Annotated in this window: 207 protein-coding genes and 16 pseudogenes (1 of these 223 only partly in view); 102 read left to right on the top strand and 121 right to left on the bottom strand. The window is 56.6% G+C overall.

Translation table 11 applies throughout. The features are described 5' to 3' along the window. On the top strand, positions 1-491 hold the 3' portion of the coding sequence (locus DM813_RS05090) for a TauD/TfdA dioxygenase family protein (protein WP_128322338.1). Its footprint begins 349 nt before the window's first position; only the last 491 of its 840 coding nucleotides appear in the window; its start codon lies off the left edge, out of view; the stop codon is at positions 489-491. Between the two features lie 51 nt (positions 492-542). Next, on the top strand, positions 543-1313 hold the full coding sequence (locus DM813_RS05085) for a class II aldolase/adducin family protein (protein WP_128322337.1): 771 nt from the start codon (positions 543-545) through the stop codon (positions 1311-1313). A gap of 24 nt (positions 1314-1337) precedes the next feature. On the opposite strand, the gene DM813_RS05080 is transcribed toward DM813_RS05085, so the two are convergent. Continuing rightward, positions 1338-3110 carry a phosphoethanolamine transferase CptA gene (locus DM813_RS05080; protein WP_128322336.1) on the bottom strand — a complete coding sequence of 591 codons (1773 nt, stop codon included), beginning with the start codon at positions 3108-3110 and terminating at the stop codon, positions 1338-1340. Positions 3111-3518: 408 nt separating this feature from the next. On the opposite strand from DM813_RS05080, the gene DM813_RS05075 reads away from it, so the two are divergent. Next, entirely contained in the window at positions 3519-4958 is a 1440-nt protein-coding gene (locus tag DM813_RS05075; protein ID WP_128322335.1) for an alanine/glycine:cation symporter family protein, read from the top strand. A 315-nt stretch (positions 4959-5273) separates the two neighbouring features. Continuing rightward, positions 5274-5870 carry a hypothetical protein gene (locus DM813_RS05070; protein WP_128322334.1) on the top strand — a complete coding sequence of 199 codons (597 nt, stop codon included), beginning with the start codon at positions 5274-5276 and terminating at the stop codon, positions 5868-5870. Positions 5871-5998: 128 nt separating this feature from the next. Here DM813_RS05070 and DM813_RS05065 read toward each other — a convergent pair whose 3' ends face one another. Next, entirely contained in the window at positions 5999-6223 is a 225-nt protein-coding gene (locus DM813_RS05065) for a YdcH family protein (RefSeq protein WP_128322333.1), read from the bottom strand. A gap of 117 nt (positions 6224-6340) precedes the next feature. Between DM813_RS05065 and DM813_RS05060 the strand changes: the two genes are divergently transcribed. The 5 genes from DM813_RS05060 (at position 6341) to DM813_RS05040 (ending at position 11069) form a co-directional block, all read left to right on the top strand. Further along, on the top strand, positions 6341-6706 hold the full coding sequence (locus DM813_RS05060) for a 5-carboxymethyl-2-hydroxymuconate Delta-isomerase (protein WP_128322332.1): 366 nt from the start codon (positions 6341-6343) through the stop codon (positions 6704-6706). A 198-nt stretch (positions 6707-6904) separates the two neighbouring features. Next, positions 6905-8539 (top strand): phosphoethanolamine transferase, encoded by a 1635-nt coding sequence (locus DM813_RS05055; RefSeq protein ID WP_128322331.1) that lies wholly within the window; start codon positions 6905-6907, stop codon positions 8537-8539. 96 nt (positions 8540-8635) lie between these two features. Then, positions 8636-9769, top strand: coding sequence for a ribonuclease D (rnd, locus tag DM813_RS05050; RefSeq protein WP_128322330.1), 1134 nt, complete (start codon positions 8636-8638; stop codon positions 9767-9769). Beyond that, positions 9766-10059, top strand: coding sequence for a YcgL domain-containing protein (locus DM813_RS05045; RefSeq protein ID WP_128322329.1), 294 nt, complete (start codon positions 9766-9768; stop codon positions 10057-10059). The genes rnd and DM813_RS05045 overlap by 4 nt, the downstream gene beginning before the upstream one ends. 77 nt (positions 10060-10136) lie before the next feature. Beyond that, positions 10137-11069, top strand: a complete 933-nt coding sequence (locus DM813_RS05040; RefSeq protein WP_128322328.1) for a D-2-hydroxyacid dehydrogenase — start codon at positions 10137-10139, stop codon at positions 11067-11069. 64 nt (positions 11070-11133) lie between these two features. Here DM813_RS05040 and DM813_RS05035 read toward each other — a convergent pair whose 3' ends face one another. After that, entirely contained in the window at positions 11134-11727 is a 594-nt protein-coding gene (locus DM813_RS05035; protein WP_128322327.1) for a nitroreductase family protein, read from the bottom strand. A gap of 157 nt (positions 11728-11884) precedes the next feature. Here DM813_RS05035 and DM813_RS05030 point away from each other — a divergent pair, with 157 nt between their 5' ends. Together DM813_RS05030 and DM813_RS05025 are read left to right on the top strand one after the other, a co-directional pair. Continuing rightward, a complete protein-coding gene (locus DM813_RS05030) occupies positions 11885-12334 on the top strand; it encodes a YcgN family cysteine cluster protein (RefSeq protein ID WP_128322326.1) in 450 nt (149 codons plus the stop codon). A 55-nt stretch (positions 12335-12389) separates the two neighbouring features. After that, a complete protein-coding gene (locus tag DM813_RS05025) occupies positions 12390-13604 on the top strand; it encodes a hypothetical protein (protein WP_128322900.1) in 1215 nt (404 codons plus the stop codon). Here DM813_RS05025 and DM813_RS05020 read toward each other — a convergent pair. The 3 genes from DM813_RS05020 to DM813_RS05010 form a co-directional block, all read right to left on the bottom strand. Next, positions 13601-13960 carry a YgaP family membrane protein gene (locus tag DM813_RS05020; RefSeq protein WP_128322325.1) on the bottom strand — a complete coding sequence of 120 codons (360 nt, stop codon included), beginning with the start codon at positions 13958-13960 and terminating at the stop codon, positions 13601-13603. The genes DM813_RS05025 and DM813_RS05020 overlap by 4 nt on opposite strands. Positions 13961-14025: 65 nt before the next feature. Further along, positions 14026-14496, bottom strand: coding sequence for an RNA methyltransferase (locus DM813_RS05015; protein WP_045187641.1), 471 nt, complete (start codon positions 14494-14496; stop codon positions 14026-14028). Between the two features lie 72 nt (positions 14497-14568). Further along, positions 14569-14940 carry a YajD family HNH nuclease gene (locus DM813_RS05010; protein WP_128322324.1) on the bottom strand — a complete coding sequence of 124 codons (372 nt, stop codon included), beginning with the start codon at positions 14938-14940 and terminating at the stop codon, positions 14569-14571. A 126-nt stretch (positions 14941-15066) separates the two neighbouring features. On the opposite strand from DM813_RS05010, the gene DM813_RS05005 reads away from it, so the two are divergent. Next, the gene (locus DM813_RS05005; RefSeq protein WP_128322323.1) at positions 15067-15345 is read left to right on the top strand and encodes a hypothetical protein; all 279 of its coding nucleotides are present in this window, start codon (positions 15067-15069) and stop codon (positions 15343-15345) included. On the opposite strand, the gene DM813_RS05000 is transcribed toward DM813_RS05005, so the two are convergent. Next, positions 15342-15812 (bottom strand): Crp/Fnr family transcriptional regulator, encoded by a 471-nt coding sequence (locus DM813_RS05000; protein WP_128322322.1) that lies wholly within the window; start codon positions 15810-15812, stop codon positions 15342-15344. The genes DM813_RS05005 and DM813_RS05000 overlap by 4 nt on opposite strands. Positions 15813-15907: 95 nt before the next feature. After that, on the bottom strand, positions 15908-17959 hold the full coding sequence (locus tag DM813_RS04995) for a S9 family peptidase (protein ID WP_128322321.1): 2052 nt from the start codon (positions 17957-17959) through the stop codon (positions 15908-15910). Between the two features lie 86 nt (positions 17960-18045). On the opposite strand from DM813_RS04995, the gene DM813_RS04990 reads away from it, so the two are divergent. Genes DM813_RS04990 through DM813_RS04980 form a run of 3 tightly spaced genes read left to right on the top strand, consistent with a single transcriptional unit; the run spans position 18046 to position 19863 of the window. Continuing rightward, positions 18046-18534, top strand: a complete 489-nt coding sequence (locus tag DM813_RS04990) for an MFS transporter (RefSeq protein ID WP_128322320.1) — start codon at positions 18046-18048, stop codon at positions 18532-18534. Between the two features lie 23 nt (positions 18535-18557). After that, a complete protein-coding gene (locus DM813_RS04985) occupies positions 18558-19331 on the top strand; it encodes a class II glutamine amidotransferase (protein WP_128322319.1) in 774 nt (257 codons plus the stop codon). A gap of 10 nt (positions 19332-19341) precedes the next feature. Further along, positions 19342-19863 (top strand): DUF2937 family protein, encoded by a 522-nt coding sequence (locus DM813_RS04980; protein WP_128322318.1) that lies wholly within the window; start codon positions 19342-19344, stop codon positions 19861-19863. On the opposite strand, the gene DM813_RS04975 is transcribed toward DM813_RS04980, so the two are convergent. Next, positions 19860-20771, bottom strand: a complete 912-nt coding sequence (locus DM813_RS04975; protein ID WP_128322317.1) for a LysR family transcriptional regulator — start codon at positions 20769-20771, stop codon at positions 19860-19862. The two genes, DM813_RS04980 and DM813_RS04975, sit on opposite strands and share 4 nt — an antisense overlap. Positions 20772-20914: 143 nt before the next feature. On the opposite strand from DM813_RS04975, the gene DM813_RS04970 reads away from it, so the two are divergent. Genes DM813_RS04970 through DM813_RS04955 form a run of 4 tightly spaced genes read left to right on the top strand, consistent with a single transcriptional unit; the run spans position 20915 to position 24597 of the window. Continuing rightward, on the top strand, positions 20915-22201 hold the full coding sequence (locus DM813_RS04970) for an MFS transporter (RefSeq protein ID WP_128322316.1): 1287 nt from the start codon (positions 20915-20917) through the stop codon (positions 22199-22201). Between the two features lie 25 nt (positions 22202-22226). Continuing rightward, positions 22227-22979: a 5-oxoprolinase subunit PxpA gene (locus tag DM813_RS04965; protein WP_128322315.1), complete on the top strand. Its 753-nt coding sequence runs from the start codon at positions 22227-22229 to the stop codon at positions 22977-22979. Further along, on the top strand, positions 22976-23680 hold the full coding sequence (pxpB, locus tag DM813_RS04960) for a 5-oxoprolinase subunit PxpB (protein ID WP_128322314.1): 705 nt from the start codon (positions 22976-22978) through the stop codon (positions 23678-23680). Before DM813_RS04965 ends, pxpB begins: the two co-directional genes overlap by 4 nt. Continuing rightward, a complete protein-coding gene (locus DM813_RS04955; protein ID WP_128322313.1) occupies positions 23677-24597 on the top strand; it encodes a biotin-dependent carboxyltransferase family protein in 921 nt (306 codons plus the stop codon). The genes pxpB and DM813_RS04955 overlap by 4 nt, the downstream gene beginning before the upstream one ends. 110 nt (positions 24598-24707) lie before the next feature. Here DM813_RS04955 and DM813_RS04950 read toward each other — a convergent pair whose 3' ends face one another. The 3 genes from DM813_RS04950 to DM813_RS04940 all read right to left on the bottom strand — a co-directional run bounded on the left by DM813_RS04950 (position 24708) and on the right by DM813_RS04940 (position 27960). Further along, positions 24708-25886 carry a vWA domain-containing protein gene (locus DM813_RS04950; RefSeq protein WP_128322312.1) on the bottom strand — a complete coding sequence of 393 codons (1179 nt, stop codon included), beginning with the start codon at positions 25884-25886 and terminating at the stop codon, positions 24708-24710. 17 nt (positions 25887-25903) lie between these two features. Then, a complete protein-coding gene (locus tag DM813_RS04945; RefSeq protein ID WP_028943141.1) occupies positions 25904-26749 on the bottom strand; it encodes an AAA family ATPase in 846 nt (281 codons plus the stop codon). Between the two features lie 137 nt (positions 26750-26886). Beyond that, a complete protein-coding gene (locus DM813_RS04940; RefSeq protein ID WP_128322311.1) occupies positions 26887-27960 on the bottom strand; it encodes a DUF748 domain-containing protein in 1074 nt (357 codons plus the stop codon). A gap of 131 nt (positions 27961-28091) precedes the next feature. Here DM813_RS04940 and cysK point away from each other — a divergent pair, with 131 nt between their 5' ends. From cysK to DM813_RS04925, 4 genes are all read left to right on the top strand, one after another. Further along, positions 28092-29066, top strand: a complete 975-nt coding sequence (gene cysK, locus DM813_RS04935; protein WP_128322310.1) for a cysteine synthase A — start codon at positions 28092-28094, stop codon at positions 29064-29066. Positions 29067-29228: 162 nt separating this feature from the next. Next, on the top strand, positions 29229-30164 hold the full coding sequence (locus DM813_RS04930; protein ID WP_128322309.1) for an aspartyl/asparaginyl beta-hydroxylase domain-containing protein: 936 nt from the start codon (positions 29229-29231) through the stop codon (positions 30162-30164). Between the two features lie 187 nt (positions 30165-30351). Next, positions 30352-30513 (top strand): hypothetical protein, encoded by a 162-nt coding sequence (locus DM813_RS28405; RefSeq protein ID WP_164897208.1) that lies wholly within the window; start codon positions 30352-30354, stop codon positions 30511-30513. Positions 30514-30619: 106 nt separating this feature from the next. Next, the gene (locus DM813_RS04925) at positions 30620-31510 is read left to right on the top strand and encodes a DMT family transporter (RefSeq protein ID WP_128322308.1); all 891 of its coding nucleotides are present in this window, start codon (positions 30620-30622) and stop codon (positions 31508-31510) included. Positions 31511-31548: 38 nt separating this feature from the next. On the opposite strand, the gene DM813_RS04920 is transcribed toward DM813_RS04925, so the two are convergent. The 20 genes from DM813_RS04920 to DM813_RS04825 all read right to left on the bottom strand — a co-directional run bounded on the left by DM813_RS04920 (position 31549) and on the right by DM813_RS04825 (position 50044). Continuing rightward, positions 31549-32778: a hypothetical protein gene (locus DM813_RS04920; RefSeq protein WP_128322307.1), complete on the bottom strand. Its 1230-nt coding sequence runs from the start codon at positions 32776-32778 to the stop codon at positions 31549-31551. A gap of 428 nt (positions 32779-33206) precedes the next feature. Beyond that, complete coding sequence (locus tag DM813_RS04915; protein ID WP_128322306.1) at positions 33207-34166, bottom strand: PDR/VanB family oxidoreductase; 960 nt, start codon at positions 34164-34166, stop codon at positions 33207-33209. Between the two features lie 3 nt (positions 34167-34169). Then, entirely contained in the window at positions 34170-34607 is a 438-nt protein-coding gene (locus DM813_RS04910) for a Rid family hydrolase (RefSeq protein WP_128322305.1), read from the bottom strand. Then, on the bottom strand, positions 34604-35638 hold the full coding sequence (locus DM813_RS04905; protein WP_128322304.1) for an aromatic ring-hydroxylating oxygenase subunit alpha: 1035 nt from the start codon (positions 35636-35638) through the stop codon (positions 34604-34606). The genes DM813_RS04910 and DM813_RS04905 overlap by 4 nt, the downstream gene beginning before the upstream one ends. A 21-nt stretch (positions 35639-35659) precedes the next feature. Next, positions 35660-35887: a recombinase-like helix-turn-helix domain-containing protein gene (locus tag DM813_RS04900; RefSeq protein ID WP_128322303.1), complete on the bottom strand. Its 228-nt coding sequence runs from the start codon at positions 35885-35887 to the stop codon at positions 35660-35662. Position 35888: 1 nt separating this feature from the next. After that, the gene (locus DM813_RS04895; protein WP_128322302.1) at positions 35889-36206 is read right to left on the bottom strand and encodes a hypothetical protein; all 318 of its coding nucleotides are present in this window, start codon (positions 36204-36206) and stop codon (positions 35889-35891) included. A gap of 10 nt (positions 36207-36216) precedes the next feature. Beyond that, the gene (locus DM813_RS04890; protein WP_128322301.1) at positions 36217-37359 is read right to left on the bottom strand and encodes an FAD-dependent monooxygenase; all 1143 of its coding nucleotides are present in this window, start codon (positions 37357-37359) and stop codon (positions 36217-36219) included. Between the two features lie 13 nt (positions 37360-37372). Next, complete coding sequence (locus tag DM813_RS04885) at positions 37373-38338, bottom strand: VOC family protein (protein WP_128322300.1); 966 nt, start codon at positions 38336-38338, stop codon at positions 37373-37375. Next, positions 38335-39825, bottom strand: a complete 1491-nt coding sequence (locus tag DM813_RS04880) for an aldehyde dehydrogenase (protein ID WP_128322299.1) — start codon at positions 39823-39825, stop codon at positions 38335-38337. Before DM813_RS04880 ends, DM813_RS04885 begins: the two co-directional genes overlap by 4 nt. A gap of 10 nt (positions 39826-39835) precedes the next feature. After that, the gene (locus DM813_RS04875) at positions 39836-40639 is read right to left on the bottom strand and encodes an aspartate dehydrogenase (protein WP_128322298.1); all 804 of its coding nucleotides are present in this window, start codon (positions 40637-40639) and stop codon (positions 39836-39838) included. A 10-nt stretch (positions 40640-40649) separates the two neighbouring features. Beyond that, on the bottom strand, positions 40650-42332 hold the full coding sequence (locus DM813_RS04870; protein WP_128322297.1) for a thiamine pyrophosphate-binding protein: 1683 nt from the start codon (positions 42330-42332) through the stop codon (positions 40650-40652). Then, positions 42325-43125 carry an SDR family oxidoreductase gene (locus DM813_RS04865; protein ID WP_128322296.1) on the bottom strand — a complete coding sequence of 267 codons (801 nt, stop codon included), beginning with the start codon at positions 43123-43125 and terminating at the stop codon, positions 42325-42327. The genes DM813_RS04870 and DM813_RS04865 overlap by 8 nt, the downstream gene beginning before the upstream one ends. A gap of 1 nt (position 43126) precedes the next feature. After that, a complete protein-coding gene (locus DM813_RS04860) occupies positions 43127-43954 on the bottom strand; it encodes an IclR family transcriptional regulator (protein WP_128322295.1) in 828 nt (275 codons plus the stop codon). Beyond that, positions 43951-44820 (bottom strand): alpha/beta fold hydrolase, encoded by an 870-nt coding sequence (locus DM813_RS04855; RefSeq protein WP_128322294.1) that lies wholly within the window; start codon positions 44818-44820, stop codon positions 43951-43953. Before DM813_RS04855 ends, DM813_RS04860 begins: the two co-directional genes overlap by 4 nt. A 4-nt stretch (positions 44821-44824) precedes the next feature. Further along, positions 44825-45364, bottom strand: coding sequence for a cupin domain-containing protein (locus DM813_RS04850; RefSeq protein ID WP_128322293.1), 540 nt, complete (start codon positions 45362-45364; stop codon positions 44825-44827). A gap of 14 nt (positions 45365-45378) precedes the next feature. Next, positions 45379-46143 carry an SDR family oxidoreductase gene (locus DM813_RS04845; RefSeq protein WP_128322899.1) on the bottom strand — a complete coding sequence of 255 codons (765 nt, stop codon included), beginning with the start codon at positions 46141-46143 and terminating at the stop codon, positions 45379-45381. Then, on the bottom strand, positions 46143-46919 hold the full coding sequence (locus DM813_RS04840) for an ABC transporter permease (protein WP_128322292.1): 777 nt from the start codon (positions 46917-46919) through the stop codon (positions 46143-46145). The genes DM813_RS04845 and DM813_RS04840 overlap by 1 nt, the downstream gene beginning before the upstream one ends. A gap of 29 nt (positions 46920-46948) precedes the next feature. Further along, positions 46949-47947 (bottom strand): ABC transporter substrate-binding protein, encoded by a 999-nt coding sequence (locus DM813_RS04835; protein ID WP_128322291.1) that lies wholly within the window; start codon positions 47945-47947, stop codon positions 46949-46951. Between the two features lie 38 nt (positions 47948-47985). Then, positions 47986-48822: an ABC transporter ATP-binding protein gene (locus DM813_RS04830; RefSeq protein ID WP_232239831.1), complete on the bottom strand. Its 837-nt coding sequence runs from the start codon at positions 48820-48822 to the stop codon at positions 47986-47988. 319 nt (positions 48823-49141) lie between these two features. Continuing rightward, the gene (locus DM813_RS04825; RefSeq protein WP_128322289.1) at positions 49142-50044 is read right to left on the bottom strand and encodes a DMT family transporter; all 903 of its coding nucleotides are present in this window, start codon (positions 50042-50044) and stop codon (positions 49142-49144) included. A gap of 184 nt (positions 50045-50228) precedes the next feature. On the opposite strand from DM813_RS04825, the gene aceK reads away from it, so the two are divergent. Beyond that, a complete protein-coding gene (gene aceK, locus DM813_RS04820) occupies positions 50229-51950 on the top strand; it encodes a bifunctional isocitrate dehydrogenase kinase/phosphatase (protein ID WP_128322288.1) in 1722 nt (573 codons plus the stop codon). A gap of 18 nt (positions 51951-51968) precedes the next feature. Here aceK and DM813_RS04815 read toward each other — a convergent pair whose 3' ends face one another. Continuing rightward, a complete protein-coding gene (locus tag DM813_RS04815) occupies positions 51969-52838 on the bottom strand; it encodes a DUF6279 family lipoprotein (RefSeq protein WP_128322287.1) in 870 nt (289 codons plus the stop codon). 145 nt (positions 52839-52983) lie between these two features. On the opposite strand from DM813_RS04815, the gene DM813_RS04810 reads away from it, so the two are divergent. After that, on the top strand, positions 52984-53820 hold the full coding sequence (locus DM813_RS04810; protein ID WP_128322286.1) for a CvfB family protein: 837 nt from the start codon (positions 52984-52986) through the stop codon (positions 53818-53820). Here the strand turns inward: DM813_RS04810 and DM813_RS04805 are convergent, their stop codons facing one another. Beyond that, positions 53821-54204 (bottom strand): hypothetical protein, encoded by a 384-nt coding sequence (locus tag DM813_RS04805; RefSeq protein WP_128322285.1) that lies wholly within the window; start codon positions 54202-54204, stop codon positions 53821-53823. A 132-nt stretch (positions 54205-54336) separates the two neighbouring features. Then, entirely contained in the window at positions 54337-55845 is a 1509-nt protein-coding gene (locus tag DM813_RS04800; protein ID WP_128322284.1) for a right-handed parallel beta-helix repeat-containing protein, read from the bottom strand. Positions 55846-56079: 234 nt separating this feature from the next. Here DM813_RS04800 and DM813_RS04795 point away from each other — a divergent pair, with 234 nt between their 5' ends. The 3 genes from DM813_RS04795 to def all read left to right on the top strand — a co-directional run bounded on the left by DM813_RS04795 (position 56080) and on the right by def (position 57928). Beyond that, a complete protein-coding gene (locus tag DM813_RS04795) occupies positions 56080-56259 on the top strand; it encodes a CsbD family protein (protein WP_128322283.1) in 180 nt (59 codons plus the stop codon). Positions 56260-56412: 153 nt separating this feature from the next. After that, on the top strand, positions 56413-57399 hold the full coding sequence (locus DM813_RS04790) for a YihY/virulence factor BrkB family protein (RefSeq protein WP_128322282.1): 987 nt from the start codon (positions 56413-56415) through the stop codon (positions 57397-57399). Continuing rightward, positions 57389-57928, top strand: a complete 540-nt coding sequence (def, locus tag DM813_RS04785) for a peptide deformylase (protein ID WP_128322281.1) — start codon at positions 57389-57391, stop codon at positions 57926-57928. Before DM813_RS04790 ends, def begins: the two co-directional genes overlap by 11 nt. On the opposite strand, the gene DM813_RS04780 is transcribed toward def, so the two are convergent. Next, entirely contained in the window at positions 57880-58332 is a 453-nt protein-coding gene (locus tag DM813_RS04780; protein WP_241653136.1) for a GNAT family N-acetyltransferase, read from the bottom strand. The genes def and DM813_RS04780 overlap by 49 nt on opposite strands. Positions 58333-58619: 287 nt before the next feature. Between DM813_RS04780 and DM813_RS04775 the strand changes: the two genes are divergently transcribed. Beyond that, on the top strand, positions 58620-58877 hold the full coding sequence (locus tag DM813_RS04775; protein WP_128322280.1) for a DUF2790 domain-containing protein: 258 nt from the start codon (positions 58620-58622) through the stop codon (positions 58875-58877). Positions 58878-58888: 11 nt separating this feature from the next. On the opposite strand, the gene ada is transcribed toward DM813_RS04775, so the two are convergent. From ada to DM813_RS04760, 3 genes are all read right to left on the bottom strand, one after another. Beyond that, on the bottom strand, positions 58889-59938 hold the full coding sequence (gene ada, locus DM813_RS04770; protein ID WP_128322279.1) for a bifunctional DNA-binding transcriptional regulator/O6-methylguanine-DNA methyltransferase Ada: 1050 nt from the start codon (positions 59936-59938) through the stop codon (positions 58889-58891). Between the two features lie 76 nt (positions 59939-60014). Next, positions 60015-60638, bottom strand: coding sequence for a DNA-3-methyladenine glycosylase family protein (locus DM813_RS04765; RefSeq protein ID WP_128322278.1), 624 nt, complete (start codon positions 60636-60638; stop codon positions 60015-60017). Continuing rightward, complete coding sequence (locus DM813_RS04760; protein WP_128322277.1) at positions 60635-61981, bottom strand: PLP-dependent aminotransferase family protein; 1347 nt, start codon at positions 61979-61981, stop codon at positions 60635-60637. Before DM813_RS04760 ends, DM813_RS04765 begins: the two co-directional genes overlap by 4 nt. Before the next feature lie 87 nt (positions 61982-62068). Between DM813_RS04760 and DM813_RS04755 the strand changes: the two genes are divergently transcribed. Then, positions 62069-63025 carry a threonine dehydratase gene (locus tag DM813_RS04755; protein WP_128322276.1) on the top strand — a complete coding sequence of 319 codons (957 nt, stop codon included), beginning with the start codon at positions 62069-62071 and terminating at the stop codon, positions 63023-63025. A 129-nt stretch (positions 63026-63154) separates the two neighbouring features. After that, positions 63155-63811, top strand: coding sequence for a LysE family translocator (locus DM813_RS04750; protein ID WP_128322275.1), 657 nt, complete (start codon positions 63155-63157; stop codon positions 63809-63811). A 220-nt stretch (positions 63812-64031) separates the two neighbouring features. Here DM813_RS04750 and DM813_RS04745 read toward each other — a convergent pair whose 3' ends face one another. Next, entirely contained in the window at positions 64032-64820 is a 789-nt protein-coding gene (locus tag DM813_RS04745; protein WP_128322274.1) for a helix-turn-helix transcriptional regulator, read from the bottom strand. A gap of 114 nt (positions 64821-64934) precedes the next feature. On the opposite strand from DM813_RS04745, the gene DM813_RS04740 reads away from it, so the two are divergent. The 5 genes from DM813_RS04740 to DM813_RS04720 all read left to right on the top strand — a co-directional run bounded on the left by DM813_RS04740 (position 64935) and on the right by DM813_RS04720 (position 68137). Then, on the top strand, positions 64935-65423 hold the full coding sequence (locus DM813_RS04740; RefSeq protein ID WP_128322273.1) for a GyrI-like domain-containing protein: 489 nt from the start codon (positions 64935-64937) through the stop codon (positions 65421-65423). Positions 65424-65530: 107 nt separating this feature from the next. Continuing rightward, complete coding sequence (locus DM813_RS04735) at positions 65531-65965, top strand: YybH family protein (RefSeq protein WP_128322272.1); 435 nt, start codon at positions 65531-65533, stop codon at positions 65963-65965. An 87-nt stretch (positions 65966-66052) separates the two neighbouring features. Beyond that, entirely contained in the window at positions 66053-66397 is a 345-nt protein-coding gene (locus DM813_RS04730) for a YciI family protein (RefSeq protein WP_128322271.1), read from the top strand. Between the two features lie 19 nt (positions 66398-66416). Further along, positions 66417-66902, top strand: a complete 486-nt coding sequence (locus DM813_RS04725; RefSeq protein ID WP_128322270.1) for an SRPBCC family protein — start codon at positions 66417-66419, stop codon at positions 66900-66902. Continuing rightward, on the top strand, positions 66902-68137 hold the full coding sequence (locus DM813_RS04720; protein ID WP_128322269.1) for an RNA polymerase sigma factor: 1236 nt from the start codon (positions 66902-66904) through the stop codon (positions 68135-68137). Before DM813_RS04725 ends, DM813_RS04720 begins: the two co-directional genes overlap by 1 nt. A gap of 3 nt (positions 68138-68140) precedes the next feature. Here the strand turns inward: DM813_RS04720 and DM813_RS04715 are convergent, their stop codons facing one another. Continuing rightward, on the bottom strand, positions 68141-68611 hold the full coding sequence (locus tag DM813_RS04715; RefSeq protein WP_128322268.1) for a MaoC family dehydratase: 471 nt from the start codon (positions 68609-68611) through the stop codon (positions 68141-68143). 34 nt (positions 68612-68645) lie between these two features. Further along, the gene (locus DM813_RS04710) at positions 68646-69590 is read right to left on the bottom strand and encodes an alpha/beta hydrolase (protein ID WP_128322267.1); all 945 of its coding nucleotides are present in this window, start codon (positions 69588-69590) and stop codon (positions 68646-68648) included. A gap of 209 nt (positions 69591-69799) precedes the next feature. On the opposite strand from DM813_RS04710, the gene fadD2 reads away from it, so the two are divergent. Together fadD2 and fadD1 are read left to right on the top strand one after the other, a co-directional pair. Next, positions 69800-71488, top strand: a complete 1689-nt coding sequence (gene fadD2, locus DM813_RS04705) for a long-chain-fatty-acid--CoA ligase FadD2 (RefSeq protein WP_128322266.1) — start codon at positions 69800-69802, stop codon at positions 71486-71488. Positions 71489-71788: 300 nt separating this feature from the next. After that, a complete protein-coding gene (fadD1, locus tag DM813_RS04700; protein WP_128322265.1) occupies positions 71789-73486 on the top strand; it encodes a long-chain-fatty-acid--CoA ligase FadD1 in 1698 nt (565 codons plus the stop codon). Positions 73487-73550: 64 nt separating this feature from the next. Here the strand turns inward: fadD1 and DM813_RS04695 are convergent, their stop codons facing one another. Next, positions 73551-74858, bottom strand: a complete 1308-nt coding sequence (locus DM813_RS04695; protein WP_128322264.1) for an NAD(P)/FAD-dependent oxidoreductase — start codon at positions 74856-74858, stop codon at positions 73551-73553. 30 nt (positions 74859-74888) lie between these two features. After that, entirely contained in the window at positions 74889-76253 is a 1365-nt protein-coding gene (locus tag DM813_RS04690; protein ID WP_128322263.1) for a glutamine synthetase family protein, read from the bottom strand. A gap of 445 nt (positions 76254-76698) precedes the next feature. Between DM813_RS04690 and hrpA the strand changes: the two genes are divergently transcribed. From hrpA to DM813_RS04660, 6 genes are all read left to right on the top strand, one after another. After that, positions 76699-80604, top strand: a complete 3906-nt coding sequence (gene hrpA, locus DM813_RS04685) for an ATP-dependent RNA helicase HrpA (protein WP_128322262.1) — start codon at positions 76699-76701, stop codon at positions 80602-80604. A gap of 202 nt (positions 80605-80806) precedes the next feature. Further along, positions 80807-81928 (top strand): beta-ketoacyl-ACP synthase III, encoded by a 1122-nt coding sequence (locus DM813_RS04680; protein ID WP_128322261.1) that lies wholly within the window; start codon positions 80807-80809, stop codon positions 81926-81928. A 77-nt stretch (positions 81929-82005) separates the two neighbouring features. Beyond that, entirely contained in the window at positions 82006-82617 is a 612-nt protein-coding gene (locus tag DM813_RS04675) for an RNA polymerase sigma factor (protein ID WP_128322260.1), read from the top strand. Next, positions 82611-82850 (top strand): zf-HC2 domain-containing protein, encoded by a 240-nt coding sequence (locus DM813_RS04670; RefSeq protein ID WP_128322259.1) that lies wholly within the window; start codon positions 82611-82613, stop codon positions 82848-82850. The genes DM813_RS04675 and DM813_RS04670 overlap by 7 nt, the downstream gene beginning before the upstream one ends. Positions 82851-83048: 198 nt before the next feature. Further along, the gene (locus tag DM813_RS04665) at positions 83049-84362 is read left to right on the top strand and encodes an OprO/OprP family phosphate-selective porin (protein WP_128322258.1); all 1314 of its coding nucleotides are present in this window, start codon (positions 83049-83051) and stop codon (positions 84360-84362) included. 84 nt (positions 84363-84446) lie between these two features. Beyond that, positions 84447-85571, top strand: a complete 1125-nt coding sequence (locus DM813_RS04660) for a GNAT family N-acetyltransferase (RefSeq protein ID WP_128322257.1) — start codon at positions 84447-84449, stop codon at positions 85569-85571. A gap of 17 nt (positions 85572-85588) precedes the next feature. Here the strand turns inward: DM813_RS04660 and DM813_RS04655 are convergent, their stop codons facing one another. The 4 genes from DM813_RS04655 to DM813_RS04640 form a co-directional block, all read right to left on the bottom strand. Continuing rightward, the gene (locus DM813_RS04655; RefSeq protein ID WP_128322256.1) at positions 85589-87421 is read right to left on the bottom strand and encodes an ABC transporter ATP-binding protein; all 1833 of its coding nucleotides are present in this window, start codon (positions 87419-87421) and stop codon (positions 85589-85591) included. A gap of 65 nt (positions 87422-87486) precedes the next feature. Next, positions 87487-88044: a peptidylprolyl isomerase gene (locus tag DM813_RS04650; protein WP_128322255.1), complete on the bottom strand. Its 558-nt coding sequence runs from the start codon at positions 88042-88044 to the stop codon at positions 87487-87489. Then, a complete protein-coding gene (locus DM813_RS04645) occupies positions 88038-88850 on the bottom strand; it encodes an alpha/beta fold hydrolase (RefSeq protein WP_128322254.1) in 813 nt (270 codons plus the stop codon). Before DM813_RS04645 ends, DM813_RS04650 begins: the two co-directional genes overlap by 7 nt. Positions 88851-88864: 14 nt before the next feature. Further along, on the bottom strand, positions 88865-89788 hold the full coding sequence (locus tag DM813_RS04640) for a LysR family transcriptional regulator (RefSeq protein WP_128322253.1): 924 nt from the start codon (positions 89786-89788) through the stop codon (positions 88865-88867). 49 nt (positions 89789-89837) lie between these two features. On the opposite strand from DM813_RS04640, the gene DM813_RS04635 reads away from it, so the two are divergent. Both DM813_RS04635 and DM813_RS04630 read left to right on the top strand, forming a co-directional pair. After that, positions 89838-90152 carry a 3-phosphoglycerate kinase gene (locus DM813_RS04635; protein ID WP_128322252.1) on the top strand — a complete coding sequence of 105 codons (315 nt, stop codon included), beginning with the start codon at positions 89838-89840 and terminating at the stop codon, positions 90150-90152. Positions 90153-90303: 151 nt separating this feature from the next. Continuing rightward, positions 90304-90903 (top strand): FMN-dependent NADH-azoreductase, encoded by a 600-nt coding sequence (locus DM813_RS04630; RefSeq protein WP_128322251.1) that lies wholly within the window; start codon positions 90304-90306, stop codon positions 90901-90903. A 135-nt stretch (positions 90904-91038) separates the two neighbouring features. On the opposite strand, the gene DM813_RS04625 is transcribed toward DM813_RS04630, so the two are convergent. The 3 genes from DM813_RS04625 to DM813_RS04615 are packed head-to-tail and all read right to left on the bottom strand — an operon-like array spanning position 91039 to position 94166. Continuing rightward, a complete protein-coding gene (locus tag DM813_RS04625; protein ID WP_241653135.1) occupies positions 91039-91653 on the bottom strand; it encodes a DUF2931 family protein in 615 nt (204 codons plus the stop codon). Positions 91654-91690: 37 nt separating this feature from the next. After that, positions 91691-92326, bottom strand: a complete 636-nt coding sequence (locus DM813_RS04620; protein WP_128322249.1) for a DUF2931 family protein — start codon at positions 92324-92326, stop codon at positions 91691-91693. Further along, positions 92319-94166 carry a PAAR domain-containing protein gene (locus tag DM813_RS04615; protein ID WP_164897207.1) on the bottom strand — a complete coding sequence of 616 codons (1848 nt, stop codon included), beginning with the start codon at positions 94164-94166 and terminating at the stop codon, positions 92319-92321. The genes DM813_RS04620 and DM813_RS04615 overlap by 8 nt, the downstream gene beginning before the upstream one ends. Before the next feature lie 176 nt (positions 94167-94342). On the opposite strand from DM813_RS04615, the gene DM813_RS04610 reads away from it, so the two are divergent. Next, a complete protein-coding gene (locus DM813_RS04610) occupies positions 94343-95221 on the top strand; it encodes a carboxylate/amino acid/amine transporter (protein ID WP_128322247.1) in 879 nt (292 codons plus the stop codon). On the opposite strand, the pseudogene DM813_RS04605 reads toward DM813_RS04610, so the two are convergent. Continuing rightward, positions 95162-95770: pseudogene (locus DM813_RS04605) on the bottom strand (mechanosensitive ion channel family protein); the annotation flags it as partial. The gene DM813_RS04610 and the pseudogene DM813_RS04605 sit on opposite strands and share 60 nt — an antisense overlap. A gap of 513 nt (positions 95771-96283) precedes the next feature. Next, positions 96284-96760: a helix-turn-helix domain-containing protein gene (locus DM813_RS04600; RefSeq protein WP_128322246.1), complete on the bottom strand. Its 477-nt coding sequence runs from the start codon at positions 96758-96760 to the stop codon at positions 96284-96286. Positions 96761-96786: 26 nt separating this feature from the next. Between DM813_RS04600 and DM813_RS04595 the strand changes: the two genes are divergently transcribed. The 5 genes and pseudogenes from DM813_RS04595 to DM813_RS04575 form a co-directional block, all read left to right on the top strand. Continuing rightward, positions 96787-97320, top strand: a complete 534-nt coding sequence (locus tag DM813_RS04595) for a DUF6957 family protein (protein WP_347233024.1) — start codon at positions 96787-96789, stop codon at positions 97318-97320. Between the two features lie 54 nt (positions 97321-97374). After that, a complete protein-coding gene (locus DM813_RS04590; RefSeq protein ID WP_128322245.1) occupies positions 97375-97821 on the top strand; it encodes a hypothetical protein in 447 nt (148 codons plus the stop codon). Positions 97822-97911: 90 nt separating this feature from the next. Continuing rightward, positions 97912-98292 carry a hypothetical protein gene (locus DM813_RS04585; protein ID WP_053160443.1) on the top strand — a complete coding sequence of 127 codons (381 nt, stop codon included), beginning with the start codon at positions 97912-97914 and terminating at the stop codon, positions 98290-98292. A gap of 768 nt (positions 98293-99060) precedes the next feature. Continuing rightward, positions 99061-99235: pseudogene (locus tag DM813_RS28615) on the top strand (peptidase S24); the annotation flags it as partial. A 1-nt stretch (position 99236) separates the two neighbouring features. Further along, a pseudogene (locus tag DM813_RS04575) lies at positions 99237-99449 on the top strand (DUF4113 domain-containing protein); the annotation flags it as partial. Between the two features lie 366 nt (positions 99450-99815). Here DM813_RS04575 and DM813_RS04570 read toward each other — a convergent pair. Next, positions 99816-101368, bottom strand: a protein-coding gene (locus DM813_RS04570; protein WP_128322244.1) for an IS3 family transposase whose coding sequence is annotated in 2 segments (ribosomal slippage) — positions 99816-100906 and positions 100906-101368 — 1554 coding nt in all. Because the reading frame shifts where the segments join, the coding sequence is not laid out codon by codon here. A gap of 77 nt (positions 101369-101445) precedes the next feature. Between DM813_RS04570 and DM813_RS28610 the strand changes: the two are divergent. Together DM813_RS28610 and DM813_RS04560 are read left to right on the top strand one after the other, a co-directional pair. Continuing rightward, a pseudogene (locus DM813_RS28610) lies at positions 101446-101562 on the top strand (DUF4113 domain-containing protein); the annotation flags it as partial. Between the two features lie 187 nt (positions 101563-101749). Then, complete coding sequence (locus DM813_RS04560) at positions 101750-102115, top strand: histone-like nucleoid-structuring protein, MvaT/MvaU family (protein ID WP_128322243.1); 366 nt, start codon at positions 101750-101752, stop codon at positions 102113-102115. Between the two features lie 293 nt (positions 102116-102408). Here the strand turns inward: DM813_RS04560 and DM813_RS04555 are convergent, their stop codons facing one another. Next, entirely contained in the window at positions 102409-102642 is a 234-nt protein-coding gene (locus DM813_RS04555) for a hypothetical protein (protein ID WP_128322242.1), read from the bottom strand. A gap of 449 nt (positions 102643-103091) precedes the next feature. Here DM813_RS04555 and DM813_RS28605 point away from each other — a divergent pair, with 449 nt between their 5' ends. Both DM813_RS28605 and DM813_RS28600 read left to right on the top strand, forming a co-directional pair. Next, on the top strand, positions 103092-103382 hold the full coding sequence (locus tag DM813_RS28605) for a hypothetical protein (RefSeq protein ID WP_128322241.1): 291 nt from the start codon (positions 103092-103094) through the stop codon (positions 103380-103382). 28 nt (positions 103383-103410) lie between these two features. Next, positions 103411-103637: pseudogene (locus DM813_RS28600) on the top strand (histone-like nucleoid-structuring protein, MvaT/MvaU family); the annotation flags it as partial. Positions 103638-103881: 244 nt separating this feature from the next. On the opposite strand, the gene DM813_RS04540 reads toward DM813_RS28600, so the two are convergent. The 3 genes from DM813_RS04540 to DM813_RS28925 form a co-directional block, all read right to left on the bottom strand. Next, complete coding sequence (locus DM813_RS04540; RefSeq protein ID WP_128322896.1) at positions 103882-104802, bottom strand: LysR family transcriptional regulator; 921 nt, start codon at positions 104800-104802, stop codon at positions 103882-103884. 154 nt (positions 104803-104956) lie between these two features. After that, positions 104957-106114 carry an OmpP1/FadL family transporter gene (locus tag DM813_RS04535; protein ID WP_128322240.1) on the bottom strand — a complete coding sequence of 386 codons (1158 nt, stop codon included), beginning with the start codon at positions 106112-106114 and terminating at the stop codon, positions 104957-104959. Between the two features lie 116 nt (positions 106115-106230). Beyond that, positions 106231-106419 (bottom strand): tautomerase family protein, encoded by a 189-nt coding sequence (locus tag DM813_RS28925; protein ID WP_128322239.1) that lies wholly within the window; start codon positions 106417-106419, stop codon positions 106231-106233. A 382-nt stretch (positions 106420-106801) separates the two neighbouring features. Here DM813_RS28925 and dmpE point away from each other — a divergent pair, with 382 nt between their 5' ends. Genes dmpE through dmpG form a run of 6 tightly spaced genes read left to right on the top strand, consistent with a single transcriptional unit; the run spans position 106802 to position 111906 of the window. Next, positions 106802-107596 carry a 2-oxopent-4-enoate hydratase gene (dmpE, locus tag DM813_RS04525; protein WP_128322895.1) on the top strand — a complete coding sequence of 265 codons (795 nt, stop codon included), beginning with the start codon at positions 106802-106804 and terminating at the stop codon, positions 107594-107596. Continuing rightward, entirely contained in the window at positions 107593-108381 is a 789-nt protein-coding gene (gene dmpH / locus DM813_RS04520; RefSeq protein WP_128322238.1) for a 2-oxo-3-hexenedioate decarboxylase, read from the top strand. Before dmpE ends, dmpH begins: the two co-directional genes overlap by 4 nt. A gap of 26 nt (positions 108382-108407) precedes the next feature. After that, a complete protein-coding gene (locus tag DM813_RS04515; RefSeq protein WP_128322237.1) occupies positions 108408-109661 on the top strand; it encodes an acyl-CoA dehydrogenase family protein in 1254 nt (417 codons plus the stop codon). A gap of 3 nt (positions 109662-109664) precedes the next feature. Next, positions 109665-109922, top strand: coding sequence for a tautomerase family protein (locus DM813_RS04510; protein ID WP_128322236.1), 258 nt, complete (start codon positions 109665-109667; stop codon positions 109920-109922). Continuing rightward, positions 109919-110836 carry an acetaldehyde dehydrogenase (acetylating) gene (locus DM813_RS04505; RefSeq protein ID WP_128322235.1) on the top strand — a complete coding sequence of 306 codons (918 nt, stop codon included), beginning with the start codon at positions 109919-109921 and terminating at the stop codon, positions 110834-110836. Before DM813_RS04510 ends, DM813_RS04505 begins: the two co-directional genes overlap by 4 nt. Beyond that, entirely contained in the window at positions 110836-111906 is a 1071-nt protein-coding gene (gene dmpG, locus DM813_RS04500; protein ID WP_431311911.1) for a 4-hydroxy-2-oxovalerate aldolase, read from the top strand. Before DM813_RS04505 ends, dmpG begins: the two co-directional genes overlap by 1 nt. Before the next feature lie 422 nt (positions 111907-112328). Here the strand turns inward: dmpG and folK are convergent, their stop codons facing one another. The 6 genes from folK to DM813_RS04470 form a co-directional block, all read right to left on the bottom strand. Continuing rightward, positions 112329-112895, bottom strand: coding sequence for a 2-amino-4-hydroxy-6-hydroxymethyldihydropteridine diphosphokinase (gene folK / locus DM813_RS04495; protein ID WP_128322233.1), 567 nt, complete (start codon positions 112893-112895; stop codon positions 112329-112331). Positions 112896-112925: 30 nt separating this feature from the next. Then, on the bottom strand, positions 112926-113807 hold the full coding sequence (gene folD, locus DM813_RS04490) for a bifunctional methylenetetrahydrofolate dehydrogenase/methenyltetrahydrofolate cyclohydrolase FolD (protein ID WP_128322232.1): 882 nt from the start codon (positions 113805-113807) through the stop codon (positions 112926-112928). 54 nt (positions 113808-113861) lie between these two features. Continuing rightward, complete coding sequence (locus DM813_RS04485) at positions 113862-115121, bottom strand: aminomethyltransferase family protein (RefSeq protein WP_206617358.1); 1260 nt, start codon at positions 115119-115121, stop codon at positions 113862-113864. Between the two features lie 45 nt (positions 115122-115166). Then, positions 115167-116036, bottom strand: a complete 870-nt coding sequence (gene purU, locus DM813_RS04480; RefSeq protein ID WP_128322231.1) for a formyltetrahydrofolate deformylase — start codon at positions 116034-116036, stop codon at positions 115167-115169. Positions 116037-116162: 126 nt separating this feature from the next. Continuing rightward, positions 116163-117500 carry an MFS transporter gene (locus tag DM813_RS04475; protein WP_128322230.1) on the bottom strand — a complete coding sequence of 446 codons (1338 nt, stop codon included), beginning with the start codon at positions 117498-117500 and terminating at the stop codon, positions 116163-116165. Between the two features lie 36 nt (positions 117501-117536). Further along, entirely contained in the window at positions 117537-118811 is a 1275-nt protein-coding gene (locus DM813_RS04470; protein WP_128322229.1) for an OprD family outer membrane porin, read from the bottom strand. 123 nt (positions 118812-118934) lie between these two features. On the opposite strand from DM813_RS04470, the gene DM813_RS04465 reads away from it, so the two are divergent. From DM813_RS04465 to DM813_RS04435, 7 genes and pseudogenes are all read left to right on the top strand, one after another. Next, on the top strand, positions 118935-119858 hold the full coding sequence (locus DM813_RS04465; protein WP_128322228.1) for a LysR family transcriptional regulator: 924 nt from the start codon (positions 118935-118937) through the stop codon (positions 119856-119858). Between the two features lie 414 nt (positions 119859-120272). After that, positions 120273-120472, top strand: a pseudogene (locus tag DM813_RS04460) (group II intron reverse transcriptase/maturase); the annotation flags it as partial. A 205-nt stretch (positions 120473-120677) separates the two neighbouring features. Continuing rightward, entirely contained in the window at positions 120678-121034 is a 357-nt protein-coding gene (locus DM813_RS04455; protein WP_128322227.1) for a 2Fe-2S iron-sulfur cluster binding domain-containing protein, read from the top strand. Continuing rightward, positions 121031-121507 (top strand): GlcG/HbpS family heme-binding protein, encoded by a 477-nt coding sequence (locus DM813_RS04450; protein WP_128322226.1) that lies wholly within the window; start codon positions 121031-121033, stop codon positions 121505-121507. The genes DM813_RS04455 and DM813_RS04450 overlap by 4 nt, the downstream gene beginning before the upstream one ends. After that, complete coding sequence (locus DM813_RS04445; RefSeq protein WP_128322225.1) at positions 121500-123008, top strand: 2-hydroxymuconic semialdehyde dehydrogenase; 1509 nt, start codon at positions 121500-121502, stop codon at positions 123006-123008. The genes DM813_RS04450 and DM813_RS04445 overlap by 8 nt, the downstream gene beginning before the upstream one ends. A 115-nt stretch (positions 123009-123123) precedes the next feature. Beyond that, complete coding sequence (locus tag DM813_RS04440) at positions 123124-124056, top strand: catechol 2,3-dioxygenase (RefSeq protein WP_128322224.1); 933 nt, start codon at positions 123124-123126, stop codon at positions 124054-124056. A gap of 237 nt (positions 124057-124293) precedes the next feature. After that, positions 124294-127056: a LuxR C-terminal-related transcriptional regulator gene (locus tag DM813_RS04435; protein ID WP_128322223.1), complete on the top strand. Its 2763-nt coding sequence runs from the start codon at positions 124294-124296 to the stop codon at positions 127054-127056. Here DM813_RS04435 and DM813_RS04430 read toward each other — a convergent pair whose 3' ends face one another. The 3 genes from DM813_RS04430 to DM813_RS04420 all read right to left on the bottom strand — a co-directional run bounded on the left by DM813_RS04430 (position 127057) and on the right by DM813_RS04420 (position 130364). Further along, positions 127057-128004: a PDR/VanB family oxidoreductase gene (locus DM813_RS04430; RefSeq protein ID WP_128322222.1), complete on the bottom strand. Its 948-nt coding sequence runs from the start codon at positions 128002-128004 to the stop codon at positions 127057-127059. A 64-nt stretch (positions 128005-128068) separates the two neighbouring features. Beyond that, positions 128069-129130, bottom strand: a complete 1062-nt coding sequence (locus DM813_RS04425; RefSeq protein WP_128322221.1) for an aromatic ring-hydroxylating dioxygenase subunit alpha — start codon at positions 129128-129130, stop codon at positions 128069-128071. A 175-nt stretch (positions 129131-129305) separates the two neighbouring features. Beyond that, positions 129306-130364, bottom strand: a complete 1059-nt coding sequence (locus DM813_RS04420; RefSeq protein WP_128322220.1) for an SGNH/GDSL hydrolase family protein — start codon at positions 130362-130364, stop codon at positions 129306-129308. A gap of 149 nt (positions 130365-130513) precedes the next feature. On the opposite strand from DM813_RS04420, the gene DM813_RS04415 reads away from it, so the two are divergent. From DM813_RS04415 to DM813_RS28915, 4 genes and pseudogenes are all read left to right on the top strand, one after another. Beyond that, positions 130514-131464: a GlxA family transcriptional regulator gene (locus DM813_RS04415; RefSeq protein WP_241653134.1), complete on the top strand. Its 951-nt coding sequence runs from the start codon at positions 130514-130516 to the stop codon at positions 131462-131464. Positions 131465-131561: 97 nt separating this feature from the next. Further along, a complete protein-coding gene (locus DM813_RS04410; protein WP_128322218.1) occupies positions 131562-132260 on the top strand; it encodes an NAD(P)H-dependent oxidoreductase in 699 nt (232 codons plus the stop codon). A 64-nt stretch (positions 132261-132324) separates the two neighbouring features. Next, a pseudogene (locus tag DM813_RS28920) lies at positions 132325-133065 on the top strand (hypothetical protein); the annotation flags it as partial. Then, positions 133060-133923, top strand: a complete 864-nt coding sequence (locus DM813_RS28915; protein ID WP_431311929.1) for a methyl-accepting chemotaxis protein — start codon at positions 133060-133062, stop codon at positions 133921-133923. The pseudogene DM813_RS28920 and the gene DM813_RS28915, both read left to right, overlap by 6 nt. An 85-nt stretch (positions 133924-134008) precedes the next feature. Here the strand turns inward: DM813_RS28915 and DM813_RS04400 are convergent, their stop codons facing one another. After that, positions 134009-134413, bottom strand: a complete 405-nt coding sequence (locus DM813_RS04400; RefSeq protein WP_128322216.1) for a winged helix-turn-helix transcriptional regulator — start codon at positions 134411-134413, stop codon at positions 134009-134011. A gap of 85 nt (positions 134414-134498) precedes the next feature. On the opposite strand from DM813_RS04400, the gene DM813_RS04395 reads away from it, so the two are divergent. After that, positions 134499-135353: an SDR family oxidoreductase gene (locus DM813_RS04395; RefSeq protein ID WP_128322215.1), complete on the top strand. Its 855-nt coding sequence runs from the start codon at positions 134499-134501 to the stop codon at positions 135351-135353. A gap of 177 nt (positions 135354-135530) precedes the next feature. Here the strand turns inward: DM813_RS04395 and DM813_RS04390 are convergent. The 14 genes and pseudogenes from DM813_RS04390 to DM813_RS04325 all read right to left on the bottom strand — a co-directional run. Beyond that, positions 135531-135701: pseudogene (locus DM813_RS04390) on the bottom strand (OprD family outer membrane porin); the annotation flags it as partial. A gap of 64 nt (positions 135702-135765) precedes the next feature. Continuing rightward, positions 135766-137217: a coniferyl aldehyde dehydrogenase gene (locus tag DM813_RS04385; RefSeq protein WP_128322214.1), complete on the bottom strand. Its 1452-nt coding sequence runs from the start codon at positions 137215-137217 to the stop codon at positions 135766-135768. 91 nt (positions 137218-137308) lie between these two features. Continuing rightward, positions 137309-138400, bottom strand: coding sequence for a Zn-dependent alcohol dehydrogenase (locus DM813_RS04380; RefSeq protein WP_128322213.1), 1092 nt, complete (start codon positions 138398-138400; stop codon positions 137309-137311). Positions 138401-138418: 18 nt separating this feature from the next. Further along, positions 138419-138640, bottom strand: a complete 222-nt coding sequence (locus DM813_RS04375; protein WP_128322212.1) for a hypothetical protein — start codon at positions 138638-138640, stop codon at positions 138419-138421. A 26-nt stretch (positions 138641-138666) separates the two neighbouring features. Beyond that, entirely contained in the window at positions 138667-140241 is a 1575-nt protein-coding gene (locus tag DM813_RS04370) for a phytoene desaturase family protein (protein ID WP_128322211.1), read from the bottom strand. A gap of 296 nt (positions 140242-140537) precedes the next feature. Further along, on the bottom strand, positions 140538-141521 hold the full coding sequence (locus DM813_RS04365) for an AraC family transcriptional regulator (RefSeq protein ID WP_128322210.1): 984 nt from the start codon (positions 141519-141521) through the stop codon (positions 140538-140540). Positions 141522-141605: 84 nt separating this feature from the next. Further along, a complete protein-coding gene (locus DM813_RS04360; RefSeq protein ID WP_128322209.1) occupies positions 141606-142946 on the bottom strand; it encodes an MFS transporter in 1341 nt (446 codons plus the stop codon). Between the two features lie 53 nt (positions 142947-142999). Next, a complete protein-coding gene (locus DM813_RS04355; protein WP_128322208.1) occupies positions 143000-144277 on the bottom strand; it encodes an OprD family porin in 1278 nt (425 codons plus the stop codon). A 411-nt stretch (positions 144278-144688) separates the two neighbouring features. Then, complete coding sequence (locus tag DM813_RS04350) at positions 144689-145075, bottom strand: Zn-ribbon domain-containing OB-fold protein (protein WP_128322207.1); 387 nt, start codon at positions 145073-145075, stop codon at positions 144689-144691. Between the two features lie 2 nt (positions 145076-145077). Then, on the bottom strand, positions 145078-146265 hold the full coding sequence (locus DM813_RS04345) for a thiolase domain-containing protein (protein WP_128322206.1): 1188 nt from the start codon (positions 146263-146265) through the stop codon (positions 145078-145080). An 11-nt stretch (positions 146266-146276) separates the two neighbouring features. Then, a complete protein-coding gene (locus DM813_RS04340) occupies positions 146277-148040 on the bottom strand; it encodes an acyl-CoA dehydrogenase (RefSeq protein WP_128322205.1) in 1764 nt (587 codons plus the stop codon). Between the two features lie 13 nt (positions 148041-148053). After that, positions 148054-148815, bottom strand: a complete 762-nt coding sequence (locus tag DM813_RS04335; RefSeq protein ID WP_128322204.1) for an SDR family NAD(P)-dependent oxidoreductase — start codon at positions 148813-148815, stop codon at positions 148054-148056. A gap of 37 nt (positions 148816-148852) precedes the next feature. After that, complete coding sequence (locus DM813_RS04330; RefSeq protein ID WP_128322203.1) at positions 148853-151000, bottom strand: acetate--CoA ligase family protein; 2148 nt, start codon at positions 150998-151000, stop codon at positions 148853-148855. 59 nt (positions 151001-151059) lie between these two features. Beyond that, positions 151060-151848: a crotonase/enoyl-CoA hydratase family protein gene (locus DM813_RS04325; protein WP_128322202.1), complete on the bottom strand. Its 789-nt coding sequence runs from the start codon at positions 151846-151848 to the stop codon at positions 151060-151062. Between the two features lie 110 nt (positions 151849-151958). Here DM813_RS04325 and DM813_RS04320 point away from each other — a divergent pair, with 110 nt between their 5' ends. Continuing rightward, complete coding sequence (locus tag DM813_RS04320) at positions 151959-152540, top strand: MarR family winged helix-turn-helix transcriptional regulator (RefSeq protein ID WP_128322201.1); 582 nt, start codon at positions 151959-151961, stop codon at positions 152538-152540. A 96-nt stretch (positions 152541-152636) separates the two neighbouring features. Here the strand turns inward: DM813_RS04320 and DM813_RS28910 are convergent, their stop codons facing one another. The 6 genes from DM813_RS28910 to DM813_RS04290 form a co-directional block, all read right to left on the bottom strand. After that, positions 152637-153500 (bottom strand): methyl-accepting chemotaxis protein, encoded by an 864-nt coding sequence (locus DM813_RS28910; protein WP_431311928.1) that lies wholly within the window; start codon positions 153498-153500, stop codon positions 152637-152639. A gap of 849 nt (positions 153501-154349) precedes the next feature. Continuing rightward, positions 154350-155552, bottom strand: coding sequence for a formaldehyde dehydrogenase, glutathione-independent (gene fdhA / locus DM813_RS04310; RefSeq protein WP_128322199.1), 1203 nt, complete (start codon positions 155550-155552; stop codon positions 154350-154352). Positions 155553-155632: 80 nt separating this feature from the next. Continuing rightward, positions 155633-157087, bottom strand: a complete 1455-nt coding sequence (locus DM813_RS04305) for a coniferyl aldehyde dehydrogenase (protein ID WP_128322198.1) — start codon at positions 157085-157087, stop codon at positions 155633-155635. A 37-nt stretch (positions 157088-157124) separates the two neighbouring features. Beyond that, a complete protein-coding gene (locus DM813_RS04300) occupies positions 157125-158276 on the bottom strand; it encodes an OmpP1/FadL family transporter (protein ID WP_128322197.1) in 1152 nt (383 codons plus the stop codon). Positions 158277-158360: 84 nt separating this feature from the next. Next, positions 158361-159788 (bottom strand): carotenoid oxygenase family protein, encoded by a 1428-nt coding sequence (locus tag DM813_RS04295; RefSeq protein WP_128322196.1) that lies wholly within the window; start codon positions 159786-159788, stop codon positions 158361-158363. Between the two features lie 281 nt (positions 159789-160069). Further along, on the bottom strand, positions 160070-160540 hold the full coding sequence (locus DM813_RS04290) for a MarR family winged helix-turn-helix transcriptional regulator (RefSeq protein ID WP_128322195.1): 471 nt from the start codon (positions 160538-160540) through the stop codon (positions 160070-160072). A gap of 411 nt (positions 160541-160951) precedes the next feature. On the opposite strand from DM813_RS04290, the gene DM813_RS04285 reads away from it, so the two are divergent. From DM813_RS04285 to DM813_RS04275, 3 genes are all read left to right on the top strand, one after another. Then, entirely contained in the window at positions 160952-162019 is a 1068-nt protein-coding gene (locus tag DM813_RS04285) for an aromatic ring-hydroxylating dioxygenase subunit alpha (protein ID WP_128322194.1), read from the top strand. 47 nt (positions 162020-162066) lie between these two features. Next, positions 162067-163122, top strand: coding sequence for an aromatic ring-hydroxylating oxygenase subunit alpha (locus tag DM813_RS04280; protein WP_128322193.1), 1056 nt, complete (start codon positions 162067-162069; stop codon positions 163120-163122). A 75-nt stretch (positions 163123-163197) separates the two neighbouring features. Next, on the top strand, positions 163198-164139 hold the full coding sequence (locus tag DM813_RS04275) for a PDR/VanB family oxidoreductase (protein WP_128322192.1): 942 nt from the start codon (positions 163198-163200) through the stop codon (positions 164137-164139). Between the two features lie 189 nt (positions 164140-164328). Here DM813_RS04275 and DM813_RS04270 read toward each other — a convergent pair whose 3' ends face one another. The 3 genes and pseudogenes from DM813_RS04270 to DM813_RS28905 all read right to left on the bottom strand — a co-directional run. Then, a complete protein-coding gene (locus tag DM813_RS04270; protein ID WP_128322191.1) occupies positions 164329-165378 on the bottom strand; it encodes a patatin-like phospholipase family protein in 1050 nt (349 codons plus the stop codon). A 109-nt stretch (positions 165379-165487) separates the two neighbouring features. Beyond that, the gene (locus DM813_RS04265) at positions 165488-168682 is read right to left on the bottom strand and encodes an adenylate/guanylate cyclase domain-containing protein (RefSeq protein WP_241653133.1); all 3195 of its coding nucleotides are present in this window, start codon (positions 168680-168682) and stop codon (positions 165488-165490) included. 123 nt (positions 168683-168805) lie between these two features. Next, a pseudogene (locus DM813_RS28905) lies at positions 168806-168946 on the bottom strand (double zinc ribbon domain-containing protein); the annotation flags it as partial. A 782-nt stretch (positions 168947-169728) separates the two neighbouring features. On the opposite strand from DM813_RS28905, the gene DM813_RS04260 reads away from it, so the two are divergent. Both DM813_RS04260 and DM813_RS04255 read left to right on the top strand, forming a co-directional pair. Continuing rightward, on the top strand, positions 169729-171060 hold the full coding sequence (locus DM813_RS04260; protein WP_128322189.1) for an MFS transporter: 1332 nt from the start codon (positions 169729-169731) through the stop codon (positions 171058-171060). Between the two features lie 193 nt (positions 171061-171253). Continuing rightward, positions 171254-171710, top strand: a pseudogene (locus DM813_RS04255) (pyridoxal-phosphate dependent enzyme); the annotation flags it as partial. Positions 171711-171812: 102 nt separating this feature from the next. Here the strand turns inward: DM813_RS04255 and DM813_RS04250 are convergent. Then, positions 171813-172223 (bottom strand): response regulator, encoded by a 411-nt coding sequence (locus DM813_RS04250; RefSeq protein ID WP_164897206.1) that lies wholly within the window; start codon positions 172221-172223, stop codon positions 171813-171815. A 1134-nt stretch (positions 172224-173357) separates the two neighbouring features. Between DM813_RS04250 and DM813_RS04235 the strand changes: the two genes are divergently transcribed. Then, positions 173358-173729, top strand: a complete 372-nt coding sequence (locus DM813_RS04235; protein WP_128322187.1) for an NUDIX hydrolase — start codon at positions 173358-173360, stop codon at positions 173727-173729. A gap of 202 nt (positions 173730-173931) precedes the next feature. Here DM813_RS04235 and DM813_RS04230 read toward each other — a convergent pair whose 3' ends face one another. Both DM813_RS04230 and DM813_RS04225 read right to left on the bottom strand, forming a co-directional pair. Next, positions 173932-174855, bottom strand: a complete 924-nt coding sequence (locus tag DM813_RS04230) for a Kiwa anti-phage protein KwaB-like domain-containing protein (RefSeq protein ID WP_128322186.1) — start codon at positions 174853-174855, stop codon at positions 173932-173934. Between the two features lie 3 nt (positions 174856-174858). Beyond that, on the bottom strand, positions 174859-175437 hold the full coding sequence (locus DM813_RS04225) for a hypothetical protein (RefSeq protein ID WP_128322185.1): 579 nt from the start codon (positions 175435-175437) through the stop codon (positions 174859-174861). Between the two features lie 660 nt (positions 175438-176097). On the opposite strand from DM813_RS04225, the gene DM813_RS04215 reads away from it, so the two are divergent. The 3 genes from DM813_RS04215 (at position 176098) to DM813_RS28770 (ending at position 177899) form a co-directional block, all read left to right on the top strand. Continuing rightward, complete coding sequence (locus tag DM813_RS04215) at positions 176098-176292, top strand: hypothetical protein (protein WP_128322184.1); 195 nt, start codon at positions 176098-176100, stop codon at positions 176290-176292. A 586-nt stretch (positions 176293-176878) separates the two neighbouring features. Next, positions 176879-177448: a hypothetical protein gene (locus DM813_RS04210; protein ID WP_128322183.1), complete on the top strand. Its 570-nt coding sequence runs from the start codon at positions 176879-176881 to the stop codon at positions 177446-177448. A gap of 325 nt (positions 177449-177773) precedes the next feature. After that, positions 177774-177899 carry a hypothetical protein gene (locus DM813_RS28770; RefSeq protein ID WP_277750101.1) on the top strand — a complete coding sequence of 42 codons (126 nt, stop codon included), beginning with the start codon at positions 177774-177776 and terminating at the stop codon, positions 177897-177899. A 203-nt stretch (positions 177900-178102) separates the two neighbouring features. Here DM813_RS28770 and DM813_RS04205 read toward each other — a convergent pair whose 3' ends face one another. The 5 genes and pseudogenes from DM813_RS04205 to DM813_RS04185 form a co-directional block, all read right to left on the bottom strand. Continuing rightward, entirely contained in the window at positions 178103-178978 is an 876-nt protein-coding gene (locus DM813_RS04205; protein WP_128322182.1) for a hypothetical protein, read from the bottom strand. A 592-nt stretch (positions 178979-179570) separates the two neighbouring features. Beyond that, positions 179571-180179: pseudogene (locus DM813_RS28595) on the bottom strand (histidine phosphatase family protein); the annotation flags it as partial. 524 nt (positions 180180-180703) lie between these two features. After that, complete coding sequence (locus tag DM813_RS04195; protein ID WP_128322181.1) at positions 180704-183037, bottom strand: AAA family ATPase; 2334 nt, start codon at positions 183035-183037, stop codon at positions 180704-180706. Then, positions 183012-183677, bottom strand: a complete 666-nt coding sequence (locus DM813_RS04190) for an ABC-three component system middle component 1 (RefSeq protein ID WP_128322180.1) — start codon at positions 183675-183677, stop codon at positions 183012-183014. Before DM813_RS04190 ends, DM813_RS04195 begins: the two co-directional genes overlap by 26 nt. Beyond that, on the bottom strand, positions 183658-184890 hold the full coding sequence (locus tag DM813_RS04185; protein WP_128322179.1) for an ABC-three component system protein: 1233 nt from the start codon (positions 184888-184890) through the stop codon (positions 183658-183660). Before DM813_RS04185 ends, DM813_RS04190 begins: the two co-directional genes overlap by 20 nt. 310 nt (positions 184891-185200) lie before the next feature. On the opposite strand from DM813_RS04185, the gene DM813_RS04180 reads away from it, so the two are divergent. From DM813_RS04180 to DM813_RS04170, 3 genes are read left to right on the top strand one after another with little or no spacing between them, the layout of a single operon-like run. Next, positions 185201-186007 (top strand): hypothetical protein, encoded by an 807-nt coding sequence (locus DM813_RS04180; protein WP_128322178.1) that lies wholly within the window; start codon positions 185201-185203, stop codon positions 186005-186007. Positions 186008-186061: 54 nt separating this feature from the next. Continuing rightward, a complete protein-coding gene (locus DM813_RS04175) occupies positions 186062-187510 on the top strand; it encodes an AAA family ATPase (RefSeq protein WP_128322177.1) in 1449 nt (482 codons plus the stop codon). Further along, a complete protein-coding gene (locus tag DM813_RS04170) occupies positions 187507-188439 on the top strand; it encodes a hypothetical protein (protein WP_128322176.1) in 933 nt (310 codons plus the stop codon). Before DM813_RS04175 ends, DM813_RS04170 begins: the two co-directional genes overlap by 4 nt. A gap of 7 nt (positions 188440-188446) precedes the next feature. Here DM813_RS04170 and DM813_RS04165 read toward each other — a convergent pair. The 3 genes and pseudogenes from DM813_RS04165 to DM813_RS28590 form a co-directional block, all read right to left on the bottom strand. Then, positions 188447-188698: pseudogene (locus DM813_RS04165) on the bottom strand (NYN domain-containing protein); the annotation flags it as partial. A 207-nt stretch (positions 188699-188905) separates the two neighbouring features. Then, a complete protein-coding gene (locus DM813_RS04160) occupies positions 188906-189307 on the bottom strand; it encodes a hypothetical protein (protein ID WP_241653132.1) in 402 nt (133 codons plus the stop codon). A 13-nt stretch (positions 189308-189320) separates the two neighbouring features. Beyond that, a pseudogene (locus DM813_RS28590) lies at positions 189321-189446 on the bottom strand (histidine phosphatase family protein); the annotation flags it as partial. 138 nt (positions 189447-189584) lie between these two features. Between DM813_RS28590 and DM813_RS04150 the strand changes: the two are divergent. From DM813_RS04150 to DM813_RS28585, 6 genes are all read left to right on the top strand, one after another. After that, positions 189585-191843, top strand: a complete 2259-nt coding sequence (locus DM813_RS04150; RefSeq protein WP_128322174.1) for a hypothetical protein — start codon at positions 189585-189587, stop codon at positions 191841-191843. A gap of 36 nt (positions 191844-191879) precedes the next feature. After that, entirely contained in the window at positions 191880-192383 is a 504-nt protein-coding gene (locus tag DM813_RS04145; protein WP_128322173.1) for a 3'-5' exoribonuclease, read from the top strand. Continuing rightward, positions 192376-192777 carry a hypothetical protein gene (locus DM813_RS04140; protein ID WP_128322172.1) on the top strand — a complete coding sequence of 134 codons (402 nt, stop codon included), beginning with the start codon at positions 192376-192378 and terminating at the stop codon, positions 192775-192777. Before DM813_RS04145 ends, DM813_RS04140 begins: the two co-directional genes overlap by 8 nt. A 76-nt stretch (positions 192778-192853) precedes the next feature. Next, a complete protein-coding gene (locus DM813_RS04135) occupies positions 192854-193222 on the top strand; it encodes a histone-like nucleoid-structuring protein, MvaT/MvaU family (protein ID WP_128322171.1) in 369 nt (122 codons plus the stop codon). Positions 193223-193510: 288 nt separating this feature from the next. Continuing rightward, on the top strand, positions 193511-194038 hold the full coding sequence (locus DM813_RS04130) for a hypothetical protein (RefSeq protein WP_128322170.1): 528 nt from the start codon (positions 193511-193513) through the stop codon (positions 194036-194038). A gap of 214 nt (positions 194039-194252) precedes the next feature. Beyond that, the gene (locus DM813_RS28585) at positions 194253-194462 is read left to right on the top strand and encodes a hypothetical protein (RefSeq protein WP_128322169.1); all 210 of its coding nucleotides are present in this window, start codon (positions 194253-194255) and stop codon (positions 194460-194462) included. An 87-nt stretch (positions 194463-194549) separates the two neighbouring features. On the opposite strand, the gene DM813_RS04120 is transcribed toward DM813_RS28585, so the two are convergent. From DM813_RS04120 to DM813_RS04065, 12 genes and pseudogenes are all read right to left on the bottom strand, one after another. Continuing rightward, complete coding sequence (locus tag DM813_RS04120) at positions 194550-194741, bottom strand: hypothetical protein (protein ID WP_042560295.1); 192 nt, start codon at positions 194739-194741, stop codon at positions 194550-194552. Between the two features lie 221 nt (positions 194742-194962). Beyond that, the gene (locus DM813_RS04115; RefSeq protein ID WP_128322168.1) at positions 194963-195562 is read right to left on the bottom strand and encodes a DUF262 domain-containing protein; all 600 of its coding nucleotides are present in this window, start codon (positions 195560-195562) and stop codon (positions 194963-194965) included. Beyond that, positions 195531-195881 (bottom strand): hypothetical protein, encoded by a 351-nt coding sequence (locus tag DM813_RS04110; RefSeq protein ID WP_206617357.1) that lies wholly within the window; start codon positions 195879-195881, stop codon positions 195531-195533. The genes DM813_RS04115 and DM813_RS04110 overlap by 32 nt, the downstream gene beginning before the upstream one ends. 146 nt (positions 195882-196027) lie before the next feature. Beyond that, positions 196028-196300 (bottom strand): hypothetical protein, encoded by a 273-nt coding sequence (locus DM813_RS04105; protein ID WP_128322167.1) that lies wholly within the window; start codon positions 196298-196300, stop codon positions 196028-196030. Positions 196301-197032: 732 nt separating this feature from the next. Beyond that, complete coding sequence (locus tag DM813_RS04100) at positions 197033-198067, bottom strand: site-specific integrase (protein WP_128322166.1); 1035 nt, start codon at positions 198065-198067, stop codon at positions 197033-197035. A gap of 646 nt (positions 198068-198713) precedes the next feature. Next, the gene (locus tag DM813_RS04095) at positions 198714-199166 is read right to left on the bottom strand and encodes a hypothetical protein (protein ID WP_128322165.1); all 453 of its coding nucleotides are present in this window, start codon (positions 199164-199166) and stop codon (positions 198714-198716) included. 54 nt (positions 199167-199220) lie between these two features. Next, positions 199221-199613, bottom strand: coding sequence for a hypothetical protein (locus DM813_RS04090; RefSeq protein WP_128322164.1), 393 nt, complete (start codon positions 199611-199613; stop codon positions 199221-199223). Next, complete coding sequence (locus DM813_RS04085) at positions 199610-199837, bottom strand: hypothetical protein (RefSeq protein ID WP_128322163.1); 228 nt, start codon at positions 199835-199837, stop codon at positions 199610-199612. The genes DM813_RS04090 and DM813_RS04085 overlap by 4 nt, the downstream gene beginning before the upstream one ends. Beyond that, a complete protein-coding gene (locus DM813_RS04080) occupies positions 199834-201759 on the bottom strand; it encodes an integrase (RefSeq protein ID WP_128322162.1) in 1926 nt (641 codons plus the stop codon). Before DM813_RS04080 ends, DM813_RS04085 begins: the two co-directional genes overlap by 4 nt. Further along, positions 201756-203636: an integrase gene (locus DM813_RS04075; protein ID WP_241653131.1), complete on the bottom strand. Its 1881-nt coding sequence runs from the start codon at positions 203634-203636 to the stop codon at positions 201756-201758. The genes DM813_RS04080 and DM813_RS04075 overlap by 4 nt, the downstream gene beginning before the upstream one ends. A gap of 13 nt (positions 203637-203649) precedes the next feature. Continuing rightward, entirely contained in the window at positions 203650-205077 is a 1428-nt protein-coding gene (locus DM813_RS04070; RefSeq protein WP_241653130.1) for a site-specific integrase, read from the bottom strand. Between the two features lie 1129 nt (positions 205078-206206). Beyond that, positions 206207-206908 (bottom strand): annotated as a pseudogene (locus tag DM813_RS04065) (mechanosensitive ion channel domain-containing protein); the annotation flags it as partial. A 144-nt stretch (positions 206909-207052) separates the two neighbouring features. Here DM813_RS04065 and DM813_RS04060 point away from each other — a divergent pair. Then, complete coding sequence (locus tag DM813_RS04060; protein WP_128322160.1) at positions 207053-208381, top strand: DEAD/DEAH box helicase; 1329 nt, start codon at positions 207053-207055, stop codon at positions 208379-208381. 65 nt (positions 208382-208446) lie between these two features. Here the strand turns inward: DM813_RS04060 and DM813_RS04055 are convergent, their stop codons facing one another. Further along, positions 208447-208716, bottom strand: a complete 270-nt coding sequence (locus tag DM813_RS04055) for a hypothetical protein (protein ID WP_128322159.1) — start codon at positions 208714-208716, stop codon at positions 208447-208449. A 170-nt stretch (positions 208717-208886) separates the two neighbouring features. Between DM813_RS04055 and DM813_RS04050 the strand changes: the two genes are divergently transcribed. Then, the gene (locus DM813_RS04050) at positions 208887-209813 is read left to right on the top strand and encodes a DMT family transporter (RefSeq protein WP_128322158.1); all 927 of its coding nucleotides are present in this window, start codon (positions 208887-208889) and stop codon (positions 209811-209813) included. Here the strand turns inward: DM813_RS04050 and DM813_RS04045 are convergent. Further along, positions 209764-210945 (bottom strand): MFS transporter, encoded by a 1182-nt coding sequence (locus tag DM813_RS04045; RefSeq protein WP_128322157.1) that lies wholly within the window; start codon positions 210943-210945, stop codon positions 209764-209766. The two genes, DM813_RS04050 and DM813_RS04045, sit on opposite strands and share 50 nt — an antisense overlap. A gap of 105 nt (positions 210946-211050) precedes the next feature. Between DM813_RS04045 and ptrR the strand changes: the two genes are divergently transcribed. Together ptrR and DM813_RS28765 are read left to right on the top strand one after the other, a co-directional pair. Continuing rightward, positions 211051-211944, top strand: coding sequence for a putrescine utilization regulator PtrR (ptrR, locus tag DM813_RS04040; protein ID WP_128322156.1), 894 nt, complete (start codon positions 211051-211053; stop codon positions 211942-211944). 123 nt (positions 211945-212067) lie between these two features. After that, positions 212068-212193: a PA1414 family protein gene (locus DM813_RS28765; RefSeq protein ID WP_256205393.1), complete on the top strand. Its 126-nt coding sequence runs from the start codon at positions 212068-212070 to the stop codon at positions 212191-212193. Between the two features lie 55 nt (positions 212194-212248). On the opposite strand, the gene DM813_RS04035 is transcribed toward DM813_RS28765, so the two are convergent. Both DM813_RS04035 and speB read right to left on the bottom strand, forming a co-directional pair. Then, entirely contained in the window at positions 212249-213628 is a 1380-nt protein-coding gene (locus DM813_RS04035; protein ID WP_128322155.1) for a sodium:solute symporter, read from the bottom strand. A 142-nt stretch (positions 213629-213770) separates the two neighbouring features. Beyond that, the gene (gene speB, locus DM813_RS04030) at positions 213771-214721 is read right to left on the bottom strand and encodes an agmatinase (RefSeq protein ID WP_045193392.1); all 951 of its coding nucleotides are present in this window, start codon (positions 214719-214721) and stop codon (positions 213771-213773) included. A gap of 223 nt (positions 214722-214944) precedes the next feature. Between speB and DM813_RS04025 the strand changes: the two genes are divergently transcribed. The 4 genes and pseudogenes from DM813_RS04025 (at position 214945) to DM813_RS04015 (ending at position 218218) form a co-directional block, all read left to right on the top strand. Continuing rightward, positions 214945-215838, top strand: coding sequence for a LysR family transcriptional regulator (locus DM813_RS04025; RefSeq protein WP_128322154.1), 894 nt, complete (start codon positions 214945-214947; stop codon positions 215836-215838). Between the two features lie 96 nt (positions 215839-215934). After that, positions 215935-216258, top strand: a pseudogene (locus DM813_RS28900) (PAS domain-containing protein); the annotation flags it as partial. Between the two features lie 306 nt (positions 216259-216564). Beyond that, a pseudogene (locus DM813_RS28895) lies at positions 216565-217539 on the top strand (methyl-accepting chemotaxis protein); the annotation flags it as partial. A gap of 79 nt (positions 217540-217618) precedes the next feature. After that, the gene (locus tag DM813_RS04015) at positions 217619-218218 is read left to right on the top strand and encodes a tRNA-uridine aminocarboxypropyltransferase (protein ID WP_128322152.1); all 600 of its coding nucleotides are present in this window, start codon (positions 217619-217621) and stop codon (positions 218216-218218) included. Positions 218219-218227: 9 nt separating this feature from the next. On the opposite strand, the gene DM813_RS04010 is transcribed toward DM813_RS04015, so the two are convergent. From DM813_RS04010 to DM813_RS04000, 3 genes are read right to left on the bottom strand one after another with little or no spacing between them, the layout of a single operon-like run. Next, positions 218228-219583 (bottom strand): HlyD family type I secretion periplasmic adaptor subunit, encoded by a 1356-nt coding sequence (locus DM813_RS04010; protein WP_128322151.1) that lies wholly within the window; start codon positions 219581-219583, stop codon positions 218228-218230. Positions 219584-219594: 11 nt separating this feature from the next. After that, a complete protein-coding gene (locus DM813_RS04005) occupies positions 219595-221742 on the bottom strand; it encodes a type I secretion system permease/ATPase (protein WP_431311927.1) in 2148 nt (715 codons plus the stop codon). 39 nt (positions 221743-221781) lie between these two features. Beyond that, on the bottom strand, positions 221782-223155 hold the full coding sequence (locus DM813_RS04000; RefSeq protein ID WP_128322149.1) for a TolC family outer membrane protein: 1374 nt from the start codon (positions 223153-223155) through the stop codon (positions 221782-221784). Positions 223156-223661: 506 nt separating this feature from the next. On the opposite strand from DM813_RS04000, the gene DM813_RS03995 reads away from it, so the two are divergent. Continuing rightward, on the top strand, positions 223662-226230 hold a 2569-nt coding region (locus DM813_RS03995; protein ID WP_128322148.1), incomplete at its 3' end, for a retention module-containing protein.

The raw sequence follows: 226230 nt of genomic DNA, 5'->3' as shown, positions 1-226230 counted from the left end.
TTTTGCCTCCTTGTGGCGGCGACACCTGCTGGACCAGCATGACCACCGCCTACGACGCGTTGTCCGCGCGCATGAAGCAGTACCTCGAAGGCCTGCATGCCTGGCACGACATGAACGGCCCGATGACAACCGCCTTGCGCCAGAACGTGGTCACCCACGAGCGCTACGTCGAGGTCATCAACATGAATCGCCGGCACCTGCATCCGCTGGTCATTCAACACCCGGTGTCGGGGCGCAAGGCGTTGTACCTGAGCCCGACCTACACCACCCATATTGATGGCCTGGCCACCCCCGAAAGCGATGCGATCCTCGCCTACCTGCATGCACATTGCCAGCACGTTCAATTCGGCTTCCGCCATCGCTGGCGCGTGGGTGACATGGTGCTCTGGGACAACCGTAGTGTGCTGCACAACGCCATTCTGGACTACCAGCCGCACCAACGGCGCATGCAGCGGACCTCGGTGTTCGCTCGCGGGCCGTTCCACGCGTAATTCATTGATGGTTGATTACCGTGTGCAACGGTCGCTGAAGAGGGAACCGCTATGTTGAAGGATGCACTGAATCACGAAATGCTTGCGCGCTACATTCCCAGGCCAGGCCGCCATGCGCTGCTGCCTGCGTTGACCGCGCATCAGCGTGTGGCATTGCTGTGCCGGGTGTTGTATCGCGAAGGCTACAACGACCATATCGCCGGTCATGTAACTGTTCGCCAGGACGACGGTACCTACCTGGCCAACCCCTGGGAACTCACCTGGGGCGAAGTAACCGCTTCGGATATCGTGCGCCTCGATCAGCAAGGCAAGGTGATCGAGGGGGAATGGAACATCACGCCGGCCATCAACCTGCACATGGACATCCACGCGGTACGGCATGATGTCGACGTGGTGATCCACAATCATCCGCAGTGGGGCTCGGTGTGGTCGGCGGCCGGGCGCATTCCGCCGATCTACGACCAGACCTCCGCCCTGGTTGATACCGACCCGGTGCTCTATGACGAGTATCGCGGCACGGTTGAAGACATGGCGCTGGGGCGCGCTGCCGTGGACGCACTGGGAACACACAAGTGGGCGTTGCTCGCCAACCACGGCGTGCTGGTAGTGGCCAACGGTATCCGTCAGGCGCACTTGCGCGCCATCACGCTGGAGTGGCGCAGCCGCCTGGCCTGGCATGTCGAGGCGCTCGGCGGCGGCTCACCGTTGCCCGCCAGCGTCGTGCAGGCAACCGGTGGGCGGACTGACACCAATGGCTTCCCGTTCCTCTGGGAAGCCATGGCGCGCGAGGAGATCCGGCGCGATCCGTCGGTGCTCGACTAGGGGTCTTCGCCCCGGTCGTGCCGGTCAGATGTTGTCTGGCTTTGCCTTGATGCTGAGCGCGGCTTCCTGCGCGCGCTCGGCCTTGTCCATCGGCAGCTGGTCGAACTCACGGATGCCGTCCTTGCTATACGGGTTACCGATCCAGCGCGGGGCCACCACAAACTCCGGGCTCACCAGACTCTTGGCGGGCTCGTAGCGGTCATAGCTCAACCCGGCGAGGTCGGACAGGGTGTGGATCAGGTGCGAGCTGCTGTAGGCGCGGTTGGCCATGCCTTTGAGGTCGCGCGGGTTGGCGGCCTGCCAGCTCGGCGAGGTCCAGACCAGGAACGGAATGGTGTACATCGGCCGGGTCGGGTCGCCTTCGTTGCGCCCCAGACGGTCGTGTTTGCCGGAGCTGTACACATCCTCGCCGTGATCGGAGAGGTACATCAGAAAGCCGTTGGGTGTGCTCGCCGAATAGCGTTTGATCAGGCTCGAGACCACGTAGTCGTTGTACAGCACGGCGTTATCGTAGAAGTTGTAGGTTTCCACCTGGTCCGACGTCAGCTTGGCCGGCACGCCCTGGCGATCCTTGAAACGCTCGTAGGCCTCTGGATAGCGGAAGCGGTAGTCCATGTGCGTGCCCAGCAGGTGGACGATGATGAACTTCTTCTGCGCCGGGTCCTGGAGGGCCTTCTCAAAGGGTGCGAGCACCACGTCGTCGTACTGGCTGGCATTCTGGTTGCGCTGGTTGTTCAGGTAGACCGGTGCATCCGTCTGCTGGGAGAAGGTGGTGAGCATGGTGTTGCGCTTGGTCATCGTCTGCTGGTTGGTGATCCAGAACGTCTTGTAGCCCGCCTGTTTCATCAGGTTGATCAGCGATGGGTCGGTCATGAAGCGATCAGGGTGCTGCTGGTCGCCGAAGGTCAGGATCTGCTGCATCACCTCGATGGTATACGGGCGCGGCGAGACGACATTCTGGAACACGGTCAGGCCCGAGTCGCTGGCGGCCAGGGCATCGAGGTTCGGCGTGGTCTCGCGGTTGTAGCCATACAGGTGCATGTGTTCGCGGGTGGTGGACTCGCCCAGGACCAGCACCAGGGTACGTGGTGCCTCTCCGCTGCTGTCCTGAAGATGCTGCAAGGGCGGCAGCGAAGCGTTCTGCTCCAGCAGTTTCTGCATGTTGTCCAGTTGCTGGCGGTACTGCTGGTAGCCAACGACCAGCTGCCAGGGGACTGCCGGTTCCATCCGCAGTTGCACCTTTTCCACAGCATCGGCGAAGCTGCGCTGCTGGGTGACCAGTTGTTTGTAGAACGGGTAGACCAGGTTCGCGGCCAGCAGCAGAAGCACTACCGGGATGCGGCTGCGCACGGAAAGTGTGACCGGCCGCAGGCGTTTCCACAGCAGTACGGCAACTACGGTATAGAGCAGCAGCGCCAGGCACAGCCCGACACTGAAGTACTGGCTGAAGTATTCCCCGGCTTCGGCGCTGTTCGACTCGAACATCACGAAGATGACGCTCTGTGAAAACTCCTGGTGATAGATGGCAAAGTAACTCAGGCCGACCAGCGAGGCCGCCCAGAGCACCACGCCGATGATCGCGGCAATCGTCCGGGTGAACTGTGGCAGCAGCAACACCGGCACGAACCACAAGGTGCTAAGGAACAGCGCGTCGCGAAAACCGGCGAAACCGGTGGTGCCGCTGAACAGCAGTAGTGCCTGGGTGACACCGGAGAAGTACCAGAAGAACAACAGCAGCCAGCCCAGGCCGGCCCAGTCCACGCTTTTTCGCGTGGGAGTAGATGTAGTTGCTGACACGTAAGCCTCGTCGGTCCTTGGCGGCCGCCGAATCTGCGAGCTACCGGAAAGGCAGGCAGACTAATGGGCTGGGCGTGAAAATAACGTCAACCGGCGCGGCGTGTTTCCTACGTGCCCCACGACATTTTCAGTAAAAGCCCGTTCCAGTAGATAAAGAGGGGATCTGCTAATATGCCGGGCTTGAAAAGTACCTGCATAGTTGCTGATCCATGCCGGTCGAGCCGAGCCCCGACTCGCGCCATCCTTCATCACGTCTACAGTGATGCGAAACACTGCTGAAACAGTGGGCACTTCCCACTGTTTCAGGCCATTCACACTGCAAAAGGTACCGGGCGCTCTCTGGCACCCGTGGCTTTACAGACTGAGCAGGGCCCTTTAGCGGCGCTGCGCTTTACTTGGGAACGTACAATGACAGCCGTGATCAACGCACTGAATACCTTCTTCTGGGGGTATGTCCTGATCTATGGCCTGCTGGCCGCAGGTATCTACTTCACAGTCCGCTTGGGCTTTATTCAATTTCGTCATTTGCCCGAGTTTTTTCGCTCGGTACTGCGTGCGCCGGCAAAAGATGCCAGCGGTATCACCCCGTTTCAGGCGTTGTGCACCAGCCTGGCCTCGCGGGTAGGCACCGGAAACCTTGCCGGTGTGGCGGTGGCCATCACCCTTGGTGGGCCGGGAGCAGTGTTCTGGATGTGGGTGGTGGCATCGCTGGGCATGGCCACGGCTTACGCCGAAAGCACCCTGGCTCAGCTCTACAAAGTACGTAACAGCAACGGTGAATACCGTGGTGGTCCGGCGTTCTACATCGCCAAAGGCCTGAATGCGCCCTGGGCGGCGGCCATTTTTTCGGTGTGCCTGATCATCGCCTTTGGTCTGGTGTTTGGCGCGGTGCAAGCCAACTCGATTGCCGATGCCAATCTGGGCGCCTTTGGCGTGCCCAAACTGACCACGGGTGTAGTGGTGGCGGCGCTGGCCGGTGTGGTGATTTTTGGCGGAATCAAGAAAATCGCCCGCCTTGCAGAGCTGGTCGTGCCGTTCATGGCCGGTGCCTACCTGCTGGTAGCCGCCTATGTGATTGTGACCAACCTGAGCGACGTGCCTGCGGTATTGATGTTGATCGTCAAGAGCGCCTTTGGCCTGGATTCTGCGGTGGGTGGTATTGCTGGCGCCATGCTCAACGGCGTTAAACGCGGCCTGTTCTCCAACGAAGCGGGCATGGGCTCGGCGCCGAACATTGCTGCAGTGGCTACGCCCAACCCTCATCATCCGTCCTCGCAGGGCTTTGTCCAGGCGCTGGGTGTGTTCATCGATACCTTGCTGATCTGTACGGCCACAGCTGTGATGATCCTGCTCTCCGGTGTAGTCCCGGGCCCTGAAATGACCGGGATGCCACTGACCCAGGCGGCCATGAATGTCCACATCGGCTGGGCCGGTCAGTATTTCATTGCCATTGCGATCTTCTTCTTTGCCTTTACCTCGATCATTGGCAACTACACCTACGCTGAAAACGCCATGGTGTACCTGAAGCTCAATTCCCGCCTGGGCCTGACCGTACTGCGTATTGCCGCGTTGTTGATGGTGGTCTGGGGCGCTTACGAAAGCGTTGCCAACGTGTTTGATGCCGCTGATGCAGCGATGGGCCTGATGGCGACGATCAACCTGATTGCGATCTGCCTGCTGTCGGGCGTGGTGGTCAAGTTGACCCGTGACTACTTTGCCCAGCGCGCCGCGGGTACGCCGGAGTTCAATGCCAGGGATTATCCGGAGCTGGCCGGCAAGATCGATGCAGAGATCTGGGGTGGGGCCGAGGGTTCCGAGCCGCCTCTGCAACCGGTGCAAGATCGGTAGGCAGTTTGGGGCTGCTTCGCAGCCCATCGCGGCCTATGGCCGCTCCCACACTGTCCGTGCATACCCTGTGGGAGTGGCCCCAACCAATCGCTCGACTGACAGGTGCAACCGGCCCACCCGGCAGAGCCTTGTGATGATCGGATTCACCTTGCGGCATGAGCGGATTGTGAAAGCAATGGGCGTGATTTGTGCGGATCATCTGACTATGAATCCCTCCGGAGAGTCAGCATGCTTGTATCACCTATCAATTCTTCTCCTGTCCAGCAGCGAATTGACGCACCAGACCAGCCCGCTTCTGCCCCAATGAGCCTGACTATGGCCACCTTTCAGGCCGCCCGGGACGGTAATTTTGGCCAGGATTTTTTATTTTCTGGTGAACGGCAGCCTGTCCACCTTCCTCCTCTTTGCTTACCTCCTCTTCTCGACAGCCATTTGGATGGTGCGCTCCAGGTGCTCGGGTGGCCTGATCGCAAAGAAGCGGTCGATGTAGTTTTCCAGACATTGACGGGGCAGCCCAAGCCACTCGGTTTTGAGGGTGCTGTCTGTGAATTGATGAGTCAGACGCACGCAATGCCTGATGCGAGCAGCGCCATCATTGACGCTGAGGCATTGATGGACTTTGTCCAACGAAACCCAGGCCAGGCCTTGAGCAGACCCGAGATACTGGTAATGCTGATTGTCTGCTTTGATGTGGAAGCCAAAACCTTTCAGCCGGAAAGGGCTCAACTGCACCTCAATTCAGTGGATGGCTCGGCGGTATTAACCTCGGCGGATGTTGACGAGGTGTTGGGGGAGCAAACCATGTCACCGGGGCCGCTAACCTGGGATGATGTTGACGTGTCCTTGGAGGACTTCCTCGGAAAGGCTGGTTTCGAGATGTTGCTGGACTTCACCGAAGTGCCGAAGTCATAAATGAGGACAAACCGGACGCTGGGCAACTGACGGATATCGGTTGAAGCAGAAGCGGGCTTGTCTCGCGATGCGATGTGACGGCTACATCGCAATCGCAGCCAAGCCCGCTGGTCAGGTGTTCGGCAGGGTTACTTCAGGTGAGCGACGATTTCGTCTTTGATCTGCAGGCGCTTTTTACGAAGTTGGGTGACCTGGTCGTCTGCAGCGCTGCTCTCTTCTGCCGCGACCACCTGGGCATCGATGGCTTTGTACTTGTCACTCAGTTCGCTGAGCCGTGGGTCGGTTTTCTTCTTGGCGTCGAACGCGTCTCTGGTCATGTTCAGGTCTGCGAGCAAATCGTGCTTGACCGGCATTTCTTCACCTCTCCGGGGTTTTGGGATGGAAGTCATGAACTATGAGAATAGACGTCTTTGCCGGGTTTAGCGGCTGGAGTAGTCTGTTGTCACATTTCTGATTACAAGGCCCTTGCCATGCCTCATCTGCACGTGGAATACACCGACAACCTGCGCGAGCTGGACGCCGACCGCCTGTTGCTGCGCCTCAACCACGCCCTGGTTGGTAGTGGTCAGTTCGCTGATGAAGCGGACATCAAGAGCCGTGCGGTTGCGCTCAGCGGCTTTCGCGTGGGTATCGCCCCTGGCGAGCGCGCCTTTGTCCATATCAAGCTGGCAATCCTCAGTGGCCGTTCGGCAGAGGTGAAGCGCCAGTTGTCGGCAAGCCTGCTGGAGGTGCTGAAGGAGGCGATACCGGAGCAAGCCGGGCTGGATATCCAGTTGTGCGCCGAGGTGCTGGATATTGACCGTGATGCTTATTCGAAGCTGCGAATGCCCGGTTGATGTTATTAAGTGAAACTTGTGTGAAAAAAATGTAATGAATAACTAATGTGAAAAATTTGTAATGAACAAATAGGCGTCAGTCGACCAAATGTTGGCGTCTTTTTCACGAAAAATTGATAGCGCGGTTATTACTGTTCGGGTTGTTCAAAAGTGGCGCCGCAAGGGTGCCCTTACCGACCATTAACCAAGCGAAGCGCAATGTTCAAGATCAAACCACTGCGGGCCGAATGGGTCACGCTGCTTGCCAGCCTGTACTTCCTGATTGCCTTCAACTCTGTGCTCTGGACGCACCTCTCCAGTATTGTGGCGCCCGGTGCGTCGGGGCTGTTGCTGCGTCTGGCATTTGGTGTACTGATCTTTTGCGCCTTTAACCTGGTATTGACCTTGGTCGCGTTTCGCGGGGTTTTGAAACCGGTACTTATCGTGTTGTTGATGGCCGGCGCCGGCGCGGCTTACTTCATGAATCAATACGGTGTGTTGATTGATGTGGGTATGTTGCGCAATACCGCTGAAACCAATGCGGCGGAAGTTAGGGATCTGTTGTCGTTGAAGTTGGGTCTTTATATAGTAGTGCTCGGTTTGCTGCCTGCGCTGTTGCTTTACTATACGCCTATCAACTACCGGGTCTGGTACCGCGAACTGTTCGGCAAGTTGTTGGCCAGCGTGACCTGTGTGGCATTGCTCGGTGTGGTGGCGTTGCTTAATTACCAGGGGTTGGCCTCGCTGTTTCGCAATCACCATGAAATCCGCCTGATGCTGGTGCCCAGCAACGTGGTCGGTGCTTCGATCGGTTATGTCGGTGAGCAGGTAGGCACTGCGGCCAAGCCGTTCGCCAAGATCGGTGAAGATGCCCAGCGTGCCCCGGGCTGGCAACAGCACGCCCGCAAGTCGTTGACGGTGCTGGTAGTGGGGGAGAGCGCGCGGGCGCAGAACTTCGGTCTGCTGGGTTACAGCCGCGACACTACGCCGGAATTGAGCAAGCAGGACGGGCTGATTGCATTCACTGACGTACATTCCTGCGGCACGGAAACGGCTGTTTCGGTGCCCTGCATGTTCTCTGGCTTCACTCGTAAGGATTACCAGGCGACCAAGGCGAAGAACCAGGAAGGCCTGCTCGATGTGCTGCAGCGTGCCGGGCTGGCGGTGCACTGGCGCGACAACCAGTCGGGTTGCAAGGGCACCTGCGACCGGGTGCAGTTCGAAGACGTGAGCAACGGCAAGGACACCGACCTGTGCACCAACAGCGAATGTCATGACGAGATTCTGCTCAAAGGCCTGGATGCGATGCTCGACAACCTGCAGCAAGACACCGTGCTGGTGCTGCACCAGATGGGCAGCCATGGCCCGGAATACTTCAAACGCTACCCGATGAAGTACGAACACTTCACCCCGGTGTGCCCGAGCAATGCGTTGAACCAGTGCAGTGAGCAAAGCATCATCAATGCGTATGACAACACTCTGGTGTATACCGACCATGTACTGTCGTCGCTGATCGATGTTCTGCGCAGCAAGCAAGACAAGGTCGACACCGCCATGCTTTATATTTCCGATCATGGCGAGTCGCTGGGCGAGTACAACCTGTTCCTGCATGGCACGCCTTATATGCTGGCACCGGAGCAACAGAAGCACGTGCCCATGCTGGCCTGGTTCTCCGACAGCTACCGCAAGGAGTTTGCGGTCGATACCGATTGCCTGAACACGGCACGCAACGAACCGCTGAGCCAGGACAACCTGTTCCACTCACTGCTTGGCCTACTGCAAGTACGCACCAGCCTCTATGACCAGCAACTGGACATGTTTGCCAGTTGCCGTCCGGCCGTGGCGCAACACTGAACACACACGCAGGCCAGGCAGGGATAGCGGTCGAGCGGTTTCCCGGCAATGGCCTGCGCCGTATATACTGCGCGCCATTGTTTGTGGGAGAGCCCTGTGGCCATCGAAATACACTGGATTTGCGACGATAGCAGCCTTGCCGGACACTGCCTGCAGTGGCGCAAGTTGCCCTTCGTGGCAGTCGACACCGAGTTCATGCGGGTTGATACCTTCTATCCGATTGCCGGGTTGATCCAGGTCGGCGACGGGGCGCGAGCCTACCTGATCGACCCGTTGCGGATCGGCAACTGGCAGCCGCTGGCCGAACTGCTTGAAGACACCCAGGTGATCAAGGTGCTGCATGCCTGCAGCGAAGACCTGGAAGTGCTGTCGCGCCTGACCGGCAGCTTGCCAAGCCCTCTGTTCGACACCCAACTGGCCGCCGGTTACCTCAACCTGGGCTTCTCCATGGGCTATTCGCGTCTGGTCCAGGAAGTGCTGGGCATCGAGTTGCCCAAGGGCGAAACCCGCTCCGACTGGTTGCAGCGTCCGCTGTCGGACACCCAGGTCAGCTACGCCGCCGAAGATGCCGTGCACCTGGCCGAGCTGTACGAGCGCCTGCGCCCGCAACTGTCGGACGACAAGTACGCCTGGGTACTGGAAGATGGCGCCGAGCTGGTGGCCCAGCTACGCCGCGAAACCGATCCTTATGAGCTGTACCGCGACGCCAAGCTGGCCTGGAAGCTTTCCCGCGCCCAGTTGGCCGTGCTGCGTGAGCTGTGCGCCTGGCGCGAGCGTGAAGCGCGTTCCCGTGACCTGCCACGCAACCGCATCGTGCGCGAAAACGCGCTGTGGCCCATGGCCAAGACCCAGCCAGACTCGCTGTCGGCGCTGGCGAAAATCGAAGACATGCACCCGCGCACCATCCGTCAGGACGGTGAGTTCCTGCTTGCGCTGATCAAGCAGGCCGCCAGCCTGCCACCGGCACAGTGGCCACCGGCCGTCCCGGAGCCCTTGCCGATTGAAGCTTCGGCGCTGCTCAAACAGCTGCGTGCCATCGGTCAGGCGGAGGCCGAGCGTCTGAACATCGCCCCGGAACTGATGCTGCGCAAGAAAATACTCGAGTTGCTGCTCAAGAGCGGCTACCCCTCAGGCCCTTATCAATTACCCGATTCGTTGCGCGGCTGGCGTCGTGAGCGAATGGGGCAAGCGCTGCTCGATTGCCTGGCCAGTGCTGGAGAACCGCAATGAAACGTATCTGCTCGATCTACAAGAGCCCACGCAAAAACGAAATGTACCTGTACGTGCTCAAGGCCGACGGCCTGGAGCGCGTACCGGAAGGTTTGCTACCGTTTTTTGGCAAGCCGGTGCATGCCTTCGACCTGGTGCTGACCCCGGAGCGCACCCTGGCCCGCGAAGACATCACCAAGGTGCTGGAGAACCTCGAGCAGCAGGGCTATCACCTGCAGATGCCACCGGTCGAAGACGAGTACATCGAGCACCTGCCCGAAGAGCTGCTGCGCCGCAACGACCCGGTCTGAACCCGGTCCGCCTGCTGTGATGCCGCCAGGGCCTGAGGTCCGGCGGCCTTCGTTGTTTCTGCCAAGGTTGTAAGAACATGCGAGTTTTGATCGCTGAACAGGATCATCCCCTGTACGCCCGCCTGCTGCGCGAGGCCGCCCCGGACCTCGAGGTGCTGACCAGTGGCGACTCGGCCGAACTGGCTGACCAGGCCGCCCAATGCCCGATCTGGTTAGGGCAACCTGACTTGCTGGCGACCTTGTTGCGCCAGGGCCACCAGCCACAGTGGCTGCAGTCGACCTGGGCCGGGATCACGCCACTGCTGGCTGAGGGCCTGCAGCAAAACTATCGTCTGACCCGCGCGGTTGGCATCTTTGGCCAGGTAATGGCCGAGTATGTGCTGACTTACCTGCTCGTGCATGAGCGCGAAGTCACCGCGCGCCTGGTCAGCCAGGTCGAGCGTAAATGGGATGACCGGCCCGGCCGCAGCCTGGAAGGGCGGCGGGTATTGATTGTCGGCACCGGTGACATTGGTCAGCGGGTGGCAGAGTTTCTGCTGCCGTTTGGCGTAAAACTCTACGGTATCGCCAGTCAGGCCCGTGAGCAGGCGCCTTTTATCGAAGTGGCCGCATTGAGCGAACTGCCTCGTCTGGTCGGCGAGATGGACTATGTCGTCAACCTGTTGCCAGACACGCCATCGACCCACGACCTGTACGATGCCGCGCTGTTTGCGCGCTTCAATCCCGAGGCGTTGTTCATCAACGCCGGGCGAGGCGTGGCGGTGGTGGATGGTGACCTGGTCGAAGCGCTGAAGCTGGGGCATCTGGCCGGCGCGGTGATTGACGTTTGCCGTCAGGAGCCACTGCCGGCGCGTCATCCGTTCTGGACCGCCTGGGGGCTGCTGCTGACCGGGCATAGTTCGGCACCGACCTCGCCAACGGCGATGGTGCGTTTGTTCGTCGAGAACCTGCGGGCCTATCAGTCGGGCGAAGCGTTGCGGGGTGAAGTGGATTTCTTGCGCGGGTACTGAGTGTATTGAAACGTATCGCCGGCACGTCGACTCCCGCAAGAGTCGGCGTGCCGTCGACAGCCGCTTACAGGCTGAAATCACCCTCGGCGGCCAGTTCGCTCAGCGAGCGACGCGGGCTAGGTACTTCACGGGCTTGCAGGCCTTCAGCCAGGCTGGCCTTGTCGCCCAGCTTGCCAATCGCCACCGCGGCATGAAGGGCGTAGCCTTCAGGGATCTTCAGTTCCTTGCGGGTCAGTTCCTGATCGAATCCCGCCATGCCGTGGGTGTGCCAGCCGCTGATGCTGGCCTGCAGGGCCAGGTGGCCCCAGGCCGAACCGGTGTCGAAGGTGTGCCACAGAGCCGGCGTTTCTTCGCTGGCGCCGGGCGCAGTGAAGGTGGTCTTGGACAGCACGATCACCAGCGCCGAGGCGTGTTGCGCCCAGCTGCGGTTGAACTCGTTGAGCAGGCCCAGGTAACGCTCCCAGTTCGGGGTGTCGCGACGGGCATAGAGGAAGCGCCATGGCTGCGAGTTGTAGGCCGAAGGGGCCCAGCGCGCAGCTTCAAGGAAGCTCAGCAGGGTAGCTTCGCTGATCGGTTCGGCGGTGAAGGCGCGCGGCGACCAGCGATTGATGAACTGATCGTCGATGGCATGTTCGGCAACGCGAGGATTAGCACTCATGGCGAGTTCCTGAGAAGGTGGAAAAGGTGGAGGTCAACCGCCGGTCAAACTACTGCCTCGCGCCAGCCCTGACAAGCGGTCTGGTATTGCTGCAAGACTCGCCCTAGACTGGCGCCGCCGCCGTGCAGCACCACTATTGAAACAGGACACCCGTTACATGATCGCCAGCGCCGACGCCTTCTGGACGCGTAAAACCCTCGAACAGCTCGACCGCCAGGAGTGGGAGTCGCTGTGCGACGGTTGTGGCCTGTGCTGCCTGCAAAAACTTGAAGACGAAGACGACAACAGCGTTTATTACACGCGTATCGCCTGCAAGATGCTGGATCTCAAGACGTGCCAGTGCAGCGATTACCCGAATCGGCTCAAGCACGTACCCGACTGCATCCAGCTGACGCCGGGCAAGGCCGATCAGTTCAAGTGGTTGCCGACAACCTGCGGTTATCGATTGGTCAGCGAAGGCAAGGATCTGCCGAGCTGGCACCACCTGGTGTGCGGTGATCGCGACCAGGTGCATAAACAGCGGATTTCCCAATCCGGTCGCATGCTGAGCGAGAACAGCGTCGATGAAGATGACTGGGAAGACCACCTGATTTTTCGCGCCGGCTGAGGCGCCCGGGTTGCCGGGTAGCGCGTCTGGGGGAACAAGGAGTTTCTGTATGCGTGTGCAGTGTCATTGGTTGCTGGCCCTGGTGCTGTTGGCCAGCTCATCGGCCTGGGCCAAAAAGGTCAATCTGGATTATCACGTGCGTTTGTTGCCCCAGAGCGGGCAGGCCGAGGTGCGTGTGGTCCTGGCTGAAGGGTCGGCAGTACGCAGCCTGGACTTTGATCTGGGCAAGGCCGGTGCCTACAGCGACTTCAAGGCAGACGGCCAATGGCAGCTGCAAGGCGACGGGGCGCGCGGTCGCTGGCAGCCGGCGCCCGGCAAAAGCCAGCTGAGCTATCGCGTGCAGCTGGCGCACCGGCTTGCCAATGGCGGCTATGAAACTCGGATGACTGCGGATTGGGCGCTGTTTCGCGGTGATGATCTGGTGCCGCCGGCCCGCCTCGACCAGCAGGATGGCACCGAGTTGGTGGCGCGCTTGAGCTTCGAGCTGCCCAGTGGCTGGAAGAGCGTCGAAACACCCTGGCCGCGAATCGGCAAGCAGCGCTTTCGCATCGACAACGTCTCGCGTCTTTTCGACCGCCCGACCGGCTGGATGATCGCCGGTACCATCGGCACGCGCCGGGCGCGCCTGGGCGAGACCGAAGTCAGTGTTGCCGCGCCGCAGGGTCAGGGTATGCGGCGCCTGGACAACCTCACGCTGTTGACCTTCGTCTGGCCGCAACTGCAGGCCGTATTCCCGCGTAATCCATCCAAGCTGCTGCTCGTCGGCGCACGCGATGAACTCTGGCGGGGTGCCCGAGCCGGGCACAACTCGATCTACCTGCACAGCAGCCGCCCGCTGGTCAGCGAAAATGGCTCCAGCCCGTTGCTGCGCGAACTGGTGCATGTGTTTGCCCAGATCAATGATCGTCAGGCCAGCGACTGGATTGGTGAAAGCCTCAACGAGTACTACGCCATCGAATTGCTGCGCCGTGCAGGCGGTATGACCGACGATCGCTATCATGCACTGCAGGCGGCGCTGGAGCGTCGTGGCGCTGGCGTCACCAGCCTGCGTACCGAGCAGGCCGATGCAGCGGTGACGGCGCGCGGTGTGTTGCTGTTGCAGGCGCTGGACCGGGAAATCCGTTTGTACACGCACAACCAGCGCTCGCTGGACGATGTCAGCCGCGCCTTGATGCGGCTGAACAGCGTCACGACCGAAGAGTTCGTTCAGCTCAGCGAGAGTGTGTTGGGGCGCGCGTCCGAAGTGCTCTCGAGCAAGCTGTTGCGCTAGCTTTTCGGGTTCGTCAGCGAATCGTTACCGGTGACCGTGGCAGTCCGCGTAGCGGCATCGGCGCTGATCCTGAGGGCGTCGAGTTCGGCACCGGTGCGCTCGATGTTGGCCCGCAGGGTGTCGAGGTCACTGCGGCCGCGCTCCAGCAGGCTTTTTACCGAACTGTGCCCGGTGATGCCACGGGCCAGGGCGACGCCGCCGATGGCGACCTGAATCATGCCCAGCAGGCCGCCACGACGCAGGCCCTTGCCGACCATGATCATCCCGCCGGCCACGGAGCCGGCTCGCTCCCAGCCCTGTACGTTGTGCTCGGGTTTGTCTTGCAGGACGCGAATCAACGTCTTGGTGTCGGACATGGTCATTCTCCTGGTGGGCGATGATATTCAGCAGACCCTCGCAGGCGCCGGGCTGTTCCTTCGGATTACTTGAATTTCGGCCCGGAGCGGGTGTTCAGGCCTTTGGCCAGGCGGTCGTAGAGCACCACATTGACCGTGGCGGCCAGGTTCATGCAGCCATTGGTCGGGATGTAGATGGTTTCTTCACACCAGGCACGCACGCTTGGGTCGAGCGAGCCATCTTCGGGGCCAAAGATGTAGATGGCCCGATCCGGGTGGGTGTATTCGGGCAGCGGGCGGGCACCGTCTATCAGCTCGACGGCCACGGGGGTACAGCCCAGGGGGATGATTTTCTGCAGGTCGTCGATGCCGATCAGCGGTATGTCGTAGTGCACACGCTTGGTGTCGGTGACGAAGTCCCGCGCGCGCTCGTAACGTTTGCCGGTGTAGAACACCGAGTTGACGCCGTAGCAACCCGCCGCGCGCATCACCGAACCGACGTTCTCCGCTGACTTGGGGTTGAACAGACCAATGCAGCTGTACCGTTTGTTCGCCACGTGCCGGGGCCCTTCGCAAAAAAGAACGCGATTATACGGGCTTGCCGGCAGCTGTGGGGCAGGGGATTGCGATCAGTCTTTTTTCAGCAGGCCAGCCAACCCGGCAAACGGGTTGTGCGTGGCCTTGGCGATGCTCGGGCTGCTGGTGGAGCCTTCGCTGAAGTACTGCTGGTCGGTGTAGCGCGAGTGCTCGTTATCGTGGCAGTACAGGCACAACAGTTCCCAGTTGGAGCCGTCCTGCGGGTTGTTGTCGTGGTTGTGGTCACGGTGATGCACGGTCAGTTCGCTCAAGCGCTTGCCGGAGAACTCACGGGCACAACGGCCACAGACGTGCGGGTACATTTTCAGGGCCTTGTCGCGATAGCCCATTTCCTTGTCGCGCTTGGCGTCGGCAAGGATACGGTCGAGCCGTGCGGTGGCAGAGGCAGAGGATGCCGAACTCATGGGATTACCTTTTCTCGGGCTTGTTACGGTTATACCTTGAAGTTTAGCGTGATGGTGCCCGATTCGGACAGGCAAACCGCTGCACATGGGAGTAGCCTGTCGGAAGGTACTAGAAGGAGACTGCGCATGCGTTGCTCAACCCTTGCGATCTTTACCCTGGTCAGCCTGCAGTCCGCCATGGCTGCCGACCTGCAGCCGCGCACCATCGCGCCGGTGCCGGGTGCGCCGGGCACGGCCACGCCGACACCGTATCCGCAGGTGACGCCAAGCACGATACCGCGCGCCGGCGATGCCCGGCCGGGCTCGCCGTTGTTACCTTCCATTACCGTACCGACGCCGCCCAGGGATCAACCCTTGCCGGGGCTGACGCCCCAGGACAGCAAGGACAAGGCGAAAACCGACTAGACCTGTGACAGGCGTTGGCCGTCCTGCATGCGCAGGCGCCGGGACAACGCGACGGCCAGGGCACGGATGATCTTGGCGGCGATCTTGGGCGCATCGTTGATCATCTTTTCCAGCGAGTCTTTGCCCAGGCTGAGCAGTTGGCAATTGCTGGCGGCCACGCAACTGGCCGAGCGCCGCTCACCGTCGAGCACGGCCATTTCGCCAAAGGCCCGGCCCTTGCGCAGGGTGGCGATTTCGACCTGACGCTGCTCGCTGTCGGTCTTGCGTACCGAAACCACGCCGTAGTGGATGATGCACATGAAGGTGCCGGCATCGCCCTCGGCAAAAATCGCTTCGCCGGCGCCGAGGGTGGTAATGCCGAAGTAACCGGCGGCGTGCTGGAAGTCGACGGGCTGCAGCTGGTCGAACAGGCCACAGTCCATGAGCATGTCGCGGATTTCGTTGTTCAGATGAGTCGGTTCGTGCATGTGCGGTGCTTTCTTGTTGTGTGGTGTCTGTTGTTGATGTGGTGACTTTATTCGCGGGTAAACCCGCGAATGGTTCAGACAACAAAAATCCCGATTTACACCAACCCCAGCACTTTAAAGACAAATGCATATTCCAGCGCCACATCACGCAGCCCTTGATAGCGTCCGCTCATGCCACCGTGCCCTGCACCCATTTCGGTCTTGAGCAGCAACAGATTGTCGTCGGTCTTGGTTACCCGCAAGCGAGCGACCCATTTGGCTGCTTCCCAGTACTGCACGCGGCTGTCGTTGTAGCCGGCCACCACCAGCAGCGCCGGGTAGGCCTGGGCCTTGACGTTCTCGTACGGCGCGTAGGCCTTGATGCGCTCGTACACCTCAGGCTCTTCAGGGTTGCCCCACTCGTCGTACTCGGTGACGGTCATCGGCAGGTCCGGGTCGAGCATGGTGTTGAGGACATCGACGAACGGCACTTCGGCAATCGCCGCCTTGAACAGGTCAGGGCGCTGGTTGAGCACCGCGCCAATCAGCAGGCCGCCGGCGCTACCGCCACTGATCGCCAGTTGCTCGGCGCGGGTTACGCCTTCAGCGATCAGGTGCTCGGCACAGGCGATGAAGTCGCTGAAAGTGTTGTGCTTGTGCTCCTGCTTGCCCGCCCGGTACCAGGCTTCGCCCAGCTCGCCGCCGCCGCGCACGTGGGCAATGGCAAATGCCACACCGCGATCGAGCAGGCTCAGGCGCGCATGGGAGAACCACGGGTCGAGGCTTTCGCCATAGGCACCGTAGCCGTACAGGTATAACGGCACCGGTTTGCCCAGGTCGCTGCGGCGCTGTACCAGGCTGATCGGCACCTGGGTACCGTCGCCTGCCGTAGCCCACAGGCGCTGGCTAACGTAGGCGTCCGGGTCGAACGGTCCGAGCACCGGGGTTTCCTTGAGTACCTGCTGGGCGCCGGTGGCCAGGTCAAGCTGGCGCACCTGGGCCGGACGGTTCAGCGACTGGTAACGCAGGCGGATGCGGGTGCTGACAAATTCCAGGCTGTCTTGCACGTACAGGCTGTAGGCAGCGTCCGGCAGCTCTACGCGATAGGCTGCCAGCCCCTGCGGATGGACTTCAATGATCGGCAGCCCGCCTTCACGCAGGCTCAGGGTCAGGGCGCCGGCATTGAGGGTGAGGCCTTCGAGCATCACCGTGTCGCGGTGCGCTACCAGCAATTGCCAGTGTTCGCGGCGCGGTACCTGGTCGGCGTCGGCCTGGTAGAGGGCGAAGTTGATGCCGTCCTGATTGGTGCGAATGAACCAGCGCCACTGACCGTCCAGCTGGCCGTGGTCAGGGAAGTATTCATGCCCTTCGACGCGAGGCGCCAGGCAGGTGAAGTCATCCCCGGGACGCTCGGCATCGAGCACCCAGGCTTCGCTGGTGGTTTTGCTGTTGAGCAGCAGGATCAGCTGACGTTCGGAGCTGGCGCGGTAGCAATGCAGGAAAAACCGCCCGTCGGTCTCCTCGTACACCGTTTCGGCAACACCGCTGCCCAGGCGATGGCGCAGCAGCTTGTGCGGGCGGTGGGTGTCGTCCAGTTCGGCGAAAAACAGCGTCTGGTTGTCGTTGGCCCAGGTCATGCTGCCGTCGCAGTCCTCGAACGGCAGGGTTTCTATGGCACCGCTGGCCAGGTCCTTGACGTACAGGGTGTAGACCTCGTCGCCACTGGTATCCAGGCTGTAGGCCAGGCGCTGATGGTCGGGGCTGATGTTGAAGGCGCCCAGGGACAGAAAGCCGCCGTTGGCCAGCTGGTTGGGGTCCAGCAGCAGCTCTTCGCTGGCTTCGTCGACCGTATTGCTGTCGTCAGCCGGTCGCGCGCAGCGGTAATGGCGCGGGTACTCTTCACCGGCGGTGGTGCGGCTGTAGTACAGGTACGGGCCCCAAGGCGAGGGCAGGGACAGGTCGGTTTCCTGGATCCGGCTGCGGATCTCTTCGAACAGTTGCTCGCGCAGCGCTGCCTGATCGGCCAGTTGCGCCTCCTGCCAGGCGTTCTCGGCGTTCAGGTAGGCGATCACCTCGGGGGTGTCGCGGGCCTGAAGCCAGGCGTAAGGGTCAGCCCCTTCGGCGACGTGGGCAATCGGGGCGCGGGGAGCAGTAGCGTCTGCGGACATGCGGGGGGATCTCTTGGCTGGGGGGCGCCTGCGCGCTCAAATGTGTTTATCATAAGCGTCTATTTGCCTAGCTTGCCACGGACACCATGACCGAGAACGACTATCTGCTCGCTTGGGGCCTTTACGCCCTGGCTGCCCTGGGGTGCCTGGCCGTGGGCTTTCGCCTGACCAGCTGGATGTGGCGCTGGTTGCGCGAGCCACTGCGGGTGGTAATGGCAATTTTGCTGTTTACCCCGACCATCGTCGACCCCGCCAAGGACCTGTTCGCGCCGGCCATTGCCGTCGGTGCCCTCGACCTGCTGTTCAAGGTCGGCAACAACGAATTGCGCGCCGCCGCCGACCTTGCCATGTACGGCATGATCGCCTTCGTTCTGTACGGGGTCTTCGTGGCCGTGCGCTGGCCGCTGGAAAAACGCGCGCGGGTGCGCCGCGAACAGGCTGAAGCCGCTGCCAAGCGCGATGCTGAAGAGGCGCCGGCCGATGAGGCGTTCGCCGCCGACGGCCGCGACCGCTATCGCAATCCGCCGCCAGCACCACAGGGCGGCAACCGTTCGCGGGTCGAGCCGCGCTTGTAGGATTTGCCCGGGAGCAGTCAAGCATGTGTGAACTACTGGGCATGAGTGCCAACGTGCCAACCGACATCGTTTTCAGCTTCACTGGGCTGATGCAGCGCGGCGGGCGCACCGGTCCGCACCGTGATGGCTGGGGCATCGGCTTTTATGAAGGTCGTGGGCTGCGCCTGTTTCAGGACCCGGCAGCGAGCTGCGATTCGGAAGTGGCCAACCTGGTCCAGCGCTACCCGATCAAAAGCGAAGTGGTGATCGGCCACATTCGCCAGGCCAATGTCGGCAAAGTCTGCCTGTCCAACACCCACCCCTTTGTGCGCGAGCTGTGGGGGCGCAACTGGTGTTTTGCCCATAACGGCCAGTTGGGTGAGTTCAAGGGCCAGGCCACGTTCTACCGGCCGGTCGGCGATACCGACAGCGAAGCGGCCTTCTGCGACCTGCTCAACCGCGTGCGCGAGGCGTTCCCGGAACCGGTCGAAATCGAAGCATTGCTGCCGGTGCTGGTCGAGGCCTGTGCCCAGTACCGTGGCAAGGGCGTATTCAATTGCCTGCTCAGTGACGGCGACTGGCTGTTCTGCTTCTGCTCGACCAAGCTTGTGCACATCACCCGCCGCGCACCCTTCGGGCCGGCACGCCTGAAGGACGTTGACATGATCGTCGACTTCCAGGCCGAAACCACCCCTAACGACGTGGTCACGGTGATTGCCACCGAAGCGCTGACCGAGAATGAAACCTGGCAGCGCTACGAGCCCGGTCAATGGGCGCTGTGGCGCCGCGGTGAATGCATTACCCAGGGTCAATGCTAAGGAATAGCCCATGTTCAGAAGTTACCTGCGTTTGCTGCTGTTCACCTTCGGTTTGCTGGTGGGGGTGCAGGTACCTGGGCTGATCGATGCCTACAGCCAGCGGGTCGAAGCGCACCTGCTGGAGTCCCGCGAAGGTCTCAAAGGCTTCGAGGCAACCGCGCAACGGTTCTTCAACGGTGATCTGCAGGCTCTGGTACGCCATTACCGCAGCAGTGACGATCCGGTGTTCAACAGCGACGCCAACAGCATCGACAGCCTGCTGATCCGCAACCAGCTGTTCGAGCGTGAGTGGCAGGCGCTTCAGGGCCCATGGCTACCGCGCACCTGGCACGTACTGGCGAACGCCGACAGCCAGCTGCGTGAGGAAACGCTCAAGGGTTACAGCTACCAGATACTGCTCAAGCCCGAGGCGCTGGCCTGGGGACTGAGCTGTGCGTTGCTGCTGGCACTGCTGGTGGAAAGCCTGTTGGTGCTGCTGGGCTGGGTGGTACTTGGCGGGCGGCGCAAGGCGGTGACGGAGAGCTGGCGCTAGACCAGCTTGATGCGCTCGGGCCCGGCATTGGCGGCATAGCGCTCCAGTACATTGCGGCACAGAGCCACCACTTCATCGACCAGCTCCACACCGGTTTGCCAGGCCACCACCAGCTCCAGGCTCGGTGGTTGTGGCACCAGCGACAGTTGCGTCAGTTCGCCCCGCGCCAGTTCTTCACTGACCAGCGCCGGGGGCAGGGCACCGATACCGAAACCGTCACGCAGCAAGCGCGTGATCGCCGCCACCGAGTTCACACAGTTCAGCCGGGGTGTGCTGACACCTTCGGCCTGGAGCAAGCTGAGCACTTCCTGATGCGGCCTGGAGTTTTTTGAAAAGGTCACGATGCGCTCACGTGCCAGTTCGCCAAGCGAGGCATAGTCGCGGTTGTAGATCGACTGGCTGGCGACAATCCAGCCCATGGGGTAGCGCGCCAGGTCCAGGCTGCGGATCGATTCCTGGCGCAGCAGGTCGGTTTGCAGGATCACGTCGAGAAAGCCTTTTTGCAGCTGTTCGCGCAAGTTGAGCGCGGTATCGGCGACCAGTTCGATTTCAACCTGGGGGTAGCGCTCCATCAACTCGGCGACCAGCGGGCTCATCCAGGTATGGATCACCGTGTCCATCACCCCGAGACGCACACGTCCGACTTTTGCCCGGTCGCTGTCCAGCGATTGCTTGAGCGCCCTGGCGGTGTCGAGCATCTGCTCGGCGTACTCGAGCACCTTGCTGCCCTCAGGCGTCAGGCTGACGCCCCGCGAGTCACGCACCAGCAGCTTGACCCCGAGATCGTTTTCCAGCGCCGCGATGCGGCTGGAAATCGAGGCCTGGGTGGTGAAGAGCTTTTCCGCGGTCAGGCGAAAGCTCTTGAGCCGGGCAACCCAGACGAAGGTTTCGAGGAACTTGAGGTTCATGCTGTGCTCACTGATCAATTTTTTCTTATGCCAGACCGCTGGTTTTTCTCGTTGGACGTCGCTGCGCCCCCATCGAAAAATATCGGTCACGGTTGCGACAAAGATCGCCGCCTTTAAAACAATACCAACAAGCTGAGGCAACCATGAACCCATCGGGCGTGCAGCAACAGGTCGAAACCAGGACAGTGGCGGGGCCCTTTGACTGGTACCGTAACATCAACAAGCAGGAACGACGGACGTTCTGGAGCTGCAAGATCGGTTACGGTCTGGATGGCATGGACACCCAGATGCTCAGCTTCGTCATTCCCACCCTGATTGCCCTGTGGGGCATCACCACCGCCGAAGCCGGCCTGATCCACACCAGCACCCTGATTGCCTCGGCCCTGGGCGGCTGGATCGCCGGTATCCTCTCCGACCGTATCGGCCGGGTGCGCACCCTGCAGCTGACAGTGCTGTGGTTCGCGTTTTTCACCTTCCTCTGCGGTTTTGCACAGAACTACGAACAACTGCTGATCGCCCGCACCCTGATGGGTTTCGGCTTTGGCGGTGAATGGACCGCCGGTGCGGTGCTGATCGGTGAAGTCATCCGCGCCAAGGACCGTGGCAAGGCGGTGGGCATGGTGCAGTCGGGCTGGGCCATTGGCTGGGGCCTGACGGCAATCCTGTACGCCGTGCTGTTCTCCCTGCTGCCGCCGGAAGACGCCTGGCGCGCACTGTTCCTGCTGGGTATCGTGCCGGCAGTGTTCGTGATTTTCGTTCGTCGCCTGGTCAAGGATCCGGAGATCTACCGCCAGGCCAAGGCGGCGGAAAAGACCGCAGCACCGTCGCATTTCTATGAAATTTTTGCCCCGGGCATGCTCTTCACCACAATTCGTGCTTCGCTGCTGACCACCGGTGCGTTGGGCGGTTACTACGCGATCACCTCCTGGCTGCCGACCTTCCTCAAGAACGAGCGTGGCCTGAGTGTGCTCGGCACGGGTGGCTACCTGGCCATGGTGATCTTCGGCTCCTATGTCGGCTACGTGATCAGTGCCTATCTGACCGACCTGCTGGGACGCAAAAAGAACTTCATCCTGTTCGCCGTGGGTTCGTTCGTCATCGTCCTGCTGTACACCCAGATGCAGGTCAGCAATGGCGTGATGCTCTGGCTTGGCTTCCCCCTGGGCTTTTTCGCTTCGGGTATCTTCAGCGGCATGGGGGCGTTTCTCACCGAGCTGTTTCCCACTCGCATCCGTGGTTCGGGGCAGGGTTTCTGCTACAACATCGGGCGTGCCCTGGCGGCGCTTTTCCCGCTGCTGATCGGTATGCTCAGCCAGAAGGTACCGCTGGGTCTGGGTATCGGCGCATTTGCAGCGGTGTCCTACGGGGTGGTGATTCTGGCCGCGTTGAGCTTGCCGGAAACCCGTGGCAAAGAACTAGAAGCCCGTTAAGGCCAAGCCTGAAGGAGTTACAGACGTGAGCCGCCTGCTACTGAATTGCGACATGGGTGAGAGTTTCGGCAGCTGGACCATGGGCCTGGACGCCCAGGTCATGCCCTTTGTGGATTGCGCCAACATCGCCTGCGGTTTCCATGCCGGCGACCCGGGCATCATGCGCAAGACCGTGGCCCTGGCAGTCGCCCGTGATGTGCGGATCGGCGCCCATCCGGCCTACCAGGACTTGGCCGGCTTCGGCCGCCGTTCCATGGCCTGCAGCGCCGAGGAAATCCGCGACCTGCTGCACTACCAGATCGGTGCCCTAGATGGCATCTGCCGGACGCAAGGCACCCGGGTTGCCTACGTAAAACCCCATGGCGCGCTGTACAACGACATGATGGCCGACCCGCTCAAACTGCGAGCCGTGCTCGAAGCGGTAGCTAGCTATGACCGGCAACTGCCGCTGATGCTCATGGCCACGGCCGACAACCGCGCCGCCCAGGCCCTGGGCGACGAGTACGGGGTTACCTTGTGGTTCGAGGCGTTTGCCGACCGCGCCTACGATGCCGCCGGTCACCTGGTGTCGCGGCGCCTGCCAGGCGCCGTGCATCACGACCCGGCGGTGATCGTCGATCAGGCGTTACGCCTGGCCCGTGGCGAGGCACTGGTCGCCGCGGACGGCAGTGAGCTGCACTTGCAGGCACACACCTTGTGCGTGCATGGCGACAACGACAGCTCGGTGGCCGCCGTGCAGCAGATTCGCCAGGCGCTCGATGCACTGGTGGCGTCATGAACTACCGCATTGAAACGGTGGCCATCGACTGCCTGATGGTGCGCTTGTTCGACGCCATCGATGAAGCCAACATGCCGTGGATGCTGGCGGCCAGTCAGCGTTTGCGCGCCGTGTTCGGCGAGCGGCTGATTGACCTGGTGCCGTCTTACACCACGGCGATGGTGCATTTCGACCTGCTGCACCTGTCACCGGAGCAGGCCCGTACCCTGGTGCGCGAAGCGCTGGAAAACCTGCGCCCGGACAACGGCAGCGGCGGACGTCTGCACGAGATTCCGGTGTGGTACGACCTGAGTGTCGGCCCGGAGCTGGCCCTGTTGGCCGAGCGCTGCGCTACCTCGGTGGCCGACATCGTGCGCCGTCACAGTGAACGCGAGTATCAGGTGTTCGCCCTGGGATTCGCGCCGGGCTTTGCGTTCATGGGCCTGGTTGAAGAAGCCTTGGCGGCGCCGCGCCTGGCGACGCCGCGCAAGCGCGTGGCGGCCGGCAGCGTCGGCATCGCCGAGCGTCAGACCGCGGCCTACCCGGCGGTGTCACCCGGTGGCTGGAACCTGATCGGCCGTACCCCGAGCAAGCTTTTTGACCGTGAGCGGGACGGCTACAGCCTGTTGCAACCGGGCGACCGGGTGCGTTTCGTGGCTGTCGACCACACCACCTTCATCAACCTGGGCGGCGACGATACCCCGCTGGAGGCCTTGGCATGAGCCGCTTGTCGATTGAGGCCAGCACGCCGCTGTGCCTGCTGCAGGACGCCGGTCGGTTCGGCGTGCGCCACCTGGGCGTGACCCAGGGCGGGGCACTGGACTGGGTCTCTATGCGTTGGGCCAACTGGCTGCTGGGCAACCCTGCCGAGGCGCCGGTGGTGGAAGTTACTTTGGGCGGTTTCAGTCTGGTCGCCGAGGACGATTGCTGCCTGGCGCTGGCGGGCGCCGATCTGGATGCGCGGATCGACGGTGAGCCGCTCAAGCCCTGGTCCAGCTTCACCCTGAGCAGGGGCCAGCGCTTGCGCCTGAATCAACCTGTGCAGGGTGCGCGGGCTTATCTGGCCGCGCCGGGCGGCTTTGCTGCAGCGCAGGTGCTGGGCAGTTGCGCGAGCGTGGTGCGCGAGGAACTGGGCGGGCTGGATGGGTTTGGTTCGCCGTTGGCCAAGGGGCAACAGCTGGCATATGACCGTCCCGTGCCCGTATTGAAAACAGTGCCCGAGGCGTTGCGACCTGACTTTGGTGACGTCAGTGCACTTGATCTGGTGTTGGGGGCGCAGATCGGTGACTTCAGTGGCCAGAGCCTGTTCGAGGCATTCAACCGCGACTGGACCCTCGACAGCCGCGCCGACCGCATGGGCATGCGTTTGCTGGGCCCGGCCTTGCAGTATCAGGGTGCGCCGATGATTTCCGAGGGGATTCCGCTGGGCGCAGTACAGGTACCGCCGGATGGGCAGCCGATCGTGTTGCTCAACGATCGCCAGACCATCGGTGGTTACCCACGCCTGGGCGCGTTGACGCCGTTGGCGCTGGCACGCCTGGCGCAGTTGTTGCCGGGGAATGTGGTGCGTTTCAAGCCGGTGGTCCAGGAGTCGGCCTGGCAACAACAGCGGGACTATCTGCAGCGGTTTGAACTGTAGGAGCGGATTTACCGGGGCGCCGGATCGCCGCGATGGGGCGCAACGCGGCCCTAGATATAGGCCTGCTGTGCAGGCCATCGCGGATGAATCCGCTCCTACAAGGCTCGGTGTTATTTGGACAAAAACCGCATCCCTTCTTCCAGCCCGCGCAAGGTCAACGGGAACATCCGGTCTTCGACCAGCTCGCGAACGATGTTGGTCGACGCGGTGTAGCCCCAGGTGTCCTTCGGATACGGGTTGATCCAGATGAGCTTCTTGTACTTCTCCATGAAGCGTTGCATCCACACGTAACCGGCTTCTTCGTTCCAGTGCTCGACGCTACCACCCGGCTGGGTGATCTCGTAGGGCGCCATGGCAGCGTCGCCGACGAACACCACTTTGTAGTCGGCGCCGTACTTGTGCAACAGGTCCATGGTCGAAGTGCGTTCCGAAGTACGGCGCATGTTGTTCTTCCACACCGACTCGTAAACGAAGTTGTGGAAGTAGTAGTACTCAAGATGCTTGAACTCGGTTTTGCAGGCCGAGAACAGCTCCTCGCAAATCTTCACATGGGCGTCCATCGAGCCGCCAATGTCGAACAGCAGCAGCAACTTGACGCTGTTGCGCCGCTCGGGACGCATCTGGATGTTGAGCAAGCCAGCGTCGCGCGCGGTGTGGTCGATGGTGCCGTCGATATCCAGCTCTTCGGCCGCACCCTGGCGGGCGAACTTGCGCAGCCGGCGCAGGGCCAGCTTGATGTTGCGTGTGCCCAGTTCGACCTGGTCGTCGAGGTTCTTGTACTCACGCTGGTCCCAGACCTTGACCGCCTTGCCCTGGCGCTTGCCGGCGTCACCGACGCGAATGCCTTCAGGGTTGTAGCCGCCCGAACCGAACGGGCTGGTGCCGCCGGTACCGATCCACTTGTTGCCGCCGGCATGGCGTTCCTTCTGCTCTTCCAGGCGCTTCTTGAACTCTTCGATCAGCTTGTCCAGGCCTCCCAGGGACTGGATTTGCGCGCGCTCCTCGTCAGTCAGCGAACGCTCGAACTCCTTGCGCAGCCAGTCTTCGGGAATCAGCGCTTCGAGGTGCTGGTTGAGGTTCTCAAGGCCCTTGAAGTAGGCGGAAAACGCCCGGTCGAACTTGTCGAAATGCCGTTCGTCCTTGACCAGGATCGCCCGCGACAAATAGTAGAACTCGTCCATGTCGGCAAAGGTGACGCGCTGCTTGAGTGCATTGAGCAGGTCAAGCAGCTCGCGTACCGACACTGGCACCTTGGCCGCGCGCATTTCATTGAACAGATTGAGCAGCATGGCAATTGCCCCCGGGCTCAGCGATTACCGCGACGGCTCATGAAAGCCAGGCGCTCGAGCAATTGCACGTCCTGTTCGTTTTTCACCAGGGCGCCGGCCAGCGGCGGGATGGCCTTGGTCGGATCGCGTTCACGCAACACGGCTTCGCCGATGTTGTCGGCCATCAGCAACTTCAGCCAGTCGACCAGTTCGGAGGTGGACGGCTTTTTCTTCAGGCCCGGTACTTTGCGCACATCGAAGAACACGTCCAGCGCTTCGCTGACCAGGTCTTTCTTGATGTTGGGGTAGTGCACGTCGACGATCTTCTGCAGGGTGTCGCGATCCGGGAAGGCGATGTAGTGGAAGAAGCAGCGGCGCAGGAAGGCATCCGGCAGTTCTTTCTCGTTGTTCGAGGTAATGATGATGATCGGGCGCTGCTTGGCCTTGATCGTCTCGTCGGTCTCGTAAACGTAGAACTCCATCTTGTCCAGTTCCTGCAACAGGTCGTTGGGGAACTCGATGTCGGCCTTGTCGATTTCGTCGATCAGCAGAATCACGCGCTCTTCGGACTCGAACGCTTCCCAGAGCTTGCCTTTCTTCAGGTAGTTGCGCACGTCGTGGACTTTGTCGACGCCCAGCTGCGAGTCACGCAGGCGGCTGACCGCATCGTACTCGTAGAGTCCCTGATGGGCCTTGGTGGTCGATTTGATGTGCCAGGTGATCAGCTTGGCGCCAAAGGATTCGGCCAGCTGCTCGGCGAGCATGGTCTTGCCGGTGCCCGGCTCGCCCTTGACCAGCAACGGTCGCTCCAGGGTGATCGCCGCGTTGACCGCCAGTTTCAGGTCGTCTGTGGCGACGTATGCGCGGGTGCCTTCGAACTTCATGAACCGATCCTCTAACGTAGCGCCGGGGATGCATGGCCCCTGGCGGAAAATTGTCATGCACGACTATAACGCGGCCATCGGCCGAGTGGGAACGCAGACGCTCCATTCAGTCTCTGAATGGAGCGTCACGCCATGACTCAGTCAGACTTGGGCGGCGGTTGCTCATAGCGTGCGTTGAAGGCCTGGATAAAGCCATTGCGCAGTATTTGCAGGAACGCCTCGAAGGCGCTGATATCGCTTTTATGCACGCTGCCACTCAGTTCGACCCGGGTGGCAAACTGGTTCTTGCGCTGATTTTTCAACACCGTCTCGCTGCCGCCGACCAGCGCTTCCCAAATCGAGCGAAAAAAGCCTTTGTCTTCATTTTTGACGTCCTGCTGCCAGTTGAACACGTCAACGTCGCGCAACAGTGGCTTGATGTAGCCATGCAACCGGCCTTTTTGCGCTTCGGCTTCAATCACCAGGTCGCCATGGCCTGCGTTGAAATCGAATTTTCCATAAGCGCTGGCGAAGTCATTGAGTTGACGCAACTGGATGCCGGTGGCGCGCAGGCGGAACTGGAAATCATCAAAGTCGCTGAACGGGTCGAAGGTGGCGTTGCTTTCCACGCTGGCGTCACCCAGCAGCCGGGCTTTGCCTTCGAAGCGGGCATCGCGCCGGCCTTTGAGGTCCTGGACATTGGTCAGGTTGCGGATGCTGGCATCCAGCCGGGTCGCCTTGAGGTTGACCGGCGGCTTGGATGTGAAATTGCGAAACGTCAGGGTGCCGCTGTCGATTCGCACTTCGTTGAGGGTGATGGGCAACAGCTTTTCCAGCTGCTGGCGCCAGTCGGTGCCCTGGCCGGTCTGTGAGGTCTGTTTGTTGCCGCCGTCGACAAAGTTCAGCTGGGGGCGCACAAAAGTCACTTCCGCGACCACCGCATGGTCGTACCACAGCGAACGCCAACTGACCGACAGGTCGATCAACGGCGCCTCGAGGAAGGGCACGGGCACCTTGCCGGTGGTCTTGACGATGTTCAGGCCATTGATGGTGTAGGCGCCACGCCACCAGGCCAGGTCGACATCGGTGATCTGCCCGCGGTAGTCGCCCATGTCGGCCAGTTTGTCATTGAGGTAGTTGCGCACCAGCAGGGGCAGCGCCAGGTGCAGGCTGACCAGCAGCAAGACAACTCCCAGCAATCCCCATAAGGGCCAGCGATAGCGGCGTTTCATCGGCAGAACCTGTGCAAGTGGCTATAGACCGGTTGACCCCCGCCGCGAGTCAGCGTTCGCAGAATGTGGACGCATCGGTGCGTCGGGCTTACCCTTGAAGTTTTCCGCACCGGTGCCAAAAGGACCCCGTCATGAGCCGTATCTTTGCTGACAACGCGCACTCCATCGGCAATACGCCGCTGGTCCAGATCAACCGCATCGCCCCCCGCGGTGTGACCATCCTGGCCAAGATCGAAGGGCGTAACCCGGGTTACTCGGTCAAATGCCGGATTGGCGCCAACATGATCTGGGACGCCGAAAGCAGCGGCAAACTCAAGCCGGGCATGACGATTGTCGAACCGACCTCGGGCAACACCGGTATTGGCCTGGCGTTTGTTGCCGCCGCCCGCGGCTACAAGCTGCAATTGACCATGCCGGCCTCGATGAGCATCGAACGCCGCAAGGTCCTCAAGGCCCTGGGCGCCGAACTGGTACTGACCGAGCCGGCCAAGGGCATGAAAGGTGCCATCGAAAAAGCCGGTGAAATTGTCGCCAGCGACCCGGCCAAGTACTTCATGCCGGCCCAGTTCGATAACCCGGCCAACCCGGCAATTCACGAAAAGACCACCGGCCCGGAAATCTGGAACGACACCGACGGCGCTGTCGATGTGCTGGTGGCCGGCGTCGGCACTGGCGGCACCATTACCGGTGTATCGCGCTACATCAAACAGACCCAGGGCAAGGCCATTCTCTCGGTGGCGGTCGAACCCAGTGTTTCGCCGGTGATTACCCAGGCCCTGGCGGGCGAAGAAATCAAACCCAGCCCGCACAAGATCCAGGGGATTGGTGCCGGATTCGTCCCGAAGAACCTTGATCTGTCGATGGTCGATCAGGTTGAGCGGGTCAGCGACGAAGAGTCCAAGGCGATGGCCCTGCGCCTGATGCAGGAGGAGGGGATCCTTTGCGGGATCTCCTGTGGCGCGGCCATGGCAGCCGCCGTGCGCCTGGCAGAGAAACCGGAAATGCAGGGCAAGACCATCGTGGTCATCCTGCCTGATTCGGGCGAGCGCTACCTGTCGAGCATGCTCTTCAGTGACCTGTTCACGGACCAGGAGAACCAGCAATAAAGCGCCCTGGCGCTGATCAAGGGCAATAATTGGCGCAGGGCTTTGTTGCACAATCCTTAATACAGAATGCTGGCCCCGGTTGTTTTTACCGGGGCCAGATGGGTTTATGATGCCCGATTAATCCGGCAGCGATGGCCAGATCGAAATTCCAAGGAGTGTTGCATGACCTTTTCCTTTGTCGCCAAGGCAGGTGTTTTGCTGCTGTTTTTCGGCAGCACGCTGTATGTGCACCTGCGCGGCAAGGCACGTTTGCCCATGTTGCGTCAGTTCGTTAACCATTCGGCGCTGTTCGCGCCGTATAACGCGCTGATGTACCTGTTCTCCGGGGTGCCGTCCAAGCCCTACCTGGACCGCACGCGCTTTCCCGAACTCGATGTGCTCAAGGACAACTGGCAAGCCATCCGCGAAGAGGCCATGCACCTGTTCGACGAGGGGTACATCCGCGCCGCCGAGAAAGACAACGACGCCGGTTTCGGTTCGTTCTTCAAGAAGGGCTGGAAGCGTTTCTACCTGAAGTGGTACGACAAACCCTTGCCGTCTGCCGAAGTGCTTTGCCCCAAGACCGTCGAGCTGGTCAACAGCATTCCCAACGTGAAAGGCGCGATGTTTGCCTTGCTGCCCGGTGGCAGTCACCTCAACCCGCACCGCGATCCGTTTGCCGGCTCCCTGCGGTACCACCTGGGGCTGTCGACACCCAACTCCGACGACTGCCGCATCTACGTCGACGGTCAGGTGTACGCCTGGCGCGACGGTGAAGACGTGATGTTCGACGAAACCTATGTGCACTGGGTGAAGAACGAGACCGAGACCACGCGGGTGATTTTGTTCTGCGATGTCGAACGTCCGCTCACCAATTCGCTGATGACCCGCATCAACCGCAGTGTCAGTGCCTTTCTCGGCCGTGCTACCGCGCCGCAGAACACCGATGACGAGCGAGTCGGCGGTATCAACCAGGCCTATGCCTGGAGCAAGCGCTTCAGCAATGTGATCAGCAGCCGGGTCAAACAGTTCAAGCGGGCCAATCCCAAGGCCTATCGGATACTGCGCCCGGTGCTGGCAGTGCTGGTTGCCTACCTGCTGTATCACTGGTTGTTCTGATGCTGTGGGAGCGGGTTCACCCGCGAAGGGGCCGGTGAAATCGGAGTGACCTTTTCGCGGGTGAACCCGCTCCCACAGGGGCGGTGTAAATTTTGAAGTGTGCAAGGGCAAGCCCAATAATCGGCTTGCACGCCCGAAACAGGCTGTTCTATAGTCAGCCACAGTTCACCTCACCGAAGACCTGCTCATGCCAGCTTCCCCACTCAGCACCGTATTCGCTACCGCGCCCGACGCGGTGGTAGTCGTGCGTGGGTCTCAGCAGCCGGCCATGATCAGTCACTACCCACCACCTGTCAGTAGCGTGGTTGTGTGCGTTGTCGCACCACCAGGCGTGGTAGTGCTGGGCTAAGCGGCCAACCGCTGCGTCCCGTCACACCTGAACCCTACTGAATACGGTTGGCTGCCTCCAACAGGCAGCACCGTTCGGCTTATCTGCCCGAATACAGGTGGCATTCATGTTTGCTCTATCGAAAGAATCCATGGCCTCGGCGGCCACCACCAGCCTGTTCGTCCTGCTCTGGAGTAGCGGGGCGATCGTCTCCAAGTTGGGCCTTGCCCACGCCAGTCCCTTTGCATTCCTGCTGCTGCGCTCGGCCCTGGCGCTGGGCGGCCTGTTGCTGCTCGCGCCGTTGCTCAAGCTGCGCTGGCCGCGCGGGCGGGCGGGGGTGCTGCAGGCGTTGGCTACTGGTTGTGTGTTGCTCGGTGCCTATCAGATCTTCTACCTGCTGGCGCTGAACACCCAGGTGACCCCCGGTGTCATGGCCACGGTCATGGGCGTGCAACCCATTCTCACCGTGATGGTGATGGAACGTCAGCGTTCCTGGAGCCGGCTGTTCGGCCTGGGGCTGGGGCTGAGCGGGTTGATCATGGTGGTGTACCAAAGCATCAACCTGGGCGGGGTGTCCCTGACGGGGATGCTCTTTGCCCTGTTGGCGCTGGCCAGCATGACCTTTGGTGCGATCATGCAAAAGCGCATCACCAGCAATCCCATGGGCACCTTGCCGTTGCAGTACATCGCCGGGTTGTTGATGTGTGCGCTGTTCGCGCCATTGCAACCGCTGCACGTTGAACTCACCGGCAGCTTCATCGGCGCCTTGCTGTGGATGGGGTTGGTGGTTTCGCTGCTGGCGACATTGCTGCTGTATCGGCTGATCGCCCGTGGCAACCTGGTCAACGTCACGAGCCTGTTCTACCTGGTACCGGCGGTGACGGCGGTCATGGACTACCTGATCTTCGGTAACCGACTGGCAGCGCTGAGCCTGCTGGGCATGGGCTTGATCGTGATCGGGCTGCTGTTTGTGTTCCGCAAGCCAGCCCAGCCCGCGGCACAGCTTCAGGCCGACTAGGTTGCATCGCCGCCCGGCCTTGGCCGGGCGGCTTTGATTCAGAAGTAGTAGCCGATGTTGATATTGGTGCGGTAATACCAGTCGTTGCTGCCGATGGAACTGGTGCTGGTCCAGCCGGTACCGTTTTCGGCGCCACCGAACGGGTTGGCGTTCTTCGCCCAGGTAAAGTCGACCCAGGCCATGATCGGCATGGCGAGGAACTGCGCGCCGACGGTGAACATCTGCGAGTCGTCCCAGCCGCTCTTGTCTTTCATCATCCGGCTGTAGTCGGTGTACAACTTGACCTTCTTCAACTGCCCCAAGCCGGGGGTGAAGATGTCGTAGCCGAGGTTGAGCGAGCCAATCGTGGCCTTGGAGGCGATCAGGAACGCCGGGGTCAGGCCGTTGCCGCCCATCAGTACCGAATCGTTGCTGACGCCGTCGGGGTTCTTCGGATCGAATTCATAACGAATGGCCTGGCTGGTCACCGTCCACGGCCCGGCATTGACGATGGCGTGCACACCGCCTGCCCAGTAGTCGCCATCATCGCGGGTGGTGGCGTTGTAGAGCTCGGCGGCCGCCAGTGATGCACCAATTTCGGTTTTCCAGCCATCGCCGGCGAACGTCCGGGCAACCCGCGCGTTGATCTGGTTACGCTTCTCGTTGTCCTGACGCGACTGGGTAAAGGCAACAGCGTTGTCGTCCAGGTCGGCATAGCGACCCACCTCTGGCGAGTAGCGAATGCCGCTGGGCAGCATGCGCGGGAAGTAACCCAGTTGCAGGTCCCAGTCTTTGTCTTTGTAGCTGTACTTCAGGCCCGTGCCGGCGCTGACGCCATAGCCCATGAAAAACGGGATGTGGTAGCTCCAGCCAAACTGCGGGTAAGGCTCAAGGCCGAAGGGTTTGAACGGTGCACCCAGTTGCAGGTTGGCGTTGGGGCTAAAGCGGTAGCCGACATAACCGCGGTCGATGGAGCGCTTGCCGTCGTCCTGGAACCAGTAGCCGACATCGCTGAACAGTTGTTTGTGCGTGGCCTGGACATCGATGCGGAAGGTGTCGAACAGGAAGCGTCCGTTGTTCTCAGTGGTATCCCAATGTTCATCTCGATAGTTCACCCGCAAAGCGCCGCCAATATCCAGTGAACTCTGGCCATCATCGCTGCGCCAGGCGATATGTGGAAAAGGCTTTTTTACCGCTGGCGGCTGATCGGGGGCGGCCGGGCCGGGTTCGGAGGCGAAGCTTACGCAACTGCCAAGGATCAGGCCCAGGCTTACCACATACTTGTTCATATCATTGCCCTGCAAGGTTGAGCCATTTCTGTGGGCAACAGCTGTCCGCCGCCTGGAACAAGGCGTTAACGAGGAATCAGCGATGATGCGCACGTGGCTAAAGGTATTGGACTTTTATTGTTTTATAGGTGGTTCGTTGTTCAATGGTTAAACCCAGTAAGGTAAGAGCAGGAACTGTGCCAGTGCGAAAGTTTGCGCGGAAGTTATAAAAATCCCATATAGAACAATTATTTATATTTGAAACAATTAAAGTTGTGCCGAGGGTGAAACGGTCAGGGGGTTAAGTAACAGGCGTGTGCAATTGCAGTGCGGTTTAATTGCACAAGGTACGTTAATGGCGCGTGACGTGTTTTATGAGTGAATAATCAGGCAAAAAAAACCGGCACACAGGGTGCCGGTCAATTGCGCGTGCAATGCGGATAAAGCAGTTACAGATCAAGTACCAGGCGCCGGCTCTTGCAGCCGGACACACATACCATCATCGATTTGTTCGCTGCCCGTTCAGCTTTGGTCAACACACCGTCGCGGTGGTCGATGTCGCCTTCGATCACGCGGGTCTCGCAAGAGCCGCACACGCCTTCACGACAGCTGTATTCGATATCGCATCCGGCATCGAGCAGCACATCGAGCAGGTTCAGTCCCGGTTCGATATTCAGCGTCTTGCCGGTTTTTTTCAGCTCGACGCTGTAGCTGTCCTGGGCATCTTCCGACGGCGGCAGTTCGGCAGCGGTAAAGCGTTCGATATGCGCATGGGGATAGCCGAGGTTTTCGCAGGTGCTTTCGAAGGCATCGAGCATCGGCGTCGGGCCACAGCAATAGAAGTGGGTGTCACGCGGCTGGTCGGCGAGGTAATGCGCCAGATCCGGCACCGTGCCTTTCTCGTCGTTGAAGTGGTAAACCACCCTGGCGTCGAGGCCGCTGAGTTGTTCAAGCAGCGCTGCTTCCTTGCGCGAACGGGCGCAGTAGATCAGTTCGGCGGATTTACCCAGGGCCAGCAGCTGGCGAAACATGCAGTAGATAGGGGTAATGCCGATACCGCCGGCGACCAGCACGTTATGGCTGGCGTGCGGATCGAGGGCGAAGTTGTTGCGCGGTTGCGAGATGGTCAATTGCGAACCGACGCGCAACTGCTCGTGGACGAACGCCGAACCGCCGCGGCTGTTGCGGTCGCGCAAGATACCGACCACATAGCGGTCGCGATCACTCGGCGAGTTGAGCAACGAGTAGCTACGCACCAGGCCGTTGGGCAGGTGCAGGTCAATGTGCGAACCGGCTTCGAACGGCGCGAACACGGTATCGCCCCAAGGGCGCAGCTCGACGCTGATAATGCCTTCGGCTTCGTGGCGCAGGGTGTGGACCAGCGCCGTGATGGTAGAGGAGTTGGACATCGTTCACCTCGTTGGCGCAGTGCGCATGTCAATGTCGAGTCGGGCACAGGCTTCGATCTCCACCACCAGTTCCGGGAACACCAGGGCGCTCACTTCAACCAGGGTGGAGGTGGGGTAGCAGGCCAGGCCTTCGAAGAAGTCGCGACGGGCGCGGCCGACTTCGTCCTTGTCGGCAATCCGGGTCAGGTACACCGTCAGCCGGTAGATGTTGCCGATGTGGCCGCCGGCCGCTTCGACCAACGCCAGCGCCTTGTTCAGCACCACCAGGGTCTGTTCATAGGCGCCGAGCGGGGTGCCCGCTTCGGCGGCCTGACGTGTGGCGGGATGCCCGGTCATACCGGACATCACCAGTTCGTTGCCGAGCAGCAGGGCGTTGGACCAACTGGCCGTGGCCAGCTCGGGTACCGCCTGTGCCTGAATACGCTGCACGGCCTGGCTCATGACAGCTGCTTCGCTTCGATCAGCGCCAGCTGTTCCTTGGCCTTGCCCTTGAGGTAGCGGCGCAGGCGCACTACACCCAGGTCATGCTGGTAGAGGTTTTCGCGCTGGTTGGCGTCGGCTTCCATGAACTCCAGTAGCACCCGGTCCTGTTCCAGTACGGCCCAGTGACGTGCTTCCAGCCGGTTCTTGTAGAGGAAGCGCCAGGTGTCGCGCTGCCAGCCGGTCAATGGCCGGGCGCGCCAGTGGAACACGGCGGACAGGCTGCGGCTGCTGGGTGTGTAGCTGCCGATGATGGTGAAGTTGCCACCCGGGCCGCCGGTTTTTGGATAAGGAATTTCCAGGCGCAGCCAGTGGCAGCCGTTGTCGAGGAATTCGGTCCAGTCGAAGTTGACCCCGCGCTGGCCCTCTTTCTCGAAGAAGAAACCCTGGTCGGTGTCGCGGGTGACGAATTTGGCGGTGGCTTCGCCTTCGCTCATCGAGTGCGACATCTTGTGCAGGTAGGTGCCGTGCATCGGGTCCATGACGTTGTCGAGTACGTAGCGGTAATCACCTTTCCACTCGGTGTAGCAGAGGAAGCTGCTCCACTCCGGCGACGTCAGCTGCTCGGGCAGCACCAGCTCGGGTGGTGTGTCCAGGTGCGGGTCGGTGGCGTTGAAGAGGAAAATCGCACCGGCGGCCTCACGGGTGTGGAACATGCGCGTCGGGCGGCTGCCTTCGAGTTTGCAACCGGGGCTGCCGGGCACTTTGGTCACGGTGCCGTCGCAACGCACTTCGACGCCATGGTACGGGCACTGCAGGCGGTCACCCAGCACCGGGCCCTGGGACAGCGGGGCGCCGCGGTGCGGGCAGTGGTCTTCGAGGGCATGCACGCTGCCATCGTTATCGCGCCACAGGGCGATCTTGTAGCCCAGGCGTCGCACCGACACCGGCTTTTCGCCGAGCAGCTCCGACGGCAGGACCGGAAACCAGAGGTCTTTGAGGCCGTTGGCCAGGTGGTTCTCAACAGGGTCGACGGTGAATTGCATATTCATCTTGTTCTTACCTCCGGCGGGTCATGCGCCCAGCCGAGCCATCAGGGTTTTGTAGGAGTCTTCGGTCCATTCGCCGCTGGTCAGCGGGCAGGGCGGGCCGGCCAGGTTCAGGTGCGCGAGCAGGGCGGGCAGTTCCGTGACGCCGTTGCCATAGGCACGCTCGATGGAATCACCCAGCAGTTCTTCGAACTGCGTATTGGAGCGTTTGCGGGCCTGATGCGGCTCCAGGTAGCGTTCGCTGTTGTTCATCTCATTGACCTCCATTGCGGACCCGTTCGCGGATCATTTCGCGGACCGGGACAAAGTCGTACGTCGGATAGCATTCGGTGCGGAACACGCCCCAAGCGGCGCGTTCCAGTTCAACATTGACCTTGCTCAGCAGGCTCGGGGGCAGGCGCAGGGTGACGATCTGGCCGAGGCCCATGGCCACGGTCCAGGACACCACCTCGACACCCTCGGGGGGAAAACTGTCCCACCAGCCCATGGTTTTCATGTGCGCCTGGATCTGCTCGAGGTTCTTCGACTGGTCGTGCTTGAGCAGCACGGTCAGCAGCAGGGATTCACTCATGCTCATCCCCTCAGGCTGCACGGCTGGTCGGTACGGTCCAGGCGTCATAGCCGTAGACCCAGTCGGCATTGCCGCCGGCCTTGAGCCACTGGTTGCCACGCGAACCGATCTGGATCTGGCTGGTGCGCTCCAGGCGGGCCTGCTGGTAGCCCTGCAGCGCACTGGCGATCTGCGCAGTGGTGTTCACACCTTCAAGGTGGCGTGCCAGGACCACGGCGTCTTCGATGGCCTGGCCGGCGCCTTGCGCCATGAATGGCATCATCGGGTGGCAGGCGTCGCCAAGCAGGGTGATCGCCCCTTGCGACCAGAACGGCAGCGGATCGCGCTCGTACAGTGCGGTCTTGAGCACGTCGTCGCAGGCGTCGAGCAGGGCGCGGGCGTCGGCATGGAAATCCTGATAGTGACTGCGCAGCTCGCTGGCATCACCTGCGGTGGTCCAGGATTCGAGGTGCCAGCTGTCCTGGGCAGTGGTGGCGAAGATGAAGATGTCGCGGCCCTGGTTCAGCGGGAAAGTGACGATCTGGCTCTGCGGGTTCGGGCCCCACCATTTGGTGAAGGCCTGGATGTTCGGCACCTGGGCCACCTTGCTCAGCGGCACCACGGCGCGGTAGGCGACCACACCGGTGAAGCGCGGTTGCTCTTCACCGAACAACGCATTGCGCACCACCGAATGAATGCCGTCGGCACCGATCAGCAGGTCAGCGCGATGCTGGCTGCCATCCTTGAAGCGCAGTTCGACTCCGTTGGCGTCCTGCACTATCTGCTCGGCACGTTTGCCGAATTGCACATGCTGCAGCGGAAACACGTCAGCCAACGCCGCCAGCAAGTCGGCGCGGTGGATGGTCAGTTGCGGGGCGCCGTACTGGTTTTCGGCGGCATCGGCCATTTCCAGGCGTGAGGTTTCTTCACCGCTGTCCCACATCCGGCTGATCCGGTGCGTGGGGCGTGCGGCCGGAATACGCACCGCCGGGCCGACGCCGAGGCCGTCGAGGGCGCGCACGGCATTCGGGGTGAGGTTGATGTCGGCACCCACCCGCAGGAAGGCTTTCGACTGCTCGAATACCGTTACGTTGTGACCGGCCTGGCGCAGGGCGATGGCGGCGGTGAGGCCGCCGATTCCGGCGCCGTTGATAGCAATGTTCAACGAAGACATGGGCGACTCCTGTTCAAGGTTTCGGTTTGTCGGTAAGGAATTTGCCTTGCGGTGCTTCGACGTGTTGCTGGCGCCGGGTGTTGCCATCGATGCCACCGGCAATCGCCCACTCGGCGAACACGGTCGGACCGGGTTCGAATTCACGCGGCTGCCATTCAGCGGTCAGCTGGTCTTCATCGGCGTAGTACTCGACCAGCGCGCCCGCCGGGTTCTTGAAGTACCAGAAGAATGCCGACGACACCGGGTGCCGACCCGGGCCGATCTCGGTCGCCCAACCGCTGCGCGAAATGTGCATGCCGCCACCGAACACTTCGTGCAGGTCGCGCACGGTAAAGGCGACATGGTTCAGGCCGGCCCGTGGCGCCGGCAGCTGGAGCATGAACAGGTCGTGGTGGCCGCCTTCCTCGGCGGTGCGCAGAAAGGCGCCGCGGTTGGGGTAGCGGTCCGAGGCCTGGAAGCCGAAGCGCTCGTGGTAGAAGGCTTCGCAGGCATTCACGTCCTTGACGAAGAACACCACATGGCCGACTTCGATGGGGGTGGCGCGCTCGTAGACCGGCGCCGGTTTGTTGATCCGGCCCTTGGTCTGCCAGGTGTTATGGCCGCTGCATTCGATGTCGAGGGGGCGCTTGCGGGTGACCTGCAAACGGATCGCCAGGCCGTTGGGGTCGGTGCAGCCGATGCGCCCGTTGCCTTCGACAAACCCCGGGTCGTTGGCGATGCGCTGGCTGTACAGGGCCAGGTCGGCTGCGCTCTCCACGCCCCAGACCACTTCACGCACGGTCGAGCCTGGCTCGATGGCGGGAGGCAGGTCGGCCTTGTTGAGGTCTGCCAGCACCACGCGGCAGCCGTTCAGTGTTTCGAAGATCACTTCGTCCGGCTGCTCGCTGACCTTGCTCAGGCCCCAGTCGCTGAAAAAGCGCACGCAGGTGTCGAGGTCTTCGACGCCGTAGGTGACTTCATCGATGCCCAATACGCTCATGCTCGTGCCTCCACACCGGCCCAGGCCAGTGGCTGTTCATTCATGCCCCAGTAGAGGCTTTTCTGTTCCATGTACTGCAGAATCCCCAGGCGGCCTTTTTCACGGCCCAGGCCGCTGTCGCGCCAGCCGCCGAACGGGGTGGAAATGGAGAACTGCTTGTAGGTATTGATCCACACGGTGCCGGCCTGGATCTTGCGGCCCAGGGCCCAGGCGCGCTTGTAGTCGCGGCTCCAGATGCCGGCGGCGAGGGCATAGAGGCTGTCGTTGGCCTGCTCGATCAGTTGCTCTTCGCTGTCGAAGGGCATCGCCACCAGCACCGGGCCGAAGATCTCTTCCTGGCAGGTTTGCTGGCTGTTGTTCAGGCCTTCGAGAATGGTTGGCGGGTAGAAGTAGCCCTGGTCGAAAATGCCACCGGCCGGCCGCTGGCCACCGAGCAGCAGGCGACCGCCCTCGGCCAGGCCCAAAGCCACATAGCGCTCCACCGATGCGCGGTGCGCGGCACTGATCAACGGGCCCATCTGCGTGGCTTCGTCGGCCGGGTCGCCCAGTCGCAGGCGGGCGGCCCCGGCAACCAGACGCTGCATGAACTCGGCATACAAAGAGCGGGCGACGAACAACCGCGAGCCGGCAATGCAGGCTTCGCCCGACGAGCTGAAGATGCCGTACAGCACGCCGGCCACGGCGTGATCGAGGTCGGCGTCATCGAGGACGATGGTCGGCGACTTGCCACCGAGCTCCAGCGACACCGGCATCATTTTGTCGGCGGCAATGTGTGCAATGTGTTTGCCGGTCCGGGTGCCGCCAGTGAACGACACGCGCTTGATCAACGGGTGTTGGGTCAAGGCATCACCGAGCACTGAGCCTTTGCCCGGCAACACGCTGATCAGGCCCTTGGGCAAGCCGGCTGTTTCGCAGATCTGCGCCAGTTGCAGGGCCAGCAGCGGGGTGATCTCGGCGGGCTTGATCACCACGGCGTTGCCGGCGGCAAGGGCCGGGGCAACCTTCTGGGCTTCGCTGGCAATCGGCGAGTTCCACGGGGTAATGGCGGCCACCACGCCCATTGGTTCATATACGCTCATGCTGACGAAATCGCCACGCGATGGGGTGATGGTTTCTTCCAGGGTTTCGCAGGCAGCGGCGAAGAACTGGAAGGTACCTGCAGCGCTGGCGACCAGGGCGCGGGTTTCGTTGATCGGCTTGCCGTTGTCCTGGCGCTGCAACTGCGCGAGCTCTTCGCCACGCTCGCGGATCAGTTCGGCGATGCGGTACAGCACGGCGGCGCGTTCATGCGGTTTGCGTTGGGCCCAGCCGCTGTGAAGGAACGCCTGGTGGGCGCCTTGTACGGCTTCTTCGACATCGTCGAGGCTGGCCGCATTGAGCCAGGCGACCGGCTCGCCGGTGGCCGGGTAGTGGCTGGCGTAGCGTTCGCCGCCGCCCAGGCGCCAGGTACCAGCGATGCAGATGGGTAAGGTCTGTTCCAGCGTCATCAATGTTCCCCTAGATGGAAATGGCGTGCGCGTGATTGCCCAAGGCACGGACCACGCTGTACACGGTCAGCGCAGAGGTCTTCGGATTGGCCAGCAGCGGCTTGCCGCGCAGGCTCATCTCGAATCCGCCAAAGGCGCCACGGGCTTCGAAGTGGTGAACGTTTTCTTCGCTCGACGGGTCGGCGATCAGTGTCACCCGGGTACGGTCCAGGCCCAGGCCGGCCAGCGACAGGGTGGCGGCAACGTTGGCGTTTTTCGGGTACAGCCGCGCCGCTTCGCGGGCGCTGCCGTTGAAGATCACCGTCGCTTCACTGATCGCGTCCAGGTCGCAGACCTGCTCGGCCGGGGTGTTCTTCCAGGCCTTCGCCGGTTTGCGCCCGGTGTAGTCGACCGAGTCGAGCCCGCCGACCTTGGCCGCCGACAGCGCATCGATGCCACCGATGGCGCCGGGCAGCAGTTCAATGCGGGTGTTGCCCCGTGCGGCCGCTGCCTCCAGGCGTTCGACCAGGCCCGGCTCCGACAGCGCGCCAACCGAGACGATCAGGCAGGCGATGCCGCGTTCCAGCGCCGGCAGCACATGTTCTTCGATCGCCAGGTGACCGGCGCATTCGACCAACAGGTCCGGGCGTGCTGTGGCGGGCAGGGCGGTCAGCACCTGCGGTGGCCGCTTGAAGCTGGCCAGGCGCTGTTGCACCAGGGCTTCTGAGCCGGCCGAGGCGATCACCTGCTCGACGCGCAGCTGCGGATCGTTCTCCAGCAGTTCCAGAACTGCGACGCCAATGGCGCCGCAGCCGATCATGGTGATGTTGAGCATGCGCAAGTCCTCAGGCCGTGGCTTTCTGGGCTTTGGTTTCGCTGTTGGGCGGGCCGGCGAACTGGGTGGCGAAACCGCCCACGCTGAGCATGTCGACTTCCAGCAGGAACGGGCCTTCATGGCTCAGGGCGCTGTCGAGCATCGGCCCGAATGCCGTGAGGTCACTGACCAGGCCATGGCGCAGGCCAATCGACTCGGCGAGCTGGGTGTAGTTCGGCGTGTGCAACTCGACGTAGGCGTGACGGGCGCCGTAGATGGCGTCCTGGATATTGCGGATCACACCGTAACGCTGGTCGTTCATCAGCAGGATCACCACGTTGGCCTTTTCCTGCACCAGGGTCGCCAGTTCACCCAGGTTGAGGATGAAACCGCCGTCACCGGCCAGGGCGAACACTTTGCGTTGCGGATCGGTTTCTGCAGCAGCGATGCCGGCGCCGATGCCCATCGCCAGGCCCTGGCCGATACCGCCGCCCAGGGCGTGCACGCCCGACAGCGGGTGGTAGAGGTTGAGCAGACGGTTGCCCCAGATGCTGTTGGACAGGGTCACGTCGCGTACCCAGGAGAAGTTGCGCCCGGTCAGCGCCTGCAGCTGTTCGACCATGGCCGAGTAGGGGCCGAGGTCGGCGACCAGTTGCGAGCGCGATTGCGCACGCACGGCCTTGAGTTCATCGATGAACGTCGGGTCGATGTTCAGCCTGCCTTGCAGGCGGTCCGCCAGGCCTTCCAGGGCCAGGGCCGAATCGCCGCAGATGAACAGCTCGCTCGAATAGCTGCGGCCTTCGATCGCCGGGTTGGCATCGATGCGCAGGGTGGTGCGCGGCAGTTTCAGGGCGTACTTGAAGGTTTCGTTGCTGCGCAGGCGCGACCCGGCCACCACCAGGGCGTCGCAGGTCTGCAGGAAGCCTTCGACCAGCTTGTTCTGCGAGAAGGCACCGAGGCAGCGTTCGTCGTCTTCGTTGACCACGCCACGGCCCTGGGTCGAGGTGATCACGCCGACGCCCATGTCCAGCAGGCGCTTGACCTGCGCACCGGCATGCCGGGCGCCGCCGCCGAGCCACAGCAGGGGGCGGGTGGCATTGGCCAGGCGTTCGGCGACCAGGTCCAGCGCTTCCGGCGCCGGTACCGCAACCGGCACCGGCAGCGGCGAAAGGTCGGTAGGCATGGGGATGAAGGTCGACTGGATGTCGATCGGGATTTCCACGCTGACCGGGCCGGTCGGCGCGGTGAGGGCGGTCTGCACTGCAAGCTTGAGGGTGCTCAGCGCGGTTTCCACGCTGCGCACGCGGAAGGCCGCTTTGGACACGGCCTTGAGCATGGTCAACTGGTCGCGGGCTTCGTGGATATAGGCGAAATCCTGATCCAGGTAAGGCGTTTCGATCTGCCCGGTGATGTGCAGCAGCGGCGTGCCGGCGGTCAGCGCTTCGACCAGGGCACCGGCGGCGTTGCCGGCGGCGGTACCGGTGGAGGTCAGGCACACGCCCAGGCCGCCGGTGGTACGGGCATAGGCATCGGCCATGTTGGTGGCCCCGGCTTCGCCGCGGGCCATGACGAAACGGATGTTGCCGCGCACGGCGAAGGCATCGAGGATCGGCATGTTGTGGATCGAGATCACGCCGAAAGCGGCCTTGACCTCGCATTGTTCGAGGAACGCGGTGATGGCAGCGCCAACGGTGACAGTGTTTTCATTACGCATGGCGGGACAGGCCTCCAGAAACATCGATATGGCTGCCAGTGGTGTAAGCCGACAGGGGCGAAGCCAGGAACAGGATGGCCTGGGCTGCTTCTTTGGGCAGACCCAGACGACCCAGGGGAATGTGTTTGCGTTGCGCCAGTTGCGCGGTCCATTGCGACCAGTCGAGCGCACGCTCTTCGCGGGCTTCGAAGCGCCGGCGCCACTGGCCCGACTCGACCAGGCCGATGAGGATGCCGTTGACCCGGATGTCTTTTTCGGCGAACTCGGTGGCCATTGAGCGCACCAGGTTCTTCAGCCCGGCGCGGGCCGCCGAGGTGGCGACCATGTGCGCTTCGGGCTGGCTGGCCAGCAGCGAATTGACGCAGACGATCGAGGCACCGGCCTGGCTCTGCAGTTGTGGCAGAAAGGCGCGGACCGGGTAGATCACCGAGAAGAACTTCAACTGCAGCTCTTCGCTCCAGGCAGCGTCGGTGGTGTCGGCAAAGGTCGAGACCCGGCCTTGTCCGGCGTTGTTGATCAGTACCCGGGCCGGGCCCAGGGCTGCCAGGCTGGCGCTGGCGAAGGCGTTGACCGATTCGGCATCAAGCACGTCGCAGACCCGGGCCAGCAGGCGTGCGTCGGGGAAACGTTCGCGCAGGCGTGCTTCGGCACTGAGCAAACGGTCCCGGTCGCGGCCGCAAAAGGCCACTGCCGCACCGGCTTCAAGCAGTTGTTCGACGCAGGCCAGGCCAATTCCGGAAGAGCCGCCGGTGACGATGGCGGTACGTCCTTGCAGTTGATAAAGGCTGCTCATCTCAATCCCTCATCAAGGCCGTTACGCGGCCGGAGCCGGCGTTCGGTGTGTAGTTGAGCAGGCGTGACAGCTCGTCGGCGCTACCGCGGACATGGCCGAGCAAACCGTCGAAATTGATGTGGCCCACTTGCGCCGTGGGAATGGTCACGCCCATGGCGGCAACCACCCGGCCACTGTGGTCGCGCACCGGGGCGGCGATGGTCGAGATCGACGACTCGAAGAACCCTTCGCCGCTGACATAGCCGCGCTGACGGTCGCTCTGGACCAGGTCGAACAGCTCCAGCACGGTTTTTGGCGTGCACGGTGAGTGCTGCTCCAGGTGTTCTTCCGGGTACAGGTCGCGCAGTTCGGCCAGGCTCAGGTCCTCGAGGAGGATGCGCCCGAGCACGGTGGCGTGCGCCGGCAGGCGGGTACCGACGTTGACCGCGCTGGAGAACACCGACGGCGGCGAGACCTTGGCCACGTAGACAATTGAACGCCCGTCACGCACCACCAGGTTGCTCGGGTAGTTGAGGTGATCACACAGCCGCGCCAGCAGCGGCTGACCCAGTTCGGTGAGCTCCAGCGAAGCGAGGTATTCAAAGCCCAGGCGCAGCACCGACATGCCCAGGCGGTATTCGTTGCCGCTGCGAGTGACGAAGCCCATGGTTTCCAGGGTGGTCAGCAGGCGGAAAATGGTCGAGCGCGGCAGCTCCAGGCGCCGCGCCAGCTCCGGTGCGGTCAGGGTGCGGTTCTGCCGGCTGAACTCGCAGAGCAGCAGCAGGCCGCGCTCAAGGCCGGGGACGATGTACTTGTCCTGGTTGTCTTTCAACAGATCCGAATCATTCATAGCGCAGTACCTGTCAGTGAGGCGTCGAGGGTCTGGGCAAGCAGGGTTGCCACGGCCTCGGGTTGTTCGATCGGGCTGGCATGACCAGCCCCGGCAATCAGTTCAAAGGGTGCGCCGAGGCGGTCGGCCAGGGCCTGGCAATCCAGCGGCGGGGTGATGCTGTCGGCAGCGCCGCAAAACACCTGGCAAGGCATGCCAAGGTCGGCGTAGCGCAGCAGATCGTCGCCGCACAGCAGCTCGATGGCCTGGCGATAGCCCTGGGGAACCAGGCGTGCCATGTTCCATTGCACCCAGGCGCGGGCCTCGGCGCTGGCCGCCGCCGAGAGCATGTGTGCGCTGCGCTGGCTGGCTATGTTGGCGATGCCCAGTTGCTCCAGTGCCTGCAGGCGTTTGCTGCGTACTTCAGCGGCCTGTGCAGCGCGGGCCGGGTCGCCATAACCGCGGGCCGGGCTGAGCAGCACCAGGCGGCTGAGCCGTTGTGCGGCACTGCTGGCCAGTGCTGCCGCCGTCAGGGCACCGAGCGAGTGGCCAACCAGCACACAACGCTCGATCTGCAGTGCATCGAGCAACTGCAGCAAACGACGGGCATAGTCCATGGCCTTGGGCGCTGGCATGGGCAACGGGCTGGACTGGCCATAACCCGGCGCATCCCAGGCAATCACCCGCGCGCTGGCGCTCAGTTGCACGGCCACCTGCAACCAGGACGCCGCGCCCGAGCCAATGCCGTGCAGCAGCACGATGGCCGGGCCACAGCCTGCTTCGCGGATCGCCTGGGTGCTGCCCGGCAGCTGCACCAGGCGCAGCGCGAAGGCCTGCTCAAGTTGCGCTTGCAGGGCGAGGGTCGTGTTGTCGGTGGCGTGCAACATGGCCTTACCCGCGCTTGATCGAGGCCAGCGGGTGCGCTGGCGGGTACGTTGGAGTGACTGGCTTTTTCGCGCCGAGCATCACGCACATCAGCGCGTCTTCATCGCCGATGTTGATCTCTTCGCGGTACACGCCTGGCGGTACGGAAATCAGGTCGCGGTCGGTGAGCACGGTTTCGAAGCGCTCGCCGTCTTTCTCGATGATCACCTTGAGCTTGCCGCGCAGCACGAAGAACACTTCCTCGACGTCGGTGTGAATGTGCGGCGGACCTTCATGGCCGGCCGGAATCACCATGGTCGAGAAGGTGAAGTTTTCCGAAGGAATGGTGTTCATGTCACTGTTGACCCCGGTGCCGCCGGTGCCGACGTAACGCATTTGTGCACGGCGGAACTTGGGGTCGTAGTCGGCCTGGAACTTCAGCGCGTCCCAGTCGTACTTGCGGGTTTGGTAACGGGCGATGCGGGTTTGCATCCAGCCTGCCAGGTCCGAACCTGCCGGTTGCTCCCAGGTCTTCGGTGCGTCGTTTTGTACGGAAAGGTCGGTCATGGTGTTCTCCTTGCTCAAGGCATGACGAACCCGCCGTTGACCGGCAGGGTTTGTCCAGTGATGAAACGCGACAGGTCGGACAGGGCGAACAGCACGGCGCCGCTGACGTCTTCGGGTAGTTGTGGGCGTTGAAGCGCCCGTTGTTCGGTGTACAGGCGGTGGCGTGCTTCAGGCACATAGGCCGTGGCTTCGACCAGCACCAGGCCGGGGGCGATGGCGTTGACGGTGATGTTGTCGCCGCCCAGTTCGCGGGCCAGGCTGCGGGTCATGGCGATGATCGCGCCCTTGCTGGCGACGTAGGCGAGCAGGTTCGGTGCGCCCCACAGCGGGGTGTCGGAGGCCAGGTTGATCACCGCCCCCTTGCCGCTGGCACGCAGGGCCGGCAGGCAGGCGCGGGTCATCAGCCAGGTGCCGCGGACGTTGACCTGCATGACCTGGTCCCAGGTGTCGATGTCCAGTTGCTCGCAGGTCTTGCCGCCGGAGTTGGTGATCGAGGCGTTGTTGACCAGGCCATCCAGGCCACCGAGCACGGCGACCGCGTCGGCCACGCAGGCGGTGATCGAATCGGGGCTGCCCAGGTCGACAGTCACGCCGGTGACTTGCAGGCCTTGCTCGCGCAGTTCACAGGCTGCTTGCTGCACACGCTCGGCCAGAATGTCGGCGATCACCACCCGGGCGCCGGCCTGGCCGATGGCCTGGGCAAAGGCGTAACCCAGGCCGCGGGCGCCACCGGTGACCAGCACGCGGCGGCCTTCGAGCAGGTTCTTGAATGCGCTCATCATTGGGTACTCAGCATGGCTTTAGGCAGGTAGTGCAGAACCCGTTTTTCCGCCCAGACAACCGCACCGTAGGCCAGCACGCCGATCAGGGTGAGCATGACGATGGCGACGAAGACCCCGGCGGTGTTGCCCTGGCCTTCGGCATCGACGAGCAGGAAGCCCAGGCCCTGGTTGCCGCCGACCAGCTCACCGACGGTGACGCCGATCACTGCCAGGGTCGAAGCAATACGCAGGCCGGAGAACAGTGCGGCCATGGCCGAGGGGAACTCCACCAGGCGGAAGATCTGCCAGCGGCTGGCGTTCATGGTGCGCACCAGGTTGATCATGTCCGGGTCCACGGTGCGGATCGCCGAGAGCACGTTGATCATCACCGGGAAGAACACGATGAGGATGGCGATGAGGATCTTCGGGTAGATGGTGTAGCCCAGCCACATCACGAACAGCGGTGCGAAGGCGACTTTCGGCGCGATCTGCAGGGCCAGGATGTACGGCGAAAGCATGGCTTCGGCCGAGGGCGACAGGCCCAGCGATACGCCGATGGCGACGCCGAGCAGGGCGCCCAGGCCAAAACCGACGATGATCTCGAAGGCGGTGATCAGGGTGTGTTGCAGCAGGCTGCTGGATTGCCACATGACCACGCTTTCCTGCGCCACGCGGCTCAGTTGCGGCATGACGAATTCAGGCATGCCTAGCAGGCCGGGGCCCCATTGCCAGAGCAACAGGAACAGGAACAGCAGGGCAACGCTGCCGAGCACGGAGGTGTTGAGGTTTCTCATCGGGCTAATACCTTGTTATGCATCCAGGCTTATTGCGCAGCCGTGGTGGTTTCGATGAACTGGTTGCTGTAGAGCTCGTCGAGCTTGGGTTCCTTGGCGACGATGCCTTCGCTGACGTAGAACTTGCGTACCGCGTCGAGGCGCGCCGGGTCGATCTGGCCCAGTACGGTCTGGTTGGCGTAGACATGCTCGACGTACAGGCGGAAGGTTTTCTCCAGCGCCGCTTCCTTGCCGGCGTAGGCCGGTACAGCTTTGGCAAAGGTGACGGCGGCGCCCTTGGGGTCCTGGATGATGTCGCGCATCCCCTGCAGGGTGGCCTGGACCACGCCGCCGACGATTTGCGGTTGATGCTTGATGGCGTCGTCGGAGGCGAGGATCGCCTGGGCCATGCTTTCGAAAATCTCTGTCTGGGGGATCAGGTTGATTTTCAACCCGGCCTCTTCGGCGTTGACCACCCAGTCCGGCACGCCGGCCATGGCCTGGGCCTTGTTGGCCGAAAACAGTTGCCAGACGCCCGAAGGACCGGCGGCCTGGATGTCGACGTCGGTCTTGCTCAGGCCGGCTTTGCGCAGCGACGCGAGCAGGGCGTAGTAGGTGGTGTCGGAGTAGGACATCACGGTCAGGGTCTTGCCCTTGAGGTCCTTGATCGACTGGATGTTTTCCGCGGCATTGGTCGCCACCATCGTCACTCCACCGGCACCGAGTACCGCCACGGCGCGCACTGGAATGCCATTGGCACGGACCACGATCGGGGTGTCACCGATAGCACCGCCGAGCATGGCGTTGCCGGCGCCGATCTGCTTGGCGACATCGACGCCGCCCTTGGCGGCGATGAAGGTCAGGTCCAGGTCCCTGGCACTGTAGTAGCCCTTTTCCTTGGCAATGATCCACGGCGCGAAGGCCGGCGAGTTGGGCGGCGCGGGCAGCAGGTAGGTGACCTTGGTCGGTTCTGCCTGGGCGTTGAGCGCCAGGCCCAGGCCCAGGGCGATGACCGAAGTCTGCGCCAGGCGTTGCAGGGACTTGAACATGCGTACTCCTGAATCGGTTGATGGCCGTGAGGCGTTGATCAATGCAGTTCGGTGTCTTCGCCGACTTTCAGCAGTTCCATCAGGCGTCCGGCCAGCGGGCCGATTTCCGGCAGCTTGCGGCGCTCCAGCGGGTTATCGCGAAACGGCAGGTCGACAGTGATTTCTTCGATGATGGTGCCGGGGCGGGCGCTCATGACCAGCAGGCGGTCGGACATGGCAATCGCTTCGACCAGGTCGTGGGTGATGAACAGCGCGGTTTTCTTTTCTTCGAACAGCATCCGCGCCAGGTCCTGTTGCAGGATCATCTTGGTTTGCGCATCGAGGGCCGAGAACGGCTCGTCGAGAAACAGTACCTGCGGATCGATCGCCAGGGTCCGGGCCAGGGCCGCCCGCTGGCGCATGCCACCCGACAGCTGGAACGGGTAGTGGTCGGCAAAGCCTTGCAGGTGGCAGCGGTTGAGCAGATCTTCGGCAATCGGCTGGCGCTTGGCGGCGGGCATGCCCTGGATCTCCAGGCCCAGCTCAACGTTGCGGCGAATGCTGCGCCAGGGCATCAGCAGGTCCTTCTGCAGCATGAAGGCGACCTTGCGCACCGGGCCGACTACTGCTTCACCGCCGACGAAGACTTCGCCTTCACTGGGCCGGTAGAGACCGGAGCCCATGTTGAGGATGGTGCTCTTGCCGCAACCGGAAGGGCCGATGATCGACACCACCTCACCGCGACGAATCTTGAAGTTCACCTCGCGAATGGCAAAGGGGGCCTCGGACTTGCCCTTGGCCGGGAAGCATTTGCCGACATTTCGAAACTCGATTTCGGTCGGCTCCAGGTCTTCCCTGGAGTGTGGGGTATTCCATTGAGGGGCGATTGCGTACATCTCTTTCACAGCCATTGGGGAAGCTCTCTGGTCTGTTTTATAGGTGATACGCGGTTTAGTGCATGAACAATGCCAAATGTTTAAAGGCACTGTTTTATTTGAAAAATGCTTATTTATTAATGAGTTACTGGATTAAGGTGAAAACCGTTATGTTTTATATATGAAACAAGGTTTTCTATATGGCACGAATTTGCACAACAACTGCGCGTTGCAATTGCTGGTGCAAGGAAAAGGGGCTTTTTTCGGTAACGGAAGTGAAGCGCTGGTTTCATAGGTGAAACCAGAGCGCGACCGCAACGCGGTCGCTAGAGGGAAACAGTCAAGCGCGAACCGGTTTGCCATCCGCAGCGGGCTTGAGCACCAGCCACAACGCCACTGCGATCAACAGCCCGCCATACAGGTGCGCCATCGACAGCGGCTCGTCCAGCAGCCAGGCGCCCCAGAGCACGCCGAAGGCGGGGATCATGAAGGTCACGGTGCTGGCCTTGACCGGGCCGATCTCGCTGAGCAGGCGGAAGTACAGAATGTAGGCAAACGCGGTGCACACCAGGCCCAGGCCCAGCAGCGACAGCCACACCTCCCAGCCACCCCAGCTGGCCGGCGGTTGCGTGAGCACGCTGTAGCCGAACAGCGGTAACAGCAGCAAGGTCGCGCCCATCATGCTGCCCAGCGCCGACAGGCGGCTGTCGAGGCCGCCTTGCTGGTCGAGCCAGCGCCGCGCAAGAAAGCCGGCAAAGCCGTAACAGGTGGTCGCCGCCAGGCACGACAGGGCGCCTTGCAGCAACTGCAGGTCAAACGCTACCGGCCCCGCACCGCTGAGAATGCCGACCCCGAACAGGCCGAGGAAAATGCCGCAAAGCTTGCTCGCGGTCATCGGCTCGCGGAAGAACAGCACGCCGATCAACACCCCCATCAGCGGTGTGGTGGCGTTGAAGATTGCCGAGTAACCGGCCGGCAGCACCTGAGCCGCGACCGAGTACAGGGTGGCAGGTATCCCCGAGTTGATCATGCCCAGCACCAGGCAGGCCTTGAGCTTGCCGTTGAAGTTCCAGCGCACCCGCAGCAGGGCCAGAATCACCAGCAGGCCAAGGCAGGCAATCGACACCCGGAAGAAGGCTGTGGGCAGCGTGCCGAGCACCGGGGCGATAATGCGCATGAACAGAAAGCTCGCCCCCCAGACGGCAGCAAGCACTAACAGGCGGGTGATGGCGATGGGGCTCATTGGGATCTCCGGGTCCTTTGGACAGGGGCGCGAGTTTACGCTGAACCTGCCGGCGGCTCGCTCCCTTTCTTGCGCTGGAATTCCCGGACAGTGAGTTTGGCCGATACACCCGCACCACCAGGCTTTCGCTGCCTGCGGCGACTGGCTAAGCTCAGGCTTCGACATTCCCGCAGAGGTCTGATGTATGCCCCAGCACTGGCCGGCCGCCGCTATCGCCCGGATGATCCTCGATGGCTTCGACGATTACCGTGAGCATTTTCGCCAGATCACCATAGGCGCCCGCGCCCGCTTCGAGCAGGCTCAGTGGCAGCAGATCCAGAGTGCATCGGCGGCACGCATCAACCTTTATGAAGAAAAGGTCAGCGAGGTCAGTGCCTGGTTGCATCAGGCGTTCGAGGCTGAGGTATTGCTGGAGGTGGCGCAGTGGCCATTGGTCAAGAGTGCGTACATCGGGCTGATTGACCCGCGCCTGGACGATGAACTCTCGGAGACCTGGTACAACTCCATTTTCTGCAGCCTGTTCAGCCACGACCTGATCAGTGACGGCTGCATGTTCATCCATACCACCCGGCCCTCGCTGCGTAGCCACGAGCGCGCAGCGCAGACGCGCACCTACCGGCCACAGGGCGGCCTGGCCAGCGTGCTGGCGCAAGTGTTCGCCGATTATTGCTTCGACGTGGCCTACGGCGACCTTGAAGGGGACCTGGCCAGGCTTGAAGGGCAACTGCGCGAGAACCTGCCGGACTGGGTGTGCAAGGACCCGGCACTGGCCGTGGAGCTGTTTACTCCGGTGTTGTACCGCAACAAAGGCGCCTACCTGGTCGGTCGCCTGTACACCCAGGATGAGCAGTGGCCACTGGTAATTCCCTTGCTGCACCGGGAAGGCCACGGCATCGAGATCGACGCGCTGATCACCGACGAAGCCGAGGTGTCGATCATCTTTTCCTTTACCCGTTCCTATTTCATGGTCGATGTGCCGGTGCCGGCCGACTTCGTCAGCTTTCTCAAGCGCATTCTGCCGGGCAAGCATATTGCCGAGTTGTACACCTCGATCGGCTTCTACAAACACGGCAAATCCGAGTTCTATCGCGCACTGATCAACCACCTGGCCAGCACCGACGACCGCTTCATCATGGCGCCCGGTGTACGCGGCATGGTCATGAGCGTGTTTACCCTGCCGGGCTTCAACACCGTGTTCAAGATCATCAAGGACCGTTTCTCGCCGTCAAAGAGCGTCGACCGGGCTACGGTTATCGAAAAGTACCGCCTGGTGAAAAGTGTCGACCGGGTCGGGCGCATGGCCGATACCCAGGAGTTTTCCGACTTTCGCTTTCCTTTAAGCAAGTTCGAGCCCGAGTGCCTGGCCGAACTGCTGGAAGTAGCACCGTCGACGGTGCAGGTAGAAGGCGACACTGTGCTGGTGCGCCACTGCTGGACCGAGCGGCGGATGACCCCGCTCAACCTGTACCTGGAGCACGCCAACGACGCCCAGGTGCGCGAAGCTCTGGAAGACTATGGTCTGGCCATCAAGCAATTGGCAGCGGCAAACATCTTTCCCGGTGACATGCTGCTGAAGAACTTTGGCGTCACCCGCCACGGTCGGGTGGTGTTTTATGACTACGACGAGATCTGCTTTCTCACCGAGGTCAACTTCCGCTATATCCCGCCCCCTCGGTACCCCGAGGATGAAATGTCCGGCGAGCCCTGGTATTCGATCGGCCCGCACGATGTGTTCCCGGAAGAGTTCCCGCCGTTCCTGTTTGCGGATATCGGCCAGCGCCATCTGTTCAGCCAGTTGCATGGCGAACTCTACGATGCCGATTACTGGAAGGGCCTGCAGGAGGCGATCAGGGGAGGCAAGGTCATCGACGTGTTCCCCTACCGGCGCAAGGCGCGGGAGTGCTGACCCTGGCTGGCGCGCCACCTAGCCTTTAAGGCATTTGAGCTCGCTGAGGTCCTTGCGTACCTGGGTCAGTTTCTGGTCAAGGTGCTGGCGCTGTTGCGTGCTGCTCTGGGCCATCAGGTCGACCAGCAGCTTGCGGGCCTGCTGTTCGGTGCGCTGATAGGCCTGGCGGTACTCCGGTGTCCACAGGCTTTCACGGTTTTTCAGTAACTGTTTCAGGCGTGGTTCGAAGGTATCGCGGGTGCGCTGGTCCATGGCCGCACTGAGGTGCGCCTGCCAGTTCGCGCGGTTGGCAATCCACAGACGGTTCTGCTCGCCCAGCCCTTGCGACCAGGCCTGGATGCGCGATTGCTGTTGTGCGCTAAGCTCACCCAGCCAAGGGGTCAGGCGTTTCTCCATGCGCGCTGCACGGGCTTCGATCTGCTCGGCCAGGGGTGTTTTCACAAATCGGGCCTGGCGCTTGCTGATGTCGCTGGCAAAGGCTTCACGCATTTCACGCACCTGTTCATCGTCCATCCCGCGCAACAACTGCGCGGCGGAGGGGGTGATCTGCTCGGCCACCTGGGCGATGGCCTGCTTGGCCTCCTGGGTGCGCAACTGCAGTTGTTGATCGGTGACCTGATCGTTGGTGACCATCTGGCGGACGTCATCGATCCAGTTCAGGTATTCCGGCAGTTGGGTGCGGCAATGCCAGGCAAGTTGCTGTTTGAGCTGTTGGTTGAGCCAGGTCTTTTGCTGGCGGTTCATGCTCAGGTAGTCATTCAATGACCAGGGCACCAGCACATCGAGGTTGCGGTAAGCCAGGTCAATACGGTTGCACGCCACGACCAGCAAGGGGGCAACGACGACAAGCAGGAAGGGGCGCAGGTACTTGCACAGGCTGGCGTACATGGGCAGATCCTTGCAAAGGCTTGCTTGAATTTATAGATCAGCCTGGGGCATTGCGGTTCATTTTGCCGATGAGCCGCCTACGGCGACCGGGCGGGCGACCCGGTTCGGGTGTAGAATGCGGCCCTCGCTTTGAGGATTTCCGGAAATGGCTTTAGTTGGGCGTTACAACAGTTTGCAAATCGTGAAACACACGGACTTCGGCCTGTACCTGGACGGCGGCGCGGATGGCGAAATCCTCCTGCCCAACCGTTACATCCCCAAGGACACGCCCACGGAGGTCGAAGACTGGCTGAACGTCTTCGTCTACCTGGACAGCGAAGACAAGCTGATCGCGACCACCGAAAAGACCAAATTGCAGGTGGGTGAGTTCGCCAGCCTCAAGGTCAAGGAAATCAACAGCATCGGCATCTTCCTCGACTGGGGCCTGCCCAAGGACCTGCTGATGCCGTACTCCGAAGAAAAGCGCCAGATGCGCCAGGGCGAGTACTGCGTGGTGCACGCCTACCTGGACAAGCGTACCCGCCGGATTACTGCGACGGCACGCCTGGACCGCTACCTGGACAAGGTGCCGGCCAATTACACCGTGGGTCAGGAAGTGGACCTGCTGGTGGTCGAAGAAACCCCGATGGGCTTCAAGGCCATCATCAACAACAAGCACTGGGGCCTGATCCACAAAAACGAAGTGTTCAAGTTCCTGCGTTCGGGCAAGCAGGAGAAGGGCTATATCAAGGAGCTGCGCAGCGATGGCAAGATCGCCCTGAGCCTGCAGCCGATCGGTCAGGCCCTGGCCAGTACCCTGAATGACAAGATCCTGAGCAAGCTCAAGGATGCCAATGGCATGTTGCCGGTCAGCGACAAGAGCGACCCGCAACTGATCAGCGACCTGTTCGGGGTCAGCAAGGGCAACTTCAAGAAAGCCATCGGCGCCTTGTACAAGGATGGCCGCATCGTCATCCACGCTGACCGCATCGAACTGGTCTGATCAGGCCTGCACAAAGGTGGCGAAACTCAGGTTTTCGCCACCTGGGCGCAAGTCCTGCAGCAGCGAGTCGCGGTCGGCGCTCAACGCCAGGCTGATGGTCGAGCGACGCTTGCCCGGGTGACGCACTTCCATTTTCTCCAGGTGGGCCTTGAGAAAGTTGACCGGTACCTTCAGGTGCTGCAGCTCGTCGGTGTCAGGCGTGTGCAACAGCAGGTTGACCCAGTCGGCCGCCCCTTTGCGCAGTACCAGCTTCACCGGCACATCGAACCACCACAGGCTGCGCTTGTTGTCGAGCACGGCAAACAGGGTGTTGTCGCTGGAGAGCACCGGTTTATCCAGCTCCAGGTTGCGACGGGCGATGGCGGCGGGTTTGTCGAGTTTCATGCAGGTTCCTACGGGTGACGCTTGAAAGGTCGACTATTGTGCTGGCAATGCGGACAAACATAAAGCGGCGAGCAGCGGATCGGCGTTTTCCGTGCCCCGAACAGCTTGCATGCGGTCCGGAGCACTGCAGGGTCAGCGGCTGGCGTTGGCGGCGTGTGCTGCAATGGGGTGACTGAGCGGCGATGTTGCGCCGTCTGCGCGTGTCACTGTCGCGGTCAGTGAGCCGAAGGCACGGCCTGGCTCGAGAGGGTAGTCGAATTGACCCTGACCGTTTGCATCGGTCGTTACCATGACTTCGCCCATGTACTCCTGCGCTTCCTTATCGGTCGCCCTTGGGTTGGCGAAAACCTCCACACGCAACAGGCTGTGAGGCTCGCTGCGCACCGTACCGCTGACATGTTTGCCCTTGAGTGCAGTCAATTGCGGCGCGGGCTGGTTGTGGTTGGGTATTGGCTGGCAGCCGGTTGCCTGCACCTTGTCGGCGCAGATGATTGCCCGGTTTTTCCCTGATTGATCGACACCAATCCCGCGTGAACCTTCATACAGAGCATGTTCTATGGCGGGCACGCCGAAAATGATCGCGCCGGTTGGCTGGTCGGCACGGCAAGCGCCACCGGCCTGGCAACGGCGAATATCCTGGCTGTTATTCCAGATGCGGTTGGCGCTCAGGCGGTTGCTGGTAGAGGTGGGCTCTGGACGCAGGGCGATGCCGATACGGTTGTCGTGGATCAGGTTGCCATCGAGGATGTTGCCGGCACCGCTGACGCTGACACCAATCGAGTTGCCGCTGAAGGTGTTGGCACCCAGGTAGTTGCGCTGCCCCCAGTTGATCTGCAAGCCGTCGGAGTAGTTCTCGAAACGGTTGCGCACCACACTGTTGTCGTTGCCCCAGAGTATCTCGATGCCTTGCGACGGCTCCGGGTTGGCGTCGGTCGAACGGAACAGGTTGTCGGCGACCAGGTTGAACGCTGCGCCACGGGTCAACTCCAGGCCGTCACCGTTATCGATCAACTGGTTGCGCAGCACTTTGTTGTTATTGGTGGTGGTGGTGGCCGTCGGGTTGCCCTGGCCGTCGTCGCCGGTAAGCATGATGCCGGCACCGCCTTTGTTGGCAATGATGCGGTTGTCCTGAATGACGTTGTTGCTGGCGCGGTTGACCAGGATGCCAATGCAGAAGTTGCGCACCTCCAGGCCCTGGATGCTGACCCCGTGCGTGTCGCGCAGCACCAGGCCCGGGCCGGTGGTGGTGCGTACGTTGGTGCCGAACTGGCCCGGCACTGCACCGGGGCAGGCTTTGGTGCCATCGCCGATGATATAGGCCGAGCCGTCGATGGCGATGAACTGGCCGGTGCGCGCCCAGGCGCTGCCTTCCAGAATTACCGGGCCCTGGATCGGCGGCAGGGGCGTAAGCGGCTTGATGACGTACGGGGCTTTGCCCACCGGGCGTATTTCGATCCGGAACTGACCGGGTTGTTCATTGTTGCGTTCGATCGCCCAGCGCAGGCTGCCGGGTTTCTGGTCATCGGCATAGCGGTCAACGACCAGTGTGGTTGGTGCGGTTGCCGGTGCGGCGGCAGTGGCGCTGAAGGGAAGGGCGTACAGGGGCAGCAGCAGGGCTGCGAACAAGGACTTGGCGTGCATCAGCAAAATCTTCCGCAATCGTCTGTTTTGTTGTTGTTGCGCAGGCCAGGTGCCTGTCGCACAGTGCCTGATTCTAAGGCAAGCCATTGTTATTCAACGGAGCAGGGGAACGAATCGGGGCGGTATTCGCCCGCTGATTGGCGGCGCAGAAAATAATTGAAACTCTGCTGACGGGGCAGGGGTCCACAGACTGTCGACTCAGACAGCTTGTTTTTCCCCTTCAGGAGAACTCCCATGAGCGGAACCAAAGATAAAGTCAAAGGCATGGCCAATGAAGCCGTTGGCAACATCAAGCAAGGCATCGGTAAAGTCACCGACAATGACCGCCTGCGCGCCGAGGGCAAAGCCCAGGAAATAAAGGGTGAAGCCCAGCAGGTGGCCGGGAAGGTCAAGGATGCGGTGAAAAAGCCCTGAATGCTTCAACTGCAATGACGCAACGGCCACGTGAGGTGGCCGTTGTGCTATCTGCGCTAAACAATGTCAAATTAGCGTCGATCGTCGTTTAGACTTGAACGTATCTATTAGTGAAGTGCCTGTCATGAATATCGAGCGGCGAAAGGAGACGCTATGATTTTTCCCGACCTGCGCGGCTTGCCGTTGCATCGCGTGCTGGTGCGCACCGTCAAGGAGTTCCTCGATGACGAAATGTCCACCTATGCCTCGGCAATGGCGTACCAGATGCTGTTTTCGCTGTTCCCGTTCCTGCTGTTTCTTATTGCCCTGATCGGTTTCCTGCACCTGCCAGACTTTTTCTCCTGGCTGCGCCTGCAGTCGGAACTGGTGTTGCCGCCCCAGGCGCTGGAGCAGGTCAACCCGGTTATCGACCAGTTGCAGCAGTCCAAGGGCGGGCTGCTTTCGGTGGGTATCGTCATCGCTCTATGGACGGCCTCGGCCGGTGTGCGGCTGATGATGAGCGCGATGAACGCGGCCTACGACGTGGTCGAGGGACGCCCGGTGTGGAAACGCATTCCACTGTCGATCATTTATACCGTGGGTATTGCCGGCATGCTCCTGGCCGCCGCTGCGTTGATGGTGCTGGGGCCGCAGGTGATGGAATGGATTGCCGCACAGATCGGCATGCAGGAGTTCATCGTCACCGTGTGGACGGTGTTGCGCTGGCCGTCGATCATTGTCTTGATGATGGTCGCGGTGGCCTTGATTTATTACGTGATGCCGGATGTAAAGCAGGAGTTTCGCTTTATTACCCCAGGTTCGGTGTTGGCAGTGGTGGTCTGGATTATTGCCTCGTTGGGGTTTGGTTATTACGTCAAGACGTTCTCAAACTATAATGCAATGTATGGCAGTATCGGTGCGATCATCATTCTGCTGTTGTATTTCTATATATCTGCCGCAGTGCTGTTATTGGGGGCGGAAATGAATGCAGTCATTGAGCATATGTCCGCCGAAGGTAAGAATCCCGGTGAAAAAGAAGTCGGCGAGCTGACTCACGAGCATGAAAAACAGCATGTTTCCGGGTTGGGGCGCGATCATTCGCTCGATCACCCGGAAACGCCCGAAGGTGAACCCTTGAGTCGAACCTCCCATGATTCGTGACATTCTGAAGATGGGCGATGAGCGCTTGCTGCGCATCGCCCCGCCAGTGCCGCAGCACCTGATCGGCAGCGACGAGCTGGAGCAACTGATTGCCGACATGTTCGAGACCATGCGCCATGTCGGCGGCGTTGGCCTGGCTGCGCCACAGATCGGTGTAGACCTGCAACTGGTGATATTCGGTTTTGAACGCAGTGACCGCTACCCGGATGCCGAACCTGTGCCGCAGACCATTCTCCTCAATCCACTGATTACGCCGTTGGGCACGGAAGTGGAAGACGGGTGGGAAGGTTGCCTGTCAGTACCGGGGCTACGCGGAGTGGTACCGCGTTACCGCAGTATTCGCTACGAGGGTGTCGACCCGCAGGGGCGGGTAATTGACCGCCTTGCCGAAGGCTTTCATGCCCGTGTGGTGCAGCATGAATGCGATCACCTGATCGGGCGGCTTTATCCTTCGCGTATTCATGACTTCAACAAGTTCGGTTACACCGACGTGTTGTTTCCCGGGCTCGAGGCCGGTAACGACGACTGAGCTCTGGCCATCGCCAACAGCGGTTTACTGCGCTGGTAGCGGGCCAGTCGTTCGGCCAATTCAGCTGGTAACTGTGTGCAGTTACTGAAACCCTGCTGTTGATAGAACACCTGTAAGTCGGGATGGCAAAACAGCCAGGTTGTGCCTTTGGCGAACTGCAGTGCTGTTTCGATCAATGCGCCTGCAATCTTTTGCCCTCTACGGTTTCTTGCCACCCATAACCCGGTCAGCCAATAGCCTCCCGGCACCGGGCTCAGGCTCAATCCCGCCACTATTTCTTCTGCGCGCGCCACCCAGAGTTGTCCTTCGGCAGGTGCGCGCATGGGTGAGCCCTGGCTTTTATAGAATTTATTCAGCAAGGGTTGCTCAAGGGCTGTCAGTGGCCCGTAGCGTAGGAGAATCATCGGTGTAGTCCTGCAGAGGCTCTGTTCCGGGCTTTTACACGCATGGGGCAGGGCTGTCGAGGGGTTGAAGGCGGATAGATTGTTGCAGTTTTGGTAACAGTGAATGTCCGGGGCAGGGATTTAACCGTTTGGGGCAACTTGTAAACTAGGTGTGTCCCAACAGAAAAGAAACAGTGGGACCGGTACTTCGTGTTATGTCTCATATCACTGATATAACAACTTCTCCGCGCCTCGTTCGGCCCAATGAAGTCAATCGATCAGTTTGATTGCTTTGCAGGCTTATTATCATGAAAAGTTTACTTGTACTTGCCCTTGTTGGTGTGTCTACGTTTGCCTTGGCCGATGAAGTTACAACCGCCAGCGCACAACCGGCTGTTGAGCAATACGATTACTCCACCAATCTGGATATCGCCAAAGTTATCAGTTTGTCGACGCTTCCAAACGTGTGTGAAGTGGTGCCGGCCACCATGGTCTACGAAGATCATCAAGGGCAACGTCACACCCTTGAGTACCGTGCCATGGGTAACGGTTGCACCAACGGTTGATCGCACCTGAGTTACTGCTGTTCGCGCTCCAGTAGTTGTCGTTTGCGCTCGACGCCCCAACGGTAGCCCGAGAGGTTACCGTCGCTGCGCACCACCCGGTGACAGGGAATGGCAACCGCCAGGGCGTTGGCCGCACAGGCCTGGGCGACGGCGCGCACCGCACGGGGAGCACCGATGCGCTGGGCGATTTCGCTGTAGCTGGCGGTAGTGCCCGCCGGAATGGTGCGCAACGCTTGCCAGACCCGCTCCTGAAAGGCCGTGCCACGCAGGTCCAGGGGCAAATCCAGGCCGGTTCCCGGCACCTCTATCAGGCCCACCACTCTGGCCACCAGGGTTTCGAATTGAGCATCGCCCCCGAGCAATTCGGCTTTGGGGAATTTGTCCTGCAAGTCGTGCAGCAGGGCTTGCGGGTCGTCACCAAGCAAAATCGCGCAGATCCCGCGATCACTTTGCGCCACCAGAATGGCACCCAATGAACACTGGCCGATGGCAAAGCGGATGGCCGTATTGGCGCCGCCGTCGCGGTAGTTCCCGGGTGTCATGCCCAGTCGTGCATTGCTCGACTCGTAAAAGCGGCTGTTGGAATTGAAGCCGGCCTCATACAACGCATCGGTAATGCTCGGTGCGTGCTGCAACTGGTTGCGCACTTTGCTGGCCCGGTGGGCCGAGGCGTAGGCTTTGGGGGTTACGCCGGTGATGGCTTTGAACACCCGGTGGAAGTGGAACGGGCTCATGTTCAACTGTTCGGCCAGTTGATTGAGGCTGGGCGCCGATTCAGCGTTTTCGATCAGTTGGCATGCGCGCGTCACCTGCGCGCGATGCTGTTCGGCCATCAGCGTCTGGTCGGCGCCGCGGCGCTTGCTCGGGCGATAGCCTGCCGCTTCAGCTTGGGCAGGGGTGTCGAAAAACTCGATGTTCTCAATCCGTGGCAGGCGTGAGGTACTGCTTGGGCGGCAGTAAATCCCGGTTGTGCGTACGGCGTAGACAAAGGCCTGGTCTGCAGCAGGATCGCGTGCCAGTACGGCTTGCCAGCGCGGGTCGTTCTCGTTGATGCGGCTCATGCCGGGAATCTCCGGAAAAGTGTCGAGAGGCTCAGGTTAAGACGATCAACGCTGCAAAAAACTCCGGCTCTTGCGTTCAAATTCGACCCGCCGGTACGCGCCAGAGGTACCAGGCGGCTATGGTCCGGTAGGGTTGCCAGGCTTGTCCGCATTCATTCATTTGCCGGCGCGTCAGTGGCGCCTCCAGCCCTTGCAGCCGACGGTACCCCTCGCGTACGCCGAAGTCATCGGCGGGCAGGATGTCCATGCGTTCCAGGGTATAGATCAGTAGCATTTCCACGGTCCAGCGCCCCACACCGCGCAAACTGACCAGTCGCTCGATCAACTGTTCATCGTCCAGGGTCATGGCCAGCTCGTGGTCCGGTACCAACCCCTCCACGCGGGCCTGGGCAATGCCTTGAATGGTTGTCAGCTTGCTCGCCGAAAAGCCGCAGGCCCGCAGTTGCTCGGGCGTTGTCGCAAGCACCTGTTCGGGGCTCGGAAAGGTACAGCCCGGATACAGTGCGAGAAACCGGCCAAGAATGGCATCACCGGCTTTTACGTGCAGTTGCTGGTAAGCAATCGCCCGCACCAGGGCCTGATACGGATCACGCTCGGGGCGGGGTTGGTGCTGGCAGGGGCCGATGGCCTGGATATGTGCAGCCCATCGTGGATCAAGGGCGGCGAGAAAGGCTTCGGCCTCGCGGTAAAACCTGTTCATGACACCTCCATGGCCTGGGCAACCCGCTCCAAGGCCTGCTTCAATTGCGCGCGACTGCTGGCCGCCGAGAGGCTGATGCGTACGGCAGCCAGATCGCTTTGTTTTACCGCAAAGACTTCGGCGGGCACGACCTCGACCGCATTGGCGCGACAGCGCTGCACCAGGGTTTGTGCAGGGCCGGGGCAACTGACCCAGATATGCGGTGACGGATGCGGGCTGTACACCTGTTGATCATCAAACACCTTGCGTGCCAGGCGCCAGCGCTGTTCAACCTCCTGGCGTTGCCAGGCCAGGCGTCGTGCGGCGGTGCCGTCGGCAATCCAGCGGCAGGCGATCTGCAGGTTGAGCGGCGACACCTGCCAATGTGTGGCCTGGGCGTGGGGGTCGACCTTGGCCAGCAACGCCGGATCGGCAACGATCCAGCCCAGGCGCAGACCGGCGCCTACGGTTTTCGACAAGCTGCTGACCAGGATCCCCTGTTGGCCCAGCAAGGGCCACAAGGGCGGCTGGTCGGTCAATGCGCCGTACACGTCGTCTTCAATCAGCACCAGACCATGACGGTGTACCACCTCGGCTACGGCCTGCTGGCGCTCCCGGCTCATACAGGCACCCGTGGGATTCTGCAGGGTAGGCGTGAGCACCACCACGCGTGCGCCAGTGGCACGCGCCACCCGGTCGAGGTCGTCTGGCAGTATACCCTGACGGTCCTGGGCGATGCCGTGCAACGGCAGGCGCAGCTGCCGGCACGCGGCCTTGACGCCTGGTGCAGTCAGCGCCTCGACCAGCACCGGTTCGCCCGCCTGGCACAGTGATAACAACAGAACGAAGAGGCCCTGCTGGGCGCCACCGCACAGCATCAGCTGGCTGGCGCCCAGGTGCAGGCCGCGGTGGCTGAACCAGGCCGCGCCGTGAGCCCGGGCGCGCAGCAGCGCATCGGCATTGAGGTAGTGTTCGAGGCTGCGTACCTGGTCTTCCTGCATCAGGGCCCGCAGGCTGTTTTCGACGTCGTGGTTGTCGGGATCGATCACCGGCACATTGGTCGACAGGTCGATCAGGCTGGGCTGCAGACTTTTCTGCTTCAGGTGGAACAGCGTGGCCTCTTTGCTCCCGGCCAGCACATAAGTGCCGCGCCCCACTTCACCGCTGACCAGGTGACGCGCGGCGGCTTCCCGATAGGCTTGTTGTGTGGTGCTGGGGTTGAGCCCGAGGGCCCAGGCCAGGCGTCGCTGCGGCGGTAGGCGCTCGCCGACCTGCAGCTCGCCGCATTCGATGGCGGCAGCAATGGCGTCGACCAGCGCCAGGTAGCGCGGTTGTTCGCTGGTGGGGAGGGTAGGGGTCCACATTTATTGTCGGCCATGCAATATAAAGTTTCTCCCATACAATGCCCCGGCGCTAGGATCAGGTCAAACCCACTGCTGCCGAGGTGTTGCATGTTTACCCTGACCGAATTACGTGAAGCGGCGCACCTGGTGCATGCCAGCGTGCCAGCCACCGCCCAGTATGCCTGGCCGCGACTGGCCGAGCGGCTGGGGTGCGAGGTCTGGGTCAAGCATGAGAATCACGCGCCGACCGGGGCTTTCAAAGTGCGTGGCGGTTTGCTCTACGTGCAATGGCTGCTGGCGCAGAAGCCACAGGTGCGGGGGCTGGTCACGGCCACTCGCGGCAATCATGGGCAGAGCATGGCCCTGGCGGCGCGCAACGCCGGGCTGCCGATCATCATCGTGGTACCGCTGGGCAATTCCCGGGAGAAAAACGCAGCGATGCGCGCGCTGGGTGCGCAACTGATCGAATTCGGCGCTGACTTCGACCAGGCCCGCGAGGAGGCGGCACGCCAGGCCGAGCTGCATGGCTACGACAGTGTGCCGTCCTTTCATGCGCAATTGGTGCGCGGTGTCGCGACCTACGCCCTGGAACTGTTTGACGCGGTCGAGGAACTGGATTGCGTCTACGTACCCATCGGCATGGGCTCGGGTATCTGCGGCCTGATTCAGGCCCGTAACCTGCTGGGGCTGCGGACCGAGATCGTTGGCGTGGTGTCCAGCGCCGCGGATGCCTTTGCCTTGAGTATCGAGCAAGGCCGCATTGTGACCACCGAGACGGCCGACACCTTTGCCGATGGCATGGCCTGTCGCATGCCCGTCCCGCAGGCGTTCGACATCATTCACCAGCATGCGGCACGGATCGTTCGGGTTACCGATGCCGAAATCGCTCAGGCCATGCGCATCTATCACGAAGACACCCACAACACCGCCGAAGGCGCTGGCGCGGCCGGGCTGGCAGCACTGCTGCAGGAGCGTGAGCGGCAGCAAGGGCGCAAAGTGGCGGTGATTCTCAGTGGAGCGAACATCGACCGCGAGCGGTATGCGCAGGTATTGGGGGAGGGGTGACAGGTCATTAGCGCGTGGCGCGCCCTGTCCTGACAGGGCGCGCCACGCACAGGGCAATTTCTTCCAATACAGCCAGGGCAATTCCCGCTTTAATAGCGCCTGCCTTCAATGCTGTCGATGGAATGCCCGATGCCGTTCTCCAATGGATTTCTCCTGAGTCTTTCCCTGTGCCTGGATATCGGCATTGCCAATATCGCCATGATCACCCTGGCCATGCAGCGGGGTTTCTTGCAGGGCATGTGGTTGGGACTGGGCACCTGTGTTGGTGATCTTGTCTATGCGGTAGCGGCTCTGGCCGGGATGACCGTGCTGCTACAGTTTGAAACCGTGCGCTGGGTGTTGTGGCTGGGCGGTTCGCTGTTGCTGGTGTGGTTTGCGCTGAAGATGTTGTTGGCAGCCTGGCGCGGTGAAGGGCAGGTGCAGGCGGCAACGGTTGTCGTCGAGTCGGCCTGGCGCGAGTTTGTCCGCGGCATCTTCCTGGCCATGTCGTCACCCAGCGCCATCCTCTGGTTTGCAGCCGTAGGCGGCGTGCTGATCTCCCGATCCGGCGGTGGTGGCTTGATGGAGGCCGGGTTGTTCCTCTCGGGCTTTTTTGCCGCCGGGCTGTTTTGGTGCTTGTCGCTGTGTTTTATTGCCAGCCATGGCGGGCGACTGTTGGGCAACCGTTTGTTGACCTGGTCCTACCTGCTTTCGGCAGCGATCTTTTGCTACTTCGCGGTCTACGTGATTGTCTCCGGCTACCGTGAATTCATCCTGGCCATACCGGCGCCCGCAGCGGGTCTATAATCAATCGGGGCGCCCGCGCGCAGGTGCCGTCGGCTGGAGGATCATTCGAAATGAAAGGTCTTGAAGCGAAGAAAATGACCAAGAAAAAGCCTCTGAAAACCGCTGATGAAAAACGTGCCGCCAAACGCGCCAAACGTTCGGCTGCCAGCGGTTTCCTGCCATGACATTCATTGTCGTGACATTGAACAAGAGCCCCGTCAGGGGCTCTTTCTTTTAGCGACTAGCGCCGCCGCGAAGCGGTCGAGTACGCCTGAGGCGTAACGCCCATCACCCGGCCAAAGGCATTGATGAAATGGCTCTGGTCATAAAAACCCAGGCTCAGTGCCACGTCATTGGCGTGCAAGCCGGCGCGCAGCCGCCTGCGTGCCTCGATCAGGCGCAATTGCATGTGGTACTGCAAAGGCCCCACGCCGATGGCCTTTTTGAAACAGCGCACGAAGTGGAATTTGCTCAACTGTGCTGCCTGCGCCAATTGATCGAGTGTCAGGCGCTCGTGCAGATGCGAACGCATCAAACTCACACTGCGCTCGATTGCCGGTGCCTGTTCGCCGCTGCGCACCTGGGTCTGTTCGAACAATTCGGTCAGCACCAGCAGCAGGGCAGGCTCCTGCTCGACCGCTGTTGGCGCCGCGGCAAAGTCGAGGATTGACCGGTACAGTGCGGGGCGTTGCAACACGCCCTGTTCGAAGGTCGGGCAACCGTGCCCACGGCCCAGGTTGTTGTCCCGCATCAACTGCTGCAAGGCGTCTATATCCAGATGCAGACTGATGTATTCGACGCCGCCTGGGCCGAATGTAGAGCCCTGGATGGCCAGCGGGTTGTACAAGGTCACCGCGCCGGCCGGTACCTCAATCGTTTGGCCATCGAGCCAGATGTGCTCGCAGCCGGACAGGTTGGCCCCCAGCACCAGTTCGTCATGGGTGTGCCTGGGGAAGCTGGCCGCACAGGCGCGTACCCAGGACGACTCGACCAGTCCGCAGGCGTGCAGGGGTTCCGCGATCAGGGGCATGGAGTCGTTTACCAGGCAATAATTGCCACTACGCTAGCGGACTCGTCTACTACCCTGCAATGTCATTGTGCTCGGCGTAATAAGCCCACCATTCCCTTCAAAGAGGCAAAGGACATGTCTACCGCGAAACCTGTTGTCGTTCAGCCTGTGCGCTTCGAGCAGGCACAGGCACTCATCATCGCCGGCCTGGGTGCGCGCTTCAATCAGTCCAGCATCGCGGGGATTCCTGCGCTCTGGCAACGCTTCGGGCCGTATATCGGCACGCTGCCGGGGCAAGTGGGGGATTTCACCTATGGCGTGTGTTACCAGGGGGACGGCAAGGGCAACTTTGACTACCTCGCCGGGGTCCAGGTGAACAGCGTCGAGATTCTGCCGGCCGGGTTCAGCCACGTCGAACTCAAGCCCCAGCGCTACGCGGTGTTCGAGCACCATGGCAGTCTCGACAGCCTTAAAGACACCTTTCAGGCAATCTGGCGCGAGTGGCTGCCCGGCTCCGGTGAGCGTGCAGCGCAGGCGCCTGAGTTCGAGCGCTATGGCAAGGGCTTCGATCCCTTTCACAAGCGCTGCGTGATGGAAATCTGGTTACCCCTGGAGTGGCGCTGAATAATTTCTCCACGTCCTGTCGATTCCCCGCGCCGCCATTCGACCATGTGTGAACGCACCGAATTGTTCGGTGCACTGACCGTTGTCGAACCCGAGGGGACAAGACCATGACCAGTACCGCCGAAAACGAAATCCGCCAATTGATCGAGCGCTGGATTCCCGCTGTGCGTGCTCGCGATGTGGACACCATCACGGCGATCTATGCCGATGACATTCTTGCCTTCGATGCCGTTCAGGCCCTGCAGTTCAAGGGCAAAGCCGCCTACCGTGCCCATTGGCAGGTCTGCATGGAGCATTGCCCCGGTGAAATGGTGTTCGAAGTGGAGCAACTGCAGATCCATGCCACGCCAGAGCTGGCGCTCGCCCACTGGCTCAATCGTTGTGGTCCGGCCGAAGGGGAAGGGGCGGAGGATAAAACCTGTTACATGCGCGCGAGCGTCGGTTATCGGCGCATCGACGGGCAATGGAAGGTCATTCATGAGCACTGGTCGGCGCCGTTCGACATGGAATCGGGTGCCGCCCTGTTTTCGCTCAGGCCTTGAGCTGAAAGCGCCCGGGTTTATTCCGAATTGCGCTTTCGCTGGTCGCGCAATCTGCAGTCATAGTGAGCATCTGCGCTGGAGATGAACATGAAATACCTATGCCTGGTCTATTGTGAGGAAGGGCTGTTGCACAGCCAGCCCGACAGCCCCGCCGATGCCGAGTGCATGGCGTACTTCGAGTCGATTGCGGGCAGCGGGCGTATGCTCGCCGCCGAGGCACTCAAGCCGGTGCAGACGGCAACCACCGTGCGTGTGCGCGGGGGGCACATGAGCCTCACCGACGGGCCATTCGCCGAGACCAAAGAGCAACTGGCCGGCTTCTACCTGGTCGATGCCCGTGACCTCAATGAAGCGCTGAACATAGCCAAGGGCATACCTGCCGCCAGGGTCGGCAGTGTTGAAGTGCGGCCGATCCGCGAGCTACAGACCTGAAACGAAGGAGAACAACAATATGAGCCTTCATCCCCCGGCAGTTGCACCCTTTGAGCTGTCGCTTACCCGCCTGATCGACGCGCCACGGACCAAGGTGTTCCGGGCCTGGACCGAACCTGAGTTGCTCGCGCAGTGGTGGGGGCCGAACGGCATGACCACGCCCTTGTGTGAAATGCAGTTGTGGGTAGGTGGGTTGTTTCGTACGGTGATGCAGGCGCCCGACGGCGCCGAGTACCCGAACCAAGGGGTGTTTCTGGAGATCGTCGTACCGGAGCGGATTGTCTTCACTGATGCCTTTGGTCCAGGCTGGGTGCCGTCGAACAAAGCATTCATGACCGCAGTGGTGACGTTCGAGGATGTTCAAGGCAAGACGCAGTACACCGCTCGCGCCTGGCACTGGAGTGCAGCCGATTGTCTGGCGCATGAAGAAATGGGCTTTCACCGTGGCTGGGGTGAAAGCCTGGATCGTCTGGTGGCGTTGGTGACCACCCAGATGCCGGGCTGATGGTCACGCCACAGCAGGTGCGTGCTGCAGTCGAGTCGGTTTATCAAGCCGAGTCGCGACGGATACTGGCGACGCTGATTCGCTTGCTGGGCGATTTCGACCTGGCCGAAGAAGCCATGCATGAAGCATTTTTCGTTGCCGTTGAACGCTGGCAACGAGATGGCATTCCAGCCAATCCGCGGGCGTGGCTAGTGTCTACCGGACGCTTTAAGGCCATTGACGGGCTGCGTCGTCGTGCCCGCTTCGACCGTTCGCAGGCGCAATTGATCCTGGCGCTGGAAGCCCGGCAGGAGGATGACGTGAACGATGAGGAGCTGGAAGACGATCGCCTGCGCCTGATCTTCACCTGTTGTCACCCGGCGTTGGCGGCCGATGCCCAGGTGCCGCTGACCCTGCGGGAGGTGTGCGACCTGACCACCGAGGAAATCGCCCGGGCTTTCCTGCAGAACCCGGCAACCATTGCCCAGCGGATCGTGCGGGCCAAGGCCAAGATCCGCGATGCACAGATTCCTTATCAGGTACCGTCGCTGGCGGAACTACCCGAGCGCCTGGACAGTGTCCTGCGCGTTATCTATCTGGTGTTCAACGAGGGGTATTCGGCGTCATCGGGCGACCAGCTGATGCGCAATGACCTCAGTGATGAGGCGATCCGCCTGGGGCGATTGTTGCAGCAGTTATTGCCTGATCCGGAAGTACTCGGTCTGCTGGCACTGATGCTGCTGCAGGCGTCACGACAGGCCGCGCGCAGCGATGAGCATGGCGATCTGATCCTGCTGGACGAACAGGACCGCAGTTTGTGGAATCGCGCGTTGATTGCCGAGGGTAGCCAGTTGGTGCAGCAGGCGCTGCGCACCCAACAATTCGGTGTGTACAGCGTGCAGGCGGCAATCGCCGCGGTACATGCAGAAGCGGCCAGTGCCGAACAGACCGACTGGGAAGAAATCGTCGGCTTGTACGATGTGTTGCTGCGCGGCTGGCCATCGCCGGTAGTGGAGCTCAATCGCGCCGCAGCCCTGGCCCGTCGTGACGGACCGCAGGCAGGCCTGCTGGCGGTGGAGGCGATACTGGCACGCGGGCAGCTACAGGATTACCACCTGGCCCATAGCGCCCGCGCCGAACTGTGTCGGCAACTGGGGCGCCTGGATCAGGCCCGCGATGCCTACCAGACCGCGCTGGGCCTGACCGCGCAAGGTGCCGAGCGGCGCTTTATCGAGCGCCGCCTGAGCGAGTTGTGAACCTTAGCCGATTGTGATCGGTGGCGGGCTGACCAGGTCGACAGTCTGCTGTTTACGTGGCGCGAGGATTTCAGCTACGCCGTCGACGACCAGTTCGTCATTCTGGTTGAACACACGGGTGGCGATGCGCACCTTGAATTTTGGCAGCTTCTCGAGGATTTCCAGGCGCACGGTCAGGGTGTCGCCGAACTTCACCGGTTTCTGGAAGCTCATGGTCTGCCCCAGGTAGATGGTGCCCGGGCCAGGCAGCTCGCAGGCCACGGCGGCGCTGATCAGCGCACCGCTGAACATGCCATGGGCGATACGCTCCTTGAACATGCTCTTGGCGGCAAACTCGGCATCCAGGTGCACCGGGTTGTGGTCACCGGACATTGCTGCGAACAGCTGGATGTCACGTTCTTCGACGGTCTTGCTGAAACTGGCGGTCTGGCCGACTTCAAGGGCTTCGTAAGGCGTGTTGGTGACCTGGGTCATTGGTTCAATCCTGCAAGGGGCACGGGGTCGGCCGTCATTCGCTGCGGGCAGGGCGGCAAAGGGCCAACGTCTGCTCCAGCCAGTCGATGATCGCGGCCGTGACCTCGTCACGGTTGGTTTCATTAAGCAGTTCATGTCGCGCTTTCGGGTACAGCTGCAACTGCACGTGCTGGTTGCCAGCCAGGCGCAAAGCTCCGGCCAGATCCTTGAGACGCTTGCCGGTACTGACCGGATCACATTCACCGCCCATCACCAGGATCGGCAGGTTCGGATCGATCTGCTTGAGGTTGGCTGGCAGGCTGATTTGCTCAAGGCCCATCAACAGATCGATCCACAACCGGTTGGTGCAGCGAAAGCCGCACAACGGGTCGGCGACATAGCGATCGACCTCGGCGGCGTCACGACTGAGCCAGTCGAAGGCCGTGCGCGTGGGTTTAAATGCCTTGTTGAACGAGCCGAACGACAGCCACTCGATCAGCGCACTGTGGCCTAGCGGGCCCTGACGCCAGGCTTCGAGTCGGGCAATCACGCAGGCGGCGCGGTACAGCGCCGGTGGCTGGAAGTTCGAGCCGCTCAAGATCGCGCCCTGCAGGCTGGCGCCGTGATGCATCAGGTACGCCTGGGCGATGTAACTGCCCATGCTGTGACCAAAGAGAAACACCGGGGTGCCGGGAAACTGCTGGCCGATGTGCTGGTTGAGCAGGCCCAGGTCGTTGACTACAGCACTCCAGCCATTGTGCCGCGCGAACAGCCCCAGGGTACCCAGTTCAGCTGTTCGCCCATGGCCACGCTGGTCATGGGCGAACAGGGCGTACCCGGCCGCGCTCAAGGCCTCGCCAAGGCGCTGATAGCGGCCGGCATGCTCGGCCATGCCGTGGGCCAGGAGCACCACCGCCTTGATTGGCGTGCTGGGCAGCCATTGATAGACATACAGGCTGCAGTGATCGCTGGCGGCAAGCCAGAACGCGTCGTGTTGCATGGCAGGTCCTTGTGCGCACGGTTGATGAGTCAGCTCAGTGTATAACTCAAGCGTGTAATTGAAGGGCAGCGATAAACAAGATTCACAATGCTGATGACAGCGCTTGGCGTATTTGCCACCTGCGACATACCTGCTAACGTCGGCACAGCACCCTTTTTCGCCACATCGGCAAGAAGGCAGGAACGGCTCAGGTATGAGGACAAGAATAAATGCAAGCTGATTTCTGGAATGACAAACGCCCCGCAGGTGTTCCTTCGCACATTGACATGAATGCTTACAAGTCAGTGGTCGAAGTGTTCGAACGCTCCTGCAAAAAGTTCGCTGACCGACCGGCCTTCAGCAACCTGGGCGTGACTCTGACCTACGCCGAACTGGACCGCCATTCGGCAGCCTTTGCCGCCTACCTGCAGCAACACACCGATCTGGTGCCGGGCGACCGCATCGCGGTGCAGATGCCCAACGTGTTGCAGTATCCGATAGCCGTGTTTGGTGCGTTGCGCGCCGGCCTGATCGTGGTCAACACCAATCCGTTGTACACCGCCCGTGAAATGCGCCATCAGTTCAAGGATTCCGGCGCCCGGGCGCTGGTCTACCTGAACATGTTTGGCAAGCTGGTGCAGGAAGTACTGCCCGATACCGACATCGAGTTTCTTATCGAGGCAAAGATGGGCGACATGTTGCCGGCAGCCAAGGGCTGGCTGGTCAACATCATCGTCGCCAAGGTCAAGAAAATGGTGCCTGACTATCACTTGCCTCAGGCAGTGCCGTTCAAGAGCGCGCTGGGCCAGGGTCGTGGCCAGGTGCCGAAGCCGGTTGCGCTGAGCCTGGACACCATCGCTGTGTTGCAATACACCGGTGGCACCACGGGCTTGGCCAAGGGCGCGATGCTGACCCACGGCAACCTGGTTGCCAACATGCTCCAGGTGCTGGCCTGTTTCTCCCAGCACGGTCCCGATGGTCAGCGGCTGATCAAGGAAGGCCAGGAGGTGATGATTGCGCCGCTGCCGCTCTACCATATCTATGCATTCACCGCGAATTGCATGTGCATGATGGTGACCGGTAACCACAACGTGCTGATCACCAACCCGCGGGATATTCCGGGTTTCATCAAAGAGCTGAAGAAGTGGAAGTTTTCCGCGTTGCTGGGGCTCAACACCTTGTTCGTGGCACTGATGAACCACCCGGAATTCAAGCAGCTCGATTTCTCTGCCCTGAAAGTCACCAACTCTGGCGGTACTGCATTGGTCACGGCCACGGCAGAGCGTTGGGAAAGCCTGACCGGCTGCCGGATCGTCGAAGGCTATGGCCTGACCGAAACCTCGCCGGTGGCCAGTACCAACCCCTACGGCCAGCTGGCGCGCCTGGGCACTGTCGGCATCCCGGTGCCGGGTACGGCGTTCAAGGTGATCGATGATGACGGCAACGAACTGCCGATGGGCGAGCGCGGCGAGTTGTGCATCAAGGGCCCGCAGGTGATGAAAGGTTATTGGCAGCACCCGCAGGCAACGGCCGAGTCGCTGGACAGTGAAGGCTGGTTCAAGACCGGGGATATCGCAGTGATCGACCCGGATGGCTTTACCCGGATTGTCGACCGCAAAAAAGACATGATCATTGTCTCGGGCTTCAACGTGTACCCGAACGAAATTGAAGAAGTGGTGATGAGCCATCCGCAAGTGGCCAACTGTGCCGTCATCGGCATCCCCGACGAGCGCTCCGGCGAAGCAGTAAAACTGTTCGTTGTGCCGCGCGAAGGAGGGGTCAGCCTTGAAGAGCTGAAGTCTTACTGCAAGGCCAACTTCACCGGCTACAAGGTGCCCAAGCACATCGTGCTGCGCGAGTCGCTGCCGATGACCGCCGTGGGCAAGATCCTGCGCCGGGAGCTCAGGGATATAGCCTGACGGCTGGCGCAAGCGACTGGCTGCAAGCTGCAAGAAACGAACGCGTGGAAGCGCGTTCAGCTGGTAGCTTGCAGCTTGAAACTGGCCGCTTTAGTCTATTTACTCTAAAAGTGACTACGGTACGATCAAGAGTCATTTTTGTGACTGTTTGGGCTGCTTTAGCTCTAGGCGACCCTAGTTAAAGCTGCTACTCTCGGCCCGCTTCTGATTTTCTGGTTTGCAATAAACCGTAATCTTATATCAATAATAATCGCATCGACTGCGGTGAAGAATTCGCTGTTGCTGAAGGAGTGGGCTTCCATGATCGAAAATTTTTGGAAGGATAAGTACCCAGCCGGGATTGCGGCACAAATCAATCCTGACGAGTACCCGAATATCCAGGCAGTATTGAAACAGTCCTGCCAACGCTTTGCTGACAAACCCGCCTTTAGCAACCTGGGCAAAACCATTACCTACGGCGAGCTGTATGAGCTGTCGGGGGCGTTTGCCGCCTACCTGCAGCAGCATACCGACCTGCAGCCGGGCGACCGCATCGCGGTGCAACTGCCGAATGTCCTGCAATATCCAGTTGCAGTTTTTGGGGCTTTGCGCGCGGGCCTGATCGTGGTGAACACCAACCCGTTGTATACCGCACGGGAAATGGAGCACCAGTTCAACGACGCCGGTGCCAAGGCGCTGGTGTGCCTGGCCAACATGGCGCACCTCGCCGAGAAAGTGGTGCCCAAGACCCAGATCAAGCACGTCATTGTCACCGAAGTGGCCGATATGCTGCCACCGGTCAAGCGCCTGTTGATCAACAGCGTGATCAAGTACGTGAAGAAGATGGTCCCGGACTATAACCTGCCCAACGCGCTGAAGTTCAATGATGTATTGAGCAAAGGTGCAGGCAAGCCGGTAAAAGAAGCCAGCCCCGACCGCAATGATGTTGCCGTGCTGCAGTACACCGGTGGCACCACGGGTGTCGCCAAGGGCGCCATGCTGACCCACCGCAACCTGGTGGCCAACATGCTGCAATGCCGGGCGTTGATGGGCGCCAACCTCAATGAAGGTTGCGAGATCCTGATCACCCCGCTGCCGCTTTACCATATCTATGCCTTTACCTTCCATTGCATGGCAATGATGCTGATCGGCAACCACAACATCCTGATCAGCAACCCGCGCGATTTGCCGGCGATGGTCAAGGAGCTGTCGAAGTGGAAGTTCAGCGGCTTTGTCGGTTTGAACACCCTGTTTGTGGCCCTGTGCAACAACGAAGCGTTCCGCAATCTGGATTTCTCGGCATTGAAGATTACCTTGTCAGGGGGCATGGCCCTGCAGATGAGTGTTGCCGAGCGCTGGAAAGCGGTAACCGGCTGCGCCATCTGTGAAGGTTACGGCATGACCGAAACCAGCCCGGTAGCGACCGTCAACCCGGCAGAGCAGAATCAGGTCGGCACCATCGGTATTCCTGTGCCGTCGACCCTGTGCAAGATTATCGATGACGCCGGGGCCGAGTTGCCATTGGGTGAAGTTGGTGAACTGTGTGTGAAAGGTCCGCAAGTGATGAAGGGCTACTGGCAGCGCCAGGAAGCCACCACCGAAATCCTCGACAGCGATGGCTGGTTGAAGACCGGTGACATTGCCCTGATCCAGCCTGACGGCTACATGCGCATTGTCGACCGCAAGAAAGACATGATTCTGGTTTCCGGTTTCAACGTCTACCCGAACGAGCTCGAGGATGTGCTGGTAACCCTGCCGGGCGTGCTGCAATGCGCGGCCATTGGCGTGCCGGACGAGAAGTCCGGTGAAGTGATCAAGGTGTTCATCGTGGCCAAGCCAGGTGTGACCCTGACCAAAGAGCAGGTGATGGAGCACATGCGCGCCAACGTCACCGGCTACAAGGTGCCACGCTACGTCGAGTTCCGCGATGCCCTGCCGACCACCAACGTTGGCAAGATCCTGCGTCGTGAACTGCGCGATGAAGAGCTGAAAAAGCTCGGTCTGAAAAAGATCGCCTGACCTGCAATATCGCCGGCAGCCGACTCCTACCCGGATGAGTAGGAGCCGGCTGCCGGCGATTGCGTTAGCGCAGTTTCTCAAGCATCTGGTAGTACCACATCCCCGCCGCCAGCAGCGGGTTGCCCAGTACATCGCCCATGGGCACCTTGATGTGCTTGCAGCCTGCAAACGTATCGAACTTCTGCAAGGTACCGGTCAATGCCTCGGCCATGATTTCGCCCATGATGTGGCTGGTGGCGATGCCGTGCCCGGAGTAGCCCTGGCAGTACCAGACATTGTCCGAGAGCTTGCCCAACTGCGGAATGCGGTTGACCACGATGCCCATCGCGCAACTCCACTGGAACTCGATCGGCACGCCCTTGAGCGCCGGAAAGGTTCGCTCGATGCAGGGGCGCAGCTCACCGGCGATGTCCCGCGAATCACGCCCAGAATAGTTGGCACCGCCGCCAAACAGCAGGCGGCCGTCGGCAGTCAGGCGGTAATAGTCGAGAACAAAACGGCAGTCATACACCGCCAGGTCCTGCGGGTTGATCTGCGCTGCCAGGTCGCCCAGCGGAGCGGTGGTGACGATGCCGCCCATGGCCGGGAAGATCTTGCCCTTGAGCTGGCGCTTTTCGAGCTTGTGGTACACGTCGCCGGCCAGCAGGATCTGCTTGGCTTCGACCCGGCCCTGGGCGGTGACGATGGCGGGATTATCGCCATGGACAATATCCAGCACCTCGGAATTTTCAAAGATCAATGCACCCAGGCTGTGGGCTGCGCGGGCTTCGCCCAGGCACAGGTTGAGCGGGTGCAGGTGCAGGTTGCGGCGGTTCTTCAGGGCGCCCAGGTACAGTGGGCTTTGCAGGTGTTCGGCGATGGCTTTCTGGCCGAGCATTTGCACCTGGTCGCCCATCCCGCGACGCTGTGCTTCTGCTTCGAAGGCCTGCAGCTCCTTGATGTGCGAAGGCTTCATCGCGGCATGCAGGTGGCCGCGCTTGAGGTCGCAATCAATGCCGTAGCGCTCCACGCGTTGCTCGATGATCTGGTGTCCGCGCCAGCGCAGGTGCCAGATAAAGTCATCGACGTCCTCGCCGAGTTTTTCGCGCATCTGCTTGCGCATGGCTTCGTCGCCCGAGAGGCTGCCGGTGACCTGGCCACCGTTGCGGCCACTGGCGCCCCAGCCGATGCGGTTGGTCTCGACAATGGCGACCTTGAGGCCGCGCTCGGCCAGTTCGACGGCACTGGCTACGCCAGTAAAGCCACCGCCGATGATTGCCACATCGACTTTCACCGTACCTTTGAGGGTCGGGTATTGAGTGGTGTCGTTGAGGCTGGCGGTGTAGTAGGAGGCACTGCGCTGGGCTGTGCCGGTGGTTACGGCTGCGTTCATAAAAAATCCTTGGCGCAAAAATAAAAGGGATCAGGCCTGGGTCAGGTACCAGCGCCAGTCCTGTTCGCCGACTTCGGCCATGAACTGTCGATACTCGGCACGCTTGACCGCCAGGTAGACGCCGAGGAAGGCCTCACCGAATGCTTCGCGCGCCCACTCCGAGGTTTCCAGTGCCTTGAGCGAGGTCAGCCAGTCGGTGGGCAGCAGTTCCTTGGCCTGGGCATAGCCGTTGCCTTCGACCGGGGCGCCCGGGTCGAGCTGCTGGCGAATACCGTGGTGCAGGCCGGCGAGGATGGCCGCAGCTGCCAGGTACGGGTTGGCGTCGGCGCCACAGATACGGTGTTCAATATGTCGGCTATTGGCCGGGCCTCCAGGCACGCGCAGGCTCACCGTGCGGTTGTCGACACCCCAGGTCGGTGCCAGCGGGGCATAGCTGTTGGCCTGGAAGCGCCGATAGGAGTTGGCGTTCGGGCAGAACAGCAGCAACGAATCGAGCAGGTGCTTGAGCATGCCGGCCACGGACTGGCGCAGCAGCGGCGTGCCAGCTTTGTCTTCGCTGGCATAGAGGTTGTTGCCGTCGGCATCAGCCAGGCTGACATGCATGTGCATGCCGGTGCCGGCGAGGTGATCGAAGGGCTTGGCCATGAAGCAGGCCTGCATCCCGTGCTTGTGGGCGACGCCTTTGACCAGGCGCTTGTAGCGCACCGCCTGGTCCATGGCCAGCAGGGCATCGCCATGCTCCAGGGTGATTTCAACCTGGCCCGGGGCGTATTCGGAGATGGCTGTGCGCGCCGGGATGCCCTGCGCCTTGCAGGCGGCGTAAAGGTCGGCGAGGAAGGGCTCGATCTGCTCCAGTTCGCGCAAGCCGTACACCTGGGTGCCACGCGGGCGGCCGCCGTCACTGTCCAGCGCCGGTTGCGGATGGCCATGGCTGTCGCGCTTCTGGTCAAGCAGGTAGAACTCAAGCTCGCACGCCATCACCGGGTGGTAACCCTCGGCCTTGAGCGCATCGATCACGTTGACCAGCAAGTGGCGTGGATCGGCGATGGTCGCCGGCATGCCTTCACTCGGGTGCATGCTGACCTGCACCGCAGCGGTCGGGATCTGCCGCCAGGGCAAGCGCACCAGGCTGTTTTCCAGTGGGTAGGCACGGCAGTCGATGTCGCCGACGTCCCAGACCAGGCCCGAGTTCTCCACGTCGTCGCCATTGAGGGTCAGGCCGAGGATGGTACTGGGCAATGGCCGACCGCTTTCATACACCGCCAGCAGTTCTTCGCGGTGCAACAGCTTGCCGCGCGGCACGCCGTTGGCGTCGAGAATGAACAGTTCGATCATCTCGATATCGGGATTGTTGGTCAGGAACGTTCGGGCCTGCTCAATGGGGGCAAATTGCATGCTGTACTCGCTCGCGCCATCAGGCGCACAGGACTGCGTTCACCTTGAGGTGACAGTCATCGACAATGAGGGTCGGCCAGGTGGGCCGCACGGATCAGTGCAGAGCGAGCGGTGCGTCTGGTGGGCGGGCATGGCGGCAGTGCCACAAGGCCCAGAAGGCGAGGATGATATGAACCAGCGGGTTTTCGCCAGAGCGAGCCCGTACCTTCGGGAACGAAGGGCGCAACAGCGGGCGGGGCATACGCAAGGGCGAAGTCATGGCGGGATACTCCCACGCCGGTGAAGGTTCATTAAATCAGCCTTTGTATACCTTCAGGTTGTTCGCGGCTAAACAATCAGCGGCTTAGCCTTGGCCGTGCCGAGCGGGGGCAAATCTGCGACAATCGCAGCCCTTCCTATGCCGATCATGAAAAAGCAGGCTCACCTGCACGACTAATAAGCCCCCATGACTGACCACGCTATCGATCAACTGCTGAAAAACCTCGACCACGCCATGATCGCCGAGCGCCATCGCTTGCGCCGGCAGCTGCATGAACTGCGCAAGCGCCCGGACGAGGCCAAGCTGGCACAGTGGGTCGAGAAGGTTCAGGCGTCCTGTGCCCAGGTCACTGCGCGCAAGGCCAGCGTGCCGAGCATTCGTTACGACGACAGCCTGCCGATTGCGGCCAAGCGTGACGAGATCAAGAAGGTACTGGCCGCGCACCAGGTGCTGATCATCGCGGGTGAAACCGGCTCGGGTAAAACCACTCAGTTGCCGAAGATCTGCCTGGAGCTGGGGCGCGGGCAGCATGGCCTGATCGCGCATACCCAGCCGCGTCGTATCGCTGCACGCAGCGTCGCCACCCGCGTCGCCGAAGAACTGGGGACACCGCTGGGTGCGCTGGTGGGCTACCAGGTGCGGTTCGAAGACCAGAGCGATGCCAATACCCTGGTCAAACTGATGACCGACGGTATTCTCCTGGCCGAAACCCAGCATGACCGCTTTCTTGAGCGCTACGACACCATCATTGTCGACGAAGCCCATGAACGCAGCCTGAACATCGACTTCCTGCTCGGCTACCTGAAAACCCTGCTGCCCCGTCGTCCGGACCTGAAGGTCATCATTACCTCGGCGACCATCGACCTTGAGCGATTCTCCAAGCACTTCAACGATGCGCCGATCATCGAAGTGTCCGGCCGTACCTACCCGGTGGAAACCTGGTACCGGCCGTTGACCAGCGAGCAGGACGAAGAGGGGAACCGCATCGAGGATGACCTGACCGTAGATCAGGCGATTCTGGCCACCCTCGATGAAATTGCCGCGCACGAACGTAGTCAGGGCAAGGGGCCGGGTGATGTGCTGGTGTTCCTGCCGGGCGAGCGCGAGATTCGTGACGCCGCTGAAATGCTGCGCAAGGCCCAGCTGCGCCATACCGAAATTCTGCCGCTGTATGCGCGGCTGTCGCCGGCCGAGCAACAGAAGATTTTTCAGTCCCATCCGGGGCGTCGCGTGGTGTTGGCGACCAACGTTGCGGAAACCTCTTTGACCGTGCCGGGCATTCGCTACGTGATCGACAGCGGTACCGCGCGGATCAGTCGCTACAGCTACCGCGCCAAGGTGCAGCGTCTGCCCATCGAGGCGGTGTCGCAGGCCAGTGCCAACCAGCGTAAAGGTCGCTGTGGCCGGGTCGAGCCAGGCATTTGCGTGCGCCTGTACAGCGAAGAAGACTTCAATGCGCGGCCGGCCTTTACCGACCCCGAAATCCTCCGGACCAACCTCGCGGCGGTCATCCTGCAGATGCTCCACCTGCGCCTGGGCGAGATCGATGCCTTCCCGTTCATCGAGCCGCCGGACGGCAAGGCCATCAGCGACGGTTTCAACCTGTTGCAAGAGCTCTCGGCGGTCAACCGCGAGAACCAGCTCACCCCGCTTGGTCGCCAACTGGCCCGCCTGCCAGTGGACCCACGCCTGGGGCGCATGCTGCTGGAGGGGGCCAAGCAGGGCAGCCTCAGCGAACTGCTGATCGTGGCCAGCGCCTTGTCGGTACAAGACCCGCGCGAGCGGCCGCCCGAGCGTCAGCAGGCGGCCGACCAGGCGCACGCGCAGTGGAAAGATGCCGACTCGGACTTCGCCGCGCTGGTCAATGTATGGCGCGGGTTTGAAGAGCAACGTCAGGCCCTGACCGCCAGCCCGCTGCGCAACTGGTGCCGCAAGAACTTCCTCAACTACCTGCGCCTGCGTGAATGGCGCGATGCCCATCGCCAGTTGAGCCTGATCTGCCGCGACCTGCAGTTGAGCATCAACAAAGAGCCGGCGGACTATCCGAAACTGCACAAGGCAATCCTCTCCGGCTTGCTCAGCCAGATCGGTCAGAAAACCGAAGATGGTGACTACCTGGGGGCCCGTCAGCGCCGCTTCTGGGTACATCCGTCTTCGGGGCTGGGCAAGAAGCGACCACAGTGGATCATGAGCGCCGAGCTGGTAGAAACCACCAAGCTGTACGCGCGCATGGTGGCCAAGATCGAACCGGACTGGATCGAGCCGCTGGCGACGCACCTGATCAAGAAAAATCACTTTGAACCGCACTGGGAGAAGAAGCGTGGCCAGGTGGTGGCGTTCGAACAGGTCACCCTGTACGGCATGATTGTGGTGGGGCGCCGCCCGGTGCACTTCGGGCCCATCGATCCGGTGATGTCGCGGGAGCTGTTCATTCGCGAAGCGCTGGTGGGTGGTGAGATCCAGTCCAGAGCCAAATGCCTGACTGCCAACCGGCGCCTGCTCGAACAGCTGGACGAGCTCGAAGCCAAAGCGCGACGCCGCGATATTCTTGCCGATGAAGAGACCCTTTACGGCTTCTACGAAGCGCGCTTGCCGGCAGAAATCCATCAGACCGCCACCTTCGACAGCTGGTACCGGGTCAACAGCCAGAAAGATCCTCAGCTGCTGATCATGCGTGAGGAGGATGTCCTTGCACGCGAGGCCAGCGAAGTCACTGCCGCACAGTACCCCGATACCTTGCGCCTGGGCGACCTGAGCCTGGCATTGAGCTACCACTTTGAGCCCAACCATCCGCGCGACGGCGTTACCGTGCGGGTACCTGCGCCGTTGCTGCCCAGCTTGCCGGGCGAGCGTCTGGAGTGGCTGGTGCCGGGGCTGCTGGAAGCCAAGTGCATTGCCCTGGTGCGCAACCTGCCCAAGGCGCTGCGCAAGAACTTCGTACCCGTGCCGGATTTCGTCAAGGCTGCCCTGCAACGCATGACCTTTGCCGAAGGCTCGTTGCCCCAGGCGCTGGGGCGTGAACTGTTGCGCATGACCGGCGCGCGGGTCAGCGATGAGGCCTGGGCCGAAGCTGCTGCGCAGGTGGACAGCCACCTGAAGATGAACCTGGAAGTCGTCGACGGCGAGGGCAAGTTCCTTGGCGAAGGCCGTGATCTGACCGAATTGACCGCGCGCTTTGTTGCCGCCAGCCAGGCCGCACTGGCGGTGCCGCAGACCGAAAAGAGCCAGCAGCCGGTACAGGCCAAGGCCTTCGCCCAGGTGGCGCAGACAGCCCAGCAGAAGATTGCCGGCCTGTCGATGACGGTGTATCCGGCACTGGTCGAAGACAACGGTACCGTCAAGGAAGGGCGCTTCTCGACCCAGGCCGAAGCCGAGTTCCAGCACCGCCGCGCCTTGCAGCGCCTGCTGTTGCAGCAGTTGGCCGAGCCGGCGAAGTTCCTGCGCGGCAAACTGCCGGGATTGACCGAACTGGGCCTGTTGTACCGCGAGCTGGGGCGTATCGAAGCGCTGGTGGAAGACATCCTGCTGGCCAGTCTCGACAGCTGCATCCTCGAGGGTGAAAGCACCTTGCCGCGTGATGGTGCGGGGCTGGCTTCGCTGGCTGAGCGCAAACGTGGCAGATGGGCCGAGCACGCCGAGCGTCTGGCACGACTGACCCTGGACATCCTCAAGCTCTGGCATGGCCTGCAAAAGCGCTTCAAGGGCAAGATCGACCTGGCCCAGGCCGTGGCCCTCAACGACATCAAGCTGCAACTGAGCAACCTGGTGTACCCGGGCTTCGTCCGCGAAACGCCAGGGTTGTGGCTAAAGGAGTTGCCACGCTACCTGAAGGCCGTTGAGTTGCGCCTGGAGAAGCTGGGTTCCCAGGTTCAGAAAGACCGGGTCTGGAGCAGTGAACTGGGCAATTTGTGGAGCCAGTACAAGGCCCGCGCCGACAAGCACGCCCAGGAAGGCAAGCGCGACGAGCAACTGACACTCTACCGCTGGTGGCTGGAAGAATATCGGGTGTCGCTGTTCGCACAGCAACTGGGCACCAAGGTGCCGGTTTCCGACAAGCGACTGAGCAAGCAATGGAGTCTGGTGGAAGCCTAAACCCCTGTAGTTGTGGCACACTTGGCCGATATTCGCTGCGTTCGCAGGTTTTCACCTGGCGGGCGCAGCGCCAGCATGCAGCACTGTGCAGTGAGCCTGTTCAGCAGGGGCCATTGCCAGGTCAACTTGGTACCTTGGTGCCAATAACGTGATCAGACAGGCCATTGCCGAACGGGCAGTGGCCCCGAACAGAGGAACGACCGTGCACAACGTCGTCATCAGCGGCACCGGCCTGTACACCCCGGCCAACAGCATCTCCAACGAAGAGCTGGTGGAATCCTTCAACGCTTATGTGCAGCAGTTCAACGCTGACAATGCCCAGGCCATCGAGCGCGGCGAAGTGCAGGCCCTGGCCGAGTCCAGTGCTGCATTCATCGAGAAGGCTTCGGGAATCAAGAGCCGCTTTGTCATGGACAAAGACGGCATCCTCGACCCAAAGCGCATGGCCCCGCGCCTGCCTGAGCGCAGCAACGACGAACCGTCGATCCTCTGCCAGATGGCCGTGGCGGCTGCCGAGCAGGCGCTGCAACGCGCCGGTCGTACCGCTGCCGATGTTGACGCGGTGATCGTCGCCTGTTCCAACCTGCAGCGCGCCTATCCGGCCATTTCCATCGAAGTACAACAGGCCCTGGGCATCAACGGTTTTGGCTTTGACATGAACGTGGCCTGCTCTTCGGCGACCTTCGGCATCCAGACTGCTTGCAACAGCGTGCAACTGGGCCAGGCCCGTGCGGTGCTGGTGATCAGCCCCGAGGTGTGCACCGGCCACTTGAACTTCCGTGACCGCGACAGCCACTTCATTTTTGGTGACGCCGCCACTGCCGTACTGGTCGAACGCGCTGACCTGGCGACGTCGGCCCATCAGTTCGACATTGTCAGCACCAAGCTGCTGACCCAGTTCTCCAACAATATCCGCAACAATTTCGGCTTCCTCAACCGTGCCGCCGAGGAGGGGATCGGTGCCCCCGACAAACTCTTCGTGCAGGAAGGCCGCAAGGTGTTCCGTGAAGTCTGCCCGATGGTCGCCGAGCTGATCGGCCAGCACCTGGCCGAGAACAACATCAGTGTCAGCGATGTAAAACGCTTCTGGCTGCACCAGGCCAACCTGAGCATGAACCACCTGATCGTCAAGAAGCTGCTGGGTCGCGATGCGCTTGAAGACGAAGCACCGGTGATTCTCGACAGCTACGCCAACACCAGTTCGGCAGGCTCGGTGATCGCCCTGCACAAACACCAGGATGACCTGGCTTCGGGTTCGCTGGGGGTACTCAGTTCGTTCGGTGCCGGCTATTCGATCGGTAGCGTGATCTTGCGCAAGCGTTGATCCGGCCGTGTAGCTGATCAGCCTGTAACAACGCGCATGCCTCGGCGTCCATTGCATACGTTCAGGATGAGGTGGCAATGTCGGTCGATGATGAAACACACCTGCTCGAACGCCTGTTGCGCAGCGATCAACAGGCATTCAGCGAGCTGGTAACCACGTACCAGGGCGCCATGCGCGCCGTGGCGTACGCGATCCTCGGCAGCCGTCAGGCTGACGAAGCGGTACAGGATGCCTGGTTGGCCGTGGTACGCGGCCTGCCGGGATTCCAGAGGCGTTCCAGCCTCAAGACCTGGCTGCTGACCATTACCGCCAATGCGGCAAAAAACCGCTACAAGCAGAATCGTCGCGAAGTGCTGCTCGATGACTTGCCGTCGCCGCATGGCACGGTCGGTGATGAGCGCTTTGCCGGTGACGGCCATTGGCTGTTGGCGCCATCGGCCTGGCATGAAGACTCGCCGGAGGCCTTGCTCAGCCAGGACGAACTGCGCGAGTGCCTGGAACACACCTTGCTCAGCCTGTCGCAATTGCAAAGCAGTGTGCTGGTGCTGCGTGAGCGCCAAGGCCTGGAACTGGAGGAGATCTGTAATCTTCTGGGCATTTCGCTCTCCAATGTTCGCGTGCTGTTGCACCGGGCGCGCCTGAAGGTTTTTGCCACCCTGGAACACTTTGAGGAAACAGGCCAATGCTGAGATGCAAGGAACTGGTCGCGCGGTCCAGCGATTACCTGGATGGGCAGCTCACCCTCGGGGAAAACCTGCTGGCGCGCCAGCACCTGTTGTTCTGCAAAAACTGCCGGTGCTTCATCAAGCAGATGCGCCTGACCCAGGCGACGATCAAGGCGTTACCGGAAGCCCCGGTAGACGATGTCGAGAAAATCGTCCAGCGCATGACGGCCGCCCAACGCAGCGACGACACACCCTGAAATCACCTTGGAAAGGCCCTGCAACGGGGCTTTTCTGCTTATGCGCGTTCGAAGTAAAAAGTTCCCTTGTCATAAAAGATTTATATAAAAGCCACTGATCTGAAATACCCCCCCGCCAAGATCGCTCCCCAGCACAAGTGGCCCAAGCCGCGTGTTTTTCCAACATTATCAAGACCATAAAGTAGGGGAGCTTCTTCGATGATCCGTAAGCACTTCGCAGGTTTCGCAGCCAGCGCCTTGGCAATGGCCGTTACCGCCCAGGCTTTCGCGGGTACCGTGACTACCGACGGCGCCGATATCGTAGTCAAGACCAAAGGTGGCCTCGAGGTCGCTACCACCGACAAGGAATTCAGCTTCAAGCTGGGCGGTCGTGTTCAGGCTGACTACAGCACCTTCGACGGTTTCTACACCGTCAATGGCAACAACGCCGACGCCGGTTACTTCCGCCGTGCTTACCTGGAACTGGGCGGTGTGATGTACACCGACTGGGCTTACCAGATCAACTACGACTTCTCGCACAACTCCGGCGGTGACAACCGCTCCGAAGACGGCTACTTCGACGAAGCGTCCCTGGCCTACAACGGCTTCAAGCCGGTGCAGATCAAAGTCGGTCGTTTCGACCCTGAATTCGGTCTGGAGAAAGCCACCAGCTCCAAGTGGGTTACCGCTCAAGAGCGTACCGCCGCCTACGACCTGGTCGACTGGACCAACGCCCACAACGGCGGCATGGGTATCCAGGTTTCGGGCAACGCGGGTGACTCGCTGTACGGTTCGATCGGTGCCTTTGCCAAGGACGCGACCAACCAGGACAAAGATGGAGACAGCACCAAGCAGTTCAACCTGCGCGGCGTTTTTGCCCCTATGCACGAAGCGGGCAACGTACTGCACTTTGGCGTCAACTACGCTCAGCGTGACCTTTCCGACACCGCCTTTGACGGCCGTATCCGCAGCCGTCTGGGCATGCGCGGTGTGAGCACCGATGGTGGTCAGGATGCCGGTACCAACGGTAACCGCCTGACCCTGGGTGGTGCCAACAACACCCCGGCCGGCGCATTCGACACCGACTCTGCCTGGGGTCTGGAAGCGGCCTGGGCCATGGGCCCGTTCTCGGCACAGGGTGAATACATCAAGCGCAAGACCCAGGCTGACGACGACGCCTTCTCCGACATCAAGTCTGAAGGTTACTACGGTCAACTGGCTTACACCCTCACCGGCGAAGCCCGTGGCTACAAGCTTGGCAAGTTCGATGGCATCAAGCCTTCGAACAAGCAGATCGGCGCCTGGGAAGTGTTCTATCGCTATGACCACCTGAGCACCGACGATGACAACGGCGCCTTCGCCAACATCGACGATATCGAAGGCAAAGTGCACAACGTGGGTCTGAACTGGTACGCCAACGAATCGATCAAGATCAGTGGCGTGTACGTGAAAACCAAAGTCGACAACGCACAGAACGCCAATGGCGACGACGATGGCGACGGCTTCGTGATGCGCGCCCAGTACGTGTTCTAAGCAACGCTGCTCCTTCATCCGTTAGATCTTCAGCCCCGTGTTGCGGGGCTTTTTTTTGTCCGCGCGACGGGGCAGACTGCGCCCATGCCGAACCTGATCCTGCAACAACTCGCCGACCTCGATGCCGCCGCCTGGGATGCCCTGGTGCCGCCGCAACAGCCCTTTGTTTGCCATGCCTTCCTGAGCAGTCTGGAAGACAGCGGCAGTGTCAGTGCGCGCACCGGCTGGGCGCCGGCGCACCGATTGCTGACCGATGCCGACGGCACCTTGCGTGCGGCCTTGCCTGCCTATGTGAAGCAGCATTCCTTTGGCGAGTACGTGTTCGATCACGGCTGGGCCGATGCCTGCGAGCGGGCCGGCATCGCCTATTACCCGAAGCTGCTGTGTGCAGTGCCGTTTTCGCCGGTGACCGGTCCGCGGCTGCTTGGCGATCCTGTGGCTGCTGGTGCATTGGTTGATCAGCTCACTGAAGAGCTGTTAGAGCAAGGCTTCTCGGGGGGCCATATCAATTTCACCGACGCCGACGCTGATTCGATCATGCGCGGTCGAGAAGGCTGGATGGAGCGCCTGGGCTGCCAGTTTCATTGGCAAAACCGGGGCTATCGGGACTTTCAGGATTTTCTCGACAGCCTCAGTTCGCGCAAGCGCAAACAGATGCGCAAGGAACGTGAGCAGGTGGCGGGGCAGGGCATCGAGTTCCGCTGGTACCGGGGGGGCGAGTTGAGCGAGGCACAGTGGGATTTTGTCTTTGCCTGCTACGCCAACACTTATGCGGTGCGCCGCCGTGCGCCCTATCTGACCCGCTCGTTTTTCAGCCTGCTGGCCGAGCGTATGCCCAATGCCATTCGCGTGGTCATGGCGCGCCAGGGGGGGCGTGACGTGGCCATGGCCTTCAGCCTGGTCGGCGGTGACAGCTTGTATGGCCGCTACTGGGGCTGCCTGGATGAGTTCGACCGGCTGCATTTCGAGACCTGTTTCTACCAGGGCATGGACGTTGCCATCGCCGAGGGTTTTCAACGCTTTGATGCCGGTGCCCAGGGTGAGCACAAACTGATTCGCGGCTTTGAGCCGGTGATTACCCGGTCCTGGCATTACTTGCTGCATCCGGGCTTGCGCCGCGCCGTGGAGGACTTCTTGCAGCAGGAGCGAGCCGGGGTACTGGCCTATGCAGAAGAGGCGCGCACGGCCCTGCCTTATCGGCAGGGCTGATGGCCTCATCGCTACACTCAGTCGATCCCGACAAACCCACCGGTCTGGTGATGCCACAGCCGGGCATACAACCCTTGATGCGCGAGCAATTCGGCATGGCTGCCCATCTCGGCAATCCGGCCTTTTTCCAGTACTACCAGGCGGTCCATACGGGCAATGGTCGAGAGCCGGTGGGCGATGGCTATCACGGTCTTGCCCTGCATCAGCGTTTCGAGGCTTTCCTGGATCGCGGCTTCGACTTCCGAGTCCAGTGCCGAGGTGGCTTCGTCCATGATCAGGATCGGCGCGTTCTTGAGCAGCACCCGGGCGATGGCGATACGCTGACGCTGGCCACCGGAAAGCTTCACGCCACGCTCGCCCACATGCGCATCGAAACCGGTGCGCCCCTGCGCGTCCGATAGCTGCGGAATGAACTCGTCGGCGCGGGCCCGGCGTACCGCTTCCCACAACTCGGCTTCGCTGGCTTGCGGGCGGCCGTACAACAGGTTTTCGCGGATCGAGCGATGCAGCAGTGAGGTGTCCTGGGTGATCATGCCGATCTGCGCGCGCAGGCTGGCCTGGGACACCAGGGCAATGTCCTGGCCGTCGATCAGGATGCGTCCACTTTCGATGTCATACAGGCGCAACAGCAAATTCACCAGAGTCGACTTGCCGGCGCCCGATGGGCCGATCAGGCCGATTTTTTCGCCGGGACGAATATCCAGGTTCAGGTCGTCGATGATCCGGCTGCCTTTGCCATAGCGGAAACCGACATTCTCGAATCTCACCGCGCCACGATCGACCTTGAGCTCAGGTGCGTTGTCGACGTCGGTGACGGTCACCGGCTGGGCGATGGTCTGCAGGCCATCCTGCACCATGCCGATATTTTCAAAGATGCCGTTGACCACCCACATGATCCAGCCCGACATGTTGACGATGCGGATCACCAGGCCAGTGGCCAGGGCGATGGCCCCGACGCTGATCAATGACTGGGTCCACAGCCACAGGGCCAGGCCCGTGGTGGTAACGATCAACAGACCGTTGAGGCTGGTGATGACCACGTCCATGCTGGTGACGACACGCGACGCCAATTGGGTTTTTTCCGTCTGCTCGCGGATGGCTTCGCGGGCGTACTGCTGTTCGAAGTCGGTGTGGGCGAATAGTTTCAGGGTGGCGATGTTGGTGTAGCCGTCGACAATCCGCCCCATGAGCTTGGAGCGGGCGTCAGAGGAGACCACCGAGCGTTCCTTGACCCGCGGCACAAAGTAATAGAGCGCCCCGATGTAACAGGCGATCCAGGTGATCAGTGGCAGCATCAGGCGCCAGTCGGCCTCAAAGAACAGCACCAGCGAACTGATGGCATAGATCAGCACGTGCCACAGCGCATCCACTGCCTGCACGGCCGAGTCGCGCAGCGAGTTGCCGGTCTGCATGATGCGCTGGGCAATGCGTCCGGCAAAATCGCTCTGGAAGAAGTTCAGGCTCTGCTTGAGCACAAAGGTGTGGTTCTGCCAGCGAATCATGCTGGTCATCCCCGGGCTGATGGTCTGGTGCACCAGCAGGTCGTGCAGGCCAAGAAACACCGGGCGCAAAATCAGCGCCACCACCAGCATCCACAACAGTTCGCCGGCATGGTCGCTGAAGAAACTCGCTGACGGCGTGCCCTGAGCCAGGTCGATGATCCGGCTCAGGTAGCTGAACAGTGCCACTTCGATCAACGCACCGATAAACCCGATCACCAGCAGCGCGGCAAAACTCGGCCAGACCTGACGCAGGTAGTACAGGTAGAACGGCCATACCGTGCTGGGTGGCGCCGCCGTGGGCGCCTCACGGAAGATATCGATGAGTCTTTCGAAGCGGCGAAACACCATGAAAATAAAACTCCTGTCTGGCTCGACCCTCAGGTCCAAAGCTCACGTCCTTGTGAGGCCTCAGTTCAGTCGATGCGTGTGGCCGACTTGATGAACACCGGGTCTACCGGTACATCGCGCATGCCGCGCTTGACGGTGGTCGGCGAATTTACGATCTGATCAACCACGTCCATGCCTTTGACCACTTTGGCAAACACCGCATAACCGGCATCGCGGCCCGGATCGAGGAAGGCGTTGTCGGCGACGTTGATGAAGAACTGGCTGGTGGCCGAGTTGGGGTTCGAGGTGCGCGCCATCGACAGGGTGCCACGGGTGTTGTGCAGGCCGTTGCTGGCTTCGTTGCGGATCGGGTCGCGGGTCTGTTTCTGCGTCATCTGTTCGGTGAAGCCACCGCCCTGTGCCATGAAACCCGGGATTACGCGGTGAAAGATGGTGTTGTTGTAGAAGCCGCTGTCGACGTACTCGAGAAAGTTCTTGCTGCTGATCGGCGCCTTGACCGGATCCAGTTCGACTTCGATCTGACCGAAGCTGGTGTCGAGCAGGACGTGAGGCGCCTTGTCGGCGGCCATCAGGCTGGTGGCGAAGACGACCGAGCAGGTGGCGAGCAGGAGTTTTTTCAGCATGGGCTCAATGTTCCTTGAGGGGGGGTGGACGCCGCCAGAAACTGCAGCAGCGTCTGATTGAAAACCTGGGGTTGATCAAGCGGCGTAGCGTGCCGCGAATCGTCGATGACCGCCAGCCGTGCCTGGGGAATCAGACGGACATAGCGCTCCTTGAGTTGTATCGGGGTGTAATCCTGATCGGCGCTGATGACCAGCGTAGGACAACGTATCTGCCCCAGGCGTTCGCTGACGCCCCAGCCGACAATGGCATCGAAACTGGCGAGGTAGGCGCGTTTGTCATTTTCGGCCCAGCGCCGGGCCATCGTGCGGCGCAGGTCTGCCTGCTCCGGCTTTGGGAACAGCCGTGCGGCCAGGCCTTTGCCAATGGTTTCCAGGCTCAAGGCACGGGCCATCGCCCAGCGCTTGGCCCACCAGATCCAGTCCTGGCGGGTGCGGCGCTTGACCTCCGGGGCGCTGTTGACGATGCACAGGCTGCGCAGCCATTCGGGGTGATCGACCGCGAACTGAAAGCCGATCATGCCGCCCATCGACAGACCGACCAGGTGCACCGGGCCAGTCTGCAGTTTTTCCAATAAAGCCAGCAGGTCGGCGCTGAAACCCGGGATGCTGTAGCGCTCGCGGGGTTTGTCGGAGCGCCCGTGGCCACGAATGTCCATGACGATCACCCGGTAGTGGCGAGCAAGCTCCGGCACCTGCTTTTCCCAGTCGCGGGTACTGGAGCCCAGGCCGTGCAACAGCACCAGCGGATCGCCCTGGCCATATTCCTCGTAGTGCAGTGAGCAACCTTCGTGTTCGAAATAGGCCATGGGCTCGATTCCTGTCAGGCTTGGGCGGGCGCGGCGAAGGGGACGTCCAGTGGCGCGGTATCGAAATTGCGCAGCAACTCGATGAGAATCTGCGTGGCCGGGCCCAAGGGTTTGTCCTTGTTGGAATAAAGGTAGAACAGTGGATGGCGACTGCCACCCTGATCGAGTGGCAAGGGCTTGAGCACGCCTTCGCGCAGCTCCCGCTCGATCAGGTGGCGCGGCAGCCAGGCAAAGCCCAGGCCGCTGCTGACGAACGTGGCGGCGGTGGCCAGGCTGCCGACCGTCCAGCGCTGCTCGGCGCCGAGCCAGCCGACATCCTTGGGCTGTGAGCGGCCCGAGTCACGGATAACCACCTGCAGCTGGCTTTCCAGGTCCTGAAAACTCAACTCGCGGCCCAGCCGGTGCAGGCTGTGCTCCGGGTGGGCGACGGCGACGAATTCCACTGCGCTGAGTTCGGTACCCAGGTAGCCGGAAATGTTGAAGCCACTGATGGCAAGGTCGGCGATGCCTTCGTGCAGCACCTCTTCAACGCCCGACAACACCTCTTCACGCAGACGCACCCGGCAACCACGGCTTTGCGGCATGAACGCACTCAGGGCGCGTACCAGGCGGGCGCTGGGGTAGGCGGCATCGACCACCACGCGGACTTCGGCTTCCCAGCCCTGTTCCATGTGGTGGGCCAGGTCCTCCAGCTGGCTGGCCTGCTTGACCAGTTGCCGCGAGCGACGCAGCAGCACGTTACCGGCTTCGGTCAGGACGGCCTTGCGGCCATCGATGCGCAGCAGCGGCACGCCCAGCTGGTCCTGCATGCGCGCGACGGTATAGCTTACCGAGGATTGCGAGCGGTGCAGCGCTTCGGCGGCTTGCGCAAAGCCGCCGTGATCGACCACCGCCTGTAAGGTCCGCCACTGATCCAGGGTAACGCGCGGCGCTTTCATCTTCGGCTCCTGTTGTCCTAAGCTGGCGCTCTTTCATGGAGCGCGTCGTATGAAGAAATGTTGTGCTGTATTGCTGGCCCTGATTCCGCTCACGGCCCTGGCCTATCCCATCGATGTGGAAAAGAACATCGAGGGCGTCAAAGTCGACTACACCACCTACGACACCGACCGCGATATCGGCTCGATCACCCTGAACAACTATGGTGAGGTCGCCGCCCAGTGCAAGGTGACCTTCCGCAACGGCCCGGAATCGCCACGGGTGCGCCGTGTGAGCATTCCGGCCAAGCAGAGCGTGGACAGCACGGCCAAGTTCAATCGCGAAATCATCAAGTTGCGTATTAGCCTGGATTGCAAGCCGAAGTGACCGGGGCTTGTCGGGTATAAGGCTAGGGCATCTGCCAAATAAAACAAATTAACTGATAGATTGCACCTAGAATTTACGCTTTTTAATCGATCGTTCGCTGATTACTCTTGTCTCCATCGACTTAGCACCTTCGCCGATGGAGGCAACCCCCATGTCCCGTGTACTCGTTATCGAAAGCAGCGCCCGCCAGCAGGATTCGATCTCCCGGCAACTGACCCGTGACTTCGTCAGCCAGTGGTTGTCTGCCCATCCTGCAGACCAGGTCACACTGCGCGACCTGGCCGTCAACCCGGTGCCGCACCTGGATGCCAACCTGCTCGGTGGCTGGATGAAGCCTGAAGCCCAGCGCAACAGCGACGAGCTGCAGGCACTGGCCCGCTCCAATGAATTGACCGACGAAGTACTGGCCGCCGATGTGCTGGTGCTGGCAGCGCCGATGTACAACTTCGCCATTCCCAGCACCCTCAAAGCCTGGCTCGACCATGTGCTGCGTGCCGGCATCACCTTCAAGTACACCGACACCGGCCCGCAAGGCCTGCTGACCGGCAAGCGTGCCTACATCCTGACGGCGCGTGGCGGCATTCATGCCGGTGCATCGAGCGATCACCAGGAACCCTACCTGCGTCAGGTGATGGCATTCATCGGTATCCACGATGTGACCTTCATCCACGCCGAAGGCCTGAACATGGGCGGCGACTTCCATGAGAAGGGCCTTAACCAGGCCAAGGCCCAGCTCGCTGCGGTGGTTTGAACCCCTGAATTTTCCCGCCTGACACCTGTGCTCCTTTGGGTGTAGCTGCCCGGTCACTGCCTTGTGCGTGACCGGGCTTTTTTATGGGGGGCGCATTCCTTCGCGGATAAATCCGCTTACGGGCTTTTGGCGGGTTCACCAGGAGTCATAGGGGATTCCGTATTGCTCGATGTAGGTGCGGGATTCCGGTCTTAACCGGGGCGAGGGCTGTCCGGCGTCAGGGCCAGCCTTGACTACGCGCCCGGTGAAGCGCCCGATCTCCATCGATTCAATGCAGGGGCCAGCCAGCCAGGCCTTGGCGATGCCACCGGGGGCCAGGCCAATGACCACGCCCTTCAAGTAGCTGATGATCCAGGTGTTGCGCCAGGCACAGTAGGCCTTTTCACCCTTGAGCATGGCCTGGCGTTGCTCGTCGTTCAGCGTGATGAATACTTCGTAGGTTCGGGAGTCGGCGTAGGATTTCCAGCGTACGTAGATTATTTTGGGTAAATCCGCGCCTGTGACATTCTTGCCCGCTCCCCAGCCAGGGTTGCTAGGCCAGCCATGGGGTCTGCCCAGGTTGTTCGGTGGTGTATTGATGGACGTAGTGCCGCTCATGGCCCGGTAGAATGTTTGACCGCGTACATCGACCACGTCAGCGGTTTCAATCCAGGCTTCCATGTAGTTTGGCGAGCCAAAGCCCAGGTACCAGGAGTCGTAGGGCAGCTCGCTACAGGCGCTACCACTGATCAGGATGATCGTCAGCACCATGAGTCGTGCGCTTGTGTTCAAGGGCCTTTTGGCGGGTTCACCAGGAGTCATAGGGGATTCCGTATCGCTCGATGTAGGTGCGGGACTCCGGTCTTAACCGGGGCGAGGGTTGCCCGGCGTCAGGGCCGGCCTTGACCACCTTTCCTACGAAACGGCCTATTTCGATATTGGTTACACAGGGGCCGGCGAGCCAGGCCTTGGCGATGCCACCGGGGGCCAGTTCTACAACCACCCCCTTTCGAAAACCGGTGATCCAGGTGTCGCGCCAGGCACAGTAGGCTTTTTCGCCCTTGACCATGGCCTGGCGCTGTTCGTCGTTTAGCGTGACGAGTACTTCGTAAGTTCGGGAGTCGGCGTAGGACTCCCAGCGTACGTAAATCGATTGCGGCAGCTGGGCACCAGAGACGTATTTTCCGCCTCCCCAACTAACAACACTGGGCCAGCCTCGAGGGTCTCCCTTGCTGTTTTCAGGAGTATGGATCGAGACATTTCCACTCATTGCGCGCAGAAATACCCGGTTCCGCACATCGACAACATTTGCCGTCTCGATCCATGCCTCCATATAGTCGGGAGCACCGAAACTCAGATGCCAGGCATCGTAGGGAAGTTGTGCCCACGCCCTTGCACTGATGAGTGCAAGGGCCAGCACGCCGAAGCGGGTGCAGCTATTCATTCGGATGCACTACGCGTGCACCGTCGACAGGGCGGTTGAGAAAGATGAGGTCCGGGCTGACGGGCAGGTCGGTCAGGGGGTTCCAGTGGCCGGAACGATGAATGTAGCGCTGGTCAAGGCGTTCATTCTCCAGTTTGTCCAGCTTAGGGCTTCGCTGCTCTCCCAGTGCATAAGCCTGCAATTTTGCAGCGATGGCGTGTAAATCCTCCGGCAGTTGCATGTTCACTTCCAGCGGGTCGAACGGCACGCCGTGACGTACCCCCAGTTCACGCATGATTTGAATATACACCAGCGACAATTGCCCGTGCACGATACGTTCGCTGTAGAGCGCAGCAACCACCCGCACGGCCATGTACATCCGTGCGCGGGGATCGAACGCATGGTTTATCCGCCAGCTACTGATCTGTGGGCGGGGGCCCTGTTGCTGTGGCTTATGTCCCCAGTTTTCCAGCAAGCGAAGGGTGCGTACGTACGCTTGGGTTTGTTCTGAGGGGGTATTGAACGGAACAACACTGTTATCCGGCTTGCTCAGTAGTACGCGTTCGCGCATCTGCGGCAGGTAGCCCCCGCCGAGATCGGAATGCGCGCCGGGCAGGACAATATCGTTGTCGGTCGCGGTCAGGGCGAAGTTTTCGCGGTACTCGTCGCCCGCGACCAATTGCACGACCTTGTCGGCAATGCCTGGCGCCAAGCCCAGTTGCAGGTCGCCGTATTGGTTGTTGCCCGGAGCAAAGTTGCCGTCCAGAGGCGAGACAATTGCAGCCACCGTGTCATACAGACCAATGAAGTTGATCTTCACGTCACGGCCTGGCTGCCAGGCGAAGGCTTCAGTAAATACTGCCGCATCGGCAGACAGGGCTCGCCCCAGGAGGCTTGATGGGCCGTTTTGCAGGTCGTTGGCAAAGTGGCGTGCAGCGGCAGCACCGCGGCTGAAACCGAAGATATCGAACTGCAGCTGCTCGATCCGTATGTTTGGGTTAATGGTAAAAAAGGCGTCGAGTTTGTTTAGTAGAAGCTGTGGTATCTGGCGCACCCGGGCTAACACACCTGTACCTAGGCCTCCAGTGATTTGCGCATAGATTGAATCCTCAGCACCAGTTGTCGTGCCAATGCCTTCTACATAAATCTTCAGTGTCACGTTATTGTGCGGCGATTCATTGAATTCGTAAGCCTGATCCCGATACAGCTCATGCAACAACCCAATATTCGAAACCGCATTCCCATAACTGCTATCCGGCACCCCACCGGCCCCATCAAACCCCTGCTTCTTGCAGTACTCGACAAGCTCCCGCGCCACCTCGGGCTCAATCCCCAGCGCCTGCGCCTGACAAGTCGCCGCCTGCTGGCTGTTGCCCATGTTGTTGCCGGTACCATCGAAGAACACGCCGATGCGCAGAGTGATCGTCTGGCGGGTTTCGGGGGCCGGTTCGGGTTGATGACCTTCATCAAGCGTCAGCCACTCAATGGCCGGGCGTTGCTGCGCCGGGCCGTGACGCGCAACACTGCCGGTCACGGCAGGCTGTGGAGCCTGGCCTGTTGACGGGGTTGCGGAGCGCGGGCCGTCGATGAACACATGGCTGTCGCTGCGTCCCAGTACATGGCTGCCGGGCGGGCAACCACAGTCAACCCGGCACCCTTCCATGGCGACGGGCTGGCCGTTGACCTTGAAGTGCGGGTTGCCTTCGGCGATCCGCCCGGTCAGGTTGCAGGCCGGGCAGAACACCCGGTCGCCCATTAATGCGGCCTGGCGGCCGTTGATCTGGTAGAACGCGCAGCCATCCAGCACCTCGCCACCGGTACTGGTGCGGTCGCCTTTGCAGATTGCCGTGACGAGTGACATGCCTGGTCCTCCCTGGGAAAAAAGCCAGTAGAGGGGCGAGTCAGGCATCTGTGATAGAGGACCCTTCCGGAAGCCTTGAAGGACATTTCCCAAGACAAGAATGTCCAGCAGCCAACAGCAGTTGCCGGAGATACCGTGAACCGCTAAGGTCGCGGCCTCCACAGCAAGGGGCAATCATGGGCTATCTATTCATCGTCGCGCTGATCCAGGCGTTTTCCTTCAGCCTGATCGGCGAATACCTGGCCGGTCATGTCGACAGCTACTTTGCCGTGCTGGCGCGGGTGCTGCTGGCCGGCCTGGTGTTTTTGCCGCTGACCCGCTGGCGTCAGGTCGAGCCTCGCTTCATGCGCTCGATGCTGCTGATTGGTGCGCTGCAATACGGCATCACTTACGTGTGCCTGTACCTGAGCTTCAGGGTGCTGACGGTGCCCGAGGTGCTGCTGTTCACCATTCTCACCCCCCTGCATGTGACCTTGATCGAGGACGCCCTGAACCGGCGCTTCAACCCCTGGGCGCTGCTGGCTGCCCTGGTGGCGGTGGCCGGCGCGGCGGTGATCCGCTTTGACAGCATCAGCCCGGATTTCTTCATGGGCTTCCTGCTGCTGCAACTGGCCAACTTCACCTACGCTGCCGGGCAAGTGCTTTACCGGCACCTGATCGCGCGCAACCCCAGCGACCTGCCGCATTACCGGCGTTTCGGCTATTTCTACCTGGGCGCGTTGCTGGTGGTGTTGCCCGCATTCCTGGCGTTCGGCAACAGTCAGCACCTGCCCAGCACCGAAGTACAGTGGCTGGTGCTGCTGTTTTTGGGGTTGTGCCCCACGGCGTTGGGGTTGTACTGGTGGAACAAGGGCGCGTGCCTGGTCTCTGGCGCGACCCTGGCGGTGATGAACAACCTGCACGTGCCGGTCGGGTTGCTGCTCAACTTGCTGATCTGGAATCAGCACGAACCGCTGGGCAGGTTGTTCATCGGCGGGGCGGTGATTCTGGCCTCGCTATGGCTCGGTCGTCTCGGCGCTCAGCGTTCGCTGCAGTTTGGGCAGGCTCGCCGGTAGCAGGCCGGCACGCAGGTCGTTGCCGCTAGGCTGCTGGTACAGGCCCAGGCCGAACTCCGGCATGACCGCCAGCAGGTAGTCGAAGATGTCGCCCTGAATGCGTTCATAGTCGGCCCAGGCCGTGGTGCGCGTGAAGCAGTAGATTTCCAGCGGTACGCCCTGTGCCGTGGTTTGCATCTGGCGGACCATGCAGGTCATGTTCGGCTGGATCTGCGGGTGGCTCTGCAGGTAAGCCAGGGCATAGGCCCGGAAGGTGCCGATGTTGGTCATGCGCCGACGGTTGGCGGACAGCTCGGCAACGTTGCCCTGGGCTTCGTTCCAGGCGTCGAGCTCGTTGCGCTTGCGCGTCATGTAGTCGGTCAGCAGGCGCACCTGGCTCAGGCGCTGCTCCTCTTCGCTGGTCAAAAAGCGCACACCACCGGCATCGATGAACAGGCTGCGCTTGATCCGCCGACCGCCCGACTGCTGCATGCCGCGCCAGTTCTTGAACGATTCGGACATCAGGCGCCAGGTGGGAATGGAGACGATGGTCTTGTCGAAGATCGACACCCGTGAGAAGACTGTAAAATGGACACAATTAATCTAGTGAAATCAAAAGGTTATTGAAGATGATCTTTGTCCATTTTTTTCAGCAAAAATGGACGTTGCTAGAGCGATGATTGGGGGAAGCGTTGCAGTGGCGTGGGTCAAGGGCAGGATCAGTCTTGCATTACTACCCCGACGAGCTCAGCGGTAATGCGAAAACAATGGCATCACCTGCATCCGGGTTTTGCTAGAGCGCGCATAACACGCAAAAAATCGCCAAAAGTACCTCCAACGCACTTGGGGTCGCATCAGTAATACTCAGATCTCGATGTAGCTTTCTAAGCCTCCACATTCCTTCGCTAATCTAATTCCCCCGCGCTCAGTCGTTGCCAACCATGCCTGCGCATCAAGCCAATATCGAACCTCACCCTGTCCCCCCGGTGGCGTTGCCTCTCTTCGGGTTTTACATCTCTATTTATCCCGAATTTAGATCTAGCCGATTGCCTTAATCACTAGGCTTTAGGATCCGCGAGAGCTTTATTCAGTTGGTGGGATTGATGATGCATCTTTGTGCCAGAGCCGTCGTATGGTCGCTTCCGGAAGTTCAAGCTGCTTACGAGCTTCCGCTTGGCTAAAGCCCTTAGCTTTCAACTCCTGTACTGCTAACCACTTGTCTCTTGCTTCGATCATGGCGGGCGTCATCCCCTGTTGCGGTTCACTCGGCAAAAGAGTGTCCGCCAAATCCAAGTCCTCAAGTTCAGCCAAACAAGTTAGGAGGACTTCTCGTGCAGTGCGCTTTTCATGCGCTGCGAGCGTCAGCGTGAAGAGCGACGAGGGATGAATTTTCAGGGCAGCAGCGAGCTCACAGCTCACGTCGAGCGTTGCAGTAGTTATTGCTGCTTCGAGCTGACTCACGTGAGATTGAGCGACTGCCTTTGCTATGCCGACCTGAGACAAGCCACGTTTCGTTCGAAGCAGCTTAAGCACTGCTGCATAGGGTTTGCGCAGCGACATTTTCCACATCCATAAAAGGAGACGGTATGCCGTGTTTGCCTGCCGCCACACAAATCTATATATTGATATTTGTGGCGATATGGGGCTGGTACGTCACTCAGTCAGCAATGGCGGTGATGTTTATCGCTGGGAGCGGTGTCAATTCATCTGAATGGAAGGTGTGCATGGTTAGTCGCATCGAGGGTGGTCTGTTGGGTGATTCTTGTATCCGTTTAATGGGCTCCGAGCTTTCCCTCGACGAAGCCGTCGCGTCGGCCAGAAAGCACTACAAACACCTCCCTCTCTGCGCCGTCGAAGAATGGATCGTCCTAGACGCCATAGTCACCGACGCCGAGCGAGCCAAAGTAATCGCTGCCGGTTGCCAGCCAATGTTCCTGTTTGCCCACAAAGTTGTGCATGACGAGCAGCGTCGTTTTGAGCCCGGTCATTGGGTGCGCTCGAGTATGGGCACTACTTTCAAAGAAGGCTTCCTGTTCGCCACGCGGAACTCTGTCTACGTTTTGCTCGGGCCGGGCCATCGTAAGTCTTCGTCCATCGAAGCGATATTTTCCATCTTCTGATACCAACCGGTTTCTGCTGGGCATCTGATGTGCTCCAGCAGCTTGAGGCGACACATGTTCAGAACCATAGATAATGACCTTATAGGCATCCCAGGTATGTTCGGGGAGGGCGTATCCCATTGGCGTGGAGTGTCGAGGTTGCTGCGAACGCCTTGGTATCACCTCACCCTGAGGGTCGAAAACGAGGGGCGATTCACCGAGTGTGCGTTGATGGTTGATGACACGCGCAAGCTTCAAGAGATGTTGGTGAGTCAGGGAGCTGATTTAGCGATCACCGAGATAATGGCTGTAACGCCTTCTTGGATGAATAAGACTGCAGGTTGGCAAATGGAGAGGTTAACCAGAGTAACAGTAGGCGAGGACAAGACTGGCTCCGAGGTTTGCCTACTGGAAGTGGCTGAGGGGGCGGTTTACCACACCTCGCATCACTCAGATTTCAAAGTCGAAGCGCTGACGAATCTGACGCTCATCTTTCTCTCGAGCATGATCCAAGGGAAGTGAGATTAACAAATATCCTGCACGGTATCTGCGCCCTTGGTTCCGTGCGCAATTCCTGATAACGCCATACGGACTGCCCAATGGAGCGCAATTATGCTGGACACCTTAGATGTAAATTTCCATGGAAAACGCCATACAGACTTTGATCTCATCCGCATCATAAAAGCCGAAGCTCAAGGCTTCGATTTGCCGGTGACCGCTTACCTTTGCGGGGTTTCCATTAAAGCGCGCGCAGGCATCGGCGTAGTTTTCGGCCACAAGCGTAAAGACCAGTATGGGCGGTTTGGCGACGGCCATCTGATCCGGACTTCTGATGTGCTGAAGGTCGAGCGCGAGGGAAGATTTTGGGTGATGACAACCGTGAATTCGCGGTATGTGCTCGCTACTTTCCAGCGGGAAAATGGACGTGCCAGCTTGCGCGACTACCTTCGTCTTTCTCAAACAGTTCATCAGACACCTCCGATACTGCAGTGATTGTCGGGAGGGTCATCATCAACGGCGCTTTCCCTGTACAACCTGATTCTTGGGGCTGGCCATGATCTTCAAGAAAGGGGGGTTATTACTTTGGCCTCTGGAATCTTTGATTCGTACAGCCGTGAAGGGTGGTTTGTTGCCCTCCAGGATTTCGATCTTGAGGGATTCGTTGCCGAGAGGGCCTTTGCTAGCATGAAAAGGTTGGAGGTGGCTGACCTACTTGATGGCATCCCTGAAATGCTCATCAAGTTAGATTTTATCGCCGAGCTGCCTTGTCACGGGAACTACCTCGGATCTATGGGCGAAATCGGAAGTAGGGTAGAGGAGTACAGCACTTGAAAACACTTCCTCTTTGAACGCTCGCCTCTCGTACTCGTGGTTCTCTCGGGTCGAGTTTTTCTTTCATCAGCGTTTATTGGCGTGCCCTGCGGGCTGGCTGTCGTGAACCAAGCCCCGTTCCGGGTCTCGGCCCTTGCGGGCTTCCCTCCGCACGCCTTCGGCCTATGGCCTGCGTGCTCCGCTTGCGTTTCGCGAACGGCGATGCAGTTTACCGCATATACAATCAATGACGTCACGCTCGTGACCAAGGCTGCGACCGAGGCAGTGAACCGAGATTGCCAGGATGGTTCTTACAGGAAATCCTGCCGGGTCTTTAACAACCACCTGAGGCCGACATATCAGTACCTGGCCAACTTCCAAATACTCCTGACCGTTAACCGTCTTCGACGTTTACTGTATGCATGTACAAAATTGGTCAAGGCATCCATCATGAGCGTCACCATCCTCGGCCCATTGGCAGAAGGTGGAGTTCAGCTTCCTTTCTACTCCTTCAAAGTCCCTGCGGGCTTTCCTTCGCCGGCATCATCATCTCGATCAGCACATCTCTATCGATGAACTGCTGGACATCCGTGCGCCGCATATCTACCTGGTGCGCATCGAGGGAAGGCGAGTACACAGAAGACCTCTTCGCGGTCTCCCAACCGGCTTCAACTGAAAAGGTAATGGGTGTATTGGATGCCATCAATGGAAGGTGAGGCAGGGGGACGATGCGGCTAGCGAGCGTACCAACAGATCCGGATTGGGGCATGCTAAGGGAAATGATGAGCCAGCGCTTTACGACTCGGGTTGATCAATTGTGGACAGTGTATTGCAAGTGATCATTGTGTGTTGTCAGGTGTGCATTCGACAGCTAAACCAGCCTCGACTGCTCCTAAGCTGCATCTTGATTACTCGACCTCAAGACACAGAGCGCGTCATGAGCGCGTAGCCAGACCTCCACAGAGAGATTAAATGGGTGTAATCGGGTGTGTAATTGGGTGTTGAGGCACTTACGCTCGTTTTAGATCGACTTTCCTCCGGCTTGGGTAGGTGCGCCTTGGCTTAGAGGTTCACTGTTCTGCCTCAGGGAAGCTTTCTTCCCTTGATGACAAAAACGTCAGCGGAAGAAGTTGATCGAGTTTTCCGGCCAGGCAACGAACGATGGGGCGGCGTTTTTCAAGGTAGTTGTCGCGTCAACCGTCTAACTATGCCGCTCTTTTCTCGACCTGCTGTTCCCGATCCGGGTTCAGCAGCACCGTGCCGATCGGCTCCCAGTTTCGTGTCTGTCCAGACCAGCGCTCCGGGCATTTCTCCCGCGCTTGCTCATACAGCTCATGACGCCGAGCCAGGATCTGCTGATCCTGGCCACGGTGCCGTTCGGCCGGTGTCACGAAGCGGATTCGGCTGTGCCGGTGCTCGTGGTTATACCAGCGCATAAAATCCCTTACCCAGGCTCGGGCGGCGTCCAGGCTGGCAAAGCCATTTGTCGGCCATTGCGGGCAGTACTTCAACGTCCGGAACAGTGATTCCGAGTACGGGTTGTCATTGCTTACTCGCGGTCGGCCACGGGACGGCGTGATGCCCAGATCATGCATTTTGCTCAACAGCGTCAGCGATTTCATCGGTGCACCATTGTCCGAGTGCAACACCAGTGACTCGTGCAAACACTGCTCGCCGATCACGCTACGTTGCAGTAGCGCAGCCGCCTTCTCGCCGCTTTCTTCTTCGTAAACCTCCCAGCCCACGGCCTTGCGGCTGTAAATATCCTCGATCAAGTACAGGTAGTAATACTTGCCACGCACTGGCGAGGGAAGGTACGTAATGTCCCATGACCACACCTGGTTAGGGCCTTTGGCCGCGTGAGTCGTCGGTGCGGCGTGGCGCCTGGGGTGCTGGCTACGACCACGATGCTGTTGTTGACCCGCTGCACGCAGCACTCGATAAAACGTCGCTTCCGACGCCAGATAGCGCTGTTGGTCGGCCAACCTCGGCACGATCTGGCTGGGCGGCAAATGGGCGTACGCCGGGCTGTTGCACAGGCTCATGATCGCTTGTCGTTCGACCTCGCTCAACGCATTGCGTGGCGTGGGCCGTACCGTGGTCGTTCGGGCATCGGCCTGAACAGCCTCGGTTTCGCTCCAGCGCTGCAAGGTTCTGAGCGAGAGACCGACTTCCTGGCAGGCCCTGATCTTTCGGGCTCCTGCCACCCGGGCCTCACTCAACCAGGTCACGAGTAACTGCCGTTCCGGCAACGCGGTCAGTTGTCCTCGTTGTCGATCCCCCAGTAATCGTTGAGCTTTTTTCGCAGCACCAGCAACGCGGCGGTTTCAGCCAGCGCCTTGTCTTTGCGGCGCAGTTCGCGCTCAAGTTCCTGAATGCGTTTCTTATCTTTGCGAGACTGCTCTCGGTCTTCTTTTTGCTGGGCTTTTTCCGACTTCTGGCCAGCGATAAACGCTTGTCGCCACGCCGTGATCTGCTCGGGGTAAAGGCCTTTGCGGCGGCAATACTCGCCGAAGTCGATCTCGGACAAGCCGGCCGCTTCAAGGACAACAGCAAACTTGGTTTCGGCTGACCAGTTCTCGGTCAACGGCTTGTTTTCGGACACTGCATTTCCTTCAGAACTGAGCTGCTTGCGCCAGTTGGACAAAGACATTTCGCTGACCCCTTCGCGCCGGGAAACCTCGGCCATCGACAGGTTCAGCGGGGGAAGCAGCATCTTAAGTAATGCGGCTCTGCGTTCAGGTGAATAGTACGGCACGACCAGTCTCTTTCCGCCCCCGATATACTTTTTTAGGAAAAACCGGAGAGGCGACAACTATCCTGACACCGGGGGGGGGCAGGAGAACACTTTGCTTGGCGAGTGTGCCATCCAATCCAGATTAGGGGATGCACCGGGAGGTGATGAGCCAGAGCTTCACGACACGAATTGATCAGCTATGGACTGTGTACTGTAAATATTGGGGCGCGCACGGCTTGGGTAACCGGCGTAACCGAATTATCCAAAATTATGGATCAGCCATAATTTTTGCTGAGCCATAATTTTTGCCTTCTCCGTGCCAGTTCAGTTATCGCAAGCAGCGCCTGTAGCGATGATCGATTTGCAATATACTGTTAGGCAACTACCTAAAAGAGATCCGTCATGTCTAAGCTCGCCGAATTTCGCCAACTCGAAAAACACCTTGCCGAGCAAATCCAGGCCTTGGAAGCCCTGAAGGGTGATGCTGGCTTGAAGCAAGAAATTGAATTTGAGACCAAACTGCGCGCCTTGCTTGCCGAATACAGTTACAGCCTGCCGAAAGTGATCGCTCTGCTTGATCCTCAAGCTGGCCGTCGTGCTCCAGTTGTCGAATCCAAAGCAGGCACCCGCAAACCTCGTCAAGTGAAGGTCTACAAAAATCCTCACACTGGCGAAGTCGTAGAAACCAAAGGTGGCAATCACCGGACTCTGAAAGAGTGGAAGGGCGAATACGGCTCAGACACGGTTGAGTCCTGGCTGGCCAAGTGATCTTGGTTTGAGTACGAAAAGGGCCTTCGAGGGCCCTTTTTGTTAGAGAGACCGGTCAGTCTCGTTATCCGTATCGAAGTCTGTAAGGCCATCCCATGGCTAAGCCATGCTCAGAAATCGACTGCGATGATCGGGAGGTGCTAGAGCCAGTACCGACGCGATCGGCGTAGTTCATCGAGTAACGTGTGGGTCATGATAAGCGCCTCCGGCGTCTTTGTCCGGTCAAATGGCCCCCCGCACTCATCGCAAGTTTGGGGACATATGATACAAATGGCGTCGTGGGTGCGCTCGACTTAGCCCTTAGCCCAATTGTACACGTGCTGATTAATTTCACTCAGGCCACCGTCACGGGCGATCCATACCTCACCAGTACGGCGGCACTGCACTTTCAACTCCTCGACGCTGATACCCTGCATTGCGGCGAGGCTCGCGGCAAGATTCGCTGGACTGCCCCCGCCGTCGCGCAAAGCCACGAACATTACGTGGCGCAGTGGCCAATCCGCATTCGAGTTCCTCGTTGCGTTCATGATGGTAATGCTCCTTGATGGAGGTTACTCATTGTAGACATGGCCCGCCGCGATAAGGCTTCCGTTCAGCTGGAATCTTACTTCCGCTCGGGGGAAATCGATTGCCACCGGCAGTTCCATCCAGGCGTCTAACGCTGCGAGCACGTCGCGCGCAATGCTTCACAGGCGTTTTCGTCGGTTACGTTGGCCCAGAAAAAAGACGGATATTTGTAAGTTTACGAGTGCACTGCTGAACCCGTGTCTCGAAGCAAACCGTCATAAAACACTCATGTCCCAACTAAGAAGAAATGTGCACCCACAAACCTATGCAGGATTTCTAGCTGTGTATAGGAATCGTGGCCAGTTATCCGATTTAGCAGTCAATCGAGAAGCAAACCGTGGCCTCCGTGCATCTCTGCGCTATGGTAAGTTTTCCGACGTATAAGACTAAAGTCGTAGGAGGGCGGGGCATGCGAATTCGTGGGGACGTGTTCTGGCAGTGGGCTGATCCGGCGCTTCACCATCGAACACACGATGAAACGTTAGACGACGGAACCTTCATTGATGTCCAAGTGAGGCTGTCGCCCTCGGGAAACACGCAGATGTTCATTGGAGTGTATTCAGAAAGCGGCGTGGCTTTGCATGAACAGGCGCTTGATTCCAGGCCAGGTGAATCAATGACTCGTGCTCTAGCATGGGGCGTTGGGTGTGCAAGGCGACTTGCGATTGGACTCAAGCCTGCTGAAAAGCATGTTGCGTAGACCTATGGTTGCAGAGTGGTAGTGTTGTGGTCGCCATATCAAGTACGTGATCAATCTACTGATCCAGAAGTTGGCCGCCGTCTTGCTTCGGCTGTTGAGTCCAAAACAGCTACCCGTAAGCCACGCCAGGTGGCGGCCTACAAAAATCCTCACACTGGCGAAGTCGTAGAAACCAAAGGTGGCAATCACCGAACTCTGAAAGAGTGGATGGGCGAATACGGCTCTGACACCGTCGAGTCCTGGCTGACCAAGTGATCTTGGTTTGAGTACAAAAGGGCCCTTCGAGGGCCTTTTTGCTGTGGTTTTATTCACCGAAGGATTTCTATCAGGGTGCCAATAAGTTAAACGAGTAACGCATTGATACAGGCAAGCGAGTGCCAAACTAAAGTTTTTATAGAAATGGCTTATGGTTTCTGATGCAAATATGACTACTTAAGATTATCCCAGTACCCTCAGGTGCGGGCGCTGGGATTTTCAACTGCAGTATGAAGTGTTTGTACTATCTGACTTTTTTTCGTGAGATAGCGGCGTACTCGCGCGCAACAGTCAAGAAACCTTCCAGTAATCTCGAATCATCGAAGGTACGTCTAATCATGCATAAATCGAAAGTTGCACGATCTTGATCTTTGATGGGGACGTACACAACGCCGGGCAAGTGAAGGTTGCAGGAGGAGTCTACAACGAAACTCAGGCCCACCCCTGCGGATACGAGAGCCACGGCAGTGACGACGTCATCAACTTCTTGCAATATATTGGGATGAACGCTTTGCTCGTGGAACATGCTAAGTAAATGATCGATAAACCCAGGGCGAGGCTTTCGAGGGTACATTATTAGTTGTTGGCCATCCACTTCTGAGAAATTGACGGATTCTCGACTAGCAAACGGGTGAGACTCATGTACTGCAAGGTGGAGGTTTTCTGTCAAAAGTACTTCCCAGGAAAGACCGGGTTCTTCTTTGAAGAATCGATTGAAGCCAACAGTGAGGCGTCGTTCGTTCAATGCCTTGATCTGGCCTGCGCGATCTAAGTTGTGCAGAACTACCTCAACCTCTGGATGTAGTTTTCTGAACTGTTGGATAATCCTGGGCACGATGTCGAGCATTACGGAGCCAAATACACCGACATCGAGTTGTCCTAGCTTGCCTAGGCCGGCTAGTCGGCTTCGCACCAGCGCTTGCTCAGTCAGCATCAGGATGTTCCGAGCGTCCTCTAGGAGAGACTTCCCGGCATCGGTGAGCTCCATGCCACGGGATTGACGAACGAATAGTTGAGTTTCAAGTAGGTCTTCAAGCTGGCGGATCTGTCGCGTTAGCGGAGGCTGCGTAATATTTAGGCTTTCTGCGGCTGAAGTCAGACCACCATTCTGTGCAACCGCCACAAAATAGCGTAAATGACGTAGCTCTATCGCGTTTACATTCATGTTCACCTCGCTCATCCGTGGAGACGTTATACGCCAAGTCGAACGAGGTCACAATTTGGCGTAGAGGCTAGGAAAACAGGGGTTCCTGCTTCTGGTCAGACATCACGCTCAGCAGACGCAGGCGGTTAGTGACTGACCAGAATTTAGACGAGAGCTAGAATTTCCAGCCGTATCCCACCGTAACGGTGTAGAAGTCAGACTCGGTTTTAAAGCCTTCGCTTGGGCCTGTGCCATTTAGAGTTGGGCCGAAATCATACTCAAAGGTGAGATTCAACTCCGAGTCTTCTGTGAGTTTTCGGGTCACGCCAGTTGTCAACGCGGTGGTATTCAATCCACCTAGAATTGAGTTCTGTGCGGTATAATCTTCGGTCGTATGAAGCCGTGCATGGCTTACACCGCCCCTGACAGTCCAGTCCTTATTAAGCTCATAGGCCGCCCCCGCCTTTACTACAGTCTGGGAACGCCATCCGAATCCTTCGCTGAAAGCATCCGTTTTATCCCAACCAATGTATTGAAGGTCGAGTGCCATCGTCCAGCGATCGGTTGGTTTATAAGATGCTCCAATTGAATATTGCTCTGGACTGTCAGCTGATCCCCCCGATTGAGATAGTAAATCGTCTTTGTAGCCTGACAGTTTGCTCATTTTGATTTTTGGGTTGTAGCTGGCACCTACAGCCCATTGATCATTGATCTTCCAAAGCCCTCCAATTCTCCAGCTCGTTCCGTAGGAATTCTCTTTTCCATGGTAGGGGTTCTGACCGCCAGGGAAAGGCCCTGGTAAGCCTTGAGCTTCGAATTGCTGAATCGCGTAAACAAAAGAGAGCCCCAGTGATAATCCATTGTCGAAGGTGTAGGTCGCTGTAGGCAGCACTTCAAACTGTTTTAGTGTTCCTCTAGCCCGGCGAAAGCCGGGGACTGGAACGAGAGGGTCGTCATACTTGAATCCAACACCGCTGGCATAGGTGGATACACCAAGGGTTACTTTGGGGGTGATTTGAAAGTTTACACCAAACTCAGGGATCGCCATAAATATTGAGCTGTTATGCTTATTGGCGCTTGAGCCAAATTCAGTTTCTGATGTGGCGTATAGCATCTGGACGTCAGCATCGAAACGGTTGCCAACTAGAGCCATGCCGGCTGGATTGTTTGCGGCGGCGATAGCGTCTTGTGGAAAAGCAACGGATGCGCCACCCATTGACTGAGCTTTAGCACCATAGCCGACTAGGTGTGTACCAACGTTGGCTTGTGAGAGCTGGCTGGAAAGCAAAATTACTGGAGCGATAGAGAGTGCGCGGATCAATTTCGTATTCATTGCGATACCTATTTTTATTTTTATTGGACTCACGGCTCATTTGATTATGGTAGCCGCTTAATTGCTCACAGTCAGTGCTTCATTTCGGCTAGTTATAGTGGATTGAAGTCACAATTTTAATGAGCTCCGGTTGCTTTGCCTGCCACTGAGTAATTGGATGCCTCGAGCTCATGAATAATTATTCGAACGTCCTGTGGTCTATACGAAGTTGTGGCAGATATTGCTTCGGTTACAGCTAGCATCATTAGCCTTTTCTCCTCGATGCTAGTTTCTCCTTCGACAATATTGATTGTGATAATTGGCATCTTCGGTTCTCGGCTTAGAGGACTCACATACACCAGGTCGTTGCTGTCCAGAATTGAGTGGCTGTCCCGCAGCGATCTGCTTCACGGGAAATCCTAGTCACCCCGATCTATAGCGTCCAATGCCTTTACGGGTCAATTCCCATACCGATTCAGTATGCATTGCAGTGGCGTATGCATTCCGTATAGGTATGGGGTTGCGGCTTCAAAGGTATTAGACGGTATGGGATTGAGTATTTACTCTCGAATTGAACGACGAATTGATAAGACCAGTGGTTGGGCTCAATTCAACGATTCAGGTCGTCTTCGACCGCCTAGAGGCTTAAGCGCCCCGACTTTGGGATGCGTGAACTCAATAACAAGAGGGGCGTCATTTAAAATGGCTATGAATACCCACAGCATAAAAACCTACGGTGAAGAGCTGTATTCGGCACTTATTAACCGGGTCACAGTGGCACCGCTCCGTGATCGAGAGCCCCATATGACCTTGGAGGATGCGTACCTAATCCAATGTCAAATGGTAGGTCGTCGTCTCGAGGCAGGCGAAAGGATCGTTGGAAAAAAAATAGGTGTGACCAGTAAACCTATCCAGGATTTGCTGGGCGTTTACCAGCCTGATTTTGGTCAGTTGACTTCAGGTATGGAGTTTCTAGAAGGCCAGGACATTCCTTTAGGTGGACTGATTCAGCCTCGGGCTGAAGCTGAAATTGCGTTTGTGCTCAAACATGATCTAAACGGCCCAGGTATCACTGCAATCGACGTCTTGCGGGCAACGGATTACGTAGTGCCGTGCTTTGAAATCGTGGATTCCCGCATATCAGATTGGAACATCAAAATTCTCGATACTGTTGCGGACAACGCCTCATGCGGAGTCTTTCTCCTTGGCCAGAACCGTATTTCCCCAAAAAAGATTGACTTGAATTTGGCAGGAATGGTGCTCAGAAGAGACGGTGAGTTGTTCAGCACCGCTGCGGGAGCAGCCGTTCAAGGCGGCCCGGTGAATGCGGTCGTTTGGCTTGCCAATACCTTAGGCGCCTTAGGTATCCCGTTTCGAGCAGGTGAGGTCATCTTGTCTGGTTCCCAGTCGTCATTGGTACCTTGCGTCGCGGGGCAGACACTGACATGCGAAGTTGCGGGACTGGGATCGTGTTCTGTCCGCTTTTCTGGAGGTGAAGCATGAAAATGACATCCCAAGTCATCTCTGCGCTCGCTGACATAGTCATTCATGCACAGGATCGCGCGCACACGATTCCCAAACTAACCGATCAGTACCCGCAGATGTCCATTGCCGACGCCTATGCCGTTCAAGACGAATTGCAACGGCGCTGGGTTGAACGTGGCGATCGCGTCATGGGCTACAAGGCCGGGCTTACTTCCAAGGCAAAAATGCAACAGATGGGTGTCCATGTTCCGAGTTTTGGAATTCTGACCAATGCGATGTCGCGGCCGGAGAATGGGGTCATCAACATCGGAGAACTGGTGCATCCACGTGTCGAGGCTGAGATAGCGTTTGTTTTACGCAGCGAATTACGCGGGCCTGACTGCACCATTGAGCAAGTGATCGAGGCTACGGATTTCATTATTCCGGCAGTCGAAGTTATTGACTCTAGATACGAGAAATTCAAATTCGACCTCACCAGCGTAATCGCAGACAACGGCTCCTCTTCGCGTTTCGTTGTCGGTGGCCGTCCACGTGATGTGAACGATCTCGACCTCAGAACAATCGGTGTAGTGATCGAAAAGAACGGTGAGATACAGGCTGTAGGAGCGAGCGCAGCAGTTCTAGATCATCCCGCCAACGCCATCGTGATGTTGGTGCAGCACTTAGCTTCGCGTGACCAGGTTTTGCCTGCGGGAAGCTTCGTCATGACAGGCGGCATCACTGAAGCCATTCCTGTTGAAAAAGGCGACAACGTGTTAGCGCGATTCCAAGAAATGGGCAGTGTCTCTTTTCGCTTTGTGTGAACACCGTGTCAGTGGAGGAGCCAATCATGGCCACCAACGAAAACAAATCCAATAAAAATGCGAACCAGCCGCCACGACAGCAGCCCCGGTTGTACCACGACCTGATGACTCCCGAAGAGGTTATCGGGATCCGCGAAGAGGTGAGGAATTTTTGCGAAGAGTATCTCGCACCAGTTGCTTGGGATATTGGTCATCGCGAAGAGTCAGTTGAAGCGTTTCCATTTCAGCTATTGAAGCAGATGGCTGATGCTGGCTTATTTAGAATCCCATTTGCTGCAGAAGTGGGTGGTCGCGGGCTAAAGCATAGGGCCACAGCCACCGCGATCGTTATTGAAGAGTTGAGCTACTTCAGCAACAGCGTTGCAGCCATTTACGATGTGCACTGCATATTAGCGGGGCACGCGTTGGAATGGGCCAGTCCGGAACTCCAAAAACAGTACCTTGCACCGCTTTTGGCCGGCGAGAAAATCGGTAGTTTTGCGACCAGCGAACCCCTGGCGAGTACAGATCTTTCTGTGGAATCGTTGGTTACCGATGCGACCTTTTACGACAACTACATCGAGATTAACGGTCATAAAAGGTGGATTACCAACTCTCCGGTTGCATCGTTTGTAGTCCTTCTATGCCGCGACGGTGAGCGGATGACAGAGGTTGTTGTCGATCTCGATGCGCCTGGTGTCACCGTCGGCCCACCTGACAAAAAACTGGGTAATCACGGGCAATTGACCGCAGATATCCTTTTTGACCGAGTGCGAGTGCCACTAGGAAATGTCGTTGGGCAACGTGGTGAGGGACTGAAGATCGCATTGCAAGTTCTCACTTACGGTCGGATTGGGATCGCTGCAAGCGGGGTCGGTATGGCCCAAAGCGTTTTCGATCATTCCGTCGAACGTCTTAAAACCCGCCGTGTGTTTGGTAAGCCCCTGGCCACTCAGCAGCATTGGCAATTTCGGCTGGCTGAGCGTGCGATGGGTATCGAAAACGCACGCAATCTGTACCTCAAGGCGGCGTTGCGGATGGACGACGGTGTGATGTTTCCTGAGCCGGAAGCCGCAATGGCCAAGTGGTATGCGACGAACCTCGCCAGTGAATTCGCACGCGAAGGTATTCAAATTTTCGGCGGCTATGGCTTTACCAAAGAGCTGGCTTACGACGGTTCTCATTATCACGTCGAAGAGGTCTATCGCGACTGCAAGATCGCCGAGATCTATGAAGGTGCCAATGAGGTTCAGATGTGGGTTGTTGCCCGCAATATCTTCGGAAAAGAGATCACAGGTTAAGCCATGCCGATTATCGAATTTCACTTGATGGAAGGGCGTACCGCCGAACAGAAGCGCCTGTTGCTAAGCGCAGTTACGGACACGGTCGTTGATGTTCTAGGCGTCCGTCCGGAGCAGGTACGTATCTTGATTCACAACGTCACGCCGGAACATTTTTCGATGGCCGGCATAACCGCAGCAGAAAGAATGGCCAGCACTCCAAGTTCAGGCCTATCTGGCCCTGCAAGTCTGAAAGCCGCAGAGAAAGGTGATCCGCAATGAGTAAAAAAATAAAATGCGCAATCATCGGTTCCGGCAATATCGGTACCGACCTCATCTACAAACTGAAGCGTAGCGAATTGCTCGATCCGGTTTGGATGGTTGGTATTGATCCGGCCTCTGAGGGATTGGAGCGGGCATACAACCTCGGTCTCAAAGTTACTCATGAAGGTATCGATGGATTACTTCCCCATGTCTTGGCTGATGAGATTCAAATTGCTTTCGATGCAACCTCAGCGTACGTGCATGCGGAGAATTCGCGAAAGCTGAATGCTTTGGGTGTACTTATGATTGACCTCACGCCTGCAGCCATCGGCCCCCTGTGCGTGCCACCTGTGAACCTGGAATCGTTGGCTAGTAAAGGCGTCATGAACGTCAATATGATTTCCTGCGCGGGCCAAGCCACAATCCCGATCATTCAATCCGTGTCTCGAGTGCAACCAGTCGATTACGCGGAAATCGTTGCCAGCCTTTCATCTCGTTCGGTGGGTGCGGGTACCCGAGCTAACCTGGATGAGTTCACCTTCACTACCTCCGATGCATTGGTTCGAGTAGGTGGGGCCAAACGCGGAAAAGCGTTAGCGGTGATTAACCCGGCAGACCCGCCTGTGATCATGCGCAACACCATCAGCTGCCTGACAGAAGCCAAGCCGGACATGCCAGCGATCATCGAATCGGTGCACCAGATGATCGAGCAAGTGCAGAAGTATGTGCCTGGTTATCGACTCGTGAATGGGCCTGTATTTGATGGAAATCGGGTTACGGTTTTCATGGAAGTAGCTGGGTTGGGAGATTATCTGCCCAAGTATGCAGGCAATCTCGACATCATGACTGCAGCAGCAGCGCGCACCGCTGAAATGTTTGCAGAGCAGATCCTGTCCGGGCAAATCAAGCTAAATGCTGAAGAGGTGGCGTGATGACTATTGAACAGAACTTGAAAGGCCGCAAAGTCATTCTTCACGACATGTGTTTGCGTGACGGGATGCATGCGAAGCGTGAACAAATTTCAGTTGAGCAGATGGTTCGTGTAGCGACAGCCTTGGATGCCGCCGGTGTTCCGTACATTCAGGTTACGCATGGCGGTGGATTAGGAGGGAATTCCCTTCAGCATGGATTTGCTTTGGCAAGCAACGAGGAATACATCCGTGCAGTAGTCCCGAAGATGACTCAAGCGAAAGTGTCTGTCTTGCTGATTCCTGGTCTGGGCACGATGAAGGAACTGCAGTCTGCGTTTGATTGCGGTGCACGCAGCGTTCACGTCGCAACACACTGCACCGAGGCAGATACCTCGCCGCAGCACATTGCCTTCGCTCGCAACCTGGGTATGGATACATCCGGCTTCCTGATGATGGCGCACCTCAATGATCCCGAAGGGCTCGCCAAACAAGGCAAGCTAATGGAGTCCTACGGAGCGCAGACCGTTTATATCACCGACTCTGCGGGCTACATGCTTCCGGAGGATGTGCGCGCCCGGATATCTGCATTGCGCGATGTGCTGAATCCTGAAACTGAGATCGGCTTTCATGGCCATCACAATTTAGGGATGGGAATCGCCAACTCAATCGCGGCTATTGAAGCAGGCGCTTCACGCATTGACGGATCGGTAGCAGGCCTTGGCGCTGGGGCAGGGAACACTCCGCTAGAGGTGTTCACGGCAGTCTGTGATCGCATGGGTATTGAAACAGGTGTCGACCTATTCAAACTCATGGATGTTGCGGAAGACATTATTGTGCCAATGATGGATCACTTGGTTCGTGTAGATCGTGAGTCACTGACATTAGGTTACGCAGGGGTGTACTCGACATTCCTTCTTCCAGCCAAACGAGCGGCTGCGCGACTGGGCCTTTCTGCTCGAGACATCCTTGTCGAACTGGGACGTCAAAAAATGATTGGAGGCCAAGAGGACATGATCGATGACACGGCCATGACCATGGCGAAAACCCAAGGGCATTTTGATAGCCAAGGCGCCTTAATTTTGCCAGGTTAATTGACCTCGATTCACCCAACGCTCTCACTCCAGAACGATAGCTCGCATCGGCACGTTCTACTCCTTTAGCTGCCTCTTGCCATCAAGGAAGGGGCGGCTTTTTTATATCTGAAAGGGCTCTCTCGACTTGTCATTTTGAGCTAGAAGTCCGCAGGGGAAATAATCTCCGGACTCGTCAAAATCCACGTTGCTATAGGCAACTGAAGCCTGACGGGGCAAGCAGGTACTCCCTGAGTTTGTTGCTGTGTTTACCTGTATGAGTCGGGTCGTCGTAAAGGTAGACGGCTATTCAGGTGTGCTCCTATGTTGGAGAGCACGGCGTGGAGAGTAGGGCGGGAGTAAAGGGGGGCTGTGTTGGACGCTTACCAATGATCGCCGAGATTGCTCATCCAATCTGCACAGACACATATTCTAAGTCGGACTTATGCTCGTTCAGATGACGTAAACAATGCGCAAGCACCTGAGGTTTTCCCTATTGCAGTGTCCCTTTGCATCGCGCACCATAGTTCAGCGTAACTGAAACCTGACTGCGGATGGACATGGTCAGGAGCGATTTCCGAAAGCGGCCTGAGTACGAACGCATAATTTACGACGTCAGCTCGGGGAAGCTCAATACCATCGAAATTGCCGTTCAGATCACCATAAAGAAGCAGGTCGATGTCGATGCTTATCTGATTACGTGGGTCTTTAATCTGGCGTCCACATGCGGTCTCTACGAGTTTCAACCACGCATTTAGCTCCTGAAGCTCCATAGAGGTACGGGCGTACACCACGAGATTTAAGAATGGCTCCCCACCGTCACCTATGGCTAAGCTTTCGTATACGTTCGAACAATGCAGATCCTGTAGGTTGGAGTCTAGGATCTGGAGGGCGGCTACCAAGTTGGCCTCGCGGTCGAAATTAGTACCCAAACCAAGGAAAATGCAGGTGCCATGCATTGTCATCTGACTCTTGAAATCAGTAACCATCACAACAAGCAGCCTGCGCATGGCCGGCTGCCCACATGTGGATAGGTTGTTTCAGACTTGTACTGACGAACTCGCTAGGCGCTCAGCAGCAATCAATGTATTGGCTAGTAAGCACGCAATGGTCATGGGGCCTACTCCGCCAGGAACGGGCGTTATCGCCCCGGCATATTCCCAAGCACTTTCGAAGTGGACGTCGCCGACTAATCGGGTAGATCCATCATCCTGGTCAACACGACTAATCCCGACATCAATAATGGTCGCCCCTGGTTTAATCCAGTCGCCTTTGATCAGCTGCGCTACCCCAGTCGCGACAACAAGAATATCTGCCTGCTTGCAAAGTGATTTCAGGTCGACCGTTTTTTTGTGCGCAATCGTTACCGTGCATCCCTCACTGAGCAATAAGCGGGCCATCGGTTTACCCACAATGTTGGAGGCACCAACCACTACGGCATTGAGACCTGCCAGCTCAGAGTGTACCTGCTTGAGAAGAATCATTACTCCCGCAGGAGTACAAGGCACTAGCCCGTTCAGCCCAGCGGCAAGGCGACCCGTATTGGTAATGGTGAAACCGTCAACATCCTTTTCCGGTTTGATGCTTTCGATCACTCGATTGACATCAATCCCGGGTGGCAGCGGTAGCTGTACCAAAATTCCATGAATTTTATTATCAGCATTTAACGACTCGATGAGCGTCAGCAGTTCGCTTTCGCTGGTCTGGGTTGGCAAACGGTATTCAAATGAGTGCATACCGACGGATTGCGTTTCACGAACCTTGTTGCGTACGTAAACATCGCTGGCAGCATCGCTACCTACGAGGATCACACCAAGACCGGGTGCGTTGCCATGTTGTTCGGCGAAAGCCTTGACACCTTGCGCGACTTGCTCGCACACGCGTTTGGCCTCGGCTTTTCCGTCGATCAATAGTGCTGGCATCTTATCTCCAGATATCAATTGCATAGGGCCCGAGCTGTTCGGGCCCACACAAATTCAAGTGCGACGGTTATCGTTCTTGTAGGGTGCCGCTTGCACGGTGGCACGGATCGGAAGTTGCGGCTCGCCTGGGTTACCCCAAACAACTGTTACCTGCGAGCCAATTTCAGCTTCACTGATGTCCAATGTGCAAAGGGACAGCATCTCGCGGAAGAAGTAGCTATAACCTCTTGAGGTTGAAACACCTACCTCGCGACCGTCCACGATGACCTTGTCGGCATACATGAAGCCGCGTTGGTCACGAGGCATTTCCATGAATGCATAGTGTTCGCCCTTCTGGAACAGTGAAGCGAAAACTTTCATCACATCATCCGGATTCCACACCAGCGTGCGAATAACTCGACGTGGATTGGAGACCTCTTCTTCCAAAGCCTCACGGCCAATGAAGTCATGGTCGAATTTGATGTTACGACCCCAACCGAGCTCCACGGGGCTTCTATACCAAGCACTGATGTCGTCGGCCTCAAAGCTGCCAGCGACATTGAAGGTAGATGCGAATGCAGGCAGCGCTGCTTCGAATTCCGCTCGGTACTCCTTCATATCTTCACTGAAGATAGCCGGCAGATAGTCGGTCACAATGGTCGGAAAACAGGCTTCAAGATGGTTAATGAAGGCTGCCCGCCCGCCCAGCTTGCGAATTCCGAACTCCTGGCCTGCTTGGAGCACGGCGTCGTAAACCTCGGCAGCATGTTCCGCTGGGCCTTGCAATTCCACTCCCGGTTCACCGGACATCCCCTGGCGCAGAGCGTAGACATCATGCCCTGCGATTTGCACGATCTGGGAATGCATGAACTTGATGTTGTGGAGATTGGCACCCGTGAGTTTTTCTAGCACTGCGGCAGCGTGAGGCCCCGCCACTTGGAAGTTGAAACCCTCCACCGTTTCAGAAGTGACGTCGTAGCCACCCTTGCGCAGATAAAAATCTACAAGGAATCCACCTCGCCCAAACAGCATGTAGTCATCTTCGCCCCAGCGGCTGAGGATGCCCTCGTGGATGACCTTGCCATCCCGATTGCAGTGGGTGACGTGTTTGGACTGCATGATGTCGAATTTGGCGAAGCTGTTGATTGAAGTGTCCGAGAACAACTTCAGAACATCAGGCCCGCGATAGCGGCGTTGCCAGAGAAACGACCAGTCTCCGATATAGCAATTGTTTTTCCAGGACATGCTCTCGTCAAGCCAGTCCGTGTATTCGGGCATACCCCAGCGCGAAGTAAAATAGCCTTCTGGAGTTTTACGGAAATTGTTGGGCAGCACGGTCTATCCCTCACGTCTCATTGTTAGGTTTTGTTGAACGGTGTATCAGCCTTCGAATACGACGGCCTTGCGCCCATTGGGCAGGACGCGGTCATCCAGAAACGCGAGCACCGCCCTGGCCAATACCCGGCGTTCAATGTCGCGACCCTTGCGTACCAGATCTTCGGCACTATCGCGGTGGGAAATGCGTTCGACGTCCTGTTCGATAATTGGGCCTTCGTCCAGATCAGAAGTCACAAAGTGCGATGTCGCACCGATGAGCTTCACTCCACGCTCATGCGCTTGGTGATAAGGACGCGCACCTTTGAAACCTGGCAGGAAGCTGTGATGGATGTTGATGCAGCGGCCTTCAAGCTTTCGCGAAAGCTCGTCGGAAAGGATCTGCATGTATCGCGCCAGTACTACCAAATCGGTTTGAGTAGACTCGACCAGATCAAGTAAATGCTGCTCTTGTCGGCTTTTGGTTTCAGGGGTGACTGGCAGGTAATGAAACGGAATACCCTGCAGGTCGACGGTTGCATATCGCTCTTGGGGGTGATTGGCAACAATCGCCGAGACTTCCATCGGAAGTTCGCCAATACGGCTGCGGTACAGAAGGTCGCGTAAGCAGTGATCATACCCAGACACCAAGAGCATCACTCGTTTGCGCTCGTGCTTGGCACGCAGTGACCACTCCATGGCGTATTTTTTAGCGATGTCGGCGAAGCCTGCCTTGATGTCCTCAATTGCCAAGGCGCGAGTGGTGTCGATCGCATCGAACACCACGCGCATGAAGAAACGTTGGGTATCGAGATCGTCGAATTGCTGGGCATCTAGGATGTTGCATCCCTGGTCATACAGGAAGCTGGAAACGGCCTTAACGATCCCGGCCGTATTGGCACAGGACAACAGAAGAATATGGTTAGCGCTAGACACTGTGGGGTCTCCAATTGTCGTTCTTGTTCGAGATCTTCTGCGTGTGACGCAAAAGACTGGATACGACTATACGAACACATGTCGATGAGCGCCACGAATCACATTTATGAAAGTAATGAGTGATATTCATAACGCAGAAGACACTTGGCGACTGGCAAGCTCAACCTTCGAAGGGCGAAGTACTAACAGCAGCATTGCGGCCAATAGCGTAGGAGTCGCCAAGATCAGGAAATACTGCTCGCGAGACCACCCCAGATCGATCAAAACGCCAGCCAGGTAAGGCCCAAAGACTGCGCCAATGCGACCCACACCCATTGCGATGCCGGTTCCTGTCCCTCTCAATGTGGCGGGAAACACAATAGGCACTACGACATATAGAGTTGTAACTGCCGAGTAGAGAAAAAATCCGAGCGTCAATGCGACGCCAACCAGCAGGTTAGGTTGGTAACCCATATTGCTGAACACCAACATCATCGAGAACAAACAGATCATGGTGATGCCTGCCAGGCGATGTGCGCCGATCTTGGAGGCCAGCAGGCCATAGCTCAGACAGCCGATCATCCCACCAAGGCTCAATAGCATTGCGCCTGAAATTCCGCCCGTGATGCTCAGGCCTGCATCGGTCAATATCTTTGGCGTCCAGCTGGAGACAAAATAAAACGTCATCATGATGCAGAAGTACATGATGCAACTGGCTATGAATCGGCTCCGCAATGCTGGCCGGAGAAGGTCGCTCAAACGATCGGCGGTAACGTGCGCAGCACGAGGCTCTGGGAGTTCTGAAAGTGTCGAGAGCCCGAGGCGCGGTAAAATGGCATTGACGCGCTCAAGTGCCCGTGAGGGCCGCTTCTCTATCAGGTATTCCAGCGATTCCGGGAACAACCACCAAGCAACTGGAATGAGTACGATTGCCGCCACTGCACCAAAAACAAAGGGAGCCTGCCAACCGTATTGATGTATGAGCAGCACTGACATTAACCCGCCAAGCGTTGCGCCAAGGGGTACACCTACTGACATGCCGGCGTTGCACAGACTGCGGCGTCGGTCGTTGGCGTACTCGGTAATCATGATGTTGATGGTCGCCAACATTGCGCCCACACCAACGCCTGTAAACAAGCGCGCAATAAACATTTCAAGAAAATCCCGTGTAAACACGGATACGAGCATCGAGAGCGCGAGCAGCATCAAGCAGAAAAGAGTCAGCGGTCTTCGCCCAAAGCGATCCCCCTGAGGCGCGAGAATGAAAGCGCCGATTGCCGTTCCGATCATGCCGGCACTGAAGAGCGCTCCGAGTGCCGAGCTACTCAATTGCCAACTTGCTGCGAGCGATGGCGCGACAAATGCCATTACCAGGACATCAAATCCATCAAGGGCAGCAAGGATGACGCAGAACATCACCAAGCTGATGCGAAACCTGTTCATGGCGGCGTGCTTGATGTGGTCACGCGGATCATTTCTCGACATGGGTCATTACCTCTTGCGAATTATTGTTAGGAGGGATCACCACAGCTTCCAGCTGTAGTCGACGTTCAAGCGAAGTTGGTTCTCATCACGCATCGATGCCGTCGAGGCAAAGTCATTTCGGTAGATTGAATAGCGGGCCCTGAAATTAAGCCCGGCAAGCGGGCTACCCGACTGAATGACGTAGGAAACTTCAATGTGCTTCTCGCTTTCGCTTAGCCCGCTGCCACCTAGTCGCTCAGGCAGTTTGATGTCGTAGCCTTTCATGTATCTGAGGGTCGTCTTCAGGCCAGGTGTCCCGAGCCCGGCGAAGTCATAGACGTACTTTGCCTGCCACGCTTTTTCGTTGGCGCTAACGAAGTCGGAACTCATTAGATATTCGCTTAAGACGAGAATTTCGGTGCCGGCGAGGTAAGGCATTGCCGTGTCTCCGCCAGCATGTTGGTACCCCAGATTGAATAGATGAGCGCCCGTCTGGTAAGTGAAGGTTGATGTGAGGTTCTGATAGTCGACGTCACCCGCTTTGGCGCTGCCGTCCTCGTAGGCGTAAAAGCCGCGAAAATCCGTTGTGAAAACGTCAGAGCCAATGGGCCAGGAGCGCTTGAAATCCGCGTACTCCATCCGATAAAGGTCTTGGATGTCGCCATGATAAAAGCGAGCCTGATAAAGATTTTTCGGGTGGTATTCGACGGCTAGAAACGTAGCTTGATCCGATTGGGCCTTTGCATTGAAGCGCTGGTTAGGCGCTGCGAGACTCAAGGGCTCGTAATCTGTAGAGTTTCGCTTGTTAGTCCGATCGAACCAGGTTCCCCGTAGCGTCAGGTTTTCCCACTCGTTAGACACGAGCGCAGCCCCTCTAAAGGTCTGCGGCAACAGACGGGATTGGCTGGCGAACACAAATGGGATGAACACGTCATCAAGCGTTCCTGCTTTCAGATCTGTTTTTGAATACCTCAGTTTTCCTGTCAGCCCGAGTTCTGAGTATTCATCGGCAGCCCGACCATCCGTCCTCGATACCGGCAACAAATCGGTACCGGTTCGGGAGGGAGAGGAGTCGAGCTTGAAACCAGATAGACCAAGGACATCCAGCCCATAGCCCTGGTTGCCTTGGGAATATCCAGATTTGAATCGGAAGATGAATCCTTGCGCCCATTCTTGAGCTTTATCTTGCCCAACGTCGCTACGGTAATCGCGCTCCAGATAAAAGTTGCGCGTCGTCAGCGTGGCCTGGCTCTCATCGATCAGACCAAGTGCAAAAACTTTAGGAGCAAAAAGGGCCGTTAGCGCGAGCGCGCCATAGGTTCTATTGGTCATTGCGGGCTCTTATTTTTATTTTATTGAGCGAGCACTGGGTAATCCATGCGCCCGGTTCGGTGTTCAAGTCCGGATCCTATTGGAGTATCCTGTTGAACCATAATCACGAGGATGATCGAGGTCATGAGCAGCATTCATAACGATAAAAAGCTCGATCTAAATTTGTTGACTGTTTTCGATGCCTTGATACGTGAGCTCAGCGTCACACGAGCAGCGGAAAGCCTTGACGTGTCACAGAGCGCCGTGAGTCATTCGCTAAAGCGGCTGCGGGACTTTTTCAATGACCCACTGTTTGTAAAAGTTGGGGATGGCATGAGGCCTACCCCGAAGGCAGAACAATTGGCAGTTTCGATTCTGTCGGTTATGGGTACGATACAAAACTCGTTGATGACGCAAACCCGATTCGATCCGGGTACAGCTATCAGAACGTTCAAGTTTTGTATGACTGACATGGGCGAGCTTGTTTTCCTCCCCAGAATGATCCAGGAGTTCAAGCGCAGGGCTCCCGGCTGCAGGATTCAAACCCTGCAAGTACGTCCTGAGGACATCGCTGCAACGCTGGAATCAGGTGAAGCGGACTTGGCTCTAGGCTCGCAACTTGCTATGAATGATGAACTCTACCAGCAAAATCTGTTTGTCCATAAATTCGTAACCATCGTCAGCCGCGAAAACAAACGAGTAAAAAGCTCGATAACGCTCGAGCAGTTCACCAGCATGAAACATATCGTGATCAATCTAGGCGGTAAGACCACGCACTATGATCAAGCTTTGGACGATCACGGAATCAAACGCGATGTTTTTCTCCTGACTCCCCATTACTTGGTCATTCCGACGCTGATCCAAAGTGATCCTGAGCTGATTGCTACTGTGCCGGGGGAGCTCGGTCGGGTGTTCGAGGGCTATGGTTGGATTAGGCAGCTTAAGCCCCCTGTTGACCTCGCTCCATTCCCCATCTGCCAGTATTGGCATCCACGCTTTCACCATGACGAAGCTAACCGTTGGCTCAGGCAACTGATGAAGGAAACTTACGATAAGTTTTTGCCATAAAGGGTCAGTTGACTAACCAAGTTAAATTATTACTCAGATTCGCCAGCTCTCACAAGCCGAAAGTAGAGGGCGGAAACTGTACTTTGCTCAATGTTCGTTGTGAAAAGCGGAATTACCTTTACACAGCGAGGCGCGACCAGTCAACTGGGGGATTTACATAACTTTCATAGGTCGAACTAGACTGAGGATGCTTTGCAATATCTGAAGTTTTTTATTCATATCATTATCCTCAATGCCGCCAAACGGAACCTCTCATAACTTTATCTTATATTGGTGGCTCGGCCAGAAGTCAACCAAGCCGATCAGCCAAACTGTGAAATTGTTCGGGCTTATGCTTTGCAGGGTAATTATAACTTTCTCCACTAGGCCCTTGAGTGGTGTTCGTTTCCCTTAACAGGAACGTAACCGCCTGGTATTGAAGGCTGTTTCGACAATATCAGCCACGACTGGTTGACCGCCAACATCTCTATGGACAAGGCGATTTATTGAAATGGCTCAAGGCTGGTTATTTCTACCAATTCCAACCGTTTCCCAGCCACGCCGGAACGCCGCAAGGAGGCATCATTTCCCTGGTGTTGGCCATCAAGTCGTTGGACGGACTGGAAACGATGCTGGCGAGGTCGAAAACAAATGACTGGTCAGTGATGATGCAAATGGGTGGTTAGCTGCAATGCAATTCCCCAGACGCATGCTGATCGGGTATGGGTTGACTAGATTAAAGGTATTAGACGGTATCAGAGGAGCTGGGTTACGGTTAAGCCAATCACAACAATAACGCTTGGTCTCAGCGGTCATTTTAGCTGAGAGAGAGGGCATAGAATGGCTTTCAAAGTCGAAGTCGATAACGCAGATGATTCGATCATCTGTCGGGAAGGACAAAGCGTGCTGCTTGCCATGACTGGGCGAAGTGGACGCTGCATCCAGGTTGGATGCCGTAGCGGAGGCTGCGGTGTTTGTCGGGTACAGGTGCTTGCTGGGAGCTATAGGACTGGCACGATGAGCTTGTCGCAAGTTGATCTTGATGAGCGAAGTCAAGGAATCGCATTAGCGTGCCAGCTGTACCCTGAATCTGACCTGAAAATTCGAACCATTGGTCGACTCGTCGCTGTCCTTCCTAAGCCCTCCAGCGCTCAGAAACCTATGGCGCTTAGCCCGCCTTTGAGGCGTCGCGCATGAATAATTTACGAGCAATAGCCCCGCAAAAGTTGTTTGTTTCCCAGGCCATCATTACTCACAGCGCAAGCATGTGTTTGATGCAAGCAGCCATACGCCATGCTGAGCAACTGGGTATCAAAATCAACGTCGCAGTGGTTGATAGTACAGGCACATTAGTTGGCTTCCTTCGTGTGCCCGGCTCATTTTCCGTTTCCAGTGAAATGGCCTGCCGTAAAGCTCGCAGCGCAGCAGGCTTAGGATTCGATGCTGAGACTGCCGAAAGCATACTGGAATTGGAGAATGCGAGGGTTCGTGAGGCAATGCTCCTTCATCCTGATTTTACGCTTGTCAGAGGCGGTCTACCTGTCTATGTCCAAGGTGAGTTGATTGGCGCTGTGGGAGTTTCTGGTGGCACCGAAGCACAAGACGATGCCTGCGTTAAGGCGGCACTCGCCGCTGTTCTGAATCTACAAGGAACCAATGAAAATGAGTAATAACACTGCAACCAACCTCCAGTCTTCTAATCTCGAATCTTCAGTGAAATTCCGACATTTCATCGACGGTAGCTTTGTTGAGTCCACAGACCAGCGCACCTTTGAAAAACGCAACCCTACAGACAACTCCGTTGTGGGTTCTGTATCCGAAGGTGGTCTTAGTGAAATAGACCGTGCTGTGGAAGCTTCACGCGCGGCACTGGAAGGCCCATGGGGTAAAATGTCCGTAGAGGAGCGATCGGCGCTGCTCTATAAAGTGGCTGATGAAATTACTCGGCGTTTCGACGATTTTGTTGCAGCCGAGATGGCTGATACGGGCCAACCGAAATCGATGATGGAACACGCCTTCATCCCCCGAGGTGCTGCGAATTTCAAGATTTTTGCGGATGTGGTGAAAAACGTACCCAATGAGAGCTTCCAGACACCTACACCCGACGGTGCGGGCGCACTCAACTATGCGATTCGCGTTCCTAAAGGGGTGGTAGGTGTAATCTGCCCTTGGAACGCTCCGCTGCTTTTGATGACTTGGAAGGTGGCCCCAGCACTGGCGTGTGGCAACACGGTAATTGTAAAACCGTCAGAGGAAACCCCAGGCACTGCGACACTGCTAGGTGAAGTCATGAACGCTGTCGGCATACCCAAAGGTGTGTACAACGTCGTGCATGGTTTCGGGAAAGATTCAGCTGGAGAGTTACTGACCCAGCACCCAGGTGTCGATGCAATTACTTTCACAGGGGAAACGCGTACAGGTGCTGCGATCATGCGAGCTGGCGCCGACCTGATTCGTGATGTTTCCTTCGAACTGGGCGGTAAGAATGCGGGCCTGATTTTCGCAGATTGTGACTTCGACGCAGCGGTCGACAGCGCCGTTCGATCGGTCTTCCTCAACTGCGGTCAAGTCTGTCTGGGGACTGAGCGTCTTTATGTGGAGCGTCCAATCTTTGATCGATTCGTGGCTGCTTTGAAAATTCGCGCTGAAGCGCTACGACCGGGACATCCACAGGAGAAGACCACTACCCTGGGGCCGCTCATTAGCCAGGAGCATCGCAATAAAGTGCTTTCCTACTACGAGAAGGCACGCAATGAAGGTGCCACAGTAGTGACTGGCGGAGGCGTGCCAAATCTGGAAGGCGAGTTGGCCGAGGGTTCCTGGGTGCAGCCCACCATTTGGACTGGCCTTCCAGAAACTGCTTCGGTGGTCACCGAGGAGATCTTTGGCCCTTGCTGTCACATCGCTCCGTTCGATTCGGAGGATGAAGTTATCCGACTCGCGAACGCTACCGACTACGGGCTTTCCACCACTATTTGGACTAAAGACCTATCACGGGCTCATCGTGTTGCTTCGAAAGTCGATGTTGGCATCACCTGGGTCAATTCCTGGTTCTTGCGCGATCTGAGAACGCCATTCGGTGGCTCCAAGCAGTCAGGGATTGGTCGCGAAGGTGGTGTGCACTCGCTCGAGTTTTACACTGAGTTAAGGAACATCTGCGTGAAGCTCTGAGCATCTTTTGCCATCTCCGAAAGCCGCATTGCGCGCTTTCGGGAACGGCATTCATACCAGAGGCTTTCCAAAGCTTGTTACCGACGAATCCAAATATAAAAAGAGGAAGGTTGCAATGGCCATGAAGGGTTTGCTTAGAGTAGGAGAGGTCGCGCTGCGTGTCATGGATATGGACGCTGCACGTGATCACTATGGGCGCTGCATTGGTCTGATTGAGGTCATGGAGGATGACCTGGGGCAGGTTTATTACAAGGCTTGGGATGAACACGATCATCACAGCCTGATTCTGCGGCAGGCTGACTCTCCAGGCATTGATTATTTTGCATTCAAGGTTTCGGATGAGGCTGCGCTAGTAGATCTTGAAGACAAGGTGCGTAATTTCGGCCTGTCGATTGAGCGTATCGAGGCCGGTGTATATCCGAAAAGCGGCCGACGTATTCAGTTCGTTTTGCCAAGTGGGCATACGATGCAGTTGTACGCCGAAAAAGAACAGTTGGGTAACACACTGGGTTATAGGAACCCAGGCGTTATACCTGAGGAAGGCGTCATTCGGGGCATGCGCCCAGTTCGACTAGACCATTGTCTGTTAGGTGGTACTGATCTCGATAAAAACATTGAGCTGTTCCACAAGGTTTTCGAAATGGGGATCAGCGAAAAACTGATCCATCACGAAACCAACGCGGTGATGGCGGTTTTCTTCTCTTGCTCCACAAAACCGCACGACGTTGCTTTCGTTCTGCAGCCCGAGCCAAACATGCTCCACCATGTGTCCTTTTTATTGGAGTCAGTCAGCGACGTATATCACGCAGCAGACTGGATGGGGCGCAATCGTATTCCTATCGACGTAGGCCCAACACGTCATGGAGTGACTCGCGGTGCCACGGTGTACTTTTTTGATCCGTCCGGTAATCGGAACGAGGTTTTCACGGGCGGTTATGTCTACTATCCCGATGTTCCTACGCTTGTTTGGGACACGTCCGAGCTGGGCCAGGCAACGTTCGCTCACGACAATACCCCACGCGAGAGCTTCCTGACCGTGCTGACCTGATATTCGAACGTATATGTGCTGCTGCGTCCTTTAGAGCATTGGCGGTGGTGCTCACAAGCTCACGCAGCAGGTGGTTAGCAGTGGGCACCCTGTGTAGACTGGTTACATCCCATTGCCAACAAACTACAAAAAAGAAAAGGGCGCATACATGGATGGCTCTCATCGTGCTTGCAGCCGCAAGCTAAGCGCGCGGATTGACCAATCTGAGAGAGCACATCAGGTTTTGGGCAGTCTGCCATGAGCAAATCTCTCGCTATCGGGCGTGTGATACGAAACAAGATTGATCCTCCCTCTCAGCGAGCTGGCCTTATCGGGCGCGATAGCTTGCAACGTAGACTGCTTGAGCAAATCGACAAGCAGGTGACCCTAATCTCCGCGCCGGCAGGTTACGGAAAAAGTAGTCTGATGACATCCGTATATCATCGGCTGATCGGCGCTGGGAAAAGCGCTTGCTGGCTTAGCCTGGACACCTACGATAACGACATTGTCAGATTTGCCACTCATTTGACTGCCGCTATCGGTCAATCCGGCTTTCGCGTTGAGGGCGGTGAACCGGCTACCTCACCAGGTAGTCATCAGGGAATGGGGGTAGGTGTCGATGTTCAATTCCTGGCAGAGGAGTTGCTTGAGTGGTTGTCATCTCAGCAGAGTGTCGTCCATGTATTTCTTGATGACCTTCATCTGCTTTCCGAAGGCCCGGCCCTAGAATTCCTCAGTGCGGTAATTATCTGCGAACATCCAAATCTTAAGTTTGTAATTGCCTCACGTGAGGTGCCGCAACTGCCATTGGCCCGTTTGCGCGCGCGCGGTCGACTCTGCGAATTGGAGGCTGATGCGGTGGCATTTTCAGCCGACGAAGTCAGGGACTTCATGAGGCAATCCGCATCGTTGGGGCTTTCCGACGAGCAGATTACTTTGCTCTATAAAAAGACAGAAGGGTGGCCAGCCAGCTTGCAGATGGTCTCGATCGCTATGGAGTCCGCGCGTGACCCCGATGTCTTTATTTCTCGGTTTTCCGGTGCGGATAAAGACATTGCCGATTTCCTGGTTGAGGAGGTTTTGGCAAAACAATCTACGCAAATGCAGCGCTTTTTGCTGGGCACTTCTGTGCTGAAATCAATGAGTGCTGAGTTGGTCAATGCGGTGCTTCCTTCCACTGACGCTGTGCATTTAATAGAGCAAGCCGAGGCAAAAAATCTGTTTCTGCTGAGACTGGATAGGGAGCGCACCTGGTATCGATATCATCATCTATTTGGCGACTTGCTTCGCCGCGTTTTGGTGGAGCGTTCACCTGAGTCCGTTGAGGGATACCGCAGAAGGGCTGGTACTTGGCTAGCGGCTCATGGCCGTATTGTCGAGGCGATTGAGCAGGCCTTTGCTATCAATGATCAGTCTTGGGCAGGTTCCTTGCTCGAGTCGGCATGCTCAGAGTTGTTTGCCAGTGGGCAAACGGCAATGCTGCAATCTCTGGCAGACCAGCTGGACGAAGCTGAACTACAAAAACTGCCCCGGCTTCAGCTGGAATTGGTATGGGATAGTGTCATCCGATGGCGGTTCCACGAAGCACGTGAACTATTGCATGAGGCGCAGCGACGCCTGTCGTTGTCAGCATCGGAACTCTCCACTGAAAGCCCTAAGGATCTTGAGACACACCAGTTGCAAATGAAGTCATTGCACCGCCAAGGCATGCTTCAAGCGTTCACGGATAAGCTTAAGGATGCGGAGCGTACTTCGCTTGAGTGGCTCGATTCCTACTCTCATCAAGACCCCTATATGGAGGCATCATGCAGAGTGGCGTTGTGGATGTGTCGCAGGGATCGATTTATTTGTGATGCTTCTCCCGCTGAGACCGAGGTACTTCGCAAGCTTTTCAATGACGCAGGTGCGAAATTTGGCATCGTGTTTCTGGACGCTGTAGCTGGCAGTATTTTCTTGGAGAGGGGGGACGTTACAGCGGCTGAGCGTTTTTTCCGAGGTGCACTCGATACGGCTATACGAATTCAGGGTGAGACTTCTGCGCTTGCCGCCATGGCTTGCGCTCAGCTGGCCATGCTTCTCTATTGCGAGAATCGGTTGGACGAGGCTGCTATTTTGCTTCGTGGCGTGATTGCACAGCCATTAGAGTTCGGTCTATTAGACTCCATCATCGCCCGTCAGCTCACGGTCGCAAGGCTTGCCAGAACGAACCAAAACTTCACGGATGCCCACGAAGCATTAGACGCTGCTGATGATTTGGCGGAGCGTTTTGAGCTGCCCAGATTACAAGTTAATGTGTTGGCCTTGCGCACCCATTTGTACATCGAGCAAGGTCACATCCATCAGGCGCAACATCTGCTTGAAAGCCATCCAGAGTATCGAACCTTACGCTCTCTGAACCCCGAGGGGTGTGTGGACAGTCGTCGGGAGTTGATTGCAATTGCCTTCTCAAGGGTCGCGTTGGAAACGGGGAGGGGTACGGAAGCCATAAAATTGCTCCGTCGATGGGCTGCCTGGACTTTGGAGCGGCACTGCGTTCTATCTTTTTTACGAGTTTCCGTGCTTCTGACCAGGTTGTTTTGGCGATCAGGTGATGTGCCTGCGGCGAGAAGGGTTCTTATTGAAGCGTTGGTTCACGCTGATGGGAGCTTCGATCGAATTTTTCTCGATGAAGGAGAGGAGATCTGCGCCGTGCTGCAAGACCTCCTTCAATCTAATCCAGCTATTGATGTCCCTTGGTTGTCCCGTTTGAAAGCTGTACTTAAAGCCTTCGGTTCAGGCATGGAAATCCCTCGGGTAGTACCTGCTGCCGTGCCGAGCATTCGTTTGGAAAGCCTATCAGAACGCGAGCTGGAAATTATCAGGCTCACCGCTCATAGCCTCGCAGCCCAAGAGGTGGCTCAAGCACTTGGGCTGACAGAAAGTACAGTGAAGTGGTATTGGCAGAGAATCTTCGAAAAATTGGGTGTCAGGCGACGCAAGCTCGCAGTGAGGGCCGCGAAAGAGCGCGGCCTGCTCGTTTAGTCACAAATCCAGTTGTAGCGTTTCGGTTAAAGCTCGGGATACGCAGATCATCATGCATGAGTTGGAGTCGCGCTCGGCTTTGGACAGCACGCTGTCTCGATGATCAGGCACACCTGAGATCACTCCTGTCCTACAGGTCGCGCAAAGCCCTTCCCGGCAGGAATAAGGCACGCCTTCATCGCGCTCCTCAAGGACATCCAGGATGCTTTTGCCTGTAGGCACTTCGAACTCCGCACCTGAGCGCAGGATGACTTTGAAGGGTTTGTCTTGAGCTGTGTCTACCGCAGCGGCTGTGAACCACTCGAAATGTACGTGAGAAGGATCTCTTTTCGATTCGGCAGCCTCAACCGCTTTCATCAACGGCATTGGGCCGCAGCAATAGATATGAGCTTGAGGGTCGATATCAATCAAAGCTTCAGTTGGTTGAAAGAAGTCGGTCTGTTCGTCGTCAAAATGAAAGTGACAACTGTCAGGGGCCAGAGCTTTGAGCTCTTCGTAAAACGCGGTTCGCTGACGATTGCGAGTACAGTACAACAGACGCCATTTCTTCCCCTCGCGGATACAGGTTTTGATCATCGCCATAATTGGCGTTACACCTATTCCGCCGGCAATGAATACATGCTCGATAGCTGATGAGTCCATTGGGAAGTTGTTGCGTGGGGCACTGCATTGGATTGACATTCCAACACGCACTGAGCGGTGGATGTACTCGGATCCACCTCGACTTTCCTTTGCCAAGCCCACACCAATGCAGTAGCGGCCCCTCTCGGCCGGGTCGTTGCATAGCGAGTAGTGACGGATCAGATTTCCCTGGAGGTAGATCTCGAGATGCGCGCCGGCAGTGAAGGGCGGCAGATCCTTACCATCGGGGTGTTTGAGTTCCAAAACCATGACATCTTTAGCTTCACAGCGGATGTCAGTGACCTTTAAAGTGAGTTTGTCTGTCATCACGGCGATCTCTCAAATCGTAAATGGTCACGAACCCTTGAATCGGGTTCGTGACGTTGTTACCTCAAGCCATTGACGCTATCAGTGACTCCGATTGAGAGGCTTCTTCTTTAATCAATTTGTCCAACACCCAAAGCATTTTTCCTGGCCCAGCATCTGCTGCGATATCAAATGTTTTGAAGTTGGGCTTTTCTTCCATGCGCTTCTGCTGTCCCTCAAGCATGGCTTTGTCTTCTCGGAAGGCTTCATCCAGTCCTTCTTTTAAGAGATCACTCAAGCCAGGACGGTCAGTGGCTTTGCTCACACCCCAGGAGTAGTAGTAATCCACAGACCTCTCATCCCGCGGAGTAATGGCTTGGCAGCTCCAAGAATCGAGAACAAGCATGCCATCCGACTCGCCTTCAGTAGCTGTGCCTGCCATGAATACGCGGAAATGCAGAATCCAGTTGCATGGCACAGTTTGTGTGATGTCGAAATGCGCATCACACATGAATCCCGGTGGGAACATATGCTCGACGAATTTTGGAACAGGGACATTCCGTACCCAGTAATCAGTCTTGACGCCACGAGGCAGGACTTTGTGCTGAGGTTTGGCCAATGCCTGCGCCCAACCCATTGCGATGGTGGCGTCGTGAGTGAAGGAGCTATGCGAAAGGTCTGCCAGGTTGGCATTCTCGAGGCGATAGTCAGCGTCAATTTGGATGTAGCAAGGGCGAGTGTTGTAATCCGGATGGCTTGGCCCGACCGCATCCGTGATCAGACTTGGATCAGCTTTGAGGGGATCCCCCATCCATACCCAGATCCAGTTGTCCTTTTCGACTACCGGAAATACCCGCACACAGGCGCGTTCTGGAATGTTGGATTGACCAGGGATTTCAGTGCATTTGCCATCACTTCCGAATTTCAGGCCGTGATACATGCAACGAAGTTCATCTCCTTCCTTCGATCCCATGGATAGAGCGGCTTGTCGGTGAGGGCAGCGGTCTTCCATTGCCACGACATCACCATTGAGCTTGCGATAAAGCACCACGCGTTCGCCAGCGATTTTACGTGCAATAAGGGCAGTCTTGCCTTGTGAGACTTGATAGTCCCAACCAGCGCAATACCAAGCATTCTTGATAAACATGCTTCCTCCAATCAGGTGTGCTGTCTTCCAGCTTTATTGTTGTTGGTCGAACTTTTGGAGCTATGCCGTTTAGGGCATCTGGAAATAACGATACCGATCAGGTTGGCGGTGACGCACCAACCTTTTGGGAGGGCGAGGCGTAAATATTTTTATCAAACGGATCAAGGGCGGGCGATTAGTCAACGGTCAGAAAATTTCGATGCAGCTCGGCAAAGCGCTCTCCAATCAAGCAATAGCCGTCTGCGTTTGGATGCAGACCATCGACGAGTAAATTGGCATCTTCGAGCCCGAATAGGGCTAGGCCGTCTTGGTATTGGATTTGGTGATCGCCTTGCAGGACGTGAGCATCGACTGCGCTCTTCAATCCTGCCCGGATTTGCTCTAGGGAAAGCCCGCCATTTTCACCTACAGTCTCTCGTGTAGGAGAGCAGATTGGAGACACGATGACGATAGGTAGGGTCGGATAGCGGTCTCGAATGATAGAGATCATTCCATGGACAGAATCGTTAAGAGTTCTCTGATTGAGTGCCCCTCCGTCCCAGATGTTGATGCCCAGCTCGAGCACCGCAGCATCGATCGTTTGCTGTGCGATGACTTTCGACGCAAGCGCACTAAGCAAGCAGGAACCTGCCCACCCCATGTTTGTAACGTTGACCCCCGCGAGTTTTCCGGCCACCGCAGGCCATGTGCCGGAACCGCCAAGCGCTTCCATCCCATGCGTAATCGAACTGCCGTGGAACAGTATGTGACGTCTGTCGTCCTTCCAGGTTTCCCAGGTGGCATGTGAGTCAATTTGGACGCGTTCGATGACTTGCAGTGACGATTGCGGAAACCATATCTCTATTTGCTTGAGATGGTTCCCTAGCCCTGTGAATGCCAGCACTGCTCGTGACTCTCCCTCGGGCGCGGCTCCTGGCGTCAGAAAAGAACCTCCGATCGCAGGTGTCTGCTGGTAAAGATTTCCGTCTACGTAGATCTCGAAATTTCTCGCCCACTGCTCGGGCTCGGTGAGGAAAAGCTGCGTCTGCTGAGTGACCAGTTCAAGGCTTGAGCTGTTAGTGACCAATCGTAATCGGATACCAGAGGTCATGGTCGCAGTAAGCGCGTTTAGGGGATCTAGCATGAAGCCTATTGCAGGGGGAAACCTTACAGGCTGGACACCGTCTTGGTGATCAATCAGACCGATGTGGCCATGGAGGAGGGCAGGCAAAGACGACAAGGGGATAGTTTGCATTGAGGGACTCACTGGTAGTGTGAAGGTGCAAGATCGCCCAATGAGTCTATGAATCGGATCTAGAGCGCTGTAGTGTAAAAAAAGCCACTCTCTATGCGAATTACGACAATATGCCTCATGCTGCCATTTTGCTTTACGACGGCTGCTATATGTCCAGCCTCGGCGGGGTCGTGGACATTCTGCAGGTAGCCAACGCACATTTACCCCACACGGCAGCTGCCAGCTTTCGATACAGCTGGGATTTTATTTCACTCCAAGGCGGAGATGTGATGGCCAGCAACGGGCTTGCCTTGAGTACCCGCAAGCCTTACGCCAATGAACATTTTGACTTTGTATACATCCCCGCCAATCACTATCGAGGGTACAAAGTTTTTATGGAAATGTTGGAGACTCTTGGGGAGACCTACGATTGGTTGATAGCGCAGTGGGAAAGCGGTGCATTACTGGTTGCTACATGTACTGGTACCTTTATCCTCGCCAAAACCGGCCTTCTTGAAGGTAGGGTCGCCACAACGACCTGGTGGCTGGAGGAGCAATTTCGGTCATGGTTTCCAGGTGTTAATTTGCAAATGAAAACCATTCTTACAGAGGTGGACGGTTTGCTTTGCGCAGGCGCACTTTCTTCGTATCACCTGCAATCCATAAAGCTCATAGAGAAATTTTCTGGTGCATCGCTCGCCGCGCTATGCGCGAAAAGCATGCTGATCGATGTTAGCCAAACGTTACAGACTCCATACGTGCCGCTGCTAGCGCACAAAACACACTCAGACGCCTTAGTCCTGCGCGCCCAAACATACATGCAAGAAAACTTCGCTGGCCGAGTACGTCTTACCGATCTGGCAGATAGGCTAGCGGTGAGTGAGCGCACATTGATTCGTCGATTCAACAATGTGCTGGGTCAGTCTCCTCTGTATTACCTTCAGAACCTTAGGATAGAGGCTGCCAGGTCACTACTGGAGTCGAGTGAGCTGCAGGTCGAAAGCATTGCAGAGGCAGTTGGGTACTTGGACAACAGTTCATTCGTCCGACTGTTCAGGGAGCGTTTAGGGCTCACTCCTGGCGCGTATCGAAAAAAATTCCGTCTCACCACACCGCCTTAATCTACTGTCGGTTTCTGCATATTCAGCGTCATTTTCGCCACTGGGTGAGATGGCGTCGGTCGCCGTATGCTCTGATTTTCCTGTCGAGCAAATGACCATGAATGTGCTGATTGTGCATGCTCACCCCGAGCAAAAATCCTTCACCTCGGCTCTTTACGCCACGGCGGTAGAGCATTTCAAGCAAGCAGGGCATCAGGTTGAGACATCCGACCTTTACGCCATGAGCTTCAACCCTGTAGCCAGTAGCAGGGACTTCGAGGAACGCGCTAATTCGGACTACCTGGTTTACGCACTCGAGCAGCGCAGCGCGTTCAAAAATGAAAAGCTCACTGCAGACATCGCGGCGGAGGTGGATAAAGTCACCCGTTGCGATCTGCTCATCCTGACATTTCCCGTCTACTGGTTTTCCATGCCCGCGATTTTAAAAGGGTGGGTGGATAGAGTTTTCGTATCGGGACATTTTTACGGCGGTCGCAGAATTTTCAATCAAGGCGGGATGTCCGGCAAACGCGCGCTGGTTTGTGCAACCTTAGGTGGGCGAGAGGCTATGTTTGGAAATCGAGGCGTACACGATGATATCGAAACGCTACTCATGCCATTGCTGAAAGGGTCGCTTGGTTATGTGGGTTTTGACGTTTTGAAACCATACTTGGGGTTTCACATCCCTTACCTCGATGCTGATGCGCGGGCAGGAGTGATGGAGAAGTGGAAACAAAATTTGGAGTTGATCGCAGAACGCGAAATATTACCTATGCCCAACCTCAATAATTACAACGATCAACTGCAGCTCCTATAGCTAAGACTTCTATTGGGTCAGTTGTCTAAGCGCCTCGATAATAAAATAATTAGAAGAGTATCCGATGAGTAAGCACGGCAGTTTTTTATCTGGCTTGAATGTTCAGTCGAAGTTGGCTATTGGTTTTTCGATGGTGATTTTGACAGGTCTCACCTGCACTGCATCTGGTTACTTTGGGACTTATTTGCTTTCACGCTTGATTGAAGGGAATTTTGCCGCTACGAGCATCGAAAAGCTAACTCTTGACCTTCGTAGTGCTGAGATCAGATTTTTTATGTTCGGCGATAAAGAATCTCGGGATCTTTTGCATGCTCAAGTCAAAGAAATGAATGAAGAAATAGGGGTGGTTAAAAATAAACTCAGTCAAGGCTATAGTGGTGAATTCAACGAGATAAACGAGGCATGGCAGGCGCACAAATCTGTTTTGAAAGAGTTAGATCGGACTGTTGTCCCGCCAGCTTTACCCGAAAGTGCATTAAGCGCAAAAAAATGGGTTGAGGCGGAGCAAGTCATTACAGAGCGAAGCAAGGCGTTAGCTACAGCTATTATTGAAGTTAAAGAACGTTTGAGGAACGCTGGCGTATCGAGCGTTTCTCTAATTTATATTCTACTAACTGTGACGTCATCATTAGCCATGTTGGTCAGTGTTATTGCTGTCTGGTTGATCTCTCGTCAGCTTGTATCCGGGCTCAAGGAAGTGGTCAATCAAGCCCAACAAATCGAGGCAGGTAATCTTTGCGAAATCTCTCATTCATCCCGAGGGGATGAAATTGGCCAGCTTCAGCGTGCAACACAGGCGATGTCGGGAGGGCTACGGGCTCTGGTAAGTCAGATTAACCAAGGCGCTGCGGAATTGGCTCAGGCGTCTTTGCAGTTAGCCCAAGACAGTGCTGAAGGTCAGTCCGAGCTTGAACTTCAAACGGCAGAGGTGGAGCAAGTTTCAACGGCTATCAACCAAATGGTGGTCACGATTCAAGAAATCGCACGAAGTACGGAGCTAGCTGCTGTGACAGCGTCCCTCGCAGATACCAAAGCCCGTGACGGTAATCAAGTGGTCAGCATTGTCTTAAGCCAAATTGAGCTCATCTCACAGGATATGGGCGAATTGGGGCAGGCGATGAAATATCTACAGCAGGGCAGTGGGCGTATCGGGCAAGTGGTCGACGTTATCAAAGCAGTTGCTGATCAGACGAACCTTTTAGCATTGAACGCAGCCATAGAGGCCGCACGGGCAGGAGAGCAAGGACGAGGGTTTGCAGTGGTGGCGGATGAAGTCCGCGCCTTAGCGAGACGCACACAGCAATCCACAAGTGAAATCGCAGAGCTGGTAGTGGCTATTCAGGATGGTAGTGAAAGTGCTGCACGTCTGATGAGTAGAAGTTATCAACGTACCTCAGATGCCGTTGTACAAGCAGAAAGTGCCCGTCAGGCACTTGATGGAATAAATACCTCCGTGGCAGATATCCAGGCGATGAATCAGCAGATTGCTTCAGCAGCCGAGGAGCAAGGTGCTGCAGTTAATGTTGTTCACGACAATATTGCCAGAGTTCGGGGGATGGCTGATCGATCCAGTATCAAAGCATCTCGTGCTTTAGTCGCCATTCGCGATCTTGCGCGTCTTGGCGCCGGGTTGAAGGATTCTGTTCAACGCTTTCATCTTTAGAGATCGTGATTCTTATGGGGGCAATAGGTGCAGCGCGGGACTAAAAGGACTGAATAGCGGTAAAGAGATGAACATCATTCCGGTGTTATGAGTAGGGCTCCGCATGAGTGCGTCTATGCTGCATGATCACTGGCAGCGTTTCTTCAATCCAGTCCACCAATGATTCCATTCGTTGCGCTGCCTGTTGCCCTAATGGTGTGAGGCTGTACTCCACATGTGGCGGTACCACCGGCAGCGAAACGCGACTAACGAGCCCATCCCCATCAAGCCCTTGAAGAGTCTGTGCAAGCATTTTCTCGCTGACTCCCCCTATCTTACGGCGCAGCTCGCTGAAGCGATGTGTTCCACCTAGAAGTATCACCAATACTAAAACCCCCCACCGACTGGTCATGTGCTTCAGCACTTCTCTGGAGGGGCAGTCCGAGTCAAGGAGATCGCCACGGCGGGCTTTCACTGACAGAGGAGTGGGAGATTGCTCAGCGTTGCTCATCACACTTACCTTTTTGTGCGTACTTACTAAAAGTATGTATGGGGTCTAGGATGGACTCTGTTTATTCAATACTCAAGGGGCTTTCATGATCGCTATCACTGGTGCAACGGGGCAGTTGGGTCGCTTGGTCATTGCTGAGCTATTGACGCGAGTCAGACCGGAGTCTTTGATCGCCCTGGTTCGTGATCCGATTAAAGCGCGGGACTTGGCTGATAAAGGCGTTAACGTTCGCTTGGCGGATTACAGCAAGCCTAAAACGTTGGCGGTGGCACTCGAAGGGGTCGACCGTTTGTTGCTGATCTCATCCAGCGAAATCGGTCAACGTGCTTCTCAGCATCGGGCGATCATTGATGCTGCTCAAACCTCAGGGGTCAAACTCATCGCCTATACAAGCGTGCTGAATGCTGGAAAGTCATCTTTGGAGTTAGCTGTCGAGCATCGGGATACTGAGCAAGCATTGAGTGCGTCGAAACTGAAATACGTTTTGCTTCGCAACGGTTGGTATAACGAAAACTATACCGCCAGCTTACCGTCCGCATTGGAGCATGGGTCGATACTGGGTTGTGCTTCCAATGGCCGCATTTCTTCCGCTGCTCGAGGTGACTATGCACTGGCTGCTGCAGTGGTGCTGACGACTGAGGGACATGCGGGTCAAACATATGAGCTTGCGGGTGATGAATCCTATTCTCTGACAGAGTTAGCACAGGAGGTGGCCATTCAATCAGGTAAGCCAATCGTCTACAGCGATCTGCCTCAGCATGAATTTAAGGCTGCATTATTGAGTGTGGGACTGCCAGAGGGGTTCGCTTCTCTACTTGCGGACTCTGATGCCGCAGCGGCTCAAGGGGCCCTGTTTGACGACAGGCATCAACTTAGCCAACTGATTGGCCGTCCTACAACATCTATCGCAGAGTCAGTGAGGATCGCATTGAAGGGTTAAGACATCAAAGGTGTCAGCGTAGGAACAGTCCTGGAAGGCTTGGTATGGCCCTGCGACCGTTGAGTCATGGTTAGCCAAGTGATTTTGGATGGAGTACTAAGAGAAGGGCCCTATTTGGGCCCTTTTTAGTGAAAGTCATCTTGCTTGATCGTTGCTATGCCTCCATAAGTTCGCCAATCAAAAGAGTGGCAAGGTGTAGCTTACGATCATCCTGTTTTCGTCGATGTCGCGCAGGTAGTTCGAGCACAGCGTGGCGTTGCGCCAGAGTACGGCGGCGTTTTTCAACGGCTTGCTCTGGATGGTGTGACCAACATCGGTGTCACGTTCCCATTCGCGACCTTCAGAGGATCCACTTAGCAGGCTTCGCAAGCTTCACAAAATCCGACAGCCAATAGGACTCAACCTGCCTGACTCACTTCGCTTGGAAGGCCGCAAAAGCCTGTTCAAGAAAGCTTTGATTTTGCACGCCGAAAGGTGGGTTCAACAGTGCTGCAACCGGTGTTACGTCAGCTTGTCGATACACGGCCTTCGCATGGCTAAAGGTACGGAATCCGTAAATTCCATGGTAGTGCCCGTAGCCAGAGGGGCCTACACCACCGAACGGCAAATTCTCATCAGAAAGATGACTAACGCAGTCATTGATGGTCACACCGCCCGAGACAGTCTTGTCCAAAACCAGGCGTTCTTCATCAGCATCCGTTCCGAAGTAATACAACGCAAGTGGGCGCGGACGGCTGTTGACGTAGTTGATAGCTTCGTCAATGTTTGAGTACGTAACCACCGGAAGGAGGGGGCCGAATATTTCTTCTTCAAGAATTTTCTGACCTTCCTGGACGTTGAGCACCAGTGTTGGCGCAATCTGGCGGGTTTCAGGGTTGACTGAGGGCTCACCCACTGGCGATAAAGGTACGATATTGGCGTCCTTGTCCCGGGCGTCTTCAATGAGATCGTTGATGCGATTGAAGTGGTGGTTATTCACTATCGAGGTGTAGTCGGGGTTGCCGATCAGAGACGGGAACAGTTGAGAAGTAACAGTCTTAGCAATCTGAACGAAGGCATCCTGTTTGTCGTAAGGCACCAGAACATAGTCTGGGGAGACACACAGTTGGCCGGAGTTAAGAACCTTTGCGCTTATAATCCGGCTTACCGCTTGTTCCAGATCGACGGTGTTACTCACGATAGCCGGTGACTTACCGCCTAGCTCTAGGGTCAGTGGCACTAGGTTGTTCGCGGCGGCTCGAGCTACATGCTTTCCGACAGCCGTGCCTCCAGTGAACACTAAGTGATCAAAGGCTAGCTCTGTGAATGCTGCACCTACCGCCTGGCCTCCTGTTACAACCGCTATTTCCGCCTCATCGAAGGCAGAGCCAACCAAGCTCTTCAGTAGCTCGGAAGTGAAGGGGGTTAATTCGGACGGCTTGAGTATTGCTCGATTACCAGCTGCGAGGATACCAATGATCGGCCCCAGGGCCAGCTGAACCGGGAAGTTCCACGGGCTGATAACACCGATTACGCCTTTAGGCTGGTATTCGACGCGTGAAATGACCCCAGGCGCTGGAGAAGGGTTGATCTCAGGCTGACTCCAGTTGGGAAAGTGCTCTCGCGTTTGAGCAATGGAAGCGATCAGAGCAAGTACGTCATAGAGCAAACTGGTCGCCTGAGCTCGGTTACCAAAGTCTTGGCTGATGGCATCGGCAAGCTCTTGACGATTGGTGTGCAACATTGAAGAGAGTCGAGCCAGCCGGTCATGGCGTAGAGAAAGGTTCGGCGTTCCTTCGCGGATGACCGCACCCTTCTGTAAACGGAGTAAGCGGGGTAAATCGGCAATCGTATCTAAATCCGCTCTAGATTCATTATTGTTCATAGTCGAGGCCTGTAGAGTCAAATTAAACGCAAGGCCGAGCCAGGACGAAGTAAACATCCTGACTCGGTTTAAGCGATTTCAGAAAATCACCCTAGAAAGAGGTGATCACGCTCCGCGCTATTTTTCCGTCCTGCAATTCGGCGTAAGCCTCGTTGATTTCCGATAGGTTTATTTCCTTAGAAACCAGATCGTCCAGGTTCAGCTTGCCCTGCAGGTAAAGCTCTGCGTACATAGGAATGTCATGCTTAATGTTGCTTGATCCCATGTTCACACCTTGCAACTTACGCTGGGTTGCCAGGATTTCTTCGCTCACCTTCAGCTCAATGGTCGAACCAGGCTTATGCACTCCAATGACGTAAGTCCCTCCGCCGACGCGTGTCATGCGAACCGCTTGCTCGGTTGTTTGCTTCAAGCCCACAACCTCAAAAGCGTGATCGACGCCGCCGTCAGTGAGTTCCACCACCGTCGCAACTGGATCGACCTTTGACGCGTCGATGACATCGGTTGCGCCGAAAGTCTTCGCCAGTTCCAACTTGCTAGGCTGGAGGTCAATGGCGATGATCCGGATTGCTCCAGCCAGCTTAGCGCCTGAGATAACGTTCAGGCCGACTCCACCAACGCCAACGACTGCCACAGTGTCGCCTGGACGAACCTCGGCAGTGTTGATCACAGCCCCGGCCCCGGTAACAGTGCCGCAGCCAAGCAAGCAAGCTTGAGGGAAAGGTAAAGCGTCAGGTACCTTGACGAGTTGATTCTCATGAACCAAAGCGCGCTCGGCAAAGGCCGCTGTGCCAAATGCAGGCGTCAACGGCTTCCCATCGCGGCTCAGCCGCTGGCCCAGAGCTGGGTCGCGCAAGGTTTCATGAGGATGCTTGCACTGATAAGTCCGGCCAGCGAGGCAAGGCTTGCAATGACCGCAGTATTGGATGAGACAGGCTACTACGTGATCACCTACGGTGAACTCGCGCACGTCTGGCCCGATCTCCATCACCACGCCAGCCAACTCGTGGCCAAAAACAGCAGGCAGGGGAATGCCGAAGTCATTCTGCGCGAGGTGCAAGTCGCTATGGCACAAGCCCGATGCTTTCACCTGTACCAAAACTTCGCGTCCCACCGGGGCGGCTATATGAACTTCTTCGATCTCGAACTTGTCACCGGTCGCATTAATTACAGCAGCTTTCATGATCGATCTCCCGCTTAATTATTTTTTTTGCTGAGAAGACTTGCGAAAAAGCATGGCCAACAGCGCAAAGATCAAGCGGGGTGAAATTAGCTTTAATCCGGTGCGAAGTTCTTCGGGACGAAGGACAACTTTCATTGGCATTGTCCCCATGATCTTGCCTTCTATCAAGATACCTTGATCATGTGGAGTGACAGTCGACAAGTCCATGAGAATGGTCTTATCAAGGGTAAAGAGTTTCATAGTACACCTTGTTTTTATAATTCAAGTCAGGAAATAACTTTGTCAAAGTCCCAGCCTTTGTCTTCAAACAGTTTGAGCGCTGTTACCCTGCCGCCGCCGCAGACGCCACCTGCGGTTGGGTGCATGAATACGCCTGACAGATAGAGACCCTGTACCCCAGGAACCGTGTACTGGGACAACGATGGAGTCGGACGGTGGCCTTGGCTCTGGAACAATGGAGCGGCAAGACCCGACACGTCTCCACGCTGGAACGTAGGGGAGTACGCGGCGATGTCTTCTGGGGTGTCGAAGGCTTTAGCGAGAACGCTGGACTTCAAACCGGGCAGGAAAGAGTCGACCATGTTCAAGGTTTCTTCTTCTACCTCAGCCTTGCGGTCGGCCCAGGTTGAGCCGTCGGCCAGTTTGTAAGGCATGATTCGCCATACCAGGAAGGTCGACTTGCCTTCAGGCGCACGAGAAGGGTCAACGTGGTGAGTTGCGATAGTGCCCATCGACGGTGTCTTGGGGATACGGCCATTGCGCACGTCATAGACAACATTTTTGAAGTCATCAAGCGATGTTGGGCACAGTCCATTCAGCCAAGAATCGTTGATGTCTGGGTGAACATAACTCGGTGGAGTGTCCAGGGCGTAATGGGCTGTAACGCATGAGAAGGAGGACGTTTCGGCGCGCTTGATTTCGCGCACCACCTGCTCATCCAAGACATCATCGACCATTTTCGGAAGGTTGAAGGGGTGAATTTGCCCAACTACCGCTTCTTTGGCACGAATCTCGGTGCCGTCTGCAAGTCGTACGCCTACAGCCTTGCCTCCAGAGGTCAAGATCTTCGTCACGGTCGAATTACAACGCAGTTCTGCACCATGGTCTTCAAGCTGTCGTACCATGGCGTCAACCAAGCCGCCACTGCCGCCTCGAGGAGTTTGGAAACCGTATTTTTCGAAGAAAGCCGGATACATGAACAACGCCCCGCCTTCTCCCCTGGCCTCAGGGTCAACGAAGTGTTCGGTCAGCAGACGCAGCATGTGGATCTTCAGTTTGTCGCTTTCGAAACGCTCGGTGAGAATGCCCAGCGGGCTATTCTGAATTTCATGCAGCGCATTTCGGCCCATAGGGCTTTGATCGAGCATCGCGATGAACGCGCCATAGGGCGGCGGTGGCGAGAACAATCCGTGCATCGCCATTGGAACGAATTCCATGCTCTCTTTGTACAGCTGGTAGTACGCGTCCGCGTCTTTTTTAGAAGCGACTTCAGCAATATTGTCGATGGTGCGTTCGAGGTCGTTATAGCCAATCAGGCAACTACCATCGGTAAACGTTGTGGAGTAGGCAGCATTAGGTCGGATGTATTCCAAACCGTACTTGCTCTTCAGCTGCAGCTCGTCATTAGCGATCAATGGATTGAGGAGGATGCCAAGATGAGCGGACGAATGAAGATCATGCTTGAAGCCAGGCAGGGTGATCTCTTTAGTGGCTACGCCGCCCCCAAGGTAGGCTTTGCTTTCCAGTACCAAGACAGATTTTCCGGCTTTGGCGATATATCCGGCTGTGGTGAGCCCGTTGTGACCGCCACCGACAACAATTACATCAAAGACTTCGGACATGGTGCTTAACTCCTTTGAGGTGAAGATGCCTTCAACCTGCGGATGTTGTGATTGTGTGTTTGACACGCTTGCTTGGATATGCGTCTCGATGTTGAGCCAAGAGCTCGTCACTTGGTGAGGACGATTGAGCACTTCGAATGGGACGATTGAGCACAATCGTTCAAGATCGGATGGACGGAATAATTTCGAGCAGGCAAGGCCACTCCTCACTCAGAGGAGTGCCCAATTACGTGACATAACGGGAGGCGGGAGAAGGGATTTACTATCAGCGTACTGACGGATCAGTAGCCTAGATTTCAGTGCGTTGCGGGTCTTTCCTTCCCCTGGTCGCGGAAGTATGTGGGGCTCGTGCCAAAGACCCGTTTGAAGCGCCGAGCGAAATACCCAGGATCACTAAAGCCGCACGACCACGCAATCTCCGCAATCTGGAGCGAATTGTGCTGGTCAGCGAGTCGCCTACGAGCTGCTTCGAACCGCTGATTTTCAAGCAATGTCAAAAACGTAGTATTGGCTGAGGCCAAAACTTTATCCAGGTGGCGGCGAGATATACCTAGGTTGTCGGCGACGTGTTGAGCGGAAAGATCAGCTTTGTCGAAACTCTTATAGACAGTTGCTCGGATGCGCTTAAGCAATTCACTACCATGGATAACGCTATCCTCAGCCGGTCGAGCCAGCGCGATGGCGAGAAGACTTGCCATTTGCTCAGCCAGTAGTGAGCGAGGCATCGGTGCGTTATCGAGTCCAATCGTAGCTATGGTGTTCATCAGGCTAATCAATGGTGCTGCCCACTGAGAGTTACTATCCACCACGTGTCCGGCAAGCATGGACGGATCAGGGAGCCATTTTCGCAACCAACTCAATTCCATATGGGCGGAAATACAGAATTGATCCGATGGGAACATTAAATCCCATTTGGCTGACGAATCTAGCAGTATTATTGATCCTGGTGATAGATCACAGCTCTTGGCGCCATGAATTGCCCGGGCACTTCCGCTTTGCATCAGCACGATATCGAAACCAGCGTTTCGCTCATTTAAGATAGCGTGCGGCGAACAGGTAACTCGATGTGGAGTTCCTTGGAATATATTTAAATCGAGAGGCCCCATCCCATAATGTTGCCAAGTCAATTCGTACCGGCAGGACTCGTTACTAACTTGACTATGCGCAATCATACGCGCGCACAATTCTTCGGTTTCCTCAATGGCTTGACTGGTGGGAATCCCCTGGGATGTCCAATGCCAGTCTGTATCCCTGGAAAGCGATGATATGGATTCGGGCATACGCACAGCTCAGCTCGTCGGAATCAAAAGCTGTTGCTCCATCAACCGGAGCAACAGGCCAAAACCTAGAAAATGACCACCGTTTCAGTGATCAGCGGTAGCCTCCATCGTGTCAGGAGCGGAGCGTTTGGCATAAGACATTTTTAGCATCACCAGCGCTGCTAAGGTAAAGGCTATAGCATATGCAGTGAACAGCGATGCTGGCTGCCAGCCTTCGTCAATCATGAACCCAGCTACCACTGGAGAGAGTATGCCGCCAGCGCGGCCAACACCGATGGCGAAACCTACCCCGGTTGTCCTTACGCTTGGATCGTAGACGGTAGGAGCAATCGCGTACAGGCCTGCAACGCACCCGTTGACGGTAACTCCTAGGAGAAGGCCTACAGCTATCCCATATCCAGGTAGACCCGAAGTCTTGACGAAGAAGACCATAGTGATAGCCGTGATGATCAAAAATGCTGCTTGGACGTGAGTTGTTTTGAATTTTGAACTCAGCAACCCAAGCAGTGCACTCCCAACGATACCGCCTGCGCTGAGCAGCATTCCCCCTGTTATGCCTTGTTGAGCTGTCTGTCCCGCGCTCGCCAGCAGCTTAGGCGTCCAGCTCATCACGAAATAAAATCCGAAAAGAACAAGGAAGAACGCAAGCCATAACCAAACTGTTTTTAATAGATACTCGCCGCTGACCAACCTAGCAATGCTGCTCCTGTTTTTTTGGAGAGCATCAGATTTCTCAGGCAATTGTTTGAGCACTGGAAGGTTAAGTTTTGCTGCTAGCTTGTTAATTTTAATCAGTGCGTTGGTTGGTTGTTTTGCGATCAAGAAGTCCATGGACTCAGGCAGGAGGAAGTAAACTACAGGAATCATGGTCAGAGTAGCGGTGCCGCCTACCAAAAATACTGACCTCCAGCCGTAATGCTCAATCAAAAATATGGCGAACAAACCGCCAAACAAAGCACCAATTGCGTACCCAGTCGATTGCAGGCTCAAAGCCAAGCTTCTCCAGCGAGAAGAGGCGTATTCGCTGGCTATCACGTTGCTGCAGGCTAGAATTCCGCCGATGCCGATACCAGTGATGACTCGAGTGATACCGAGTTGTATTGGTGTGGCACTCATTGCCGAAAGCACCATGCCTACGCCGCTTATGGTCAGGCATAAAAGAATCAACGGACGTCGTCCGAGTTTGTCGGCCCAAGGGGCTATAAACAGGGAACCTACCGACATACCCAAAAGTCCCGCTCCAAGCAGATAACCTAATTGAGCCCCGGACAGCTGCCAGAAATTAGAAACGGCAGGTGCAGTAAAGGCCATAACCAGGACATCGAACCCATCGATAAGATTCAGGAACGCACAAATGGAGACAGCGATCCACTGAAATCCACTCATAGGGCGTAGATCGATTGATGCACGTAAGTCGATACTCATGGTTGCCTCACTTTAAGTATTATTATTTATGTTGGTTTGCACTGGCCGTGTCGTCACCAGAGCTTCACTGTGTAGTCAATGTTGATCCGGGTTTGGTCTTCGTCACGGAAACTTGCGGTGCTAGCGAAGTCGTTTCTGTATTTTGAATTTCTCACTCTGAGCGCGACATCTCGGAATGGCCCGCTTTGAATGACATAAGACAGCTCAGCGTACCGCTCACTTTCTGTAAGGCCTTTGCCTCCAAGTGCTGTAGGTAGTTCGATTTCATCTCCTTTCAAGTAGCGAAGCGTGGCTTTTAAACCAGGAATGCCGGAAGCAGCGAAGTCGTAGATATACATGGCCTCCCAAGTACGCTCTTTGGGGTTAAGAAAGTCCGATGCGAGCATGTACTTGCCGAGAGTTAACATTTCGGTGCCGGAGATATAGGGAGTGGCAGTATCGCCGCTTAGTATCTGGTAGCCACCGATAAAGCTGTGCCCTCCAATCGAGTAAGTGAATTCCGCTAGGTAGGTGTCATTATCAACCTTTCCTGCGCGTGCGCTCCCCTCGTCTCTGGATGAGTACCAGCTGAACTCTGACTTTAGTTTTGAATTTTCAAAGTTGTGAAGATTCTCAAAGTTAAAGTAATTTGTGCTGTACAGATTTTCTACGGTGCCGTTGTAATATCGAAGAGTCCATGCTTTATCAGGTCGGTACTCGATGCCAAGGAAATTAGCCCTATCTGACTCGGCAGTTGGGTTGAACCGGCGATTAGGCGACCCCATTGTGAACTTTTCATAGTCCGTAGAGTTGCGTTTGTTGATTCGGTCGATGGAGCTACCAATTAGCGTGAAATTATCCAGGTCTGTAGAGGATACGTGTACGCCGCGAAAAGTTTGAGGGAGAAGGCGTGAAACACTCGGGTAGGCCATAGGGAAGGTAGTGTTCGTTAGTGTTCCTGCTTGCACGACAGTTTTAGCCAATCGCATTTTCGCAGTTAACCCTAACTCTGAGTATTCGTCAGCCGCTTCGCCTTGGGAGTTGTATGGGAGTAAGTCTGTGCCCCTGCGGTCAGGAGACGAATCCAGCTTTATTCCCAAAAGCCCAATAGTATTTAGTCCAAATCCTATTGGGCCGTCGGTATATCCTGAGTTCATCTTGAGGATGAACCCCTGCGCCCATTCTCTAGCGTGATTCTGTGGAGATGTTCCCTTGTATTCGCGTTCGAAATAGTAGTTTCGTGCGGTAAGGGTTGCCTCGCTATCACTAATAAAACCTGACGCGCTGGCGGAAACGCTGGTCGCCATGCCCACCAACAAAACGCAATAGCTATTATGGTTGTTGTTCTTCATAGATTGCCTTTCTTATTATTTTTCGTATTAGAAATAGATGTTGCAGATGCAGCATTATTTTTTTCAAGGCGAGCGAGTACGATGCAAGTAAAACTTGATGGTGTGCTGTGCCTATTTATTTTTCGCGCAAGGCCTCACCTTTCAAGGTTTTCTTGGAAGGAAGGTTATCTTGTTGAATGCTAGAGCTAAGTGGTCAGCTACCGGGGAGGTGGTATTTAGAAGAGGAGCGGGCAGTGTCATTGGTGATGAATGAATGTTGCATTGTGCATTACCTCCATCAGGCTCCAGCTTAAAGCGGATGTAGAGTTTTGTAGTTATGAGTACCTATAGTTCATGAAACAGGTTGACAGGTCAACTAGATTTTAAGCTTCGTCACCCCTGCCAGCCTGAATTTGTTCGATTATCGGTCGCTCAACAAGGCTCAAACATGGGTACATTTTGCCCGTCTGTGCTCTCCACAAAAATGACCTGCACAGGCTGGCCGATCTTTAGGGACTCATAGTCAGGCGTCACTATGTTCGTGAGGATTCTCGGGCCTTCCTCGAGGGTCACATAGGCAATGCAATACGGAGGCTGAGCGCGGGGCAAAATGCTGAAGGAGTAGATCTCTCCACGGCCTGTTGCCTGGAACCACTCGCAAGGGCTGGCTCCGGTGAACGGGCTGTAGGTGCGAGGATAGAAGAATGCTTTTCCAGTATCAGGGCAGCGCTGCAGCAGGAGCTTGTGCTCGTTTGCTGCATTCCAGAAGGCCTCTGTCTCCGGCCATGGCTGTGGGGCCGTTGGGATTCTGTTCGTCATGCTTACTCCTCCCGCTCAAGAATCAATGTCGCGCTTCCGTGACGAGCTCCAAGCTGGCCACCTGTGCCGTGCACCAAAGCGAGTCCGCAAGAAGGCACTTGCACAGCAGGATGAGCCTCATTTCGGAGCTGCCGGACGGCTTCGATAATTTTTGTCATACCTCCCCGGTTGCCTGGATGGCTATTACACAGTCCTCCTCCATCAGTGTTGAAGGGGAGCTTCCCTACACCTGAAATGAGACCTCCATCTGCGACGAAGCGCCCACCTTGGCCGGGTGGACAGAAGCCAAGGTTTTCAAGTTGGATGAGAACCGTGATGGTGAAGCTGTCGTAAAGCGAGGCATATTGGATGTCAGCAGGCTGTACCTCTGCTTGTGCAAAGGCTTCGGCACCTGTTTGCACACCGCCCGACGCCAGAATGTCGAAGTAGCCGCCGTTTAGGTGTTTTACCGAGAAGCCGGCACCAATAGGAGTAACCAGGGGGCGCTTGAGGCTCCTTGCCACATCAGGGTGAGCGAGAACGACTGCTCCTCCGCCATCACTGATCACGCAGCAGTCCAGCCTGTGAAGGGGGGTGGCCACAATAGGGGAGCTCAACACGTCCTCCACCGTGACTACTTTTTGGAGCACAGCATTCGGATTGTGTTGAGCATGATGGGAGGCAGCCACTTTGATCCATGCCAGCTGTTCCGAGGTCGTGCCATGCTCATACATATGCCTCATCGCGCACATGCCATACATGTTGGTTACGATAGGGCCGTATGGAAGCTCGAATTGCGACTCCGGGGCAGACTGGGCCTGGAGTCGATGTTCCAGCTCAGGAGACATTTTCTCCGCTCGGGGCCGACCAGCTTGCGTAATCAAGGCAACACGGCATTTCCCGGCAGCAATTGCACGGGCGGCATGCTCGATATGGTTGATATAAGCCGATCCCCATGACTCCGTGGTGTCCAAGTGCCGAAGCTTCAGACCAAGGTATTCCACGACCGATGTAGGGCCCACGCCAGGCGCATCCCAACCCGCGACGTCACCTGCACAGAAGTAGCCGTCCACGTCTGCAATACTTAAGCCAGCGTCAGCTAAGGCACCAAGTGCGACCTCAGCATGCAGTTGACTAAGTGATTTATCTATAGCATGGCGCGTCGGGTGTTCGTAGGCGCCTACAATGTAAGCCTGCCCTTTAAGGCTCATGGCGACTGTCCTCATTGTTCTTGTTGCGCTAGTAGGGAGGAAACATTTTCCATTTCAGAAATCAGTACGGCCTCCAGAGAGAAGGACTCAGGCAACAGTTGGGTGTAATAAAACTTCGCCGTTGAGATTTTGAGTTCGTACCATGGGTCGGGCATCTCTTCCAAAGCTGACTTTGCAGCTCCTGCCATTCGTGCCCAGAACCATGCGAACAGCAAGTGGCCAAGTAGCCTCAGGTATGCAGAACATTTGCTGACTGCGCGCCCTAGCTTAGTCAGCTCGAGATCGATCAAAAATCTCGAGATATTACTGACGGAGGTAAGCAGGCGAATTAATGTAGTACGAAACTCATCAAATTTCTGATCTAGCCCGACGCCCTCTGTCCATTCGCGGATAGCCATCAAGAGTTGCCCCAACCTGCGGCCGTTATCTGCTATCACATTACGCATCAAAAGGTCTTTGGCCTGGATTCCCGAAGTTCCTTCATATAGGGTGGTGACCCTAACATCTCTTGCTAACTGTTCGAGGCCGGATTCGCGTATATAGCCGTGGCCGCCCAAGACTTGAATGGCAAGATAGATTGACTGCTGCGCGTTCTCAGTCAGAAAACCCTTAACTATCGGTGTAACTAAATCAAGTGTGTCTAATGCGTGTTTGTTGCGGTACGCATCTGGGTGGTATTCCGAGAGGTCGAACATTATGGCAATCCAATGCGCCAATGCACGGCCACCCTCAGTCCAAGCCTTCTGGGTAAGCAACATTCGCTGGACGTCATCATGTTCGATTAGCAGGCTAGGGGAGGGGCCGTATCCTGATTTACCTTGCCGACGGGTCTGGGCGTACGAGAACGCCTGCTGCATTGCGATCTCACTAATGCCGACAGCTTGCAGTCCCGACAAGAGCCTCGCCTCCTTCATGACTGGAAATATCGCTTCCAGCCCTCCTCCGATTTCACCAACCAACCAACCTCGAGCTTGATCAAATCGCATGGTGCAGGTGGGGCTCCCATGTAACCCCATTTTTTTCTCGATGCCGTCGCAGTACACACCGTTCTGTATTCCACTTTCCAAGAGCTTGGGAATCAAGAAAAGGGTCAAGCCGCGCACCCCAGCAGGTGACCCTGGAAGCCTTGCGAGCACAAGATGCAAGATGTTTGCTGTCAAGTCGTGTTCGGCTCCGCTGACAAAAATCTTGGTGCCCGAAACCAGGTAGGTACCATCGGAGTCATCTGGTACCGCCTTCGTTTTTACAAGGCCTACATCTGAACCAGCTTGCGGCTCAGTCATACACATTGATGACAGCACCTCTCCACTGGTTAAGCGGGGCAACCAAAAGGCCTGAAGCTCTTCGCAGCCATGCTTTCTGAGGCAGCTTGAAACGCAGTGATTAATTGTTGCGGTCATCACGAACGCGTGGCTGCCAGAAGCAATTTGTTCATGAACCATGCTCCAGGCCAGACGCGGAAGTTCTAACCCCCCCATTTCTTGATCAGCGCAAATCGTTGGCCAACCAAGCTCACGAAACGCGCCCCACGCATCCGAAAAGCCTGGGCTAGTGGCTACGTTGCCAGCCGACCATTTGCATCCCTCATGATCAGCCGCGCAATTGACGGCTATCAGTTGATCAGCAGCAAATCGACCTGACTCTCTGATGACCGTTTTCAATGTCATGCTGTCGAAGGGGGCATAACGTGGGATTCCCCGTAGTTCCTCTTCGACGTTGAGAACGTCACAAAGGAGAAACTCGAGATCTCGGTGGGGGGGGTTATAACTCAGCATGTCAATCCCCTTGTTACCGAGGTGCCAACCGAACAGCACCGTCCAGGCGTATTACATCTCCATTCAGGTATCGGTTTTCGGCGATGTGGCCAATCAGCTCTGCGAACTCCTTTGGATCACCCAGCCGGCTTGGGAACGGAATGGCATCGTTCAGGGCTTTACGAAGCTCGGGCGATGCGTTGTCCATCAATGGGGTTTCAAAGATTCCCGGCGCGATGGCCATCGCACGGACACCGAATTGAGCAAACTCACGCGCCAGTTGAATGGTGAGAGAGGCAAGTCCACCTTTCGCTGCGGTATAAGCTGCCTGACCTATCTGTCCTTCGAATGCTGCGACAGATGTAGTGATGAGGATGACCCCACGCTCGCCTTGGGCATCAGGTTCTGATGCAATCATGTCCGCAGCTGCAAGCCGGATCATGTTGAAGGTGCCTATCAGGTTCAGGTTGATAACCTTGGTGAACTCCTCCAAAGCCATCGGGCCTTCTTTACCTACCACGCGGCGTGCGGCACCACCCCCAGCACAATTCACGAGCAAGCGCGCAACTCCGTGTGCCGCACGAGCTTGGGCTATCGCCGCAGTCGCGCTAGCAGAGTCGGTAACATCACAGTGAACTGCTATGCCGCCAAGTTCGGACGCGAGGATTTCTGCGCGTTCACGCTGGATATCCAAGATCGCAACGCGAGCGCCTCGCGAAGCCAGAAACCTTGCCGATGCTTCGCCCAGACCTGAAGCACCACCCGTAACCAAAACTGCTGTGTTTTTGAGATCCATAATTACCTCTATGATCAGATTTCAGATTTCATCGAGCTCAATCGCAAACGATCAGCGCATCCAAGGCCACTACGCCGCGTCCTTCGGGGTACGCGACAAGTGGGTTGATATCGATCTCTGAGATCTCCGGGTGGTCGAGCATTAGTTGGCCGACAGTCGCTACCGCTTCTGCCACGGCTTTCAGATCTACGGCATGAGTGCCTCGGAAGCCTGTTAGTAGCTTGCGAGCCTTGAGGCTAAGCAGCCGATCAATGATCGCAGGCTGCGGAAGCTGAGGAGGTAGTAGCTGAATATCGCCGAGCGCCTCTACCCAGACGCCCCCCAGACCGACCATCAAGACGGGCCCCCACTGAGGGTCTCGGGTGGCTCCGACTACGAGTTCGAGGCCTCGTTCTCCCATGGCTTCGACGAGAACGCCTTCAAGCTCAAGTTCCGGCGCCGCACGGCGAACGTTTTCATGAAGCTGAGTCCAAGAGTCCCTGAGCGCGGAGTCGTCCGAAATGTTCAACAGCACTCCGCCTACCTCACTTTTGTGAGCCAGCGTTGACGCCTGGGCCTTGATCACCACCGGATAGCCAATCGCGTTCGCGATGCGGACTGCTTCGTCAGTGGTTGTCGCCAGCCCGCCTTTAGGGACGTTGATCCCAAGCTTTTTGAGGGCGCGCTTTCCAATCCATTCGGTTTGCGTGCCACTGCCCAGTTCCAAATCCTGGCTAGTAGAAACCGGTGTGGTCGTGGAATGGTTTTTCAGTTCGGCTTGCCGCCGACCAAACTTCGTTATCCGTGCAAGTGCCCGAATGGCTCGCTCAGGTGAGCGCATGATGATGGCTCGTTTTCGTCGAGCTTCATCGACAAATTCTGGTGCCAAGGGCACATCTTCGTTCTGCATTACGAAAATGGCTGGTTTCTGGCTTTGGGAGGCTGTGCCGTTAAGGTAGTGGCCTAACCAGATCAACGAAGCTTCTGGGCCTGGCATGGCCATCGATACCAGCAGGCTGCCAACGGAGGGATCAGCAAGGACATTGGAGACGCCGATTTCAATCAGCTCGGGCTTGTAGGTGAACAGTGTCCCGAGGTCGAGCGGGTTGCGTGGGGGAAGGAACTCTGGAAGGTGCACGCGCAGTGCATCGGCTTGAGCTGGTGCCAGATCTGGTAACTCCAGGCCTAGCGGCTCCACATAGTCCTGGACTAGACCGCAAATGGCACCCGAGGCCGTTACTAGACCAAGGCCACCTACTGGCGATGATGGGTAGCGCAACAGCAGTTGGCCCACGTCAATCGCTTCCTCCAAGCTGTCGACTACCGTAGCGCCGGCATACTCGGCCATGAGTTGCATTGCGGCATGATTGCCTGCCAGTGCACCCGTGTGCGATTTGGCTGCTTCCTGCGAGAGTTCACTTCGGCCTGGGTGAAGTAGAACTACGGCTTTTCCATGCTCGCGGGCAACGCGTACGGCAGCGACAAATTCAGGAGCGGACTTGATCTGCTCTGCGTAAACAACGACGGCCCCGGTGTGCTCATCGGTCGCGAAGAAACGAATCAAGTCAGCCAGGCCAGTCTGGGCCTCATTGCCTGTCGTCATCATGTAGGACAGGGGGACGCCACGAGCCAAAAGGGACGCCGCGATGTGGGCTCCCACACCCCCACTTTGGGCGACTACGGCAATGGCAGGCCCTTGGCTTGGATCAAGCTTCGGAGGGAGTACCAGTTGCACCATCATCACGTAAAACGCGTCAACATAGTTGAAGTAGCCGACGGTGTTAGGCCCGAGCAAGGTCAGGTTTCCGGCGCGAGCGATGCTTGCGATTTCCTGTTGCTGATTTCGACCTTCTTCACCCATCTCCGCGAAGCCCGAAGCAAAGCAAACCGCTCCTCGAACTTTGCGTGATACGCAATCAGTGACGGTTTCCAGGACTGCGGATGACGGCACCATCAAAATTGCCAGACCTACGTCTTCTGGGAGCTCCGACACCGAACTCAGGATCGTGCGGCCTTCGAAGCTTCCACCACTTCTCCCAACAAGATGCACTGTGCCGGTGTAACCACCAGCCAACAGGTTGTTCAAAACTACTTGGCTGGCTGAACCTGGCTTGGTCGACATCCCGATAATCGCGACAGAGTTGGGTCGCAGTATCGGGTTGATATCGAGCTGGTTATTTGCGTTGCTGACTGAATTATTTTCCATGGCAAACCTCTTGTTTTTATCTTCTGCTCTGCATGAGGGTAGCGTTTGTTCGCTAGGGGCTATACCGGTGCAACCTTGCTGGCCCGCTTTTGAAGAAAGGCGTTGACTCGCTCTTTGGCTTCGGGATCTCCCTGGGTCACTGCGGCCATCAATGATTCGGTGAACAGCCCGTGTGACATAGGCTGCTCTGCGATCAAGGGCAGGGCGTTGAGGATTGCGAAGTTGGAGAGGGGGGCATTGCTGGCTACGCGTTCGGCGAGCTCTCGGGCGAGGGCCATACCTTGACCTTTAGGCGTGACGTAATGAGCCAAACCTATCCGTTCCCCTTCTTCGGCAGAGACGACTCGCCCAGTAAGCATCATGTCAGTCACTCGAGAGAAACCGATCAGCTTCGTAATCCGGACGGAGCCACTTCCACCTAGGAAAATTCCACGCTGACCTTCTGGTAGCGCGAAATACGCGTCGTCCTCGGCAATGCGGATGTGAAGGGTAGAGGCCAGCTCAAGGCCTCCACCGACAACTGCGCCATGCATCACCGCGATTACAGGGACACGTCCGAACTGGATCCTGCGGAAGGCCTCGTACCAAACCATTGACGCTTGAATACCTTCTGCAGATGTCGATTCAGTGAGCTCGGACAGATCAAGTCCTGCACAAAAGTGATCACCCGCTCCAGTCAAGATCGCTACCTTCACGGAAGCAGGGAGGGAAGCGAAGATCGACTGCAATTGGTCGATCAGGCCCAAGCTGAGAGCATTACGTTTTTGGGGACGATTGAGAGTGATGGTGGCTACTGCTTCATCGATCTCAAGCGTTACGAGCTGATCATCGCTGACCTTCTGACTCATGGCGATCTCCGTGCTGACATGTGTTCACCCTGGGAGAGGGCTGCCAATGAAAATTCTAAGCTAGGCTTACTGTAATCGTGGTTAACTGTAAACCCGGTTAACAGTTAACCATGCTAGTATTGACCTTTCAACTGGGCTGGAGAAAAAAATTGCAGACAACTGTGACTGCTGGTGAGGCTGAACCAGCCTCTGAGGTAACGGCGCGAGGACGAGGCGGAAAGCCTGCGCGTAGTGCTAAAGGAAGTTTTTCCGTTGAAAAATCGGGAGGGCATGAGCTGGATGTGTTCACTGGTACGCTGGGGTATTCGCTAAAGCGCGCCCAGGTGCGCTCCTATGAAATGTTCTTTGCAGTGATAGGAGAAAACGCGATATCGCCAGGCCGTATGGCAGCACTTTCTTTAATCGGAATGGAGCCAGGCGTGACTCAATCGGCAGTGGCTGAGAAGCTGGCAATAAGTCGGCCTGCGATGGGCAAGGTAATCGACGCCCTCGAGACTCGTGGCTTGATCGAGAGGCGAGCGGTAGAAGGTAATCGCCGAAGCTACTCACTGAATCTCACGGCTCAAGGCCGTCAGGAATTGAACCTGCTTGCCCAGCAGATCCAGACGTACGAAGATCGGCTTGCAGCTAATCTCACTGGAGCCGAGCGAGCTCAATTGATTCAGCTGCTTGAGAAGGTGGGGATGGATTGATAAATACGGGGCCTACAGTGGGGCGCTTTTGTTGGCAATTCTGAAAGGGCTTTATGAAGTAGACTGGCGCTAATACAGTCCAGTCTATAGAGCGCCTTAAAGAGAAAATCTTTCGACGGATGCCCGCAAGTCAGTACCTAGCCGGGAAAGGTCTTCGATTGCGTGAAGCGCTTTGGAGGATGCACTTGCCGAAGTGTCAGCCAATTGCCGCACATTGAGGATATTCTGATGAATTTCCCCCACCGCTGCACCTTGCTCCTCAGCTGCGGCTGCGATCTGTTGGTTCATAGACTGAATGTTAGCTACAGAAGTCCTAATTTCAATCAGAAACTCTCGTACTGCCCGAGCATTGCTGACAACTTCCATGGATCGATTGTTGCCCTGATTAACCAAGGCTGTCGCATATTCACTTCTTTTTTGCAGTGTAGTCACCAAGTGCTCGATTTCGGTAGTCGACTGCTGTGTTCGCATTGCAAGAGCCCTTACCTCATCAGCTACAACTGCGAATCCACGGCCTTGTTCACCAGCCCTGGCCGCCTCAATCGCAGCATTCAAAGCCAGTAAGTTGGTTTGTTGTGCAACTGAATTGATGACATCGACTATCTGGCCAATGCGATCACCATCTTTTTGTAAAAGATCCATTGTGGAGCCCAGTTGTTGTATTTCGACAGCGAGGCTCTCTATCTGAGTAACTGTATTCACTACTGTTTTCTCACCATCGCCGGCCTTGGTGTCTGCTATACCAGCAGCCAGGGCAGCTTGGCTAGTGTTCTTCGCAATATCTTGGACGGTTAAAACCAGTTCGTCTATTGAGTGGCTCAGGTGATCCACTTCAGTTTTTTGCTTGGATGTATCTTTCTGAGCGCAGGTACTCTCACTGTGCAGTTGTTCTGAAGCTGTGCTGAGCTGGGCTGCATAGACCTGGATGTTGCCTACTAAGCTTCGAAGGCCATTAGACATACTGAATGTTGCGCGCTGCAACTCGCCGATTTCGTCTTGTCTTATGGACGGTTGAGTTTCAATCAGATTTCCGTTGGAAATTTGACTGGCAATTGTGACCAGACCCTGAAGTGGAGGAACCAGCAGCTTGGAAATCATCCAAACTGAAATTCCGCTGCCAAGCATCGCTAAAGCTGTAGCGATACTTAGGAGCAGATATATGTTGTTTGTTACGGCGGCGTGCTTTGCCTCAAGTTTGTTTGATATGGTATCAAGAAGCTCTAAGATGGGTCTGGAATTTTGATGCGTGATTTTGGGTTGTTCAGAATGGTCGGGGGAGGTTGTTGTTAGATTCTGGATTTCGATATCAATCTGATTTACGTATTCGCTCGGCAATCCGGCAGTTTTTAGAGCTGAAAGTTTTTCGGTGATACTTTTGAAATCTGTATTGAAAGTGCTCTGGTGTGTTAGTGAGCTTAAATGGGTGTCGCTATGTTGTAATTGTATTGATCTGTAAGTTTGATTTATTAAGGTTGATTGAGTGTAGATGTTGTTGAGAAGATAATTTCCTATAAAGCCTGTGGTCGTAACTCCCATGCCTACGAATAAAACGCACGAGAAAGTTAATGCTAGTTTTTTTTGGACTTTTAAGTTTGAAAGTAAGCTTTGGTGCGGTTGGTTGAATTTATTCATTTGTCTTATTTTTATGAGTTTGGTTGCCTCTACTGCTTCTGGTCGAAGGGCTAAGGTCTACCGTGAGGTTAGAGGGCCGCTACGGATTTATTTCAAGTGTAGCGCGGTCTGTAGCGTGCAGTAACATTATGATCTGGATGTCCAGATCATAATGCTGTTCTTAGTGGCGCCGATTATTTATGAGGCTTTGCTGAAAGTGTTGTGTGGGTCAATAACGAACTTCTTAGGAACACCTGCATCAAACTCTCCGTATCCTTTAGGTGCATCGTCCAGGCTGATCACCTGCACCCCGACGACCTCGGCGATGTTGATACGATCCCACATGATTGCCTGCATCAATTGGCGGTTGTACTTCATCACTGGAGTCTGGCCGGTGTGGAAACTGTGGGACTTCGCCCAGCCCAAACCAAAGCGCACGCTCAGGCTACCTGACTTAGCGGCGGCATCTACCGCTCCTGGATCTTCGGTGACGTACAGCCCTGGGATGCCAATCTTGCCCGCGACTCGGGTGATCTGCATCAAGGAGTTGAGGACAATCGCTGGAGCTTCCTGCTTCACCCCTGCATGGCCGTGCCCGCGCGCTTCAAATCCAACCGCATCGACAGCGCAATCGACTTCGGGCTCACCGAGTATGGCTGCAATCTGCTCGTGCAACGGGGTATCGGTAGAGAGGTCGGCGACCTCGAAACCAACTGCTTTTGCGTGCGCAAGGCGGACAGGGTTAACGTCACCAACGATGACTACGGAAGCGCCGAGCAGCCTAGCCGATGCAGCAGCAGCCAAGCCAACTGGCCCAGCCCCTGCGACGTAAACAGTGCTGCCTGGGCCTACACCCGCAGTCACTGCACCATGGTAACCAGTGGGGAGGATGTCGGAGAGACATGTCAGGTCGCGGATTTTCTCCATTGCTTTATCGCGATCGGGAAGCTTCAGCAGGTTGAAGTCGGCGTAAGGGACGAAGACATACTCAGCTTGGCCGCCCGTCCAATCACCCATATCCACATAACCGTATGCACCACCGGGCCTGGCTGGGTTCACGGTCAGGCAGACACCTGTATGTTGTTCCTTGCAGGATCGGCAGCGTCCGCAGGCTACGTTAAAAGGTACAGAAACAAGATCACCAATCTGGAGGTGCTCAACGCCTTGCCCCTTTTCGATAACCTGGCCGGTGATTTCATGACCCAGTACCAACCCTACTTGGGCTGTAGTGCGCCCGCGCACCATGTGCTGATCCGAGCCGCAGATATTGGTAGACACTACCTTCAGAATGACACCGTGCTCAATCTTCTTCCCGCGAGGATCTTGCATTTTCGGGTAGTCAATCTTTTGTACTTCGACCTGACCCGCGCCGAGATAAACGACACCACGATTACCGCTCATAAACAGTCTCCGGTTGATTAAGCTATATTTACAGTAAAGGCAGCATTTAATACAGGTGATGCCTTCAAGAGGGTCAAGTATTAAACTTTTGACCCAGGGGTATCATCGACAAGCAACAGGTCGATGATTTGATCTTGCAGTTCACCAAATGGGGCTCGAAGTGCTATATTCGACTCTCCGGCCTCACTCTGGTGGACGACAGGCTTGAGGTGGCTGAAGCGACGGAATCCATATATACCGTGGTATTGCCCAATTCCGGACGCGCCTACTCCGCCAACAGGTATGTCTTCGGAAAAGGCATGGGTCATCACATCATTTACAACAATGGCACCAGAAGTAGTTCGCTGCGTAAGCTCGACAACCTCTTGTTCATTGTTTCCAAAATAGTAAAGTGCGAGTGGTCGTTCTTTGTTGTTGATTACTTCAACGGCTGCCGAGAAATTTTCGATGACATGAATAGGGAGCAGTGGGCCGAAAATTTCCTCTTGCATTACTTTCATGCTGTCATCGACATCAAGAATCAATGTAGGGGGGTACTTCTTGCTCCGTTCTCCGTCGAAGATCTCTAGAGCAGGATTTATCGGGAAAGCAGTTGCCCCTTTGGCAAGGGCATCTGCTACCAGGCTTGCTTGGCGAGCGTAAGCTGCATGAGAAATCATGGACGTGTAGTCTGGATTTCCAAGGAGGCTTGGGTACATCTCTGTCGTGCTGGCCACTAGCTCCGTTAGGAGTTCATCGACTTGGGACTGCTCGACAAGAATGTAATCCGGAGCCAAGCAGATCTGACCGGCGTTAAACGCTTTGATAGCCATGATGCGTTTGGCGGCTACCTTGAGGTCAGCGGTCTTGGATATCACGACAGGGGACTTACCACCAAGCTCCAATGTCACCGGCACCAGATGCTCCGCCGCTGCCCTCGAAATATGCTTAGCAACTGCCGTACTGCCCGTGAACATAAGGTGGTCGAACGGCAGTGCACTAAATGCTGCGCCAACGCTGGAATCACCGCAAAAAACGGCGAATTCAGACTCGTCGAAATACTCTTGTACAAGCGAGGCCAGCAGGTCAGATGTCCGGGGCGTTAACTCGGAGGGTTTGAGCATTGCCCGGTTTCCGGCTGCGAAGGCGGCAGCAACTGGGCTGAGCGAAAGGATGATCGGGAAGTTCCATGGGCTTATAACACCCACGACACCGAGCGGTTGATACTCGATGGTGGTTTTTACACCTGGGAAGGGATCGGCGAGATGCTCGGGCTGCATCCAGGACGTGAGATTATCCCGATTATGCTTGATGGCATGGACGGTAACGCCGATATCCCCGAGCAGGCTTTGGTGCTTGCTTCGATGGCCGAAGTCCTCACTAATGACCTCGGCCAGGGCGTGGCTATTTTTAACGACCATTTCTATCAGACGATCAAGTCGTTCAATTCGGACTTGGGCGGAGGGCAAGCCATCAGCCCCTTGGCTCTTCCGCATCCGCTCTAGAACCTGTGTCATCTTGGCGATTGTGGCTGCGTTATGCTCGCTAATATTCATCTTTATGGCTGCTCCTCAGTCAATAACAATTGGTCAGTTAAAATTTCCAGCCGTAACCAACTGTGAGCGTGTACATGTCAACGTCCAGCTTCGTGCCTTCGCTAGGCCCAGTTCCATCGAGGGTCTTTCCGTAGTCATACTCTGCGGTAATGTTGATCTCACCGTTTTCGCTGACTTTTCTAGTAGCACCAGCTGTAAATGCCGTACTGTTAATGCCGACCAACAGGAAGTTAGGAGTAGCATACTTTCCTGTTGTATGGAGACGGCCATGGCTTACGCCAGCCCTGAACTGCCAGTCACGGTTGAAGTTGTATTCGGCACCTAGCTTGACGATATCTTGGTCGCGCCAGCCAAAGTTTTCCGAGAAAGCATCAACATTCGACCAGCTTACGTGTTCATAATCGAGCGCGGCCGTCCACTTGTCATTGAATTTTTGCTTGATGCCCAAGCTATAACTCTCGGGGCTATCGATGGAACCACCGGAGCCAGCTAGTAATTCGTCTTTATAGCCGGAGAGTTTACTCATCTCCATTTTAGGTTTGTAGCTAGCACCAATTGCGAATCCATTATCAAAGTTCCACAAGGCGCCCGCCTTCCAGCTGTGGCCATATGCTTTCTCGGTACCAAAGTCCTCGTTTTGACCACCAGGAAATGGCCCAGGCAGACCTTGCACATAAAATTTTTGGATGCCATATACATACGATAGGCCAAGTGCTAAGCCGTTATCGAATTTATAGGTGATGGTGGGTAGAATATCAACCTGGCTCAAGGCGCCACGAGCACGTCGTAGACCAGGAATCGGAGCGACTGGGTCATCGTATTTAAATCCGACACCGCTGGCATATGTGGATAAGCCTATTGTTATGTGTGGTGTCAGCTGATAGTTGACACCAAACTCTGGGATAGGCACGACTATTGACCCTTCGTGTTTATTTTCCGGAGAGCCAAGTTCAAGATCAGCTGATGCGTAAATGATCTGTATGTCAGCATCGACGCGGTTGCCAACTTCAGCCATCCCCGCTGGGTTGTTGGCAGCCGCTATTGCATCCTGAGGATATGCGACCGAAGCACCGCCCATTGATTGGGCCTTAGCTCCGTAACCCGCTAAGTGTGTTCCTTGTGTAGCCCAAGCATTTGAGGAACAGGCAGCTACTGCAACGACAAGGCCGATTACTTTCTTATTCTTCATTGGAGTGTACCGATGTCAGGATGCGATTCTGCAGAACAATGAATACAAATTTGTCGTTCTACAGTACAAGTTTAGGGGCAGGTTTTAGACTTCTGGATGCCAGCTGCCGTGAAACCCGTATGGCACTCGTTGCGGAAGTTTAACCTTCGCAATTGGGCCTTTAGCCACGTCTTCAGCGTCGAATACGGCAAAGTAGCTAGCTGCTTCCGACTTCACATACATCACGGTAACCAGCCAACCGTCGCCTTCAGCAGACTCGGGCGAGCGGGGGACAAAGAGTGGTTCGTGGAAATAGGAGCGACTCTCCGGCGTAAAGAATTTCTTCTCACCGGTTTCGACATTGATATGAACCAGAGTGTCGAAGAAGCTGCCAGGATAAAAAGCGCCTTGCTGCGAGACGTAGTAACCATGGCGATAGTGTTCGCCAATGTAGCGTCCATCAACCACAGGGAACTCGCCCAAGAAATCGCTGAGCACTTCCTCGGTGTAGGATTCGTTCCCTTCAGACAAGTCGAATTCGAATCGCACGAGCTGACCGCCACGCACGTCATCGCTTAGCCAAGGAACGAAATTTTCGCCTTTCCAGTCCGGGAATAGGGGGATCGCATGGAACTTGAACAGGTCGAGGATGACTTTTTCTTGGCCATTCTCTTCGACAGTGAATGCATTCTGGACGTGGTACGAGTAGCAGGGATCACCTTTAAACCAGCGGATTTTATTTACCGACTCATTGCGCTCCACGATGCCGATGAAAGTACCTTTTTCCGGCTCCCAAGCCAGAGCGGAACCTCCCGCCATGGCGCGCTCGATGCTAATCGTGGCAGGGTAAATCGGGAAGATGAGGTGCTTGGCAGTGATAGCAAAGTCGTGAACAACGCTAGGGAAGGGGGCCTCGAAGCGTTCGTTACGGATCAGAACACCGTTGGTGTCGAGTTCATTGTACTGGATGGTCGGAGTGCCGAATCCGGAAGCCTGGTATCCAAAGCCGAGCAAATGCCCTGTATGGGGATCGATCTTCGGGTGAGCGGTAAATGGCCCTTGGTATTTACCATCCGCATCCCAGAGCTTCTCTGTTTGCAGGGTGCCTCGATCCAAGAGCATTGGTAGATTGAACTCTTCGAAAGCGAAGAGCTTCCCGCCAAGCACAATTGCATTGGTGTTGGCGAAGTGAGGATTCAGCCCGTTAGCGGGGGCAGGAGACGCGGTCGAGATGAGTCGCTCACCAGCCTTCTCCTGAGCATTAAACTGTTCGGTTCTGACCCACCGGTTTCTGTAGCTGACCTTGCCATCTTTGACCTGAACCGCGTGGATCATCCCTTCAGAGAAGAACCAGTGGTGTTCGGCACCGAGAGGGGGGAACTGGGGATTAGGCCCATTGCGGTAGAGGGTTCCCTGCAGTCCAGCAGGAATCTCGCCGATCACCTCCAAGTCCTGGTTGTAGAGCTCCTGATCAACCGGGCGATAGTTTTCTTGGAGCATGGGATGGTCGGCGTATGGCAATGCAGAGTTCATGATTTTGGCCTCTTATGTTTTTTGTAGGCATCACAGGTTGCAGCAAGTCACTTGCGGAGACAGAGGCTGTCGGCAACCTCTGGAGGTGGCATCTGTCCGCATCGATGTCCGCTAATCACGATCACCAATGCGTATAGTGATATACCCAATCTGGTTGAGGTGTCAACCATGTTGAGCTGGGAAATCACCTCTCATCCCTGTTAATCCATTGCTATCAGGTGAGTGGTATTTGGCCGGTTAGACGGGGAAGTCGGCGCTAGAGGGGGCGCAAACCAACGGGTTCACTCCAGGGGGCTCTGACCGACAAGATTCGCGCTAGAGACGTTTCCATGCATGCGACGGAGCAGGTCGAGCAGTGTCTCAACCTCTTTTGCTGACAAACCTGCCAAGAGCCGTTTCTCTCTCTCCAGCGCTACAGCAATGATTTTGTCGTGTAGCTCAAAGCCTTTGGGTGTGAGGCTCAGTGTGACGCTTCGACCGTCGTTAGGATTGACCTTGGTCGAGATATCCTCGGATTTGATGAGCTGTTGCACTGCTCGGCTCACAGCCGCTTTGTCCAGCCCAATTACTTGGGCAATACGATTTGCTGTGATGTTCTCCTCAACTGCGAGCATCGAGAGCATCCGCCATTCGATGATCCCGACACCGAATTCCTTGCGGTAGCAGGCAGACGCTCCAGCGGACATTTTGTTGTAGATAAAGCCCAGCAGACCAGGCACGTAGCGGTTCAAATCGAGACGGGGGGTGTGCATATGAAGGCCATAGCTCAGAAATGACGGAAGGCGCTTTTACCATACCTCATTGTTTTCTGGGTTGCTTGGTTGACCTTTCTGCTCGGTTCCTTGCGCTGTGGCCAACGTAACAGCTGGCATTAGGAAAGCGTACCGATCATCCACGGAGAAAGAAAACTGGTTGACATCTCAACTACATTGATTATTCTCAGCTCATGCCCACACCGAGCTTGGGCGGCACCTCATAAAAAAAGAATGGTGGAAAACATGACCGTGACATCGAAGCCCCTTTCTTTCTCAGGTAGACCCATCAGTCGTCTGCTGGGCTAAGCCATCCTCGATCGCCCTCTAGCCGTGGGTATTTTCATAGTAGGGATCGACTGAGCCGTCCCCTGCTTGCGTTAACTACGACTACTGCATAAGGAGAATAAAATGTCAGTACAGATCGTCGAACCGGGGGTAGCCCTGCCTGCTGCAGTACCGCAGTTCCCTCTGGATCAATGGTACGTGGCCGGTTTTTCATGGGAACTGAAAGATAAGCCGATTGGCCGGACTTTTCTCAACAAGCCAGTCGTGCTGTTCAGGACAACGGAGGGTGAGATATGTGCACTTGAAAACCGTTGCTGCCATCGCGCTTTGCCTTTGTCAGACGGCACAGTGGAGGAGGGCGGGATTCGCTGCGGCTACCATGGTCTTCTTTTTGATGGTGCTGGCCGGTGTATTGATATCCCAGGGCAAACAAAAATTCCGGGTAAGGCGATAGTTCCCGCTTACCATATTCGTGAGCAGGATCAAATTTTGTGGATTTGGTTTGGCAGCACTAGCGATAGCGAGCCAAGTTTCGAGCCTCCACAATATGATGTTCACAGTAGCGGTCGCTACTTGTTCGATGGTGATGTCTATCACTATGACGCGCCTTGGCAGTTAGTTCACGACAATTTGATGGACTTAAGCCATCTAGGGTACGTGCACCTGAAGACTATCGGCGGGAACGCCAAAGTTCACATGAATGCCGAAATGAAGGTTGAAGCAGGTGATGAATGGGTGCGTGTAGTTCGCCATATGCCTGGATCAACCCCTCCGCCAACCTACACTGCCGCCTTCCCCTTTAAAGGCGAAGTCGACCGTTGGCAGGAAATTGAGTTTCACGTCAATCACCTGCGAATCTGGTCTGGGGCGGCGGACGCAGGAACCTGCGATTTAAATGACCCAAATCGAGGCGGTTTCCACATGAAGGGTTTCCATGGAGTTACCCCTGAGACAGAAACTACATGCCATTATTTCTGGTCAGTTGCGACGAACCCAGTCCGTGACCCAGAAGAAACGAAGCAGAAAGTGATCGAGCAGTCGAAGATGACGTTTGATGAAGACAAGGTCGTCATCGAATCGCAATACAAAAACATGCTTCGATTCGGAGATAGGCCAATGATCGATATTCATGTTGATGTCGGCCCAAATCGCGCTCGCAAAATTATTGAAAAGCTCAAATCCATTAGCTGAGCCTCTAATTAGATACCGGCAATAAGTATAATCAGCTGGAGAATGTCATGTTTCTTAAAAACTCGTGGTATGTCGCTTGTACGCCTGATGAAATTGAATCTAAGCCACTGGGCAGGAAAATCTGCGGTGAAAATATTGCCTTCTATCGTGGCAAGGAGGGGGAAGTAGCAGCGGTGGAAAACTTCTGCCCTCACCGTGGTGCTCCCCTTTCTTTGGGCTACGTCGAAGACGGTAATTTGGTATGTGGGTATCACGGCCTCGTGATGGGTTGTGATGGTAAAACCGTGTCCATGCCAGGGCAGCGAGTTCGCGGCTTCCCATGCATAAAATCCTATGCAGTCGTTGAACGGTATGGATTCATTTGGGTATGGCCTGGCGACAAAGCTCTTGCCGATCCTGCGTTGATCCACCACCTTGAATGGGCCGTGAGTCCTGATTGGGCTTATGGTGGTGGCTTGTTCCACATCAAATGCGACTACCGCTTGATGATCGACAACCTCATGGACTTGACCCATGAAACGTATGTTCACTCATCGAGTATCGGTCAGAAGGAGATCGATGAGGCGCTGCCAATTACTACCGTCGATGGTGAGGAGGTAGTCACCGCCCGGCACATGGAAAACATCATGGCCCCGCCGTTCTGGCAAATGGCATTGCGGGGTAACGATCTCGCAGATGACGTACCTGTTGACCGTTGGCAGATCTGCCGCTTCACGCCACCAAGTCATGTGATGATCGAAGTTGGTGTGGCTCACGCTGGTAATGGCGGCTACGACGCTCCAGATCATCTCAAGGCTTCAAGCATTGTGGTCGACTTCATCACACCCGAGACGGAGACATCCCATTGGTACTTCTGGGGTATGGCGCGGAAATTCAAACCTAATGACCTGGCTTTGACGGATACAATCCGAGAAGGGCAAGGGAAAATCTTTGGTGAAGACCTCGACATGCTCGAACAACAACAGAGCAACCTGTTGACCTACCCTGAGCGCGGTCTTCTCAAGTTGAATATCGACTCCGGTGGTGTGCAGTCTCGTCGTGTGCTTGAGCGCCTACTTGCTGATGAGCACCAGTTGATTGCTAAAGAAAGCTCAGTCGCTTAATCAAAAGCTACCGAATAATAAAAGTGAGATTGCTTCAGGGGGAGTATTAACTACCCCTGAAGTCGGAGGTGTATTATGCTTGCCGTTCAGATTAAATCGATTAGCCGTGAAGCCCGCGATGTTGTAAGTCTGGAGTTTGTTGCGGCAGATGGTTCAGAGCTTCCGCAGTTCGAAGCTGGATCTCATATCGATGTTCACCTTCCAAACGGGCTAATTCGGCAGTATTCGCTTTGTAATGCTCCACACGAGCGTGATCGTTACCTAGTCGGTGTTTTGCTTGATCCAAACTCTCGCGGAGGCTCCAAGGCTGTACATGAGTTGCTTGAAGGTTCCGAAATTAATATCGGTGAACCTCGCAATTTGTTCCCCTTGGTCGAGTCTAAAGGAAAATCGTTACTCTTTGCGGGCGGTATTGGGATCACCCCGATTCTCTGCATGGCGGAAAGCCTGCAAAACTCTGGTGCTAATTTTGAGCTCCACTATTGCTCACGCTCGAGAGAGCAAGCGGCGTTTGTTGGCCGAATCCAAGACAGCCCGTTCGCATCTAATGCCAATTTCCATTGGGATGATCAAAAGTCAGCCGACATTGCCGGGTTGCTGAGCTCTCCTCAAGCTGATGATCATCTGTATGTCTGCGGGCCATCAGGCTTCATGGACTTTGTGCTAAAAACAGCAGAGGCCCAAGGCTGGGCCAAAGACCAGTTGCACCGTGAATACTTCAGCGCTGAACCGAAATCTGATGCTGAAAATGGTTCTTTTGAAGTACAGATTGCTAGTACCGGCCAGTTGATTACCGTTGCATCAGAATCTACAGTTGCGGAGGCACTTATTGCCGCTGGTGTAGAGATCCAGATGTCTTGCGAGCAGGGAATCTGTGGAACTTGTGTAACTCGGGTTCTGGAGGGTATTCCAGATCATCGGGATATGTATTTGACCGAGGATGAACAGCAGGCGAATAATCAGTTTACACCGTGCTGTTCGCGTGCCAAGAGTGCTCGTTTAGTCTTGGATATCTAGCTCTCGTTACTTGGTGAGTAGGGGCATAACTTGCTGGGTTAGTAAGATTGTAAAGGCTGAGCCTAAACTCTTTTGGTGCGCTTTGAGCAATGATGTTGGGTGCATCATTGCTCTTTTTTTCTTATAGAACAAGTGCCTATAAGGGCGCTGGCAGTCACAAGGCGAGTAAGTGAGCTCGCTAGGTGGCGTTCAAAGAAATTCTTTTCGAATGTCGATGCTCGAGCGTTCGCCAATATTCCGGTAGTTCTCCGTTAGCCACGCGTCAGCCTCGTGTCGTCCGTTGTCGCGTAGCCCGCAAAGAAAGTCCCAGTCCGCGTTGTACTTGCTGGACACGCTAAGCGCGCACATCGCCTCGTCAGACTTAATGGAGTGGATCAGCATCTCCTTCATATCGTTGCGATCGACCTTGCCTTGCTGAATGAGGTCGGTGACAAAAGCGATGGTACGCAGCTCACGCATCAGCGAGGAGTTGAAGCTAATTTCACTGATGCGGTTGAGAATATCGGCAGCGGTAATGGGCACGCCTGGACGGACGAGTGGGTTGATGTGGACGATCACCACATCGCGTGTATTGCAGTGATAGATCAGCGGGAAAATGGCCGGGTTCCCCATATAGCCACCATCCCAGTAGTTCTGCCCGTCGATCGTCACCGCCTGGAACAGCGTCGGTACACAGGCCGAAGCAAGCACCGCTTCTGCGCAGATGTCCTCGCCCGTAAAAATGCGTATCTTCCCCGTCTCGACATTGGTCGCACACAGATAGAGGTGGAACGGGCATTGGCTTCGCAAGGCGGCGAAATCGACCTGCCTTTCCAGCACTTCCCGCAGCGGACTCAAGTTGCGGCGATTGAATTGGTAAGGCGAGAAGATACGAAGCGTCATGTCCGCGAATGTATACATGGGCGAATAGTCCAGCCCAAAGCTGTGCGTCCCTTTCAGCCATGGCATCCAGCGCAACGGGTTATAACGCTCGGCGGATTGCGCCACGGCGAACCAGAAATCGTGCAGCGCCTGGCGTGCGCCGGCGTCACCATCTTGCAGCATGCCGTAAGCCAGCACAGCGGCATTCATCGCGCCGGCACTGGTTGCGCTCACCCCTTCAATGGCAAGCCTGCCGTCCTCGAGCAACCGATCGAGCACGCCCCAGGTGAATGCACCGTGCATCCCGCCGCCCTGCAAAGCTAGCGCGACCGGCTTACGCTCGTCACTGCCTTTAGGCTTTGCGTTCGTCGTGGTCATTCTGGGTTTCCTCGTTGGTGCTGAGCCGCACTGAAACTTACTGTGACGCTTCGACATGTAACGTGCCCGTCGACGACACGCCGATGCTCCATTCAGCACCATGCGTCATCTATTTTTCGTCCCCCGTTTGATGCCATGCATCGAGCAACGCCTTGGCTTGTAGCAAATCAACGCTGTCGAAGCCTTCGGTGAAAAAGCTGTAAATCTCGGCCAGCATTTGCCTGGCCGTCTCCTTGTCTCGTGCTGCCCATAGCTGAGAAAGGCTCACTGTGGCGCGTAGCTCAAGTGACTTTGCCCCTTGTTGTCGAGCGATTGAAATCGCCTTGTGAAAGCAAGCTTCCGCTTCTTGCCGCACGGAAGAATCCTGTCGGTCTTCTCTCGAACATTGCAGGGTAAGAGCTCCCTTGAGGCGATACAGCTCTGCTTCGTAAAAGTGCTCGCCTGTTCTGTTCACCATAGCCAGAGCCTCGGTCACGGCATCCAATCCTGCCTGCGGTTGTCCGACACGCTTGTGCGTTGTGGCCAGCAGGGCCAGAAAATAAGAACATCCAAGCTCTGCTCCGGCTGCTTGGTAAGTGGCGATACCTTTGGTTATTTGAGCGATTCCTTCGTCAACATTTCCCTGCTCGGCGCGAGCCCAACCTTGGAGAATAGTCCCCCAAGCCAAATAGAACGGAAACCCACGCTCAAGGGAAAGCTCGATGACGGCATCAGCACACTCTTCGGCGAGTTTTACGTCGTGCCGAAACTGCCCTATTGCTGACGTTGCAGTTAAAGTGAAGGCCAAGCTGAACGGGTGGAAAATCTTCTTGGCCAGAACCAGGGCATCCAGGCTGCGCGTGCTTGCCTGATCGGGGAACCCTAAGAACCAAAGACTCCAGGCTGAAAATGTCAGGGTGTAGCCCGGATCCATGCCGTAGGTAATGGCATGTGTGTTATGCCGGTCTGAGTTGTAGAGGGCGCACGCCCGCTCTTGCTGTTCATGGGCATTTTTGAGATTCCCCTGGAAAAGCAATGTCGAACCGAGTGCAGCATGGGCTTCCACGAGCAAGTCTGGATCTTGCGCAATTTGCGCAATATTGAGCATCCGTTCAGCCAGTTCGCATGCAGTTGAGTATTGGGCACGCAAAGTGTAATAAGTGCGCAGCCCCAGCAGCGCAGGGAAAAGCTGTGAGTCGTCTCCTACTTGCGCGCACAGCGCCAGTGCGCGGGTGTAGGTGGTCGCAACCTCGGGTGCAGCATAGCCGCGCCCGGCCATCAACGCCGGCCCCAGGGTGAGTAGCAATGTCAGTTCCTTATGAGCACGCGAGGGCGTGTCAGGCAAATGCTCGAGCAGTTCCAGTGCCGCGCTGAGGTGACGCATGGCATCGAGATTGGCGGAGTGCTGGAGAGCTTGTTGTCCGGTACGGTGCAGATATTCCACGGCTTTTGGGACATTGCCGCTTAGCTTGTAGTGGTGCGCCAGTTCGCCGCAGTAATCCGCGATGCGAGTGGGGAACAGCGCCTCGATGGCCTGCGCCGTGCGCTCGTGTAGCGCGCTACGCCGCTCTGTGAGTAGCGAGTGCCCCGCGACTTCCTGGGTCAGCGCATGCTTGAATGAATACTCCACCTCCGGAAAGGCGGGCCGCTGGTAGATGAACTCCGCTGCCTCCAGTCGGGCGAGCAGATCACACAAATCGTCGTTCATCCGAGCGTCCTGCCCATCACAGATGCACTGGATCAAACTGAATGGAAACTCTTTGCCGATAACGGCGAGGGACTGCAGCAACTCCTTCTCCGCAACAGGGAGGCGGTCGATGCGGGCGGCGAGTACGCCTTGCACAGTTGTGGGAATATGCAACGCAGTTGGAGTTTGCTCGATTCGATATTGACCGGGTTTACCGAGCAGCAAGTTCTCCTCGACCAGCGTTTGCACCACCTCCTCCATGAAGAACGCGTTGCCCTCCGTTTTATCCAAGATGAGCTGTTTGAGGGGGGCGAGGGTGGGATCGTCCCCAAGCAAGGTCGCGAGCAGTGCCTGTGCTTCGGCCGGGCCCAGCGGATCGAGCCGCAGTTGGCTGCAATGCTCTGCGCGCGCCCACACAGGCTGATACTCGGGCCGGTAGTTCACGAGGAGTAGGATCGGTGAGCTCGCCAAGTTGTCGATTAAGTAGGCAAGGAAGGCATCAGTTTCGCAGTCCAGCCATTGCAAGTCCTCGAACAACAGCTCGATCGGTTGATTGCGGCTCTCGCGCGCGAGCAGTTGAGTGATCGCCTCGAAGGTGCGATCGCGCCGGATCTGAGGATCCATTTCCGCGAGCACAGAACTGCGTTCGCCGATACCCAACAGATAGAGCAGGTAGGGGACGAGATCCTCGAAGCTTCGCTCGAGCGTAAGGGTTTTGCCCATGACCTTTTCCCGGCACCGCCGCTCGTCGTCCTGGGCGGTGATCTGGAAATAGTTGTTCAGCAGCTCGATGAGCGGGAAATAGGTAAAGGCCTTGCCGTGCGACACCGAGAAAGTCTCCAGCACCAAACAGCCGCGACGCGAGCGCTCCTTGAATTCATGAAACAGTCGGGACTTCCCGACTCCGGCCTCGCCTACTACCGCTAAGACCTTTCCGTGGCCCGCTTTGGACTGCTCGAGCGCCCGATGCAGATGGTCGAGCTCGACTTGGCGGCCGACGAACCTGGCAAGCCCGCGATGTGCCGACAGTTGCAGGCGCGAGCGCAGCGCGCCGAGACCCTGCACTTCGTACACAAAGAGGGGCTCGGGAATGCCTTTGACCTGGGCGGCTCCCAGAGCCTTGAATTCGAAATAACCCTCCGCCAGCTTGTAGGTCGGCTCGCTCACCAGGATCGAAGAGGGTGCGGCGATTCCCTCCATCCGGGATGCAATGTGGATTGTGTTCCCGACCGGGTCGTAATCGGTGTGCAAATCGTCCGTGCGGATTGAGCGCACGACAACCTCTCCGGTATGGATGCCGACGCGAATTTGCAGCGAAACGCCTTTCTCCAAGCGAATGCGGTCGCCATGTCGGCGTATCGCCTGCTGCATGCGCAGTGCCGCATACAGCGCCCGTTGCGGATGATCCTCATGGGCGATGGGGGCTCCGAACAGCGCGAGTATGCCATCGCCCAGCGTCTTGGCCACATAGCCTTCGTAGTGGTGGACGGCTTCCATCATCAGCGTGACAACGGGTTCGATCAGGCGGTGAGCCTCTTCCGGATCGAGGTCGTGGATCAACGCCGTGGAACCGGCCATGTCGGCAAACAGTGCCGTGACGGTTTTACGCTCACCGGCGGTCTCACCCCGGGCTTCCATGGCTGCCTGTTCGGTGCGGATGCGCTCGGCAAGGTGGTGGGGCGTGTAATGAATGGGCGCTGGAGAGGGCTCTGAAACAGGCCAGGGGCGAGGTGATGGAGCAGAAGGCGCATCGGTCAGTGGCGCGCCGCATTCACTGCAGAATTTGGCAGAAAGGCTTGCCTCGTAGCCACAGCGCGGACAACTGCGAGACAGCCTGGAGCCGCACGCTTCACAGAAGCTAGCCCCGGACGGATTCTCGAATCCACAGTATGCGCAGCCCATACGACCTCTTCGCTTGCCTGGCCCCACCGGGGGGGGCGAAGGCGCGCTCAGCATGCTGAATAACGGCTCAAGTTATCTTGATCGAAATGAGGTGTGATGCATAGGTTCACGTGGGCTTTTGCGTGATGGGAAATGTTTCTCGAGAGGATAGGAGCAGCACCACAGTCATCCTTTTGACCGAAAATTCGTGCCCCAAAGGCGTCGGTTAGACATGGCTACACATAAACACTTGCTGCGCTACCGTGATTGAGTTGTCGCTGCTTCGGGTCAATGAGGCCCGGCTAAAATCTTGTTTTGTGGTGCAGCGGCACGCTGGTCGAAAAACTGACTAATTGAAACGCTCTTGCGTATTCGAGTGTCAGCGTGCTGAGAGGCTTTCGCAAATCTCGGTAGGATAGAGTTGGTTGGATGTCGCCATAATTCGAGTTCGCGCCGACGATGGTGAAGCGGCTGAATCCAGATAAAGTCAGGGGCGAGCACCTGCCTTTCAGCTTCACTGCGAGTTAGGGAGTCCAAGTACTTTACCGAACGGGCAAGCTCGACAAAGTCCGAGTCCATGCAGGGTTGAAGCTCTCGTCTGAGACTAACCGGATTTTTAACCCCATGCTCCAAGCCGGGTCGTAATGATAGCTGCCGAATGAGCCGGGTAACCATTCATCCTATTTTTTTGTAACGAAAGCTTGCTGAAAGCTTGTAATGAAATTCTGCCGACATGTCTCTCGAACCGCATCGAGAGGTTCTGCCGAAGAGCAGCCAATTCCAATTACAAGAGAGCGGCTTCCATGAACAAGCAATCGAATGATGAGATTGAAAAGTCGACAATGCGCAAGCTGGGGTTTCGCCTGATTCCCTTCCTCGTGCTCTGTTATTTCATCGCCTACATTGATCGTGTAAACATCGGCTTCGCCGCCCTCACCATGAACCAGGACATTGGCTTGACGGCCAGTGCCTTCGGATTCGGCGCAACACTGTTCTTCGTCGCGTATGTCCTCTGCGAAATGCCCAGCAACATGGCCATGGAACGTTTTGGCGCCCGTCGCTGGATCGCGCGGATCATGATTACCTGGGGTATCGTCGGTTTTTGCTCGGCATTCGCGGTCGGGCCAATCTCCTACTCTGTTTCCCGCTTCCTCCTGGGCGCGGCGGAAGCCGGCTTCTTTCCAGGCGTCATCCTCTACCTCTCGCAATGCATCCCCAAAGCGTACATGGCTCGCATCATTGCGATTTTCATGGTGGCTATTCCTCTGTCTAACTTCATCGGCTCGCCATTGTCGGCACTGCTGTTGAAGTTGGATGGTCTGGCAGACTTCGCCGGTTGGCAGTGGCTGTTGATGCTGGAAGCAATTCCTGCAGTTCTCCTGGGATTGTTGGCATTGAAGGTACTGCCTAATCGGCCGAGCGAAGCCAAATGGCTGACTCAAACGGAGCAGGATTGGCTGAGTGGACAGTTGACTAAAGAGCGGGCTGCACGCGAAACCGGTACCCAAAAACACCCTCATAGCGTGAGCGGGATGCTCAAAGCGGTGTTCACCAACAAGTACATATGGGTGCTGTCGGTGATCTATATGGGCAGTTCGGCAACCAGCAACACCCTCTCGTTGTGGATGCCACAGATTCTGAAATCCTTCCACCTGTCCAACATGCAAACCGGCCTGTTGAACATGATCCCTTTCGGCATCGCCGCCGCCTTCATGATTTTCTGGGGCATGCGTGCGGACAAAAGCGGAGAGCGGATTAAAGCCACAGCCATTCCTCTTGCCATCACTGCAGTGAGTTTCGCCGCCACGCTGTTCACTGACTCCCTGACCATTACGCTGGTACTTCTGACGCTCGTACTGATGGGCAATTATGCGATCAAGGGGCCGTTCTGGGCACTGTGCTCCGAAACCCTGCCACCGGCGACCTTGGCCACCGGGATCGCGGCGATCAATACCTTTGCCCACCTCGGCACTGGTGCCATGAGTTCCGTCATTGGTGTGTTGCGCGACCAGACCGGTAGCTTCCCTATGGCACTCATGCCGCTCTGCGCGCTGACCGCTACCGGTTCGTTACTGGTGTTCCTAATCGGCAAACAGAACCGTCGTGCAGCGCAAGCTGCTGCTGTTAGTAGCTAACTTATCCGCCCTGGTGGGTATATAGCCGCTAGCTACAGATATTGACTCCCTAGTTTCTGCTCATCTCAGAAACGCTTTCGCCGTAGCCACGCGCCGCTCCAGTTTTGGGGCGGCGTGCTCGTTAGGAGAATCAGTCTTACACGGGGACAGACAGACGATTCTGGCTCCAATGATCACGCTGATGACGGCCTTAGCACGCTATCTTTTGGTAGGCGGTGGCGGTTTGATCGCCGGCATCGCGGCTTACGTCAAATACTTGCGGCCAGAGGTGCGCATCATTGACGTCGAGTCGGAACCTTCAGCCTGTTTGTACGCAGCCCTACAGGCTGATGATCGAGTGGTGCTGCCAAGCGTGGGCACCTTTGCCGATGGAGTGGCGGTCGCACAGATCGGCGCGCACGGATTGGAGGTGTGTAGGTTTTGCGTCGATGAGGTACTGACTGTAAGTAAAGATGAGCTTTGCATTGCGATGAAGAATATCTACGACTGAGCCTTCTGGCGCTCTGGCCGTCGCCGGCATCAAGAGATACGTTGCGCAAACAGGTGTGCAGGATCAGACCATGATCGCCATCGACTCGGGTGCCAATATCAATTTTGACTCTTTACGGCATGTGGCCGAACGCGCCGCAATCAGCGAGGCTTCAGCGTAATGGTGGATTCTAAAGCAGAGCTTCAGCACATAGCCGATTCGGGAATACGGAGGCAGAGCATCATCCAAAGCGTAATCAATCGCCTCACAATCTGGCCCAGACTCAAGTCTTACGGATGGGGTGATCAGGCTGCAGGAGGGACGCCACCGCCATCACCAGATCGTCCAGTGACCAGGGCTTGTGCAGATAGATCGTATGGACGGGTAAGTCGCTTGGATCGATCAAATAACCGGACGTGAGTATGGAGGCGATCCACGGGAGACGACTCTGGATCATCTCAATAAACTCCATCCCTTGTATCTGCCCTGGTAGCGCATGATCCACGATCACAAGCGGGCAGTAGAAAGTGTTTTGCAAAAAGTACGTCAGCGCGTCGTCTGCAGCCTCAAAAGCCAGAGACTGGGCGCCAATCTCGGATAGGATGTCCGTCATCAGTGCTCGAAGGGTGGGATCATCCTCAATAATGATCACGATACCTTCGATTGGCAGCATTCCTTCCCAGTTCACATTCACGCGCCTTGTCCTTGAAGGTCAGGTTTTGCCTCATCGAAGAGACAGCATAGGCGACCCAGATGGCTGTTTCTAGGACTGGATGACTTCCCGCTGAGGAGTTCCATCTCACATCAGCTTGTTACAAAACTACGAATCATTCCTAGGCCGTTTTACTTTTAATCATAAACTGATGAAGATTATTTGCTGCAGTGGCATATGGCCGCTAATAGTGATGAGGTGTGAGGAGAGGGTGTACAGATGATTTCGAGATTTGTTGTTGTCCCAGCAATCCCGTAAGAAACGGGATCAATGCGCATCGGAATGAGCTTCTGCAAGAATGCGCCCATAGGGTTCGACATCTACGACAACGAAGAGAAACAACGGCTAGTGACTACCTATCAAGCCCGAGAAGTAGCGGAGGAGGAGTGTCAGCGATTGAATCTGGCGCGCCTTTAAACGCACTTCCAAACGAGAATCCACGACTGCGCTTTGGGCATTCATCACCCTCAAAAAGGCATCCGGTGCCTGGTCTTCCGCAACGACTGGATCAGAAACTCAAGGGCATGCGACCTGTACCACTCTGACGTGGATGCTCGGCATTCAGGTGCGAACAAACAGCCTCTGCCTCGACCCTGGCCTGGAACACACCGTGTTTGCTAACAGAGCCTCCCTCGACTAGATCCACAACCCGATACTGCTTGATGCCATCATCCATCCTGGTTGTTTCTATGACCCTGAATCTTGAATGCATGGTGCGTTCCCTGCTGAAACTGGTGCTTTAGGAGTAGCGGTATCACTCCATGATTTCAACTCATTGTGCGGGACTGAGCTGAGACAATTTATGACAGGGCGCAATGATTCTCTGCGCGAGGACAGAGACTTCGCGGGAGGAGAGAGGTTTGGGTGTGTTCAAATGTAAGTGGCCGACGAACACACCTTCCTGCCTCATCGCTTCGGAGGATGGACGTCGTTGCTAGGCACGCACACGCACACACCTCCGGCAGCGCGAACTACTTTTCAGCTAACAGGTTAGCCGTCAAGTGTTGGCATCAAAAATGCGTTTCTAATTGTGACTATTTGATGTCAGCGCAGTCTTATCACTAGGTAGTTCCATGACGCCTACCAAGACTTAAGTGCACGGTAATGGAGGTGAACATGAAGGCCAGAGCCACAGTGATATGCCGCAAGAATGATCATGTCCTCTATGTGCGCAAGCCGAAATCCAAATGGGTACTACCTGGCGGCAAGATAGAGTTAGGCGAAACACCTGCTGAGGCCGCCGTGCGTGAGCTTGAAGAGGAAACAGGACTGGTTGCTGACGACCTAATCTATCTCGCACGCTTTGAGAAGGACGACACCACCCACTTCGTTTTCATGACCGCACTCCAGCGTGGTGAGAAGCCGTCTCCGAAAAATGAGATTGCCGCGTGCAAGTGGAGCCACTGGAAGCGGTTTCGCGATGTTGAGTCGAGCCCTGTAACGAAGGCAATCGTGAAAACGTTCGCTGACTTCCAATCGATTCACTGAGCCTCCTTTGAGGTCGCTCCTTCGGGCCAATGGGCCCGGCTCGCTGATCGAACACATTTATCCAAAGTCGTAGTGAAATATCAAAACGACGCTGGTAATGTCCTGGCCACGTTCGCCAAACCATTAAGGGATGGAGGCGAAAATAGAAGCCCTGGAGCCGCGAACCTCCGGGGCTTTGTTTTTACTTCCCGGTCGCAACTTCTCATGCGATTGGATTAGCCGAGGGTACGTCAAAGTCGTGCCCGGTCAGCTCAGAATGAAGTCGGTGATTCAACAGCACTTGAATGATTGCACGCACCGACTCGACGGATGGGACAATCTTGCCATTGTCGTCGAATACGATATTCCACTGCCGCTCATGGTTAACTAGACGCAGTTTTTCCATGAAGGCGGCGTCGTTGTAGTACGCACGCTCCTGTACCACCGCCATCCTGCGCAAGTGCATGGTGTTGCTGCCTACATGGTCAACCAAGACAGCCATGTCAGAGAAGATGGCCTGAAATCCTGCGTCAGCCCGTAGCTCAGTGAACGATGTGACATAGGTTTGCTTGTACTCCAGGATTGATTCGAAGTTGCCTTTGTTGGTGACCAAAATGTCGGTATTGAGAACGAAGAAATCAAACCGTTTGGGAATGACGAACGCCTCATCACCTGCTAGGTCGAGCTGGTTGCGGTTGAGCACCAGGTTGAGAACATGTGCGCGTTTTTTTACCTTCCAGTCGTTTCCGAGACGGCATATGCAATGGAGTGTGTCCATGCCGATAGTCAGGCGAACTAGATAGCCTAGGCTACCTTCCAGATCCGATATGGCCTCAATAAGGTGCTCCTCGGGCGGATTGCTGACGAGATCTTCCAACTGCGGGAAAATCGTCTCATCGGATTCAAGATACAGGCAGGAACTCTCGTTAATCGTTGCTATGAGGCTGTAATCATCAACCTCAGTGCACCGATCGATCCATTGTCGGGCAATTCGCTTGAGTTCAATCTCCAGTTCTGGCGTTGCAACAACCGAGGATGCTCGAAATTTGGCCGTTTTGCTGGAGCTCTTTTTGAACGCCCAAACGCTCACTGCAGCGTTTACCAGATCTAGGCCTCGTAGCCTGTGCAACGCATCAACTGCAGCCATCACTTACTCCTTTTTTGTGAGAACGTAGATTCCATGGATGACACAGGAGCTTAATTTGTCCCCTGGGTAAACCTTTGTCTTCGCGAGCGCAATCACGCTGCGCTCTTTGCCGGACGTAATCACCTCCAGCTCATGTAGCTGCCAGCCGATTGCCAATAGCAGTGGATTCATGAGGATCTGTCCAGATCTATAAGTGATGAGAAACATCCAAATCAGGAACACAAGAAAGCCGTAGAACTTGCCATCGCTGCCTAGGTCAAGGCCCATGAACGAGACAACGTAGGGAAAGACGTAATTGATGAGGTCATTGGGAACAGTTTTAGCTTCCTTGACCATTAACTCATGGTCGGCTGGCAAGCTTTTGAGCACCCAAGTGAAGAAAGCGAGGCTGATCAGGCAAATGATGAATAGGGTCAGCGAGCGACCTGGGTTCATCAGGACGGGCAGGGTGCAATCGTGAAGCGACCAGCAGATTGATTGCTTCCAAGTAGCATCAGAGACATCTTGGAGCAGCAAAATCACGCTCAGCGGGAAGTAGGAGCCTAGGAATAGGAATATAGCCGGAAGGATCTTTACCTTCATTTCGCCCGCTCCTTGGTGTGCTGATCATTGACGCTCAGTTGCCTACTATGGCGCTGTGCCATCGAAAAGGAAATCTAAGAATCATTGTTCCAATGCCTGGCCAGTTGAGCACGCTACTCCCGGTTAATTTGCGCGTATGGGCCAGTGAATCCCTTCGGCCTACCCATAGCCAAGCTGCGGGGTGATGTAAATGGAGGGATCGCTCCTTCGGGCCAATGGGCCCGGCTCACGCTGTCAGCCGAGCATCTCCTTGATGATGGACGCAACGTTCCTAGCATCGTCGATTCCTCGGTGATAGGTACCCCGCCAAATCAGGCCCAACGACTCTACGGTTTGCTTAAGTGATTTAGGCCGATCGTCATATAAGCCTGCATGCCATTTCCTGGCATTGAAATGCGGCAAGCCTTCGAGCAGGGAAGGGCACCTAGCTAAGCCGGCATCGCGCTCAAGCTGTCTTGCATCGTAGTCTCCCCATGATGCCCAGGCCGCGTCGAGGGAAAGTGCAATGAACGCTCGTACCTTTTTCCCAACCTTCTTAATAGATTCGAGCAAAGTGTTGCAATCACCTTGCTGGGCGTAGGCTCAGAGTAGTGAAGAGTTTTGTGGGAGAAGGAAGATGCCCAGTAAAGTAAACTGAGGATACTTTTTTGGGGACTTGCGATGAACCTCACCGACGCAACGATTGTGCTGCTCCTGGCCGCACGCATACATGGCACAGACGAAGCTGTCAGAGCCTCTGCAAAAAGCGTGGTAAAGAAACTGCCACGAGGTAAGCGCGATCTCATTTACAAGGTGATCGAGGCACAAAGCCCACTCGCGCTAGTGGAGTTTTTAGCGGAGCATCTGGATGACTGACGGCTTCAATATCTGCTGGTCGTCATTTTCCGCTATGGTGGACGTGGCTCACGACAGCCGCGCTCCAAAGGGCACCCCCCCATGAACATTGAAAGGTAGCCCGCCGCATGTGCAGGATTTGTCATTAAATCTGCTACTCCTCATTTCCTACAAATTTCAGAATCTGCACGGCCAAGGATCTGGCCTGGCTGCCAGTGAGATCTAATGTTTTATCGTCCACCGATATCGATGTCATGAAATCGCTCGTTACGCTCACAAAAACAGTGTTGTAGTGCTGTGGGCGCCTCATATTCACGAACTCCCTCTCTCGTAAATGCGGCTTAGTGAAAAACGATATTCCAAGCTGAAAGTCCGATTCAGCAGGCGACGTTAAGAATTTGCTTGGCGGCATTTTCTGAGTCATACGAGTTGACTCCTCGCGAAATCGCATGGTTACCAGATTAAACGGTGCAAATACTGGGAGCGTGAGGAGGGGTGAAGTTTTTTTGTCAGCCATCAATAGTTTCGGAAAAAATGCGCCCGGAGCTAAAGTTTCTAAAAAGCGCACCGTTTATAATTACAGGTATAAATTTTTTGTGAGTATTTTATGAGTAGTCCCCTTGGAAATGCTGTTGCAGAGTTGAAGTTCGAACGCGATTTTACTTGCTGGCGCGGCCGAGAGTTCGATGAGTTCTATCAGTGCAGCGTGACGGGTATTGATGGAGGAGCAGTCAGGATCGAACTCGACTCCATTGGGTTTGAAGTCAGCGCCGATGTGGCTGAGGCAATCGCTTTTTCGCTGTCAGAAGCAGCGACAGTTGTTAAGAACACTGACATTGAGACAATGACGGGAGCGCGCCGCGAAGAGTGCCTACTTCCTAGAAAGTACCGCTTAGCTCACGGTCGCTGGTTGTTCAGTGCGACCGGAGTGGTTCATGTTAGTAACGCGAGTGATGGGCTTCTGGATGAAGGCTGTTGCGGAGACACACGGGTCACGGTTCGAACGATTGAGGAGGGTGGTTTTGAACTTGAGTTTGAATGGATGGGCTACTCGTTCTCCCCAGTTGATGCCGCATGGCTCCAGGGAAAACTGCTGGAAGCCAGCCAGCAGGATTCTATCTCATATCCTAGAGCACGCCTGCTTGAACCAGGGTGCCCGGTTTTAAACCTGCGGTGAGCTTAGTTGGGCGGAAATGGTACGGGCCGCCCCCCTGACATTGGCCATTAACTGTGGCCGCTGATGCGGAATGCCCCATCTGCTGACGCCACTCTGCGCCATTGTTCCCTAAATGCCTCATTGGTGCAGATTCGCGATACAGCAGCCTGTGAAACCTCGGCCGATGGGTCAAATCGCCGTCGGCGGTGACTGTCATGGGTAAGCTTCCCTCCACACATCAGCTTTGTTAGGCCAGGCGTTGCGAGCTGTGGCAGGTTGTTGGGTTGGAGGAATACAACATGTACTCGCTGCAGCCGAGCTCGTACTGACTGTTCAAGGAAACAGCATGACCAATGCAAGCGGAGCGCGCAGGCGTGAAGGAGGGACGCCCGGCGGGGCCAAGACACGACGTGGCTCGGTGCGCGACAGCCGCCCCTGGTGGGGCACGCCCAAGAACGCCCTGTCTGACTAGAGGGATTTCAACATTCGATGAAGGTTCTGATACTCCATGTAGATAAGGGCAATGGGATCCATCCTGGCATAAACCGGTTATTCGGATTTAGGTGTGGAAACTCGCATAGGGCACAAGGTGAGAAAACCAGATTACTTTGTGTAATCCGGTCGTGCGTTTCTATCGGGTGCTTGTAACCGGCGCAGGTATTTCTCACGCCCGGATCATTGATTGTTCTTGCCTGCGTTTGGATCGAAGTTAAACACCGTGCGCACAACGACGTTATACATGCGCTCCATCTGGCGCTGGTTTTCCTCTGGGGTATCCGCCGTAAACGGGTTGTTCTCATAGAACTTGAGAAATTCAGCATACAACTGCAATGCAGCTTTGGCATTGGCCCGGTACGCAGGGGAATTATAGGCTGGCTTTTGTGCTGGCTTGAGCATCTCCTCTGGTATCAGAGGGCGATTCTGATCGACGAACATGCGTTTGAGAGGGTCTTTTGGCTTTTCAACCACGTTGACCTCAGGCTTAGCTGCCTGCACAGGAGCTGCCTGAACTGGAGCTGTTTGAGCTGGAGCTGCCTGCACAGGGGCTACTCGCAGGGCAGCGCAAGTTTCCGGGTGATGATTTGAAACCATCCGGTAGGTCTGGGCCTTAACCGCTACCTTGTACTTTGCACCACACCCGGCACAGGTGCGCTCAAAAGCAATATTGGCCAGGTGCTCCGAGGCTACTCGGGCAAACCTCTGGTCTGACACCGTCTCACCGTACCTCACGGGGTTTACGAGTACAGACTCCAGAAATTGCTGGTTCTGCATACAGCCAACTTCGGCGGCCCTTCTACCAATTGCAGCGGCTATTTGCTCATACATTGCTGCACGATAGGCATCGACCGAAACTTTGCTATTGGGGTTGTGGTCGTTATGAGGGCCTTCATCGAGCTGAAACCGGTCGAAAAATGCCCGGCACTCCAACACAGCCTGATGAGCAGCATCGAAGTACCGCTGGGGTCTCATAGGAAGAGCCTTTCGATTTTCAAAAAGGCGAACAGCCAGGATCTTCTCTTCGAGATAACTGGTGAACTCGTTGTAGTTCATAGCACGTCCTTGAGAGTGAGCTCAGGTTACCTGGAGCCTGATGCAGGGTAGCAAGTTCATTTAAGACGCTTTTCCCGTGTCAGCGTGGGTCTTCAGCGTTTTGTTCATCGACGAGTTCATCTAACCCACCTCAACCCCGGAATTCCAATCAAATGGTTCCGGAGAACCTACGCAATATCGTGGATTTGCCATACTGCACCTCCCCACTCGAAATACTACATTAGGGATAGGCTGCCACTACACACAGAAATCCGAATAGCCCATAAACCTCATCCCACGATTTTTGACCCACCTTGGTCATGACTTGCCCCCGCGATGTCCTCTCTAAGTGCCTGGCTTAGCTCTCTCCCTGAGAGGAGGTATTTTCTTCAGCGCTACCACCCTCGGACGAACTAGCAACTTCTCTCGCAGCTTTCAGTCTTTGCTCAGCGTACATAGCCGAATCATCATCTAGGTGCGGATAGCCTGCAACTGACAGAGCCTCGGCGCGCGCCTCAACGAGCAGCCGCTTCGGATCACGAACCGCTTGGTAAGCTCTGCCTGGTACGCGTCGAGTTACTTCCAATCGCGGCTCCTCAGGGGCTGACGGGCTGACTCTCCAAGCTGGATCGTCTGAATGCATCGATAACATGTAGCCGCAACAGTTAGGCACGTGGTTGGTAATTTCATACTCACGCCAGTCCGCCATGGCTCGCAAATCAATGACCAGCGGCTTACGGTCGATCAGCCAAGCTACGGCGTTGATGAACTGCCCGTGCGAAAATACCGCGATGTTTTGGGCGGGATGCTTTGCAAGCTGATCTAGGAAGGACTGAGCTCTGCATATGAAGTCCAAGAACGGCTCGGCGCCTGCACCATCCGAAAACGCGGGGTCTGACTTGGCCCAATATGCCTCCACCCAATCTCGCCTCTGGGCAACTGTAGTGTTGGCACACCGCGCTGGTTCAAGGTAGGTGAATTCGTGGATGGGCCAGATCTCAAACGGGGTAGTAGGGAAGGCAGCGACGGTCGCCATCGCGGTTGCCTGCGCTCGAGAGAACGGAGAGGTAACTATGAGATCAGGAGCATGGTTGAACGACCGGGCCACCAAGTGCGCTTGTTCGACACCCGTCATTGTGAGGGGAATGCTCGCGTGATCCAGAGTGGCTTCGCCTGCGTTGGCGGCACTTTCGCCATGACGGATCAGCCTGACATGCTTCATTAACCAGATACCTGCCCAGTGGCCATCACACGTAAAGCGAGTATACCTTCGCGCTCTGGTCGAATGCGTCAGAATGATTCCAGGGATCGTCAACCGCATCTCGTCGGACGACACTACGTCAGATATGGTGTTGGCAGGCCTTCCAGGGCTGGATTGGGACACATACCTGCGCTAGGTTAGTGGCAACGACTACGTCCATTGGAGAGAGCACATGTGTCACTTACGTGAAGAAGACTGGATCTAACCCCTCAGGTTGTAGCAAAAGTGGGTTTCCTGCGAGCTGAGTGCAATGCTTGCCTCGCCCGCTGGAAAGCGCCGCCAGAATTCAGGTTCGCTGCGCCAGACTGCCCTTTCCAGGCGAGTACCAAGCAAGCGGAGCGCGCAGGCGTGAGGATGGAAGCCCGTAGGCCCGAGACGTGGCTTGTCACGGCTCGGTTCAGTTCAGCCCCCAGCCAACGTCGGTAACAGACACGATGCTTCCGCGCTGTGGCCACCTAGCTCTACCAGGTGGCCACAGGTGGGTCTTACGAGGCCTCTTTCGCCAAAAGCTGCATGTTGAGCGAGCTCGTGCTCAAACCCGCCCTGTCGAACCGGTAGCGCATGTAGGCTGAAATATCCTCTTCATGCGAGGATACGACTAGCTGGCAATGCTTGAGCTCGCAACGGAGTAGGTCGGTCAGGGAGGCGACGTTCACTTCGTCCAAGGATTGCGACGGGTCATCAATGAGAATGAGCGGTACCCGAGCGTAAACCTTGTTGAGAGAAAGGAAGAAGGCGAGGCTCAGTGCCGAAACCTGGCCGGAACTCATGGACATGACTGCGTCGTGTTCAGACTTCTCAGCGGTTAGGAATCTCAACTGCGTACCTTCACGGCTCTCGATGAACAGGCCCAGACCACGCTGGTAGTTCTGGATTAACCGGCCACTGTAGATGTGGAATATGAGCTCAATTGCCGAAATTGTATGGTCGGTATAATTCTGCTCTGTCTTCTTCAATGTGGTGCGGAGTTTTTCAACTTTGGCCTGAACCTTTTGGGCTGCAAGGGTTTCTTTCTGTATAAGCTTAAGGTCGCCAATACAGGTTTGAAGTCTAGAGCTTTGAGCCTCGTTAGCTTTGATCGATATGTACTGCTCCTTACCGTTCAAGTCTTCTGCCGTGATAATGTAAAAATCCTGGAGGTCTTTGAAGGCGCTTTTTGTTGTTTCTCTCCAGTCTTCAGGCAGCGCTAAGGCGTCTGCTTCGACCTGTTTTTTGCTTCTTAGGGCTTCTTTCAGCTTATCAAGGCGTTCATTTATGATGTCATCAACGTCCGTGAACGAGTCGGTTGGTTGAATGTTTTCGCGTTGCAGGTTTTCCAGGAGCTGAGTGATGGCCGGTAGGCGAAGTTTAATTTTTGTGAGTTCTGCATGAAGTTTTTGATCAAACGTGGGCGAAAGATTTTTTAGGTCGGATTGGATGTCGGTATCGATGAGACCGAGTTCGGCATGCATTGTTGCGATGAGTTTTATTAAGTCCTTACCATCTTGGCCCAGTGAGTCAGATATTTGCTTGGCCCGCTCTGCAATGGCATCCACCATTGATTTATGGTCTTCCCAGTCAGCACCGCACAGAGGGCATAGCTGATCATCTGGATAAGACTTTTTGTGTTCCTCAAGGAGCTGCCGCTTCAGTCTTTCCAATTCTGCTGCGACGTTAGCATTGGTACTGCTTTTCTCTTGCAGATTGTTTCGGGCTTCAATTTGTGACTCAAACCACTCAAGGCGTCCCTCAGCCCAGTTTGGCAGCGATTGGGCTTCTTTGAGCTTGATGACTGTAGCGCCGCGTTTGATGATGCCTGCGGCACGTTCCAGTTCATCTATCTTTTTCTTGATAGCTTCAAGCGTATCGAGCTTGCCAAGGTCTTTGCCAAATTGAGCCAGACTTTTCAAGGATTCTTCGTTGCGATCAATGTCGGTATCGATAGCTTCGTTGTGGACTCTAGTTCTGATTGTGGCTTTGAGTGGTAAAAGATCAATTATCTTGCGAACTGATTCTTGATAGGTGGTATGGTCTACTGCCGAATAGGTTGAAAATAGTATTTCCTTATCCCAAGCTGGTTGGATATCAGTCGTTGAGAGCTTTTTATATTCAATAACTCCAGTCTGTGCCTGCAGCGCTCCTCGCAGGGTGTTAATTTCTTCTGTTAGCGATTCAGCCTGTGCCTTGCGCTCAGGGTCATTGATACGCTTTGTTAGTTTGTTGTATATGTTTGTGCAGTTATCGATCTCGGATTCGATGTCGCTAATGTTGAAGAGATTTCCAAGCTTATCCTTTCGTTCGTCTACCCTGGTATGTAGTAGTCGATTTTGACCCTGTTCTAGATAGTTGAGGAAAGAAAAGTTTTCCCTGAAATTCTTTCCGAAAATCTCGTCGAGGAAGTTGTTGTCTCGTTGGTTGATCTTTGTGAAGTCTAGTGATTCGAATTCAGGAAGTTCGTAGAGTTTGAAGTTTTCATACTTGTCAGCCCGGTTGTTCGCCGGTTTTTTGAATATTGCTACCGGACAATGCCGGGCTAAAACAAGCTTCCGGTTACTGGTAGAAAATTCAATTTTGATGTAGAGATCATTCTCGCCCGAGCGATTGTTCCAGAAAAGGTTGTCTGCATAGTCTCTCTTATTTCTCGTTAACAACGTAGAAAATAGATTCTGTATGCGATTAATCTGGCCTGTAAGTAGCAATTCGATTGCGTCAAATATGCTGGTTTTACCATAGCCATTCGGGCCATCCAGGGTTAGCAAGTATGAATCACCAAGATCCAAGGAAATGTGCTTGAATGCTTTGAAACTAGAGACTTCAATCTTGGATATTTTCCATTTCATTGCGAATCATTTCCTTGATAAATTCGTCGGCGTTCTTGTCGGTTACTTGTTGGATTGTCGCATACGTATCGTTTAGGCCAGCTTCTGCAACGGCCTCAACGGCTTGTAAACGTAAGGACACAAGATTTCCTTCGTGGCTAGGTAGCTCTAAGAACGGGAGTTTGATAAAGGTCTTGGCGGCGAAGCTGTACTGTGTAGCAGCTAGAGGGTTTTCCTTATAATCGAGAAACTCTTTCTTATCAGTGATTACTGTTACAAGTTTGTCGTAAGTGAAGTTGGCAAGGGCGCTTTCCTCTGCAATGCTGTAGTAGAGGACATACTTTTTATAAAAATGCGGATCCTCCTCAATGGCGAAGATTTCTTCTTCGTGATCCTTGAATTCTGGGAGGACGTCAAGGCGATGAATGCAAATCAAGTCGCAGTTCTTCTTGAAACTCGGATTTTTGGTAAATGATTCAGGAGCAAGGTGGTTGATTCTGGTATTGAGTTCGGCTGGATCTATGAGGTCGTCCAGAGTATGGAGAACTGCAAACCTGATGGCTGATTCTGTTTCGCGAACATAAAAATTTGTGGTGTCTACTTTGTGCTCGCTTACAAAGCCATGCGCAACAAGTGCTTCATCAATTAGTTGCTTTATCATTCAATCGACCCTCCGCGTCGTCTTTAGTTATCACGCTAATGCACAGCGACTTGGTGATGTTGCTTTCAATTTTTTTCGTGACCTGTTTGTCGTCTAGGTCGTCGGAGTTTGTAAATTTAGTATTGAATGTGAATGAGGTTTCTGACTTGCTTGCAATTAGATGGTTGTATTCAAAGAGCAGCCTGAGCAGATCCCCATTGTTCTTCATCTCACGGATCATGTCAGACTCACACTCTTCGCTTTCATCGATGTCAAGAGCGGTAGGTACGTAGAATCTGTTTTCGCTGTCAAGATAATGAGGAAGATGACAAAAAATGGGTTCTGCCGAAATTGCTTGGATGAGCTTGGTGTAGCGCCTGATGTCGTTCGTTTGAACATCTTGAAACCGCTCGGAGGGCTTCATCATCTGGCATAAAGTTTTTAGTTCATTGATGTGTGTTTCTCGAATGTGCTCACACAGGCGTAGTGCCCTCTGATAGTTGGCGTCATTCATTGTTGGGAGAGCCTGATCCAGTCGCTCTTCCAGGTGGGTTTGTAGCCTGGCCTTCAATTGAACTGCATAGTAGTCCCGATTCTGGTAGGGGTTTTCAGTCAGTACCTCTTCTAAAATGCTACTGGCCTTTATTCGACCCTCGTATGCCGCTTTGTCTTCCGAAATTCCATCTACTTGGTTTAGCTTGTGGTTGTGTATAGCTTTAGTGCTGATCTTTTCTGAAAGTAAGCAATAGTTAAAATTTAAGAGATTCTCACCTGCGGCTATAGACTGCTGCTCACATATTTTTCCTATAAGCTCTTTGGTTAGTCCTTCAATTTCGCCAAGACCGCAGTAATGATTGTCACCATAGCGATAGAATTTTACTGTCTCTCCGCTAGCGCCAGTGTGGTCTTCGATATTGTTTAGCGGTACAGATACGTGGAAGTAACGAGTCGTGCCTTTTATCTTGTCATGTTCGATGAGTGTAGATTGCTCGAGCGCGTTGCTGTAGCCGCTACGATATTTGCTTATTTTCGCTTTTACTTGATGGGCCGTGTGCAGTGTCCCATTTTTATAAATAGCGAAATCGTCGCTACTGTCTAGCTGAAGCTCAAAGTCCAGGTCGCCATCGTGGATGAGCCTGAGGGAGTGATACAATGCGATCTTCCCCTGATAGACGAAGCCACTCCAAGAGGACACCGCGCTAGCTGGGTATTTCTCATCATCTTCTTGACTCACATGAACTCCTTTCAAAAGAATGCCGAAGTGCTGGGTGGCAGAATAATATCACGGCCATTCGGGGCCCTTGTAGATCCGATTTAATGTCAGGTTGTGATCTAGGGAATGATATAGTTTTGTCGTCAGAAAATGGTCTGATGAATCGATTCAGTAGGAAAAGTCAACTCTAAACGGGAATGAAAATAGTAATGGGTTCCAAACCTCAGTTTCAGCCGCACTGTGATGGCCTTGTGCCCCGATATTCAGCACAATAGTGGCTTGGCCCGCAAGCAAGCGAGGCTCCCCACCATCAATGCAACAGGAACGCTGCATGATTGAACGTGTCCTCGACTGGCGTAATCGTCGAGCTTGGCTCAACGCCCTCCCTAGGTATGCGAGCCAGGTGCTCACGCCTCCGATACGCCAGCACATCGAGACCACTCGGCCTGAGTGTTGGTCGGATGACTTCCGTTGGCTGCCGAACCAAGAGGAGGTGTTGCCAGCTTTCAGCGAAAAGCTGTGGAGCTACTACACCCACGCCAAGGCATTTCATGGATGTCGGCCTGAAAGCCTGGCCACGTATTTCGAGGAAGGCCTTCGAGGGCAGGAGCCAGATCGGATCTTGCAAACCTTTCGTCGGCTGTATGCCGATGTCCCTACGTCTGCTCTAAACAAAGCGATCCGTTTGATGGGCGAGCGGCGGGGTGACGAACGTGGCTCCATCTGGCTCTCCACTGACGACCACCAAATGATTCGGGATCACGGCCACTACATCATTAGTGGAAGCGAGTATTTACTAGCACTTGCTGCGAATATCCATGTCGAGGACACATGGGAGGATGACTACCGACTCAGGCTTCGGGACGTGGGCATTCCAACCATCCTTGAAGTTGACATCCCCGTTGATCTGATCCCCGCCAGGGAGCGTCTGGCTGGAGCAAGGGTAATACTCTCCCATTGGGGGCAACGGCGAGCCAGGAGGCTCTTGGGTAGTTCGTCGTCACCTGGTTACAGGCTGAGCTGCAATCTCCCGCCATCGTCGATAAAGGCTCATTATCATCCTGGTAGGGTAAAAGATTTCCATACCCCGTTTGGGTTGTATATAAATAAGCAACTAAAGTGTGATATGTGCGCCTGAGACTCGTGATTTTTTAGTTGACTTGCTTTTTGGCGTATTATTAAGGGATTTTATATGCCTACTATCGTTGGGCTCCGCATTGAAGAAAGACTGCTGGAACTAATTACTCCGGTCACTGAGCAGGTCGGTAGGATTTTTGATGTTGACTCAGTCAGCTTGATCCTGGGAAAGAACGGGTCGGGTAAGACACACCTGCTCAATTTGATTGCTGAAGCGGTGTCTGCGCCTGGGCGAGGGGATACCAAAGTCTATGTCAAAGATAGGCGTGGTGATGTTTATACCCTGTCTAATCACGATAATGATTTCTGTGCTATCTATTATTCCGGCTTGCCCTATAAACGCAAAATGAGTCGTAGGGCTGGGTTGATTGATGCATCTCCTCAGAATAGGAATACTGAAAAACTCGGAGAGGAGCATGGGCGAATGGCCCAGCTTGGAGAGATTGCCACCGCCCTAGGTGAAAATACCCAGCTTACTGCGACTCTCTCATACTCGAAAAATGTCTACCGAGCAATTTTTATACCTGCTCTCAAGCAGCGCGTGCATCATATAACGCATTCTCAACTTAAAAATCTAGTTACCAAGCTTAAAAGCTACGAGTCAACTCGCATCAAGGAGTCGAGTGATTTCAGAAGTCTCGATGATGAGCTAGAAAATTGTCTTAAGTCCATCGTTGCTCTATTGGATGATTACGTGCTGAGTCATTTTCCTTGTGGCGAGCGCATTCATCATCTTGCGGTCGTAGAATATTTGCAGGGCAAGAGGGGAGAGGAGGATGTCGACTACGCTCTCTCATTGTTATCTTATCTAGGTATCATACGCCGTTATGATTTTCAGGTAGGAATTGATCATATCCAGGACTTGGTGTCTCGTTGTTCCGAGGTGCTTAGAAATTATGGTTGTAACGTAAAATTCACTGACCGTTCTATTTCCTTCTTGATCGATGGCGTAGCCCAGTTTGATGCTGTGCGTCAGTATAATACTCCAATAAGTATCCAATGGTCGTTGCTCAGCTCTGGACTTCAGGCTCTGATTGATCAATTCGCCCATATAGGTGATGCGGTAGCCACAGCGGCTCAGAGTGGGCGAGGTTCTGTATTGCTAATGATCGATGAGGGGGATGCGTATCTCCATCTTGATTGGCAGAGAAAGTATATTACGCTTGTGAATAAGTACCTTGGTGGACTTAAAAGAAAATACAGTCTGAGAAGTCTGCAGGTTATCTTGGCGTCTCATTCACCACTTATCGCAGCTGATATACCTGGAATATATGTAACAAGCTTAGACTCCAGTGTGAAGGTAAAGACTTTCGGAGCGCCAATCGAGGACGTAATATCTGGATCATTCGAGTCAAACTCTCTTGGGGTTTTCGCAGCTAGCAAAATCAATGAAATGTATGCTCGGGCCAAACTTAATAAGCTTACAAAGTCAGATCTGGCATTAATAGGCGAAATTGGCGATGAGGCAATTCGCGCTTTCCTGCAGAGAGGCGGGCGGTCGTGATCATCAATATATCGGATGTTTGGGCTGCAGCTGTTAATGATCATGCTACATTCCTGGAGCAAGCCATTGAAGATGGTCTGGCCAAACTGGGGAGTTCCATCGTTGAGGGGCAGGTCGCTAAGTTTATTGCTGAAAATAGACGGATCATAGTCTATGGGCAGTCGGCGGAGTTGGCGGATTGCATTCAGAGTTTTCTAACAGCCTTTAGTGGGCCTTTGCTTCGGGCCTGTGCGGTTGAGAAAATGAAGTTGGTATTTGATTACAGTTCATTTTCTGAGAAATCCGCTAGAGCCTGGACTGCTTATGATTTGTGTTCGCGGGCTCGGTATAAAGTCTGCTGTTATTGTCATATGATTGAGACCGGAACTTGCTTGCCCGACGAAGAAATCAAAGGCTATCGACCTCCTATTGATCATTATTACGGGAAGGCAGATTATCCGTTTTTAGCCCTATCCTTGTACAATTTTATTCCGTGCTGCGAGAAGTGTAATGGCCCTCAGATGAAAGGGCAGATCGATTTCTCTGTAACGCCTCACCTAAATCCTCTATTAGATGAAGAGTCAATCGACTTCTCACTTGGGCCTATAGCAGCAGCTGCTGATAAGTTGGCGGAGTTCGCTAGTCTGACCTTGCCTAAAGATCAGTATAAATTGGAAGTTTCCGCTGTCAAAAATCTTAACAGTTCAAGTGCCTCCATCAAAACCTTTCAACTGAGGCATCGGTACGGAACTTATTCTGAACGTGCCTATTACCTTGCCAAGCGTGTTAGAGGACTAGCTTCAAGGCGTCGGTTTCATGATGATGAGCTTGATTTTAAAATTGAGCTTGAGGAACACTTGGAGTTCAAGCCTGACGAATATAAAGGTGTCCCTTATGGGAAGGCTCGTGTTTGTGTGGCTAGGCAGTTTGGGAGGGATCTCCTTCCATAGTCCTATCTACAAATGACTTTGGTGTTTTTTTTGCCGAACCGTAAACCGTCTGGCGCTCTTCGCGCAGGCGGGAGGTAAGGCGGGTGAAGTCGCTGTCACTGGAAACCAGACAGAACGCGTCGAAACGCCCGGTGGACAACAAATCCATCGTGTCAATGATCAGCAATCTGTCAGTAGCGTTCTTACCTTTGGTATAGGCGAACTGCTGGATAGGCTGAATCGAGTGATTGAACAGCAAATTCTTCCACTCACCATGCTGTAACGATTGGCGACAGTTTGCAGGCGAACACTGTTCGGCTAAACCCTGTCCACAGCCTTACTGAGGTGAATTTTCTTCTACAATCGTCGCCAGGGTCGTCGAAAGCACCATCGGAAGGTAATCATAGAAGCTAAGGGCGCGGATTTCTGACCATAGAAAGGTAAGCCACCACGGTTGGATCTGGGTGGCTCACCTTGCGCTGAGAGGTTACACCTTTAGGAGCGTAATCAGATCCTCTTTAAGCTTGAAGCATTCGCTGTACTGCAGGGCGAAGTGAAGGAGATCAGTCTTGTCCGAGATGGACGAAAGCTCGACTGCCTCGAGGTCAGTGACTTCCTCGATGAGGGCAACATGGTTCTTGCCGACAGCCGTCAAGGCTTCTTCGATCATGTTGCCTTCGAAATCAGAGAAGAAATTGAGGGGGAAGGGCATCCCAGTGGGCAGCCCACGCTCATTGAGAAAGCACTGCAGGTCGAGTCTTTTCGGGGAGGTCTCGGAGTGTTTCGCCTCGAGGATGCCAATAAACTCGGCGCCATGTTTGAGCCCTTTCAAAACCACGTAGTCGCAAGTCCTAGGCCGGGGATGGGTCACCTTGGTGGTTTCTTCCATTGCGAATTCACTCAGCTCTTTTGCCAGCGTGTCGTTGCTCAACCCCTTTTGGCGTAAGAGGAATTGTCACGTGATTCAGGCTGGATTCGCCGGCGTTGGCAGCGATTTCTCCATGGCGGATCAGCCTGACCTGTCTAATAAACCAAATATCCTCCAATTCAATCTCGCCCGTAGGTGAGTGAGTGCGTTTCTGCTACCGCAGCCCCGGCATTATTGCAGTTCCGCTATGATGGCTTTCTGTCCGACCTCTAGATTTTGCTGCAAGGATCGAATGCCCATGACGCCCCCAAAATACGACCTTCATCTCTTAGGTTGGCATAGTTTTCAGCAACTGTGCATGGCGGTAACCTCAACAGTTTTGGGCCAAACAGTCGAGACGTTCCTTGAAGGAAATGACGGAGGCCGCGATGGTGGATTCAAGGGAACGTGGTCTCCTCAGCCAAACGAAGTGTATGCAGGCGAATTCGTCATCCAGTGCAAGTTCACATCGCGCCGTGATCACAATCTCACTCTATCTGATGTGACCGGTGAGCTTGAAAAGGTGCGCCGACTCGTCGCCAAAGGAAAGTGTGATGCCTATGTCCTGATGACAAACGCAAGCTGGACAGGAGATAGCAATCTGAAAATACGGTTGGCGTTTGAGGATGCTGGGGCCAAGCACGTGCTTTTGCTGGGCTCTACCTGGATCTGCGAGAAGATCCAGCTGAACAGTGATCTGCGTATGAACGTGCCCCGACTCTACGGTCTTGGCGACCTTAGCCAGATTCTGGATGAGAGACGGTACAAGCAGACGAAGGCGTTGCTGACGGAGCTTCCCGACCTTTCAAAGCTCGTGGTGACGGGCACCTATCGCAAAGCGCTTCAAGCCCTTCAGCAGCATGGCTTTGTTCTTTTAGTTGGAGAACCCGCAGCAGGTAAGACAACGATTGCCTCACTCATGGCCATGTGTGCGATGGACAAATGGGGAAGCCTGGTATTGAAGCTGGAGAGGCCTGAGCAGATAAGAGATCACTGGAATACTGAAGAAGCATCGCAGTTCGTATGGGTTGATGACGCCTTCGGGGCGATGCAGTACGAAGCAGACTTGGTGATGGAGTGGAACCGGATTCTTCCCGCTCTCACGACTATGATCCGAGGTGGGCATCGGATAGTTCTGACCAGCCGTGACTACATTTACAACAGCGCACGGCGTGACCTCAAGAAAACAGCATTTCCTCTGATGGAAGAGAGCCAGGTTGTCATCGACGTGAAAGAGCTGACCTCCCAGGAAAAGTCAGAAATCCTCTACAACCATGTGAAGCTTGGAAACCAACCACAGCGGGTTCGGACGGTCTTGAAGGAGTTTCTTCCTGCAGTGGCAGCTCACAGTCGGTTCGCTCCCGAGACTGCTCGGCGCTTGGGGAGCGTTGAATTCACCAAAGCGCTAAAGATTGACCAGAAAAATATCGACGAATTTGTCTCGAAGCAGGAGCGATGGCTCGTCGAGACGATGCAGGGCATGGATGACGAGAGCCAGGCCGCACTTGCTCTTCTCTACATGAAGCATGGAGCAATCGAAAGCCCGGTGAGTCTGTCTAGCGGCGAGATCCAGACAATTGAAAGGTTGGGCGGTAGCCAGGCCGGGTGTATCCGAGCACTGGAGAGCCTCCGGGGTAGTTTTCTTCAGATGGCAGATACGGCTGATGGACGTTTCTGGCGATATAAGCATCCTACGATTGGGGATGCTTTTGCGTTGATACTCGCCCAGAGTCCTGAGCATCTGCAGATTTTTGTGAATGGAACACCGATTGAGCGGTTGATGGAGCTGGTGACATGCGGCTACGCAGGCGTTCAGAACGCTACGATTTTGCCTTCAAGCATGTTCGCAGAAATCGCGAACCGGTGCTGCGAATACGTTGCTGGCGAGGGCGACATGGAGCTCACGAGGCGGGGAAGGCTGTATTCTTTTCTGCAGCGCAGGACAAATGACGTGTTCTTAGACATCTACTCGAAAACTGATGGAAAGCTGCACTCCAGCTTGGTTCGTGACTTCGCGATAAATCTGTTCACGAGGTCGTCTGATCTAGCTCTCCGTCTGCTACGGCAAGGGCTTTTACCTGAGTCAGCGAGAGAAGCGATTTCCACCAAGATCCGGAACTTTGTCTTTGTTCATGATGAGCTCGGGCACATCTACGATAACGAGATGCATGAGTTCTTCACTAGCCACGAGCGTGAAGACTTCTACAGCGATGTACAGAAACATGTGCTGCCTGTCCTGGATAGAGTTCGCAAATCCCTGCAGGAATCGTATTGCTACGAAAACGATCCTGATAACCACTTTTCTGATTTTATTTATGAGCTAGAGGGTATTTACGCGGTCTTTCCGGAATGGCCTGGTATCGAGGATGTGGTTGATACCCAACGGCGTCGAGTTGACGATTGGGTGAGTGAGGTGTCGCAGGAGCGGGGCGAAGAACCTGCAGTCGGACGCAGCGATTTCATTCGCCCCTCTGTAACAGGTGGAGTGCGAAATATCTTTGACGATGTCGATCTCTAAACTAAGTGAATAAGGGTAAAGGCAACGGAGGAGAGAATGAAGCTATTTCTGGACTGTGAGTTCACCCAGCTCAACCGAGATACGAAGCTGATCTCGCTGGCACTGGTGTCCGAAGCCGGCCATGAATACTACGTTGAACTCACAGACACCTACCTAGTGGCAGACTGCAGCGATTTCGTGATCCAGAACGTGCTGCCTCAGCTCGACATGCCTGCATGTGGGCAGCCCTTGGCCGAAGCTCAAGTATCCCTGCTCGCCTTCCTAAGCAACCTTGAAGGCCCGCTCGAGATTTGCTCGGATGCTCCGGATTGGGACTGGGATCTCTTCTGCCAATTGGCCTACGTAAATCATCGTTGGCCAGCTAACGTTGCCAATCGTCCAACCAACCTGATCCTGCTATTCAGGCATCTCGAAGCGGATGATATCGGCAACGTGACTCTCCCCGAACTTCCACATCACGCGCTGCTGGATGCTCGCCTCTTAACCGACCTTTATCGTCGACTAACTGCCGGTTCAAATCGAGTCACTGAACATGGCTGATGATCTTCGTACGCGTGAGTCTGTCAGGCGCAAAGCGCTCTGGACACTGTCGCACCTGATGCCTGGCGATCCGAAGGCTGCTGCGATTCTGGATGTCCTAGACAACATTGAAGACCAAGAGCGCGTCGACTTAAACCGAAGTCATCCAGGCCTCGATATCGATGCTGCCCGCAAAGCAGTCCTGATTGAGCGCCACAGTTCCAGTATCAACATTGTTGACGAGGCCAGTATTCCACAGCCGTGGCGTGAGCGTTTTCTACAAGCGAGCATCGGCTCGACGCGCGTGATCGATGGCCCATATGCCCACGACTGGGAAAAATTCCTGACTGAATGGCAGGCTGAAATGCAGCACCTCGATGCACACAGGGCTGCTAGGCGAGCGCGTCAGCGTTAAGCATCGGGCGCACCTTCGATTGTGTACCTTAGATGGCCCTGACTATACTGCTATAACTAACTATCTGAGGTCTTACATGTCCCGTCTCGCTGAATTCCGCGCGCTTGAACAGCAGCTTGCTGCCCAATTGGCAGAGCTTGAAACACTGAAAAACGATGATGGGCTGAAGCGCGAGATCGAGTTCGAAAAGAAGCTCCGCGATCTCTTGGGCGAGTATGGCTACAGCCTGCGCAACATCGTGGCGATTCTAGACCCACAGTCTTCTAGTCGCCGTGCTCCTCCGGACACTGAGACCAAGGGCGTTCGCAAGGCTCGCGCCGTCAAGGTTTACAAGAACCCTCACTCAGGTGAAGTCGTCGAGACGAAAGGCGGCAACCATAAAATCCTGAAAGAATGGAAAGCCGAGTACGGTTCCGACACAGTCGAGAGCTGGCTGGCCCAGTAAAATCTGTTGAGTACAAATGGAGGGCCCTGCGGGGCCCTTTTTTATAGGTGATAGATAATGCTTCGTTCAGGAGCGCTTGAGCTGGGGAGCACCGGCAGCAATATTCGTCACGTCAATGCGGATGGCCTGGCGATAAAGTTAGTCATCTATTAATTTTCGTGCGTGGTACCGGGGTGTTATGCCCGTATCTAGACGGCTGGATAGACAACGTCAGGCCGTCTATTTTCTAAGAAGCAAGGAGGCGGACTAAATGCAGTCTGCGGCCAATTAGAGCGAAAGGAGCAACCAGTGAAGGTTCCATCAAGTCGAAATCCATCCATCTCCACTTCGAAAAATCCGTTCATATCAACCTCGCTGAACCCTACGGTGGCTACGTCGCTGAATCCCAACGTAGCGACGAGCAAAAACCCGTTCGTGGCCACCAGCCTGAATCCTCATGTTGCTACTAGCAACAACCCGCTGATCGCTACGAGTCTTAACTACAAGGTTGCCTCAAGCCTCAATCCTAGGGTGTCGTCACGTCTTAATCCCAAGGTCAGCAGTTCGTTGAACCCGAACGTATCGTCCAACATTGAAGGATTGTATCTATGGAGTCTCGACCTTGTGCAAGATGGGTTCACCGCCCGAGCAAACGACCGTGTTGTGCTGATGTACGACGTCAATGCCGAGTTCAATGGGGTGCTGATCTCGGCAAAGGCGAACCATTGGAATCAGTTTGACCTCGATAACCAGTGGGTCGGGTATTGGGTGCATGCTAAGGAAAACACCTGGCTGCGTTACACGTTGCGCAATCAGTGGTACGGCTTTACCACCTGAATATCGATTCACGAGTCAGTGGGGGAGGAGGGAAGCATCTAGCGTCGCTTCCTCATCCATGACAAAGCTAAGTTCACCCGTTGCTTTATGCGCTCGCATGCAAACGGAGCGCCCAGGCACGAGGATGAAACCGCGTAGGGCCGAAACTTTGACACGGTTCACGACAGCCGCTCCCGAAGGGCACGCAACAACCACAATTTACGTGGAGAGGCAGATGGGTAAGACAGACGATGACGACACAGTCTATTGCGACATCCAAATGCCCTTGGCGCAGGGGAGGGAACTACTGCAATTGGTGAAGACATTGAGAGAGTCAAATGCCCATCCGACTCTGAGCAGGGTCTTCGAGCGCATGCAGGATGAGCTCAGCACATCAATTGATATCGTTGAAAACCCACCGACATGGGGCCCGTGGTGCCAGTAAGTCGAGCTTCGTAGGACACCTTTATTTTGTAGTTCTGAAAGGATGCTAAAGGGCTGGGGCTGCAAGCAGGTTGGGTGCTCGCTACCGTTATTTTTGAACCAGGTCTTTGTATAACTCTCGGGCTTCAAGGATCTGATCCCTGATCTCCTCGGGATCAATCCGCATGCCGCCTCGTGGTGTCACTTGCAGTGTCTTCAGGCGGTTCGCAGCTTTGATGAACGCTCGCTCTTCCGCCTGAACCCATTCAGGACGTTTGTCCTTCCAAAATGACCACGCCATGACCTAGCCTCATCTTTGACTGGATGGGATCAGTATGTGGGAGCAGCCGCCAATGTCCAAGCTGGGAAGCGAGCCCTGTCATTATGCAAGCGGAGCGCGCAGACCAGGAAGGTCGAAGGCTTGAGGATGGAAGCCCGCAGGGCCAAGACCCGTCGATAAACGGGGCTTGGTTTACGACAGCCATCCCCAGAGGGGCATGCCCCAAAAATAGGATCTAACGGTTATCGAACCGCGCGCTGATCGTTCGTACGAGAAGCTACACCCATGGCGTAAAGATCATAAGTTTTTCGCAACAACACTTCGTCATCAGACGATACATGTGCGTGCGTAAAGACTGTCGACAAGAACCGCTTGCGTTCGCCGTTGCCAATCTCAGACCAAACCCTAGGTTGCCCTTGAGCATCTGGGACTGCCAAGCGATCAAGAAGGTACTCCTCTAGGCTATGCAACCGCTGCAAGCCATCGATCAAAATATCGCTGTTCTCCGCAGTTGCTCGCCCCCCACCCGAGCCGCACCACTCATTCGTCATATAGCTCCCGAGATCCGCCCCCGACCACACCGAAACAATGAACCGAGACTTCTGACCTACATTCCACACCACTGACCGATGCCAAGACGGAATAGGAATGCCCATTGCAAACCCCGAAGCCCAAGGATACTTCTCTTGAGCAGCAGATGGCTCGACCAGGTGTTTTTCCCAACTAGAAACCAAGATATCAATCGGATATTGGTTGGTGCTGGTTGCCAAAATTTGACGAGGCATTCGCAGGCTTGGATCTGAAATTTCGTCATCCGCGTAGCGCTGAAATTTGGAAGTCATGAATGTCCTTGGAGGAGGGGAGTGCTAAAAGTGGAGACGAAACATCTGAGCGGATGAAATGCCGCCGCCACTCGTCAACGATTGAAATGATCAGTAAGTCACGCTCTGTGGAAATTTCGATCTGCTCCCCGTCGACGAGCGCTTGCGCATAGCCCTCAGCGAAGGCCGCATCCCTGTCAAAGCCCGAAAGGGAGTCAGAGGACTCGATGTAGCTGACTAAACGCTCCCACGCCCTGCGTTGACGATGACCCTGGATGGTCTCGGCAAACGAGACGGCGCCTTTCAGGCCGCGTGCAAATGCGATCGTTGGTAGGTTCAAAACTGGTTTCTCAAGATGTCATAGGTATGACAAACGGTTCATTTTGAGAAACCTTGAGCCCGATCGGAAATTTTTTCAGAAGCTCACCTGTCTGGGATGAAGATCTGTTGCCTCACGGTGCCATTCCCGCCAAGAGAAAGCGGAATTCATCCTTCATCTCTTGATAGCTCGGTGAGTACTGAGGCTAGCGCCGTCACCTGCTGAGGCGTGAACCTAAAGCGCCATTCATCGATTTTGATTGAAATTTCGCCGTTGGATTCTGTATCCAGGAGAACTGCGTAACTGTTGTCATCGTCTATGACCGCCCCCTCTGAAGTGCCTGGCCAAGTGAAGATGGCAAGCCTGAACTCGCGCGAGTCACTCTTCAGGGAATCATACTTGAGCGTGAAGAATCTGTTCGGGGGCAGCTTTGTACTCATGGTCTCGATATTCCTCAGAAAATAAGTCGCATGACTATTTAAACGGAGGCGAAATTCGAAACTTGAGTGGTGGGTTAAAAAATAAATCTGCCTGAAAAATACTTTGCGCAGCGCTAAAGTCTTGCTCGAAATAATCCGTGTAAGTTTGTATTTCACGGAAAAGCGCTGTGTGGGAAATGATGAGAGAGCATAATTTTGCGGAAATTATTAGATTCAGGGCCGAGCGCGCATTTTCATCTCATGAAGATAATGAATCGCCCCGGACTCTTTAGACACATCAAGGCTTTGCAGGCACACATATCTTATTGCAGCTTGAGACCTCAAGCGGCGCCAGGCTATGACCTGAATGCAGTCAGTGAATGAGCAGGAGAGGGGCTGGATTGGCTCACTGGTGGAGACATCTAGTGGTTTCTGCTGCTCAGTGATTTGGGACATGACCATCTCATGGACAACTGAGGGATCCATGAAAACGGCTCCTCTGTCGGTTACATAGTAATTCTGAAGCTTGTTGGCAGCATCTATGAAGGATTTTTCTCGCTGTTTTCATACTCTGATCGCTTATCGCCAAAAAGCCACGTCCCTAACGTTAACAGGGAGCGAATTAGCCGATTCATCTAGCTTGTCCTATTTACATGATCGTTCAATCTGCCATGAATTGCCCGAGGAGGAGCGTGTTGGGGGGAAGCAGCAGAATACTCGTGAAAGCCGTCCCCCCCCCCGCAGTTTCTTGCATTATTTTCGGGAGGGCAGGTGAGACAGGCTCAGGTATGCAAGGGTCGAGTTAATGTTGGTGTGCCCCATCCATTGATAAAGCCGTTCCGACAAATTCTCTGACACCCGATCACGTGCTGCTTGGCGAATCAAAGAAACTCGACGCTTAGTCTTTTCAGGCATGGCCTCTAGAAGATAGGCATCGACAACTCGGCGCATGGTTTCCGGAGGCATGGAAATGCTAGCGTTATTTGTGGAAGGGAAAAGATAGTCACTGTGAGAAAGGCCAGTTTGGCGAATGTACTCGCCAACCAGCTTGCCGAAACTAGGCGGCATGCGGAGCCTTGCTTTCCGAGGTTTAGATTTCGTGATTTCGATATGCAGACTAACCACGGAGTCTAGGGTTAACGACACGTCACCGACTTTAATGCCAAGCAGATCATTCAGGCGTAGACCTTCCAGCAAACCTAGACAAAAACATTGGTCTCGAAGACTGCCTTTACGTTGAACAACCTCCCAGAAGCTCTGCAAATCTTCCTCGTTGATCGCGTCAGCCGGTTGCCTCATGAGCTCTGCGTTTAGCTCTTCATGTAGCACTGAGGCATCGCCCAGTTGTTCCTCCCCGGAAGCCCCGTCCAAGTCTTGGGTTGGCGACATAAGCACTTCCACCAAACTCATGGGCAGTAATGTGCCGCGCTGCTGGGCGCGCGATGTCTGGAACGCGGTGAGCTCGTGAAGGGGCAGCAAAGCTACCAATCGCGCGACGTCCGGGTTGCCGATATCAATAACTTTCTTGGACTGGCAGAAAGTGATGATCGACGTGCTGATCCAGTCCCTCACTTCATCCTGAGAGGGCCTGGAGCCACTTTGGAGCTGCTTATCAGTCGAATTCTGCAGATCATGAAGATCCCGGTAGCCGAGACCGCGTGAGAGGATGTCTTGTGACGACGCAAGGGAAACGGAAACAGTGCCAGGCCAATTGCGCTGGAGTTTCTTGGAGATACGATTGAAGCCGTATTTGGCACGAAGGTCGGCGAGAGTGATTGGTACGCGCATAGCATCCTCCAATTCGTCAGCGGTGTCGGCTGCCCTCTGACCATTGTCGGAATGCACATAACGCAGAAGAGGTTAAGCACCCTGTGGCTATACCGCCTTGGCGAACCGACCGCCCGAACTCGACTAGGGAGCCGAGGCAGTCACGTTAGCATACTCGAGCAGTGTGTCCACTGAATTGATAGGGGGGGGTTATTGCCTAGGGTAAGACTGAAATAGCAAGCGGAGCGCGCAGGGCATGAGGATGGAAGCCCGATAGGGCCATGACAACGGCGAGCATCGCCGGGCATGGTTCACGACAGCCGTCCCTGTGAGGGCATGCCACGGCAACTACAGCGTCGATGACTACCGAAACGTGCGTTGATCGAATGTCCGGGGCACGACACCCTGGCGCATGCGCCTAGATTACGAGGCCGATGAATTGGGGAGGAGGGGAGTGTGCTACCGCTAAGAGAGGGGGCATACTCCCCCACCTGTTTAACCATCAGGCCTTTTATCGTTGTCAGCTTCACGACAAGCCTTTAGGACAGGTGGGCGGAGTAAGTTGTTCTGGCCTGGTGCGCACTGGCTTTGCAAGCTGACCGCAGGAGTCCAGGTAATCCCACCTAATGATAACCCTCTCCCTATCTTGAATGCCACCGATACGCCCTTACATTCCCAAATCATCCTCAAGTTTTTTGATTTTCAAGCGAAGTGAAGCAAATCCTTGCCGGAGCAGTATCTCATGTAGAGCGTCACTAAAGTCATACCAGTCGCAGCGTGGGCCCGTTTCTCTAAGCAACGGCCAGTCCCTCTTGATCAACTCACGCAACATTTCGCTCAGGATGTAGCATGGATTTGAGAGTGAACCTGGTGGGCAATCGAAGCGGAGGACTTCTCTACCCGTGACTTTGTAGGCATTCCGCTCAAACAAAGCTGATACTCCTCGCCTTGCGATAACGTCTTTAAATGCTCGCCGACAGACCTCCTCCGTCAGATGGAGAGATGCCAGTTCCCACAATTCCAGAATAAGTGACTGCTGCCAATTAGAGGCAATGAGGGACTTATAGATAGCCTCGTTAATCGCCTTGGTGGTGATGAATGGCTTGCGTTTACCACCCATTACTGCGCTCCTCAGGATTCAAGTTCATGAGAGTGAATCTCCGATTCAAGATAATCATAGTTCCGTAGCCTTCCTGTTCTTTCCCTTCTGTTTAGCGATGTTGGTCACGTTACTCAAAATCGAGAGATCTTTCTCCAATTCATCAATCTGAGATATGAGCAACAATTCCCTGGCCAAGCTTTCGTGATAAAGATCTTTGAACAGCTTTTCAGCGCCCTTGTTGGGCTTCGCACTGTTTTCCTTTTTTTGTTTGGCTGCGGCAGCCTTGGTTTTATCGCGAAGCTGATCAAAGCACTCCCGATCTTTTCTGATGGAGCCTTTACCGCGCCCAGCTTCCAAGGCCACGTTGTTGATGGTGATCTTGCTGCCCGGCGGTAAGATGTTAGGCTTGTTTTCAACCAGTCGTTGAAGCGCTGTTTCATATTGGAGAATGACGTCGGAAATCATGAAGTTACCTTAGCCAAAAAAGTTTGCTGGGTCAGAGCGCCCTGTGCCCGGTTTTCTTGGGCGTGTGCTTGGGAGGAATTATCCTTCTCTGAGGTTGAGCTCTTTTCACGCCAGTGTGCTTTATATACTTTATTGAAAGTTACTTTAAAGTCTGGCGACACGGGTTGTTCTCTAGCCAGCCGTTGCAGATCAGCTTCGTACAAGTTGATAACTTTGGAAGTCATGCGATCACCTTAGAGATTTTGTCTTTGAAGAATTGCAGCATGCTGAGTTTCGTTTGCTCTGTGTTGTGGGCAAACGTTCCTTCAGGAATACTGTCGATGATTTTGGTTTGAATGAGAATTGATTGGTCAAGCTTTTTTTCTTTGATGCAGGCGCTGCTGCAGTCTACGCAGGCGACGTAATTATGGTGCACTCGCTCCTTGCACTCCCCAACCTTAAAACATCCACCAAGGATCGTCTCTTTATAGGAAAGTAGTCCCTGTTTGATTTTTTTCAGGGTTTCTTGGAAGTTGGTAACAATATTGGTGGCGTATTCCTTCTTAAGGTTACGCTCATACCAAATTCCTGCAGCGCCGTGCAAATTCGCTTTTTCCATAATCACCTCCTTGAGAAAAAGGCTTGCTTCGGCGTTTACTGTCTGTGCCTGGAAAAACTCAGCCAAGTCAGGATTCTGTTCGGAGAAAAGGAATTTGGCGGATGCAAATCCTCTGGTGTAATAGATGGACATCTGTAAAAGCGTGTGATGAAGCATTCTTTTCAAAGAGGGTAGGGATACCAAGCCACTCTGAGCTGCGTAAACGGCCATTGATCGCCGGAACTGGTGGGTAGTTAGGTTCCAGTTTTGTCCTATTTGAAACTTCAGATTGGCAGCCCAGTTTCGAAGTGGGTCAATCATTACCAATTCCTCGTAGTCCTCATCTGTAATTGCTGTCGGTGGAAAAGTTTCCTCCCATCTGGTGGGGTTCAGAGCTCCTTGGTACAACTCTGTATCTTTTTGTTTTTTTTCGTATTCATTAGCTACCGGAAGGTATGATACTGATAGGAAAAGGCGGTTTTCAGTGTCTATGCAAGCTGGCATATATACTTTGATCAGTCGAGCGATGCTGCAAGCACAATCATATGGAAGCAGGATTGACTCAGACGTAATCCATTTGGCTGGTCGTGGCTCTTTGGTTAGCTTAACTGTTAGTCCGTCCACGACATAGGTTTTAGGCCCTATCTTTTCAACGCACCCATCTTTTAGTAGATAGGCTTCACGCTCTCGCATGGCAGTAAAAATATGGATAAGCATTTTTGCAGCGTAGTTGCACCTGCTGATGAAGTTGCTCACATTGGAGAGTTGCCTCATCTTATACTTTTCACGAATCACTGAGAGCCCACATTCTTCCATTGCGACCTCAAACTCAACGTTGGGGTTGTGCGGATCAGTGGATTTTCTTTTGAATCGGCCATAGAATCGATTCAACCCTGCTCTTCGGTTCAATTCAGAAATTTGTATTTCGTTTTCTTGATATTCCTGAAGTAAAGATGTGTAATGAGAAATCTTTTCGAACAAAATACGCCCTGGAATAACAGGGTGCTGCTCGGACTCGTCCGCCGATTCTCGAATTGCACGGTCGAGTATCTTGGTAATGGTTGTAGATACAGAGAATATATGTTCTTCAATCACCTTGTTAATGATCATCTGCAGGGTTCTGAGGGTCGTGTAAGATTTTATTTTGTCGATGTGCGACTTAAAGTGGACAGGATGTTTAAGAAGTTCTGCCAATGTGACGCCCTTTTTCGTGGCCTGATTGCAGAGCCTGCGGAGATCAGTTAAGAAGGATCGTACCGTGTCAATACTTGGGTAGGAACCGGTTCTCTGTGAGGGCCGATGGATCCAGATTGCAACAATCTTCTGTGTTTGTTCGAGGTTTTTAACCTCAAGCTCGGTGCTTGTCCTGAACTTGCTGAAGCTGATATAAGCCTTTCGATTCTGGTGGCTTCTTAGCAACGGCGTCTGCCATTCAATGTCTCCGACAACGCTTAAAATATTCCCGTGTATGTCCCTGCTAATCACGGTCGCTGGTGTGATTAGGTCGGAGGGAATGCCCATGTAGGCATCGATGCCGTGCTGGAGTGATGCAGTGGATGATAATTTCATTGAATCGCTCCTAAATAAACTAATTGATTAAGTACGGTTGCCCAGTATTCAGAAAGTTCTTCATGGTCGAATACCGAGGCCTGGATGGTCGAAACTCTGTCGGCCAGTTCCGGTGAAATTTTGCTAATGCTTGTTAGGATTGATTCAATTCGCGCTACAGTAGGGCCGTTCAACTTATTGAATTCTTCAGCTGAAGTAGACTGATGGCGAATTTCGTTGAGAAAATATTTGAGGCTCAGAAGTTTTTTAAGGTCATTGTCCGTAGCATGCACAACGAAGTTTGAGCAAAACAGGCATGTGATGAAGTTTTCGCAAGCTGGTTGGCTCACCTCCGACACGATCTCCACCACAGCTATGGCATTGCCGGGTTTGATGCAGTGTCCAGCAGGGATGCTCTGCTGGCGTTTTCGGGCTGCAGCCTTAATAGCATCTGACAGCAGATTGTAGAATGCACTGATTTCTTTGGCGGCTACATCATCTTCAGCTGATGAATAGGCCTTGGCTATAGTGCCGATACGGCTTTGTAAAAGCTGGCTTGCTACAATAAGTCCGTACTCTTTGAGAAGGTAGTTTGACTTATATAGTCGCAGTTGGCGGTAGCCGACCTTGGGGAAATCTTTGTCTATAAATGAACGCATCGCAGATATAAGCTTGAGCAAGCAGCCCTTCTGTAAAGGTCTTACTCGATCTTCTGGCATCACAGGGACATGCAGAAAAAGATAATTCGAAGCATAGTTGCTGGTGATGAGTTTTCTTAATTCAAGATATTCTTCAAATCTCTTGACGAATTGCGCAGCTATGGTAAAGCTCTGACGCTTGTTCCCTGCTCGCCATTTCACAGTACGAAAACCTTGCTGGGCTGGCACTACTTCGTAGGTACCCGTATGCCACTCCAGGACAGAAATCTGCTTTTCATTAATTGCGGTGTTTGCCGCAAATAAAAGTAGAAAACAGTCGTGCGCCCATTTGGCGAGTCGATGCCTATGTTGGGTCAAAATAGCAGGATTCGAATTTTCCCTCTCGAGCGACAGAAGGCCTTCCCTATACCGCTTTTTGCGATTTCGGGGCTGGTTGGGGATCAACGTACCAGTGCTATAGTCCCAGATCTCACTTGCGCCTTGGAGGGGGGCAAAATTTCTTGGATAGCAGAAGTTTTCGTGAGGAACGATCCACTTCATCTTGCCAAATAAGGAAATTTGAAACGGATATTTCTCAAGGTTAATTAGCGATTTGGTTAGCCCGCTAAAGATGTCTGACGAGATCGCGAGAGCGTGCGACAATTCATCTTCTTTAGGGACTTTTGTCTCGTTTTTAGGAGGTGCCTTAGTGTTAACGTAAACTCTTGGTAGAGCCTGTTTGAAGTGTGTATCTGATTCGGGAAAAAGAGACTTGATGATACTGAAAGCATAGATTTGTTTTCCGGAAGCCGTTGAGTCTGCGTTTTTTTTGCATACCCATTGATTGTAAACAGCGTTAGAGTATGATGAATAGCATTCATAATAATTTTTATCGCTTTTCAAGAGGTTTAAATAACCATTCTTATAGGCCCACTCGAACTGCTGATTCAATAGCCGACACTTAGCCATGAATGTAATAGGCCTAATTTCGCCGGTTTTGAGATTGTCAATGAGCGATCTGGCCCATCCATCAATTGCCGTGGCTCTATCGGGGCAGTAATCGTGCTCGGTGCACTTGTAAAGAGAGCTCCCAGCTATCCGGTGCCTATGAGTAAAGCAAAGTGACCCCACATGAAAAAGTTCTTCGTCAACTACCAGGAAGGCAAGGTTTTGAATTCCTGATTTATCTATTATTCTGTGAATTTCCATCATGGAGGTCTTATCGACGTCAATGACTGTGATGTTTGGATTGTTGCGCATTATCGAGCGAACTTTAGGCGTAAACATAGTTTTCCGCCAAGGTCTGAAGGTGAAGTTCGAAGTCACTCTGCGCCTGCAGCCCGATATTTCTCGTTTCCCGGAAGCGGGAGTATCGCTGCGTTGTTGAAATGTCGCTGTGTCCCATTCTTCGCTGCACTTCAGTTAGTACTGCGTAAATGCGGTTGGTATCAGAGTTAGGTATTCCTTTCAATTTTTGATCAATAAGATTCATGCAGAAGCAAGCCCTAAGATTATGGAATCTAAATTTGAATGGTGTGTCAGATTGGTTTAGCAGAGCTTGGAATTTTTTAGAGGCGAACTGACGAACTGAGTAGCCTTCTTGAATCGGTTTGTCTTGACCCCTTTCCATATCATTTTTTGAGATGTAGTAGGGGTTGCCGTGCTGAGTGAGAAATACATATTGCTCTCCACCGTTTCTAGCCGAAGCCTTGGTAGCTCGTCTTTTATGCCGATCCGAATTTATGTAGACGTAAAGAAGAGCATTTAACCAAGCGGGAATATATAAGAGCATGGTTTTGTTGAATTTATTATCGATCAGAGTCCCGCGTCCTATTTTGACTGCAATTTCATTTGTTTTAACGAGTTCGGGATTGACGATGTTGGACTGGCGAATGGTAAAGGTAGTGCTGATTCGTGATCCTGTGAATATGGATAGAAGGAACGCCAAAAACATTTCGGTATTACCACTTGCAACCAGGGTTTGGACTAGAGAGATCTGTTGCTCCTGGCTGTACGGATAGAGCTTACCTTCATCGATAATGTAATCGCCTGTAGAGTCTTCACCTGTTGCCACGATTCGGAGGTTGGTGGTAATTACTTTCTTGTTTCGATAGAAGCCTCTCTTGTCATGATATGGAATTCTACAAACTTTTTCTGTCCATAGCGCTTCGGTGGGATGATAGTCGTGCCGACCCTGCATCCAGCGATAAAAGTTTACGACTGCTGAAATTCGCCCATTTGCAGTGCTAGCTGCAATTTCATTCAGATTAACCTTTAGTTTTAACTCGGCCTTGTAATGAAATGTCGGGCGTGAACCTTCTCGTTTGGGTGTGGCAAGGTAATCAACGCCGTCCTGCGCTAGCGTATTCATGTAGTCTACAAGACTCTTGGCGAATCCTTTCAATGTCTGGTCTGACGGCGCGTCAAAATCTATGGCTCTCGCTAGAATGTAAAGCGCCCCATGTTTCCATATGGAACCATCTGGATTAAGGATTACCGGTACGTTCCGGACTACCTTGTCTCCGGCATCGCTGTCGAACGGTCTGATGAAGTAGTTTCCCGCCAAACTAGCTTCTAGCTCAGAGCCATCCTCGTCATTAGAGTGACTCGACTTTCTGAACAAAGACACGAGCGGCAACGTCACGTACCGGTATTTTTTAACAGGTACTTTTCGAGGGGTTTTATTTACGAGTGCTGGCATGCTCGAAGGCGCGATTATGGACTAGGGATAGCGATTTAAGTTTTCCTTCAATGGCTCTGTCAAGAGGTATTTAGAGTATGCGGAAAGTACACTCTTATTTGCGCATTATGTTATCTCTTATTGTTTATTGATGAATTGTCAAGTTTGGCTTCTTGCAAAATTTTGGCCGCTGCTCTTGTTGCGCTACTCGCAAAGCCTTGAGCTCTGCCGCTCACGGAGGCAAGGTCAGTGTTCATGTAAAAAAATATCAGTGCGAAATTGTGGTGTTTAGTGGTTATTAAGCCAATGTTATTTATTGCATATTCGCACCGAAAACTTACCGACGCCAATTGACCAGCGGTCGCTAAATCACCTAGCTTTGGACGTTACTGCCTTGGTACTCGCAGGTTTCTGGAACGACTCACGCCTGCTTCAAATTTCTTGTCAACTCGTGATCAAAGCTGCTAACCGGCTAAGTGCGGCTCACTCTGTGTCTGCGGCCCTTTAGGACAGCATCGCTCCACAAGGATGGCTGGTTGGAGGTTTTCCTTAGCTGGCTCCTGCTGCATTGGCAAGTGCAGGAATCCTCCCTGCAGAAGAGTTGTGTGGCCGGCTGACAAGCTCAGTTTTTCACCTGTCAGCACGCACTAGGGTGCCTACCTTGAATGATGCAGCATGAATAGGTATTGCTCACATCCACCTCCTGAAGCAGTAGCTATTTTTCAAGCGTGCTACGGCAGCGTACCTATTCATTGGGGATGACATTGTCAGCTCCAACTATTCAGATGCTGGAGAATGGGCTCGGGGTAGGCGAAGGAGGATCTAGAGAGAGGCGCACTCATGGAATGTGAGTCATCTGCAGCACTATTGCACCTGCCTAATCCAAACTACCACTAAGCAAATTGATTGAGGCCATTAAGAGGCTGAAGCTGCTTCGCTACCGTCTCTTTGGCTAACAGAGTCACCTATTGGGGTTACCTACTGAATGGCGAGGGAAGTGTTGAGTAGGTGTTAGCCACACCGAAGCCACTGCTGACAGTCTGGGTGGAGGGGTGAGAGCTTGGCGCGGGGGAGGAGGAGATCATGAAATGGGTTGTCCATTTTTGAGATTATCTACGGGTCGTAGTCAGTTTTTCATAACTCACGGGTGGTTCTGTACCTTGACCGTATGCAGGGTGATATCGACCACGTCGCCATCAGCACCGACCTGCGGCATTTCGATCCAGTCACCCACCCGCAGCATGTCGTTGCTGGTGAGCTGCACACTGGCCACGAACGACAGCAGGGTATCCTTGTACACCAGCAGAATGACCGCCGACATGGCACCCAGGCCCGACAGCAGCAGCAACGGCGAGCGGTCGATCAGGGTGGCGACGATGACAATCGCGGCAAACACGAACAGGACCATCTTGGCCAGCTGTACGTAGCCTTTGATCGAACGGGTACGCGCATGCTCGGTGCGGGCGTAGATGTCCAGCAGGGCATCGAGCAGGGCGGAGATCGCCAGGGTCAGGAACAGGATGGTGAAGGCCAGGGCCACGTTGCCGAGGAAATGCTGGCTGGCGGCGTTCAGTTCCGGCACCAGTTTCAGGCCGAACTGCACAAACAGTGAGGGGGTGGTTTGCGCCAGGCGGTGAAAGACCTTGTTTTCGCGCAGGTCGTTGACCCAGTGCAGGGCCGGTTGGCGACCAAGCAGACGAGCGGCGTGCAGGATCAGAAAGCGTGCAACGCGGCCCAGTACCAAGGCGATCAGTAGAAGCACAGCCAGGCCAAGACTGGCGTGCAATAAGGGGTGTTCGTCCAGCGTGCCCCAGAGATCCAGGGAGTTTTGCCACATCGATTGAATATCCATTGCCGTGCTGAAGATCTTCCGATAAGTGAAAAGGAGGGGTATTAGAGCGTGTATTGACGACAAGTTGGCAAAAGAATTCGGCGTCGACGCCGGAAAACGTTACCCTATGCAACTGAATTTTTTGCACATGCCCGAGGTACACCCGTGTTTTCCCAATTCGCCCTGCACGAACGCCTGCTCAAAGCCGTGGCCGAGCTGAACTTTGTCGAGCCGACGCCGGTGCAGGCAGCGGCCATTCCGCTGGCGTTGCAAGGGCGGGACCTGCGGGTGACGGCAAAAACCGGCAGCGGCAAAACCGCCGCGTTCATGCTGCCGGTGCTCAATCGCCTGGTTGACCTGAAGCAGAAGCGTGTCGAGATCCGCGCGCTGGTACTGCTGCCGACCCGTGAACTGGCTCAGCAAACCCTGAAGGAAATCGAGCGTTTCGCTCAGTTCACCTTCATCAAGTCGGGCATCATCACCGGCGGTGAAGACTTCAAGGAACAGGCTGCCATGCTGCGCAAGGTGCCGGATATCCTCGTCGGTACCCCGGGCCGCATGCTCGAGCACCTCAACGCCGGCAACCTCAAGCTCGAGCACGTGCAGGTCATCGTCCTCGACGAAGCCGACCGCATGCTCGACATGGGCTTCTCCGAAGACGTCGAGCGCCTGTGTGGCGAGTGCCCGAACCGCGAGCAGACCCTGCTGTTCTCCGCCACCACCGGCGGTGCCGGCCTGCGCGACATGATCGCCAAAGTGCTGAAAGACCCTGAGCACCTGATGCTCAACACCGTCAGCCAGCTCAACGACGGTACCCGTCAGCAGATCATCACCGCGGACCACAATCAGCACAAAGAGCAGATTGTGCAGTGGCTGCTGGCCAACGAGACCTACCAGAAGGCAATCATCTTCACCAACACCCGGGTCATGGCCGACCGCATCTACGGTCACCTGGTTGCCAAAGACTTCAAAGCCTTCGTCCTGCACGGCGACAAAGACCAGAAAGACCGCAAGCTGGCCATCGAGCGCCTGAAGCAGGGCGGTGCCAAGGTGCTGGTGGCGACCGATGTCGCGGCCCGTGGCCTGGACGTCGACGGCCTCGACCTGGTGATCAACTTCGATATGCCGCGCAGCGGCGACGAATATGTACACCGTATCGGTCGTACCGGCCGTGCCGGCAACGAAGGCCTGGCCGTTTCGCTGATCTGCCACGGCGACTGGAACCTGATGTCGAGCATCGAGCGCTACCTGAAGCAAAGCTTCGAGCGCCGCGTCATCAAGGAAGTCAAAGGCACCTACAGCGGTCCGAAGAAGGTCAAGGCCTCGGGCAAGGCCGCCGGGGTGAAGAAGAAAAAAGCTGATCCGAAGAAGGGCGACAAGAAAGTAGCGGCCAAGCGCAAGCCAACCGCCAAGCCAAAGCCTAATGCTCCGCTGGCCAGTGCCGACGGCCTGGCGCCGCTCAAGCGTCGCAAGCCGGCGCCTGCTGCCGAGTAAGGCTCAGGTCATCCCACGTCTACACGGTCGACCCGTTGTAGACGTGGGTATCACTCCACGACGCTTCAGACTTTCTTCTCCGCCGTTTTCAGCTCCTGCAACCGTTTGTCGATCAGCTGACACTTGTCCGGCAGGTCCTTGCTGGCACTCTCAAGCTTCATCCCTTTCAACTCGTCGTTGATCTCCTTGGCCTTCTGCGGATTCTGCTCCGTCAGTCGCGTGACCTCCTTGGCCAGTTCCTCGCGTTTCTCCGTGGCTTCTTCAAGTGTGCATGCCCAGCTGGGCAGGGCCAGCAGCAGGCTGGCGGCAGCAGCAATGTTCAACAGGGTTTTCATCGGCAGGACTCCCTTGGCTTGGTCTTGCGGTTGAGCCGCAAGCCGTGCGCAAAGTTCACTCGAAGCGCAACACAAGGCTGGCAATCAACGCCTGCAGCCACTGATAATCAACGTTGGATCCACAGCTGCCGAGACTCTGCCATGCCGTTCGCCGATAACGGGTGCCCGCAATGAGCGCCACCCGCCGCAATACCGATGCCTTTGCCCTGCAAGTGATGCTGGTGCTGTGCCTGATCTGGGGCATTCAGCAGGTGATGATCAAGATGGCCGCGCCGGACATTGCCCCGGTGATGCAGCAGGCCTTGCGTTCGGGCATGGCAGCCGTGCTGGTCGGCCTGTTGATCTGTTTTCGCGGCGGTTGGGATCAGGTGGCGCAAACCTGGCGGGGCGGTTTGCTGGCTGGCGCGCTGTTTGGCGTGGAGTTTCTGTTCATCGCCGAAGGCTTGAAGCTGACCTCGGCGGCGCACATGTCGGTGTTCCTCTACACGGCGCCGGTATTTACCGCGCTGGGCCTGCACTGGCTGCTGCCGAGCGAACGCCTGCGCCCCCTGCAATGGCTGGGCATCGTCCTGGCCTTTGCCGGGATTGCCTACGCGTTTGCCGGTGGCGTGTCGTTGTCAGAAATGGACGGGCGGATGCTGCTGGGCGATGCCTTCGGTGTGTTGGCGGGTCTGGCCTGGGGCGCGACTACGGTGGTGGTGCGCACGTCCCGGCTCTCGGAGGCTCCGGCGACCCTGACGTTGTTCTATCAGCTGGCCGTCGGCTTCGTCGGCTTGTTGTGCATCGCCACCCTCAGTGGCCAGCTGACCCAGGTCCACTTCACCCCCTTGTCTATTGGCAGCCTGCTGTTTCAAGGCCTGATCGTATCGTTCTTCAGCTACCTGACGTGGTTCTGGCTGCTGCGCCGTTATCTGGCATCGAACCTGGCGGTGTTTTCCTTCATCACCCCGTTGTTCGGCGTGACCTTTGGTGTGCTGCTGCTGGGTGAGCCGCTGAGCCTGAACTTCGTCCTCGGCGCGGTGATGGTGTTGCTCGGGGTGACCCTGGTCAGCGCTGAACAGTGGGTGCGCCGACGTTTGCGCAGCCTGCTGGGTTAATCTGCGGCCGCCACAGCAGCGTTCCGGCCAGCAGTAAGCCGCTGCCAGCGAAGACCAGCGCCGGTTGCAAACTGGCGGCAAAGTGATTGCTCAGCGCTGCCAGCAGCGGGCCGCTGAGCTGGCCTGCGGCAAAACACGCGGTGAGCAAGCCTGCGTTGCGCTGATAGCCGTGGGGCGACAGCTCGCGCAGGCGTTGCATCACCAACTGCATGCACGCCAGGAACGGTGTGCCGCACAGTAACACCCCCAGCGCCAGGCCCGGGCCGTTGCCCAGCAAGCAGGCGAACACGCCGGCGGCTTGTAACCACAACGTCACCATCAACCAGCGCGCCGTAGTGCCCCAGTGCGGGCGGCGATAGCTGGCCACGACCACCCCCAGTGCTGCGGCCAGGCCAAACCCCGGCCAGAACAGGTCCGCCAGCCAGTGTCCGTGGAAGCGTGCGCTGGCCATCTGCGACATGAATGTGGCCGGGATGATGTAACCGATACCGTACAGCGCATAGATCAGGCCGAGGCGGGCGATCCCCCGGGTTGGCGGCTGTGCGGTCAGCGCGGCCGTGGCAGGCGCTGCGGTGTGCGGGCGCGGAAGAAAGGGCAGCACAGCCAGCAACATGAACAATGCTGTACCGGCATAGACCAGCCAGAGTGAGGCGGAGCCCAGGCCATAAAGGTTGGCGAACAGCGCCAGCAGTCCCGTCAGCATGATGCCGACGCCAGGCCCGGCAAACACCAGGGCCCCCGGCTTTGGCAGGTTGCTTGAGGCCGCCACCTGCTGACTGAGGCTGGTGAGCATGACCAGCACCCAGGCGCTGGCCACGCCGGTACCGAAGCGCAGCAGCAGGTGGCTCCAGAAACCGCTGGCCCAGACAGAGGCCAGGGTGAGCAGTACACACAACCACAAGCCGCCGTGCAGCCGGGCGCTGACCTGGCCTGGACGGCGGGCGAACATGGCGTCCAGCGCGCCGAGCAGGTAACCCAGGTAATTGGCGGCGGCGATCAGGCCGGCGGCGGTCAGGCTGACCTGGCCTTCGCCGATCAGGTGCGGCAACTGGGGGGTGAGGGCGAAGCGGCCGATGCCCATGGCCATCATCAAGGCCACAGCACAGGCGAGCAGGCGAATGAACGGTGACATGGTCAGGTTCCTCAAGCAGGATCGATGACCGTCAGGCTACGGAGGATTGACTTTCAGTAAAATTGAATAATTATGAGTAACTTGTTCTGTTCTGGAGAATGTCTTGTGGAGCTCAGCCAATTGCGCATTTTTCAGGCGGTCGCCGAGGCAGGGTCGATAACCCGGGCAGCTGAACGCATGCACCGGGTGCCCTCGAACCTGTCCACTCGCCTGCGCCAGCTTGAAGAGCAACTGGGTGTGGAACTGTTTCGTCGTGAGCGCCAGCGCTTGCAATTGTCGCCGGCGGGCAAGGTCTTGCTCGATTACGCGGGGCGCATGCTGGCGCTACGCGATGAAGCCGTGGCCGCTGTGCAAGGCGGGCAACCGGCGGGTGATTTCGCCCTGGGCACCATGTACAGCACGGCGGCGATCCACCTGCCGGCGCTGCTGGCGCGCTATCACAAGACTTACCCCGCAGTGAACCTGCAGGTACTGCCGGCGCCCAGTGGCGAACTACTTGAAGGCCTGCTCAGCGGTCGTCTGGACGCCGCCCTGGTGGATGGCCCGCTGGCATTGGCCGGGCTGGACGGCGTGCCGTTGTGCGAAGAAACGCTGGTACTGATTACCGAGCCCGATCATCCCCCGGTGCACAGCGCCCGGGATGTGGCGGGGCGTGCGGTGTTCACCTTCCGTCAGGGATGTGCCTACCGCATGCGCCTGGAAGCCTGGTATGCGCAGGACCATGCCGCGATGGGGCGGGTCATGGAGATCGAGTCCTATCCGAGCATGCTGGCTTGCGTGATTGCCGGATCGGGGGTAGCGCTGATGGCCCAGTCGATGCTCGACAGCTTGCCCGGACGAGAGCGGGTGGCGGCACACCGTCTACAGTCACCGTTCGATCTGGCGACGACCTGGCTGATGTGGCGCAAAGGCATGCGTGGCGCGAACCTGAGTGCCTGGATCGATCTGCAACAAGGGGAAACAGTTGCCGAGGCGGCGCAAGTGGCGGTCAGGGCTTGATTAAGATCAAACTTGACCCAACTTGTAGTCCTAGAGCATGCGCAACGCAGGACATAGGGCTATGATCTGTATGAAGCATCGCAGGATTGAATCGCCGTGCAGGCTGACCCGTAAGGGGGTGTTATGAGAAACAATCTGTTCAACTGGCTTCACGACCTGGCTGCGGCCCTGGGCTTGATTCCACCGCCATTGCAGCCGGTGCCAATCCCTACCGATGAGGAGCAGCGCAAGCGCCAGCCACGTCGCTAGGCGCCCGGCCCGGGCCGCCGCATCAGGTTGATGCGACGGCCACCACTGGCTTGAATCAGGCCAGGTTCGTTGCAGCCGCCGGACGGCGGGACATCAAGCTCACCACTACGAAACTCACCAGCGCGATCGCCAGGCTGTAGTAGATCGGCGTGTTGGCATCCATCCCGTCCTTGATCATGAACGCCAGGGCAGTGATAAAGCCCAGGGTCATGCTGGTGATAGCACCGGCAGTGGTCGCACGCTTCCAGTAGATCGCACCGATCAGCGGTACCAGCATGCCGCCAACCAACAGGTTGTAGGCCAGGGTCAGGGCGCTGATCACGTCCTCAACCACAAGGGCGATACCCAGTACGGCAATACCGGTCAGCAGGGTGAACAGGCGGTTGATGCCCAGGCTCGACTGCTTGCCGCCACGCAGCTTGGGCAGCAGGTCTTCGGTCAGTACAGTGGACGCTGCCAGCAGGCCAGCACTGGCCGTCGACATCATCGCTGCCAGTGCAGCAGCAATCACCAAGCCGCGAATGCCATCAGGCAGGGCGGATTTGACGATGGCGGCAAAGGCGTTGTTGGCGTTGCCCAGATCCGGCAGCAGCACGTGGGCCGCCATACCGATCACCGCACACACCAGACCGTAGATCACGCAGTAGATACCGGCAGTGGTACCGGCACGCTGAGCGACTTTTTCGTCACGCGCAGTAAACACCCGCTGCCAGATATCCTGACCGATCAGGATGCCGAAGAAGTAGATCAGGAAGTAGGTGATGATGGTGTCCCAGCCTATGGTGGTGAAGCTGAAGCTGGACGCTGGCAGCTTGGCCACCAGCTCGTCCCAGCCGCCCACGCGGTACAGGCAGATGGGCAGCAGGACAAACATCAGACCGACGGTCTTGATCACGAACTGGACGATGTCGGTCAGGGTCAGCGACCACATGCCGCCGACGGTGGAATACACCACGACAACACCGCCACCGAGCAGGATCGCAGCCCAGAACGGAATTTCGAACAGCACTTGCAGGACGGTACCCATTGCCAGGGTCGAGGTCACGGCGATCATCAGCGCATAGGCGAGCATGATCACGGCGCTGGCCTGACGGGCCATGGGGTTGTAACGCTGTTCCAGCACTTGCGTCACGGTGAAGATCTTCAGGCGCAACAGCGGCTTGGCCAGGAACAGGTTCAGGGCGATGATGCCCAGGCCCAGGGCCGCGCACAGCCAGAAGCCCGAGATACCGTGAACGTAGCCCAGTTTTACCGTACCCACGGTCGAAGCACCGCCCAGTACCGTGGCTGCCATGGTGCCCATGTACAGGCTTGGGCCCAGGTTGCGTCCCGCCACCAGGTAATCTTCGTGGGTTTTCGCCCGGCGCATGCCGTAATAACCAAGCGCGAGCATGCCGGCCGCATAGATCAGAACAACGAACAAGTCTAAGGCCATGGGTGTCTCCGATTATCTTTTTTATGGTGAGAGCGATCCTGACGCCAGGCAAGCCCGGCGCCGGTCATTCGTCTACTAAGCGGGTCGCTGGTACGACCCCGCTGTCATGGCTCCTGCCCGTTGCAGCTCCTGGTGTTGCCTGTCAGCGGCGTACGACGCCGGGCAGGGCACAGAGCATTTCGTAAAGCAGGTTGGCACCCAGCAACGAGGTGTTGCCGGTGGTGTCGTAAGGTGGGGAGACTTCCACCAGGTCGCAGCCGATCAGGTCCAGGCCCTGGCAGCCACGAATGATTTCCATCGCCTGGATGGTGGTCAGGCCACCGATTTCCGGGGTGCCGGTACCTGGCGCCCAGGCAGGGTCGATGCCGTCGATGTCGAAGCTCAGGTACACCGGGCCGCCGCCGACTTTTTCGCGGACTTCGGCCATCAGTGGCTCCAGGGATTTGTGCCAGCACTCTTCGGCCTGGACCACACGGAAGCCCTGCTTGCGGCTCCAGTTGAAGTCTTCGGCGGTGTAGCCCTGGGCGCGCAGACCGATCTGTACCACGCGGTCGCAGTCCAGCAGGCCTTCTTCCACGGCGCGGCGGAAGGTTGTGCCGTGGGCGATTTTCTCGCCGAACATGTGATCGTTGACGTCAGCGTGGGCGTCGATGTGTACCAGGCCTACCTTGCCGTGCTTTTTGTGGATTGCACGCAGGATCGGCAGGGTGATGGTGTGGTCACCGCCCATGGTCATCGGGATGACGTTGTGTTCAAGGATTTCGTCGTAGGCTTCTTCGATGATCCGCACAGCATCAAGCAGGTTGAAGGTGTTGATCGCCACGTCACCGATATCGGCGACCGACAGCGAATCGAAGGGCGCAGCGCCGGTGGCCATGTTGTACGGGCGGATCATCACCGACTCGGCGCGGATCTGGCGCGGACCAAAACGGGTGCCGGAACGCAGGGAGGTGCCGATGTCCAGGGGGATGCCGATGAATGCGGCATCAAGGCCTTCGGCGCTTTGCAGGTGAGGCAGGCGAAGCATGGTGGCGATGCCGCCGAAACGCGGCATTTCGTTGCCGCCCAGTGGTTGGTGCAGAATCTTGTCCACGGTCGGGCCTCATCGATTCGATTGTTTTAGTTGTTTGAACCTGTCAGGCCGGGCGGGGATCACTCCCGAAACGCTGGCGAGCAGGTGCATTGCGGCAGAGTTTGCAAAAGGTAGTGGTGGAGAGGAATCGCTACACGCAAATACTTAGTTCAGTTTTTTCTAAACTAATGCGTGGAATCTGGTTAGACTTTTCCCATCTGCTGCCTTCCGGACCTTCACTTTCATGGCCTCTGCACTGCCCGACCTGAAACTCCTGCGCATCTTCGTCAGCGTCGTGCGCCACCAGGGCTTTGCCAACGCCCAGCGCGAACTGAACCTGTCGACTTCAGCGATCAGCACCTACATGAGCCAGCTTGAGGCCGCTCTGGGTATCGTGCTGTGCCACCGTGGCCGGGGCGGTTTCAGCCTGACCAGCAAAGGCGAGCTTTTCCATCAGGAGACGTTGCGCCTGTTGGCAGAGATGGATGGTTTTGAACAGTACGCTGCGGCCCTCAAGGGGGAATTGCGCGGCACGTTGAACCTGGGCGTGATCGACTCGACCGTCGGTGATCGGGCGTTGCCGCTGGCCGAGGCCATTGGTGCCTACAGCCAGGAGCACCCGGCAGTGCACCTGCACCTGTCGGTATCCAGCCCCTATGAATTGCAGCTGGGGGTCCAGGACAACCGCCTGGACCTGGCTATCGGCGCGTTCTCGACGCGCATGAGCGGCCTGGTGTATCAGCCGCTGTACCGTGAACAGCACTGGCTGTATTGCAGTAACCGTCACCCGCTGTACCACGAGCGGCGCATTCCCGAGCAGGTCATCACCCAGCAGCGCATGGTCGGGCGCGGCTACTGGAGCCAGGCGGAGCTGGCCCGGCATGGCTTCAAGCACAGTGCGGCAACCGTGGAAAGTATGGAGGCACAGCTGATCCTGGTGTTGTCTGGCGCCTACATCGGCTACCTGCCGGAACACTATGCCCAGGCGTGGGCCGACAAGGGCGACTTGCGGGTGCTGTCGCCGGCAACCTTCGGTTACCAGGCGCCGTTTTCCATGATCATCCGCCGCGGGCGCAGCCGCGAACCCCTGATCCAGACGTTCCGCGATCTGCTCAAGGCGCAACTGACGCCTGCCTGAAAGAGGGTGGTCTGAAATTTTTACGCAACGCGCTGAAAATTCCTGAAAACTCGGGCACCTCCCCGTAAATGCTCTGCTAAACCTGTATTTGCTTTGATGAAATTCCCCCTCATCTTCCAAGCAGGGATCGCCCAGATGCGCATGAATTTGCCCGTCACTGAGCACGAAAGAACCTTTCCCAATGAACAACGCCTGATTTCCACCACCGACCTCAACAGCCGCATCACCTACTGCAACGATGCCTTCGTGGCGATCAGCGGCTTTACCTACGACGAACTGCTGGGCCAACCGCACAACCTGGTGCGCCATCCCGACATGCCTGCGGTGGTGTTTGCGCATATGTGGGAGACCATCAAGCAAGGCAAACCGTGGATGGGTGTAGTCAAGAACCGGGCGAAGAACGGTGACTGCTACTGGGTCAGCGCCTATGTCACGGCCATTTATGAAAACGGCCAGGTCAGCGGTTACGAGTCGGTACGCTCGGTGCCGACCCGCGAGCAGATCCGCCGCGCCTCGGCGCTGTACGCGCGGTTACGCCAGGGCCGGGCAGCAGTGCCCTGGGCGGCACGTCTGGGCGAAGTGCTTGAGCATGGCTGGCCGTTGCTCGGTGCGGGATTGCTGTCGGCAGCGGCTTACCTGTGGCTGCCGCAATACGCGGCGCTTGGCGTGCTCATGGCCAGCCTGCTCAGCGCCTGGTACCTGATCGAGTCGCGGCAAAACCGGGTGATCAAACGCACCCTGGCCGACCACCCGAAAGCCTTTACCAGTGCGCTGGTGGCCCTGACATACAGTGCCAACAAGGGCCTGCAGGGGCAGCTTGACCTGGCCATCATCAGCGAGGAAGCGCGTTTGCAGACGGCGCTGACCCGGCTGGTGGATGCTGGCGTCGGAGTGAAGGCGCGCGCGGCGCAATCGTCGGACCTGTCCGGCGCCCAGGCGCAGATGCTCGACCGCCAGCGCAGTGAAACCGATCAATCGGCCACGGCGATTGCGCAAATGGCGGCGACCATTCAGGAGGTTACCCACAACGTGCAAAGCACCGCCACAGCCGCTGCCGATGCCGACCAACTGGCCCAGCAGGGCAGCGATCTGGCCCAGCAAAGCTTGCGCGCGATGGGCAGCATGAGCGAGGCGGTCAACGACATCGGGCAGGCGGTCAACGCCCTGGCGGAACAGACCCAGTCGATTGGCAGCGTGGTCGATGTGATCACCTCGATTGCCGAGCAAACCAACCTGCTGGCGCTCAATGCCGCGATCGAGGCGGCACGTGCAGGCGAGCAGGGACGCGGATTTGCGGTGGTCGCCGACGAGGTGCGTTCACTGGCCCAGCGCACACGCACTTCCACTGAAGAGATTCACCAGATCATCGCCTCGTTGCGTGACGGTGCACAGCGGGCAGTGTCGACGGCCAGCAAAGGCGAACAGATTTCCCGGGACAGCGTGCAACGGGTCGAGGCCGTACAGTCGGCACTGGTGGGAATCACCCAGGCGGTCAGCCGCATCACCGGCATGAGTCAGCAGATGGCTACGGCGTCCGAGCAACAGAGTCATGTCGCCGAAGACATCAACCAGCAGATCACCCGCATCGCCCAGCTGTGCGATCACAGCGCCGGGCAGGCCAAACAGGGCGCTGAAATCAGCCAGGACCTGGAGCGCATGGCCGATTACCTGTACAGCCTGGCTGAACGTTTCAACCGTTGAATCCTTTGGTCTTCTCCCACAGGGAAGTGGGCTTTTTTCGGGGCGGGTGTGGCACACTTTGCGCGCTCAGGAGAACCCGATGTCCAGAATCCAGTGCGAGCGCTGCCTGCGCCCACAAGCTCATTGTCTATGCCCGCTTATCCCGCTGTTGAACAGCCGCACCCGGGTGTTGCTGCTGCAGCATCCCTCTGAAGTCCGCCACGCCCTCAACACCGCGAAACTGGCCGCCCTGGGCTTGAGTAACGCACAGTTGCGGGTTGGCGAAGTGTTTGAAGATCTGGAAGAACTGCTGGTGGTGCCGGGGTATCGCAGCGCATTGCTGTTCCCGGGCGAGGGCGCACAGCCGTTGACGGCCTATGCCGAGGAAAGCAATGAGCATCCGTGGCAGTTGGTGGTACCCGATGGCACCTGGCGCAAGGCAAGCAAGTTGCTGCACCTGAACCCGGCGTTGGCAGCGTTGCCACGGGTCACCCTGGCACAGGTTCAGCCTTCACGCTACCGCTTGCGCAAGGCCCCGGCCGAGGGCGCGCTGTCGACCCTGGAGGCAGTGGTGCAGGCGTTGAATGTGCTGGAGGCACCCGCTTGCTTTGATGCGCTGCTAAAGCCGTTCGATGCGCTGATCGAAGGGCAGATCAGCGCCATGGGGCAAGAGACGTATACGCGTAATCATGTGCGCTGATTCGTTGCGCTAGCGTTCCCGCATGGCTTCGGTACGTGCCTTGAGCACCGGCTTGAGCAGGTAATCGAGCACGCTCTTGTGGCCGGTGATGATATCCACGGTGGCTGTCATGCCGGGGATGATCAGCAATGGCTTGTTGTCGCCCCCCAGGTGGTTTTTGTCGGTGCGCACCTGGATCAGGTAGAAGGCGTTGCCTTTGTCGTCGGTCACGGTGTCGGCGCTGATCAGTTCCAGTTTGGCTTTCAGGCCGCCGTAGATGGTGTAGTCGTAGGCGCTGAATTTGACCATCGCTGCCTGCCCAGGGTGCAGGAAGGCAACGTCCTGCGGGCGCACCTTGGCTTCGATCAGCAGGTTGTCCTCCAGCGGCACGATCTCCACCAGGTCGCTGCCAGGCTGCACCACGCCGCCGATGGTATTGACCTTGAGCAGCTTGATGATGCCGTGCACCGGCGAGACCACCGTGGTGCGGGTCACCCGGTCATCGATGGCAATGCTGGAGGCGGTGATCTTTGACAGGTCGGTGCGTTTCTCGTTGAGCTCCTTGGCCGCTTCCGAGCGAAAGCCGGCATCGGACTCTTCGATCTTGCTCTTGATCTCTGCCACCGCCGCTTCGGCCCTGGGTATGGCCAGCGTAGTAGCGTTCAACGAGCCGCGTGCCTCCACCGTGCTGCGTTTGAGACGCAGGATCTCAACCGGTGAGATCGCGCCGGTGCCAACCAACGGTGTCGACATATTCAGTTCTTGCTGGAGCAGGGCGAGCGCAGAGCGATACTGCTCTGCCTTGGAGCGGAACTCGGCCAGCTCCTGGGTTTTTTGCCGCAGTTGTTCGTTGAGCGTCTGCTTTTCGCTGGTCAGGCGCCGCTGGCGCGACTGGTAAAGGGACAGTTCATCTTCGGCCACTTGCGGCGCCTTGCTGCGAACTTCCTCCGACACCTCGAAGGGACGGCCTTCGGCCTCGGCCGACAGGCGTTCTACCTGCGCGGTAAGGGCGTAACGATCGGCCTCGCTTTCACCCTTGTTGGACTTGAAGCGGGTGTCGTCCAGGCGCAGCAGCGTGTCGCCCTTGTTCACCATTTGCCCTTCGCGGACAAAGATCTCGGTGACAATCCCGCCCTCAAGGTTCTGGATCACCTGCACCTTGCTCGAGGGGATGGCCTTGCCTTCGCCCATGGTCACTTCATCGAGCACGGCAAACCAGGCCCAGAGCAATGCCACCAGCAGTAAAGCCGCTGCCAGCCATACGGTGATGCGTGACAGGCGCGGCGAGTCCTGCAGGGTCGCACCGGCCAGGTCCGGCATGTAGTCGCGTTCGGCGGTTTTGCCGAAACTCTGGAAGTAGCTGCGCAAGCCTTGGCTGACTGACATACAGGGACCCCTTAGATGGCTGAACCAACCCGGCCTTTGCGTAGCGCGTCGATAACCGCTTCCTTGGGCCCGTCGGCCACGACCTTGCCGTTGTCGAGCACCAGCAGACGGTCAACCAGGCTGAGCATGGAGGTGCGGTGGGTGACCAGCAACAGTGTCTTGCCCTGCACCCAGCCATGCAGACGCTGGCGCAGTTGGTCTTCGCTGGCGTTGTCCATATGGCTGGTGGGTTCGTCGAGGACCATGATCGGTGGCTCCAGCAGCATGGCCCGGGCCAGCAGCACGGTTTGCCGCTGGCCGCCGGAGAGCAACTGGCCGCGCTCGCCCACCGGGCGGTCGAAACCTTGCGGGTGCTGGCGCGCCAGTTCGCTGACACCGGTCAGTTCGGCGACCTCGAGCATGCGTGCATCACTGACATAACGTGCACCGAGGGTGAGGTTGTCACGCAGGCTGCCGGCCAGTAGCGGCAGGTCGTGGGCGACATAGCCGATCTGATGGCGCAGGTCGGCTATGTCGAGTTGGCGCAGGTCGAGGTTGTCGAGCAGGATCTGCCCTTCATCCGGGGCATAAAAGCCCATCAGCAGGCGCGCCAGGGTACTTTTGCCCGAGCCGCTGCGACCAATGATGCCAATGCGCTCACCGGGTTTGACGCTGAAACTCACGCTGTTGAGCGCCGCGGCATTCTGCCCGGCATAGCGGAACGTGACGTGGCTGACTTCAAGCCCGCCCCGCAACTGGGTGCGCTCCAGCGGTTGCTGGCCGGCCTGGCGTTCCTGGGGCAAGGCCATCAGCGCGTCGGTGCTGCGCATGGTTAGCTGTGCCTGCTGGTAGCGGGTAATCAGCCCGGCAATTTGCCCCAAAGGCGCAAGCACGCGGCTGCCGAGCATGTAGCTGGCCACCAGGGCACCGACGCTGAGGTTGCCGGCGATGATGCTGTAGACGCCGGCGACGATGGTGGCCATGCCGCAGAACTGTTGAATGAACAAGGTGCCGTTGGTGGCCAGGGCCGACAGGTTACGTGCATGGGCGTCGAGACGCGTCAGCGCGCCGTGGGTACTTTCCCACTGGTACTGGCGCTCGCTCTCGGCACTGCAGGCCTTGAGGGTTTCCAGCCCGCTGAGGGTTTCGATCAGCAAGGCCTGACGCACAGCGCCCAGGGCCAGGCTTTTTTGCACAGTATCGCGCAGGCGTATCTGGATGAGCATGGCAAAGACAATGGTGAGCGGGAAGGCGATCAGCGGGATCACCACCAGCCAGCCCCCGAGCAAGCCGATCACCAGCAGCATCAACACCACAAAGGGCAGGTCGATCACGCTGGTGAGGGTGACCGCCGTGAGGAATTCACGCAAGCCCTGGAAGTCATGGATGCTTTGCGCAAAGCCGCCGATGGTCGCCGGCCGGGCTTTCATCGACATGCCGGTAATGCGCTCGAACAATGTGGCCGAAAGAATCAGGTCGGTTTTTTTCCCCGCCTGGTCCAGCAGGTGGGCGCGTACCACGCGCAGTATCAATTCGAACAGGGTGCCGATCAGCAGGCCGATCACCAGTACCCAGAGGGTCGAGATGGCCTGGTTGGGGACCACGCGGTCATAGGTCTGCATGACGAACAGCGGCACCATCAGGCCGAGCAGGTTGATCAGCAGGCTGGCCAGCACCGCATCGCTGTAGAGCCAGCGTGACAGTTTCAGGGTGTCTCGAAACCAGGCATTGACCCGCGGCATCAATGGCGTGCGCAAGTCTTCCAGTTCATGTCGGGGGCGGGCGAACAGGGCTTCACCGCTGTACGCTTCGACCAGTTCCTCACGGCTGACCCATTGCTCGCCACCTTCGGCTTCGCTGGGCAGAATCAGCGCGCGACCGTCTTCGCCCCAACGGCGCAAAACGGCGCAGCGGCCTTCCTTGAGCAGCAACAGCACCGGTAGGTTGAGGGTGGATATCGCGCCGAGGTCCCTGCGCAACACCCGTGCTTGCAAGCCGGCCCGGGCTGCAGCCCTGGGGAGCAAGTCCGGGCTCAGCCGCTGCAGGGCCAGCGGCAGGCCGGCGCTGAGGCCGGCACGGCTGACAGTACAACCGTGCAGCTTGCACAGAATCAGCAAGCCATCGAGTAACGGGTCATCGAAACTCAGGCGCGGATCCGCCGCCGAGCTCGCAGGTTGCATGCTGGTCACAATGGCCTACTCCTGCAGCGAGACGGGGGGTTAACGCATATCGGGCAAGCGTGCGTCGGTCCTCACTTCACTTTGCGCGATGGCTTCAGGTGGCAGCGAAATCCGCTGCTTGTTCAGCAACTCACCCATGTTGGCCAGCACCCGGTACATGGAGAATTCCTCGACGTACCGCACTTCGGTGTAGCGACGGTTGGCGTTGTACAGCTCGTTTTCACTGTCGAGCAGGTCGAGCAGGGTGCGTTGGCCCAGACCAAACTGATCCTGGTAAGCCGCGCGCACACGGGTGGTAGTGTCGGCGTACTCGCGAGCGGTGGGGGTTTGCTTGCGGGCGTTGGTCATGGCGTTCCACGACAACGCCAGGTCTTCGTTGAGGGTGCGCAGGGCGTTGTTGCGAATGTCCATGGCCTGATTGATCTTGTGTGCATCCGACTGCAGGCGGGCCTTGTCGCTGCCGCCGCGGAACAGGTTGTAGCTCAGCTCCACCCCGGCTTGCCAGTCGTTGTTGTCGTGACCCACCTGGCCTGCGGTGTTGTTGTTGGCGCCTGTGGCCAGCACCGCATCCAGGCGTGGGTAGAACGGTGACTTGGCGACTTCGTACTGTTGCTCTGCCGCCTGCACATCGGCCTGGGCCGACTTCAGGTAGGGGTTGTGTTCGAGCATGTCCTGGCGGGCGTCGAGCAGGCTGGCGGGCATCTCGCCTTTGATCGTGCTCGGGGTTTCCAGCTCATCCGGTACGCGGCCGATGACGCTGTAGAAATTGGCTTCGGCATCAGCCAGGTCGACTTCAGCGGTGTACAGGTTGTTTTCTGCCAATGCGCGACGGGCGGTGGATTGATCAAGGTCCGCGGTACTGCCCACGCCGCGTTCGCTACGCAGGCCGATCTGATCGTTGACGCGCAGGTGGGCCTGGAGGTTGTTTTTCGCCAGGGTGACCAATTCGCGACGCTTGAGCACTTCCAGATAAACCTCGATCGCACGCAGGGCAACGGTCTGCGCAGTTGCCTGGGTGAAGTACGCGCGCGAGTTCACGACGGCCTCGGTGCGACCCACTTCGTTTGGTGTATTGAAACCATCAAACAGCATCTGCCGCAGGCGCAAATCCGACTGGGTGTAGTTCAGTGTTTCCTTGTTGTGGTTTCTGGTGCCGTCGGGGTCGAAAGTGCGGGTGTTGGTGTTGTCCGATTTCTGCCGGCCGTAACCGGCGACCAGATCCACTCGAGGGTACCAGCCGCCCTTGGCAACGTTAACGTCTTCATCAGCCGAGAGCCTGCTGTTGCGGCTGGCGTTGATTTCAGGATGTTGGTCCACGGCGCTTTGTACAGCCTCCGTAATCGACATCGCCTGAGCATTGGCACATGCCATGGCCAAAAGAATTGCACTGGAGATGGGGGTCAAAACGCGCATGGGGTACTTCTCCCTGATTTCTAATTAGGTGTTGCTGTCGCCATATTTTTGACGATTTTATGCATATAAACCGTTTCAGGCTTGTAACAACAGAGCTAAGAACATTTATAAGGAGAGCTAAGAAGATTTTTTCATAACGGTTATGCGAAAAAAAACTTATGCGGTCTAAGGAAACCAAGACATTGTTCATATCAGGCGGTCCGTCGATTCTGCGCTAGGGTGCATTTTTCGGGCCTGGGAGTAAGTTCAACAAGTCGTTGCAGCAAAGGGCATGGATGTAGCGGAGGGGATGGAGAAGGAGTGGTAACTGGCGACATTTTTTTGGCACATGCCAAATGGCCAGCTAGCTTCTTCGCGTTCACTGGGTATCGGCCTCACCAAGGTTATGATTTCGTTGAAATTTACCTAGGCCTTCCAGGTGTCAGCCCGCAGCAGTCATCACGGGCGACCACGCGAGATTCAACGCGCTTTCCTGCGAAACCGTTCCGCAGTGGAGAGCAGCGCTCATGGCCAAATTAATCGGTATCGTCAGCAAAGTCGTCGGGCAGGTTTTCGCGGTGGCCGAGGACGGCACCCGCCGGGTGCTGGTTGAAGGTGACCGGCTGTTTGCGGGTGAGCAACTGCAGACTGGCGCCGCTGGTGCTGTTGCGGTTCATCTACAAAACGGTGGCGAATTAACCCTGGGGCGTGACAGCAGCATGGCGCTGTCGCCCCAGTTGCTGGCCAACCAAGCGCCGCATGTCGATGCACCAGAGTCGCTGACCCCGAGTGAAGCGCAACTGACCGACGTCGAAAAACTCCAGCAAGCGATTGCTTCCGGTGTTGACCCGAGCCAGGCGGCTGACCCGACAGCGGCAGGCCCTGGCGGCAGTAGTGCCGCGGGTGGCGTTGGTGGAGGTCACTCCTTCGTAATGCTCAGCGAAGTGGCTGGTCGGGTTGATCCGGTCATTGGATTTCCGACGGCGGGCTTCAACGGATTTTTGGAGCTGCGCTCGATAGACGTCGGCGTGGACAACAATAACGTTGCACCGCCGGTGTCACTGGTACCACCGCAGGACAATCCGGTGAGCCTTGCGGGTTTGTCGGTGGACGGCGGCGAACTCTCGCTCAACGAATCTCATCTGGCGGCAGGCTCGGCCAGTGATCCGGCGGCATTGACGCAATCCGGCAGTTTTACCGTGGTAGCACCGGATGGGGTGTTCCACCTCAACGTCGGTGGCATCAATATCGTGACGGCGGGGGTGGTGACCGGTGTCGGTCAGTCCATCACCACCGGGCTGGGTAATACCCTGACCATTACTGGCTACGATCCCGCTACGGGCGTGGTCAGTTACAGCTACACCTTGACGGGCGCTGATACGCACCCGGCAGGTGGTGGTGCCAATGGGCTGAATGAAAGCATCACCGTTCTGGTCAGTGATAGCGATGGCGATGTAGCCAGTGGTTCGCTGGACATCACGGTTATCGATGATGTGCCCCAGGCGATTGCAGACAGCAACCCGCTGACGGCCAGCGAGAACCAGCTGACCCTGACTGGCAATGTGCTGAGCAACGACATCCAGGGCGCCGACCGTATCCCGACAGGTCCAATCACCGCAGGTACTTTCACCGGCACCTATGGCACCCTGGTACTGGCCGCCGATGGCACCTACACCTACACGCTGAACACCAGTGATCCGGACTTCATCAACCTGCATGGTGGTGGCAGTGGCGTAGAAACCTTCACTTACACCCTCAGCGATGCTGATGGCGATACCAGTACCGCGACCCTGACGCTGAACGTCAACAACCTGAATGACCCGGTAACCCTTGGCAACCTGAATGTTGAGGGAGGGGGGCTAACCGTCTTCGAGAAAAACCTCAGCGACGGCAGCAACCCGAATGCCTCGGCGCTGACCCAGGGCGGCAGTTTCACCGTGACGGCCCCGGACGGCCTGCAGACCCTGACTGTGGGCGGCATCAACGTGGTCAGTGGCGGCAGCGCGGTCGGCTTCCCGCAATCGGCCGTTACCCCGGAAGGCAACACCCTGACCATCACCGGCTACAACGCCAGCACCGGCGTGGTGAGTTACACCTACACCCTGGTGGATAACGAGGCGCATGCCAGCGGCGCAGGTGCCAACAGCCTGGGTGAGCAGTTCGCGGTGGTGGCAACTGACACCGATGGCAGCACAGCCAGCGGCAGCATTGATGTGAACATCGTCGACGACCTGCCGACCGCCGTTAACGACACCAATGCGGTCACCGCCACCGAAGCGCAGTTGACCCTGACCGGCAACGTACTGACCAACGATGTACAAGGGGCCGACCGCATTACCTCAGGGCCCATCACCGCCGGCACCTTCACCGGTACCTATGGCACCCTGGTACTGGCCGCCGACGGCACTTACACCTACACGCTGAACACCAGTGATCCGGACTTCATCAACCTGCATGGTGGTGGCAGTGGCGTAGAAACCTTCACTTACACCCTCAGCGATGCTGATGGCGATACCAGTACCGCGACCCTGACCCTGAACGTCAACAACCTGAATGATCCGGTAACCCTCAACGGCCTGAATGTCGAAGGCGGCGAACTGACCGTCTTCGAGAAAAACCTCAGCGACGGCAGCAACCCGAATGCCTCGGCGCTGACCCAGGGTGGCAGTTTCACCGTTACGGCCCCGGATGGCCTGCAGACCCTGACCGTCGGCGGCATCACCGTGGTCAGTGGCGGCAGCGCGGTCGGCTTCCCGCAATCGGCCGTCACCCCGGAAGGCAACACCCTGACCATCACTGGCTACAACGCCAGCACCGGCGTGGTGAGTTACACCTACACCCTGGTGGATAACGAGGCGCACGCCAGCGGCGCAGGTGCCAACAGCCTGGGTGAGCAGTTCGCCGTGGTGGCGACCGACACCGACGGCAGCACGGCCAGTGGCAGCATTGACGTGAACATCGTCGACGATCTGCCGACTGCCGTTAACGACACCAACCCGGTCACCGCCAGCGAAGCGCAGCTGACCCTGACCGGCAACGTGCTGAGCAACGACATCCAGGGTGCCGACCGCATTACCACGGGGCCAATCACTGCGG

It is taken from the genome of Pseudomonas alkylphenolica (assembly GCF_004025535.1).
Lineage (GTDB): Bacteria > Pseudomonadota > Gammaproteobacteria > Pseudomonadales > Pseudomonadaceae > Aquipseudomonas > Aquipseudomonas alkylphenolica_A.
Note: the sequence above shows the minus strand (reverse complement) of the source record. Positions and strands in the feature narration are given on the sequence as shown.

Excerpts from the sequence above, each read along its gene's own strand:
- DM813_RS04510 (WP_128322236.1), top strand. The coding sequence starts at position 109,665 with ATGCCGATTATCGAATTTCACTTGATGGAAGGGCGTACCGCCGAACAG.
- DM813_RS04890 (WP_128322301.1), bottom strand. The coding sequence starts at position 37,359 with ATGTCTTCGTTGAACATTGCTATCAACGGCGCCGGAATCGGCGGCCTC.
- DM813_RS05000 (WP_128322322.1), bottom strand. The coding sequence starts at position 15,812 with ATGCACGAACCGACTCATCTGAACAACGAAATCCGCGACATGCTCATG.
- DM813_RS28910 (WP_431311928.1), bottom strand. The coding sequence starts at position 153,500 with ATGTCTAATGGCCTTCGAAGCTTAGTAGGCAACATCCAGGTCTATGCA.
- DM813_RS05060 (WP_128322332.1), top strand. The coding sequence starts at position 6,341 with ATGCCTCATCTGCACGTGGAATACACCGACAACCTGCGCGAGCTGGAC.
- DM813_RS04230 (WP_128322186.1), bottom strand. The coding sequence starts at position 174,855 with ATGGCTGCAGTTGATGCGTTGCACAGGCTACGAGGCCTAGATCTGGTA.
- DM813_RS04765 (WP_128322278.1), bottom strand. The coding sequence starts at position 60,638 with ATGAACAGGTTTTACCGCGAGGCCGAAGCCTTTCTCGCCGCCCTTGAT.
- DM813_RS04005 (WP_431311927.1), bottom strand. The coding sequence starts at position 221,742 with ATGCAACCTGCGAGCTCGGCGGCGGATCCGCGCCTGAGTTTCGATGAC.
- DM813_RS04215 (WP_128322184.1), top strand. The coding sequence starts at position 176,098 with ATGAACCTCACCGACGCAACGATTGTGCTGCTCCTGGCCGCACGCATA.
- DM813_RS04205 (WP_128322182.1), bottom strand. The coding sequence starts at position 178,978 with ATGAACTACAACGAGTTCACCAGTTATCTCGAAGAGAAGATCCTGGCT.
- DM813_RS04940 (WP_128322311.1), bottom strand. The coding sequence starts at position 27,960 with ATGAAACGCCGCTATCGCTGGCCCTTATGGGGATTGCTGGGAGTTGTC.
- DM813_RS04595 (WP_347233024.1), top strand. The coding sequence starts at position 96,787 with ATGCCGTGTTTGCCTGCCGCCACACAAATCTATATATTGATATTTGTG.
- DM813_RS04095 (WP_128322165.1), bottom strand. The coding sequence starts at position 199,166 with ATGGGTGGTAAACGCAAGCCATTCATCACCACCAAGGCGATTAACGAG.
- DM813_RS04050 (WP_128322158.1), top strand. The coding sequence starts at position 208,887 with ATGAGCGCCACCCGCCGCAATACCGATGCCTTTGCCCTGCAAGTGATG.
- DM813_RS04180 (WP_128322178.1), top strand. The coding sequence starts at position 185,201 with ATGATTGAACGTGTCCTCGACTGGCGTAATCGTCGAGCTTGGCTCAAC.
- DM813_RS04760 (WP_128322277.1), bottom strand. The coding sequence starts at position 61,981 with ATGTGGACCCCTACCCTCCCCACCAGCGAACAACCGCGCTACCTGGCG.
- DM813_RS05020 (WP_128322325.1), bottom strand. The coding sequence starts at position 13,960 with ATGTCCGACACCAAGACGTTGATTCGCGTCCTGCAAGACAAACCCGAG.
- DM813_RS04610 (WP_128322247.1), top strand. The coding sequence starts at position 94,343 with ATGGGCTATCTATTCATCGTCGCGCTGATCCAGGCGTTTTCCTTCAGC.
- DM813_RS04885 (WP_128322300.1), bottom strand. The coding sequence starts at position 38,338 with ATGAGCGTATTGGGCATCGATGAAGTCACCTACGGCGTCGAAGACCTC.
- DM813_RS04870 (WP_128322297.1), bottom strand. The coding sequence starts at position 42,332 with ATGCGTAATGAAAACACTGTCACCGTTGGCGCTGCCATCACCGCGTTC.
- DM813_RS04585 (WP_053160443.1), top strand. The coding sequence starts at position 97,912 with ATGCTGGACACCTTAGATGTAAATTTCCATGGAAAACGCCATACAGAC.
- DM813_RS04955 (WP_128322313.1), top strand. The coding sequence starts at position 23,677 with ATGAGCCGCTTGTCGATTGAGGCCAGCACGCCGCTGTGCCTGCTGCAG.
- DM813_RS04435 (WP_128322223.1), top strand. The coding sequence starts at position 124,294 with ATGAGCAAATCTCTCGCTATCGGGCGTGTGATACGAAACAAGATTGAT.
- DM813_RS28770 (WP_277750101.1), top strand. The coding sequence starts at position 177,774 with ATGACCAATGCAAGCGGAGCGCGCAGGCGTGAAGGAGGGACGCCCGGC.
- DM813_RS04895 (WP_128322302.1), bottom strand. The coding sequence starts at position 36,206 with ATGAGTGAATCCCTGCTGCTGACCGTGCTGCTCAAGCACGACCAGTCG.
- DM813_RS04115 (WP_128322168.1), bottom strand. The coding sequence starts at position 195,562 with ATGACTTCCAAATTTCAGCGCTACGCGGATGACGAAATTTCAGATCCA.
- DM813_RS05070 (WP_128322334.1), top strand. The coding sequence starts at position 5,274 with ATGGCCACCTTTCAGGCCGCCCGGGACGGTAATTTTGGCCAGGATTTT.
- DM813_RS04295 (WP_128322196.1), bottom strand. The coding sequence starts at position 159,788 with ATGAACTCTGCATTGCCATACGCCGACCATCCCATGCTCCAAGAAAAC.
- DM813_RS04775 (WP_128322280.1), top strand. The coding sequence starts at position 58,620 with ATGAAAAGTTTACTTGTACTTGCCCTTGTTGGTGTGTCTACGTTTGCC.
- DM813_RS04505 (WP_128322235.1), top strand. The coding sequence starts at position 109,919 with ATGAGTAAAAAAATAAAATGCGCAATCATCGGTTCCGGCAATATCGGT.
- DM813_RS04100 (WP_128322166.1), bottom strand. The coding sequence starts at position 198,067 with ATGCGCGTACCAATCACTCTCGCCGACCTTCGTGCCAAATACGGCTTC.
- DM813_RS04470 (WP_128322229.1), bottom strand. The coding sequence starts at position 118,811 with ATGACCAATAGAACCTATGGCGCGCTCGCGCTAACGGCCCTTTTTGCT.
- DM813_RS04380 (WP_128322213.1), bottom strand. The coding sequence starts at position 138,400 with ATGAAAGCTGCTGTAATTAATGCGACCGGTGACAAGTTCGAGATCGAA.
- DM813_RS04640 (WP_128322253.1), bottom strand. The coding sequence starts at position 89,788 with ATGAAAGCGCCGCGCGTTACCCTGGATCAGTGGCGGACCTTACAGGCG.
- DM813_RS04305 (WP_128322198.1), bottom strand. The coding sequence starts at position 157,087 with ATGAATATTAGCGAGCATAACGCAGCCACAATCGCCAAGATGACACAG.
- DM813_RS04085 (WP_128322163.1), bottom strand. The coding sequence starts at position 199,837 with ATGACTTCCAAAGTTATCAACTTGTACGAAGCTGATCTGCAACGGCTG.
- DM813_RS04790 (WP_128322282.1), top strand. The coding sequence starts at position 56,413 with ATGATTTTTCCCGACCTGCGCGGCTTGCCGTTGCATCGCGTGCTGGTG.
- DM813_RS04235 (WP_128322187.1), top strand. The coding sequence starts at position 173,358 with ATGAAGGCCAGAGCCACAGTGATATGCCGCAAGAATGATCATGTCCTC.
- DM813_RS04025 (WP_128322154.1), top strand. The coding sequence starts at position 214,945 with ATGGCCTCTGCACTGCCCGACCTGAAACTCCTGCGCATCTTCGTCAGC.
- DM813_RS04420 (WP_128322220.1), bottom strand. The coding sequence starts at position 130,364 with ATGCAAACTATCCCCTTGTCGTCTTTGCCTGCCCTCCTCCATGGCCAC.
- DM813_RS04290 (WP_128322195.1), bottom strand. The coding sequence starts at position 160,540 with ATGCACACCCCCCGTCTCGATTTGAACCGCTACGTGCCTGGTCTGCTG.
- DM813_RS04555 (WP_128322242.1), bottom strand. The coding sequence starts at position 102,642 with ATGAACGCAACGAGGAACTCGAATGCGGATTGGCCACTGCGCCACGTA.
- DM813_RS04145 (WP_128322173.1), top strand. The coding sequence starts at position 191,880 with ATGAAGCTATTTCTGGACTGTGAGTTCACCCAGCTCAACCGAGATACG.
- DM813_RS05010 (WP_128322324.1), bottom strand. The coding sequence starts at position 14,940 with ATGAGTTCGGCATCCTCTGCCTCTGCCACCGCACGGCTCGACCGTATC.
- DM813_RS04985 (WP_128322319.1), top strand. The coding sequence starts at position 18,558 with ATGTGTGAACTACTGGGCATGAGTGCCAACGTGCCAACCGACATCGTT.
- DM813_RS04160 (WP_241653132.1), bottom strand. The coding sequence starts at position 189,307 with ATGGAAGAAACCACCAAGGTGACCCATCCCCGGCCTAGGACTTGCGAC.
- fdhA (WP_128322199.1), bottom strand. The coding sequence starts at position 155,552 with ATGAGCGGTAATCGTGGTGTCGTTTATCTCGGCGCGGGTCAGGTCGAA.
- DM813_RS04430 (WP_128322222.1), bottom strand. The coding sequence starts at position 128,004 with ATGACAGACAAACTCACTTTAAAGGTCACTGACATCCGCTGTGAAGCT.
- DM813_RS04925 (WP_128322308.1), top strand. The coding sequence starts at position 30,620 with ATGTTTGCTCTATCGAAAGAATCCATGGCCTCGGCGGCCACCACCAGC.
- DM813_RS04715 (WP_128322268.1), bottom strand. The coding sequence starts at position 68,611 with ATGACCCAGGTCACCAACACGCCTTACGAAGCCCTTGAAGTCGGCCAG.
- DM813_RS04875 (WP_128322298.1), bottom strand. The coding sequence starts at position 40,639 with ATGCTCAACATCACCATGATCGGCTGCGGCGCCATTGGCGTCGCAGTT.
- DM813_RS04920 (WP_128322307.1), bottom strand. The coding sequence starts at position 32,778 with ATGAACAAGTATGTGGTAAGCCTGGGCCTGATCCTTGGCAGTTGCGTA.
- DM813_RS04445 (WP_128322225.1), top strand. The coding sequence starts at position 121,500 with ATGAGTAATAACACTGCAACCAACCTCCAGTCTTCTAATCTCGAATCT.
- DM813_RS04740 (WP_128322273.1), top strand. The coding sequence starts at position 64,935 with ATGTCTACCGCGAAACCTGTTGTCGTTCAGCCTGTGCGCTTCGAGCAG.
- DM813_RS04975 (WP_128322317.1), bottom strand. The coding sequence starts at position 20,771 with ATGAACCTCAAGTTCCTCGAAACCTTCGTCTGGGTTGCCCGGCTCAAG.
- DM813_RS04630 (WP_128322251.1), top strand. The coding sequence starts at position 90,304 with ATGTCCCGTGTACTCGTTATCGAAAGCAGCGCCCGCCAGCAGGATTCG.
- DM813_RS04755 (WP_128322276.1), top strand. The coding sequence starts at position 62,069 with ATGTTTACCCTGACCGAATTACGTGAAGCGGCGCACCTGGTGCATGCC.
- DM813_RS04990 (WP_128322320.1), top strand. The coding sequence starts at position 18,046 with ATGACCGAGAACGACTATCTGCTCGCTTGGGGCCTTTACGCCCTGGCT.
- DM813_RS04645 (WP_128322254.1), bottom strand. The coding sequence starts at position 88,850 with ATGGCCTATTTCGAACACGAAGGTTGCTCACTGCACTACGAGGAATAT.
- DM813_RS04415 (WP_241653134.1), top strand. The coding sequence starts at position 130,514 with ATGTCCAGCCTCGGCGGGGTCGTGGACATTCTGCAGGTAGCCAACGCA.
- DM813_RS04195 (WP_128322181.1), bottom strand. The coding sequence starts at position 183,037 with ATGAAATGGAAAATATCCAAGATTGAAGTCTCTAGTTTCAAAGCATTC.
- DM813_RS04600 (WP_128322246.1), bottom strand. The coding sequence starts at position 96,760 with ATGTCGCTGCGCAAACCCTATGCAGCAGTGCTTAAGCTGCTTCGAACG.
- DM813_RS04635 (WP_128322252.1), top strand. The coding sequence starts at position 89,838 with ATGAAGAAATGTTGTGCTGTATTGCTGGCCCTGATTCCGCTCACGGCC.
- DM813_RS04055 (WP_128322159.1), bottom strand. The coding sequence starts at position 208,716 with ATGAAAACCCTGTTGAACATTGCTGCTGCCGCCAGCCTGCTGCTGGCC.
- DM813_RS04425 (WP_128322221.1), bottom strand. The coding sequence starts at position 129,130 with ATGTTTATCAAGAATGCTTGGTATTGCGCTGGTTGGGACTATCAAGTC.
- fadD1 (WP_128322265.1), top strand. The coding sequence starts at position 71,789 with ATGATCGAAAATTTTTGGAAGGATAAGTACCCAGCCGGGATTGCGGCA.
- DM813_RS04800 (WP_128322284.1), bottom strand. The coding sequence starts at position 55,845 with ATGCACGCCAAGTCCTTGTTCGCAGCCCTGCTGCTGCCCCTGTACGCC.
- DM813_RS04930 (WP_128322309.1), top strand. The coding sequence starts at position 29,229 with ATGACCTTTTCCTTTGTCGCCAAGGCAGGTGTTTTGCTGCTGTTTTTC.
- DM813_RS04275 (WP_128322192.1), top strand. The coding sequence starts at position 163,198 with ATGCTTGCCGTTCAGATTAAATCGATTAGCCGTGAAGCCCGCGATGTT.
- DM813_RS04825 (WP_128322289.1), bottom strand. The coding sequence starts at position 50,044 with ATGAGCCCCATCGCCATCACCCGCCTGTTAGTGCTTGCTGCCGTCTGG.
- DM813_RS04370 (WP_128322211.1), bottom strand. The coding sequence starts at position 140,241 with ATGTCCGAAGTCTTTGATGTAATTGTTGTCGGTGGCGGTCACAACGGG.
- DM813_RS04670 (WP_128322259.1), top strand. The coding sequence starts at position 82,611 with ATGCTGAGATGCAAGGAACTGGTCGCGCGGTCCAGCGATTACCTGGAT.
- DM813_RS04270 (WP_128322191.1), bottom strand. The coding sequence starts at position 165,378 with ATGACCACGACGAACGCAAAGCCTAAAGGCAGTGACGAGCGTAAGCCG.
- DM813_RS04665 (WP_128322258.1), top strand. The coding sequence starts at position 83,049 with ATGATCCGTAAGCACTTCGCAGGTTTCGCAGCCAGCGCCTTGGCAATG.
- DM813_RS04335 (WP_128322204.1), bottom strand. The coding sequence starts at position 148,815 with ATGGATCTCAAAAACACAGCAGTTTTGGTTACGGGTGGTGCTTCAGGT.
- dmpE (WP_128322895.1), top strand. The coding sequence starts at position 106,802 with ATGAATACCCACAGCATAAAAACCTACGGTGAAGAGCTGTATTCGGCA.
- DM813_RS04350 (WP_128322207.1), bottom strand. The coding sequence starts at position 145,075 with ATGACGAACAGAATCCCAACGGCCCCACAGCCATGGCCGGAGACAGAG.
- DM813_RS28405 (WP_164897208.1), top strand. The coding sequence starts at position 30,352 with ATGCCAGCTTCCCCACTCAGCACCGTATTCGCTACCGCGCCCGACGCG.
- DM813_RS04945 (WP_028943141.1), bottom strand. The coding sequence starts at position 26,749 with ATGAAGTTCGAAGGCACCCGCGCATACGTCGCCACAGACGACCTGAAA.
- DM813_RS04695 (WP_128322264.1), bottom strand. The coding sequence starts at position 74,858 with ATGAACGCAGCCGTAACCACCGGCACAGCCCAGCGCAGTGCCTCCTAC.
- DM813_RS04675 (WP_128322260.1), top strand. The coding sequence starts at position 82,006 with ATGTCGGTCGATGATGAAACACACCTGCTCGAACGCCTGTTGCGCAGC.
- DM813_RS04860 (WP_128322295.1), bottom strand. The coding sequence starts at position 43,954 with ATGAATGATTCGGATCTGTTGAAAGACAACCAGGACAAGTACATCGTC.
- DM813_RS28605 (WP_128322241.1), top strand. The coding sequence starts at position 103,092 with ATGCGAATTCGTGGGGACGTGTTCTGGCAGTGGGCTGATCCGGCGCTT.
- DM813_RS04375 (WP_128322212.1), bottom strand. The coding sequence starts at position 138,640 with ATGAAACTCTTTACCCTTGATAAGACCATTCTCATGGACTTGTCGACT.
- DM813_RS04560 (WP_128322243.1), top strand. The coding sequence starts at position 101,750 with ATGTCTAAGCTCGCCGAATTTCGCCAACTCGAAAAACACCTTGCCGAG.
- DM813_RS04980 (WP_128322318.1), top strand. The coding sequence starts at position 19,342 with ATGTTCAGAAGTTACCTGCGTTTGCTGCTGTTCACCTTCGGTTTGCTG.
- DM813_RS05040 (WP_128322328.1), top strand. The coding sequence starts at position 10,137 with ATGCGAGTTTTGATCGCTGAACAGGATCATCCCCTGTACGCCCGCCTG.
- DM813_RS04915 (WP_128322306.1), bottom strand. The coding sequence starts at position 34,166 with ATGTCCAACTCCTCTACCATCACGGCGCTGGTCCACACCCTGCGCCAC.
- DM813_RS04840 (WP_128322292.1), bottom strand. The coding sequence starts at position 46,919 with ATGAGAAACCTCAACACCTCCGTGCTCGGCAGCGTTGCCCTGCTGTTC.
- DM813_RS04535 (WP_128322240.1), bottom strand. The coding sequence starts at position 106,114 with ATGAATACGAAATTGATCCGCGCACTCTCTATCGCTCCAGTAATTTTG.
- DM813_RS04795 (WP_128322283.1), top strand. The coding sequence starts at position 56,080 with ATGAGCGGAACCAAAGATAAAGTCAAAGGCATGGCCAATGAAGCCGTT.
- DM813_RS04285 (WP_128322194.1), top strand. The coding sequence starts at position 160,952 with ATGTCAGTACAGATCGTCGAACCGGGGGTAGCCCTGCCTGCTGCAGTA.
- DM813_RS04105 (WP_128322167.1), bottom strand. The coding sequence starts at position 196,300 with ATGAGTACAAAGCTGCCCCCGAACAGATTCTTCACGCTCAAGTATGAT.
- DM813_RS05005 (WP_128322323.1), top strand. The coding sequence starts at position 15,067 with ATGCGTTGCTCAACCCTTGCGATCTTTACCCTGGTCAGCCTGCAGTCC.
- folK (WP_128322233.1), bottom strand. The coding sequence starts at position 112,895 with ATGCGCAGGCTGCTTGTTGTGATGGTTACTGATTTCAAGAGTCAGATG.
- DM813_RS04330 (WP_128322203.1), bottom strand. The coding sequence starts at position 151,000 with ATGGAAAATAATTCAGTCAGCAACGCAAATAACCAGCTCGATATCAAC.
- dmpG (WP_431311911.1), top strand. The coding sequence starts at position 110,836 with ATGACTATTGAACAGAACTTGAAAGGCCGCAAAGTCATTCTTCACGAC.
- DM813_RS04780 (WP_241653136.1), bottom strand. The coding sequence starts at position 58,332 with ATGATTCTCCTACGCTACGGGCCACTGACAGCCCTTGAGCAACCCTTG.
- DM813_RS04615 (WP_164897207.1), bottom strand. The coding sequence starts at position 94,166 with ATGTCACTCGTCACGGCAATCTGCAAAGGCGACCGCACCAGTACCGGT.
- DM813_RS04010 (WP_128322151.1), bottom strand. The coding sequence starts at position 219,583 with ATGTCAGTCAGCCAAGGCTTGCGCAGCTACTTCCAGAGTTTCGGCAAA.
- DM813_RS04120 (WP_042560295.1), bottom strand. The coding sequence starts at position 194,741 with ATGGCGTGGTCATTTTGGAAGGACAAACGTCCTGAATGGGTTCAGGCG.
- DM813_RS04835 (WP_128322291.1), bottom strand. The coding sequence starts at position 47,947 with ATGTTCAAGTCCCTGCAACGCCTGGCGCAGACTTCGGTCATCGCCCTG.
- DM813_RS04735 (WP_128322272.1), top strand. The coding sequence starts at position 65,531 with ATGACCAGTACCGCCGAAAACGAAATCCGCCAATTGATCGAGCGCTGG.
- ada (WP_128322279.1), bottom strand. The coding sequence starts at position 59,938 with ATGAGCCGCATCAACGAGAACGACCCGCGCTGGCAAGCCGTACTGGCA.
- DM813_RS05045 (WP_128322329.1), top strand. The coding sequence starts at position 9,766 with ATGAAACGTATCTGCTCGATCTACAAGAGCCCACGCAAAAACGAAATG.
- DM813_RS04655 (WP_128322256.1), bottom strand. The coding sequence starts at position 87,421 with ATGGTGTTTCGCCGCTTCGAAAGACTCATCGATATCTTCCGTGAGGCG.
- DM813_RS04745 (WP_128322274.1), bottom strand. The coding sequence starts at position 64,820 with ATGCCCCTGATCGCGGAACCCCTGCACGCCTGCGGACTGGTCGAGTCG.
- DM813_RS04725 (WP_128322270.1), top strand. The coding sequence starts at position 66,417 with ATGAGCCTTCATCCCCCGGCAGTTGCACCCTTTGAGCTGTCGCTTACC.
- DM813_RS04000 (WP_128322149.1), bottom strand. The coding sequence starts at position 223,155 with ATGCGCGTTTTGACCCCCATCTCCAGTGCAATTCTTTTGGCCATGGCA.
- DM813_RS04475 (WP_128322230.1), bottom strand. The coding sequence starts at position 117,500 with ATGTCGAGAAATGATCCGCGTGACCACATCAAGCACGCCGCCATGAAC.
- DM813_RS04950 (WP_128322312.1), bottom strand. The coding sequence starts at position 25,886 with ATGCTGCTCAATCTGTTCAATGAAATGCGCGCGGCCAAGGTGCCAGTG.
- DM813_RS04340 (WP_128322205.1), bottom strand. The coding sequence starts at position 148,040 with ATGCTGAGTTATAACCCCCCCCACCGAGATCTCGAGTTTCTCCTTTGT.
- DM813_RS04720 (WP_128322269.1), top strand. The coding sequence starts at position 66,902 with ATGGTCACGCCACAGCAGGTGCGTGCTGCAGTCGAGTCGGTTTATCAA.
- DM813_RS04970 (WP_128322316.1), top strand. The coding sequence starts at position 20,915 with ATGAACCCATCGGGCGTGCAGCAACAGGTCGAAACCAGGACAGTGGCG.
- folD (WP_128322232.1), bottom strand. The coding sequence starts at position 113,807 with ATGCCAGCACTATTGATCGACGGAAAAGCCGAGGCCAAACGCGTGTGC.
- DM813_RS04385 (WP_128322214.1), bottom strand. The coding sequence starts at position 137,217 with ATGAACAATAATGAATCTAGAGCGGATTTAGATACGATTGCCGATTTA.
- hrpA (WP_128322262.1), top strand. The coding sequence starts at position 76,699 with ATGACTGACCACGCTATCGATCAACTGCTGAAAAACCTCGACCACGCC.
- DM813_RS04265 (WP_241653133.1), bottom strand. The coding sequence starts at position 168,682 with ATGGAAGCCCGGGGTGAGACCGCCGGTGAGCGTAAAACCGTCACGGCA.
- DM813_RS05075 (WP_128322335.1), top strand. The coding sequence starts at position 3,519 with ATGACAGCCGTGATCAACGCACTGAATACCTTCTTCTGGGGGTATGTC.
- DM813_RS04625 (WP_241653135.1), bottom strand. The coding sequence starts at position 91,653 with ATGGTGCTGACGATCATCCTGATCAGTGGTAGCGCCTGTAGCGAGCTG.
- DM813_RS04650 (WP_128322255.1), bottom strand. The coding sequence starts at position 88,044 with ATGCTGAAAAAACTCCTGCTCGCCACCTGCTCGGTCGTCTTCGCCACC.
- DM813_RS04175 (WP_128322177.1), top strand. The coding sequence starts at position 186,062 with ATGCCTACTATCGTTGGGCTCCGCATTGAAGAAAGACTGCTGGAACTA.
- DM813_RS04325 (WP_128322202.1), bottom strand. The coding sequence starts at position 151,848 with ATGAGTCAGAAGGTCAGCGATGATCAGCTCGTAACGCTTGAGATCGAT.
- def (WP_128322281.1), top strand. The coding sequence starts at position 57,389 with ATGATTCGTGACATTCTGAAGATGGGCGATGAGCGCTTGCTGCGCATC.
- fadD2 (WP_128322266.1), top strand. The coding sequence starts at position 69,800 with ATGCAAGCTGATTTCTGGAATGACAAACGCCCCGCAGGTGTTCCTTCG.
- DM813_RS04320 (WP_128322201.1), top strand. The coding sequence starts at position 151,959 with ATGCTAGTATTGACCTTTCAACTGGGCTGGAGAAAAAAATTGCAGACA.
- DM813_RS04910 (WP_128322305.1), bottom strand. The coding sequence starts at position 34,607 with ATGAGCCAGGCCGTGCAGCGTATTCAGGCACAGGCGGTACCCGAGCTG.
- DM813_RS04140 (WP_128322172.1), top strand. The coding sequence starts at position 192,376 with ATGGCTGATGATCTTCGTACGCGTGAGTCTGTCAGGCGCAAAGCGCTC.
- DM813_RS04900 (WP_128322303.1), bottom strand. The coding sequence starts at position 35,887 with ATGAACAACAGCGAACGCTACCTGGAGCCGCATCAGGCCCGCAAACGC.
- DM813_RS05065 (WP_128322333.1), bottom strand. The coding sequence starts at position 6,223 with ATGCCGGTCAAGCACGATTTGCTCGCAGACCTGAACATGACCAGAGAC.
- DM813_RS28925 (WP_128322239.1), bottom strand. The coding sequence starts at position 106,419 with ATGCCAATTATCACAATCAATATTGTCGAAGGAGAAACTAGCATCGAG.
- DM813_RS05055 (WP_128322331.1), top strand. The coding sequence starts at position 6,905 with ATGTTCAAGATCAAACCACTGCGGGCCGAATGGGTCACGCTGCTTGCC.
- DM813_RS04620 (WP_128322249.1), bottom strand. The coding sequence starts at position 92,326 with ATGAATAGCTGCACCCGCTTCGGCGTGCTGGCCCTTGCACTCATCAGT.
- DM813_RS04280 (WP_128322193.1), top strand. The coding sequence starts at position 162,067 with ATGTTTCTTAAAAACTCGTGGTATGTCGCTTGTACGCCTGATGAAATT.
- DM813_RS04730 (WP_128322271.1), top strand. The coding sequence starts at position 66,053 with ATGAAATACCTATGCCTGGTCTATTGTGAGGAAGGGCTGTTGCACAGC.
- DM813_RS04465 (WP_128322228.1), top strand. The coding sequence starts at position 118,935 with ATGAGCAGCATTCATAACGATAAAAAGCTCGATCTAAATTTGTTGACT.
- DM813_RS04845 (WP_128322899.1), bottom strand. The coding sequence starts at position 46,143 with ATGAGCGCATTCAAGAACCTGCTCGAAGGCCGCCGCGTGCTGGTCACC.
- DM813_RS04135 (WP_128322171.1), top strand. The coding sequence starts at position 192,854 with ATGTCCCGTCTCGCTGAATTCCGCGCGCTTGAACAGCAGCTTGCTGCC.
- DM813_RS04225 (WP_128322185.1), bottom strand. The coding sequence starts at position 175,437 with ATGAAGGTAAAGATCCTTCCGGCTATATTCCTATTCCTAGGCTCCTAC.
- DM813_RS04810 (WP_128322286.1), top strand. The coding sequence starts at position 52,984 with ATGGCTTTAGTTGGGCGTTACAACAGTTTGCAAATCGTGAAACACACG.
- DM813_RS04830 (WP_232239831.1), bottom strand. The coding sequence starts at position 48,822 with ATGTACGCAATCGCCCCTCAATGGAATACCCCACACTCCAGGGAAGAC.
- DM813_RS04360 (WP_128322209.1), bottom strand. The coding sequence starts at position 142,946 with ATGAGTATCGACTTACGTGCATCAATCGATCTACGCCCTATGAGTGGA.
- DM813_RS04410 (WP_128322218.1), top strand. The coding sequence starts at position 131,562 with ATGAATGTGCTGATTGTGCATGCTCACCCCGAGCAAAAATCCTTCACC.
- DM813_RS04080 (WP_128322162.1), bottom strand. The coding sequence starts at position 201,759 with ATGAAATTATCATCCACTGCATCACTCCAGCACGGCATCGATGCCTAC.
- DM813_RS04850 (WP_128322293.1), bottom strand. The coding sequence starts at position 45,364 with ATGACCGACCTTTCCGTACAAAACGACGCACCGAAGACCTGGGAGCAA.
- DM813_RS04045 (WP_128322157.1), bottom strand. The coding sequence starts at position 210,945 with ATGTCACCGTTCATTCGCCTGCTCGCCTGTGCTGTGGCCTTGATGATG.
- DM813_RS28585 (WP_128322169.1), top strand. The coding sequence starts at position 194,253 with ATGGGTAAGACAGACGATGACGACACAGTCTATTGCGACATCCAAATG.
- DM813_RS04345 (WP_128322206.1), bottom strand. The coding sequence starts at position 146,265 with ATGAGCCTTAAAGGGCAGGCTTACATTGTAGGCGCCTACGAACACCCG.
- DM813_RS04855 (WP_128322294.1), bottom strand. The coding sequence starts at position 44,820 with ATGTTGCACGCCACCGACAACACGACCCTCGCCCTGCAAGCGCAACTT.
- DM813_RS04075 (WP_241653131.1), bottom strand. The coding sequence starts at position 203,636 with ATGCGCAACAATCCAAACATCACAGTCATTGACGTCGATAAGACCTCC.
- DM813_RS04210 (WP_128322183.1), top strand. The coding sequence starts at position 176,879 with ATGAGTAGTCCCCTTGGAAATGCTGTTGCAGAGTTGAAGTTCGAACGC.
- DM813_RS04035 (WP_128322155.1), bottom strand. The coding sequence starts at position 213,628 with ATGGCCTTAGACTTGTTCGTTGTTCTGATCTATGCGGCCGGCATGCTC.
- DM813_RS04400 (WP_128322216.1), bottom strand. The coding sequence starts at position 134,413 with ATGAGCAACGCTGAGCAATCTCCCACTCCTCTGTCAGTGAAAGCCCGC.
- DM813_RS04905 (WP_128322304.1), bottom strand. The coding sequence starts at position 35,638 with ATGAATATGCAATTCACCGTCGACCCTGTTGAGAACCACCTGGCCAAC.
- DM813_RS04865 (WP_128322296.1), bottom strand. The coding sequence starts at position 43,125 with ATGAGCAGCCTTTATCAACTGCAAGGACGTACCGCCATCGTCACCGGC.
- DM813_RS28915 (WP_431311929.1), top strand. The coding sequence starts at position 133,060 with ATGTCGGGAGGGCTACGGGCTCTGGTAAGTCAGATTAACCAAGGCGCT.
- DM813_RS04090 (WP_128322164.1), bottom strand. The coding sequence starts at position 199,613 with ATGATTTCCGACGTCATTCTCCAATATGAAACAGCGCTTCAACGACTG.
- DM813_RS04880 (WP_128322299.1), bottom strand. The coding sequence starts at position 39,825 with ATGACGCTGGAACAGACCTTACCCATCTGCATCGCTGGTACCTGGCGC.
- DM813_RS04710 (WP_128322267.1), bottom strand. The coding sequence starts at position 69,590 with ATGCAACACGACGCGTTCTGGCTTGCCGCCAGCGATCACTGCAGCCTG.
- dmpH (WP_128322238.1), top strand. The coding sequence starts at position 107,593 with ATGAAAATGACATCCCAAGTCATCTCTGCGCTCGCTGACATAGTCATT.
- DM813_RS04815 (WP_128322287.1), bottom strand. The coding sequence starts at position 52,838 with ATGTACGCCAGCCTGTGCAAGTACCTGCGCCCCTTCCTGCTTGTCGTC.
- cysK (WP_128322310.1), top strand. The coding sequence starts at position 28,092 with ATGAGCCGTATCTTTGCTGACAACGCGCACTCCATCGGCAATACGCCG.
- DM813_RS04365 (WP_128322210.1), bottom strand. The coding sequence starts at position 141,521 with ATGCCCGAATCCATATCATCGCTTTCCAGGGATACAGACTGGCATTGG.
- DM813_RS04300 (WP_128322197.1), bottom strand. The coding sequence starts at position 158,276 with ATGAAGAATAAGAAAGTAATCGGCCTTGTCGTTGCAGTAGCTGCCTGT.
- DM813_RS04660 (WP_128322257.1), top strand. The coding sequence starts at position 84,447 with ATGCCGAACCTGATCCTGCAACAACTCGCCGACCTCGATGCCGCCGCC.
- DM813_RS04015 (WP_128322152.1), top strand. The coding sequence starts at position 217,619 with ATGTCCAGAATCCAGTGCGAGCGCTGCCTGCGCCCACAAGCTCATTGT.
- DM813_RS05085 (WP_128322337.1), top strand. The coding sequence starts at position 543 with ATGTTGAAGGATGCACTGAATCACGAAATGCTTGCGCGCTACATTCCC.
- aceK (WP_128322288.1), top strand. The coding sequence starts at position 50,229 with ATGCCCCAGCACTGGCCGGCCGCCGCTATCGCCCGGATGATCCTCGAT.
- DM813_RS05030 (WP_128322326.1), top strand. The coding sequence starts at position 11,885 with ATGATCGCCAGCGCCGACGCCTTCTGGACGCGTAAAACCCTCGAACAG.
- DM813_RS04690 (WP_128322263.1), bottom strand. The coding sequence starts at position 76,253 with ATGCAATTTGCCCCCATTGAGCAGGCCCGAACGTTCCTGACCAACAAT.
- DM813_RS04540 (WP_128322896.1), bottom strand. The coding sequence starts at position 104,802 with ATGAATGTAAACGCGATAGAGCTACGTCATTTACGCTATTTTGTGGCG.
- DM813_RS04070 (WP_241653130.1), bottom strand. The coding sequence starts at position 205,077 with ATGCCAGCACTCGTAAATAAAACCCCTCGAAAAGTACCTGTTAAAAAA.
- DM813_RS05035 (WP_128322327.1), bottom strand. The coding sequence starts at position 11,727 with ATGAGTGCTAATCCTCGCGTTGCCGAACATGCCATCGACGATCAGTTC.
- DM813_RS04805 (WP_128322285.1), bottom strand. The coding sequence starts at position 54,204 with ATGAAACTCGACAAACCCGCCGCCATCGCCCGTCGCAACCTGGAGCTG.
- DM813_RS04355 (WP_128322208.1), bottom strand. The coding sequence starts at position 144,277 with ATGAAGAACAACAACCATAATAGCTATTGCGTTTTGTTGGTGGGCATG.
- DM813_RS04515 (WP_128322237.1), top strand. The coding sequence starts at position 108,408 with ATGGCCACCAACGAAAACAAATCCAATAAAAATGCGAACCAGCCGCCA.
- DM813_RS04395 (WP_128322215.1), top strand. The coding sequence starts at position 134,499 with ATGATCGCTATCACTGGTGCAACGGGGCAGTTGGGTCGCTTGGTCATT.
- DM813_RS04590 (WP_128322245.1), top strand. The coding sequence starts at position 97,375 with ATGTTCAGAACCATAGATAATGACCTTATAGGCATCCCAGGTATGTTC.
- DM813_RS04150 (WP_128322174.1), top strand. The coding sequence starts at position 189,585 with ATGACGCCCCCAAAATACGACCTTCATCTCTTAGGTTGGCATAGTTTT.
- DM813_RS04260 (WP_128322189.1), top strand. The coding sequence starts at position 169,729 with ATGAACAAGCAATCGAATGATGAGATTGAAAAGTCGACAATGCGCAAG.
- DM813_RS04190 (WP_128322180.1), bottom strand. The coding sequence starts at position 183,677 with ATGATAAAGCAACTAATTGATGAAGCACTTGTTGCGCATGGCTTTGTA.
- DM813_RS04450 (WP_128322226.1), top strand. The coding sequence starts at position 121,031 with ATGAATAATTTACGAGCAATAGCCCCGCAAAAGTTGTTTGTTTCCCAG.
- DM813_RS04750 (WP_128322275.1), top strand. The coding sequence starts at position 63,155 with ATGCCGTTCTCCAATGGATTTCTCCTGAGTCTTTCCCTGTGCCTGGAT.
- pxpB (WP_128322314.1), top strand. The coding sequence starts at position 22,976 with ATGAACTACCGCATTGAAACGGTGGCCATCGACTGCCTGATGGTGCGC.
- DM813_RS04455 (WP_128322227.1), top strand. The coding sequence starts at position 120,678 with ATGGCTTTCAAAGTCGAAGTCGATAACGCAGATGATTCGATCATCTGT.
- DM813_RS04995 (WP_128322321.1), bottom strand. The coding sequence starts at position 17,959 with ATGTCCGCAGACGCTACTGCTCCCCGCGCCCCGATTGCCCACGTCGCC.
- DM813_RS28765 (WP_256205393.1), top strand. The coding sequence starts at position 212,068 with ATGAGAAACAATCTGTTCAACTGGCTTCACGACCTGGCTGCGGCCCTG.
- DM813_RS04440 (WP_128322224.1), top strand. The coding sequence starts at position 123,124 with ATGGCCATGAAGGGTTTGCTTAGAGTAGGAGAGGTCGCGCTGCGTGTC.